Here is a 230,686-nt window from a genome sequence, read left to right as displayed (position 1 = left end):
CTCACTCGAGTTCCTCGACGGGCACGGGCGAGAGATCGCGGAGTACCCCGATCTGGTCAAGCAGACCCTCAAAGACGACGTGTCGTGGGCTCAGACGTTCACGCCTGAGCTCATCGTCGCGGCCGCCGCGGGCCGCACCCGCCTCTTCCGCCGGCTGCAGGCCCTCTTCGACGACGTCGACCTGCTGCTGGCGCCGTGCGTGCAGGTGCTGCCCTTCCCCGTCGAGTGGGAGTACCCGATCGAGATCGACGGCGTCGCCATGGACAAGTACTACTCGTCGCAGCGGTCCTGCAGCCGGATCACCGCGACGGCCATGCCGGCGCTGTCGATGCCGGCCGCGTTCTCGTCGGGCGGTCTCCCGATCGGCGTGCAGTTCGTCGGCCCCTATCGCGCCGACGTCGCGCTGCTCGAGTACGGGATGACGTGGGAGTCCGCGGTCGCGGATGTCATGGCGCGACGGCCCGAGGTGCCGGCATGACCGGATCCGAGGGGCTCGCCGTCTATGTCGCACCCGTCGTGACCATGGATCCTGATCGCCCGCGGGCCGAGGCTTTCGCCGTCCGCGGCGATCTGATCGTCGCGGTCGGATCGCTCGCTGACGTGGTCGCGGCGGTACCCGACGGCACGCCGCGGCACGCTCTCGAGGGGGTCGTGCTTCCCGGGCTGATCGATGCGCATCTGCACATGCAGCGCGGGGGGCTCAAGGCGCTGACGTTCCTGCCGGCGGGAGCAGGCGTCGCCGAGTTCATCCGGACCATGCACGACACGTTCGACGACGAGGACTGGCCGGAAGGAGCCGCCCCCACCGTCGATGACCGTGTCCGCGGACTGTCGGTCATCCAGCCGCTGCTGCACGCGCTGGGCTTCACCGGCGTCGTCGACCCGGCGGCGACCCCCACCGAGCTGGCCGCCTATCAGGTCGCGCACGCGCGCGGCATCCTCTCCATGCGCACCGTGGCGATGCCGTACCTCGAGATCGGGTCGGACGAGATCCCCGACGTCGACGCCGCGATGACCCGGCTCGCCGGGGTCGGTGCATCGACGGGCTTCGGGGATGACACGCTGCGTCTGGGCCCCATCAAGGTCTACGCCGACGGCGAGGCGCTGAAGGGACAGGCTCTGCTCGACGAGCCGTGGGACGACTCCGGGTACACCGGCCTGGCCCGGATCTCGGACGACGACTTCGGCCGCCTCGTCGCCTTCTGCGCCGCGGCGGGGTGGGGCGTCGGCACCCACGCCGTCGGGGGCGCGGCCATCGCGATGGTCGCGCGGGCGTACCAGAGCGTCGGGGCCGCGGCATCCGAGAAGCGCTACCAGTTCATCCACGCCTATCTCGAGCCGAGCGCCGAGACCATCGCGCTCGGCGCGCGCACCGGGGCGATCGCCTCGCTGCAGCCGTCCATCATCTGGCACAACGGAGTGGGGCTCCGCGCGAAGCTCGGCGAGCGTGCCGAACGGGCCAATCCCATGCGGTCGTGGATCGACGCCGGCGCCGTGCTCGCGCTGGGCTCGGACGGACCGTACTTCGCCTTCGACCCGCGCCACCTCATCTGGCAATCGGTCACCCGCCGCATCGCGGGCGACGATCGCCCGCTGGATCCCGCCGAGGCCGTCACGGTCGACGAGGCGCTCGCCGGCTACACGACCGGCGCGGCCTACGCGAGCCTCGCCGAGGGTCGGCGCGGCATGATCCGCGAGGGGATGCTCGCCGACTGGGCCCTCTGGAGCGCCAGTCCCGCGGACGTGCCGATCGACCAGGTCCGCGACCTCCTCGTGCTGCGCACCGACGTCGGCGGCCGTACCGTCCATCGCATCGACCGCCCGGGAGGCGCCGAATGACCGACACGACCATCCACACCGCCCCCCTGTTCCGCTGGCCCGCGCGCGACCTCGCCGCCGGCATCGCGGCGCGCGAGATCTCGGCCGCCGAGGTCATGCGCGCACATCTCGACCGGATCGAGGAGCGCAACGGCATCCTCCGCGCGATCGTCTCGCCGGTCACCGAGTCCGACGCGATGCGGATGGCCGACGATGCCGATCGCGCGGTGGCGCGAGGAGACCGTCTCGGCCCGCTGCACGGCCTGCCGACCGGGGTCAAAGACCTCGTGGACGTCGCGGGCCTCCCCACCGTGAACGGCTCCGCCGCGTTCGCGGATGCTCCGCCGGCCGCACGCGACAGCGTGCTGGCCGAGAAGCTGCGGGCGTCGGGGGCCCTCATCATCGGCAAGACGAACACCCCCGAGATGGGGCTGGGCACGCTCACCTTCAATCCGGTCTTCGGGGTGACGCGCAACCCGTGGGATACGAGCCGGCACGCCGGTGGCAGCTCCGGGGGAGCGGGCGCCGCCGTCGCCGATGGACTTCTGCCGATCGCCGACGGGTCCGACAGCGGTGGCAGCATCCGATATCCGGCGTCGTTCTGCAACGTGGTCGGTCTTCGCCCGACGCCGGGGGCGGTTCCGACCGGACGCCTCGGCGACGGCTGGGCACCCCACGGCGTACTCGGGCCCCTCGCGCGCGATGCCGCCGACACCGCTCTTCTGCTGTCCGGGATCTCGGGTGCCGACGACCGCTGGCCCCTGTCGTGGGTGGACGATCCCGATGCGCTGCGAAACGGCGTCGCGCCGGAGCCGGGCGCCCTGCGACTGGGGTGGAGCACGGACGTCGGCGGGCTCCCGATCGACCCGGAGGTGCGCGCCGCTCAGGCGCGAGCACGCCGAGCGCTCGAGGCGGCGGGCGTGCAGATCGTCGACATCGAGCCCGACATGACCGGCGCCGATGAGTGCTGGGAGGCGATCGAGTTGTTCGCCTTCGGCGCCGATGGCGGGGCGCGGGTCGACGTCAGTCGAGACGGGTACCGCCCGGACTATCTGCGCAACGTCGACGAGGGGCGGGCCATGTCGGCGGACCGGCTCTCACGCGCCCTCGCCCGTCGTACCGAGCTCTTCCGTGCGACCGCGCGGGTGCTCCGTGAGGTCGACGCGATCGTGTACCCGGGTGCGCCCGTGCCCGCGCCGCCGGCGGAGGTGGAGTGGGTCCACGACATCGACGGCACCCACTTCGAGCGCTATTTCGAATGGCAGCGTACGGCCTGCCGCCTGACCGTGACGGGGCACCCCGTGCTCGCCACGCCCGCCGGATTCAGTTCGGACGGGCTGCCGGTCGGGCTGCAGGTGGTGGGCGCGTCGCGCGGAGACGCACGCCTGCTGGCGATCGGCGCGACGATCGAGGCGATCCTCGGGCACGTGGGTCGGGTTCCGGGAGAGTGAGAGAGCCAGTCGGGTCATAGCGAGGTTTTACGCTTTCGAAACAGGGCGGCCTGGTTATTGCATCCATACAGCTCTATATTGGATCCAACCTTGTTTCCCGATCGTCGCCTCGCCCAAGGAGAACCCATGACCTTCCACACCTCCCGCACGGTGCGCCGTGCCCTGATCTCGGGCCTCGCGCTCGCTTCAGTGGCCGTACTCGCCGTCGGCTGCGCAGGCTCGTCGACCGCTGGCGCCAGCGCTGAGGGCTCCGCGGCCGCCATCAGCGGCAGTGTGATCTGGGCCGACTACGGCGGTCCGACGAACGAGAGCCGCCAGGTCGCCTACTTCGACGGGTTCACCGCTGACACCGGCGTCGACGTGGTCTCGACATCGCTCGAGGATTCCGTCTACTACGGGATGCTGAAGGGCGACGCGGGCGACTACGACACGATGCAGACGAGCGCGGCGGACGTCTTGGCCTACACGGATGCCGTGACCGAGGTTCCCGAAGACATCCAGGGTGACCTCCTGCCGGAGAACATCCGCCCCTACATCGTCGGGGGCTTCGTCTTCGGCATCGCTCAGGGCTGGCTGACCGAGACATTCCCGAACGGCGGCCCGCAGGACTGGGCCGACTTCTTCGACACGACGAAGTACCCGGGCAAGCGGGCATGGCCCGGGTCGCCCGGAAGCTACGACGCGTCGTACGAGATCGCTCTGCTCGCGGACGGCGTCAAACCCGCCGATCTCTACCCCCTGGACATTCCGCGCGCGGAGGCCAAGCTGAACACGATCCGCGGCGACATGGTGTTCTACCAGTCCTACCCCGAGGTGCAGCAGCTGCTCTCGAGCGGCAGTGCCGCGATCGCCGTTACCGTCACGGGGCAGTACAACGCGCTGAAGAACGCCGGAAAGGACGTCACGGTCCAGTGGAACCAGGCGTTCATCGTGCCGAGCGGATTCGTGATCCCTCAGCAGGCGAGCAACCCGGCGGCCGCCCTCGCTCTTGCGGCCTGGATGAACGATCCGGAGCGGCAGGCGGTCTTCACGGAGCGCACGGGCTATGGCCCGGTCAACTCGAAGGTGTTCGACTACCTCTCGGACGACGTCGTGAGCGGGCTCGTGAATTCGCCGGAGCACGAGAAGGTCGGCCTCTACTGGGATACGCAGTGGCGCTCCGAGAACAACGACAAGCTCATCGACAGCTACACGGCTTGGCTCGCGGGCTGACCCATCCATCGACGGACCCCCACGAGGCGGGGCGCATCGTGCTCACGCGCGGTGCGCCCCGCCTCGTCGGGTTGGATGCGGCGGGGATCCGCGTCGTTTTACACAAACGAAACACGGGGGATAGCATTCAGGATCCATTAGTGAGTAGATTGGATCCACAGCACCATTCGATCCCCTCCCCGAAGGACTGCTTTCATGAAAACCAGCACCACACTCCGCCGATCTGCGGCATCCGCTCTCGCGCTGGTCGCGACCGCCGCACTCGCGGTCGGCTGCGCCGGCTCGACGGGAACCTCGCCGAGCGCATCCGACGCGTCGGCCGCGCCGCTCAGCGGCAACCTCATCTGGGCCGACTACGGCGGGCCGACCAACGAAAGCCGCCAGATCGCCTACTTCGACGGCTTCCAGGACAAGACCGGGGTCGAGGTGGTGTCGACCTCGATCGAAGACTCCATCTACAACGGCATGCTCGCGGGCGAGCCGGGCGACTACGACCTCTTCCAGATCGCGGCGGCCGATGTCCTCACCTACGGCGACAACCTCGTCGAGGTGCCCGAATCCTCGCGCGGCGACCTGCTCGATCCCAAGCTCTCTCCCTATTTCGTCGGCGGCTTCTACATCGGCATCGCCCAGGGCTGGCTGACCCAGACCTTCCCGAACGGCGGCCCGCAGAACTGGGCCGACTTCTTCGACACGACGAAGTTCCCCGGTAAGCGCGCGTGGCCGGGCGCGCCGGGCAGCTACGACCAGTCCTTCGAGATCGCCCTGCTTGCCGACGGCGTCGCCCCGGAGGACCTCTATCCGATCGACTTCGAGCGTGCCAAGAAGAAGCTCGACACGCTGCGCGGCGACATGATCTTCTACCAGTCCTACCCCGAGGTTCAGCAGCTGCTCACCAGCGGCAGCGCGGCCCTTGCCGTCACCGTCACGGGCCAGTACACCGCGCTGGAGCGTGCGGGGCAGGATGTCACCGTCCAGTGGAACCAGGCGTTCGTCAACCCGAACGGTTTCGTGATCCCGAAGAACGCGGCCAACCCGGACGCGGCTCTGGCCCTCGCGGCATGGATGCGCGACCCGAAGAACCAGGCGGTCTTCACCGAGCGCACGCTCTACGGCCCGGTCAACAAGGACGTCTTCGACTACCTCGATGCCGATGTCGCTGCCAAGGTCGCCAACTCGCCGGACCACGACAACGTGCTCTACAACGACGACCAGTGGCGTGCGGACAACACCACCGCGCTGCTGGACAACTACACGGCCTGGCTCGCGGGATAGCGAGAGCGCGCCCTGAACAGACACCGAGGGGTGGCCGGAGTCCCAGCTCCGGTCACCCCTCGGCCGCGCTCGAGGAAGCCATGAGAAGACTCGCCACCGTCACCGGTGACATCGGTCCCGACGAGCTCGGGATCGCTCTGCCCCACGAACACCTCTTCGCCAATGGCACGCGGATGATCCCCCGCGACGGGTTCTCGACGATCTGGGCCGAACGCGCGGACGACATCGAACGCTTCCTCGCGATCGGCGGTCGCACGATCGTCGACCTGAGCTGCGGCGAGCTCACGAACCACGCGGCGCCGGTGCTCTGGGACACCGATCCCGAGCACCAGCTGCAGAATCGCGTGACGGGATCGCGCTCAGTGGTGAACGTGCGAGCCACGAAGGCGCTCGCGGAGGAGTGCGGGGTGAACGTCGTCCTCGGCACGGGGCACTACTACGACGCCTACATGGACCATGACTGGATGGATCAGACCTCCACGTCCCGCATCGCGGACTACCTGATCGCCGACCTCGTCGATGAGATCCCGGGAACCGGTGTGCGGGCGGGGGTCATCGGTGAGATCGCCTCGGACTTCGCGCACATCACTCCGCGCGAGGAGAAGTCGTTCCGGGCGGCGGCGCGCGCCTCGCGCGAGACGGGCGCACTGATCAGCACGCACGCTCCCACGTTCGCCGTCGGTCTGGCGCAGGTCGAGCTGCTGGTGAAGGACGAGGGCGTCCCGCCCGAGCGGATCGCCATCGGTCACACCGATACGGTCAAGAGTCTCGAGTATTCTCTGGCGCTCGCGGCGACGGGGGTCTTCGTGCAGTACGACTGCATGATGGCGTGCAAGATCGGCGGCGTGCTCGTCATGACCGAGCTGCAGCGCCGCATCGATCACCTGAAGGCGCTGATCGACGCCGGGTACGAGGAGCAGCTGCTCCTCTCGCACGACGTCTTCCAGCGATCCCACCAGGCCGCGCTCGGGGGTCCTGGGTTCGTGTTCCTGTTCGACGAGTTCGCCGGCCACGCGGAGCGGGCGGGCATCTCTCGCGAGAGTCTGCACCGCATCCACACCGTCAATGTGCGCAGGGCCCTGTTCGGCGAGTGAGGCCGACGCGCGCGCCCGTCACTCGACGATGAGCAGCTCGCGCGGGATTGCGGAGAGCGGCGCGAGGCCGGCTGCCGTCATCATGACCGTGTCGATCGCCGCCGCCTCGTAGTGGGCGACGCGGTCGCGGAGGATGGACTCGAAGTTCGACACGTACCCCTCTTCGAGGGTGATGCGGTGCGGGCCGTCGTTCGCGAGATAGGTGTGCCCGACCCAGCTCGGCGGGAACGAGATGCCGAGGCCGTAGCCGCCGGTCCACCAGACGTCTTCGGGCGCCACGGTCCGCCGCAGCGCCCGCTCGGCGAGCCCCATGGCGATCGCGGGATCCGCGCCGAGCTCGGCGTGGGCGCACAGCACGTCAAGGCTCTCCTGAGTGGCGGCCAGCAGCTCGGAGACGCGGGGGTGGGGGCCGCCGAGAGAGAACACCCGGCAGAGGTTGACGTGGTAGCGGTCGACGACCGCCGAGCAGTCGACCGAGACGATGTCGCCGCTCTCGAGGATTCGCCGCGACGGGAAGCTGTGTACGTCGCGCCATGCACTGGGGCCGGATGCCACGAGGGGATGCTGCGCCGGCACCTCTCCGCCCTGTTCCGACATGAGGGTGTCGACGAGGGCCGCGACCTCGAGCTCTGACATGCCGGGCCGCAGACGTTCCTGCAGGCCTCGGAACGTCTGGTCGGCCATTCTGCCCGCCGCCACGACGCGCTCCTGCTCCGCGGGGGACTTGTAGACGCGGAGCCCGTCGACGATCCACTCGCCCGCGACCACGGTGCATCCGCGTGCGCGCAGTTCATCGCCGAGCGCGACCATCACCCCCGGCACGGGGGTGGGCGACGACCACTCGATCGCGACAGTGGCCCCCGGCATCCGGCGAGCGAGCTGTTCGGCGACCGTGACGTGCGCCGTCCCGTAGTCGATGAACTCCGCCTCGTCGTACAGGGCGTCGTACGGCAGGAACTCCTCGTGCCGCGACCAGTCGAAGAACACGGTGCGCTCGTCGTCCGCCCAGACGGCGACCCCGACGGGAAGTCGCGGCGGGTACCAGGACGCCTCGTAGTCGGTCAGCCAGTAGAGGTTCGAGGGGGACGTGACCAGGAGCACGTCGATGCCGCGATCACGGAGGAGGGCGCGGAGCCGCGCCGTTCGCGCACGGTACTCGGCGATCTCGAACGTCGGTTTGTCGGGGATGTTCACTCAGGCTCCCTGCAGGTGAAGAAGGGTCTGCACATTGGACAACATCTGTGCCATATTGGATCCAGAATTGTCAGTTACGGATACTGTAGCCGACGCACGATCCCGTGAGCTCGACCTTCCCCGCACCACCGCAGCCCGGAAAGGCCCACCATGACACGCTCCCTTCGCCGTTCGCTTCCTCGTCGCGGATCCGCATCCCTGCGCGGATCAGTCCTCGCCGCCCTCGTCGGCGCCGGTCTCGTCCTCACCGCCTGCGCCTCGGGCGCGCCCGCCGGCGACGCCGCTTCCGAGGCCGGCGGCACCGTGGTGTGGGCCGACTACGGCGGGTCGACGAACGAGAGCTTCAACGCGGTCTTCTTCGACGATTTCGCGGCGGCAACGGGCATCGAGGTCGTCTCGACGACGATCGCGGGTGCGGTGCAGTACGAGATGTTCGACGGCGGCGCAGGCGACTACGACGCGCAGATGACCGGCCTGGCCGAGGTCGAGCTGTACAAGGACAATCTCCTGAAACTGCCCGCCGATGTGCCGCGTGCCGACATGCTTCCCGAGAGCGTGCAGGATTACGCGTTCGGCGGGATGATGATCGGCTACGCCCAGGCGTATGTGACCGACACGTTCCCGGGCGGCGGGCCGAAGAACTGGGCCGACTTCTGGAACGTCGAGGCATTCCCCGGAATGCGCGCGGTGCCGGGCGAGTACCACGACTATATGTTCGAGGCCGCGCTGCTGGCGGACGGCGTCGCACCGGAGGACCTCTACCCGCTCGACTTCGACAGGGCGCTCGCCAAGCTCGACGAGCTGCGGCCCTACCTCACCTTCTACACGGAGTACCCCCAGGTCCAGCAGCTGCTCTCGTCCGGCAGCGTCGCCCTCGCCTTCGGCCCGAACGGACTGTTCGCAGGGCTCGCGAACGAGGGGATCGACATGACGGTGGTCTGGGATGAGGCGTTCGTCGAGGCCAACCTCTTCGTTGTCGCGTCCGCGGCGCCGAACGCCGACAACGCCTTCGCGCTCGCCGAGTTCCTCTCGGACCCCGAGCGCCAGGCGGCGTTCTCGGAGCGCACGAACTACGGCCCCGGCTCCTCGGCGGCATTCGAGTTCCTGGATGCGGACGTCATCGAGCGGCTTCCGAACGCGCCGAGTCACACCGGGATCGTGGAGGCGGATGCGGCCGGAAGGGCCGCGGCGTACGACGATTCGATCGCCGCCTACACGACATGGCTCGCCGGTTGACCCATGCCGACAGACGGCGCGCGGCGACCGGACCTCCGGTCGCTCGGCCGTGCTGTAACACGGCCGAAACACATTGGTGATGCATTCGGATCCAGAGTTACCTATATTGGATCCACAGCAGACCAACCGGAGCGAGTAACGTCCATGAAACGTCGATCTTGGAGCATGTCGGAGTGACCAGCACATCCATGGCACTGCCGCGCACCCGACGTGCGGCTGCGGCATCCCGCCCTGTGGGCATCAGTCGAGGTGAACAGCGATGGTTGCTGTGGCCGCCCTTGATCTTCTTCGCCCTCGCCCTCGGGCTGCCGTTGATCGCGCTGGTGATGCAGTCCCTCGAGGAGGGAGCGGGCTCCTACGTGCAGATCTGGAGCGTTCCGGCGTTCGTGTCGTCTCTCATCCGGACGCTCGTGCTCGCCGTGATCGTCATGCTGATCACGATGGTGCTCGGCTCCGCGTACGCTCTGGCGATCGTGGCCTCTCCGGCATGGCTGCGGGTGACGCTGATCGCCGCGCTGCTCCTTTCGCTCTGGACCTCGATCATGGTGCGCTCTTTCGGATGGATGCTCCTGGAGCTGCCCAAGGGCGCCATCCACTGGTTCCTCTCGACGGTCGGTCTGAGCAACGAGCCGGTCGAGCTCTACCAGACCACGCTCGGGATGTATCCCGCGATGATCGCCGTCATGCTGCCGTTCGCCGTGCTGCCGGTCATGACCGCGATGCAGTCGATCGACAAAGAGCAGCTGAACGCGGCCACGATCTTCGGTGCCGGGCCCCTGCTCACTTTCCGCACCGTCACCTGGCCGCACATCGTGCCGTCCGTGATCTCGGGTGGGGTCCTCGTGTTCGTGATGTCGCTCGGGTTCTATGTGACCCCGCTGCTGCTGGGCGGCCCCGGCAACATGACGGTCTCGGGTGTCATCAACGCGCAGATGAATCAGGCCAACCGTCCCGAGCTGGGTGCGGCCATGAGCATCCTGCTCGTGGGCGGAACGATGCTGATCTACCTGGTCGCCGACCGCCTGTTCAAAGTCAGCGAGAAGTGGGGTTGACCCGGTGAGCTCCACGATCGCCCGTTCCCTCGGTTGGTACCGCCTGCCCGTCATGGTCATCGCGGCTCTCGCGAGCCTGTTGCTGATCGTGCCGTTCCTGATCCTCGTGTCGACGTCATGGACGTCCGGGAGCTTCATCCAGTTCCCGCCGGAGGGATTCTCGCTGCAGTGGTACGGCGAGGTCCTCTCGGACCGCCGGTGGATGGGCTCGTTCTGGCTGTCGCTGTGGACGAGCACCATCTCCACGCTGATCGCCACCGTCCTCGGGGTCGCCGGAGCGCTCGGCCTGACCCGCGTGCGCAGCAGGGTGGCCGCCCGCTGGATCCGCACGCTCTTCATCGTGCCGATCGCGCTCCCGCCCATCGCCTACGCGGTCGGCCTGTACGGGGTCAACATGGATCTCGGATTCCTGCGCGGAACTCTCGTCACGCTGATCATCGGCCAGTCGCTCATCGCCCTGCCCTACGTGTTCGTGATCGCTTCCGGAGGCGTGGCCAGGATCGATCCGGCGCTGCGCCCCGCGGCGAGCACGATGGGAGCGCGCTGGCCGCTCATCCTGCGCACGATCGAGTTGCCGGCCGTGCTCCCGTACATCTTCTCCGGTGCACTCTTCGCCTTCATCGTCGTCTTCGACGAGGTGGTGCTCGCGGTGTTCCTGATGCCACCGGGGATGCAGACGCTGCCGTTGCGGATGCTGAACGCCTCGCAGGAGGCCTTCTCACCCGAGCTCACCGCCGCATCCACCCTGGTCTCGATCCTCGCGATCGTCGTCCTCACGATCCTCCCGATCTCGAATCTGATCCGTCGTCGTCGCACGCAGCGCCGTATCGACGCCGCCGTGTCACGCCCCACCGCCCTGGAAGGAGTAACGGAATGACCATCGCCCTCTCGGTCTCCGATATCCACGTCACGCTCGGACACAACCACGTGCTCAAGGGGGTCGCGCTCGATGTGCGGCCCGGAGAGTTCGTGACGCTCCTCGGCGCGAGCGGCAGCGGCAAGTCGACTCTCCTCAATGTCATCGCGGGTCTTCAGGCGGTCGACTCGGGCGAGGTGCTGTTCGACGGCGTGAACGTCGAGAAGCGGCCGCCGCAGAAGAGGAACGTGGGCGTGGTCTTCCAGTCGTACGCCCTGTTCCCGCATCTGACGATCGGCGAGAACGTCGCCTTCCCCCTGCGTGCGGCACGCAAGCCGTCGAAGCAGCAGCGGGCCGTCGCCGACGAGATGCTCGCGCTCGTGCAGCTGCCCGGCATGGCCGATCGGTCCCCGGCGTCGCTGTCCGGCGGCCAGCGCCAGCGCGTCGCTCTCGCCCGCGCACTGGCCGCGAACCCCGGCATCCTGCTCCTCGACGAGCCGATGGCCGCGCTCGACAAGCAGCTGCGCGAGCAGATGCAGGTCGAGATCACCCGCATCCAGCGCAAGGTCGGCATCACCACGGTGTCGGTCACCCACGACCAGACCGAGGCGCTGACGATGTCGGACCGGGTCGCCATCATGCGCGACGGATTCATCGTGCAGGTCGATACGCCGGAAGCGCTCTATCGCCGGCCCGCGGACGAGTACATCGCGGGGTTCCTCGGCGAGGCCAACCTGCTGCCGACGGTCGCGGGCTCGATCGTCGACATGCAGCCCGGGATGCGAGGCGACGGCGTCGCGGTGATCCGCCCGGAGGACCTCGAGGTCATCGCCGCCGGTGCAACCACCCCCGCGTGGTCGATCGAGGGCACCGTGCGCCTGCTCAGCTTCCAGGGAAGCCGGTTCCGTCTCGAGCTGATGACCGACGCCGGTCGACGCGTCGTCTGCTCGCTTCCCCCTGCGGCCGATGTGTCGGCACTCGTCGTCGGCGCATCCACCCGGGTCGCGTGCAGCAACCCGGGCCGCGTGCACATCATCGCGTGCGCCGACCAGACCGTCGCCGAAGAGGCTCTGGCCGCCTGAGGCCCCGCGGCCGCTCGCACCGGGCGGCCCGCGAGCACCGAAACCCCGTCGCCTGAGCTCAGGCGGCGGGGTCTCGCGGTTCGTCCCCGCGACCCGAGCGCGGGTGATCGTCGTGCGTGAAGATCGTCACCACGGCGAGGGCGACCAGCTGGAGTCCCGCGACGAGCAGGAACGCCCACATGGACGAGAACATCGCGATCACGACTCCGCCGATGAGGGCCCCGCCGGCGTAGCCGACGCTCGTGAAGCTGGAGAACAGCCCGAGGCCCAGGGCGCGGTTATCGTCGTGCAGCCCGCGCGTGGCGAGCATCGTGAGCGACGGGTAGAGCGGCGAGAACCCGATGCCGATCAGTACCGCGCCGACGGCGGCGACCCAGAAGTCTCCGGCGAGGGCGAGCGTCGCCATCCCCGCCGACAGGCTCGTCAGCGAGATCCCGGTCGACCGGAGCGGCCCGATGCGGTCGGGCATTCCCGCCAGTACCAGGCGGGCGGCGATCACGCTGACGGCGAAGACGGCGAAGACCGAGGCGGCGCCGAAGACGCCGTACTCCGGCACGCCGCGCCCGGTGAGGTGCACGATGAGGAATCCGAGCATGAGACCTTCGCCGCACCACGCCGCCGCTGCGGCGACACCCGGCACCCACACTGCGCCGAAAGCCGCCATCAGCGCACGACCGGTCAGCCGAGGCCGCTCTCCGCGTGGTGCGCGCGCCGCGGCTGATCCGATCGGTGAGGGGAGGGATGCGATGAGGATGAACGTGATGAGCTCGAGCACGGCGCACACCCCGAAGACCGCGAGCGGACCGAACGACTGATTCACGGCGCTGCCGAGCTGCGGGCCGGCCGCGACGCCCAGCCATACGCTCAGGCCGTAGATGCTGAGGGCCTTGCCGCGCTGCCGGGGCGGGGCGATCGCGACGAGCCAGGCCATGACGAGCGTCATGGCGGCGGAATTGCCGAGGCCGAAGAGAAGGCGACTGGTGACGGCGCTCCACAGGGTCGGCACGACGGCCAGGAGCACCAGCGCGACGATCGCCATCCCGCCGCCGATCAGCGCGATCCGGCGATAGCCCTTGCGGTCGGCGTACGAGCCGGCGATCGGCATCGCCGCGATCGACGCGAGGGCAGCCAGCGAGATCACCACTCCGGACAGGGTGACGCCACCGCCCAGGATCTCGGCGACGTACAGGGGGATGATCGGCGTGCTCGCCGCATTCGTCATCGCACCCAGCGCCGAGGCGGCGAAGATCAGCCAGAACGGGAGGGTGCGCGTGATGTCGCGCGGCACCATGTCGTTCGGTGTCACTCGCCCTCACGCAGGGGCGCGCACTCCAGGCTCAGCCACAGCTCGAAGCAGTTGTTGCGCGAGAGCGCGGTCGCTCCGATCGATGCGCGACCGATCGTGCCGATCTCTTCGCCGAAGACGTCGTTGAAGAGATCGCTGGCGCCGTTGGACACTCCGTGCAGGTCTTCGAAGCCGGGAGGGCACGCGACGAAGCAGAGCGCGCGGGAGAGGCTGACCACCTCGTCGAGCGAACCGAGCGCGTAGCGGATCATGCCGAGGGTGTGGATGGCCGTCAGGCGCGCAGCCGCATAGCCCTCCTCGACCGTGACGTCGCGCCCGACCAGTCCGGGGTGCAGGCGATCGCCGGCGCGGTTCTCGGGGGTCAGGCCGCTCAGCTCGAGCAGGTTGCCGATGCGGTGGAACGGCTTGATGCGTCCGTACCGCCGCCCGTACGGCGGGTTCGCGTAGTCGGGAAGGTCGAGAGCGAGCTCCCGCACGCGTGCTTCTGCGCTACCGGTCATCGTCAGGTCTCCTCTTCATCGGCAGATCTCCTCATCGGCAGATCGCCTCATCGGCAGATCTCTTAATGTATCCGATATGGTGTAATCTGGATCCATTCTAGGACTCACAGGAGGATGCTGTGCACACCGTCTCCACCGCCGAGGAGCGCGCCGCGCAGCTCGGTCTCGTCATCCCCGATTACGCGAACCCCCCGTACGGGGAGCGCTACGGCACGATGAAGGCGTTCCATCGAGAAGGCCGCACGCTCACCCTGAGCGGCATCACACCGGAGGATCGCGCCGGCAACAAGGTCTTCCCCGGCCGGGTCGGGTCGACGGTCACCCTGGAGGAGGGCTATCAGGCTGCACGCTACGCCGCCATCAACGTGCTCGGACTCATCCGCTACGCGCTCGGTTCGCTCGACGAGGTGACCGGCTTCGTGCAGACCCTCACCTGCGTCGTCGTGACCCCGGAGTTCACCGACGTGAACCTCGTCACCAACGGTGCCGCCGACCTCTTCGTCGAGGTGTTCGGCGACCGGATCGGGCGCTCGACGTCGATGGGCCTCGGCGTGAACACGCTGTCCGGCGGCAATTCGTTCGAGATGACGGCGGTCGTGCAGACCCGTTCCGCGTTCGTCGAGCCGGCCGCCTGATGCGCGTCGACACGCACCTGCACGCGTACGCGGATGCCGCGGAGGGCCTCCACGATCTGACGGCGTACCCCATCGTGGAGTACGGCGAGAAGGACGATGTCGTCTTCGCGGGTGTCGCGGGCACCGTCGACGACGCCCTCCGGGCTCTCGCGGACGCGGATGTCGATTACGCCGCGCTCCTGGGCAGCTACGAGCTGCCCGCACTGCCGCACCCGGAGGGCGGGGCCAGGCACTGGCCGGTTCCGCCCGCCCACCCCGATCATGTCGACGGGCTCGTCGCCTACAACCGGTGGCTGTGCGACGTCGGTGCGGCGCATCCGCAGCTGCTGCCGTTCGTGACGGCCAATCCCGCCGTGATGACGTCGGCGCAGTCCGGAGCACACCTCGCGGAGGCGTTCGGCGATTGGGGCGGGCGAGGGCTGAAGCTCCACCCGATCGCGATCCGCACCTACCCCGACGACCCAGGGCTCATCGGCGTCTACGAGGCGTGCGCCGATGCGCGCGCCCCCATCGTCTTCCACAGCGGGCCGGACCTCCGGGGGTACGGGTGGTCGGACCCGGCCGCGTTCGCCGCGGTCGCGGCCGCGCATCCCCGCCTCATGATGATCCTCGCCCACCTCGGCGGGGCGTCATGGCGGGCGGTGACCGCCCTGGCCGAAGCTCAGCGGGGCATCTTCTTCGACCTTTCCGAGATCGTGATGTGGATCGGCGCGACGAAGGGACCCACCGCCGAGCAGGTCGTGGGGCTCATCCGCGAGATCGGAGTCGAGCGCATCACGATGGGCTCCGACTTCCCCTGGTACAGCCCCGGGGCGACCGCCGACGTCGTCGAGGGGCTACCCGGTCTCGGTCGCGGCGAGCGGGATGCGATCCTCGGCGATAACGCCGCCCGCATCCTCCGGCTGGTCTGAAGGGATCATCGGGATGCGGTTCGGACTGTTCGCGGCCACGTTCCGGATGCCGGAGCATTCCCTCCGCGTCGCCCACGAGTGGGATCTGCAGGTGCTGCGCTGGGCTGACGAACTCGGCTTCACCGAAGCCTGGATCGGCGAGCACTACACGCTCGGCTGGGAGCCACTGCCCGCCCCCGACCTCCTGATCGCCACCGCACTCGCGCAGACCAGCCGCATCCGCCTCGGTCCGGCCGCCCATCTCCTTCCGTACCATCACCCGGCCGCGCTCGCCGCCCGCATCGCGTGGCTCGACCAGGTGGCCGAGGGCCGCTACATGGTTGCCTTCGGAGCGGGCAGCTACGCGAGTGATCAGCAGCTGTTCGCCAGCACCGGGCCGGAGGAGAACGCCCGCAAGGCGCGCGAGGCGCAGGAGATCATCCTCGGCCTGTGGCGTGCATGGGCGCGCGGCGAGGCGTACCGCTTCGAGGGTGAGCATTGGAGCGTCGACTCGCCGGCGTACGACGAAACCCTCGCCGGGCCACACCTTCGTCCGTTCCGCGGAGACCACCCCGAGATCGCCGTGGTCGGCGCCAGCCCCGCGTCCTCGAGTCTCCGCCGAGCGGGTGCCCAGGGGTTCATCCCGATGACCGTGGTGCACAGCCCGTCGTACGCGGCGACGCACTGGGACGTCTACGCCGAGGGGGCAGCGGAAGCCGGTCGTGCCGCGCACCGCGACATCTGGCGTGTGTCGCATCCGCTGTTCGTCGCCGACACGGATGAGGAGGCTCGCCGGCGTTCGCTCGGAGGCGCGATGGGCCGCACGTATCGGGAGTGGATCCTTCCGCACGCCGAGCGGCGAGGCGTGCTGCCGCATTTCGCGCCCGACATCGCGGCGACCGGGCCCGTCACGGTCGACCGGCTGGCCGAGACGTGGCTCATCGGGTCTCCCGACACCGTCGCGAACGGGATCGTCGCCCTGTACGAGCAGACGGGCGGGTTCGGCACACTCCTCGCGTCGGTCTACGACTACTCCGATGACCCCGAGGCGTACCGTCGTTCGCTCGAGCTGCTGGCGACCGAGGTGCTTCCTCTCGTGCACGAGCGTCTGGCCTGATCCGGGCATGATCCCCGGGATGCGCATCGTCTCGGCGGGGGAGCGGACCGCCTACTGGTCGGAGGGCACCCGGAGCGAGATCGTCCTCGCGGGCGGCGACGATGACGGCTCGCTCGCTGTGCTCGCCGAGGTGCTGCCCCCGGGGCAGGGCCCGCCGCTGCATTCGCACCCGCAGGACGAGACGTTCATCGTCCTCTCCGGAACGCTCACGGTCTGGAGCATTCGGGTGGAGGAGCTCGACGATACGGGCGATCCGTGGACCCCGGCCCTGCTGGCCCGAGGCATACGGTGCGAGGCCGGCGGTGTGGTGCGGGTACCGGGCGGACGCGCCCACTGCTACCGAGTGGACGGCGTGCGCCCCGCCGAGGTCATCGTCTTGAGCCATCCGAGCGGGCTCGAGGAGTGGACGCGCGCGTTCGGCGTTCCGGCCACTGGACCGGGGCTCCCGCCCGACGGGTTCACTGCGCCGCAGTCCGACCGAGCGCGCATGGTCGCGTTCTCCGCCTCCGTGGGGGTGCGTCGCCACGGGCCTCCGGCTCCTCTTGCGGCGGCCCAGGACGACGCCCTGGCGGCTCCCGATCGCATCGAGTCACTTCCACTCCGGGCGGGGGTCTCACACGGGCTTCGCCTGTCGACGGATGCTGTCTACCTCGTCGTCGAGGGGCGTGCTGATTTCGTGGCGGGCGGTGAACGGCATCCCCTCGACGCGGGCGGGTGCGTACGCGTGCCCGCGGGGGTCGCCCACGTGTGGACGGCCGGCGCGGGCGCGGGCGCGGTCGTCCTCGTGCTCGACGGGGATGGGATCGACGGGGACGGGCTCGACAAAGACGTGCTCGACGGGGACGGGCTCGACGGGGACGGGCTCGGGCCCGACCCCGCGGGCGCTCGACCGACGCGTGCTGTCTTCCGGTGAATCCGCTGTGCCGCGCGAATCAGGGCACAGCGGATCGACGGCGCGACGATCAGAACGGCGGCGGGCCGGTCGGGCCGTGTGTGCGGAATACGGGTACCTTTCGTTCGGGCTCGACGACGTACCGTCGGCCGGTGGGCGAGATCCATTCGACAGCGCCGTAGCCGCCTTCGACGTCGAGCACTCTCCAGCCGCCGTGGTGCTTCACGGTGTGATGCCCGATGCAGAGCGGGTTCAGGTTGTCGAGTCGGGTCTCGCCGCCGTCCTCCCATGCGAGGCGGTGGTCGATCTGGCAGCGGGAAGCGGGGATGCCGCAACCCGGGGCCATGCATCGGTCGGCACGCCAGGCGACCAGTCGCCGCAGTGCCGGCGGTGGGCGGTATCTGTCGCGGCCGACGGATAAGACCATCCCGGTCTCGGGATGAGTGAGAACCCGCATCCATCCTTCCGAGGCCCCGGCGAGTTCGCGGGCGCGAGCGATCGGAATGGGCCCGACGCCTTCCACGAGGGCGGGTTCGCTGCCGGAGGAGGCGTCGTCGAGCAGTGTGAGGACCGGAACCGTGACGGCGACGGTCGCGCGGATGCCGCGGGCCCTCGCGGGGTGGCTGGTGGTATCGCCCTCGATGAGGAGGTCGGCCATGACGTCGGCGCGGAGCTGATCCAGCGTGCGCTCCTCGCCGTCTTGCGCGAGGAGGACCTTCGCGATCGCGGTCGCTCGTGCCCAGATCGCGTGCGCCTCGACGGCGGGCATCAGCGCCATCACCCACGTCATCGCGTCATGATCGGGTTGCAGCACCACCCGCCTGCGAGCGAGTGCCGTGTCGTGTCGCGCGGTGAGCGTCGTCGCCCGCACCGTCTCAGCCAGTGCGTTCAGGCGCCGCCGGAACGCACCGACCGGAAGTTCTTCCGCCAGCTCGATCGCGGGATCGAGGATCTGTGTGCGGAATTCGGGTTCGAGCGCGTCGAGCGCGTCGACGAGCGTGCGCGCGTGCCGTTCGGTCATGCGCGCAGCGGCGAACGAATCGAGCACCGCCGGGTACCGGTCGACGAGGGCTTCGCCCAGGGCGAGCATGACTCCGGCTTCGTTCTCGGCGACCCGCAGGGCGGCCGCGATCTCCAACCGCACGGACCGCTCGACCACATCGGTGAGTGATCGGCCGTGAGCCACGGCCGCCGCAAGAAACTCTCGACGCAGCACATCCACACCGATCAGCCGCTGTGCGGCCTGCATCGTCACGACCGATGAGATCTCGATCAGGCGATCGATCGTGTCCGGGAGTTCGAACGCCTCAGGCTCTGTCTCATCGTCGCACCATGCCTCCGCGCACTGCGGGTCTGGCGGGAGCGACGCATCGAAGAACATACGTCCAGACTAGAACATACCTACGACACTCGCGCGGCGCGGGCGAACAACTTCGCTCAGTATCTTTCAATATGTCCCGGTGAGGGCCCCCGTGGGAGTTGAGGGCATGTCCGGTGTATATGCTCCGGTGAAGGCCTCCCGGCGCGCCGCCTCCACGGTTTCGGGAAAGCTGGTACGGCCGGATTTGGGATAAGAACTCTTGTGGTGATCGATGAATGCATCCCACGCATCCACAAGCGATTTCCTGTCTACACCGTCCACGAAACCTCCTCTCGCTGCATCGCGAATTGCACTCAACTTTGTTGCTTCCTCGGAAATGAATGTCCGTGCATCCTGCTCCCACTGGTGGCGGTCCAGCGGCTCCGGAAGCGTCGAATATTGGAGTCGCCGAACTGCGGTGGTTTGGCGTTGAGTCTGTGGGTCTCAAGGTCTGCCGCCGCCTTATCGATCACTCTCTGCGCTTGCTGCACGCGAGTGAGGGGCTCCGGGGACACGTCGGTGGTTCTGACGAGTGGCGTTTCTTCGGTGGCGGCGACCCCCCTTGCTCGAGTGCCTTTCGCGACGATCGACTTCGCCGCCGTGAAGGTGAGGTAGCCGGCGGCGACTACTCCGACAACGCCGAGGCCGATCTCGATCCCGAGCGCGGCACCGGAAGTGAAGAACGAGGCGCTGCCGGATTCGCCTGCGTCCTCTGCGAGCATGCGTCCGACCATGAGCCCGGCGCTGCCGACATCCGCAAGGAGGCCGCCGATGAGTGCGGCGCCTCCGGCCCATCCGAGCGCGGCGAGTCCTCCGGTGAGGAGGGTGGATACCGCGGCGCCTGCACTGTAGACCGCGAGCGCGACGCCTCCCCACCCCAGGACTCTGCTGAGGTCGCGTTCCCACTGTGCGGTGCGCCCGGTGGGATCGGTCATCATCACCGGGTTGAGATCGGCGTAGTTGTAGGTGTTGTGCAGTTGTGCAGTGTCTTTGGTGGTGAACCGCATGGTTGCTGGGTCGTAGGTGCGCGCGTGCAAGTATTGCCGGCCGGAGGGGGTGGCGTCTTCGCCGGCATATTGGAACGGCTGGTAGGTCAGGTCGCCGATCCATTCCGAACCCGCGCCGGTCGCCGGTGCGGTGGTGCGGGGGCTGCCGTAGTCGGTGTAGGCATAGCGCGTGAAGGGGATGCCGTCGGTGTCCGTGAGGGTGGTGGTGTTCCCGTGCCGGTCTTGCGTGTAGTAGACCGTGTCCGACCCGGAGCGCGTTTCTGAGGTGGTGGTTCGGGTGTGCCGGGTGGTGCCGATCAGGTACGACGCGATGCCCGCCGGGTTCTCTCCCTGGGCGTGGGTGTCGTTGATCAGAGTGGACTCGTCCCAGTAGAACCGCGCCTCCCCCGAGTCGGGACCGTCCTGGACCGTGAGGTGGGCGCGTTCCCCGGTCGCCCAGTATGCGGTTGTGAGCGTGTCTCCGGTGGGGGTGGTCTCGGTGACCGGCTGGTTGGTGGCGTTGTACGTGTACCGGGTGCCGTCCACGGCGGTCGTGAGGTTGCCGGCCGCATCGTAGGCGGGAGTGGCGGTCGTGCTTCCCTCCGGCCTCGTGGTGGTGATCCCGGCGATTTCCCCGGTCGGGGTGTAGATGAACTCCCGCACGGTCGTCGAGGTGACCCCGGTGTCGGGGTCGCGGGCGTTCACTGTCTCACGGGAGATGTCGCCTGAGACGGTCAGCAGGTAGGTCGTCGCCGACAGGACCAACCCTTCGGCGGTGTCACCCTGATGCACGCTGGAGTGGGTGAGCCGGTCGTGCTCGTCATACGCATAAAGCGTCGTCGTTGTGCCATCCGTTGTGGTGTCGACGCGGAGGATGAGGTTCCCGCGCCCGTCGTAGGTGTACTCCCGGTCATCCTGGACGGTCCCGTCCGGCCCGGTCGTGGTCTCCGTCGCGATCTCGTCGTGCGAGGTGAACGTGTACCGGGTGGTGACGTCGTTGCCACGCGACATCTCTGTGACGCGCGCGTATTCGTCGACCGTGTACCGGACCCGTCCGATCTCCACCCCGGCAGCATCCGTTTGGACGGCGGTCGTGAGCAAACCCGCGGGGTCGTGCCGGTAGGTCGTGGTGTTCCCCGCAATGTCGGTCGTGCTGGTCCTTCGACCGTTGGGGTCGTAGGTGTGCGTGATCCGCTTCCCGTCCGGATATGTGATGCGGGTGGGGTTGTGGAATCCGTCATACGTGTACGAGACCTCAGTGCCGGCGCGGTCGGCAGGGTCGAACACGGCACGCAGGTCCCCGGTGACCGGGTCATACTCGGACCGGGTACTGACCTGTTCCCCAATCGGAGAGGTGGTCACACGCTCGGTCAGGTTTCGGGTCGCGGGGTCGTATGTGTTGGTGGTGACCTGCCCATACCCAGTGACCGCTTCGGCGACCAGACCATCGGGTGTGTACCGGTAAGTCGTCGTCGACCCGACCTGATTGGTCTCCGTCTCCGTCCGCCCGAGGATATCCAAGGTGCGGTACCCACCGGAACGAGACTGGCCGCCCGCGATGAGAGTCTTCTCCACACTGGTCCCCGTCTCATCGAACCGGCGCTCGGCGACGAACGCGATGCCCTCATCCTCCTGGGGGGTGACGGTGGTCGAGGTCGGGTTGCCGAACACGTCTCGCGCCACCTCGGTACGCGTGGTTCCGTCTGTCGTTGTCATTTCCCGCCCGAACCCGTCATACACGGACTGGACGGTGGGGACCTGTCCCGCATCGGCACGGGTACCGCTCGTCGCCGTGACTTGTCCGGCGTCGTCGAGCAGTTGCGTGCTCGTGGATTCCGCATCGGCAAGGTTGCCGGTCGGGGTGAGACCAGTCGTGATCGTGTGGGCGACATCGTCATACCGGGAGGTCTTGACCAGCCCCGTCGGCGCGCGGGTCTGCACCTCCCGACCGAAGACGTCTTGCTTCGTGATCGTCACCGCCCCCCATGCGTCAGTGATCTCAACCGTCCCCGCGTCCGGGTAAGCCCGCGATTGCACCACTCTGACCTGCCCGTCCATGGGAGCCCCGTCTTTCAGGTTGTCGGTGATCCTCACGACCCTGCCCAGCACGTCCGTCTCCGTCGTGGTGACCACCCCATCCGGCGTCGTCACGACGGTCGCATTGACCCCGTCAGCCTGCGCTGTCAGGTACTTCGTGCGGGTCGTGCGCCCGGCCGGGTCGGTGTTCGCCGTGACGCGACCGACCGGGTCGTACTCCGCCGTTCCGGTGTTTCCGACGGGGCCAGTCTGCGATACCGGCTGGCCGACCAGCACGTCGGTCACCTCGCTCGTGGTCACGGCGAACTCGGTCCCGGCTGCGAGCGTGCTGGCAGCCGTCACCGTTCCGGACTCGAGATCCACATCCTTCGCGTATGCGATCACGACGGGGGTTCCGCCGCCTCCCTGCTCGAACTGCCGCTCCTCCGACACGAACCCGTCCGGGTCCACCGTGTATTCTGACCGCCCGGTGCGGGTCAGCTCCTCCCCCTTCTTCCCTGCGAAGGTCTCCGCAACCGTGTGCGCCGTGCGCGCCTCGTTCAACTCGTAACGGGTCTGTGAGACGAGTCCTTCAGTGGTGGTGACCGTCTCGGTCAGCGGCAGGCCGATGGGGAGCACCCCGCCCGCCCTCACCGTGTCGTCGTAGGTCGTCTCTCGGACGGATCCACCCACGGAGGTGTGCGAGGTGGCTCGGCCGTACGTGTCGAACTCGTAATGCTCGGACGTGGTTCGCTCCCGGTTGCCGGAATCGTGAAAGACCGCTCGGGCGGTGGTGGGGCGGTTGAACTGCTGCGGCAGGTCCCACGGTTCCGGAACCGTCCCCCCGGCCGCTCCGGGGTATTCGAGCGCCTGGTTCTGCAGAATCATGGGCCCTGACTCGGTGGAGACTTCCAGGGCCCGATTGATCAACAAGTGGTTGGAGTTGTACTCCGAGATCACCCGAGTAGCACCGTCCGACACGGCCGTCTGGTACCGGAACCCGCTATCCCCCGAGGAGAAGACGTCGCTCTCGCTCGTGTACACCGGCCAGCCCGACGCCACCTCCGTCACTGCATCCCACTCCCGTGCAGACAACTCCGCCCCGGTGGGGCCGTTGATGACGCGGACACGATCAACCGCCCGAGACCCATCCACGAGGGTCTGCCACGACACCTCCGTCACCGCCCCGGACACCGCGGTGATCCGTGAGATCGAACCCGACGAGTCATACCCGATCGTCGTCCGGCCGCCCATGGGATCGACCACACCGGTGACACTGCCCCCGTCCAACTCGACCACCCCAGAGGTGCCCGTGTCCATGCCCGCGCTGCGGGTGACACGCACGGCGGCAGGGTTGGACCAGTCCACCCCGGTCACCACGCCGAGCGGGTCCACGACCCGCACCAGCCGGTTCGACCCGTCGGATGCGGTCACCCAATCAGTCCGGTTCCCGAACCCGTCCACCTGCGCCACCCGGGCCCCGGTCGCCGCGAAATATGTCGTCGTCCCTCCGGTCTGCGACAGCACGAACCCGTACTCCCGGTCACCGACCAGGCCATCCACCCGGCCACGCAGTACCCCGCCGGTCTGCGAGAACACCACATCCCCGAGCACGTACCCAGCCAACCCCGAGGGGACGCTCGCGTCAGCGTCGACGACGTCGCCCGACGGAGTGAACACCCGTATCCCGCCCGTCACGCTCACCGACCAAAGGCCGGACAGCATCCATCCGGAGCCGAAACCCACCCGGTCCACACCGATCGAACGGGAATCCCACCGCAATCCCAACCCCGCGACCGCGACGGCGAATGAGAACGAGCCCACTCGCTCATCGATCAAACCCTCGACCCCGTCACCCAGACCGAACCCACCGACGATCGGTGATGCTGAATCCGCGGCGCGATCACCCTCAGCCGCGCTCGCCGACACCGCGCCCGCGCCCAGTACGAGACAGCCGACCAAAACCACGCTGCACGCCCCGCGGCCCACACCGAGAACTGATCTCATGAATCCTCCACACTCAATCCTGATATGTCAGAATATCAGGAGCGCCAGAGGTGAATGGCGCATCCTCGACCGCGACGCGACCGCGACGCGACCACGACGCGACCCTGCGTGGGTGAGCGGGTCACGTGGGTCCGCGAGAAGGCGGCTCAGCGCCGTCCCTACGAGCGCGGCGGGCGATCCAAGAGCAGCGCAGGCGTGGCCACGAGCATCCACTCCATGTGCTCCTCCGAGACGCCGAGGCGGCGCAAAGCGGGCGCGACGCGGCGCACGACATGGCCGTATCCCATCCCGCCGTGCCGCGTGAGCTGGCCCTTGGTCCACACCGAGCACGAGAGCGTGATGGCGGCGGCGGGCCGATCGGCGAGCAGCCCGCAGAGAAACTGCATGCGCTCCACATCGGTCGCGTCGCGTGCAAGGTCGGCGAAGTTGTGCTCGCTCCCGAATGCGAACTCCACGACGGCGCCGGCATCGACGACGTCGCGCACGTACGCGGCATCCAGCACCTTGTCGATGTTGCAGAACAGGATGCGGTCCGCGCCGAGGCCTTGCGCGGTGAGGATCTCGATGACATCGGGCGCGCGTCTGGCCGCGCCGTCCAGACGGATACTCACGGCGGAGCCCGCGGCCGCAGCGGCGCGCCCGGCCGCCCGCAAGGCCCGCCCCTCCGCGGCGGTGATCTGCGCGCTCGTCCCCAGGAGCCCGAGGAGCCCCGCGCGAAACGATGTGCCCGGGACCGCGTCGGTGAGCGCCGTGGTGAACGCGGTCTCCATCTCGGCCTCGGACTGTGCGCTCCACCACCCGGGCAGCGTCTTGTCGATATAGCTGCCGTAGGCCGAGACGATGTGGATGCCGGCAGCGCGCGAGATCTCGGGCAGATCGGCGTGACGGGGGCCCATCCCCCAGGACGTCGCCTCGACGATCGCTTCGACTCCATCGGCGTGCGCAGCCGCGAGCTCTTCGGTGGCGCTGCCGGGATCGTCGAGCGTCAGGTTGTCGGCGAGCGACATCCAGCTCCAGCGCAGATCGCCGAGGATCCCGGGGCGGATCGGCCCGTCGAGCGTGCCGCCCTCGCGTGTGGGCCGGAGGAGCCCGCGCGAATCGGTCAGGATGTGCTCATTCGTCGAGGCGGTGCCGAGAGCACTCGCATCGATCGGTCCGAGAACGGTCTCGATCATGGATTGGATTCTATTACTATGTAATTGGATCCACGCTCGGTCGTGGCATGCCGAAGGGACGCGTCACCACGATGATCATCGATGCCTACAACACCACGCAGGACGTCCGCGGGCGCTCCGATTACCTCACCGGCGCCCGACCGGGGGAGGAGCCGCCCGCCTACACGCCGTTCGACCCGAATCGGATCCTGTCGAGCATGGATGCCGCGGGCGTCGACATGGCCATGGTGTGCTCGCTCGCGCAGCGGATCGAGAACGACTTCATCATCGGCCTCCAGGACTCGCACCCCGACCGGCTCATCGGCTTCGGGCAGGTGCGCCCCCAGGACGACGACGCCGTCGACGAGATCCGCCGCATGGCCGAAGCCGGTATCCGGGGCCTCAAGCTGCATCCGAGCATGCACGGGTACCACGTCGCCGATCATGGGCTGCTCGATCCGGTGTTCCGCGAGTGCGCCCGCCACGGGATGGCGGTGATCATCAACGCCCTCGACGACGCGTTCTGCGCGCCGTTCTCGATCGAAGAGATCGCGAAGGGTCACCCCGACGTGCCGACGATCATCGCGCATATGGGTGCGGTGTGGAACGTCCCCGAGGCGATCATCGTCGCCGAGCGTCAGCCGCACGTGTACCTCGAGACCTCGGCCACGCTGATGGCCGACGTCAGACGCGCGTATGCGCGGCTGGGGGCGGAGAAGATCCTGATGGGCTCGGAGTGGCCCGGCTCGGACTTCGACCTCGAGCGGTTCAAGATCAAGAAGGCGATCGCGTCCGACGACGATCGCGCGCTCGTCGAGGGCGGTAACTACGCGCGGATCCTCCGGATCGAGGAGCGCTCCGCATGACGGATGCCGCGGCCCGTCCGCCCCTGCATCGCCCGCTCGAGATGAGCGATGGCGACGCGGAACTCATGGATGCCGCATGCGCCCTGCTGAAGAGGGTCTACGTCGAGGGCCGTCACGAGGTCGTCGCCGCGATGCGGCTCGCCGACGGCTCGATCCAGCTCGGTGTTCACGTCGATGGGTCGGCCCGCCGAAGCGCCGTGTGTGCAGAGGGCGTGGCGGCGGGCAACGCGATCGCGCATGCGGCGGACGGGTCCCCGATGGCGGTCGTGAGCATCGTCAGCGTGCTGCGGCGAGCCGAGGGCACGCTGCACATCATCGAGCCGTGCGGAGTGTGCGCCGAGCTCATCACGGACTATTGGCCCGAGGCCCGGGTCTGGGTGACCGCTGCCGATCGCCTGACAGCGGTCGCCGCCACCGAACTCCTGCCGGCCAAGCGCCTACGGCGCTGGTGATCGCGACGACGGGCCGAGGATCCGCCCGCTTGTCATCACCATCCTGGGCGAGTCCAATAGGTCATGTCTATTGAGAACCTGCGACCCGCCTCGAGATCCTCAGACACATTGAAGGATCGCGCGTAGTGTCCGGCTGTCTGGCGGTCAACCTCTCGCTGCAAGATTTCACTCACAGTACGGGAATGATCCTGAGAGAACGCGCCCGGGCGCGCTCGCGTCACGCCCGGGATATCAACAGGTGAAGGAGGGACCTCTGAAGGCAGCTCTGAAGGCTCAGACAACAGGCCCCTGTTCAAGCTATCAATCTCGAGGCGTCGAGCCCTCTGCAGGTCGGGATCCATCACGGTCGGGCGGAGCCACCCCTTACGCAGGGGTTTGGTATTGACTTCCCAACCAGGTGGGAGATATTCATGCGATTCGTCTGATGACCCGGAGAATGACTCGTCGTCCCCGCCGCCGCCTCCCCGACTCTCCACTCCACCGCCGACCTTCCTTTCCCGCATAACCGTTGGTTGTGCTTGCGTGAACGCGGTCTCGCGTCTGTACCGCAGGCCCGGGCTCTGAGTGTGGGGAGTGAGGACGGTAGCCTCATCGTCCAGGAGCGGAGCACCGCCTTCGCCCTGCACGCTGGGGTGCCCCACAGCTGGCCTGAGGGCGCCCACATCATCCAGGAGAGCCGCCTCGCCCCTTCGGCCGGCTGAGGTGGCTCCCCTGAATGCGGAGATGGCGGTCGTCACAGACATTACGGCGCCGAGCGCGCCGACGCTGACGCTGATGGCGAGTTCGGTCGCGGTGAGGGCGGCGGCCGTCTCGTCGCTCATGATGTCGGTGATGTTCTCGTCGATGAGGATGGCCGTCGACACGGCGATCGTGTACGCGTCGGCGATGAGGCCGTAAGCCTCCAGAGAGCCGCCCATCGTGGGGAGGGCTGAAACGATGCTGATCACGGCGAAGACGATGCCGAGACCGAGGGTGACGCCGTTGATGGCGTCGAGACCCGCTGTCCGGCCCGTGGGGTCGGTCATCGTGACCGGGTTGAGGTCGGCGTAGCTGTAGGTGTTGTGCAGTTCTGCCGTGTCTTTCGTGGTGAATCGCATCGCGCCCGGATCGTACGTTCGGGCTTGCAGGTATTGCGCGCCGCTGGGGGCGGAGTGTTCGCCCGCAAACTGGAACGGCTGGTAGGCCGGGTTCCCCACCCATCCCTGCGGGGTGACCCCTTCCCCGCTCACGCCGATGCTCGCGCTGGTCGGGGTGCCGTAATCGGTGTAGGTGTATCGGGTGGTGGTGGATCCATCCGCACCTGTGAGTGCGGTGGTACTGCCGTGCCGATCCTGTGTGTAGTAGGACGTGTCGGCCCCTGCGTGCGGGCGGGTGATGGTGCGGGTCTGTCGGCTCGTGCCGATCAGATAAGACGCGGTTCCGCTCGGGGAGTCGTTCTGGCTGTGGGTGTCGTTGACCAGCGAGGCGTCGTCCCAGTAGAACCCGGCCCGGCCGTCACCGTCTGCCGGGTCGGTGGTGGTGAGGTTCGCGCGTTGCCCGGTGGCCCAGTAGCCGGTTGAGAGAGTGCCGCCTGTCGGGGTGGTTTCGGTCACCGGTCGGTTCAGAGCGTTGTAGGTGTACCGGGTGCCATCGACGGCAGTGGTGAGGTTGCCGGCCGCGTCATAGGCAGGGGTCGCGGTCGTGCCAGCTCCGTCCGGGCTTGTCGTGGTGATCGCTGCGATCTCTCCGGTGGGTGTGTACGCGAAGTCCCGTGTGCTCGTCGTGGTCACCCCGGTGTCGGGATCGAGGGCCGTGACGCTCTCGCGTGAGACATCGCCGGAGACGGTCAGTGCGTAGGTCGTGTCCGAGACCACCGCTCCCTCTTGAGCGTCACCCTCGTGGATGGTGGAGCGGGTGAGCCGGTCTTGCGCGTCGTATTCGTACGCGGTTGTCGTCGTGGTGGCCTCGGTGCCGTCCACCGGGGTGGTGGTGTCGGTGCGGTGGGTGAGATTCCCGCGCCCGTCGTAGGTGTAGGTGCGGGCGTCTTGGATGGCACCGTCCGGCCCGGTGGTGGTCTCGGTCGCGATCTGATCCAGCGATGTGAACGTGTACCGGGTACTCACCCCGTTCCCGCGGGACAGGTCGGTGACGCGGGCATAGTCGTCGTACGTGTACCCGACCCGGCCGAGTTCCGTGCCATCCACGTCCGTTTGGATCGCGGTGGTGAGCAGCCCGGCCGTGTCGTACGTATAGGCAGTAGTGTTTCCGGCGATGTCGGTCGTGGTCAGCTTGCGACCGTTCGGGTCGTACGTGTGGGTGATCCGCTTCCCGTCCGGGTAGGTGGTGCTCGTGATGTTGTGGAACCCGTCGTACGTGTACGAGATCTGCGTGCCGGCCCGGTCGGCCGGGTCGAACACGGCGAGAAGGTTCCCGGTGACCGGGTCGTACTCGAACCCGGTGCGCACCTGTTGCCCGATCGGAGAGGTCGTCACCGTCTCGATGAGCGCCCGGGTGACCGGGTCGTACGTGTTGGTGGTGACCTGCCCGTACCCGGTGACAGTCTTTGCGACCAGCCCGTCCACGGTGTGTTGGACGCTGGAGAGCAGCCCGTCCTGGTCGGTCTTTGTCACGGGCTGGCCAAGGACGTCCAGGGTGCGGGTACCCCCCGAACGGGACAGATTGCCTGCGCTGAGGGTCTTCTCCACGCTCGTGCCGAACTGATCGAACCGGCGCTCTGCGACAACCGGCGCATCAGTAGCGTCCCGGGGCGTGATTGTGGCGACGGCGGGGTTGCCGAACACGTCCCACTGCACCGTCATGCCCGTGGTCTCGTCGGCGGTGGCTGTTTGCCGTCCGAATCCATCGAAGACCGATGTGATCGTCGGGACGGGCTCCCCGTCGGAGCGGGTTCCCGTTGTCTCGGAGACGTGGCCGCTCTCATCCAGGGTCTGCGTCGACGTGTACTCGGCGTCCGCGATGTCTCCGGTCGGAGTCAGAGCGGTCGTCACGGTGTGAGCGATGTCGTCGTAGCGAGTGATCTTGGTCAGTCCGGTCGGTGCGACGGTCTGGGATTCCCGGCCGAACACGTCCTGCTTCGTGACGGTGACCGCCCCCCACGCGTCCGTGATCTCGATGGTTCCCGGTTCGGGGTACGCGCGCGATTCCGCCACCCGAGTGAAGCCGTCGGTGGGAGTGCCGTCCTTGAGGTTGTCGGTCACCTTCACGATCCGACCCAGCACATCTGTCTCGGTCGTAGTGACGACCCCGTCCGGAGCGGTGACCACTGTCGCGTTGACCCCGTCCGCCTGCACGGTCGAGTACGTGCTGCGGCTCGTGTTGCCGGCCGCATCGGTCTGGGCGGTCACCCGACCCGCGGCGTCATAGTCCGCCGAGCCCGTGTTGCCCACCGGATCTGTCTGGGAGACGGCTTGACCTATGAGCAGGTCCGTGACTTCGCTGGTGGTGGTGGCCAGATCCGTCCCGGCAGCGACCGTGGCGGCCACCGTCATCGTCCCGGACTCGAGGTCAACGTCCTTCATGTGCGTCGTCACGACCGGGTCGCCGGTGCCGCCCTGTCCGAACGCGCGCTCCTCGGAGACGAACCCATCCTCACGCACGGTGTACTCAGCCCGACTGGTGCGGGTCAGGTCTTCTCCCGTCTTACCCGTGAAGGTCTCCGCGACCAGGGCGGCGCTGTGGGCCTCGTTGAACTCGTGCCGGGTCTCGGAGACCAATCCGTCAGGAGTCGTGACTGTCTCAGACACGGGCAACCCGATCGGCAGTACTCCACCGGCCGGAATCGTCTGGTCGTACGTCGTCTCGGTGACCGACCCATCCGCAGACGTATGGGAGACCGGCCGCCCGAACGTGTCGAACTCGTACTGCTCGGACGCATCCCGCTGTCGGCCTGCCGCGTCGCGGAAGGTCACGCCGGTGGTGGTGGGGCGGTTGAACTGTTCCGGCAGGTCCCACGGCGCGGGCACCTTGTCGCCATCCATTCCGGGATATCCGAAGGCCTGCTCTTGCAGGGTCACCGGCCCTGAGGGAGTGGTCACCTGCACGGATCGGTCGGTGAGGAGGTGGGTGGAGTTGTATTCCGAGATCACCCGGGTTGCGCCGTCCGAGAGGACGGTCTGGTAGTGGAAGCCGCTGTCGCCGGAGGCGAACACATCGGCCTCACCGGCGTAGACGGGCCAGCCGGATGCGACGGCGGACGAGGCGTCCCATTCCCGCGCGGAGAGCTCTTCTCCGGTGAGTCCGTCCAGTACCCGGACCCTGTCCACCGCCGTCGATCCATCCGCCAGGGTCTGCCACGACACTTCGGTCACCGCACCCGAGGCTCCGGAGATCCGTGAGATCCGCCCCGGGGTGTCGTACCCGACCGCGACCCGCGCGCCGGTCGGGTCGACCACCGCGGTCACCTCACCGCCCGACAGCTCCACCACACTCGAGGCTCCGCTTCGTGTGCCGGTGGTGCGGGTGACGGCGACGAGGGCGGGGTTTGACCAGTCGACTCCCGTCGACATCCCCAGTTCATCGATGGCCCGCAGCAGGCGGTACGAGCCGCTGGACTCCCATACCCAGTCGTTCCGGTTGTGGAACGCATCCATGTGGGTGAGCGGCTGCCCGGTCGCGCTGAAGTATGTCGTCGTCCCACCGGTCTGAGACAGCATGAACGCGTACTCGCGGTCGCCGACCTGCCCGTCGGCCCGGGCCGGTATCACCCCGCTCGTCTGCGAGAAGACGACGTCGCCGAGCACGTATCCGGCCAGGCCGCTGGGCGCGCTGGCGTCGGCGGCATATGCGCCTCCCGAGGCGGGGAACACCGTCAGTCCGCCGGTCACCCCGATTCGTCCCAGGCCCGCGAGCGTCCACCCCGGACCGAAACCGACCTGGTCGACCCCGATCGCACGGGAGTCCCACTGCAGCCCCAACCCGGAGGCGGGTAGGCCGAACGAGAACGAGCCCACGCGTTCGTTGATCAGACCTTCCACGCCATCGCCCAGTCCGAATCCGCCGACCACGGGCGTCGCCGAACCAGCCCCGTCATGGCCTTCGGCTGCGCTCGCGGACACGGCGCCGAGGCCTACGACCAAACAACTCGCCAACACCAGACCCAGGCCCACACGACCCACGCTCGACACGCGAAAACCCACACTGAAAACAGGCACAGCAACCTCTCAGAAAAACGGACATCTGAATACTAGTATTGAGAAGTCTCGGCTTCTGACCATCGCGGGATTCGGCGCTGCGCATCGCTCTGGGTGGCCGTGTGACGCTCTGCGACCGTGGAGTTTCTGCGGCCTCCTATCTCGACGTGAGGGTGCGGCTTCAGACGGGTGAGTCGAGGGATCAGAGCCGGTCGGCTGTGCGCAGACCGCGCGCTTCGGTCGGGTGAGGTTGCCGCGCTGGTCGTAGGTGTAGGTGCGGGCGTCTTGGATGGCACCGTCCTGGTCGGTCGTGGCCTGGTGATCGTGGTGCTGGTCGGATTTCCGGCCACATCGCGCTGCACCTCTGTGCGGGTGGTTCCGTCCGTGTTCGTGATCTCACGCCCGAGTCCGTCGAACGCCGACTGGACGGTCGGGATGGGTTGCTGGTCGGCCCGGGTGCCTGTGGTCTGCGTGACGTGTCCGGCGGCATCCAGAGTCTGAGTGGTGGTGTGTTCGGCGTCCCTCAGTTCGCCCGTCGGGCTCAGGCCGGTCGTGACAGTGTGCGCGACATCGTCGTATCGCGTGATCTTCGTCAGCCCCCCTAAGCGAGTATGACTACTTCACGATCAGTCATCTGCGGTGAGAAGCCGTGCGGTGTTGTCCGCAAGGTCCGCCTCGTCTGCTTCGCGATACATGCCCCATTCCCTGAGGGTGCACCCCCTGAAAAACGGCTGCCTCGCGGCGGTGATCCTGTCGTAGATGGTGGTCCGGAACTCTCGCATCAGGTCTTGCCTGCTGGAGACGACGTAGCTTCGCACAATTTCCGCCACATCGCTCGGAAGCGTCAGCTTAGACGGCTCGGGGTGCAGTTCCGTGGCCATCGGTTTGAGGTCGTTCCACAGTCCGTTCTTGAGTACTTGTTTGCCCACGTCGTAGGGGGCGAGGTCCGCTTCGCCGTTGACGAGTAGCATCAACCGGCGCTTGTTCTTCACGAGTGATTCGTAGGCAGTCAATGCATCGGTGACCTTCGGTGTCTCGATGATGTCGTCGTACTCGTTTATGAGCGGTGTGTTTTCGAGAGTGGATTCCTCGGGCGTGCCGAGTCGATTGGAGGCCCGCGCTTCGGAGGATTCTGTTCTGAGGTAGTGGCGAACATCCGCCTCACGGATGGTCTCCCTCGGCACGGGCAGGCGTGCCACGATCTTCTTGAGGGCTTGGGCTGCGACGAACCCGACGGCAACGCCGACGAACTCTGTCACGGTAGCGGCGTCGGACGAGAAGAAGGCTTTGGCACCAGGATCGGCGTTGTCGGCCCTTTGGGTGTAGAGCCGCCCGATCCCGAGGGCGATGCTGTAAAGATCGGCGGCGATCCCGAGGCTCGCAGTCAGTGCACCCACAAATCCCAGCGCGGGAAGTCCCACCGGTGCCACGGTCATCAAGGTGGAGACGAAACTGTAGACGGCGACGCCGATGCCCACGAGTGCCATGATGTTGAGGATTCCGTCCCCGAACGCATCGTGGCCGGTGGGGTCGGTCATCATGACCGGGTTGAGGTTCGCGTAGTTGTAGGTGTTGTGCAGTCGCGCGGTGTCTTTCGTGGTGAACCGCATCGCGCCGGGGTCGTACGTGCGGACTTGCAGGTACTGCGTGCCGTCGGGGGCGGTCGGTTCGCCGGCGTACTGGAACGGCTGGTAGGCCAGGTCTCCGACCCATCCGGATGCGGTGTCGGTGGCCGTGCTCGTCCCCGTGGTCGTGGGGGTGCCGTAGTCGGTGTAGGTGTACCGGGTGGTGGGGGTGCCGTCGGCCCCGGTGAGGGCGGTGATGTTTCCGTGCCGGTCGTGGGTGTAGTACACCGTGTCGGCCTCGGCGCCCGGTTCCGGATCGGGCCCGGCGGTGGTCCGGGCTTGTCGGCTGGTGCCGATCAGGTACGACGCCGTCCCGGTCGGGACCTTGTTCTGGCTGTGGGTGTCATTGATGAGGGTGGCGTCGTCGTAGTAGAACCCGGCCTGGGCGGCGCCGTCTGCCGGGTCGGTGGTGGTGAGGTCAGCGCGTAGCCCGGTCGCCCAGTACGTGGTTGAGAGGGTGCCCCCGGTCGGGATGGACTCAGTCACCGGTTGATTCAGAGCATTGTAGGTGTACCGGGTGCCGTCGACCGCCTGGGTGAGGTTTCCGGCCGCATCGTAGGCCGGGGTCGCGGTCGTGCTCGTTCCGTCCGGGCTCGTCGTCGTGATCCCCGCGATCTCCCCTGTGGGCGTGTAAGTGAAGTCCCGTGTCGTCGTCGTGTTCACGCCGGTGGCGGCCTCGACGGTCGTGACGGTCTCCCGGGTGATGTCACCCGACACGGTCAGCTCATAGCCGGTGTCGGACACGAACGCCCCCTCGGAGGAGTCACCGTCGGAGAGGACCGAGTGGATGAGCCGGTCGTTCCCGTCGTACTCGTACGTGGTTGTCGTGGTGGTACTCGTCGGATCCGCCCCGCCCGCAGCATCCGCAGTGGTGTCGGTGCGGTGGGTGAGGTTCCCGCGCTTGTCGTAGGTGTAGGTGCGGGCGTCTTGGATGTTGCCATCCGGCCCGGTGGTCGTCTCGGTGGCGATCTGGTCCAGCGACGTGTACGTGTACCCGGTGGTGACCTCGTTGCCGCGGGAGACGTCGCTGATACGGGAGTACTCGTCGTACGTGTACCCGACTCGGCCCAGCTCCGTCCCGTCGGGGCTGGCTTGCACGGCGCTGATGAGCCGACCGGTCGTGTCATACGCGTACGACGTGGTGTTCCCGGCGATGTCGGCCGTCGTCATCTCGCGACCATTGCCGTCGTACGTGTGGGTGATCCGCTTCCCATCCGGGTACGTGACACTCGTCGGATTGTGGAACCCGTCATACGTGTACGAGATCTGCGTACCCGCACGGTCTGCCGGGTCGAACACGGCGAGGAGGTTCCCGGTGACCCGGTCGTACTCGAACGCGGTGCGGACCTCGTCCCCGAGCGGAGACGTCGTCACCGTCTCGGTCAGCGCCCTCGTCACCGAGTCATACGTGTTGGTCGTGATCTGGCCGTAGCCGGTGGCGGCCTCAGCGACCTTCCCGTCGGCTGTGTACGTGTATGTCGTCGTCGCTCCCTCCTGGTCCGTCTCTGTCAGGATCTGGCCGAGGATGTCGAGGGTGCGAGCCGTGCCGGAGCGGGATTGGTCGCCTGAGCTGAGGGTCTTCTCCACACTCGTGCCGAACTGGTCGAATCGGCGCTCTGCGGTCACGGGCAGCCCGGCGGAGTTCTGCGGGGTGATCGTGGTGACGGTGGGGTTTCCGAACGCATCCCGCTGCACCTCGGTCCGCGTGGTCCCGTCGGTACTGGCGATCTCACGCCCGAGTCCATCGAACTCGGACTGGACGGTGGGGACGGGTTCCTGGTCGGCGCGGGCGCCGGTAGTCTGCGCGACTTGTCCGGCGGGGTCCAGCGTCTGCGTGCTGGTGTATTCCGCATCCCTCAGGTCGCCCGTCGGACTGAGGCCGGTCGTGACAGTGTGAGCGACATCGTCGTAGCGCGTAATCTTGCTCAGCCCCGTCGGGGCGACCGTTTCCGCTTCGCGGCCGAGTACATCCTTCTTGGTGACGGTGACTGCGCCCCACGCGTCGGTGATCTCCATGGTTCCTGGGGCGGGGTATGCCCTCGTCTCCATTACCCGGACGAATCCGTCCGTGGGGTTTCCGTCCTTGAGGTTGTCGGTCACCTTCGTCACCCGACCCAGCACATCCGTCTCGGTGGTGGTTACCGTCCCGTCCGGTGCGGAAACGACGGTTGCGTTGATCCCGTCCGCCTGCACCGTCAGGTATTTCGTACGGGTGGTGTTGCCACTGGCGTCCGTCTGTGCGGTGACCCGCCCCGACGGCTCGTATTCCGCAACCGCCGTGTTGCCGACGACGTCGGTCTGCGAGACCGTCTGCCCGACCACCAGGTCCGACACCTTGCTCGTGGTGGTGGCGAGATCGGTTCCGGCGGCGGTCGTGTCCGCGAACGCCAGGGTTGCTGAGGGGAGGTCGATGTGCTTGGCGTGGGTCGTGACGACCGGTTGGCCGGTGCCGCCCTGTCCGAATACGCGTTCTTCGGAGAGGAACCCGTCCGGATCGACGGTGTACTCGGTGCGCCCGATGCGGGTCAGTTCTTCCCCTGTCTTCCCGGCGAGTGTCTCTACCACTGCGCGGGCGGTGTGGGCATCGTTGAACCCGTTTCGTGTCTGGGAGATGAGTCCGTCGGGGGTGGTGACCGTCTTCGTGAGGGGGAGCCCGATCGGCAGCACTTCACCGGCGGGGACGGTGTCGTCATAGGTTGTTTCGGTGACGGCACCGTCCGTGGAGGTGTGGGAGGTCAGTCGCCCGTAAGTGTCGTATTCGTATTGTTCGGAGGTGTCGCGTTCTCGGCCTGCGGTGTCGCGGAAGATCACGTGGGTGGTGGTGGGGCGGTTGAACTGCGCGGGCAGGTCCCACGGTGCGGGGACTTTGTCGTCCTCCGTTCCGGGGTACTCGAATGCCTGTTCCTGGAGAGTGACCGGTCCTGAGGGTGTGGTGACTTCGACGGACCGGTCGATCAGGAGGTGGGTGGAGTTGTATTCCGAGATCACCCGTGTGGCGCCGTCGGACAGGGCGGTCTGGTAGTGGAATGTGTTGTCACCAGAGGAGAACACGTCGCTCTCGCCGGCGTAGACGGGCCAGCCGGAGGCGACGGCGGTGAGGGCATCCCATTCTCTCGCGGAGAGTTCTTGACCGGTGAGCCCGTCGATCACGCGGACTTTGTCGACCGCGGTCGATCCGTCGGCCAGGGTCTGCCACGACACTTCGGTGGTGGCGCCGGAGACCCCGCTGATCCGTGAGATCCGTCCGGTGGTGTCGTATCCGACCGATACCCGGCCCCCGGTCGGATCGATCATGCCGATGACGTGGTCGCCGTCCCGTTCGGCCACGCTCGAGACCACGCTCGGCGTGCCCGTGCCCGTGCCCGTGCCCGTCCCGGTGCGCGTGCCCGTGCCCGTGGTACGGGTGATGGTGACGGCGGCGGGGTCGGACCAGTCCACCCCGGTCACCACGCCCAGCCCATCGATGACGCGCTGCAACCGGTGCGGTGCGGTGGTTTCCCATTCCCAGTCGGTCCGGTTCTTGAATGCGTTCACCTGGGTGAACGGCTGGCCGGTCGCGCTGAAGTACGTGGTCGTCCCGCCGGTCTGAGACAGCGTGAACGCGTACTCGCGGTCGCCGACCTGCCCATCGGCACGGCCCGGGAGCATTCCGCCCGTCTGAGAGAACACCACATCGCCGAGCACGTATCCGGCCAGGCCGCTGGGAACGCTCGCATCGGCGGGATAGGCGCCGCCCGAGGCGGGGAACACCGTCAGGCCTCCGGTCACGCCGACGCGCCCCAGGCCCGACAGTGTCCACCCCGGACCGAAACCGACCTCGTCGGCTCCGATCGCACGGGAATCCCACTGCAGACCCAGCCCCGCGGCGGGTAGGCCCAGCGAGAACGACCCCACCCGTTCGTCTATCAGCCCTTCCACCCCATCGCCCAGACCGAACCCGCCGACCACGGGCGTCGCTCCAGCGGCCCCGTCATCGCCTTCGGCTGCGATCGCGGACACGGCACCCAACCCCAGCACCAGGCACCCCGTCAACACCACGCCCAGACCCACGCGCCCCACGACACGCGCGCTGGACACACCAGAACTCACACTCGACACAGACACATAAACCTCTCAGGCAGATCGACGACTGAAATACTAGTATGAAGAATGCGATGCATTGAGCATCGCGGCATCTCATAGCTGAGCGTCGCTCTTCGTCCGTGTTCGGCAGTGTGTCTGCGGACTTTTGTGTGGCTGGAGCGCTCGGCTCCAGCCGGGTGACCAGAGGGAATCAGTGCGGGTCGGCTGCGCGCAGACCGCGTGCGACAAGCAGGGGCAGGATGTCGCGCTCGAAGCGCGCCATCCCCTCCTCCCAGAGCGGCCAGCCCAGCAGACATCCGTCGATCCCGACGTCTGCGAGCCATTCGAGCCCGTCCGCGACCTGCGCGGCGGTGCCCACGAGCGGGACTCCGCCATCGCCCGCGACCCAGTTGAACCGCCGCGCCGCCGTCGAATTGTCACCTGCGACGGCCGCCTCCACGCCCATGATCGTCAGGGCGTTGATCGCGGCATCGTGCATTCCGTGCTCCTGCGCGTAGAAGTGCAGGAAGTCCTGCGCGTCCTGCTCGGTCTCGCCGTCGACGACGTAGCCGAACGTCCACACCTCGATCTCGCGGTCGAACCGCTCGCGCGCCTGCCGCTTGATATCGGCGACCTGCTCCGCCGCCGCGTCTCGGTCGTCGCGCAGCTTGACGTAGATCACGTCGGAGTTCTGCAGTGCGAAGTCGAGTCCGCGCCCCGACATCGCGGCGTTCATGATGCGGGGGCGTTCGCCCAGCGGCTTCGGCATAGAGAACAGCCCGCTGAGCTCGAAATAGTCGCCTGAGAAGTCGAACTCCTCCGGTTCGGTCCACAGCCGTCGCACGATCTCGATCCACTCGTCGGCCATGTCGTAGCGGGCGTCGTGCTCGAGCAGATCACCGCCGAACATCGGCATCTCGGGCCGGTACCAGCCGCCGAGCACGTTGACGCCCGCGCGACCGCCCGTGACATGGTCGATCGTGGCGAGCTGTTTGGCGGCCATCACCGGGTGCACGATCGGCATCGAGACGGTGGCGAAGATGCGCGCCGAGGTCGTCACCGCACCCACCGCGGCGGCCCAGGTGAGGGTCTCGTAGGCGTCGGAGTGCGGGTTGTGCTCGCCCCCGTACCCCTTCCACCGCGAGATCGGCACGATGGCCTCGAAATCCATCTGCTCGGCGGCGAGAGCGAGGTGGCGCACACGAGACCAGTCGGTCGTGAGCGCACCGGGGATCGTCGTGAAGGTGATCCCGGGCGCCAGGTTCGTGCCGAACGTCCCCAGCTGCAGCGTGTTCTTGCGGGTCATGACCGGTGAGTCACTTGTAGACGACGTACAGCTTGCGGAGCTTCTCAGTGACCGTCCACACGCCGCACCACCCGATCGGGAAGTACGCGGCGCTGCCGGCGGTGAGTTCGACGGGCTCCTCGCCGTCGCGCTGCACCGTCATCGCGCCCGACACGACGTGGATGATCTCGCCCCGGGTGAGGAACTCCCAGCGCGATGTGCCGACCTCCGATTCCCAGATCCCCGAGATCACGGTGCGATCGTCGTTGGTGAAGTCGACCCGCGAGCGGATGGTGATCAGGCCCGACAGCGGCTCGGCGCTGGGGGGTGCGAGGGGCTTGCTCTCGAGATCGTCCGAGGAGATCTCGCCGGGTCGGGTTGTCAGCGTCATGATTGGATCCTAAATCTGTTGTAATGGATCCGCAAACGGGAGCAGTGAACGCGAAGGAGAGTGATGATCGAAACCGTCCTCGGGCCGATCGACCCGGATGCGCTCGGCGTGACCTCGTTCCACGATCATCTCGCGAGCGATTCGTCGAGTCTGCGCCGCGACGGCGCCCTCCCCGCGCCGGCATCCGACCGGGTCGGCCCCGACACGATCGCCTATGTGCGCGACAACATGCTCGCCCTCGCCGACAACCTCCGGCTGGATGACGACGAGCTCCTCGTCCGCGAGCTGGCCGCGGCGACCGACGCGGGTCATCAGGCCCTCGTCGAAGCGAGCTCGTGGGGGCTGGGGCCCGGTCACGCCAGGCTTCCCGGGATCTCGCGCCGCTCGGGCGTCGCCGTGGTCAGCAGCTACGGCGCCTACATCCGCCGCACGCTCCCGGCGAGGGACGCCGACCTCGCCGAGGACGAGTGGGAGGCGCTCCTGGTGACCGCGCTCGTCGACGGCGTGCCGGGCACCGCGTACCGCGCCGGCATCCTCGGCATCATGGGGACCACGGCGGTCTTCGGAGACGAGGAGCGCGGGATGCTGCGTGCGGCGTCGCGCGCAGCGCTCACCGGTTCTGCGGCGATCACCGTGCGTCTCGACCCCGACGCGCGCAACGGGCTCGAGGTCCTCGGCGTGTGCACCGCGGAGGGCCTGCCCGCCGACCGGATCGTCTTCACGAACGCGGACGAATTCATGGATGCGCCGTACTGGTCGGACCTCGCGTCGGCCGGCGCGGTGATCGAGATGTGCTTCGGTACCGAGTTCGGCCACCCCGATCGCATCGAGAACGCCTCGGATCTCGAACGGCTCGACTTCTTCGCCGCGTTCTGCGACGCGCACCCGGCTGCCCGGCACGTGCTCGGGACGTCGATCTGGACCAAGGCGCATCTCGCCGCGCACGGCGGCCCCGGCTACGGGCACCTCGGCGCGGTGATCGCCCCGGCCCTAGACGCCCGAGGAATCCCCGCATCGAGGGTGACCGCGATGCTCGTGGACGAGCCGCGTCGCCTGCTCGATCGGGGCTGACCGCCCGCGCCCACCAGGTCGTGGGTTCAGCCCGCGTAGACCGCCCGGCCCCCCACGACCGTGCGGAAGACGGTGCCGGTGAGCAGCTCGTCGTCGCGACAGGTCAGGGGGTCGAACGAGAGCTCGGCCCAATCGGCGAGCATGCCGGGGCGCAGCATCCCCCGCTCGTCATCGGCGAAAGCCGCGTACGCGGGGTCGGTCGTGCAGGCGCGCAGGGCTTCTTCGGGGGTGAGCTGCTGCTCGGCACCGACCGGCTCCTCCTCACCGCAGACGGCGCGGGTGCGCACGAACCACATGAGCCGCAGCGGGTCGAAGGGGAAGTAGGGTCCGTCCGATCCCAGCGCGACGCGCACGCCGCCGTCGAGCCACGAGCGCAGGGGGTTCGCGCTCGCCGCCGACGCTCCGAGGGTCTCGCGCAGCCATGCGCCGTTCTGCCACTGGATCGCCGGCTGCGACGACACGAGCACGCCCATCCGGGCTGCGCGCGCGATCGTGTCGGCGGACGGCTCGAGGTACGCATGGATGAGGCGGAATCGCAGCCCGTCCAGCGGCGTCCGCGCGTCGACCCGCTCGAACGCGTCGAGCGCGAGCCGCATCGCGGCGCCGCCGATGGCGTGCACGCCGAGCGCCCACCCCCGTGTGGCGCAGAAGTCGGCGATCTTCTCGAGCTCGTCGGGGTCGATCGCCTGGATCCCGGTGACTCCCGTGGCCGGCCACGGCTGTTCGCGGAGGGCCTGCTGGCGCTTGCCCTCGCCGTCGACGTACACCTTCAGTGCTCCGAAAGAGAGGATGCTGTCGCCGAATCCGCTCCCGATCCCGAGGCCCCCGACGCGCGCGATCACCTCGTCGGGCGAGATCAGGTGATCGCGCAGGCCCTCGAAGTACGGCATCGCGGTGACGCGCAGCGTGAGCTCGCCCGCGGCGTGGGCCTGCTGGTAGACGCGGAGGGCGTCGGCCGTGGCCCACGGGTCGGCGACGCCGGTGATGCCGAGCGCGTGCAGCAGGGGCTGAATGCGGCGCAGGCCCTCGCGTCGCTCGAGGTCGGTCGGTTCCCCAGCCGGCCAGTCGGGTTCGAGCGCGGTGTCGGCCATGACCCGCTGGAACTCGTCGAGCGTCGGCTCGCTGTCGCGCAACAGGTCGACGACTTTGATGCCGCCGCGCTGCAGGTAGAAGTGCGAGTCGATGAACCCGGGCACGATGCATCCCGCAGCGGACTCGACGGGTGCGGCGATACCCGCTGCGTGGGCGGCCACCTCGGCGGTCACGGCCGCCAGCGACCCGACGGCGACGATGCGCTCACCCTGCACCGCGATCGCCTCCGCGCGCGGATTGCGCGGATCCATGGTCACGACCTCGCCGGCGATGATCCGAATCGGAAGCACGGAGGGGGGATGAGTGTATGGATCCATGTGCGCTAGTTTAGGATCCATTCTTGTCCTTCCCGTCCCTCGAAGGAGTTCCGTGCGTTCCGTGGTCGTCGTGGGTGCCGGCGTCATCGGCCTGAGCTGCGCACTCGTCCTGAGTGAGCGCGGGTGGTCGGTCACGGTGATCTCGCGTGACGATGTCGGGAGCGCATCGGTCGACGGGAGCGCATCGGTCGCCGCCGCTTCGCTCTGGGCCCCGACGCTCGTCGAGCGTTCTGAACGGGTCCGCCAGTGGGCGTACGTCACGCTCGCCGAACTCCGCAGGATCGCGGCTGCCGAGCCCGAAGCGGGCATTCGTGAGCAGGCGGCTCTCACGCTCGGCGAGGCGGCCTGGACACCGGATCCCTGGATGCGCGGGTTCGGCGGACCCGTCCGGGATGCCCGCGCCGACGAGCTCCCGGTCGGCTACGGCGCCGGTGCCGTCTCGGTGGTCCCGCTGATCGACACCGCCCGCTACCTGCCCTGGCTGCACGCTCGATGCCGTCGATCGGAGGTCGAGGTCGTGCACCGCGACGCGCGGTCGCCCGCCGATGCCGCACCCGATCTCATGCACGGGACCCCCGTCGTGATCGCCGCGGGCTTCGGGTCGGGTGCCCTCGTCGACGATCCGTCGCTGACCTCCGTGCGCGGGCAGATCGTACGGATGACCAACCCTGGACTGACGCGGACTGTGATGGTGCGCGACGGCGCGCTCGGGCCGCTGTTCGTGGTGCCGCGGTTCGACGATGTCGTCATCGGCGGACCGTCCCAGGCCGAATCGAGCGATATCGGCTTCGACGAAGGACTCGAGCGCGATCTCGTCACCCGGGCTCGTGCCATCGCGCCGGCGCTCGACGACGCGACAGTTCTCGGCCGAGCGGTCGGGCTCAGGCCCGTGCGACCGACCGTGCGCGTCGAGCGCGAGCGCATCGGCGAGACCGATGTCGTGCACTGCTACGGCCACGGCGGCGCGGGCTATGCCCTATCGTGGGGCACCGCCGTCGCCGCCGCCGACCTCGTGGAGCAGATCGGATGACCGCGCGCCGCCACGTGATCGCCGTCGACATCGGCGGGACGCATACGGATGCCGCCCTGCTCACCGCGGCGGGCGACCTGCACGTCCACAAGGTCCGCTCGACGCCTGCCGACCCCGGCATCGCGCTGATCACGGCGATCGACGGCCTGCTCGCAGCATCCGGGCTCGCCTTCGCAGACATCGCCGCGGTCGCGCACGGCACCACGATCGCGACGAACGCGGTGATCCTCGGCGACTTCGCGCGGGTCGGGATGCTGGTGTCCGCCGGATTCGAGGACATCCTCGAGATCGGCACGCAGCAGCGCCCCGATCTGTACGACCCGTGGCGGGGCAAGCCGGCACCGATCGTTCCCCGCGCGCGGGTGCACGGCATCGCCGAGCGCGTGGCGTCGGACGGCGCGGTGGTCGTCGCGCTCGACGAAGATCAGGTGCGCGCGGCCGCCCGCGCTCTCGCATCCGAGGTCGATGCCGTGGCGATCGTCTTTCTCTTCTCGTTCGCCGACCCCACCCACGAGCGCCGCGCGGCCGAGCTGGTGCGTGAGGAGCTGCCCGGCATCCCCGTGACGATCTCGTCGGTCGTCGCCCCCGAGTTCCGGGAGTATCCCCGTGCGGTCACCACGGCGCTCAACGCCGCGCTCCTCCCACGGAGCGGCGGGTACATCGACCGACTCGACGCGCGGCTGCGCGATCGGGGCTTCGCGGGCGCGTTCCAGCTCATGACATCGACCGGGGGCGTCGTGCCGGCTTCGGTCGCGAAAGAGATCCCGGTCAGCCTGCTGGTCTCCGGCCCCGCAGCCGGCGCGGTCGCCGCCGCGGAACTCGGCCGTCGGCTCGGCGAGCGCGATCTGGTGATGCTCGACGTCGGAGGCACGAGTGCCGACGTCGCCCTGATCGAAGCCGGACAGCCGCACCGCCGGTACCGGGGCGAGGTCGCGGGCATGCCCGTCGCGCTGCCGCAGCTGGATGTGCTGCCGATCGGCGCCGGGGGAGGATCACTCGCGCGCGTCGACGATTTCGGGGCGCTGCGCGTCGGGCCCGACAGCGCCGGAGCCGATCCGGGGCCGGCCGCTTACGGCGTCGCCGAGACCGCGGCGCTCACCGACGCGCACATCGTGCTCGGCTCGATCGACCCCGGCGGGCTGCTCGGCGGGAGACTGCCGCTTCAGCCGGAGCGGTCGCGCGCGGCGATCGAACGGCATGTGGCCGCGCACCTCGGGGTCGGTGCCGAGGCTGCGGCGGGCGCCGCGGTACGGATTGCCGACGGCAAGATGGCGGACGCGCTGAGACTGGTCACGGTCGGTCGAGGATTCGACGTGCGCCGTTGTGCGCTCATCGCGTTCGGCGGTGCCGGGCCCCTGCACGCGTGTGCGATCGCCGACGACCTCGGGATCGGACGCGTCATCGTGCCGCGCTACCCCGGACTCACCTCGGCGCTCGGACTCCTGATGGGCGACGGCAGTCATGAGCTGCGCCGCACCTACGTGGCGCCGTTCCGCGCGATCGACCACGATCGCCTGGACGTGATCATCGGCGAACTCATCCGCGAGGGCACGGACGCACTCGGAGACGGCGCCGAAGCGCCCACGCTGAGCCTCGATCTCGATCTGCGATTCGCGGGGCAGGCATACGAACTCACCGTGCCGGTCTCGGAGGACTGCTCCTTCGGACCGGACGACCTGGATCGCGTCGAAGGCGCTTTCCGGGCGGCGCACGAATCCGCGTACGGACACTCGTGGCCGCACAGCCCGGTGGAGCTGGTGACCGTCCGGGTGCGGGCGCGCGTGTCACGCGTGGCCGTGGACTGGATCGGCGGCGACACGCGCGCGCCGATCGATGCACCGGAGTCGATCCGCAGGGGATGGACGTCATCGGGGCAGCCCGTGGACTACCGCGTCCTGGACCGTGCCGCGGTGACGGTCGGGCTGGCCGGGCCCGCGCTGATTCAGCAGACCGATACGACGACCCTCATCCCGCACGGCTGGTGGGTCGCTCGCGTCGACGGCGTCGGCATGGTGCTGGAGCGGATGCCCGAACAGGGCGCGGAACGAATGCCGCAGGGGGATCGCTCATGAGGGTCGCCGACGTCGCCGTGCGCGAACTCCTGTGGAACGGATTCCAGGCCGTCGTCGACGAGATGTCGCTGCTGCTGCAGCGCAGCTCGTTCTCGCCGATGATCCGCGAGATGCTCGACTTCTCGTGCGGCTTCCTCGATCCCGACGGTCGCCTGGTGGCCGACTCCAACCTCATCCCCGCTCAGGCGGGCACCCTCGAATTCGCGCTCGCCGGAGCCCTCGCCCTGACCGGACCGCTCGCCGAAGGCGATGTCGTCCTCACGAACGACCCGTACTCGGGGGCGACCCACCTTCCGGACGTCGAGGTGTTCGCGCCCGTGTTCTCCGGGGGGAGGCTCCTCGGCTACGTCGCCACCGTCGCCCATCACGTCGATATCGGCGGTGTCTCTGCGCGCAACCGCGGCACCGTCCCCGGCCACGAGGCATCCCGCGACATCTTCGAAGAAGGCCTCCAGCTGCCGCCGGTCAAGCTCTCCGCGGGTGGCGTCCGAAACGACGCCCTCTGGGACGTGCTGCTGCGCAACGTCCGCGATCCCGAGTCCGTCGAGGGTGACGTCACGGCGCAGCTCTCGGCCTGTCGCCGCGGGATCGCGCGCGTTCGCGAACTCGCCGCGCGTCATGGCGCCGACACCGTCGGCGCAGCGATGGCCGACCTCATCGACGACACCTCGGCTCGAGCCGTTGCGCTCCTGCGCTCATGGCCGGAGCGAGAGGTGACGGCCGAAGGATTCCTCGACGGCGATGGCCTCAACTACCGTGAACCGCTGCGAGTGAGCGTGCGACTCGCGATCCGTGACGGTCGGATGCTCGTGGATCTGACCGGCTCGTCGGCGCAGACGTCCGGCACGTTCAATGTGCCGCTGTCGAGCACCTACTCCGGCCTCTACTACGCGCTCCGCTGCTTCCTCGGTGCCGGAGTCCGTCAGAACCACGGGTACATGCGACACGTCGAGGTCGTCGCCCCGCTCGGCTCGCTCTTCAACCCCCGGCGACCGGCTGCCGTGGTCTCGCGGCACATGCCCGTCCAGGTCCTCACCGACGCGGTGTTCCGCGCGCTGGGCGAGCTGATGCCCGATCGCGCGGTCGCCGCAAGCCACGTCTCGTTCCCCGTGCTCCTCATGCGTGCCGCGGATCCGCGCACGGGGGCGACCAAGACCCTCATGGACACGGTCGGAGGTGGCGGGGGCGCCCGCGCCGGACTCGACGGTGACGACGGCATCGATTCGTACACGTCGAACTGCGCGCTGATCCCGGCCGAGGTCATCGAGCTCGAGTACCCCTGGCGAGTGCGCGCGTGCGAGCTCGTGCCCGAGACCGGCGGCAGCGGGCGCTGGCGCGGCGGACTCGCCGTGCGACGAGACTACGAGCTCCTCGCCGACGTGGCGACCGGACGCGTGGCATCGGAACAGCGTCTCGCCGAGCACGGCGCGCGCGGCGTCGCCGGGGGTGGACGGGGCAGCCCCGCCACGGTAGCCGTGCGACGCGTCGGTGCGGAGTGGGTGGACGTCGGCATGGACGCGTCGTCGCTGGTTGCGCATCGGGGCGACATCATCCGCGTCACGGCAGCCGGCGGCGGCGGGTACGGTCCTCCCGGAGACGAAGACAAACTTGGATCCATGTAGGCTGGTTTAGGATCCATTCACCTGATCCGATGAGCCGAGGGGGCGCAGATGACGGAACGCAGCGACGAGTCGGACGGCGGCGCCGCACGCGTGCTGGCAAGCGTCGGAGCAGCGCGTGCCGACGCCCGCGCGCAGAGCGCGCTCGTCTCGGAATGGATGCCGTATCTTCCCGCTGCGCAGACCCCGTACCCGCCGAACGGGGTCGACCCCGACGCGCTGACGTGGGCCGAGACGGTTGCTCCCGGCGGCTACACCCACCTGCGGGTGGCGCGGGGGACCCGCATCCGATTCGACGACCCGACCGGCGACGCGTGCGCGCATCTCGTGCTCTTCAACGCCGTCGAGCCGGGCGAGCGGCTCAACGTCGCCGACACGCAGAAGATCCCCTGGCAGGCCTATCTGGGCGAGGGCCACCCCCTGTTGTCCGGCGATGGGCGCGTGCTCGCCACCATCGTGGCCGACACCTCCGAGCGGCACGACGCGTTCTGCGGCACGAGCAGCGACGCCTGGAACGAGCGCCGGTACGGCGACGCCGCCCCCGAAGGGCCCTCACCGTCGGGTCGCGGCCTGCTGGAGCTCGCGGCGACCAAGCACGGGCTGGAGCGCCGAGACCTGCCGCCGTCGATCTCGCTGTTCCAGGGCGTGCGTGTCGACGACGACGGCGGCTTCGCCTGGCAGGGCTCCGCCGGCGCCGGCGGGTCGGTCGAGATCCTCGCCGAGCTGCCCCTGATCGTCCTCGTGGCCAATGTGCCGCATCCGCTCGATCCGCGCACCGACTACATCGTCGGTGCGCTCCGTGTGCATGCCTGGCGCGATCGTGCCACGGATGCCCGTGACCCTCGGTTCGCCCGAACGCCCGAACTGCGCAGGGCCTACCTCAACACGATCGCCTACGCCGAAGCGGCCGGGCTCTGAGCGGGGAGGCCGCACCCATGACGATCATCACGACCGTTCCCGAGCGCCCCGTCTACGCGCCCGGATCGCCCCTCGAGTGGGGCGCGCCCCTGTCGGCGGGCGAGATCGTCCGCGACGACCGGGTCGCCCCGCGCGCTCCCTGGTCGGCCATCGTGTCGGCGGGCGACGTGCTCACGATCGTCGACGTGGGCGGCAATCAGTCCGCGGACTGCCTCCTCTTCGACGCGCATCGCACCGACGAGCGCTACAGCGTGCCCGATACGCTCGCGTGGCAGGGGAACGCCTACGTGCGCGAGGGCACCGTGCTGCGCAGCAACCTCGGCGGCGCGCTCATGACGGTGGTCGGCAACGAGGTGGAGCGCCAAGACACGATCGGCGGCGCGTGCAGCCGCGAGTCCAACACCCTCCGCTACGGCCCCCACACCGCCTACCACCACGCCTGCCGAGAGAACTTCCTCGCCGAGGCGGGGCGCCACGGAATGGGCGTGCGCGACCTGGTGTCGAACCTGAACTGGTTCATGAACGTACCCGTCGAGCCCGACGGGTCGCTCGGCATCGTCGACGGGATGTCGGCGCCCGGCCGCCGCGTCGCGCTTCGCGCCGAGCGCGACGTGCTGGTCATCGTCTCGAACTGCCCGCAGATGAACAACCCGTGCAACGACTTCAACTGCACGCCGCTGCGCATGATCGTGACGCGCGTGATCGAGACACCGGAATGAGCGGCGGCTTCGACACGCTGCTGATCGCCAATCGGGGCGAGATCGCACGGCGGATCATCCGCAGCGCGCGAGAGATCGGCATCCGCACGGTCGCCGTCTACTCCGACGCCGATCGCGCCGCGCCGCACGTCCGCGAAGCCGATCACGCCGTGCGGCTCGGGCCGGCGCCGGCACGCGAGTCGTACCTCCGTCTGGACGCGCTCCTCGAGGCCGCCGCGTCTGCGGGGGCAGGGGCGGTGCATCCGGGCTACGGGTTCATCGCCGAGAACGTCGAGGCGGCTCGTGCCTTCCAAGCCGCCGGAGTGACGTGGGTAGGCCCGACCCCGGATCAGCTCGCGGCCTTCGGGCTCAAGCACACTGCCCGCACTCTCGCCGAAGCCGCCGCCGTGCCGCTGCTCGCCGGCACCGGCCTTCTCGCCCATGCCGACGAGGCGGCCGCCGCCGCCGAGGTCATCGGCTATCCGGTGATGCTCAAGGCGACAGGAGGAGGCGGCGGGATCGGGATGCGCGTCTGCCTCGACGAGGCCGAGCTGCGAGCCGGGTTCGAGGCTGTCGTGCGCCAGGCAGACGCGAGCTTCGGGTCGTCGGGTGTCTTCCTCGAACGGCTCGTTCGCCCCGCGCGGCACGTCGAGGTGCAGGTCTTCGGCGACGGCGCGGGCCGGATCGCTGTCCTCGGCGACCGTGACTGCACGCTCCAGCGGCGCAATCAGAAGGTCATCGAGGAGGCGCCCGCATTCGGCCTGCCTCCGCACGTCCGAGCCTCCATGCACGACTCCGCACGCCGGCTCGCGGCGAGCATCGACTACCGATCGGCGGGGACGGTCGAGTTCGTCTACGACCCCGTCCGCGAAGAGGCGAGCTTCCTCGAGGTCAACACGCGGCTGCAGGTCGAGCATCCGGTCACCGAGGCCGTACTGGGGATCGACCTCGTGGGCCTGATGCTGCGGCTGGCTCGCGACGGGGCCGGCTCGCTCGAGCCCGAGCTGTTCGAGAAGACCTGGACCCCTCGCGGGCACGCGTTCGAAGCACGCGTCTACGCGGAGGACCCCGACCGGAACTGCGCGCCCTCGACCGGGCTGGTGACGCAGGTCCGGCTGCCCGGCGAGGGCGGGGACGGCATCGACGGCGTCCGCGTCGACGGCTGGGTGGAGGCCGGTGCAGAGATCACCCCGTTCTACGATCCCCTGCTGGCGAAGGTCGTCGCGCACGCCGACACCCGCGAGGCGGCGATGGACCTCCTCGGCGAGGCACTCGCGGCGAGCCGCATCGACGGCATCGTGACCGGGATCGGGATGCTGCGGGCCCTCACGACCGCCCCGGTCTTCCGTGCGGGGGAGCACTCCACCACGACGTTGGCCGAGACATCCGATCCGGATCCCCGCATCGACGTCCTCTCTGCCGGGACCATGACCACCGTGCAGGATCTGCCCGGCCGTCTCGGATATTGGCAGGTGGGGGTTCCGCCGTCGGGACCCATGGACGCGGTGTCGTTCCGCGAGGCGAACCTCGCCGTCGGCAATCCGCCGGGCGCGCCCGGTCTCGAGGTGACGCTGCAGGGCCCGGAGCTGCGGTTCTCGGTCGCCACCAGGATCTGCGTCACGGGGGCTCCCGCCGACATCCTCGTCGACGGGTCGCCTGTGCGGATGTGGGAGCCGATCGCGATTCCGGCGGGAGGCATCGTGCAGATCGGGCGTGCGGAAGGGCCGGGGCTGCGGCTGTTCGTCGCGGTGGCGGGCGGCATCGACGTGCCCGACTACCTCGGCAGCGCGTCCACGTTCACCCTCGGCGGTTTCGGCGGCCACGGCGGGCGCGCGCTCGCGGCCGGTGACGTGCTCCGGGTGGGTTCTTCGCTCACGGCCGGCCGCTCCGTGCCCACGCCGGCCGAGCGGCGGCCCCACCTCACGGACGAATGGGTCATCGCGGTCACCGAAGGGCCCCACGCCGCGCCCGAGTACTTCACCCGCTCAGACATCGACGAGATCTACGCGTCGCGATACGAGGTGCAGGTGAACTCGGCCCGCACGGGCGTGAGGTTGAGCGGACCCCAGCCGTCGTGGGCGAGGCAGGACGGGGGCGAGGCCGGGCTGCACCCCTCGAACATCCACGACACCCCTTACGCGGTCGGAGCGCTCGATTTCACCGGAGACACCCCGATCCTGCTCGGACCGGACGGTCCGAGCCTCGGCGGATTCGTGTGCCCCGTGGTGGTCGCCAGCGCCGACCTGTGGAAGCTCGGGCAGCTGCGCCCCGGTGACGGCGTGCGTTTCGTCGCCGTCGCCGAGAGCGGTGCCGCGTCGATCTCCCCGTCGCGCCCGCTGCTGATCGGGGCGACCCGCGGCAGTGGCACCGGCGACGGCGATGACGGCATCCTCGGTCGGATCGAGCCGATGATCGTCGACGAGGAGACCGTCCGGCCCGAGGTCACCTACCGCCGGGACGGTGACGACAACGTGCTCATCGAGTACGGCGCACAGGTGCTCGATCTCGGCCTTCGGATGCGCGTCCATGCGCTGCAGACCCGGCTGACGGAGGTGGCGCCGAAGGGCATCCTGGACGTGACGCCCGGCATCCGCTCTCTTCAGATTCATACGGATGCCGCGACTCTGCGCGCGTCGCAGCTCGTCGGGCTCCTCCGCGAGATCGAGCAGGAGCTGCCGCCGACGAGCGACCTGATCGTGCCGTCTCGGACGGTGCGGCTGCCGTTGTCGTGGGATGACCCGGCGACCCGGCTCGCGATCGAGCGGTACATGGCCGGAGTCCGCGACGACGCGCCCTGGACGCCGTGGAACATCGAGTTCATCCGGCGCATCAACGGGCTCGAGTCCGTCGACGACGTCTACCGCACGGTCTTCGACGCCGAATACCTCGTGCTGGGGCTCGGCGACGTCTACCTCGGAGCCCCCGTGGCGACGCCCCTCGACCCTCGCCACCGGCTCGTGACGACCAAGTACAACCCCGCGCGCACGTGGACGGCCGAGAACTCCGTCGGGATCGGCGGGGCGTACCTCTGCATCTACGGCATGGAGGGTCCCGGCGGGTACCAGTTCGTCGGACGCACCGTGCAGGTGTGGAATCGGTTCCGCCGCGGCGGCCTTTTCGCGGACAACCCGTGGGCGCTGCGGTTCTTCGACAGGATCGAGTGGTACCCGGTCTCGGCCGAGGAGCTGCTCGACCTGCGCGCCGAGACGGATGCGGGGCGCGGCGGGTTCGAGACGCACGATGGTACGTTCGCCATCGCTGCGCACGAGGCGTTCCTCCGTGAGAATTCGGGGTCGATCGAAGCGTTCCGGGTGCGGCAGCGGAGGGCTTTCGACGAAGAGCGAGAGCGCTGGCGACTCTCCGGCGAATTCGACAGGGCGGCATCCACCTCCGCCCCGATCGCAGCGGATGCGGTCGAGATTCCCGAGGGCGCACACGCCGTGACTGCGCCGTTCGCGGCGACGGTCTGGCAGGTCGCCGCCGGCGAGGGCGCGACGGTGACGCACGGAGAGAGGATCCTTACCTTGGAGGCCATGAAGATGGAGACAGCGGTGACGGCACCCGTCGCGGGCGATGTGCTGGCCGTGTACGTGCGATCCGGTGAGAGCGTCGCGGCCGGGCAGATCCTCGCCGCGATCGGGGCGCGGGCATGACCCGCCCGTCCGCCGTGGCGAGAGTCGCGGACGCCTACGAGCGGATCGCAGCCGTCGACCGCCCCGAGATCTGGATCACCCTGCGCGACCGCGACGACGTCCTGGCCGAGGCGACCGAGATCGACCGTCGCACCGCGGGGGGAGAGCGCCTACCGCTCGCCGGCGCGATCGCCGCCGTGAAAGACAACATCGACGTCGAGGGACTCCCCACGACCGCCGGCAGCATGGCGTACGCGTATCACCCGGATGCCGATGCCACCGCGGTCGCGCGTCTGCGCGCCGCGGGGGTCATCGTGCTGGGTAAGACGAACCTCGATCAGTTCGCGACGGGACTCGTCGGCACGCGCAGCCCCTTCGGTGCGGTCCGCAATGCGTGGAACCCCGAACGGATCTCCGGCGGTTCGAGTTCTGGATCGGCGGTCGCCACCGCGCTGGGCATCGTGGACATCGCCCTCGGGACCGACACCGCCGGATCCGGCCGGGTGCCCGCGGCATTGAACGGGATCGTGGGCGTCAAGCCCACGTTCGGTCTCGTCCCCGCGACCGGAGTCGTACCGGCCTGCCGGAGCCTCGACTGCGTCACCGTCTTCGCGAGAGACCTCGCCCTCGCCCGGCGCGCGGCCGAACTGATGTCGGGCCAGGACGGTCGCGACGTGCTCGCCCGTGCGGACGCGCCGACGCCCGGGCTGCCGGCGGTTCCGCGTGTCGCCATCCCCACTCCCGAGCACCTGCAGGGCATGGCCGACGGATGGGTCGAGGCGTTCAGAGCCACGGTCGACCGGCTCGAAGCCACCGGGGTGGAGATCGTCGAGGTCGATATCGCGCCGCTCCTCGAGGCCGCGCAACTGCTCTACGGCGGGGCGTTCGTCGCGGAGCGCACAGCCGCCGTCGGAGACTTCATCGCCGCCCACACCGACCTGATCGGCCCGGACATCGACCCCACCGTCGCCGCGATCGTGCTGGCCGGCGCCGACGTGCGGGCCGTCGACTATGTGCGGGACCGCGAGCGCCTCGCGGCGCTGGGGTGGGAGGGGATGTCGAGGCTCGAAGGCACGGATGCTCTCCTCACGCCCACGACCACCTGGCATCCGAGCATCGCGGAGGTCGCTGCCGACCCGGTCGGCGCCAACAGCAGGATGGGACGCTTCACGAACTTCGCGAACCTCCTCGACCGGAGCGCGCTCGCCGTCCCCGCGGGAGTGGTCAACGGCCTCCCGTTCGGCGTGATGCTCACCGGCCCGGCTTTCGCCGACCGCCGCCTGGCCGAGTTGGCCGGTCGCCTCTCGGCGGCGGAGATCGACATCCTCGTGGTGGGGGCGCACCTGCGCGATCAGCCCCTCAACCACCAGCTCGTGGCGGTCGGCGGGTCGTTCGTCGCCGACGTGCAGACCGCGAGCATCTACCGTCTCCACGCCCTCGCGACCACTCCTGCGAAGCCGGGCCTCGTGCGGGCCGCTCAGGACGGCACGTCGATCGCCGGAGAGGTGTGGCGCCTTCCGGCGGCAGGATTCGGCGCGTTCGTCTCTTCGCTGCCGCAACCGATGGCCATCGGATCGGTGCAGCTCGCCGACGGGTCGCGGGTGTCGGGGTTCCTCTGCGAGCCGGCCGCCCTCGCCGGCGCGGCCGATATCAGCGACTTCGGCGGTTGGCGCGCCTACCTCGCGGGCGGAGCGACGGTGTGACCGGGACAGCTGCGAGCGGGACCCCCGGGGTGCACCAGGAGGCGGGCACCGCTGTCGCCCCCGAGCCGCTCGGCTGGCGCGATTCCCCGCCGCTCCGTGTCGCCGGTCGCCCGCAGAACCTCATCCCGCTCGTCGTCGGGTTCGAGGCGATCGCCGAGGCGGTGTCGGTGTCGGGCGGCAGCGGCTTCCGCTACCTCATGGAGCCCGTCACGGCCGTCGCCATCGTCTTCGACGAGGGCTGGATCCTGATCGACGGCGGATTCGATCCGTCCCGGATCCGCGATCGGGCGGTGCGCACCGCATCCTTCGACTACGAGAATTACGCGGCGATCGTGCCTTCCGGCGACCCCCTGAAGGAGCAGGTGGCGGAGGCCGGTCTGGAGTGGTCCGACCTCGCCGGCGCGGCGATCTCGCACGCGCACTTCGACCACACCGGTGCGGCGCGGCTTCTGTCGCCCGACCAGCCGCTCCTCCTCCAGCGCCGGGAGTGGGACCACGTCCGCACCGTCGAGGACCCGCGGATCAACTTCTTGTTCATCGCCGATCTCGTGCGTCCCGGCCTCCAGCCGGTCCTGCTCGAGGGTGACACGGTGCTCGCCGACGGGCTGCAGGCGATCGACACCGGCGGGCATACGCCCGGTCATCAGTCGTTCGTCGTGACCCTCCCGGATCGTACGGTCGTTCTCGCCGGCGATGCCGCCGACCTCAGGGCGAACATCGTCCACGGCCGCGCGTGCGGTTCCACCGTCGGGCCGGAAGGCGCGCGGGCGGCCCAGGTTGCGATCGAACGCCTGCGCGAGCTCGACGGTCGCCCCGGATTCGAGGTCTGGCCCGCGCACGATCCCGAGTGGGAGCCGTGGCGACGGGTCATCGACCGGGTGGCCGGTCCGGCCGCCGGCGCCCTGTGAGGGCGCGCAGCACGGGGGTGGCTGGTCAGGAACGGCCTGGCTCGGTGCGGGTGGACGAGACCTCAGAAGGAAATCGTCAAACCCCTCCTTGACGTTCAGGAGTGGGGCGATCAATATATTGATATTATGCAACGTCGAAACAAAAAGGGTCGTCTGGTCAGCGGGTTGATGGCGGTGCTGGCCGGCATCGCCCTTGCGTGTGTCGTGGCGGTACCCGCATCTGCACAGGGCGGAGCGGCCGGCGGTGACATGATTCCCGCCGTCAATCCGATCTGGGTGGATGTGGAAGGCGCTCCGCCCACGGCGGAGATCGGTCGCACGTATTCCTACTACTTCGATGTCTTCGGGCCGACGACCGAGCTCAGTGCCGTGAATCTTCCTGCGGGGTTCGCCCTCAATAGCGCGACGGGTGAGCTGTACGGGATCCCGTCCGCGCCCGCAGTGCGTTCGGCCAACGCCACCTACACGTTCGACATCATTGCCAGTAACGTGCTCGGCTTCGTCCGAAAGCACTTCACGATCGAGATCGTCGACCAGGTCCAAGACGACACCGTCCGAGTGTCCGAGTTCGACAGCAGAGTGGTGAATGACGGGAGCCACCTCTTCACCCTCCGCTGCCCGCCCAGTCACCCGTTCCTGAGCAGAATCTCTCACAAGGTGGGCAATCAGTACGAACCGACCGGCGTATTCACCGACGCCGAGTTCGGCGTCGCGGTCACCAGCCGGGGTGATGGAGAGCGCCGGTTGCACTCGGGGACTCATGGCTTCGACTTCATCGACGCCTACCGCGGTGTCACGGGTGACTACATGGATTGGAACCCGTGGCCGTCCGAGCTCCGGATCACCTTGGAGTGCACAGGTTGGGACTCGGCATGGGTCGGTGGGGACTACTTCGACTACGCGCCGACGAATCACGTCGACATCGACAACCCGTGACGTCGATCCGGAGCGATACGGCCTGGCCGGCTCATCGGCACAAATGACTGTCATCATCCCAAACCTGCACTTCGAGTGTTAACTTCCGCTATTGACATAGCAGAAGTTGCTTGGATAGCGTCAAGCGCGTAATAGGTGGACAAAGACAACAAAACCCGCTGTCTGCCTACCTCGACACTCAAAGGAGAGATCGAATGCACAAGCGCGCTATTCGAGGGGGGACGCTCGCCGCGGCGGCCTGCCTCACTCTGAGCATGGGATTGGCAGCCGTACCTGCCTACGCCGCGGAGGAGGCGGATGACGGGTACAAGGTCCTCGTGGTCGCGAAGACCCTCGGATTCCGCCATTCGCACATCCCGTTCACGACGCAGGCCACGATCGCGCTCGGCCAGCAGAACGGATTCACCGTGGACGTCTGGGACCCCGCGCAGGCGGCTCTCACGCTTCCGTCCACGCCGTTCACGTCGGCGGAGAATCTCGAGCAGTACGACACCATCGTGTTCGCCTCGCCGGTCGATGGAACCAACAGCCAGAACCCGGCGTCCCCGAGACTTCTGAACGACACCGAGCTGGCTGCGCTCCAGGGTTACATCAGGGCGGGCGGCGGCTACGTCGGATTGCACGCCGCGACCGATGCGATGCATGCCGTGCCTTGGTACAGCCAGCTCAGCGGAGGAAGCGCCCGATTCCGCAATCACCCGGCGCAGCAGAACGCGACCATGCGGGTCGAAGACCCGAACCACCCGTCGACGGTCGATCTTCCGGCCGCGTGGGCCCGATTCGACGAGTGGTACAACTTCACGGCCAATCCGCGCAAGGACGTCCACGTCCTCCTCACGCTCGACGAGACCACGTACAACCCGGGCAACGGCAGGATGGGCGCCGATCACCCGCTCTCGTGGTGCCAGAACTTCGAGGGCGGCCGATCCTGGTACGAGGGTGCGGGCCACACCGACGTATCGTGGAGCGACCCGGCCTTCCTGGGGCACTACCTCAAGGGAATCCAGTGGACCGCAGGCGTCGTCGGCGATGCGGGCGACTGCATCACGTTCCGTGAAACGCGCGAGACCCTCTCGGGAGTCGAGGGTGATCCGGCTCTGAAGGCTCAGGTCGCCGGCGCCCTGGACAGCGCGCAGGGCGCAGCCGACGCGCTCAACGCCTCCGGTGCCGTCGTGGCGCTGCTCCAGCTCGAGAACGTCGCGGCGTCCCTCGGATCGCAGAGCCTCGACCAGAAGATCGATGATCTGATCACGTGGCAGCGCGGCGTGGCGCGGGGTGCGGCGCCCGACGACGCCGAGGGGGTCCCGGTTCAGGTTGCAGTCGTGGATGACCCCGGCGCCCTGACGCTGACCGTCGGGAACTACGGCGACGCTGTCGTCCTGACCCGCGTGGCGACTCCGACCGATCGCTGGCGCTACTCGGGCAACCTGCCCGAGCTGCGCGTCACCGATTCGCGCAATGCCACTCAGGCAGGTGGCGGCGGCTGGGCCGCATCGGGTCAGTCGTCGGGCTTCACGTCGGCGGCGGGCACCCTGACGGCAGACCACTTCGGATGGGAGCCGCGCCTCGTCGAGACGCGCCCCGGCGTGACGCTCGGCGCGTCAACGACCACGGCGCTGGACGGCGGAACCGGGCTTTCGGTCCCCGCACCGCTGGCTTCGGTCGGGGCGGCCGATCGACGCGGGACGACCGTGCTCGCTGCCGGTCTGGTCCTGGATCTGCCGGTCGCCGCAGCCGAAGGCGATTACCGGGCGAACCTGACGCTGTCGCTCTTCCCGGTCGACTGATCGATCGTCGGGGGCGGGCCGGGAGTCCGGTCCGCCCCCTGCCGATCGATCGGCCGACCCGGCGTCAAGGGTCGGCTCAGCCACGAAGGAACGACGAGGAGCATCTGTGAACGGCATCCGAATTCGTACAGGCGCGATCGCCTTCATCGGCATGGTCCTGCTCGGCCAGATGCTGGGCGGCGTGGGGCCCTCCGCGGCGATCGCCGCGGAGGGCGACGTCTCGTGGTCGGTGGCGCCGGCGTCCGACACATCCGTCGACGGGCGAGTATCGATTCGGCAGACGCTGGAACCCGGCACGACCGTGGTCGACCATGTCGCGGTGACCAACCACGGCGACATCCCGGCTGCCTTCCTGGTGTACGCGAGCGACGGCATCATCTCCGAAACCGGTGACTTCGATCTGCTGCCCGCAGGCCAGGCCCCTCGCGACAGCGGCACGTGGATGACGATCTCGGAACCGGGCGATCAGGCGTCGCCCAGCGCAGTGCGTACGGTCGAGATCCCTGCCAAGACGATGAAGGTACTCGCCGTCCGCATCCAGGTTCCCGCCGACGCGACACCCGGCGATCACCCCGCAGGCGTCGTCGCCGAGTTGACCGCGCCGGACGGCTCCGGTCTCGAGGTGTCGACGAGAGTCGGTGTGCGCGTGCACCTGAGGGTGTCGGGTGAGATCCAGCCTCAGATCGATGTCGAGGTCACCCGCGCAGACTACGCCCCGTCCTGGAACCCGTTCGAGCCGGGCACGATCCGTGTCGAAGCCGTCGTCCGCAACGCGGGCAACGTCCGACTGGGTGCGGAGACCCTCGCGGTCGCATCGGGCCCGTTCGGTCTGCTCGCGGCGGAATCCGCCAGCGCGTCCGTACGGGAACTTCTCCCGGGGCAGCAGACGACCGTGTCGGCGGCGCTGTCCGCGTGGCCGCTCGTCTACATCTCGGGCGCCCTCAACGTGCTGCCGGTCGTCGTCGGCGAGGACTCCGTTCCCACGACGCTGACCTCGTCGTCGACGCCCTTCGTGCTGTGGGTGGTTCCCTGGATCGAGCTGGGGGCGCTGCTTGTCGTCGTCGGTCTGATCGTTGCGGGCGTGCTCCTCACCCGCGCGCGCAGGGCGCGTTTCGATGCCGCAGTGGATGCCCGCGCCCGGGCGCTGGCCGATGCCGGGCCGCCGTCATCCGGTCCCGCTGCCGGGTCCTGATGTCCCGCTCCCACGTCGAGCAACCCCCCTCTTGCCGAGCCGACCCCGTATCTGCGCGAGATAAAGGGGCGGCTGGGCGATAAGGGGGTGGCTCGGCAGCGCCGCGCGTGGGACAGACGGGGGGGCAAAGGCGTCGCCTGGATCAACGGCTTCAATCTCGGCCGGTACTGGACGCGGGGGCCTCAGCACACGCTGTACGTTCCGGGGTCGGTGCTGGTTCCGGGCCGGAACGAGCTCGTCATCCTGGAGCTGCACGCAGCGGGTCGGCGCGTCCGCTTCGTCCCCCAGCCCGACCTGGGCCACACCGACTTCTGACGCGACGGTCTTCCGAGGAAGCGGTGAATCCCGGGTACCGCAGAGCCCCCGTTCGTCGGGCCGCCCCTTTCCGACCCAGCCAACCCCCTACCTGCGCGAATTAAGGGGAGGGGTCGGCGGGAAAGGGGTGGCTCGCGGCGGGGTGAACCCCGCCGCTCGGCGCGAAGTCGTCGCCCGCGGGCCCCGACTCCGCCGAATCGAGGGTGTTCCCACCGATCGCCTCACCCATGAAACTCTCGACTCGCCATCCGGCGCCCGGGTCGCCCTCGACGATCACCACCCCGGTGTTGTGCAGCTGGTGGTGCGCGATGAAATCCGGCGGCAGATTGGACGCGCGCAATGCGCACCAGGCACGGATCGCCGCACCGTGGCTGACGATCACGGCAGTCGAGGAGGCGCCGGCGGCCTCCGCGATCACGGGGTCGTATCGCGCGAGGAACTCGGTGCCCGACTCTCCGCCGGGTATGCGCAGGTCGAGGTGGTCGGCGGTCCAATCGAAGATCGTGGTCATGTAGCGGCGTACGGATGCCTCGTCCGCGAGCCCCTCGAGGTCTCCGGCCCCGATCTCGCACAGGCCGGATCGTTCGATGGTCTCGATCTCCAGCGAGGCGGAGAGAAACGCCGCGGTCAGCTGAGTGCGCACCATCGTCGAGACGTAGATGGCGTCGATCGTCTCGTCGCGCAACGCGCCGGGCAGGGACTCCGCCTGTTGAAGGCCCAGCGAGGTCAGCCCGGGGCCGGGTACACGGGTGTCGAGGATGCCCTTGACGTTGGCCGGTGTCTGTCCGTGACGGACGAAGATGAGACGCACGAATCCCCTCAGACGCTTGTGTTCACACCCAAGCACCTCGTCGGTCCGGGAGGCGATCGCGGCGCGCGATCGTTCAGATGCCGATCCTAGACGCACGGCCTGGAGGGATGCTCCCGCTCGGCGTCGAACCACCCCCTTCCTCGCCGACCACCCCCTCTGCAGAGCGCTCGGATGGGGGCGGGTCGGCGGTAAGGGGCTGGTTCGGCGGGAGGTCAGCCGGCGAAGGTTGAGCGGGTCGCGTGACTCGTCCCGTCGTGAAGGGCGAGCAGCCGCGTCACGAGCGTCACGAGTGCCGCTCGATCGGATGCCGGCAGCAGGCCCAGCAGGGCGGCCACATCGGCCTCGAACTTCTGCTCGCCGCCGGCCACGATGCGCCGGCCGTCGGGCGTGAGCTCCACGAGCACGGAGCGCTTGTCGGCGGTTGACGGGACGCGGGCGACGAGTCCGCGCCGTTCGGCACGGTCGACGAGCCCGGTGATGCTCGACTTGTCGAGCTCGAGCCGTGTCGCAAGGTCGGCCATCGTAGGCGTCCGGTCGCGCAGGATGCCCAGCATCCGCAGCGCCACGATCGTGATGCCCTGGTCGGCCGCCCGCTCCTCGAGCATCCGCTGCACGACGAACGTGAGCTGCGCCATGGCGTCGATCGGGCTCAACTCGGCTGCTGATCCGTCGGCCGTCATCGATCCTCCTTGCGATAGTACGTGTCACGAACTATATTGGTTGGTGCGACAAACCAAGTATGACGGTCGAGCGATCGGAGCGCAGCGACACGAGCATCGACACGCTCCGACACGCTTCGACACGCTTCGACACGCTTCGACACGACAGCACGAGCACGACAGCACGAGATGGAGACGACATGGAAACGATGAACGCCGCGCTGGTCACCGCGTGGGGCGCGGCTCCGCACTACACCGTGGTACCGGCTCCCACTGCTCGCGACGGCGAAGTGCTCGTCGACGTGCTCGCGGTCGGCTTGCATCCGCGGACTCGAAGCGGCGCTGCCGGCGCCCATTACACGAGCACGGGGCGGTTGCCGCTCATCCCCGGGGTCGACGGCGTCGGTCGTCGACCCGACGGTCGGCTCGTCTATTTCGCCGCAGACGACGACGTCGACGGGACGATGGCCGACCGTGCCGCGATCGACCCGCGCCGCGCGATCGAACTGCCGGAGGGGGTGGACGTCGCCCGCATCGCCGCTGCGATGAACCCCGCGATGTCGTCGTGGGTCGCGCTGCGCGCCCGGGTTCGGTTCGAAGCCGGGAAGAGGGTTCTCGTTCTCGGCGCCACCGGCAACGCGGGATCGATGGCGGTGCAGATCGCGAAGCTCCTCGGTGCGGGCACGGTCGTCGCGGCCGGCCGCGATCGCGCACGCCTGAACGCCATCACCGGAGCGGACGCACGCGTGCCGCTCACGGACGACGCCGAAGCGACAGCATCCGCGCTCTCCGCCATGGCGGCCGACGTCGACATCGTCCTGGACTACCTCTGGGGCGTGCCGACCCAGCGGGCGATCGTCGCCCTGCTCACCGCTCGCTCCGACCGCAGCCGACCGCTCGACTGGGTGCAGATCGGATCGGTCGCGGGGCCCACGCTGGAGTTGCCGTCGGCTGCGCTGCGATCGGCGAACCTCCGTCTGCTGGGGAGCGGGCAGGGGGCGGTGTCACCGCGCGGTTACCTGGCCGAGCTGCCCGCACTCGTAGAACGCATCGACGCGGGTGAGGTCTCGGTGAGTCCACGTGCGGCCGCGCTCGCCGATGTCGAGCGGGTGTGGGGCGAGCCGGAAGTGCCGGGGGAGCGGATCGTGCTCACCCCGTGAGCCCGGCGACGGGGGATGTGCGCAGGGGCTTGAGCGCTCCCGTGAGCGATTCGAGCTCGGCGATCAGCCGCCCGAGCGTTTCCCTCTGGTCGTCCGTCGGAGTGAACACACCGTCTTCGACCCGTGCGCCTGCGAACGGGATCTCGACGTTCGCACCGACCTTCACCAGGCCCGTCGTGGTGAACGCGGGCTCGAAGGCGACGACCCCGCAGATCCCTGCGCCGACCCCGCCGTAGCTCACGAAGCCGACCGCCTTTCGCCACCATTCCTGAATCAGGTAGTCGAACGCGTTCTTCAGCGCCGGAGAGAAGCTGTGGTTGTACTCCGGCGTGACGAAGATGAAGGCATCCGCCGCATCCACCCGCTCGCTCCACGCGAACGTGTGCGGCTTCGTGTATTGACGGAGCGCGGGATGCTCGGGCTCATCCATGAACGGAAGGTTGATCTCGGCGAGGTCGGCGAAGTCGATCTCGAACCGGCCGTCGCGCTGCACCTCGTCCTTGACCCACTCGGCAATCGGGAGGCCGATACGGCCGGGGCGGACACTGCCCACCAGAATCATGAGGCGCATGCGGCACGGTAACACCGCAGGAGGAGATCTGAACCGGGTGGGGGGTTGCATCGAGTTGCCCCCTCGACGGCTTCGGGTTACCGTGGATGGGTGCCTCTGACCTGTCGCTGTTGTCGCTGAGCGCTTCCGCGCTCCTTCGACGCCACCGACAGCATCCGCGCCTCTGAGTTCGCGGCACCAGAATCAGGACAACACACCGTGCGTTACGCATCACACGTCGCCGATCTCGTCGGCAACACTCCGCTCGTCCGGCTCGGCTCGGTCACCCGCGGGATCGAGGCGACCGTGCTCGCCAAGATCGAGTACTTCAACCCCGGCAGCTCCGCCAAAGACCGCATCGCGAGGAACATCATCGATGCCGCCGAACGTGACGGGCTCCTGGGGCCCGGCGGCACGATCGTCGAGCCCACCAGCGGCAATACGGGCGTCGGGCTCGCGCTCGTGGCCCTCCAGCGCGGGTACCGCATGGTCTTCGTCGTGCCCGACAAGTTCGCCGGTGAGAAGGTCGCGGTGCTGAAGGCGTACGGCGCGGAGGTGGTGATGACGCCGACGAACGTGCCGCCGGACGATCCGCGGTCGTACTACGGGGTGTCTGACCGGCTGGCGCGCGAGATCCCCGGCGCGTTCAAGCCGAACCAGTTCGCGAACCAGAACGGGCCGCGCGCGCACTACGAGACGACCGGACCCGAGATCTGGCGCGACACCGACGGCATGATCACGCATTTCGTGGCGAGCATCGGCACGGGCGGCACGATCTCGGGCACCTCCAGATACCTGAAAGAGGTGTCCGGCGGAGCCGTGACGATCGTCGGCGCCGATCCTCAGGGGTCGATCTACAGCGGCGGGCCGATCCACAGCTACCTGGTCGAGGGCGTCGGCGAGGACTTCATGCCGGCGACGTTCGACCCATCGGTCGTCGACCGCTACGAGATGGTCGACGACGCGGAGTCGTTCGCGATGACCCGTCGCCTCGCTCGCGAGGAGGGGCTGCTGGTCGGCGGCTCGTCCGGCCTCGCCGTCGTGGCCGCCCTCCGCACCGCGCGGGAACTTCCCGCCGGCGACGTCGTGGTGGTCCTGCTTCCCGACCATGGCCGCGGCTACCTCTCCAAGCTCTACGACGATGAATGGATGCTCGGCAACGGCTTCGACGTCGAGACCGCTCCGGTCGCCGCAGACTCGCTCCCCTCCCACCCCTCAGGAGACACCGCATGACCTCTCAGAACGCCGCCCGCGGATTCGCCAGCCTCGCCGTGCATGCCGGGCAGGAGTTCGATCCCACGACGGGTGCCGTCATCCCTCCCGTGCACTTCTCCACGACGTATGCCCAAGACGGCATCGGAGGGCTGCACGGCGGATACGAGTACGGGCGGAGCGGAAATCCGACGCGCACAGCCCTGCAGCGTCAGCTCGCCGCGATCGAGGGCGCCGCACATGCCTTCTCGTTCTCGTCTGGCCTTGCGGCGGAAGACACCCTGCTGCGTGCTGTGCTGCGTCCGGGGGACGAGGTCCTGCTCAGCAACGACGTCTACGGGGGCACGTACCGACTGATCTCGCGGGTCCTCGCTCCGTGGGGCATCGGGCTCCGCATCGTCGACATGAGCGACCTCTCGGCTGTCGCCGCGGCGCTCGAGGAGCGCCCTGCCCGCATCGTCTGGGTCGAGACGCCGTCCAACCCGCTGCTGCGCATCACCGACATCGCCGGGCTCGCCGCGCTCGGGCATGCCGCGGGCGCGCTCGTCGTGGTCGACAACACCTTCGCGTCGCCGGCCCTGCAGCAGCCGCTCGCGCTCGGTGCGGATGTCGTCGTGCACTCCACGACGAAGTACATCGGCGGGCATTCCGACGTCGTGGGCGGTGCGCTCGTCCTCAACGACGATGCCCTTGCCGCCGAGGTCGGATTCCTCCAGTTCGGCGTCGGCGCCGTGTCGGGACCGCTCGATGCGTGGCTGACGACACGCGGCATCAAGACGCTCGACCTCAGGATGCAGCAGCACAGCCGGAACGCGGCGGCCGTCGCCGAGCTGCTCGAGGGTCACGATCGCGTCGCGCGGGTCTACTATCCGGGTCTGCCCGGCCACCCCGGCCACGAGCTCGCCGCCCGGCAGATGTCGGCGTTCGGTGGCATCGTGTCGCTCGAACTCGAATCGGGCGAGGCTGCTCGTCGGTTCGCCGAATCCACGCAGCTCTTCCAGCTCGCCGAATCGCTCGGCGGGGTGGAGTCGCTCGTGAACTACCCGGACGCCATGACCCACGCCTCCGTCCGCGGCACCGAGCTCGCGGTTCCGGAAGAGGTCGTCCGGCTGTCGGTCGGCATCGAGACCGTCGATGACCTCCTCGCCGACGTCGAGCAGGCCCTACGGGTCTGAGCGCGGATCCCCTGCTACGCCGCCGGGAACCGCAGGCCGACCAGCTCTTCCGACACGCTCCAGATCCGGCTCGCCTCGTCCTCGCTGCGCAGTCGCGAGTAGAGGGTTTGCTCGGCGGGCGCTCCGGCGGCGTGCCCGAATCCGGATGGGCCGTACATCCGGCCCGGCAGAGCGGTAGGCGAGGTCGCGGCGAGCAGCGCGGGCAGGGCAGCCGTCTCGGGGGTGCCGACGAGGACGCCGCGGGCCGACAGCCATCGGATCACCCGCACCTGCCTGGTGTCGCCGCTGCGACCCAGCTCGGATCGCGCCGAGAGCAGGCTCGTCGGCGCGACGCCGGGGTGAGCGAGGTTGCTCACGATGCCCCAGCCTCGTGCGCGACTGCGACGGTCCAGCTCGAGTCCGAACAGCCCGAGCGCGATCTTCGACTGGCTGTAGGCCCGCATCCCGTGGTACGACTGCTCCCCTTGCAGGTCGTCCCAGTTGATCGAGCCCTGATTCGCAGCGATGCTGATCTGCGACGTGACCCGCGCCGATCCGGCCCGCAAGAGGGGCAGCAGGTCGACGACAAGGGCGACGTGGCCGAGGTGGTTCGTGCCGAATTGCAGCTCGAAGCCGTCGGCGGTGATCTGGCGGCTGGGCGGAGTCATCACGCCCGCGTTGTTGATCAGGATGTGGATGGGGCGCCCGTCCTGCCGCATCGCGTCTCCGAACGCCGCGACCGAGTCGAGCGACGACAGGTCGAGCGGCAGAAGCTCGATCTCAGCGGTTGGAGTGACGGCGCGGATGCTCGACACGGCCGCCTCGCCCTTGGCCGTGTTGCGCACGGGGAGCACGACGGCAGCGCCCGCCGCGGCGAGTCGCGTGGCGATGCGCAGGCCGATCCCGTCGCTGCCGCCGGTGACGACGGCACGTCGGCCATCCAGGGACGGGATGCTGATGTCGGTGCGTTCGGATGCCACGGGTCCTGCTCTCTGCGTCGGTGTTCTCCCACCATCGCCCCTCGACCGATTCGGATCCAGGACTCGCCGATCAGTGGTTCGAATCCCCGACCCGGGATAGAAATGTAGGAAACGAAGGGGCGGCGTATGCAGATCGACCGGCAGGGTCTCGCGGAGTTCCTGCGCCGCCGGAGGGAAGCCCTCCAACCCGAAGACGTCGGCCTCACGCGGGGGCCGCGGCGCCGTACGGAAGGGCTCCGGCGCGAAGAGGTCGCCGCGCTCTGCCACATGTCCACCGACTACTACGCCCGACTCGAGCGCGGTACCGGCCCGCTGCCGTCCGAGCAGATGGTCGCCTCCATCGCGCAAGGTCTGCACCTGTCGATCGACGAGCGCGATCACCTCTTCCGCCTCGCGGGTCACCAGCCCCCGATCCGCGGCGCGTCCAGCGAGCACATCAGCCCGGGGCTCCTCCGCATCTTCGACCGGCTGGAAGACACACCGGCCGAGATCGTGACGGAGCTGGGCGAAACCCTCCGCCAGACACCGGTGGGCGTCGCGCTGACGGGAGATACGACGCGCTTCGTCGGCCCGGCGCGCAGCATCGGCTTCCGCTGGTTCACCGATCCCGGCAGCAGGCGACTCTACGCGCCCGAGGATCACGAATTCCTCTCTCGGCTGTGGGTCTCAGGCCTGAGAGGCGTGTCCACTCTGCGCGGACGCTCGTCGCACGCCGCGCATCTGGTCGACCTCCTCCTCGAGTGCAGCGACGAGTTCCAGACGCTCTGGCAACGCCACGAGGTCGGCCTGCGACCCCGCGAGACCAAGCACTTCGTGCACCCCGAAGTCGGCTTGCTCGAACTTGCCTGTCAGACCCTGACCGACCCCACGGATTCGCACTCGCTGCTCGTCTACACTGCGGCGCCGGGCACCGACAGCTACGAGCGACTCCAGCTTCTGTCGGTCATCGGCGCGCATCCGGTGGGCTGACCGCGTATCAGACCGCCCGCTCTCTCGCTCTTGGGGGTGTCGCCTGACGCGGCGCAAACCCCAGACAGATCGGATGTGGTCATCGTGCCCAGCTCGTTCGCGCTCCAGCCTCTCGCCCAGTTCACCCGCGGAATCGACGATGCCCTCAAGGTCGCCGTCCGCAACGACTGGATCACCGACATCCCTCCCGTGGTCTTCCTCGGCAAGGAGGTGTCGCTCGCGGCCGACCAGACCCCGGTCCGCGATCAGCAGGATCGCGGCACGTGCTGGGCCTTCGCCGGCATCGCCGCCCTCGAGGCTGCCTACAAGCGCAAGCTCGGCGTGAGCCTCGATCTCTCCGAGCAGTACCTGTTCCACATCTGCAAGGCGCACGAGAGCGACTTCGGCAACACCTCGCTGATGGGCTTTCAGGGCTCCAGCGACATCATCAAGCACATGGAGCGCATGCGGGTGCCGGAAGAGTCGGATGCCCCGTACATGACGCAGTCGGCCATGCTCACCGGCATCCCGGCGGCGGCCGCCCTGAATGCGGCGGCCAGTCCCACGCAAGAGCAGCGCGATGATTTCGAATTCTCGCCGCTGCACATTCCGTTCGCCGCGCGGGGGAATGCGAAGTACGGCGTGAAATCGTCCGGCGTGCTGTCGAACTTCTCCATCGCCGACCTCGAGAACGTGATCCGGGCTGGGCACGAAGTGGTGGTCAACGTCACGACCGGCGGTGGCGGGCATGTGCTGCTGCTCGTCGGGTTCAACAGCACCCTGCAGTACTTCATCGCCAAGAACTCGTGGGGTGGAACGGACCTCATCCACATCGCATACGCGAACGATCCGTCGTTCACGATCAACATGGGCCTCGCGCACTACATCATCGACGTCATCGATCCCGTGGTCGACCGCCGTGCGGGCTTCGTCGGGCAGTGGGACATGGATCACGACGGCTGGCGCGGGCGCCTGACGCTGCGCCGCTTCACCGATCTGCGGGCGGCCAATGACACGTTCGACGCGGGCTCGGCGACGAAGCTCGGCAGCTACTACCTCTCCGGCGCGAAGCACGACGTGACCGGATGGTTCGCGGATGCCGGCCAGACGGCGCACCTGCATATCGCCGACATCGGCGAGGGCGGGCAGGACTTCACGCTGAGCGTCTACTCCGGCGACGTCGCGCTCGCCGCCGGTGACACGGCGTGGCAGGCGATCCCGTTCGGCGCGCAGATCCGCCGGACGCCGATCGATGCCGCCGCCCCCGAATCATTCGATCGGACCCACTGGCTGGGCACGTGGGAGCTCAATCACGACGGGTGGCGCGGCGTCCTGACCGTCGACGGCATGGATGCGGCGACCGGCGCCGCAGCACTGTCATACCGTCGCTCGACCGGCGAGGTGCGGCCGGTGCAGGGGGCGGCCCGACCGGGGCAGTTGCACGTGCTGGACTTCACGATCGACTTCGGGCCCGACAACTCCGCGCAGCCTTTCACCCTCATCCACCACACCCGCGAGCATGGTCTCGCATCGGGGTTCACGACGTGGGCGGGCCGGCGGTTCGGGGCGGTGGCCGCCAAGACGGCCGACAAGCCCGTGTGGCGCAGCTTCGAGCTGGCGCCCGTCGGCAGCTCGTCGGCGATCCCCAATTCCGCATCGGTTTCGCGCATCCCGAACTCCATGGAGACGTGGTGGGTGGGGCCCCAAGGTTCGATCGAGGGCGCTTTCTGGTACGACGGTGGTCAGTGGACGCGCTACCAGCTCGCGCCGGCCGGCTCTGCCGCGGCAGCGTCGGGGATCGCTGCGGTCTCGCGGATCCCGACGTCGATGGAACTGTGGTGGATCGGCCCGCAGGGCACGATCGAGGGAGCCTTCTGGTACGAGGGCGGCGCGTGGACGCGCTACCAGCTCTCTGGCCCCGGATCCGCCGATCTCGGATCGGGGATCGCGGTGGCCTCGCGCATCCCGAACTCGATGGAGCTGTGGTGGGCGGGACCCGATGGATCCGTCGAAGCCGCCTTCTGGTACGAGGGCGGGCAATGGACCCGGTATCAGCTGGCCCCGGGCGGCTCGGCGGGCCGCGGCACAGAGTTCGCTGTCGTCTCGCGCATCCCGACGTCGATGGAGTTGTGGTGGGTCGGAGGGTCGGGGTCTGTGGAGGCGGCGTTCTGGTACGACGGGGGTCAGTGGACGCGGTATCAGATCGCCCCGGCGGGGTCGGCGGCCGTCGGCGGCGGAGTCGCTGTCGTGTCGCGGATCCCGACGTCGATGGAGTTGTGGTGGGTCGGAGGGTCGGGGTCTGTGGAGGCGGCGTTCTGGTACGACGGGGGCCAGTGGACGCGGTATCAGATCGCGCCGCAGGGGGCGGCGCTCCCGTCCAGCGGCATCGCCGCCGTGTCGCGGAAGCCGGAGACGATGGAGCTGTGGTTCGCGGGCGCGGACCAGTCGCTCCAGGGTGCCTTCTGGTACGACGGCGGTCAATGGGCCCGCTACACGCTCGAAGGGGCGAACCAGGCAGACAACCCGTTCGCTGTCACCGCGGTGAGCCGTGTGCCCGGGTCGATGGAGCTGTGGTTGGCAGGGTCGGGCGGCAGCATCCGCGATTCGTTCTTCTACGAGCTGTGAAGCGTCGGCGCCGGCGCTTCGGCGCCGGCGCCTACGCTGACAGGATGAGCAGCTTCGGTGCACAGACGACGGCCGCGGAGGTGGTCGAGGGTCTCGACCTGAAGGGGCTGCGTGTCGTGGTGACGGGCGGCGCATCGGGCATCGGCTATGAAACGGTGCGGGCTCTCGCCGGTGCCGGCGCGGAGGTCGTACTCAGCGCGCGGACCGTCGAACAAGCCGAGGCGGCGGCGAGCGGCCTCCGCGAGGTGACCGGCGGGAGCATCGCCGGCGCGGCGATCGATCTGACCGACCTCGCCTCGATCGACGCCTTCGTCGCAGGCTGGGACGGACCGCTCGATGTGCTCGTCGCCAACGCCGGCGTCATGGCGTCGCCGCTCATGCGCACCCGATACGGCTGGGAACTGCAGCTCGCGACGAACCACCTCGGGCACTTCGCCCTCGCGGAGGGCCTGCATGCCGCCTTGACGACGTCGGGTCATGCCCGCATCGTCTCGGTCAGCTCGGTCGCCCACGTCAACGGCGACGTCGATCTCGCTGACCTGAACTTCGAGCGGCGTGCCTACGACCCCTGGGAGGCGTACAGCCAATCGAAGACCGCGAACATCCTGTTCGCGCTCGAGGCGGCCTCGCGCTGGGAGCGCGACGGAATCATCGTCAACTCGCTGAATCCCGGGCGGATCTCGAGCACGAACCTGGGGAGGTACGTCACGCCCGTTCCGGCGAGTTTCGACCCGGCCGGCAGCACAGGCGTGTCGATCAAGGACATTCCGCAGGGCGCGGCCACGTCGGTCATGCTCGCGGTCTCACCGCTGATCGGGTCGACGACGGGACGCTACTTCGAGGACTGCCGCGTCGCCGATGCCTTTCACCCCGGCATCCGTCGCGGTATCGCCCCGTACGCGACCAACCCCCGTCACGCTGCCGCACTGTGGGAGGCCACCGAGAGTCTGCTCAAGATCGCCCGTGGCTAGTCGCGTCTTGAGCGGATGCTCACTTGTGGGCCGCGTTCGGCCCGGAAGGAACAACCAAGGGAGTTTGTGTTCTTTGCTTTCTTGTTCGTATGCGCGGGAATCGGTGCGCTCTGCCCGTTAGCAGGCTGATCTTTCGTGGGCCCGTCTCGCTCGGCGTGACGCGGCCATGTCTACCCCGCCGCGCGGTGGGAGCGTCGAGGGTCGCGTATGTCTGCGGTGCGCTCCGAGGATTTGGCGCACTCAATACGACAGCCAGCACCACGAATACCAGCGTCGACATCGACCCGGTGCTCGACAGGGCCTCGCCGAGTGCTGTGTCGATCCCCACGATGAAGCTAGCGATCACCAGTGTCGCCGATGCAGCGATCGCGATCATGGCGACAAGGAGAGAGGCCTTTCGTATCGGACTAAGTCTCATGGCGCCTTCTTTCGTTACTGAGCCCAGCAGGTCGGGGGAGTGACGCCGCCGCTATTGAGGGAGATCGCGCTGATTGAACTGGTGTCGCGGCAGATCGGAAGGAACGCGATCCCGACCGCGAGAATGGCGGTGAGGAGCCCGCCGACGGCGATAGCTCCTAAGTATAGTAATACGCAATGTGGAGAGCGCGGACGCATTGAGGGGCAGCCGCTCAGGTCGATTGATTGCGATCCAGCGGAAGGGACGACGGGTGAGCGACTACCCCGACGCGGAGTCCCACCAGTCGAGCACGCGCGTGCCGCTGAGCGTGAGCCAGCGCGACGGCTCACCCTCGGCGACATCGACGTCGAACCACGTGCGACCGGCGAGCGGTGCGCCCTGCAGCCACGTGCCGTCGGGCTGTCGTAAGGAACGCACGAGGTCGATCGCATCCGCGAGCCGCGCATCGGGCGCAGTGCCCTCTAGGATCGAGGCCTCGCGGAAGTGGTCGAGCGCGGCCAGTGCGCTGTATCTGTGGCGGTTCGGATAGACGAACTCGGCCACGAACCCTCCGACCCGCTCGCCGGTGCTCGCGCGGTACAGCAGACGTCGCTCGAGCAGATACTCCTCGCCGCCGTGGCGCGCGTCGCGCAGGCCCTCGTCGCCGGTGATCTGCTCGTACGCGAGCATGCCTCGAACCGCATTCAAGGTCGAGTGGAAGGAGGAGCGCACGGAGTCACCCTCTTCCGCCTCGCAGTTCCAGCCGCCGTCGGCGAGGCGGTGAGCGGGGAACCAGGCGATCAGGCCGGACACGTCGGCACCGAGCCACGCACCTGTGGCCAGAGTGTACGAGTTGATGCAGACATCGACTTCTCCGCCCCAGTAGGGCAGGTCGCCGTACTCCCATCGGCTGTTCTCGGCGAGCTTCTGTGCCGTATCGGCCAGGACCCCGGCATCAAGCCCCCAGTCTCTGAGGTCTTTCAGCGACCACGTCGTGGCGATCCACGGCTGGCCCGGCTCGTCGGGTTCTGCGCTGTCGAAGAAGCCCGCCGGGAAGAACGAGCCACCGGCCCACTGGCCGTCGGCATCCTGCTTCGCGAGCAGGCGGGCGCCGAAGCCCTCCGTCGCGACTCGCGCTCGCGTCGCCTGCCACGTCTGCGGTGGTGACCCGACGATGTCGCGTTCGACCTGCCAGCGCAGAGCCGGGTCGGAGTCGAGCAGCCAGTCGAGCGTGCGGGGATCGATCGTCATGCGGGCACCATAGCGATGGCCGCCGACAAGGGGGCTGCCCGCAGATCACCTCACAATGCAGGCGCGTCGGGTCTTCGCAACTGCAGAGCGACCTCGACCAAGAGGACCGGTCATGACGGCGCGTCCTGCCGCTCGCCGTCCCTGGAGTCGGGGGTGGATTGCGATAGCGATAGCGATGGCGATGGCGATGGCGATGGCGATGGCGATGGCGATGGCGATGGCGATGGCGATGGCGATGGCGATGGCGATGGCGATGGCGATGGCGATGGCGTCGGGGGAGGGGGCGCGTCATCCAGCAGGCTCTCGCGGATGATCCGCCGTGGGTCGTACCGGCGCGGATCGAGCTGACGCCAGTCGATGTCGGGCATGTCCGGTCCGAGGTCTTCGCGCACCTGCTCGCGCGCGGTCTTCGCGAAGTCCCGCACGCGGGTGACGACGCGGGCGAGTCCTACGGCATACGCCGGCAGCCGGGTAGGGCCGACCAGCATGACCGCGACGAGCGCGATCAGCATGAGCTTCTCGAACGTGAGACCGAGCGTCATAGCGGCGTACCACCCAGGTCGATTCCCGCCGAGAGCGCAGCATCCTGCCTCTTGGTCCGCCGGCGGTCGAAGAGCATCGAGAGCAGCCCCGCGGCGAAGAAGAGGACGATGAGGATGCCGGAGAGCATCGCCATCGAGGCCACATCCGCCGCGGGGGTCGCGATCGCCGCGAAGATGACCGACACGAGCACGGCGATCCGCCAGCTGCGCAGGATCGCCCGCCCCGACACGATCCCCGCGACGTTGAGCGCCACGAGGAACACGGGGAGCACGAAGGCGATCCCCACCACGATGAGCAGCTTGAACGTGAAGTCGTAGTAGTACGACGCGGTGTAGAACTGCGCACCCTGCTCGGGAACGAACTGCGCCATCAACTCGACGATGTGGGGCATCGTGAGCCAGCCCACGTAGCACCCGGCGAAGAACAGCGGGATGGCAGCGCCGAGGAATGCGATCGTGCGGCGCACCTCGGAGCGGGTCAATGCCGGCATGACGAACGCCCACACCTGCCACAGCCAGACGGGAGCCGACAGCAGGATCCCGATCGCGAAAGCGATCCGCAGTCGCAGATCGAAGCCGCTGGTGACCGTCTCGAAGTTGAGCAGTGCGAAGTCGTCGCCGCGGACGGCGGCGACCGCACGGATCGGCTCGGTGAGCAGGTCGATGATCGGCTCGGTGATCGCGAAGGCCACGACCATCCCGACCACGACCGCCGCCGCCGAGATCATCAGGCGCTTCTTCAGCTCGAGCAGGTGCCCGGCGAGCGACATCGCCTTGGCGCGCCGCGCTCCTGGCCCCTTCGCTGTGCGAGGGGGATCGATGGCGACCATCGTGAGGTCAGTGCTCGGTGCGGACTGCTCCGCTCGCGTCCGCCGTCGCGGGAGCGGCGGCGGGAGCGGCGTCGTGGTCGGTCGCCTCGAGCGTCGTGTCAGACGTTCCTTCGTCCTTCATCGCCTTCATCTCGCCCTTGAAGACGCGGGCGGACTGCCCGACGCTCTTCGCCAGCGCGGGCAGCTTCGCCGCACCGAACAACAGCAGGATCACCGCCAGAACGATCAGGAGGTGCCATCCGGTCAGGCCTTGCAGCATGTCTTCGCCCTTCGTTGGGTGCGATGCCGGCTCGGCGTCGATGCCGGCTCGGATCACTCGTGGTCCGGCGGCTGAGCCGTCGCGGATATGTTTGCCCGATCCTAATAGGTGCCTATCTACAACTACAAGAGTGACGTACATCAATTCATTGTGGAACGACACATTGGCAACTTTTGATTGACTCTCGATCAAACCTCGGTCAGGATGACGCCTGGGCGGTCGTAGAAAGTGCCGCTCTCGGGATCGTGTGCCGGGCCTCAGCCCTCTCGAGCCCGACGAGACGAAGAGGTCTACGGCATATGCCCATCGCTCGACGACGAGACGAAAGGAGGGGTCAGCGCGCGCGGAGACGTACGGCGCGCACAGACACGAAAAACCGGGCCACCATACGCCCCGCCGTCTGAAGCGGCAGGTAGTGACCCGGCCTGAAAACAACCCTGACGGGCAAGACACCACCCAGGAGCTGTATCACGATGAATCATACTCTGAGGCGTTCTCGACGACGGTCCCTCTCGGCCGTCGCTGCGGCGGGCGCACTGACCTTGACGGCGGCGCTTCTCGCCACCGTTCCGGCGTCCGCGCACGACGGCGTCGACCACGGCGGAGAAGCGGGAGCGGATGCCGCTCTCAACTGGTCGAACTACGAGAAGGTGCTGCTGACGAAGAACGTCGGCGAGCCGATCGATCTCGCCGTCCTTCCCGACAGCCGCATCATCCACACCGCCCGCAACGGCGAGGTCCGCCTGACCGATCCAGGAACGGGCGTGACGAAGGTCGTCACCACCGTTCCCGTCTACTCGAACTCCGAGGACGGACTGCAGACGGTGGCGCTTGACCCCGGCTTCGCCGAGAACAACTGGGTCTACCTGGTGTACGCGCCGATCGACGCCAACGGCGACGGCACGCCCGACACCCCCACCGGCTCCGCGCCGAACTCGCTGCCGGCAGGAGCCGACGAGTCGTACTGGGACCAGTGGAAGGGCGTCAACCGACTCTCGCGCTTCACCTGGACCGGCAACGCGATCGACCTCGCCAGCGAGAAGGTCATCCTGGACGTTCCCGTCCAGCGCGGCCAGTGCTGCCACGTCGGGGCCGACATCGACTTCGACGACGAGGGAAACCTCTACCTCAGCACGGGTGACAACACCCCCGCCAGCACCCCCGGAGCGAACGGCTTCGCGCCGAACAACGACGCCCCGGGCATGAACCCCGGCTTCGACTCGCGCCGCGGTGCCGGCAACACCAACGACCTCCGCGGCAAGATCCTGCGCATCCACCCCGAACCCGAGGGCGGCTACACGATCCCCGAGGGCAACCTGTTCGCCCCGGGGACGGAGAAGACCCGTCCCGAGATCTTCATCATGGGCGTGCGCAACCCGTTCCGCATCGAGGTCGACTCCGCCACCAACTCGATCACGTGGGGCGACTACGGCCCCGACGCGACCAAGGCCGTCGCCGCAAGCGCAGGCCGTGGCCCCATGGGGCTCGTCGAGTGGAACGCCGCCAGCCTGGACGACCCGCACAACGGCGGGTGGCCATTCATGACCGGTGACAACTTCGCCTACAACGACTGGGACTACGCCACGAACACGCCCGGCGCGTTCTTCGACCCGGCGAACCTCGTGAACGACTCGCGCTGGAACACCGGTCTCACCCAGTTGCCGGCACCGCGTCCGGCAACGGCGTACTACGGCGACAACCCCGGAGACCAGCCGTGGGACGAGTTCGTGAACTTCGGAAGTGGCACGGGTCAAGGCCCAATGGGCGGACCCACCTACCACTACGACGCATCCAACCCGTCGACCACGAAGTTCCCGGCCTACTGGGACCGCAAGTCGTTCATGGGCGAGTTCTCGCAGGACTACATCGCGGCGCTCACCGTCGACTGGAACACCTTCGAGCTCACGCACATCGCCGACTTCCTGCCGAACTCGGCACTGTCGGCGGCGGCGCAGCCGATCCACGACAACCCGATGGACATGGAGTTCGGGCCTGACGGCTCGATGTACGTCCTCGAGTACGGCGATGGATTCTTCCGTGCGAACCCGGATGCGGGTCTCTATCGAATCTCGTACGTCGAGGGCAACAAGTCGCCCCAGGCGCGCTTCACCGCCACTCCGCAGTCCTCTTCGACCGCGCCGTTGACGGTGCAGTTCGACGCTTCGACCTCGTCCGACCCCGATGGCGACGCGATCACCTACCAGTGGGACTTCGACGGCGACGGAACCTTCGACGCGACGGGGGTGACGGCATCCAACACCTACACGACGCTGGGCGCCTACACCGCACGCCTGCGGGTCACGGATGCCAGCGGCAAGTTCAGCCTCACCAGCCGGGCGATCTCGGTCGGAAACCAGGCACCGGTCGTCACGGTCGACTACCCCGGCAACGGCGGATTCCTCGACTGGGGCCAGGTCGCACCGTACAAGGTGTCGGTGACCGACGCCGAAGACGGCAACTCGCCGGTGTGCACCCGGGTGGCATGGACGTACGGCCTCGGCCATGACGAGCACGCTCACCCCGAGGTCTCGGGAACCGGGTGCACGGGCGCATGGCGCACCGACCCCAACTCGCCCGAGCACGGCTCCGGCGCGCTGATCTACGGCGCGGTCGTGGTGACCTACACCGACAACGGCGCGAACGGCCTTCCGGCCGCGACGGGAGAGGCGTCCGTGCGCCTCAACCCCAAGCTGCAGCAGGCTGAGCACGCGATCGGACGTCAGGGCGTGATCGTCTACGAAGACGAGACCGCTTCGGCGGGCAACGCGATCCGCGGTCTCGGCAACGGCGACTTCCTCCGCTTCGACCCCGTGAACTTCTCGGGGATCACCGGGGCTGTCGTCCGGGCGAGCGGCGCAGGTCAGGTTCAGCTGCGCTGGGGTGCGGCGGATGCTGCTCCCTTCGCCACCGCGACGATCCCGGGTGGCGCGGGCTGGAAGGACGTGGCGATCAACTTCACCGCCCCGACCGGCACCGGCGCACTGTACGTGACCTCGGCTTCCGAGCTGGCCGTTGACTCGATCACGATGGTGGGCAACGGCGTCGCGGATGTCGCGGCACCCACGACCGCGCACACCCTGGCACCCGCCGCCCCCACGGGCGTCGGCGGGGTGTACAACGTCCCGGTGCGGTTCGCCGTGCAGGCCGCCGACAACGGCGCGCTGTCGACCGTGCAGTACTCGCGTGACGGTGGGGCGACGTGGACCAACCTGGCTGCCAACCAGCAGTACGGGGTCACGTTCAACACGAACGGCGTCTACAACCTGCAGTACCGCGCGACCGACACGGGCGGCAACGTCTCGCCGGTCAAGACGGTCTCGTTCACGATCAACCTGCAGGCTCCCAACGAGCCGACGGTCGACACGCGGACGCTCGTCACCCTCGATTCGCCGCGCGTCACGTACGGCGCGCCCGGGTCGGTGGACGTGCAGGTCACCCACGCAGCGACGGGAACGCCCACGGGCGAGGTCGTCATCCGCTCGGGTGAGACCGAGGTGGGTCGCGGCACCCTGGGTGCCGACGGGAAGGCGACGATCGCCCTGGCAGCGGACCTGCCGGTCGGCACGCATACACTGCGGGCCACCTACGGTGCCGACCAGGTGTTCAAGTCGTCCGTCGGAACAGGCCGGCTGACTGTCGCGCAGGCCAAGTCGACGACGACCGGCACGGTCTCGCCCGACCCGGTCAAGCCGACGGTCGCCGCCACGGCGTCGATCCACGTCGAGTCCTCGACGGGGATCGTGCCCACCGGCACGGTGACCGTCACGGTCAAGCGCGGCACGACCACGGTCGCGACCGTGGCGACCCTGGTCGACCAGTCGGGCAACGCGTCGATCCTCCTGCCGAAGCTCGCGACCGTCGGCGCCTACCAGGTGCTGGCGAGCTACGACGGGTCGACGGGGGTGGCCAAGAGCTCGACGACGCTCACGCTCACCGTCCGCCAGTAACAGATCAAACGGTGGCCCGCGGCTCACGCCGCGGGCCACCGTACCCGAACCGGTCCCGGGCTTTCCGGGGTCGGACCCACCTCGAAGGAGAGAGATGAGTCACAATCACAACCAGGGGCATCCGACGATCTCGGCAGCGCCGATGAGTCGCCGGAATCTGCTCAAGGCTCTGGCGGCGTCTTCCGTCGCCGTCGGCCTCGGAGCTGCCATGGCCCCCACCGCGGCATCCGCCGCGTCGGGATTCGGCCCCGCGGCAGCCGCCGCAGGGCCCACCGCGAGCTCGGGAGTCCGGCTCGTGCCGGTCAACCGTCTCGGCATCCAGCTGTTCACCGTGCGCGACAAGGTCAGCTCGCTCGGCTTCCGCCCGGTGCTGGAAGAGCTCGCCAACATCGGCTACTCGGAGATCGAGTTCGCCGGTTACACGCAGGGCGCCAACGGCGCCATCACGCCGGCGCAGATCCGTCAGCTGCTGGATGACAACGGCCTGCGCGCCGTCGGCAGCCACGTCAACCTCAACGCCGGCAACATCGACGCGCAGATCGAGATCGCCAACGTCCTGGGGATGCCGTATCTCGGGCAGGGCGGGGCGATCGCGTCCGGCCGCACCGAAGCGGCGTGGACGACGGCAGCGCAGAACTGGAACGTCTGGGGGCAGAAGGCCAAGGCCGCAGGACTCAAGGGGCTGTACACACACACGCACAACGGCGAGTGGAACTGGGCGACCGACGCCGCAGGAGCCAACACCTCCCGCCGCATCTACGACGTGCTCTGGGACAACTTCGACCCCGACCTCGTCAAGTTCGAGATGGACATCTACTGGGCCTACGTCGGTAAGCACCAGTACCCGGGCTTCGAGCCGGTCGAGTACCTGCAGCGCGACCCGCGCAGGTTCCCGCTGGTGCACCTGAAGGACGGAAAGATCAACCCGGCCTCGGGCAACGGCTACGACATCATCGAGTTCGGCGCGGGCAATATCCCCTACCAGGAGATCCTGTCGGCGCTGCAGCGCAACCGCGGTCAGCGGTACGGGATGTACGAGCAGGACAACGCGGGCAACACCGCCGTCGCGCCCAACACGCCCAACTCGCTCGGCAACGCCGCCCGAAGCTACGAAGCGATCGCCGCACTTCGCGGCTGAACAGAAACGAGAAGAAGTAGATGAATGCAAAGTGGAAAGTGCCCGTCGTGGCACTCCTCGTCGTCGGCGGCAGCGTCGTGGCGGCGCCGGCGTACGCGGCGGATCTGAGCTGCACGACCGAGCTCGGCTCCCAGGTCGTCTCCGGCAACCTCACCGTGCCTTCCGGCGCGGAGTGCGTACTGGGTGACGTCACCGTGCAGGGCGACATCATCGTCGAGGCCGACGGCTGGCTCGACGCGACCTCGGTGGTCGTCGAGGGCGATGTCATCGGCACCGACGTGTACGGGGTGCTGCTGGATGGCACGAGCGTCGCCGGCGACATCAGCGTGTACTCCGCGGGGACGCGCTCCGGGTTCCTGTACGTCAACGACCTGAAGGTCGGAGGCGACGTCGCCGCCGGCGGTGTCGACGTCGAGGTGACCGAGAGCACGATCGCCGGGTCCTTCACGACGCAGGCCGCGAACTACGTCGACCTGGTGCGCACCTCGGTCGCGCAGGACGTCGTCATCGACGGATCCGCCTTCGGTGTGACGGTCGCGGGTGCCATCGTTCAGGGGAGCGTGACCGTCAGCCACGGCGGCCGCGATGTGCTCGTCGGAGCGAACCCCGACGGGTCGGCCGACGCGTTCGGCAACTCGATCGGCGGAGATCTGACGCTGAGCGACAACGCGGCGAACCTCCGGGTCGCGGGCACCAACGTGCACGGCGTCATCGCGCTGGCGGGCAACACGCCGGTCGCCGCCTTCGGCGCGGGCAACGTCGCGCGATCGGTCAACGGCGACTACACCGGGGACGCTCCGGCGGCTCCGGCGGCCGGCGACCAGTCGATCGCGGTGACCGTCCCGACCCAGTCGGCCGGCGAGCTGATCTGGTCGCTGGAAGGCACCTCGGCCCTCGTCGACCTCGGCGTGGCGGAGGAGCAGCTCGACTTCTACCTGGCGCACGGTTCGATCGTTCCGATCCGCATCCAGGACACGAGCGCGGGCAACCCCGCGTGGTCGCTGACCACCGTGGTGTCCAACTTCCAGGCCGGCGGACAGACGGTCTCCAGCAAGTACCTCGGCTGGACGCCCGCTCTCCTCGAGAACAACGGCGGAGCCGTCGCCGGGCCCGCGATCCCGTCGGGCTACGACGAGGGCGACGGGCTCTCGGTCACGCGGACGCTCGCTTCGGCTCCGGCCGGGCACGCGCGTGGCGCATCGGTTGCGACGGCCGATCTGGAGCTCAAGCTCCCGCTCGACACGCCGCAGGGCACCTACACCGCTACCGTGACGGTGACGGCGCTCAGCTGATCCCCCGGATCGGGTCCCCGTCGTGTCTTCACGGCGGGGACCCGATCCTCCCGCATCTCCCCGCTCACCCCGAAAGCGAATCGACCATGCCATCGGACACCGTCTCGTCCACCCTTTCGCGCTCGCACACGACCGTCGGTCGCGTACGGGCGCTGCTGATCGTGCTGGCGGCGCTCGTCGCGGCCATCCTGGTGCCGGGCTCGGCGTTCGCCGAAGAGGCCACTCCCGCGCCGACCTCGGATTCGATGGTGTCGTGGGGCGCTCGCCCGGCCGATACGCTGCAGGGGTCCGGGCGTCCCAACTTCAACTACGAGCTTCCCGCGGGGGGCACCCTCTCGGACGCCCTCATCGTCACGAACCACGGCGACGAGACACTGGAACTCGACGTCTACGCCGCAGACGGGTACCTGACCGCAGACGGAACGCTCGACATCCTCCCCGGGGGTGAGTCGTCGGTCGAGCTCGGCGAGTGGATCGTGCTCGAGACCGATCACGTCACGCTGGCGAGCGGGCAGAGCGCGCAGGTGCCGTTCGAGGTCGTCCTGCCGGACGACATCCAGCCGGGGGACTATGCGGCGGGCATCGTCGCCTCGATGCGCGTCGAGGCGGCCGACGGCGTCACGACCGAGCGTCGCCTCGGGTCGCGTGTGCTGCTGCGCGTGCAGGGCGATCTGCTGCCCTCGCTCGGGGTGACCGATGTCGTCGTGGATTACAGCGGCACCCTCAACCCGTTCCAGGCGGGCAGCGCGACGGTCTCGTACACCCTCGTGAACACCGGCAACGCGCGTCTCGCGCCGGGTGCCACGGTGGCGGTGGGCGGGCCGTTCGGCCTCGGGGCGGTGAGCGTCGTCGACCCCGGGGTGCCGGAACTCCTGCCGGGCAGCTCGATCGTCCGCGTCGTGCAGGTGGACGGCGTTCTGCCGACAGGCCTCGTCACGGGCACCGTGACGGCCGACGCCGAGATCGTGGAGCGCACCGGGAGTGCCGCCGGTCCCCTCCCGGCCGTGTCGACCGCGAGCGGATCGGCCACCACGTGGGGCGTGCCCTGGACCCTTCTGGTCGTCCTCGTGCTCCTCATCGGCCTGATCGTGTGGGCTGCCGTCGCGCGCCGGCGCCGTAAGGTCGCGCATCAGCGAGAGATCGATGAGGCGGTCGCCGCGGCGCTCGGCGAGCGGACGGTGGGCGACTTCGTCGGCGGTCCGGATGCTGCGCCCGCCGCGCCGGCGCCGGAACCCGGGGTGTCCGAACCCGTCACCGAGACCACCGCGCTGGATCACCAGCGCGTCTGAGACCCCGGGCCGGTAGCGCTCCGCGCGGTGCCGGCCCGGTTCCACGGTCATGCCGTGGTCGTCGCGACGAACTCCTCGACAGCGCTGAGGTACCGGCGCTTGTCGTCCTCACTCGCCCACGAACCCAGGAACGAATTGCGGGCGAGCTGCACGACGGCGGCGTCGTCGAGCCCGGCATCCTCGGCGAGCGCGACGTAGTTGTCGACGATGTAGCCGCCGAAGTAGGCGGGGTCGTCCGAGTTGACCGTCACGTTGACGCCCGCGTGGAGGAGTTCGACGATCTCGCGCGACTTCATCGAATCGGCGACGAGTGCGTTCGAGAGCGGGCAGGTGGTCAGGGCGATCCGCCGGTCGACGAGGATCTGCACGAGCGCAGGGTCTTCGACGACGTTCGATCCATGATCGATGCGATCGGCCGCGATGCCGACGGCGGCCTGGCGGATGTGGGTGATGCTGTCCTGCTGATCGACATCGCAGTGCACCGTGACCCGGAGGCCCGCCGACCGGGCACGATCGAAGACGGCACGGAACTTCTCGGGCGGGTTGCCGAGTTCGTCCGAATCGAGTCCCACGCCGATCAGCAGATCGGCGAGGGGGAGGGCCTCCGCGAGGGTCGCCATCGCACTCTCCGCGGAGAGGTCGCGGAGGAAGCACATGATCAGGCCGACGTCGATGCCGAGCGCCGAGGCATCCGCTGCCGCGCGTGAGTATCCGCTGATCACGGAAGCGAAGGGGACGCCACGAGACGTGTGGGCCTGCGGGTCGAAGAACGCCTCCACCCGGATCACGCCGTTGTCGCGTGCGGTGCGGACGTACGCCATCGCGAGGTCGTAGAAGTCCTGCTCCTGGACGAGCACCGTCATCGCGGCGTAGTACACCGAGAGGAAGCTCGTCAGCGAATCGAAGTCGTACGGGGTGCTCACGTCGGGAACGGGCAGACCGTTGCGCGCCGCGAGCGCGACCCGCATGCCCGGTTCCAGCGTGCCTTCCAGGTGCACGTGGAGTTCGCACTTGGGCAGGTCGCGCACGAAGTCGTGGAGAGACGGAACCGTGGACGGCATCAGCTCGCCTCCTCGGCGGAGAGGACCCAGCCGCCGACCAGGTCCTGGGTGAACGGCACCGAGTAGGCCATGATCGCGCCGGCTTGCGCATCACGGAAGATCCGCTGGATGGGCGAGGACATGAGGTACCCGCTTCCGCCTCCGACCTTCACCGCCACTGCTGCGGCACGCTTGGCGACTTCGTTCGCGAGCATCTTCGCCTCACCGGCTGCCGCCATCGTCTGGTCAGACCCCTCGTCGGCGAGCCACGCGGTCCGCTCCGCCATGAGGCGCGCCGCCTCGACCTCGGCCCAGACCATGCCCGTGTCGGACCGCACCCATGGGGTCTCCGCCAGGGGGGCGCCGGGGCCCTTGCGGCGCGATGCCTGCGCGCGCAGGGCGTCCAGCGCCGACTCGGCGATGCCGATCGAGACGAACGCGAAGCCGACGGTGATGAGGTTCGCGTAGCCGGGGCGCGGAGGGGAGCACAGACGGGAGCGCAACAGCGGTGTCTGATCGAAGAGGATGCTGCGGCTGCGCGTCGCCCGCATGCCCGAGGTCTCTTCGATCGGCGGAAACGAGACGGTGCTGTCGATCGTGACTCCGAAGAATGCCGGGGCGCCGTCGACGCGAGCATGGAGGAAGAGGTGGTCGGCGGCCTCTGAGCCCGAGACGAAGAGCTTTCGCCCCGTCAGCGTCCAATCCGTGCCCGCCGCGGCGGCGTCCTGCTGGGAGGCGAGGAAGTGGTTGCCGCCGGCCGGCTCCGACAGGGCGTTCGCGAAGCGGCGGCCCGCCCGCAGCTCTTCGGCGAAGAACGCCGCGGCCTCGGGAGGCGACTGGCTGACGAGAGCATGGGCGGCGCCGATGTGCATCAGCCAGACGGTCGCCACGGCCGGATGCCGTGCGGCGATCGTCCGGACGATCGCGCCCAGCGTTGCGTACGAGAGCCCCTCGCCGCCGAACTCCTCCGGGAGCATCGCCGCGTCGAGCCCCGAGGCAGCGAGTGCCTGAAGATGTTCGATCGGCAACCGGGCCTCGGCGTCGTCGGTCGCGACAGTCTGCGCGAATCCGTTCGCGAGAGCATCCGCAGTGTCGAGCCACTTCTGCTCGGAGGCGGGAACGGTGACGGGCGAGGGGCGGGTCAGCATGGCGATCCTTTCGACGCGTGGACCTCGGGCGAGGTCACTGGCTGCTCCATGGGGGGCGCACGGTGCGCAGCAGCGAGTACGAGACGATGTCGGGCGAGTGGTACTCGAAGCTGTGCAGGAGCCGGCGACCGCTGGCGCCGATCCCGACGAACTCGAGGGTCATCATCGGTGTTCCGACCGGACGCTCGAACAGTTCCGCCATCTCTTCGTCCAGAGCGACCACTCCGGGTGTCGAGACCTCCCAGATCACCGGCTCGCCCCAGACCTGCGAGATCACGGTGAAGATCGATTCGCTCGGAGTGAACTCGACGCGGTGCGGGATCGGCACGACGTCGTCGGCGATCATCGCGACAGCGTCGTCGGCGCGCCAGCGTTTGCGCACACGGAGGGCGAGCGTCTGCTCAGGCAGCTCCATGAGCGCGGCGACGCCCGGGGCGATCTGGCCGGTGTGGAACGAGATCACGTCGACCGCGGAGCGATAGCCCATCCTGTCCAGCAGTTCGGCGTGCTCCCACTGCTCCTCGAGTCGCACCGACATCCGCAGCGCGATCGGGTCGACCGTGGTCACCGTCCCCTGCCTGCGCCGCACGATGCCCTGAGCCTCGAGGTCGGCCATGGCATTGCGCAGCTGCTGGCGAGTGCACTCCAACCGGGCGGTGAGCTCGATCTCTCCCGGCATCGGCACCCCGCTCTGGGCGGCCTCGCGGACGAACCGCAGGAGGCCGTGATGCACTCTGGTCTGCTCGGGGTCGAGGCGCGGTCGGGGCAGCGGGCTGAAACTCGTCATGAGCGGGGTCCCTCTTCGATCGGGGCCTGCGCGCCCCGTCCGGCCGGGGCGCTCGACGAGGAGTGACCGCAGCGACACAGCGGCGCGTGCGCGTCCGGGGCGAGCAGCACATCGATCAGCGTCTGGCTCGACACGTCGATCAGTCCCCGCTCGGTGAGACCCAGCTCGGGCACGCCGCCGAGCCCGACGAACGACAGGATCATGAAGGGGGAGGGGATGCGGCATCCCATCCCGCGTGCGACCTCATGCGCCGTCGCCAACCGGGCGGCGGTCTGCTCCCAGGGTGCGTTCGCCATCGCTCCGCCGACGGGGAGTGGGACGGCGGCGAGTTCTCGCCCGCCGGCGACCGCGACGAAACCGCCCCCGTGGTCTCGCAGGCGCTCGACCGCGAACAGGATGTCGCTGTCGGAAGCGCCGACCGCGACGATGTTCATGTTCGTGCAGTTCGTGGTGACCGCGAGCGCCCCACTCGTCAGCCCGAAGCCGCGCACGAAGCCCACCCCCGCCAGCCCGTCGCCGTGATGGCGGTCGATGACGGCGATCTTGAGCACGTCCTGTGCGGGGTCGGTGACCACGTGCTCATCGACGACGGGCAGTGCCGCGGTGATCTCGCGTTTGAAGTAGCCGTCGTACATCTGCATCGCACGGACATGGGCCACCGTCCCCGTCGCGTGCACGGCGAGCTCGCCGGCGGGTGGCGCTTCGGGGACGTTCATCGTCTGGAGGACCCAGGACGGCACGGCATCGTCGTTGTCGAAGAGGGCGCGCCCGTCGCGCGCGACGACCTCGCCCCCGACCATGACGAGCGAGGGAAGCGCCTCGGCGAGGTCGTCGATCACCTGGAGGTCGGCGAGTCGCCCGGGGGTGAGCGCACCCACGAGGTGATCGAGACGGTAGTAGAGCGCGGGCTGCCAGGTCGCCATGCGATATGCCTGCGCGGGATCGATGCCCGCCGCGATCGCTCTGCGCACGTGGTGGTCGATGTGGCCTTCGGTGCTCAGATCCAGTGCGTGCTTGTCGTCCGCGCAGAAGCACATGTGGCCGAGGCAGGGGGTGATCTTCTCGAGGTCGGCGAACAGCGGGACGGTGTTGTCGTTCATCGACCCCGCCATCACCGTGATCATCGCGCCGAGCCGCACACGTTCGATCGCCTCATCGGCGGTCGCCGCGTTGTGGTCGTCCGAGACTCCGGCGGCGAGGTAGCCCCAGAGCGCCTCGTCACTCATCCGGGCGGTGTGCCCGGTGATGCGCTTTCCGGCGGCGAGAGCATCGCGGAATCGGTGCGTGGCCTCCGGCGACATGTCATAGGGGTTCGACTCGCCGAGCGATACGGTCGCCGGCGCGCGCAACCGGTCTCGCACCACCGCATCCGGAATGATCGCTCCACCGCGCTCGAGCGACGGGCTCACCGGAGTGACCGGGGTGATCTGCTCGAAGATGCGGAGGGGCGTGGTCGTCTCGAGCATGAAGTCCAGGCCCGCGACTCCCGAGACGTTCGCGAGGCAATCGGCATCCGTCAGCACCGTCGTCGTTCCGCGCGGGATGCTCAATCGTGCGAGCTCGCCCGGTGTGAGCATCGTGTACTCGATGTGCAGGTGCGCGTCGATGTAGGTCGGCACGACGTGGCGGCCCACCGCATCGACCACCACGTCGGCGTCGAATCGGCCGACCGGTGTGATCGCCGCGATGTGGCGGCCGCTGACGACGACGTCGCGCTCGAGGAACTCCCCCGTGTGCACGGCGAGGACGCGCCCGCCGCGGACGATCGCATCGGGTCGGCGAAGTCCGGCGGCGACGGCGCGCAGGGCGATGAGCTCGTCGGCGGTCGGAAGCAGTTCGGGCCGCAGCGCGGTGCTCATCGCTCGTCTCCCTCGATCGAACGATCGAACCCGTGCTGCCCGGACGCCCAGCCGTGTTCCGCCACGACGTCATCGATCTCGGCGAGCAGATCGCGACGCAGCTCGGGCGGGGCGAAGCTCGCCGTGATGGACGTGCGAGCCAGGCCGATGACATCGCTCATCGTCCAATCGAACGTGTCGGCGCAGACCGCCCACTCGGTTTCGAGGCGGGTGCCCAGGGGAGCGGGGTCATCGGTGTTGACGGTCACCGCGACACCCGCCGATCGGAGGCGCTCGAGCGGATGCTCCGACCAGTCGGCGTAGACGCCGAGCGAGAGGTTCGATCGGGGGCACACTCCGAGCGAGATGTCGCTGTCGGCGAGGAGGGCCACCAGCTCGGGGTCTTCGATCGCCCGCACCCCGTGGTCGATGCGTTCGGCATGCAGCAGACGGATCGCGTCCCACACGCCCTCGGGGCCGCTGGATTCTCCGGCGTGCACTGTCCGGTGCAGGCCGCCGTCGCGAGCACGGCCGAACGCGTCTGCAAACCGGCTGCCGGTGCGTCCGGCGGCGCGCTCGTCGCCGTCGATGGAGAGGGCGACGACGCGTCGAGGGCGGGCGCCGACGATCCACTCCGCGAACTCCACGGCTTCGCCGGGTGTCTGCTGTCGCAAGAGCGACGCGCACAGGCCGATCTCTGCGAGTCCGTCCTGCGCCGCTTCGTCCAGACCTGCGGCGAAGGCGTCGAAGAGGGCGGGCACGCGGTCGCGCCACGCGTTCCAGTGGGTGGGGTTGACGACGACGTCCGCGTAACGCACGCCGGAGGCGCTCTCTCTCGCGGCGAACCGGTACGCGGTGCGCGCGGCCTGCTCAGCGGTTCGCACGAGCCCGCACTCCCAATCGAGGAAGCGGAGGAAGCCGGTGAGCCCCCCGACCCCCACGCCGTGATCGGCCCCGCCGGTCGTGACCTCGGGGAGCTCGGGCGAGTAATGGGTGCTCACGTCGAACAGCGACCGAGCGGGTCCTGGCAGCGCTTCTCCGGACGCTTTGGCGAGGTCGAGCAGGTCGATGAGCTCGAACCCTCCTTCCAGGTGCACGTGCACCTCGGCCTTGGGAAGGGCGCGGATGACATCTTCATCGATCCGGGTCTGAACGGCGGTCTTCATGTGCGTCGGGGGTCCTTTTCGTTCGACGATCATGCGTCCGTGAAGGTCAGCGTGGCGACCCCCGAGGTGGCGACGGATGATTCCCTCCCGAATCGAGGCGACACCACTTCGTCGAGGACGACCTCGGCGACGTAGTGCACGGTGCCGCTGAGCATATGGCCCGCGACCGAGCGGCAGGCGGCGTTCTTCTCGCCGAGTGCGACATGCAGGTGCACGACGTATCCCGCCGCCGCGTCGTACGACACCGTTCCTGACCCGATCCCCTCGGTGTAGACCACGTCGATCGTGTCGCCGAGCGGAGCCTCCGAGTCATCGGGCGGGCGCGTGGTGCCGATGAGCGTCGCGGTGCGCAGCGCCCCGGAGAACACCGTGATGATCGCCTGTTCGATGCCGTGGCGTCGGCACGCATCGGCGATGCACGCCAGGACTTCTTCGCCGGGCTCGATGGCCAGCGCGAGGCGGCGCCCCGTCGTGATCAGGTGTTCGCGCACCGGTGACCTTTCGTCGGATTTCAGAAACACGTCGACTTATCGACAAGTTAGCCGAATATGGGGTCCAGGTGTCGGTAGGTAGTCGCTTCGAAGTCAACTATTCGCCCGTTTCCACGCGGAGTGTTGGGTGTTTCCCACTTGTAAACATTTCGACGCATTTCTCTCACTTGTCGATCTGTCATCGAACAGATCGGTAACGTGGCCCGGGTCATCGATCAAGGAGAAGTCATGCAGGAAGCTGCCACGCGTATCAGCGGACTCCCGCTGTGGGACGGCGATGCCTACCGCGGGCCGGCCGACGTGCGGTGGGAGAACGGCCGCATCACCCACGTCGAGACGGTCCGCGAGTCCGAGGTGCCGGGTGAGCTGACCGTCATTCCCGGGCTCATCGACACCCACGTCCACTTCGATTCGTACGCGGGAAGCGGCTCGGTCGACTGGATGACCTGGCCGCTGATCACGCCGGAGCCCGAGCGCTCGCTGCACGTCGTCTCACACGCCCGCCGAGCCGCTGCGGCCGGCGTGACCACTCTTCGCGACCTGTCGGGCACCGACGTGCAGCTTGCCGCCGCGCGCGCGCTGGACGCCGGGCTCATCCCCGGCCCGCGCATCCTCGTCCACGGCGCCGTGGGCATGACCGCGGGCCACGGGGACCTCTTCATACCGCCCCACTATCCGCACCGCGGGCCCGTCGCGGACTCACCCGACGAATGCCGCAAGCTCGTTCGCCAGTGGGCGCGCGCCGGCGTCGACGGGATCAAGATCTTCACGAGCGGCGGGGTCCTCTCGATCGGCGACAAGGTGGGCTGGCGCAATCAGACGAAGGCCGAGATCGCGGCGACCGTCGACGAGGCACACGCGCTCGGATTGCTCGTGGCGGCACACACCCACACCGCCGACGGCATCGACATCGCCCTCGAATTCGGGGTCGACTCGATCGAGCACGGCACCGGCATCCAGGAGCGGCACTGGGATGATCTGGTGTCCCGGGGCATTCCGGTCGCTCCCACGCTCATGATCAACGATGCGATCGCCGAGCGGCGGATTCCCGTCAGCGACGAGGCGCAGGCCAAGGGGCGCGCCGTCGTCGACGAGCGCGATGCGAACTTCCGGGGCGCGGCTGCGGCGGGGGTGAGATTCGTGCTCGGCACCGATGCGAACGGCATCTTCGTGAAGTTCGGCGATCAGCTCGAGGAGCTCCGGCTCATGAGGCACGCGTTCGACTGGACATCCGAGCGCGCTCTCCGAGCGGGGACCTCGGATGCCGCGGACGCCATCCGCCTCACCACCACGACCGGGCGCATCGCGCCGGGCCTCAGCGCAGACTTCGTCGTCGTGCGCGGACGGCCCTGGGAAGACATCGATCATCTGACGATCGACAACATCGTCGCCGTGGTAGCGCGCGGCGTCGTCGTTTCCGGCGAACTGCCGGGCTGACGCAGCACCCCTACACACACCTGAGGAGACACAGTGAGCACATCATCACGCCGCGGCCTGCGGCGTATCGCCCTTCCCGCCGGGATCGCGGCCGTCGCAGTCGTTCTGGCCGGTTGCGCCGGCGGCGGTGCGGGCACCGCATCGTCGACCCCGGCGGCCGACGTGGCCCAGGACGTCGTCTTCGCCCTCAAAGAGGACATCGTCTGCGTCGACCCGCAGCAGACGTCGCTGACCACTTCGCTGAACGTCGGCCGCCAGCTGGTCGACTCGCTCCTGGACCAGAACCCGGAGACGGGTGAGATCGTTCCGTGGCTCGCGAAGAGCTGGACTCCCAGCGACGACCTCACGTCGTACACCTTCACCCTCGCGGACGGCATCACCTTCAGCGACGGCACCCCGCTCACCTCCGAGGTCGTGGCGGCGAACTTCGACGCCGTCGCGAGTCTCGGGGCCGGGGCATCCCTCGCGAAGGGCTACCTCGCCGGCTACACGGGCACCGACGTGATCAGCGACACCGAGTTCACGGTCAACTTCTCGGCGCCCAACGTCGCGTTCCAGCAGGGCGCGACGACGATGACGCTCGGAATCGTCTCCGCGGCGACGGTCGCCGAAACGCCGGAGGCGCGGTGCCAGAGCATCGTGGGCACCGGTCCGTTCGTGCTCGACTCGTACGTCCCGAACGATTCCGTGAAGATCTCGGCACGTGAGGACTACGACTGGGCGTCCTCCTTGCGCGGACACCAGGGCGCGGCCCATCTCGACACCGTGACCTTCCCGATCATCACGGAACCGAGCGTGCGCACCGGGGGTCTCACCTCCGGCGAGTACGACCTGATCCAGGACCTGCCCTACGTCGACGAAGCCCGCTTCACGACGGACGACTACCGTCTCTACGCGGCCGCGAACCCCGGCGTACCGAACTCGCTGATCGTCAATACGACCAAGGGACTGATGGGCGACGAGGCAGTCCGGCAGGCGATCACGAAGGGGCTCGACCGCGACAAGATCAACGTGATCGCCGGGTCGGCCAGCGGCAAGGCTCCGACCAGCGTGCTGACCTCGTCGACCCCGGGCTACACCGACCAGGGCGACGTCCTCGCCTTCGACCCGGATGGTGCCAAGGCGCTGCTCGAGGACGACGGCTGGAAGCTCGGCTCGGACGGCATCTACGAGAAGGACGGGCAGAAGCTGACGGTCACCGTGACGGCGTTCTACGCACAGGACGTCTTGGAGGCCGCGCAGATCCAGCTGAAGGACATCGGTGTCGACCTGCAGCTGAAGATGGTCGCCTCGGGTGACTTCTTCGGTGCGGTCGCGTCGGGCGACTACGAGATGCTCGGGGCAGGTCTGACCCGCACCGACCCCGACGTGCTGCGCGTGCTGCTGTCGTCCGCATCGCCGTCCCGGTGGGGCATCGTCAACGACCCCGCTCTCGAGTCGCTGCTCATCGAGCAGAGCCGTACGGCGGATGCTGCGGCCCGTCAGAAGCTCGTCGACCAGATCCAGACGATGGTCGCCGAGAAGGCCTACGTGATCCCGACGCTCGAGACCGTGCAGCTGCACGCCTCCCGGGCCGGGGTCGAGGGGCTGACATTCGACTCCGCGTCGCGCATCAACCTGTACGACGCGATGGTCACGTCGGACTAACACCATCGGAGCACAGCGCGTGGTATCAGCAGCATCGTCATCGCGGGCGGGAGCGGTCTTCCGCTTCCTCGCCCCCAAGGTCCTCCAGTGTCTCTTCGTGATCTGGGCGACCTACACGGTGGCGTTCCTGCTGATCCACGCGCTGCCCGGTGACCCGGTGCTCGCCGCCCTCGCGCAGCGCGGCGGCGACTCCGTCACCACCGATCCGGCAGAACTCGAAGCGCTGCGCGTGCGGTACGGACTCGACGGCCCCGTGTGGCTGCAGTACATCACGCACTTCCTCGCGCTCTTCCACGGCGATCTGGGCATCTCGATCGCCACGGGGCTCCCCGTCTCGGATCTCATCGCGCGTGCGTTCCCGCACACGGCGGCCGTCGCCGTACTGGCCCTGATCCTGGGCTTCCTCGGGGCGCTCGCCTTCACCGTCTGGGCGTATCTCGCCCACCCGCGCTGGGTGCGCAACCTCGTGACACAGGTGCCGCCGCTCGGGATCGCCATCCCCGCGTTCCTCAGCGGGCTCGTGCTCATCACGGTGTTCTCGTTCGGGCTCGGGTGGTTTCCCGCATCCGGGACCGCCGGCTTCCCGAGTGTCGTCCTTCCCGCCGTCACCCTGGCCCTCCCGACGGGGGCGATCTTCTTCCAGGTGTTCTCCGCCGCGGTCTTCGATGCCGGCGCGAGCCCGTTCGTCTTCACCGCCACATCCAAGGGGCTGTCTCAGAGCGCCGTCGTCTTCCGCCATGTCATCCGCAATGCGCTGCTCCCGGCGATCACGATCATCGGGCTCCAGATCGGCTATCTCGCAGGGGGTACAGCGGTGGTCGAGACCGTCTTCTCACGGGACGGCATCGGGCGCCTCACGGTCGATGCGGTGCTCGCCCGTGACATCAACGTGGTGACCGGGGTGGTGATCGTGGTCGCGGCGGTGTACGCGGTGGTCACTCTGATCGTCGAGGGACTGTACGGCGTGATCGATCCCCGGATCCGCACGCGCCTCACGTCCGCCACGCGCGTAGCGCCCGTCGAACCGGCCGCGGCGACGGAGGCGGTCCGATGAGCATCCTCCGCAAGCCCGGCGTGCTGCTGTCCGTCCTCGTGCTCCTCCTCACGCTCGTCGCGGTGATCGCGCCGTCGTGGCTGGCCCCCTACGATCCGTATGATTCGGTCGGCTCGATGCGGCTCGCGCCGCCGAGCCTCGAGCACCTCTTCGGCACCGACAACCTCGCCCGCGACGTGTTCTCGCGGGTGATCTACGGCGCGCAGCTGTCGGTCACCGCTGCGGGCCTCGCGGTGCTCGCCGGCGTCGCGGTCGGTGCCGCGGTGGGACTGATCACCGGCTACGCCGGGGGGTCGGTCGATTTCGTCGTCATGCGCTTCGTCGACGTGCTCATCGCCATCCCCGGCATCCTTCTCGCGCTCATCGTGGTCGCCTCGATGGGGTTCGGGCCGCTGTCGATCGCGCTCGGTGTGGGGCTCGGCACGGCCGGGGCCTTCGCCCGCGTCATGCGGGCCCAGGTGATGCGGGTGCGCAGCGAGGAGTTCGTCGAGGCTGCGACGACACTGGGTGTGCGGTGGCCGACCGTCCTCACCCGTCATGTGCTGCCCAACGCCGCGCGTCCGATCATCGCGATGGCAGCCCTCGAGCTGGCGCTGGCGATCCTCGCCGTCTCGGCCCTCAGCTTCCTCGGGTTCGGTGCGCAGCCCCCGGCGCCCGAGTGGGGTTCGCTCGTCTCGGCGGGGCGCGACTTCGTGGCGGTCGCTCCGTGGCTCAGCCTGCTGCCGGGCGCCGTGATCCTCGTCGTCGTGCTCGCGGTCAACGGGCTGGCCCGCTCGATCGGAGGCGACCGGTGAACGACGTCCTTCTGAGAGTGACTGATCTGCGCATCGCATACGGCGCGGGATCGCGAGCGACGCCGGCCGTGCGCGGTGTGGACTTCGAGGTCGGCCGCGGCGAGATTCTCGCGGTCGTCGGCGAGTCGGGTTCGGGCAAGAGCACGATCGCTCACTCGCTGATCCGCCAGCTCCCGGACGAAGCGCATATCGGCTCTGGGTCGATCGTCTTCGATGGGGTCGATCTCCTCTCCCTTCCGCTCCGGGCGATGCGCACCATCCGCGGGCGACGTATCGGATTCGTTCCGCAGGATCCGTCGCACAGCCTCAATCCCGTCGTGCGGGTGGGTGAGCAGATCGCCGAGTCGCTGCGCCGGCACATGGGAATGACCGCCGCCGCCGCCGCGCAGCGGGCGGTGGAGATCCTGCGGGAAGTCGGCATCCCCGAGCCGGAGGTGCGCGCCCGGCAGTACCCCCACGAGCTGTCGGGTGGCCTGCGCCAGCGCGTGCTGATCGGTATCGCGTGGGCGTGCTCGCCCGACCTCGTGATCGCCGACGAGCCGACGAGCGCCCTCGATGCCACGGTGCAGCGACACGTCCTCGACCGGATGCAGACCCTCGCACGCACGCACGGCACGGCCGTCGTGCTCGTCACGCACGATCTCGCCGTCGCCGCCGACCGCGCGCAGCGCATCGTCGTGATGGAACAGGGCCTGATCGTCGAGTCGGGGAGCGCGCGCGACGTGCTGACGGCACCCGCCCACCCCTACACGCAGCGCCTCGTCGCGGCGGCGCCCGGGCTGAACAGCCGACGACTGACGCCGTCGGCACGAGTCGGCGATCGGGCCGAGACGCGCGACCGCAGAGTCCTCGTCGAGGTGACCGGCCTCAGCAAGACGTATGCCCATCGCGGCGGTGCAGCGCCCGCCGTCGACGACGTCGGCTTCACCGTCCAGCGGGGCACGACGTTCTCGATCGTCGGCGAGTCCGGATCGGGCAAGAGCACGACCGCTCGGCTCGTCGCCCGGATCATCGAGCCCGACGCAGGGACGCTGCGGTTCGACGACGTGGACATCACCCGATGGAAGGGCGAACAGCTGCGGCAGCTGCGTCGTCGGATCCAGGTGGTCTACCAGAACCCGTTCGGGTCGCTGGATCCGCGGATGACCGTGCGTGCGATCGTCGCCGAACCGCTGCGGGCCTTCGGCATCGGCGACCGACGCTCGCGCGCCGAGCTCGTACGCGAGATCATCGAGCGGGTGCGACTGAAGCCGGACCTGCTCGATCGCCGGCCCGCACAGCTGTCCGGCGGGCAGCGCCAGCGAGTCGCGATCGCTCGCGCGCTCTCCCTTCGCCCGGAATTCCTGATCCTCGACGAGCCCGTCTCGGCATTGGATGTCTCGGTCCAGGAGCAGATCCTGCAGCTGCTGGTCGACCTGCAGGACGAGTTCGACCTCACCTACCTGTTCATCTCGCACGACCTGGGAGTCATCCGTCAGGTGTCCGACTCGATCGCCGTCATGAAGGATGGGCGGATCCTCGAGCATTCGCTCGCAGACGAGGTGCTGTCCCGGCCGACCCATGCCTACACGCGCGAACTCATCGGCGCGATTCCCGGCGCGGTCGCAGCGCCGAACGTCAGCGGGTGACGAAGCCGACCGTCAGAGCCTCCGGCGACAGCGCGTGCTCCACGGCCAGCATGCTCGCCCCGAGCACGCCGGCCCTCTCGGCCGTCACCGACTGCACGATCGAGAGATGCTCGGTCGCGAGCGGAGTCGAGCGCGTATAGACCACTTCGCGGACGCCCGCGATGAGGTGCTCGCCGACGCGAGCCATCGACCCGCCGATCGCGATGACGGAGGGATTGACGAGACTCACACAGGTCGTGAGCACCTCGCCGATGTCGCGGCCGGCCTGGCGGACCGCCTGGATCGCCTCGATGTTGCCCCGCTTGACGAGGTCCACCACGTCGGTGCCGGTGTGGGCTTCGACGCCCTGTTCCCGGAGGGTTCTGGCGATCGCCGGCCCGGACGCGAGGGCTTCGAGGCATCCGCGATTGCCGCACTTGCAGGGCACGTTCGCGCCGCGCGCGACCTGCACGTGCCCGATGTCGCCCGCCACGCCCTGTGCGCCGCGCTGGAGGAGGCCGCCGGAGATGACCCCTGCGCCGATGCCCGTGGCGATCTTGACGAACATCAGGTGCTCGATGCCCGGCCAGCCGACGGCGCGCTCGCCGAGCGCCATCGTGTTCACGTCGTTGTCGACGAGCACGGGCACCTCGAGGTGCTGGTGGAACCATCCGGGGATGTCGAATCTGTCCCAGCCGGGCATGATCGGCGGATTGACCGGCTGACCCGTCGAGTGCTCCACCGGCCCCGGCACGCCGATGCCGATGGCCGCGACGTTGGCCGTGTTGCGTCCGACCCGTTCGAGGAGCGCGGTCGCACCCTCGACGAGCCAGCTGAGCACCGGCACGGGGCCGAGTGCGACATCCAGATCCTCGGAGTGCTGGGCGAGCACCGTGCCGGCGAGGTCCGTGATCGCCACCGTCGCGTGCGAGGCGCCGATGTCGGCGGCGATCACGACCTTCGCGGCGGGATTGAGGGCGAACTGCGACGGCGGCCGCCCTCCCGTCGACACGGCGTCGGCGACGGGCGTGATCAGGCCCATCCGCATGAGCTCGTCCACCCGCAGCGCGATCGTCGAGCGGGCCAGGCCCGTCGACTTCGCCAATTCGGCGCGCGTACGAGGGACGCCGTCGCGGAGGAGCTGGAACAGCTGGCTTACGCTCGCCGCATTGATGGAGGTGTCGGTCATGCGTGGATTCTCCCAACCATTCCTATGACTTTCGCCAGAAGTCGCAGTCTCCTCGTCCGAACCCCCTTGGGTTGCGTCGCCGCGCCGGTGGAATGGCGAGTCGGGTCAGGACGATCGGCCGGTCGGCTTGGCGAATCTCTGCTGCAGGAGAACGGCCACCACGATGATGATCCCCTTGGCGACCGCCTGCACCGACGAGGTGAGGTTGTTCTGCACGAACACGTTGTTCAGCGTCGTGAAGATGAGGACACCGAAGACCGTACCGGTCATGGTGCCGCGGCCGCCCGCCAGCAGGGTTCCGCCGACCACGACGGCGGCGATCGCGTCGAGCTCGTACAGGCCACCGTGGGTCGAGGTGCCGGCGGTGGTGCGACCGAGGATCATGACGGCGGCGATGCCGGCCGCCAATCCCGAGAGCGCGTAGATCCACATCAGGTGGCGCTTCACGTCGATGCCGGCGAGCCGCGCGGCCTCGCGGTTACCGCCGATCGCGATCGTGCGACGGCCGAATGTCGTGCGGTTCAGGAGCACCCAGCCCGCGAGCGCCACGATCGCGAAGATCCAGATCAGCATGTCGACGCCGAGGATGTCGCTGTTCATGAAGGTGATGAACCCGCGGTCGCCGACCTGCAGGGTGCGGCGCTCGGCGAGGATCTCGGCGAGTCCTCGTGCGGCGACGAGCATCGCGAGGGTGGCCATGAAGGCCACGACCTTGCCGTAGGCGATCACCACGCCGTTGATGATGCCGGCGGCGAGTCCCACCGCGAGGGCGACGATGACCATCACGATCCAGTGCGTCTCCTTGGAGAAGTTCTGGACGACGGCGATCGTGGCGGCGACGGAGGCGAGGCCCAGCACCGACCCCACCGACAGGTCGATACCGCCCGCGATGATGACGAGCGTCATGCCGATGCTGATCACACCGATGATCGATGCCTGACGCAGGATCGTGAGGGTGTTGTTGACGCTCAAGAACGTGTCGGGCGCCGTGATCGCGCCGACGACGACGATCAGGAGCAGGGCGACGACGAGTCCGAGGTTGCGTCCGACGGAGCCCGACAGCACGCGCTGCAGTCCCGACTTGGGCTTGTCCGGGCCGGAGGACGACTCGGGAGGGGTGGTGGTCTGGGGGGCGACTGCGACCCCTGTCCTGTCGCTCACGCGGCGGTTCCTTTCATAACGAGATCGAGCACGCCGTGCTCGTCGATCTGGGAAGAGGGGAGGGTCTGGATGACGCGGCCGTCCGAGATCACCAGGACGTTGTCGGCGAGCCCGAGCACCTCGGGGATCTCGCTCGAGACGACGACCACGGCGTTCCCGGCGGCGGCCAGCCGTCGGATGAGGGCGTAGATCTCGGCACGGGCGCCGACGTCGACGCCGCGCGTCGGCTCGTCCAGGAGCAGGACACGCGTGCCGTGCACGAGCCACCGCGCGAGCAGGATCTTCTGCTGGTTGCCGCCCGAGAGCGTGACCGCGGCCCGATCGGGGTCTGCGGGCCGCAGCTCGAGCGCCTCGATCTGCTCACGCGCGACCTTGCGCTCCGTGCGTTCGTCGAGGAATCCGGCCTTCGCGAACCGCGACACCGATGACAGCGTGACGTTGACGTAGATCGGCTCATCGAGCACGAGACCCTGGCTCTTGCGCTCTTCGGGGGTGAGGCCGACTCCCGCGGCGACCGCCGCGACCACCGATCCGCGGCGCAGGGGCTTGCCCGAGACGCGGACGGTGCCGGATGTCGCCTTCCGCGCGCCGTAGACCGTCTCGAGGATCTCGGAGCGACCCGATCCGACGAGGCCTGCCAGCCCGATCACCTCGCCGGCGCGCACGGAGAACGACACGTCCTGGAAGACGCCCTGCAGGCCCAGTCCCTCTACTTCGAGCACGACGGGCGAGTCCTCGGGCACCGGCACGGCGGGCGGGAACACGTTCTCGACGCTGCGACCGGTCATCAGCTTGATGAGCTCGGTGGTGGGCGTATCCGCCACGGCGAGCCCGGTCGCCATCGACCGGCCGTCCTTCAGCACGGTGATGCGGTCGCCGATCTGGCGGATCTCTTCCAGCCGGTGGGTGATGTACACCACCGCGATGCCCTCCGTGGTGAGCTCCTTGACCACACCGAAGAGGTTCTTGACCTCCTCGGTGTCCAGCACGGCGGACGGCTCGTCCATGATGATGAGCTTGATGTCGTGCGAGAGTGCCCGCGCCATGCTGACGATCTGCTTGTTGGCCGCACTCAGCTGCCCGACATCGGCGTTCGGAGAAAGTGAGCCGTGCCCGAGCCGCGCGAGCAGCTCGCGCGTGCGGCGGAACGCTTCGGACCGCCGGGTGAAGCCTCCGCGCGCCAGTTCGTGGCCCAGGAAGATGTTCTCGGCGATCGTGAGGCCATCGACCACATCGAGCTCCTGGTACATCGTCGCGATGCCCAGCTCGATCGCGGCCTCGGGAGTCGGGATGTCGGTGGTCTCGCCCTGCCAGGTGATCGTGCCCTGGTCGGGACGATGGACGCCGGCGAGCGTCTTGATGAGGGTGGACTTGCCCGCACCGTTCTGGCCCAGCACGCAGTGCACTTCGCCGGGCAGGATCTCCAGGTCCACGCCGCGCAGTGCCTGTACGCCGGCAAACGACTTCGTGAGACCTCGGACGTCAAGTAATGCCGGTGGATGGTCAACTTTGATCACCGGCCGAACATAACACGACAGACACCCTCGTGCCGAGTATCAATACGGCATCCGCCAGCCCGATCGACGAGATCCGACCGCCGCCGAAGTACCCCAAATCCGCGCAGGGGGGCGGATCGGAGGCACTTATAACAACTCAAAAACAAAAGTTGTATTGCCATGGAACACTTCTGCTACGGTGGTTCTCGTCAGCGTGGACTCCTCGAGTGAGGGCGATCCCGATCCGCCTCGAAGCAGCCCGCAGACGCCCCCGCTGCATCACATTCAAGGAGGAAGTACATGCGCACACACCTCAAGACGCGCACCCGTCTGGTCCTGACCGGCACCGCGCTCGTCGCTGCTGTCGGTCTTCTCGCCGGCTGCACAGGTTCTGGAGCGACGGAGGGAAGCGTCGTCGACCAGGGCACCACGGTCGACGAGAACGCCGCTTCCGGCGACAAGGTCGTCATCGGATTCTCCGGCCCCGCTGCCGACCACGGCTGGCTCGGCGCCATCAACTCCGGCGCCATCGCCGCCGCCGCCAGCTTCAGCGATGTCGAGCTGAAGACCGCCGAGGGCACCAACGACCCGATCGCACAGATCGCCGCCGTCGAGACCTTCATCAACGAGGGTGTCGACGCGATCGTGCTGCTCCCCACGGACGGCGCCGCGCTGACCGAGGTCGCGATCAAGGCCATGCAGGCCGGCATCCCGGTGATCAACGTCGACCGCGAGTTCTCGAGCCCGTTCGCCGCCCGCACCACCGTGCTCGGTGACAACTACGGCATGGGCGTGAGCGCCGGCACGTACGTCTGCGAGCAGCTCGCGGGCAACACCAGCGCCGTGGTCGCCGAGATCGCGGGCATCGACTCGCTGCCTCTGACGCAGGACCGCTCCGCCGGTTTCGCCGACGCCCTCAGCGACTGCGGCCTGAAGGTCAACGCCCGCGTTGCCGCCGACTTCACCGTCGCGGGCGGCGAGGCGGCAGCATCCCAGCTGCTGTCGGCCAACCCGAAGATCGACGCGCTCTGGAACCACGACGACGACCAGGGCATCGGCGTCCTCGCCGCGATCACCTCGGCCGGCCGCGACGAGTTCTTCATGATGGGCGGAGCAGGTAGCCGCGCCGCGATGGAGGCCATCCAGGCCGACGACAGCGTCCTGAAGGCGACGGTCATCTACCCGTCGACGCAGGCCGCGGACGGCGTGGCGCTGGCCCGCCTGATCGCGCAGGGTAAGACGATGAGTGATCTGATCACGCCCAGCATCCCGAACCGGATCGTGCTGGACGCGCCGGTCGTGACGAAGGCGAACGTCGCCGACTTCATCGACCTGTCGTTCCAGTAGGTCAGTAATCTCGCGGGGCGCCCGTCGATTCGGCGGGCGCCCCGCGCCATTCATCCCAGAGAGAGAACACTGCGTTGAGAGACACACTGCGCGTCGCGATGATCGGTCACGGTTTCATGGGAGCCGCTCATTCCCAGGGCTGGCGCGTCGCACCGCGGTTCTTCGATCTTCCGGTGAATCCCGAGATGGCCGTCCTGGTCGGCCGCTCCTCCACCTCGACCGCCGCGTGCGCCGAGAAGTGGGGATGGTCCGAGAGCACGACCGACTGGCGTGCGGTGCTCGAACGCGACGACATCGACATCGTCGACATCGTCACCCCCGGTGACACGCACGCCGAGATCGCCATCGCGGCCCTCGCCGCAGGCAAGCATGTGCTGTGCGAGAAGCCGCTCGCCAACACCGTCGCCGAGGCCGAAGCGATGACGGAGGCCGCAGCGCAGGCGGCGGACCGCGGCATCCGCTCGATGGTGGGATTCACCTACCGGCGCGTGCCCGCCACGACGTTCGCGCGTGACCTGGTGGCGCTCGGGCGCCTGGGGGATATCCGCCAGGTGCGCGCCGAGTATCTGCAGGACTGGCTGGTGGATGAGCAGGCCCCTCTCACCTGGCGCATGAAGAAGGAGCAGGCCGGTTCGGGGGCGCTGGGTGACATCGGCGCGCACGCCATCGACCTCGTCGAGTACATCACCGGGCAGCGCCTCCGCAGCGTTTCGGGCGTGATCGAGACCCTGGTCGCCCAGCGTCCCCTCCTTCGCGAAGGACAGGGGCTCACGGGCACGGCCGGCGACGAGTACGGTGACGTGACGGTCGACGATCTTGCTCTGTTCACCGGGAGGCTCGGCGGCGGGGCGCTCGCGTCGTTCGAGGCGACCCGGTTCCGGACCGGACGCAAGAACGCGCTCCGCATCGAGGTCTCGGGCTCGAAGGGCGCGCTCGCGTTCGACCTCGAGCGCATGAACGAACTCGAGTTCTACGACGCCACTCAACCCGAGCTCGAGCAGGGGTTCCGCCGGGTGCTCGTGACCGAGCACGACCATCCCTACCTGGCTCCGTGGTGGCCGACGGGGCATATGCTCGGCTACGAGCACGGTTTCTCGAACCAGGTTCACGACTTCGTCCGCGCCATCCACGACGGCAGCGTGCCGCGTCCGTCCTTCGCCGACGGGCTGCATGTTCAGCGCGTGCTGGATGCGGTCGAGCGCAGTTCGGCGGCGGGCAGCATCTGGACGCCGATCGCGGGCTGAAGCCTCTACACCGACGTAAGGAGACGCAATGACGCGACCCATCACCCTTTTCACCGGCCAGTGGGCCGACCTGCCGTTCGAGGAGGTCGCGCGCCTCGCCGGAGAGTGGGGCTACGACGGACTCGAGATCGCCTGCTGGGGCGACCACCTGGATGTGTCGCGCTGGGACGACGCCGCCTACGTGCAGGGCAGGCTCGACATCCTCGAGCGCAACGGCCTGCGGGTGTGGACGATCTCGAACCATCTGGGCGGGCAGGCCGTGTGCGACGATCCGATCGACCAGAGGCACCGCGACATCCTGTCCGATCGCGTGTGGGGCGACGGCGATCCCGAGGGGGTCAGGCAGCGCGCGGCGGAAGAGCTCAAGAACACGGCCCGCATCGCCGCCGCGCTCGGCGTCAAGACGGTCACCGGCTTCACCGGCTCGTCGATCTGGAAGTATGTCGCGATGTTCCCGCCCGCCTCGCAGGACATGGTGGATGCCGGGTACCAGGACTTCGCCGATCGCTGGAACCCGATCCTCGACGTCTTCGACGAGGTGGGTGTGCGTTTCGCCCACGAAGTGCATCCGTCCGAGATCGCCTACGACTACTGGACGACCAAGCGCGCACTCGAGGCGATCGGCCACCGGGAGGCGTTCGGGCTCAACTGGGACCCGTCGCACATGGTCTGGCAGGACATCGACCCCGTCGCGTTCCTGTGGGACTTCCAGGACCGGATCTACCACGTGCACTGCAAGGACACGAAGAAGCGCCTCGGCAACGGCCGCAACGGCCGGCTGTCTTCACACCTGCCGTGGGCCGATCCGCGCCGCGGCTGGGACTTCATCTCCACCGGACACGGCGACGTCCCCTGGGAGGACGCCTTCCGCATGCTCAACGCGATCGGGTACGGCGGCCCCCTGTCGGTCGAGTGGGAGGATGCCGGCATGGACCGCCTGGTCGGAGCCCCCGAGGCTCTGGCATTCGTCCGGAAGCTCTCGACCTACGAGCCGTCGGACGCCGCTTTCGACGCCGCGTTCGCGGCCCGGTAGCTCGTATTCACTGCCGCGAGCCGCGGCTCCGGAACCTCTCACGGCCGGTTTTGGGTTCCGGGGCCGCGGCTCGCGGGGCGGATCCGCGTAGTCTGCCGACGTGAGGGAATTCGGGCGCGGGCGGGTGGGGGCCGTGCGGGTGGCCTGGGCCGAATCATCGACGCCGCGGGAGACCGGACGCGGGCTGCTCGCGCAGCTCGTCGCTGAGGCTGTGGGCGGCGCTGAGGCTGTCGGCGGCGCCTCGGCTGTGAAGGGCGCTGCGGTGGCGTTCTCGAACGAGTGTCCGCGGTGCGGTGCCGATTACCACGGACGACCGATCGCTCTCGGGCTGCCCGTGTGGGTGAGCGTGAGCTACGCGGGGTCGCTCGTCGCGGTCGCGGTGGTGCACGATCGGGATGCGGCATCCCTCGGTGTCGACATCGAAGCCGTCCACCCGGGGCCAGGGGGACCGATGGTCGATCTCGCACCGCTGTTCGCTCCGCGGCCGCCGCCCGACCTGCGCGAGTGGACCCTGATCGAGGCGGCGCTCAAAGCCGACGGCCGCGGCCTGCGCGTGCCGCCGGGCGAGGTCGTGCTGGCGCTCGCCGGGACTGCCGGTGCGGGCGGGGCGGCAGCATCCGTCCTCGGCGAAGCCGCGGTTCTCGTGCGGGTGCCGGGGCGCGCGGATCTCATCGAGGCAGCCCCTGCCCCCGCCCCGGAGGGCCATCTGCTCAGCGTCGCCGTCGTGCCCCGGGGAGCGGAGGGAGCGGCGGCAGCGGGCGCGTATCCAGCCAGACGTGGAAGAGTCCGGCCAGAGGAGCGCCGCTGACCTGCTCGGCGAGAGCGACGAAGTCCTCGCGGGTCGCGGTCGCCGATCCGTACGTCTGCGTCCACGCGCGCAGCACGTCGAAGAAGGCGTCGTCGCCGACGGTGAGGCGCAGCGCGTGCAGGGTCAGTGCACCCCGCTTGTAGACGCGGTCGTCGAACATCAGATCCGGCCCCGGGTCGCCCAGCAGCAGGTCCTGCGGCAGAGCTGCGAGGCGGGCGTGGTGCGAGAGGGCCTTCTCATGCGCGGTCGGGCCCCCGGAGCGCTCCGACCAGATCCACTCCGCGTAGCAGGCGAAGCCCTCGTTGAGCCAGATGTCGCTCCACCGTGCAAGCCCCACGCTGTTGCCGAACCACTGGTGGGCGAGTTCGTGCGCGATGAGCCGCTCGACTCCGCCGACACCGTCGATGTGGTTCGCGCCGAAGATGCCGATGCCCTGTGCCTCGAGCGGGATCTCGAGGTCGTCGGCGGTCACGACCACCGCGTACTCCTCCATCGGGTACGGTCCGAACGCGTCGGTGAAGACCGCCATCATGCGTGGCAGGTCGGCGAAGTCCGCGTGCACGCGCGCCCCGAGAGAGCGCGGGTAATGCAGTTCGCCCTTCGTCTCGCCGAGCAGGATCGCGTCGGTCGTGTACCTGCCGACCTGGACGGTGGCGAGGTACGTCGCCGTGGGCGTGTCGCTCTCGAACGTCCAGGTCGTACGTCCACCTCGGGTCACCTGGCCGGTCCGCCGGCCGGCCACCACGGTGTACCCCGCATCCGTGGTGAACGACAGCCGGTAGGCGGCCTTATCGGAGGGGTGATCGTTGCAGGGGAACCACGTGGGCGCCCCGGTCGGCTGGGCCGCGACGATCGCGCCGTCGGTGAGTTCTTCCCACCCGATGGTTCCCCACCGTGACCGACGCGGACGCGGCGCACCGGCGTAGGTCACCGTGACGGTGAACTCCTCGCCACCGCCGAGCGCACGGGTCGGGGTGATCCACAGCTTGCGATCGGTCTGCCGGAAGCTCGCCGACTTGTCGCCTGCCACCCGCACGCGCGTGGCGCGCACGCCGACGAGGTCCAGCACGATCGACCGGGCAGGCTCGATGACGTGTCCGCGCAGCACGGCGGTGCCGCTCAGCCGGTTCGTCCCCACCCGGTAGTCGAGCGTCAGGTCGTAGTGCTCGATGCGGAGGTGGAGGTCGCCGCTCTGCGGTGTGTACGGGTCGCCACTCATACGTCGGCCGACTGGTACGAGCGCACCTTCACCGCTCGCCAGGGTCCGATCGGATTACCGCTCCACCGGGTGCCGACCGGCACGGATTCACCGCGCATCACGAGCGATGCGGGGCCGACTGTCGCGTCGGCGCCGATCGTCGCCGCGGGGAGGATCACGCTGTGCGGCCCCAGTGTTGAGCCCGCTTCGAGGGTCACGCTGTCGATGCTCATCACACGATCATGGAACAGATGCGTCTGAACGACGCATCCGCGGTTCACCGTCGCTCCATCGCCGAGGCTCACCAGGTCCGGTTCGGGGAGCCAATAGCTGTCGGTCCAGACCCCCCTGCCGATCTTCGCTCCGAGCGTTCGCAGCCAGATCGCGAGCGCGGGCGTGCCCTGGGCGGCGTTGGCGAACCAGGGTGCGGCGAGCATCTCGGTGAAAGTGTCCGATACCTCTGTACGCCACACGAAACTCGACCACAGCGGGTGCTCGCCCGGGCGGATCGGCCCGACGATGATCCATTTGGCCGCCGTCGTGATCAGCGCCGCGAGGGCCCCGGCGAGCAGCATCACTACACCCGACAGCACGACCGCGATCGCAAGTCCCCATGCCTCGATCATCGCGGCGAGCGTGAAGATGACCGCCACCCCCAGGCCGCACGTGACGAACACCGGGACGATGCGGCAGATCTCCCACAGTGCGCGGGCGACGCGCAGCGACCGACGCGGTTTGTATGTGCGTTCGAGGTCGGAATCGTTCACGACGCGGCGCAGGCGCACGGCGGGCGAGCCGAGCCACGACGAACCGGGTTTGGATTTCTCGGGGGCGACCGAGAGTACTGCGACAAGGCCGTCGCGCGGCACGCGGTGACCGGGGCCGGCCATTCCCGAATTGCCGAGGAAGGCGCGCTTGCCGATGCGCGCCTCGGCGATGCGCATCCATCCGCCCTTCAGCTCGTAGGTGGCGACCATCGTGTCGTCGGCGAGGAACGCACCGTCGTCGATCGTCGTGAGCGAGGGGAGGAGCAGGACAGTGGATGCCTCGACGTCATGCCCGATCTTCGCGCCGAGCATGCGCAGCCACACGGGGGTGAAGAGACTCGAGTAGATCGGGAAGAGCACCGTGCGGGCCGAATCGAGCAGGCGCTCGATCGACCACGCCTGCCACGCGATGCGGCTGCGCACCGGATGCACGCCCTCCGCGAGCCCGAGCGAGAGCAGCCGGACCAGCACGAAAACGGCACCCGCGAAAGTGAGTCCGGTCGCGAGCGTCGCCGGAACGAGCCAGACGAGCGCGGGGAGGAAGGCCCCGGCGATCGAGGTCGATCCGGCGATCGCCTGCGCGATCACGATCCCGCCCACCGCGAACGAGAGGAAGGGGAGGAGCCCGAGGACGATCGACGATGCGGCGTACGCCCAGAGCCAGCGCTTCGGCGCGGGCGGGCGTTCGGGCGCGAGCGGACTCGACGTGCCGCCGACCCGGGCGGCGGGCGAACCGGCCCAGCGCTGCCCAGCCCGGACGCGACCGAAGACCGCCGAGCCGGGGGCGACCTCCGCGTTCCGCCCGATCTTCGTCCCCGGGGCGAGTGTGCTGCGGGCGCCGATCGACGCGCCCGCCCCGATGCGGATGCCGCCGATGCGCACGGTGTCGCCGTCGATCCAGTAGCCCGACAGATCGACCTCGGGCTCGATCGACGCGCCTTCGGCGATCTCCAGCATCCCGGTCACGGGCGGCAGGGCGTGCAGGTCGACGTTCGGTCCGATCTTTGCCCCGAGGGCCCGGGCGTAGTAGCTCACCCACGGGGCGCCGGCGAGCCCGACCGGGTCGATCTGATGCGCGATCTGCTCGGCGAGCCAGAGCCGGAGGTGCACGGCGCCACCGCGCGGGTAGTCGCCGGGGGTGAGCCCGACCAGCAGCAGCCGGCTCAGCGCCGCCGAGACCGCCATGCGGCCGAAGGGCGTGACGAATACGACGAGGCCGATCACGATCACCCACCACGGCGCCGTCGGGAGGAATCCGAAGCCGGGGAAGAGGTTCAGGATCCAGCTCGCCGTCAGCAGCCACATCGTCCAGCGGAGGCCGGTGAGGATGAAAAGGGGGATGCCGGCGATGCTCTGCACCCACTGCATGACCCGGGGCGTGGGCTCCGGCGTGCTGAAGGTCGCGGGTGCGTGGTCGGGGTCGGCGGACTCGGCCTCGACGGCGTCGGCCATCCGGCGCAGCCGCGGGAGGTCGTACACGTCGGCCATCGTGAATTCGGGCGCGCGCGTGCGGATTCGCGAGACGAGCTGGGCTGCGGCGAGGGATCCACCGCCGAGCTGGAAGAAGTCGGCGTCCTCGTCGGCGGGGCGGATGCCGAGCACCGCCACCCACTGTTCGGCGAGCCACGCCGCGGTTCCGGTCAGCGTCGAGTCACCGGCATCCGTGTCGGTGAGCGGCCAGGGCAGTGCGGCCTTGTCGACCTTGCCGGACGTGCGGACGGGCAGCTCGTCCATGACGGCGAGAAGGGGGATGAGGGGAGCCGGCAGCGTCTCGGAGAGCTCTGCCCGCGCGACCTGCCGGTCGAAGCCCTCGGTCGGCACGACATAGCCCACGAGGAGTGCGACGCCGCCCTCGGAGCGCTGCACGACGACGGTCGCAGCCGACACCGCGCTGAGCGACTGAAGCGCCGCCTCGACCTCGCCGAGTTCGATGCGCCGGCCGCCGACCTTGACCTGGTCGTCGGCACGGCCCTGGAACAGCAGCCCCGCGGGGTCGGCGCGCACGAGATCGCCGGAGCGGTAGGCGCGCTCCCAGCCGAGTGTCGGCATGGGGGCGTACTTCTCCGCGTCCTTGGCGGGGTCGAGATAGCGGGCCAGCCCCACGCCGCCGATGATGAGTTCGCCCACCTCGCCGTCGGCGACCGGGTTGCCCTCGCCGTCGACGACGGCGAGGGCCCAGCCGTCCAGCGGCAGGCCGATCCGCACGGGGCCCTCCCCGTCCATGAGCGAGGCGCACGCGACGACCGTCGCTTCGGTGGGGCCGTACGTGTTCCACAGCTCGCGGCCCTCGCCCACGAGCCGGGCTACGAGTTCGGGCGGGCACGCCTCGCCGCCGAAGATCAGCAGGCGCACGTTCTCGATCGCGTCCTGCGGCCAGAGGGCGGCGAGGGTGGGCACGGTCGAGACCACGGTGATGCCGTGACCGACGAGCCACGGACCGAGGTCCTCGCCGGAGCGCACGAGCGCGCGCGGCGCGGGAACGAGGCATGCGCCGTGGCGCCACGCGAGCCACATCTCTTCGCACGACGCGTCGAAGGCGACGGACAGGCCGGCCAGTACGCGGTCACCGGGAGCGAGCGGGGCCTGTGCGAGGAAGAGGCGGGCCTCGGCATCCACGAACGCCGCCGCCGACCGGTGCGACACGGCGACGCCCTTGGGTACCCCGGTCGAGCCGGAGGTGAAGATGATCCACGCGTCGTCGGCGATCGTGGGCTCGGGCACGGTGTGCAGGGCGCTCGAACTCGGATGCGGGTCGTCGCCCGCGAAGAGCCCGTCACCGGCAGGAGCAATCGCGGGATGCTGCTCCCCGCGCGGTACGTAGGTTCCGGGTCCGGTGATCACACCTCGCACATGCGCTTCGCCGAAGACCAGGTCGGCGCGCTCGTCGGGGTCGTCGGCGTCGACCGGCACGTATGCGGCGCCGGCGGCCATGATGCCGAGGATCGAGAGGTACAGCGCCCGGTCGCCCGATGCCATGCGCACGCCGACGCGATCGCCGCGGCGGACGCCCTGCTCGTGCAGTCGCGCGGCTGTGCGCAAGACCTGTGCGAGCAGCTCGGCGTAGCTGAGCGCCCCGGCGCCGTCCTCGATCGCCGAGGCCTCGGGGTGACGTCGCGCGGTCTCGCGGAGGATGTCGATCAGCGTCCGCGGTGCGGGTGCTGCGGACGAGTGGTCGAGGTAGGACTGCACGCGGATCAGCGCGACAGCAGCGCGATCGACTGCGCCATCGCGGTTCTCGTGGTGTTCGCCATGGATGGAACCTCTTCACTTCCCGGAATCACCGGCTGGACGAGCGCTCGGTGTGGCCGCTCAGAGTACAGGGCGAAGGCGAACAGAGCGTGAACGGCGCAGCGATCGACAGGGGTCTCGCCGACTCGGGACTGGCGATTCCCGCAACTTCGGGTACCCTTTGTGAGGGTTGCCTAACCTGACCGGCATCCTTCCCCTCCTAACCCGTCCTGAAACGTGAGGTCGCCCGTGCTCGCCACCTTCCTCATCGGCCTGCGCGAAGGCCTCGAAGCGGCACTCGTCGTCGGGATGCTGGTCGCCTACCTCTCCCGGATGGGCAGGCGCGACGTGCTGCCCAGGCTCTGGATCGGCGTCGCGCTCGCGATCGTCCTCGCGCTCGGCATCGGAGCCGTGCTCACGTTCGGCGCGTATGCGCTGACGTTCCAGGCGCAGGAGATCATCGGCGGTCTGCTCTCGCTCGTCGCGGTCGCGATGGTGACCTGGATGGTCTTCTGGATGCAGCGCACGGCTCGCACGATGAAAGCCACCCTCGAGGGACACGTGGATCGTGCCCTGGCGGTCGGCGGCATGTGGGCGATCGTGCTGATCGGATTCGTCTCGGTGAGTCGCGAGGGCATCGAGACCACCCTGCTGCTGTGGTCGATGGTGCAGTCCTTCGGCGATGCGCCGTCTGCCCTCATCGGCGCACTCCTCGGGCTGCTGAGCGCTGTCGTGGTCGGCTGGCTGCTGACCCGCGGGCTGCTGCGGCTCGACCTGCGGCGCTTCTTCGCCTGGACAGGCGCGATCCTCGTGGTCGCCGCGGCGGGTGTGCTCGCCTATGCGATCAAGGATCTGCAGGAGGCCGGTGTCGTTCCCGGCCCGTTCACGGCCGGCGCCCCCGTCGACCTCGTCACCGGCGCCGTCGCGACCGGGTGGGGGGCGTTCCCCCTCGGCTGGGCGTTCGACCTCAGCGCCATGATCCCGCCCGGAAGCCCGATCGCCGCCGTCCTGCAGGCCACGGTCGGCTTCATGCCCCAGATGTCGTGGCTCCAGGTCGTGGCCTGGGTGCTCTACATCGGCATCGTCGGCACGTTCTTCATCCGGGGTCTGCGTCGCGGAACCCGTCCCGCCCGCCCAGCGCCCGCACCGACCACCGACGCGGAGGCGCCGCGCGGCGCCACCGCTCTCCTCGCCCCCACCACCCAGGAAGCCCGATGACTCTCCGACGCCCTCTCGCCGCGCTCGCCGCCGTGTCCCTCGCCTCTCTCGCACTCGCCGGATGTGTCGCGAAGACGGCGGAATCGGCATCCGCCACCCTGAACGTGACCTCGACCGATTCGACGTGCGAGGTCTCGGCCGCCACTGCCGCCAGCGGCAACATCGCCTTCAACGTCACGAACAACGGCTCGGAGATCACCGAGTTCTACCTGCTCGCAGAAGACGGGTTGCAGATCGCCGGTGAGGTCGAGAACGTCGCTCCCGGAGCATCCCGAACCCTGTCTCTCACCGCGCAGCCGGGCGAGTACTTCACCGTGTGCAAGCCGGGCATGGTCGGCGACGGCGTCGGGCGTGCCGCGTTCTCGGTCACCGGTGACGCGGTCGCCGCGACCGGTGACGACGCCGAGCAGAAGCAGCAGGCCGTCACCCTTTACGCGGCGTTCGTGAAAGACCAGGTCGGCCAGCTCGTGCCCGCGGTCGACACGTTCGCGACGGCGTACGAGACCGGTGACGACGCGGCCGCCCGGCAGCAGTTCTCCACGGTGCGCGCCTCCTACGAGCGCATCGAGCCCGTCGCCGAGGCGCTCGGCGACCTCGACCCGAAGATCGACTACCGCGAAGTGGACGCTGTGGCCGAGGGCATGGACTGGACGGGCTTCCACCGCATCGAGAAGGACCTGTGGGTTCCCGCCGCCGACGCGCTCAACTCCGACGGTGTCACCCCTGCCTGGCAGAACTGGCAGCCCTCGACGACAGAGCAGCGGGCCGCGTTCGCGAAGCAGCTGCGCACCGACATCCAGTCGCTCTACGACTACGTGCACTCCGACGACTTCCTCACCACGCTCGACGACCAGGGCATCGCCGGCATCTCGAACGGCGGTATCAGCCTGCTCGACGAGGTTGCCACCGGCAAGATCACCGGTGAAGAAGACTGGTGGTCGGGCACCGACCTCAACGACTTCGCCGCGAACGTCGAGGGCGCCAAGATGGCGTTCACGCTCGTCCGCGACTTCGCGGACTCGAAGGGCGAGACCGGCACGAAACTGACGGCCGAGATCGAGACCGGGTTCGCCGATCTCGAGGCTGCCCTCGCCGCGCACGGTTCGCTCGCGAGCGGGTTCGTGAATTATCGCGAGCTCACCGATGCCGACAAGCGGGAGCTGATCGACCTGATCAACGCGCTCGCCGAGCCGCTCTCGCAGCTGACGGGCACGATCCTCAGCTAGGCGCTCTCTCTGCTCCACTCCCTCTTCTGTGCTTCACCCGTGTCTCCAACTTCGGAGACCTGCACTTCGGAGGATCTATCCGGGCGAATCACTCCGGAGAAGTGCAGATCTCCTCGGTCGATGCCACGACGTTTGGCGGTGAGGGCGCGGGCCTCGGTTGCACACACTCCACAAAGCGGAAAGTGCTTGCGCATGGTATACCAGTATGTTAGACTCGGGCTATTCGAGGATGACGTACCGGGTACGGAATGGTGTTCCTCGCACACGCCGCCCCCACAGCTTCGGGACGGGCATCACAGGAGTCAGGCCCTCGTGATGTCCGTCCCTTTCTGCTGTGCGCGCCGCCTCCGGCGCACAGCCCGCACGACCACCCAGATCGCGAACCCGGCGATCGCCGCGTACACCGCGTAGTTGAGGTAGTGCGAGTACTCGTCGATCAGTTCGTACTGCGTGCCGAGGGCCGCGCCGAGCCCGATGAGCAGTCCGTTCCAGATGGCGCTTCCGGCGATCGTGAAGAGCGAGAACGTCAGAAGCGGCATCCGTGACGCCCCCGCCGGCAACGAGATGAGGCTCCGCACCCCGGGGATCAGCCGCCCGAAGAACACCGCCGACCTGCCGTGGCGGGCGAACCACCCGGCTGCCCGCTCGAAGTCTTCGCGATCCACGAGGGGCAGCTTGGCGAGCCACGTTATCGTGCGCTCCTGGCCGACGAGCGCGCCGAGCGTGTAGAGCAGGAGTGCTCCGACGTATGCGCCGAGGGTGCTCGTGATGATCACGAGCGGGATGCTCATCGATCCGTTCTGCGTCAGGTAGCCCGCCATCGGCAGGATCACTTCGCTCGGGATCGGCGGGAACACCGTCTCGATGAAGGTGAAGAGGCCCACGCCCCATTCGCCGATCGCGTCGATCAGGCCGGCCGCGAAGCCGACGATCCCGCCGAGCGACGAGGGGTCGGATGCGGCGGAAAGGGGGAGCGCGTGCACGTGGCCATCCTTCGTCGAGTCTCGCCGCTCGGGCGAGCCAGGCATCATGTGGTCGCCCCCGACGCTACGCGGCCGACCTGGCAAACTCCGGCGAGCCGGTGCCCCCGCGAGGTCAGCTCTGCGCGGGGTCGACGGGTTTGAGCGCGATGCCGCCGGTGAGGCGCAGCAGGGTCACCGCGGTGAGCGAGCCCGCAGCGAGGATGCCGGCGAGCACGACGAGCTGGAACCTTCCGGCCTCGAACGGCGAGGCGCCCGCGAAGATGGCGCCGACGAATGCACCGGGGAGGACGACGATCCCGGTCGTGCGTGTCTGATCGATCGAGGGGAGGAGCGCGACGCGGATCGAGCGGCGGGCGAGCTCACGCGTGGACTCCCACGGCGACGCACCGACCGCGAGCCACCCCTCTACTTCGTCCCAGTGGTCGTACACCGACTGCCGGTACAGGCGTTCGGTGACCACGGCGACCGTCATCGTGTTGCCGATGATGATCCCGCCGATCGCGAGCGCGTAGCGCGGGGAGAAGTCGACCGCGCCGGTCGCGAACACGACCGCCATCACCGCGAGCAGACCGAGAGTCATGGATGCGGTGAGCGGCCCGATACCGCGGATGCCGGTGCGCGAGCGGCGCGCCGCCGTCCAGATCGCAGCGACGAGCATGACCGTCAGCCCCACGGCGACCCACAGCGGATCCTGGATGATGCCGGCGAGCACGAGGCTCAGCAGCCCCAGCTGCACGACAGCGCGGGCGATCGCGGTCACGATCGACCACGGGCCGGGCACACGCGCGGCTCCGAGCACGGTCGTCGCGATCGTCGCGAGGATCACGACGGCGAGCGCCGTCGTCAACCAGGGGAGGATCGCATCCACCCACCGACCCTAAGCCGTGAGCACCACGAGTTGCTGCGTCGCGCGCGTCATGGCCACGTAGCGGTCGACCGCGCCCTCGATGCCCGACCCGAACGCGTCGGGTTCGACGAGCACGACGAGATCGAACTCGAGCCCCTTCGCGAGCTCGGGAGTCAGCGAGCGCACGCGCGGCGAGCCCACGAAGGACGGGTCGCCGATCACGCACGCGACGCCCTCGGCGTGGGCTTCGAGCCATTCGGAGAGGGTCATGTCGAGGTCGCGCCGAGTCGCGTACCGCACCGGGATGCCGCTCTCGCGGATGGAGGTCGGCACGTTCGCGTCGGGGAGTGCCGCCCGGATGACGGGCTCGGCCGCACCCATCACCTCCTTCGGCGTGCGGTAGTTGACGGTCAGCGACGCGATCTCGACCCGGTCGAGCCCCACCCGGTGCAGACGCTCCTGCCACGACTCGGCGAAGCCGTGCCGTGCCTGTGCGCGGTCGCCGACGATCGTGAAGCTCCGCGAAGGGGCGCGGGCCACCAGCATCCGCCACTCAGCGTCGGTGAGCTCTTGCGCCTCGTCGACGACGATGTGCGCGAACGGCCCCTCGAGCGTGTCGGGTCGCTCGTCGCGCACGCCCGATGCGCCGGCGAGCGAGTTCTGGAAATCCTGGCCGCGGAGCATCGACATGACCAACATCTCGGAGTCGTCCGCGGCGATGAGGTCGTCGACGACGTGCGACATCTCTTCGCGCTCGGCGGCGAGTTCGGCCTTGCGCCGGCGCCGTTCCATCGACGCCGTGGGGTCGCCGATGCGCCGGCGCGCGGCATCCAGAAAGGGCAGGTCGGCGGTCGTCCACGCCCGCGGCTCGTCGCGCTGGAGCGCCAGGACCTCGGCGTCGCTCAGCCACGGCGCGGCACGCCGCAGGAACGAGGGCGAACTCCACAGCTGCGCGACGAGCCCGAGCGGATCCAGCAGCGGCCACGCACGGGCGAACGCGGCTCGCAGCTCTTCGTTCTGCGCGAACGCGCGGTGCAGGAGGGATGCCGGGACCGCTCCGTCGGCGGAATCCGTCAGGATCTCGATCAGCGTCTGCCACACCTGTTCGCGCGCGTCGTCGTGCGAGGCGCCTGGCTCGGCCGACGTGAACGCCTCGGCCCAGTCGTCGGCGCCCAGCCGCAGATCGATCCACGGCGTCTCGACCACCAGATCATCGGTCGGCGGTTGCTCGTAGAGTCGCGCGGCGCTCTCGACGGCGTCCACGAGCCGGGCGGACGCCTTCAGCCGCGCGACCTCGGGATCGGTCTCGAGTCCGGCCGTGCGGCCTTCCGGAACGAGATCGCGGAGTGTGCAGATGCGCACGCCGTCTTCGCCCAGACGGGGGAGGACGTCGTCGACGTAGGCGAGGTAGGGCTCGTGCGGTCCGACGAACAGCACACCGCCGTGGCCGCGGTTCAGCCGAGGATCGGCATAGAGGAGATAGGCAGTGCGATGCAGGGCGACGACGGTCTTGCCCGTACCCGGTCCGCCGTCCACGACGAGGGCACCGCGGGAACCGGCGCGGATGATCGCATCCTGATCCGCCTGAATGGTGCCGAGCACGTCGTGCATCTGGGGCGACCGCGTGCGGCCGAGGCTCGCGATGAACGCCGATTGGTCGTCGAGCGCCGCGGCATGAGCCAGGCCCTCGTCGGTGAACACCTCGTCCCAGTAGTCGACGATGCGCCCGCCCGTCCAGCGGTATCTGCGGCGGCTCACGAGGCCCATCGGCCGCGCGTGGGTCGCGCCGAAGAACGGCTCGGCCGCGGGCGAGCGCCAGTCGACGAGGAGGCGCGTGCCCGCACTGTCACTGAGCCCGAGCCGGCCGACGTACACCGCCTGACCGTCGTCGCCGACCATGCGGCCCAGGCAGAGGTCGAGGCCGAAGCGGCGCAGCACGCCGAGCCGTGAGGTCAGCCGGTGCACCTCGAGGTCTCGATCGAGAGCCTCCTGGCCGTCGCGAGCGGGCTGCCGACGCACGCGGTCGAGGCGTTCGGTGAGCGCGGTGATCGATTCGTCGAGGGTCGCGGCGATCGCGGCGAAGTGCGCCTCGTCGTCGGCGATGAGAGCGGGATCGGCTTTGGCGGACAGGCGTTCGGGAAGAGTGAAAGCAGGCACGGCCGATCATTCTGCGCCCCGAAGGGGGCCTTGCCGCAAGACGGGGGTCGGGCGATATCCTGGAAATGCGAGCGGGGGCTGCTCGGAGGTTCGGATCTCGATACGCTCCCTGGCGCTCGCTCTCCGATCACCGCGGGCCGCGCTCGCCGGCGCTCAGCGCGGTTCTGCCAGCCCGACTCCGAGCCAGTCCGCGAGTTCGGCGATCTCGGCGCGCACCATCTCGTCCTCTTCGGGTTCGAGGGGCATGAACTCGTGCACGGCATTGACGCGCAGCTCGCCGCGCTCGCGGTCGACCTCGGCATCGAGCATCCCGACGAATCGATCGCCGATGAGGATCGGGTGCGCGAAGAACCCGTACACGCGATCGGCTTTCTTCTTGAACTGCTCGAGCACGTAGGTGAACTCGAAGACCTCCTCGAGCCGTTTGCGGTCGAAGAGCATGCCGTCGTACGGGCTGAGGAAGGCGACGCGGCCGCCGTCGTCCTGTTCGAGGGCGGCGATCGCCTCGGGGTCGACGCGGAAGGTGTTCTTGCTGCCCTCTACGACGGCCGCTTCGCCCGAGGTCTTGCCGACGCCGCTCCAGTACCAGTGCGGGCGGGCGAGTCCGGATGCTCGCAACCACCGCTCCTCGAGCAGATGCGCCGCTTCGTCGGCGTCGTATTCGGGCAGGTTCTGCGGGTAGACCCGTTCGGCGAGATCCCATCGTTTGTGTCGACCGTGCCGCCCGGCGACCGCGACCACGCCCTGCCGCACGAGGAAGTCGAGCATGATCGGCACCTGGTTCGATCCGCTCCAGCCGTCGGGCGCGCGGCTGACCTGTGCGGTATCGGGGATGTCGCTCGTGAGGAGTGGCCCCTCGGCGCGGAGCCGCGCGATGACATCCGACCGGAACGCGTCGTTCGCCTCGAGCCACTGCTTCGTGCTCTCGCGGGTCGGCCACGTGCGCATCTTCGGCAGCATGAGCGGAAGCAGGCTGATCGGGCGGAACGCGCCGTCGAACTCGAACAGGAGCCGGTCGATCTCGACGGCCTTCTTCAGCTGCCCTGGTTCGTATGACCAGCCGATCCGTGACCAGAGCTCGGTGTCTTCGCACGGAGCGATCGTCGCGGTGGGGTCGATCTTGATCCAGCAGATCTGCTCGGCCACCTCGACGACATCACCGGGCCGGTCGGCATCCAGCAGCTGGGCGCGCACGATGATGCGGCGTGCCTCGTCGCGGGTGAGCTGGTGCGTCACGAGACGAGGCTACGCGGAGGGGGCGGCCCAGCTGAAGGGGTTGCCGTCAGCGCTTGCCGAGATGCTTCCCGTTTCGCGCAGTGCCAGACCAGTTGCGGCCACGATTGCGCCGCCCCGACGAACGTGCCCGCCCACTCGATGAGGGGTTCGACGGTCTCCCAGGAGTGCCTGATCTCTTCCGGTGCCGCGTCGACGGGGAGCGTCGTGAGCGCGGCGTAGTGCTTCAGGCGGAGCAGTTCGATGTGGGGATGCTCGCGGTCGTACCCCCGCGGGGCGGTCCGCAAAGAGGGGCCGGCCATCTCGAAACCCTCGGCCACGAGAGTGGCGACGATCTGTGCAAGCCGGGCGGCGGCGGTCGGAGCGGAGTCGATGGCGGTCCGAGCGCGCGCCAGCTGGTCACGGCTCGGCTCGTAAAGGCCGCCGCCGACCTCGAGGTGCTCGGCGGTGAGGCTGAGGTAGACGCCGCCGACCGAGCCTGCCCAGAGGCCGGCGTCCGTGCGGTAGGGCGACTTGTCGGTGCTGAACCGCACGTCTCGGTTCGGGCGCATCACTCGGCCAGAGCCATACGTGGCCTCTGCCTCGCCGAGCAGGTCTTCCATCGGCTGGCGGATGACCCTCTCATACTGCGAGCGATGCGCGTCGAAGAACGCTCGGGAGTTGTCCTGCGCCAGTGCCGCCAAGAACCCGCTCGCCTCTGCCCCGAAGCCCGTGAATGTCATGGGGCTACTCTGCCCGCTCTGCCGCGTCCGCGGGCCGGTCGACGTCGGCAATGCGGTACCGGCCCGCACATGCACCGCGTCGCGTTCTCCGTCGACGACATCGACGAGACGAGGATGTCGTAACCGCTCACTACTGTGGCGACACGCATCTCAGCGGGTGAACGGGAGAGATCATGGCCGAATCGGTGAGCGCCAAGCAGTTCCACGACGAACAGGGAACAGCCGGCTGGCACGTCCTGTACGGGGGCGCGCAGACGGTTTACCCGACGGGCTCGTTCGCGACGGGAGTCGAGTTCATCCGCCGCATCGCGCTGGACACGGTCGCTGTGGGTCGCGAGCCCGACATCGACCTGCGGCCGGAAGCCGTGGTCGTCCGCACCGCGTCGACGCCCCGGGGCCGACTCGACGCACTCGATGTCGAACTCGTTCAGCGCGTCTCGGCCATCGCCGCAGAGCTCGGCCTCACGCCCGACCCGTCGCAGCTGCACACGATTCAGATCGCCATCGCCGAAGCGGAGGGCACGAGCACACGCGATTTCTGGGTCGCGGCGCTGGGATATGAATCGCTCGGCGGTTTCGTCGTCGATCCGCTCCGCCGCGGACCGCGGATGTGGTTCGACGAGATCTCTACGCCGGGGCGCGGGCGCACCCACATCGACGTGGCCGTACCGAACGACCGTGCGGACGAGCACGTAGCCGCAGTTCTCCGAGCAGGGGGCCGGCTGGCGGATGCCTCGCACGCACCCCAGTGGTGGACGTTCGCGTCGCCGGAAAACCACGGTGTCGACATCGCCGCCTGGGGCGATGTCGATGACGGGGCGTAGGAGCCCTTCGGAGCTCTCTGCCGCAGGTCGGCCCGTCACCGGGCTATATCGCGGGCGGGGTATTCGCGGTTCGAGAGTGTTCGGCGTCGTCTGGATGGGCGCGAGCGGGATCTCGCACGGAGGTTGCTGCGGTCAGCCACCGTCCTACGGGCGTCATCGACCGACGTCGGTTCGGTCGAAGGGTGCTAAGCGTCTTCGCTTCTAGGCTTCTGTTCGTGTCTTCGGATGTGGAATCTGCGTACTCGGCGCGAGCGGCGGACTATGTGGAACAACTCGGGTCGGTGGATTCACTTCACCCGTCCGACCGTGCACTGATCAAATCCTGGGCCGCGCAGGTCGACGGCCCGATCGTGGATGCGGGCTGCGGCCCCGGGCACTGGTCCGCGTACCTCGCGGAGCATGGCCACGACATTCGCGGCGTGGACCAGGTGCCGGAGTTCGTGGACCACGCCCGTAGAACCTATCCCCACATATCCTTCGAGCTGGGCAGCTTAGATAGGCTGCGTGATTCCAGCGGCAGCGTTGGCGGGATCCTCGCTTGGTATTCACTGATCCACCACGAACCGAGCACAGTTCGCACCGCGCTTGAGGGGTTCGCTCGCGTCATGCGTCCCAATGGCTCAGTCCTGGTGGGATTCTTCATCGGTGCCCAGGTGGAGCCATTCGATCATGCGGTGGTTACCGCCTACCGCTGGTCTGCTGAAGCGCTGTCGAACGAGTTGCGCGCAGCGGGCTTCGAGGTCATCGAGACTCACACCCGAATCGGACGCAACCCTAAACCTCGCCCCCACGGAGCCATCATCGCGCAACTCGCTCCGACGAACTAGGCGTCGACGTTGAGGGCGTTCCGAAGCGATTTCGATGACGTGTTGAGCGGCCGCGCGGCGGATCCGATCTCTATATGACTACCCTTGCGGGGGATACCGTTTGGTCGAGGGGTCGCCGCGCGATCAGGATCCCTGTCGCGTCCTGTTGAGCCTCACTAGCCCGCGGATGCAGAGGACAACGACCAGCGCCATCGTGGCCGCGCCTCCCCAGAGAACGCCGGAAACCCCGAACCAGAGCACTGACACGGCCGAGGCGATTCCGATCGCTGCACATGCAATCAGCAGCGACCACCAGACCGCGGGGTACAGCAATCTGGCGACTTCTGTCCGATCGGCCCAGTCAGTGATGAAACGTCCTTCTTGCCAGGTGGCCATGTCAGAAACCTACTTGGGCGTCACGGACGATGCCTGACTCGCTCAACAGCGACACCACACGGACAACAGACCGGACAACCTCCGTGTGCTGCCCGCAGATCCCATGCCGTCCTCCATTACCCGGGTGAAGTCGGACACTTGCACGCTTTGCTGGAAAGCTATCCCGCAACGTCGCGAGTGTAGAACTAGGCCGGCGCCCCCGGATCTTGTTCAGCACCTCACGCCGCCACGGCTCTGCCATGGTCGGCGGTAGTGAAGCCGCATAATTGCAGCGTGGAACCGGGACACCAGACACCGCGCTTCGAGCGCGTCGATCTGCGTTCGACGACGCTTCCTCTGAAAGCTCGTCTCGAGGAGGATCCCAACGATGAGGGCACCCGGGAAGCACTCGTCAGCATCTACCGCCAAGCAGGGCATCTAGACCAAGCCGGCCGCTACGCGATCGGCCTGCCCGGCGAACCGCGCAACAAAGACTCCGCGCTTACGCGGCGATGATCGCGGGCATCAAGGCCGACGACGACACGATCCGCCGGCTGAGCAGGATCCCGGAGGAGGTCACCATCCCCGCCGCGTTGCGGACAGACCGGGCGCGGAGGGCACCTGGATCGTTGCTTGAGGACCTTCTCTTCCTACTCTGGATCCTGCTGATCATCGGTTGGTGCTTCTTTGGGTTCACGGTCTTCATCGGTGCGCTGACGGGAATGCCCGGACTTCAGACCGGCGCAATCACCGGGCTCCTTGTAGCCAGCTGGGCGACGGCCGGCGTCACTGCGTACACCGCGATGTACCTGACTATCCGGCGGGATTGGGCAGGAGCGGCGTTCTGGCTAGCTGTCACGGCGGGAATCAGCGTGCCCACGCTGCTCGGGACGCAAGCGCTGCTGTCGAGCTAGGCGGTGGGGAGGGGCTTCCGGGCGGCCGACCTCCGTGACATGGTGGCGACATGCAGATCATCGAGTGGTGGTCGAAGCTGGACCCCGAGGTACAGGCGTGGCTCGTCGCACACAACGGCGAGTCGGTTCCGCCCGAAGTGCTGGACAAGATCATGGCCGCTGGCGGATCCCTGATGTCGAATTCATGGTGGGTCGGCGAGGCCGGCCCCGCGGGCTTCTTCCTCTCAGACGAGGCGGTTGACTGGATCGAGGCGGCGGCGAACGGAGAGTCGGCGTTGACCGCGGACTGACAGAGATCGGGCCTAGCCTGGACCGATGCTCGAGGTGACGTACCCGGAGGTCGGCGCCACCGGCGGTGAGCTACCTGCGGGGTATCACCATCTGCGGGTGGAACGCGTCGTCGGCCATGGCTGGGAAGAGTTCGAGCGAGCCGCGGACGATCTCTTCTCGGGAGCCGTGCAACGTCGCGCTGGCGCAATCGTTCGGCTGTCTGAGGTGCCGTTGCGGAAGGGCACGCAGGTGCAGATGCGACTGCGTCTCGGGCCGCTCACCTTCAAGATTCCCTGTGTTGTGGTCTGGGCAGAGAGGACTCCCGCCTATTGCGGCTTCGCGTACGGCACCCTGCCGGGCCACCCTGAGCGTGGTGAAGAGCGCTTCGAGCTCCACCTCACGCCATCCGGCGAAGTGATCTTCAGGATCGTCGCATTCTCTGTGTCCGCCCGTTGGTTCACTCGGCTGGGTGGTCCGGTGGCCCGGCGGGTGCAGAGCCGTATGACCGACCGCTACCTCAGGGCACTCGACTCTTCGGCACAGTGAGCCTCGCGCGGCGCGATCCCCGCAGGAGGCAGGGTACTGCGCCAATGTCCAGACTTACGGGGATCCCCGGGAGGATACATGCATGGTAGATACACGTCAGACATGGCGGGTCATGGTCTCGCCGGAATTGAGACTTCGCGGCGGCTTCTTGATCTTTACGCTCGTGATAGTCGAGTGCATCGCTGCCAGCGCGCTGATCTGGGGACCGCAGGTGCGAGTATTCGATACCACTGACTACGTGATGTGGTGGGCGACGGCTCTCGTGTTTCCCCTTGTCGTCGCCGTCGTGATCGCCTACCCGATCAGCCGAACGCGGGCTCGCGCGAATCGCGCTGCGACGCATGGCAGAGTTACCTGTGCGACGGTGCGCGGGGCGAGTGTCCTTGTTCGTGATGGGGTACCCGATTGGGCGACGCACACGAAATTCGGTAAGGGGTGGTTGACCGTATCGAGCACGGACATCGCTCTGTGGTCGGAGACTGATCCGGACGGTCCTGCGCTGACGCTTCGCCGTGATTCGATCGCCAAAGTGGAGGTCCTGCGCGCGTTGCCATGGCTGGGAGGGGGCCCGATGCTCGGCATACTCGATCGCAACGGTCTTCGAGTCGAAGTCGTACTGGCTTTCGGAACGATTTGGGACCTGTTCGGATCGCGCATCAAGGATGTCGCGGTCATCGCTGACAGCATCGCAGACCCCGCGCCGACCGGCGCCGCGCCCCTCCATTAGAGGGGCGAGTTGTTCAGCGTCGAACGCTCATCGATTACCGAACGGTCGAGAGGCGGGAGGGCTTGACTAGCCCAGAGAGGACCTCAGCATTCGCTCAAGCGCGGTCGGGGCGCGGGGTTCGGGCACCGGCGCCCGTGAGCGGGACCAACGTCCCTTCATATTGCCCCGGTCCGCGAGCCTTGGGTCGTGGGCATGAGGTCTGCGGATCGTGAGGTGTCGTGTCCATCCGAGCGTCGACCACATCTCGCCGCTACGGCATCGGCATCCTGGCCGTATCGCTTCTCATGCGGCTCGTCCTCTTCGCCGTGTTCCAAGCGATTGTCGCGCTACTGGTCGCGGCCTCGGGCGCAGCGCAACCGTGGCCCGCATCCGCGGCATTGTGGCCCTTCACCGCGGCAGCGACCAGCGGCGTCACCTTCATCTTCCTGCGGTGGCGAGGGAAGGTGGAGGGGTTCGCCTGGACGGGCTTCTATCGTTTCGTCCGCCCGGGCGCCGGCAAGGACCTGCTCTGGGCCCTCGTTGTTGCAGTCATCGGTGGCACACTCGCCGTAGCTGGCAGCATCCTGCTGGCGCCAGTGTTCTTCACTGACCCTCTTACCGCCAACGCACTGCTCATTCAACCGCTGCCGACATGGGCAGCGGTCGTCGCGATCATCGTCTTTCCGGTCACGGTTGCGCTCACGGAGCTACCCCTCTACTTCGGTTACGCGCAACCGAGGATCGCCGCGCTGACGGGTTCCGCGTGGCTCGCCGTGCTTCTCCCTTCGTTGTTCCTGCGAACGTGCGGGACCACGCCACTCACATCGCGCGGGAACGGGCGCGCGACGGCGAAGGTGTCCCGAGTTCAGCGCCCGCAAGAGGATCCTCAGCGGGCAGCAGGTGACGCGTTGCACAACGGGGATTCCGCAAATGTGGGGCTGGCCCGCCTCACGCGTCCTGCGCAGGCTCGGTTCGGGGCGAGCGGAACAACGAGACGACGAGCGCCAGCGCACCGAGAGCAAGGCAGACGAGGTTGACGATGAACATCGCGATGAGCGATCCCGAGATCTCGCCGTTGCTTCGGGCCAGCACGACCACAGACGAAAGCACGGACACGACAACTAACGCGACTCCTCCGCTGATCGACAAGGGCGCGTGATCTCGCCTCACGAGCAATCGAACCGCCACGGCGAGGAGTACAACGCCCATGCCCGCGGCACACACTGCGACGGCAATCGCGGACACATCTGGGGATAAGTGCGGGCTCCGCCGCCCTCCCCAACTCGCGATGAACATCGCAATCATGCCCGACGGGAGGATCCACGACGCCAGGTCAAGAATCGGGTCTCCGCGCCGGATAGGCGGCTTGTGTGTAGCACGCCACTCGCGACGAGAGGTCCGACGCGGCGCTTCATCGAGCGGCGAGGCTTCTGGCACATCGCTAACTTACGCGACAGTTCGCGTAGCACGGACCGCTCCCCGTCGCTGCCCGCACGGTACGGTTCACGCGCGCAACGTGACCGGCTTCCGGTCGCGGGAGGTGCTAGTGCGAGCCGGTATCAGCCCGCTCAGGGATCGGCTTCCGGGCGCTCGGCAACCACGGCGCGTCCGCTTCGGCAGGACCCTCACCCGGCAACGTTGCCTTCGCGCATCCCGTTGCGGCACAGTACGGGCATGACGGATGCAGCCGATGAAGAGTGGACGGTGGAGCGCCACCTGGCCGGTCAACCTGACTTTGCGGTCGACCTTTATCACCGCTTCATCCGGCTGGTGGAGGAGGCCGGCCCGTTCACATATGCGGTCCACAAGACGACCATCACGTTGAAGGGCGCCCGACGAGGCTTTGCCGGAGCGCGTCCTGATCGGTCAGGACTTCGCGGCTACTTCGATCTGCAGCGCGAGATTCATGATCCCCGCATCACGTCCGTTGCTCCGTACACGAAACGGCTCTTCGTCCACCATTTCCGCGTCAGCTCGGCGGAGGAGCTCGATGACGAGTTCGCCGGTTGGTTGCGCGAGGCCTACGAGGTCGGCGACGGGGCACACATGCGGTGACTCGACGACGCCGCGCGCCCGATGGGCGACCGGCTTGCCGGCGGGCTCTCGAACGTGGATCCGATCGGATCGGTCCGCGATAGTAGGGTGCCGTTCGAGCTGACCCGGGAGGGTGGATGTCGAAGGGAGGCACCGTGATCGCTGAATTGAACAGACTCGTGGCATTGGTCGAGGATCACCTGACCGACGACCTCGATCTGACACGCGTGGCGTCGGGGCTCGGCACGACCGAATACCACCTGCGTCGCATGTTCTCGTCTCTGGCGGGAATGCCGCTCTCCGAGTACGTCCGCCGTCGCCGGATGACCGTCGCGGCGGCAGACGTCCTCGGCCGCGAGGACCTGCTGGGCATCGCGGTCCGGTACGGGTACGGGTCGACCGAAGCGTTCGGTCGCGCGTTCCGATCGGTGCACGGCGTCAGCCCCGGCGACGTCCGTCGAGACGGTGGCCCCCTTCGCACACAACCGCAGATCAGGTTCCGCCTGACCGTCGAAGGGAACATCACCATGGATGCTCGCATCACCGACCGACCGGACTTCCGACTCATCGGACACGCCGCTCGGGTCCCTCTCATCCACCAGGGCGTCAATCCTCATATCCAGGCACACATCGCCTCCCTCCCTGCAGAAGAGCACACGCGCCTCAAAGAACTGAGCGCCACCGAACCACCCGGACTGCTCCAGGTGAGCGCCGACGTCGACCCCGACTACGCCGAGGGCACGCAGCTGACCTACCTCCACGGCGTCGCCGTCACTGACGGCACCCACGTACCCGACGACCTCGACGTGATCGAGGTTCCGGCCGGCGCCTGGGCAGTGTTCCGCACCGAAGGCGACTACCCGGGCGCCTTGCAGACGGCATGGGCCGTGACGGCAACCGAGTGGTTCCCGTCCAACCCGTGGCGGCTCCGACCGGGGCCATCGATCGTCAGCATCCTCGACCGATCGGATGACTTCAGCACCGCAACCTGCGAACTCTGGCTCCCCGTCGAGCGCGCCTGACCGGTCGGCGGGCGCTCACCCCGCGACCGGGAGAGCGAAGATGACCGCCATTGCGGTGAGCTCGTCGCCCCAGCGCCCTGCACTACTCGCCGATGGCACGGACGACGCGAGCGGGGGATCCGACCGCGATGGTTCGAGGAGGTATGCGTTTCGTGACGACCGATCCGGCACCGATGACCGCGTCGTCGCCGATGGTGACGCCCGGAAGGACGGTGACGTTGGCTCCGAGCCAGACGTTGCGGCCGATGATGACCGGAAAGGGGATGACGTTCGCCCGGCGCGTGGGTTCGATGTCGTGCTGCAGTGTCGCGATGACCGCGTTGTGGCCAATGAGCGAGTCGTCGCCGATGGTGATTCCGCCCTGGTCTTGGAAGCGGCATCCGGAGTTGATGAAGACTCGTTTGCCGATGGTGATGTTCTTCCCGAAGTCGGATGTGAAAGGCGGGAACAGGGTTACGGACTCGTCGATGGCCTGGCCGGTGAGCTGTCCCAGCAGTTCACGGACGCGCTCCGGCCCGTCGTACTTGCGATTGAGTTCGGCGCAGATCCTGAGCGCTTCTTCGCTGGTTTGGATCATGGTGGCGTGTGCGGGGGAGCCGGCTGTCACGGTGTCGCCCGCTTCGAGCGCGGCGAGGAGGTCGGCCAGTGTCATGGTTGTCCGTTTGTTCGCGGGGAGGCGCCGGAGCTGTCGGCGGGGTCGAGCACCGCAGCGGTACCCCGATCGCCGGTCCAGTTCGCGAGGATCTGAAGGCGCTCGGCGGAGGGGGATCCGGGTTCCGCGGTGTAGATGAGGAGGCTGAGTCCGTCTTCGGCGGTGACGGCGAGTTCTTCGTAGAGCAGGGTGAGTTCTCCGACGACGGGGTGGTGGAAGCGTTTTGTTCCGGTCCCGTGTGTTCGCACGTCGTGCGCGGACCAGAGGCGCGCGAAGATTTCGCTTCGGGTGATGAGTTCCCCGACCAGGTCTTGCAGGGTGCGGTCGTGGGGGTCTCGTCCTGCTTCGACGCGCATGATGCCGACGCACATCTGGGCGAACAGTTCCCAGTCGGGGTAGAAATCGCGCGACGCCGGGTCAAGGAATTGGAAACGAGCCAGGTTGGGCGCTCGGCCACTCGTGCCGATCACGGGCGAATAGAACGCGGCGCCGAGCGCGTTGGTGGCGATGAGGTTCTGATGCCGGTCGCGGACGAAGGCGGGGCCGCCGGTGATCGCGTCGAGTGTCCGTTGCAGACCCGCACGTGCGGCCTGCTGGGTGGTGGAGCGACGACGGGAGCGGCCCGAGGTGGGGATGCCGTCGGCCGAGCGGGCCAGGTCCAGCAGGTGCATCCGCTCGGTCTCATCGAGCTGCAGCGCACGGGCGAGGGCATCGAGAACACCGGCGGATGCGCCCGCAATGTCACCGCGCTCGAGCTTTGCGTAGTACTCCACGCTGACATCGGCCAGCATGGCAACTTCGGCGCGACGCAGCCCGGGCACTCGGCGGTTTGCACCTGCGGGTAGTCCGACGTCGGCAGGTGAGAGCCGCGCCCGCCGCGTCATGAGGAACTCGCGCACCTCCGCCTTGTTGTCCATGCCCCCACCGTAGAACCGTCTGCGCGGACGAGGGATGCTTTGCTGGTACACCCTCCATCAGGGACTCCCCGAGCCCGTCTGACGCGGCTTGACTAGAGCACGTGACGACCCGATTCCGCTACCCGCCGATCGGCTGCGGGAACGGGATCGCGCGGCTCGGCACCTTCGACGACGTCGAAGCGATCGGGGCCCGCTCCCCCTCACCATCGACACCCCCTGACCGAAAGGCCGACGCATGGAACTCCTGCCCACCACTCCCACTGTGAAGAATCCCCCGGCGTGGTTCACCGGCGACGTTTGGCTCGACCAGGTCATCTCCCCGCAGAACGACGGGCAGCGGCTCAGCGCCGGCCTCGTGCGGTTCAGCCCCGGCGCGCGCACCGCCTGGCATTCCCACCCGCTCGGGCAGACCCTCCGCATCATGGAAGGCACCGCGCTCGTGCAGGCCCGCGGCGGCGACATCATCGAGGCCCACGCCGGGCAGACCATCTACTCGCCCCCCGGGGAAGAGCACTGGCACGGTGCGGCACCTGACAGCTTCATGACCCACCTCGCTCTCTGGGAGACGCCCGAAGGCGAAGACAGTGCCCACTGGGGTCCGCACGTCACGGACGCTGAGTACGGCGCCCACTGATCCGCTGGCTTCACGACTCACCACCCGATAGAGAGGACCGCTATGCGAGCCACCCTGATGTACAACGCCGGAGACGTGCGCGTCGAAGACGTCCCCAACCCCACCATTCAGGCGGCGACGGATGCGATCATCCGCGTCACCTACGCGTGCGTCTGCGGATCCGACCTGCACCCTTACCACTCGCTCGAGGAAACTCCTGAGGGCCGGCGGATGGGGCACGAGGCCATCGGTGTGGTCGAGCAGATCGGCGCCGATGTCACCCACCTCTCGGTCGGTGACACGGTGATCGTGCCGTTCGCGTGGTCGGACAACACCTGCGCGTTCTGCCGCGACGGGATCACCACATCCTGCACCCACGGCGGCTTCTTCGACGGCGCATCGTCCGCGACGCAGGCGGAGAAGCTCCTCATACCGCAGGCCGACGGCACCGCTGTCGTCATCCCGAAAGGCACCGATGAAGCCCTCATGCCGTCGCTGCTGACACTGTCGGACGTCTATCTCACCGGCTACCACGCCGCACACAAGGGCGGCGTTGAGCCGGGGAAGACGGTCGTCGTCATCGGCGACGGTGCGGTCGGGCTGTCCGCCGTGCTCGCTTCGAAGCAGCTGGGCGCCGAGGCGATCATCCTGATGGGTCGGCATCAGGACCGCACCGACCTGGGCCGCGAGTTCGGTGCCACCCACGTCGTCGCGGAGCGCGGAGACGACGGGATTGCGAAAGTGATGGAGATCACCGGTGGAGAAGGCGCACACGTGGTACTCGAGGCGGTCGGTCACATGCCGGCCTACGAGCAGGCGTATGGCATCGTGCGTCCAGGCGGCACCATCTCCCGCGTCGGCGTCCCCCAGTACGAGGACGCGCCGGTCGGATTCGGCTCGCTGTTCGGCAAGAACGCCACCCTCACCGGGGGACCCGCCACCGTGCGCGCCTACATCGAAGCCGCGCTCCCCGAGGTGCTGGACGGAACCATCAACCCAGGGAAGGTCTTTGATCGCGAGCTCCCGCTGTCCGAGATCGCCGAGGCCTACCGGCTGATGGACTCCCGCGAAGCACTGAAGGTGCTGATCCGCCCGTAGCGGCGGGGCCGCGCTACCGCGGGTCGCTTGGTCAGGGTCTGCCCTGCCGTGCGAGCCGACCCATCCGCGGGCGTGGTGTCGGGTCGATCGCGCGGCTGAGGATGTGGCTCGGCGTCTCAGCCGATCCATCGATGAACACCTCCCATCCGTCCTGGGCTTCGAGGTCGCGAACAGAGGCTGAAGCCGCCTGCCAGCCCGTCGCGGTGCCCTCTGCTTGCCCCTCTACGACTGTGCCAGCAAGATGTGGGCGTGCCCCTCTTTGACCACATCGGGATCACTGTCAGTGATCTGGCGCGATCGGTAGCGCAGTTCGATCCCGTGATGAGTGCGCTTGGTTGTACACGCCAGGACGCGGACGATTCGGTGTCTTGGTACCGCGGCGAGGAGGAGTTGATTCTCTTCCCGGCTCGCGAGGCGAGCGCGCCGCATCGGACTGGACGAGTGGGTTGGCAGCATCTGGCCTTCGCCATCGATTCCCGCGCCGAGGTCGATCGCTTACACGCCATCGCGGTGAAGGCCGGCTGGACCGCAGTTCGTGACCCGAAAACTTACGCACGGTTCAGCGACGGCTACTACGCGTCCTTCGTTGAGGATGACAACGGTATTCGGTTCGAGTTCATGTTCAACCCACCGCGAACCTGAGCAGGCGACGGGGTGCCCGACGACTCGACGCGATCGTCTCGTGATGCCGTCGAGGGGTGCGGGCCGCGATCCTTCGGACGGGAGCAGGGGGGCAGTCGCCTCGGCATCCGGCTCCGGTATGAAGGGATGTACGGCGCGATCAGCTCACGCGGGGCTGGTGAGTTGAATCAGATTGCCACACGTGTCATCGAGGACAGCGGTGATGACGGGGCCCATGACCGTCGGCCCCTGAACGAACACGACGCCCGAAGCTTCGAGGGCGGCATGCGTGGCATGGACGTCGTCGACGGCGAAGGACGTGTAGGGGATGCCGTCTTCGACGAGCGCCGCTTTGAACGGCTTCGCGGCGGGATGCGCGTCCGGCTCGAGCAGTAGCTCGACCCCATCAGGCTCGTTCTCTCCGACGACGGTGAGCCACCGGTACTCACCGAGGTCCACGTCGTTCTTCACGACGAATCCGAGCTTGTCCGTGTAGAACGCGAGGGCTTTGGCCTGGTCGTCGACGAGGACGCTGGCGACGGTGATCTTAGGCATGCGGATGCTCCTTCTGTGGGTCGATGGGCCAACGCTCGGTGAGTGCGCGAAGCGGTGTGACGTCGAGGTTGTGGATCTTGGTCCGTCCCTGCCGGTGGGTGCGGACGAGACCAGCGGCCTCCAGCACAGCTAGATGCTGCGAGATTGCCTGTCTGGTCGACATGTTGGCGTGACGCGTCGCCAGTCGCGAACAGATCTCGAACAGCGACTGCCCATCCTTGACCACCAGCTCGTCCAGAATGAGCCGCCGCGTCGGGTCCGCCAACGCCTTGAATACATCACCCACGCTGCCAACCATAGGCAAGTATTCGCTTGCATGTCAATCGCGGCCGACACGCCTCAGCGATCTACTCGCGCGGTATCGCTCTTGGCGGGTTTCCTCAGATCGACCGCGAGTGATCTAGTCCGCGCGAATCAGGACGATCTGTGAAACAGCTTCTGCGTGCGCGGTGAATCTCGCGTTGGTGAGAGGCGAGCAGGTCGATGGCAGTTATCCCGCGGTGGAATCGGTGTGATGGTCTCGAAAGATCCATCAGCTACGTGCTTCATTCAATACCGCGATCATCCGTAGCATGTCTGCGCCGCTCATTCGGCGAGGAATGCCGAGACCCTGAGGTGGCCTCAGCGGCGTCAAGGTCAGGCTTGCCCCGCCGTGTGAGGGGTCGTAAATCATGCGGACCGCAGGTTCGGTCAGCGCCCAGGTCGATACCTGACCAGGCTCAAATGCGACTGGAAAGTCGAATTCCGCAACGAGGCTTGGATCGCGGCCGAACCACACGCTAGCCCGATCGGACTCGAGGACAAGCGTGAAATAGCCTGGCATTGAGGGCAACGGCCAACGGCGCCCGTGCGATTCAAGTGCCTCACGTTCGGATTCCTGTATGACCACCGGAAGTACAAGTTGCCCGTGAAACCGCTCGCCCAGCCGTCTCACCGCCCCGTTTATGCGAGTGCGGAAGCTCAACAACATTACGCCCATGATGAGAGCCACGATCAAGAGTGCGATGGCTAAGCAAGAGAGAATCGCGAGCCCGCCCGAAGTGTCTCCATCGAGAACGAGCGCACTGAGGCGGACAACCAGCAACACCCCTGCGACGAGCGCAAGCGAAAGGTAGAGCGCAGTCCGGCGTGACGCCCGCTCTGAATGTCGTCTTTGTGCCACGTTGATGGTGTCCTTATGACGGTTGCCTGGCCTGGGGGCATAGTCCCACGTGCTCAACTTCTCTACGAACAAGACTCAACCATTGGCACGTCGGCTAGACGCGGTCAGAGCGAGACTCACGCTTCGCGCATCGTTGCGGTCAGTGAAACCGTGGTGGCAGACAAGCCTTCCAATGTTGTGCACCCTCGTGATCGATCACCGCGGCATCGAGCTGTGCGATCGCGGCCGCGCTCCTGGTCCTGCGGCCGCTGCTTCGCCCTCACTACCCTTGGAGTGTGGAATCGGACTGGATCGAGCACCGACGCTCGTACGACGGCGAGCTGGTGGGATGGATTCAGCCCGTCGGCGAGGGCTTCGTCGCAATCGATCTCCTCGGTCGCCGCCGGACTGCGGCTGTCGATTGGATGCTCGCCGAAGAGGCTCTGGACGAACTTGGGCTGTCGTACCTCGCGGACCCGCACGAGTTGCGGCTGGATGATGGCTCGTGGCTTCGTGTTCGGATCGCCGAGGTGTCGCCGAACTCGATCCGCGTCAAGAAGGACGACTGGGGCGATATGAATGCGACCCAGATCTACTACTCGTTGTCACTGCCGGTATCCGAGAGCGAGCTTCGCCCTTTGCCTCGCTGAGCGCCGGGCTCGGGGCGTCAGGCAGTCTGCGGTCGCGGAAGCGGTCCCGTCACTGCGAGACTGATGATGACCCGTCTGGCACCCCGAAAGAACGCATGCGCAAACTTGTCTACTACGTCGCCACGACTCTCGACGGATTCATCGCTGGGCCTGACGGCGGCGATCCGAGCGGTCAAGAGTACTTTCCGGTCACGCCTGATCTCGTGCAGTTCATCGTGCAGAACTATCCAGAGACACTCCCTGCGCCGGCCAGACAGGCGCTCGGCATCGACGGCCCCGCCCTCGCCTTCGACACCGTCGTGGAGGGCCGGCACTCATATGAGATCGGGCTCGCGGCCGGGCTGACAAACGCGTACCCGCACCTCCGGCACATTGTCTTCTCACGGTCCATGGCTGCCAGCCCGGACCCGGGCGTCGAGGTCGTGAACTCCGATCCCGCTCCGTTCGTCCGGAAGCTGAAGTCGGACGTGGGCAAAGACCTCTGGCTCGTCGGAGGCGGGAAGATCGCCGCCGCACTCCTGCCCGAGATCGACCGGCTCGTCCTCAAGCAGAATCCCTACGTCATCGGTTCAGGCGTGCCCCTGTTCGACGGGCCATTCGCACCCAGCCGCTTTCAGCCGGTCGACGAGGTGCTGCTGGATGGCGGCGTTCGCGTCCTGACCTACGACCGCCGAGAGCAGTAGACAGAGCTACGAGAGTGGTCGCGGATTCGCGAGCGATGCTCCACAGGCCGAGTGCTGCGTGATCGTGTACTCGCGGACGAAGGTGATGGTCTCGCGGCCATACGGCTGGCGGTAGGCAACTCGTCGGCCGTCTAGGGCAGGGCGACCGCCATTCGACTGCCCGCGTGAGGCTCGCGGCGTGCGAGATCCCTCCATTTTCGAAGCGCTTGCTGACGGGTACGCGGCTCGTCTGGCGCATGTGTTCGGGGATCCGCACGGACACTGACGCCATTTCGTGCCTGGCTCATCGTGCTCAAACCGATCGACGCCGCCCGGTGACGGACAGGCTCACGAGCCCGCCAGGCAACCCCCAGGCGACTTGCCGCGACCGAATCCCGATGCGCGGTGCCGTGGAGTCGGACTTCCTATCGAGGGCCTTTGGCCCAGAGGGCCTTTGGCCCCGAAACTCAACGCTCAGCACGGATTGCGAAGGCCTTTCGGCGGCAGTCGTCGCGGACTATGCTCCGCGGTGGGGGATGACCGAGGGGGTTTCCATGGAATTCATCGTCAAGGACTTGATGATCAGCGTTCTTCCGCAGTTCGATCCGAGAGACGCCAGCAGTTGCGGCGCTTGCTCGGCTGACAGCTCAGGGCCGCCATGCACGGGCATCTGTCCCGGATCGAAAGACCCTTTCGAGGGACACTATGAGGGCATCCGGCTGGAGGATAATCCTCGCGTCCTTGCCGCCCTGAAGCAGCAGCTGCATGCTCACATCGCGGCAGTTGAGGCGAGAGAATCGGCGCTCTACAAGCAGCTCGCTCCCTCGACACCGGCCGACGTCAGAGCCTTGCGAGCGCACCTCACTGCTGCGTTGGATGCTCTCGATTCGGGCGAGATCACCGCCGGGTAACCGTCCAGCCGTGATCATCAGCACGGCGGAATCGGCGAGGTATTTCCGAGTTCGCCCGGGTCAGTCGATCTCAGGGATCAATGATCCAGAGGTCCGGAGTGCGGTCGAGTCGCCGGAGGAAAGCGACACCTCGCTCTACACCGCTGTCGTGAGCGACCCGGGCCACCGCGACCCGAGGCTGGTCAATCGCCGAGCTCAGATGTTGCTCGACGACATTCAGTCGCAACCCGGTTGGCGCCCGAGGGGCGAGGCGTCGCCGGACGAGCTGGCGACGCTGACCGCCCTCGTGCTGGAAGGGATCGTCGAGGTCGAATCCGGTCACGGGTTTGTGACTGGCGCAGACGCGATGGCGACGCTCGGCCTTCCCCTCCCCGCGACGGGCGAAGACACTCCAACGGGGAGGCTGTCGATGCTCGCGCTACGTCACGCCCAGCGCCTCCGAATTGCGCAGAAGCATGAGTTGGCGGCCCGGCTCTACTTTTTCAACCGCATTCCTCGGTCCAAGGCGTGGATCGCCGTATGGCCGGACCGCCGGGCAGTGCTGCGCTCGTTGGGTCGAGGCGTCGATCTCCTGACCGGCCCCTTCAGCTATGGCGAGTCCGCGGAAGGAGCGTGGGCCCATTGGCGGAGGCGCGGTCACGAGCCGAGGGACGCCGACGGCGATTTCAAACTCTACGTGAGTGCCCATCCGACCGACGTAGCTGATGCCTTCGGTGCGGTCGCGAGGACTGTTCGGTCCACGCCGGCGCACGCTTTGAAGATCGGTCTCACTGCCGGGAGCCTGTTGCGACCCGACAAGCTCGTGGTGTACTTCACGTCGCGAGGCGACCTCGACGACTATGCGGCCAGGATTCATCGCGAGCTCGATGGCGCAAAGGTGCAGGGAGTGCCGTTCAGCGGAGCACTCGATGACACCGGTCTGCTCTCGTGGGGCTTCGACCCACCCGCCGGAGTAAACCGGGCCGGCGTATTTCCCGACCGGAGTTGGCGGATCTGGCTTTGCAATCGCCTCGCCAGTGCAATCGCCGAAACGCCCGCAGGAGCGGATGCGATTCGTTTCGCGTTGACCCGCGCGGCGGCCGCAGGAGTGGATACCGCTCACTGGGCACCTGTGGTCTCGTCGTGACGGGCGACTACCGATGCCGGTGACTGATCGGCTCATCTTGCCCGCCGATGTGCTGATCATGTCGGCCGATCAGGTCGACCAGGCGACTCGAATCCGATGCGGGTGCGGGCCGAGCGATTTCATCGTGACGCGGCCGAGATCGCGGACGCAGTCACGGGTCGTGACGGCGGAAGTCGCTGATCTGCTGTCCAGATTTCGAGAGTCGCAGACCTTCGCAGAAGCGCTTTCATCCTTTTCCTTCGATCACGCCGTCGACCCCGAAGAAGTTCTGCCGGCGGCGTTTGCCGCACTCACGCCGTTCTTGCAGTCGGGATGGCTCGCGAGTGACAGCGCACCCGGCTCGAATGAGATCGTCCCCACCCTGGAGATCGGGAGTACCGTCGCCGGTTGCACAGTCGTCGAGTGCATACAAGCTGTCGAGGACTCGGAGGTTTATCAGGTCCGCGACGCGACGGGGCAGCCTCTCGCGTTGAAGATTCTTCGGCCTGGCGCTCCGAGGAGCGCAGCTGCCCAGTTCAGGAACGAGGCGGCCGCCCTCCGCCGGGTAGGTGGCGCAATCGGCCCGCAGCTGCTGTCGGACGACCCTGTATTCGGCCGGGAGAGTCTTCTTGTGACGTGGGTTCGCGGCGTCCCGCTCGACCACTACGCAGGTCGACTTCGGATGCTGGGGGGACGGGCAGGCCGGGTCGCACTCACGGACCTGTGCGAAAAGGTCATCGCGATCTACGGGGAACTGCACCGCGCGAGGGTCGTACATGCAGACGTCCATCCACGAAATGTGCTTGTGGATGATCGGGGCACTCCGCACCTTATCGACTTTGGAATGTCGGTCCTGACCGACAACGGCACGCCGGGGACAAGCGCCAGGAAGGGGGCGCTCGAGTATCTGGAGCCGGAGTATGCGCTGGCCTCGATCGAGAATCGGCAGCCCCCGACCGCCAGCTATGCCAGCGACCAGTACTCTCTCAGCGCCATGCTGTACCTCGTCCTCAGCGGTCACACATACGCCGACTTCTCTCCGCTTCCAGGCGAGATGCTCCGTCAGATCGCGCAAGATCGACCACGTCCCCTGTCGGCTCACGGAATCACTCACACCCCCGCACTGGAGGCCGTCATACTGCGCGGCCTCGCCAAGGACCCGGTCGCTCGGTATCCGGCCGTGGCTGCGATGGCCACTGACTTTCGGCGAGCGTCCATTTCGCTGAAGAGCCCGAACCGCCACTCGCTTGAACATGAGGAAGCGGCGAAGCGCTTTCTGGAGGGATTCGAAGATGTCGATGACTTCGAGCTTCTCGCCCCCTACCCGCACGCGTCGATAACACACGGATCAGCAGGCGTTGCCGCGGCCTTCCACGAGATTGCGTTACACGCGAACGATCCCCGCGCGCTCGAGCTCGCAGATGCATGGATGTGGCGAGCCGTCCGCTCGGCGAGCGATGCACGTGCCTTCACGAGCAATCTGCCGGGCCTTGAACCAGGGAGCATCCCGGACGATTCCGTGTTCTTCGGCCCTGCGGGTATCGACGTCATGCTGGCTCGAGTCGCATCCGCGATGAGCGATGACGCAGGAATCGCTCATGCCTCTCGTCAGCTCGCAACATGGGAATCGGGCCAACGGAGTCAGGACTTCACACTCGGCGCGCCCGGCATGATCGCGTCCATCGCGCTCCTGATCGATGACTTGGCGCCCTCCGTGCGGGATCCCGACGGTGAGCCCATCATCGATCGGCTCACCAGCCTCGCCCACAACGCGCTCGGTCAACATGAATCGCGCCCAACCCTTCACGAGGGCGACTACCTTGGCATAGCGCACGGAATCGCCGGCACGGCGTACGCCCGACTCCTCTGGTGCGATGTCTCAGGCGACGCCCCACCCGCGTGGCTCCCGGACCTCCTCGACGAGATCGCGTCCATGGGGCGAGAGCACGGCAACGGTCTGCGTTGGCCGACGCGGTTCACGTCGCGTCCGCTTCCGGCATTCATGGAAAGTTGGTGCCATGGATCGGCAGGCATGGCACACCTGTGGACGATTGCGTATCGCGTCTACGCCGAGAACCGGTACCTCGAACTTGCGACACGTGCTGCGGTGACTGTCTGGGAGGACGAGTCCAGCAGAGGGACTCTTTGTTGCGGTGCCGTAGGTCGCGCATATGCGCTGCTCAATCTTCACCGACACGTCGGTGACCCCAAGTGGATCGATAGAGCACGAGTCCTCGCCGATGCGTCCTGGGAACTCTGCACCCGCCAAACGGAGACGACGCCGAGCCTCTTTCAAGGGTCACTGGGAGCGGCAGTTCTCCTCTCGACCATCAACGACCCGGATCGTGCGACCTTTCCCCTCTTCGAGCGGCGAGCCATCTAGCCGGTCGGGCGCATCTTGCGGCTCGGTCTGATGGCGCGTAAAGGGTTCCGACACCGACACCTGATTCGCCGGGTGAGCGGCATCCTTATCGTCGCCATCGTGCTGAACGCGCTGTTTGTGAGGTCGTGCGTCGCGCTCGCGGTGCGGGGCGTCAGATGGCGGGGTCGATCGCGAAGGCTTCGAGGGTGGACAGCCGATGGCTCCGGTCGCCGGTGATCTCGACGACCTTCGTGCGTTCACCGACGACCTCGGGGTCGTCGATGAGGTCGAGGAGGATGTCGTTCATCCCGTCTCGAAGCTCCAGGTGTTCGTCCGCGCCCGGCGTTATCCCATCCCGGGTGCTGAGCGGCAGCACGACGAGAAGGTCGATGTGTGCGAGCCCTTCGCGGGTCATCGTCGTCGCGTGCTCCAGCAGTTCGCGTGAGTGGGAAGTCCCGGTCGCATCTTCCAGGGCGAGCAAGTAGGCGAGGAAGTCGATGGGACCACGCTCCGCGATGAGGCTCCCCGCGGTCTCGTCCGGATCGAGGCGTGCCGCCGAGATCGAAAGCTGAGTGGCGAACAACGCCGCGCCCGGACTGTCCCACGACTCATCCACGAGATCGAACGGATCGGGCAACACCGCGAACTCAGGGTGGCGAAGCGCGAAGTCAGACACGAGCGTGCTCTTTCCACTCGCATGGGTCCCCGAAACGACAATCCGCATGCGGGTGACTCTAGAACGCCTAACGCGCTGCTGTGACCGTCATCGCGCTCTCGCCAGGGATGAGCTCACGCGTTCACTCTACGGTGGGGGATTCTCTTCCCCGGTTCGGGTCGGTTGAGCGGGTCAGAGGCGGAATGGACGCCGGGGCCTTCCCCGGCGAAACGCCCCGCGACGCCTCGACGCGTAAAGCCGCGCTCGGCCGGCACGCCTCGGTAGAGTGCGGGCATGGAATCTGAGTCGCAGATGGGCCCGACCCGCTACCGCATCTACATGATCCTCGGCCTCGTCTGCTCACTCGCACTCATCGGCGTCGGCATCTGGGGAATCGTCGGAAGTCAGGAGCCCGTCCTCGGGTGGGTCATGCTCGTCGCCGGCATCGCGATCAGTGCCCTCTCGGTTGTTCAGCTTCGCCGTGCGTAGCCGGCTGATTTCCATGACGACGGGTTAGAGCGCGAGCGTTACGCAGCCGGACTTATCGTCGTTCGTCGGTTCTCGCGATGCGCGTTGCGCGCGCCGGTGGGGTCGGCGAGTAAGACCGTTCCGAACTGCTCGGCGCGTCCGCCTCCGTTTGGCCGTGGCACGCTTGAGCAGTGACTCGACAACCCTTACGCGCGCGACTGCTGACGGCGTTGGCGGGCGATCCGGATGGCACGCCCGCATGGGTGCGAGCGTTGGCCGAGGGTGATGATGTCGGCTACTTCGCCGACGGCGGCGCTGTATGGACAGTGCATGCGGGCACGGCGACGTTCGTTGCGGGCATCCGGGCTCTTCTCATCCAGGCGCTGCACCCGGGCGCGATGGCAGGCGTCCATGACTTCTCCCGCTACCGCGAAGACCCCATCGGGCGCCTCACGGGGACGGTGCGCTGGATCATCTGCGTCACATACGGGTCGACCGAGCAGGCGCAGGCGGAGACGGCGCGCGTGGCTCGCCTTCATCAGAGGGTTGCCGGCACCTACGCGACAGATGCGGGACCCCGCACATACTCGGCGTCGGATGCCGCGCTCGTGGAATGGGTCCACCTTGCCTTCACCGAGGCATTCCTCGGCGCCCACCAGCGCTGGGGCGGCCCGATCCCGGGCGGCGCCGACGCGTACGTGCACGAGTGGGCGCAGGCCGGTCGACTGATGCACGTGTCCGATCCACCTGAGACGGAGGCCGAACTGAGGTCGCGCATGGATGCCTACCTCGAGCGCGACGAGCTCCGACACGACGCGCGTGTCAACGAGGTCGTGCAGTTCCTCCGCGACGTCCCGTTCACCGGGTCGATGCGACTGGCCTACCGCGTGCTGTTCGCCGCCGCCGTCGCAAGCCTTCCGCGGCAGTATCGCGAGCTGCTCGGTCTCCGGCGGACCATCTTTCCGGTCATCACGGCGACCCGGATCGTGCTCGCCCTCTCATCTCGGGCCCTCGGATCAGGCCCCCGTGCTCAAGACTTCGCCCGCCAGCGCCATCAACGCCTGGAGCACGAGACGCCCGAACCCCTTGCCACGGGGGAGTCGGCGATCCCGTCCGGAGCGGACGAGAAGTCCTAACGGTGCAAGAGCGCTGAGGCCTGAGGTCTTCACCCGAGGGGCCGTGTTTGCGGTGCATCTCGCGGACGCGTCCGCGGTACGTTCGATCGATGCGCTCGATTCCCTCATCTCTCGACCCGCTTGTGGTTGGGGAGATAGACCGACGCCTCTCGAGCGTGTCCCGTGACGAGGGGGTACGGATTCCCTGGGCGATCGAAAGCGGAAGCCGCGCGTGGGGTTTCCCCTCTCCTGACAGCGACTACGACTGCCGATTCCTGTTCGTGCGAGCTCGAGACGACTACCTGTCACTCTGGCCAGCGCGAGATGTGATCGAAACGCCGCTCGACAAGATTTATGACGTCAATGGATGGGACATCACAAAGGCCGCCAAGCTTATAGCCAAAGGCAACGCGACCGTCATCGAGTGGCTTCGTTCGCCGATCGTCTACACCGGCGAAACCTCTTTCCGAGATGAGTTGCTAGCTCTCGCCGACGCGATTGTGGAGCGCGGCGCGATCGGCCGCCACTACCTCCACGTCGCAGTGAAGCAGCGTGGCGCCACGCCCACCCTCAAGCGCTTCTTCTACGGATTGCGACCGGCCGTCGCGTTGCGATGGCTCGAGACGCATCCCACAAGAGCGGTCCCACCGATGGACCTGCCCACGCTGCTGGCGGAGAGCGATGTCGGCGAAGAAGTGCATCGTGCCGCGCTCGATCTGATTGCGCTCAAGGCGGAGACCCGGGAGCTGGGTAATGCTCTTGCCCCGGCCGTGCTCGAACGTTTCGTCGTTGCCCAGCTCGAGCACGCCGAACACTTCGAAACTGAGCCTGTTGCCAAGGGCTTCGACAGGACTCGCTCCCTCGCGGATGCTTTCATACGAACGCAACTCGATGACACCCGCCGAGTCTTCCCACGAGACGGCGCGTGATGCTCGAGTTGCTCAGCCTCACCCGAGTCCTGCCCTGACGGGTTTGAGAGATCGGGCCTCCGATATGAGCCTGAATGCGAGGACGGAGAAGGCCCTTACGCCGCGGACCGGAGCTCGCGGATCATGCTCTTGAGCTCGAGGACTTCGCGGCGGAGTTCCTCGACCTGGCTTTCGGTTGCAGCAGCAGTCTTCGTCGTCTGATCGGCGACGCGCTCCACGATCCAGGAGGCGAGCGTCGCGGTGACGACGCCGATGAGTGCAATTCCCCCGATCATCAGGCCTACAGCGACAATTCGACCGGTAAGGGTGACGGGGTAGAAGTCTCCGTAGCCGACAGTGGTGATGGTGACGAACGCCCACCAGATCGCGTCGGGGAACGTCTTGATGTCTCCGGCGCCGTTCTCGGCATCCAGCACTGTGAGAGCCGCGATGAAGATCGTGAGTACGGTGGCGCCGACCGTATAGATGACGACGCGCCCGCGCAGGACGTTGCCTGTTCCTCGACCGATGATGGCGAGCACAGTGAGGAAACGCATCAGACGGAGCGGCCGCAGCATCGGGAGAACGACGATGGCGAGATCGAGGAGATGCCGATAGAACCATCGCCACCTCTTCTCGGCGATGGTCAGGCGCGTCACGTAGTCGATGAGGAAGATCGCCCAGGTGATCCAGAGAATAGCCTCGCAGAGCTGATTCACGAATCCGTCGGGGTGAGCGATGATCTGCGTCGCGTAGGACATCAAGAAGAGGATTGCGGCGATCGTGAGCGGCCATTCAGCGGCTTTGTCCCACTTCGCGATGCGTGCACCGTACATGCCGGTGATTATCTCGTTCTCGGCATTGCCCGGTCGATAGGTTCGAGAGTGCTCGGTGACGACTCAGCAACGCTCGGATGCGCATCATGATCGACGCACCTGCGAAGTCGCAGGTGTGGCGGAACCTCCGGCGCGGACCGCAACGATGAGGGAGGATTCGCAATGCAGAATGCGATCCAATGGCTCTATATCGTCGTGGGAGCTCTCGGGATCATCTTGCCGCTGATCATCGTCGGGATCGCACGCCCCTGGCGCCGTAACGGGCCCGGATGGACTTGGATCCATTGGGGGCTCGCTGCCGGGGTCGGGCTCCTCGTCGGCAGTTTCATGCTCGCTCTGACTCTCGGCTCAGCCGGGGATCTGCGCAGAACTCGCGCTGCGCTGATCAACGACCTGCTCACGGCCGCGTTCCACGCGTTTGGGCCAGCACCCGCTGTAGCGCTCGTCCTTCTCATCGTCGGCACCACGTCAGTTGTGACATTTCGGATCACTCGACCTCGACCACTGCCTGCCGACATCGACCTCGCGGGGCTCCGTGTGCTCTCACGAAAGGGCGCGACCGTCGACGACCTCCAGGCGAGATACCTTCCGAGCGCGCGATTCAGCTCAGACGAATTCGTCCTCGCCGTTGCACTGGGACAGGCGGACCGGAAAGCCAAGATCTTCTACGGGCGAGTGATCACATACGCGCCTCGCTCCTTGCGTACCAACCGTGCGCTGTTCAGGTACGCCGCCGCCCTCGAGTCGAAGGTGCACACCTCGAACACGCTCGACGACACGAAGCACCCGCTCTCGGAGCTCGCGGCCCTCGCGAGGCGCGTCGAGGCGGGCGAACCCATCCCGCGACTTCCTGATACTGCTTAGCGTGGCGCGACCGGCTGCGGCGAGGAATCGCTGCCCACGAGGGTCACGCCGCCTTGTGGTGGCCGACGGGCCTTTCCTGGTTCGTCCGTTCGCGAAGACGCCGGCGAACCTCGCCTTCTACGAGCAGTGTCACGTACGACCGGATCGGCACGTCGTCGAAGTCGACGAATGCATCGACAACGAGCTCACGAACCACGCTTTCATCGACGGAGTCGAAGCGTCGCGACAGTCGGTCCACCACGAAATACAAGGCCTCGGCCTCATCTCGCGGGTTGGTGACACTCACATATCAAGGATGCTCGAACGGGCTTCTGATTTCCATAACGCGGCACCCGAGCCCACACGGAATGTTCACCCGCTGGCTACCCCGGCTGCGCGATCGGGACAGTATCGTCGCGGCATGAGCCTGAGCATCCCTGAACCCGACCCGTACGAGGCTCAGACAGGATTCGACGACGAAGACTGGGAGTACGAAGACGTGGACGCGACGACGTTCGAAGCGGGTGAGGACGAGCTCGACATCGAAGAAGGCCGCGCGCACGAACGCTGAACCCCGACACCGTCGTGACCGACGGATTGTCTCGTCACGGACACCTGTCCGATCGACGCCCTTGTCGAGCTGAGCGCAGCCGCGTGCCGGATCCTGGTGCGGCCAGCCGCTCACGCATCGACGTCGAAGACGACCACCCGTTCGGCCAGCCGAGAGATCAGCTGTGCCACGGGCTGATGTGCCGGATGCGGCAGGTAGTCGTCTCGGGCGGAACTGCTCTCGAAACTGACGACGAGCGCCCAGTCGAATCCATCCTCTAGGCCCTCCGGGCTGCTGCTCGGCCCGCAATGAACGGCCATGATCCCGGGGATCGTGTCGGGGAAGGCGTCAGCCAAGGCGGTGAGCTCATCCAGTTCCGCGCTCCCGACTCCAGGCTTCCAGCGGACGAGGACGACATGCACAACAGAGGGAGCGGCCATCGTTACAGTGTGCCCTGATCGACCCCTCCGCGCAGTGCGCGCTTTCGCCGGTCGGGGTCGGTCGGGCCGATGAGTCGTTCTCCGACCTCGATCGCGGCATCCTTCAGCTGTTGCGGGCCGACGATCGAGAGGTCGGCATCGAAGCCGGCGAAGCGAGCCGCAAGGGCCCGCCACGACCATGACCCCATCGTGACCGTCGTGCAGCCTTCGTCCTGCTCCTCGATGGCCGAGTCACTGTCGAGGTAGGGGGCGATCTCGCGGGCCGAGAGGTGGAGCACGGCGGTGCCGACGCACGGCCACGCGGTGCTGGTGGACCCCCGGAACCGCGCCGCGACGAAGGCGACCGGGTCGCGGCCGGGGATCGGTCGGGGAGTGAAGGGCAGTCGCGTGGGAGCACGCGGACGCATGCGGTCGATGCGATACGTGCGCCAATCACCCGCGGCGACCGAATCGTCGCCGGAGCGGCCTTGCTGCTCCGGCGAGGGGGTGGACGGGTTCCAGGCCAGCAGGTACCAGCGACCGTTCGCGGCGATGACGGCGTGCGGTTCGACCCGCAGGGGCGGAGCAGCCTCTCCGTCACCCCATGCTGAGGCGTAGTCGAACCGGAGGATCTCGTGCGCGCTCGCCGCCTCGCTCACCGCGACCAATACCTCCGGGCTGACGGCCGGATCGCCGTGCGTGGCGAGCACGTCGATGGCCTCGACGCGGTGCCGGATCCTCGAGGGCATGACCTGCCGCATCGTCGCGAGAGCACGAGCGGCGGCCTCTGCGATGTCGGCACCGGATGCCGGCGCCACCGCGAGGGCGAGCGCCACAGCCACCGCCTGGTCATCGTCGAACAGCAGGGGCGGCAGCTCGGCGCCCGATGACAGGCGGTATCCGCCGGCCGGGCCGCGCGTCGCCTCGATGGTGTAGCCCAGCTCGCGCAGCCGATCGATGTCGCGGCGGACGGTGCGGGGGCTCACCTCCAGCCGGTCGGCCAGAACGTCGCCCGCCCACTCGCGCCGAACCTGCAGGAGCGACAGAAGCGCGAGCATCCGAGAAGAAGGACTGGGCATGTGTCCATTGTCGGCGAATAGCGGTCATGATCTGTCCGCATCTTCGGCGAGAGTCGATCTGCGCAGCCGATCGGCTGAACCGCCCCACACCTGCAGGAGCCACGATGACCATCGCAACCACACCCCACCTCAACTTCGACGGGAACGCTCGTCAGGCGCTCGACTTCTACGCCGCCGCCCTCGGCACCCCCGCCGTCACGATCACCTACGGCCAGATGGGTGCGTCCGAAGACCCGGCATGGGCCGACCGGATCGTGTGGGGTCAGGTCGAGACCGCAAGCGGCGTGCGTGTCATGGCGTTCGACGTCTGGCCGCATCAGGCGTACGACCAGGGGGCGAATGCGTTCTACGTCTATCTCAGCGGCGACGACGCCGCCGAGATCACGGCCGTATGGGACGGCCTCGCGGACGGCGCCGAGATCCGTCAGCCGCTGAGGGCCTCCGCCTGGTCTCCTCTTGCGGGTCAGCTCCGCGACCGCTTCGGGGTGATCTGGGCGCTCGACGTGCGCGCTCCCGAATCGGGCCAGGAATAGTCCCCGCTGCTCGGTGCACGGCTGCCGAGAGACACCGGTCGCGAGCCGGTTCCGGCGTGTGAGGATGTCGGTATGGCGACATCCCGGACCTTCCCCCTCATCTCCGCGGAAGAACTGCACGCACGCATCGAGGCCGGCGACAGCATCCGTCTGCTCGATGTGCGTTACCGGCTCGAGCAGCCCGACGGGCGACCCGATCATCTGGCCGGCCACATTCCCGGCGCGGTGTACGTCGACATGGATACGGAACTCGCCACACACGGCGATCCGTCGGAGGGGCGGCATCCGGTTCCCTCCCGCGACGTGCTTCAGGATGCTGCGCGCCGGTGGGGTCTCGACTCCGGCGACGCCGTCGTGGTCTACGACGACTACCGATCGGTGTCGGCCGCGCGGGCATGGTGGCTGCTCACCCGCTCGGGGGTCGACGACGTGCGCGTGCTGGACGGCGGTCTGGCGGCGTGGACGGCGGCGGGTCTTCCGCTCGAGACGGGTGACGTCGTTCCCGCGCGCGGCTCGATCGACCTCGACGAGCTGAGCGGAGGCATCGCGACGATCGATGATGCCGAAGCGTGGCCCGCGCGAGGGATTCTCATCGACGTGCGGGCGCCCGAGCGCTATCGAGGCGAGACCGAGCCCTACGACCCGATCGCGGGGCACATCCCCGGAGCGGTCAACCTGCCCGCGGGCGCCTACCTCGCCGGCGAGGGCTTCGCTGATCCCGAGGCGATCCGCGGAGCCCTCGCCGGCGCGGGAGTAACCGATGCCACACCCGTGGCGGCGTACTGCGGCTCGGGCCTCACCGCCGCGCACCTCGCGCTCGCCGGCACCGTCGCCGGCGTCGCCGTCACGGTGTTTCCCGGCTCGTGGAGCCAGTGGTCGAACACGCCCGGTCGCGCCGTCGCGACGGGACCGACGCCTGCGGGAAACGTCGACGCGTAACCAAGAGGACGACAACGAGCGGGGCGCGGCGATCCGGATCGCAGGGGTTCGCATCCGACATCCCCCGGTAGTTGGCGCCCAATGTCATTATTGACGTATGGCGTCCACTTTGCTCGACCGAGCGATCTACTCATATTCTGACGTCGATCGCCTCGTCGGACTGCATTCAGGTACTGCCAGACGGTGGCTCGAGGGTTACGCACGATCGGGTCGCTTTTACGATCCCGTGCTTCGAGAAGGGCCGACGGGCAGCGAGGTCGTGACGTGGGGGGAAATGGTCGAAGCTCGTCTTCTGGCCGAGTTTCGCAGCCATCAAGTGCCAATCCAGCGCTTGAGGCCTGCTGTCGTGCGTCTCCGCGAGGAGTTCGGTAGGTATCCGCTCGCCCATGCGCGCCCCTTTCTCGACGTCGAGGGACGAGAACTCGTCCGCGCTGTTCAAGAAGAAGTCGGCGTCGACGGATCACTGCGGTTGGTTGTGGTACGAAACGGGCAGACGCTGCTCGCGGAAGCAACTCAGCGATTCAACGACACCGTCCGATATGACGACAGCGGCGTGGTGGCTCGCCTGACCCCGATCGCACGTACGCCGGAAGTAGTTATGGACCCGCTGCGGACCTTCGGTCAGCCGGCCGTGCGCAACGTACGTACAGATACGATCGCCGAAGCTTTTCGCGCGGGTACGTCCCGTGAGGAGCTGGCTGATCTTTACGAGCTCAGCCTGGACCAGGTTGATGCGGCCATACGGTTCGAGCTGATCGCCGGCAGCGAGCAAGCTGCCTGATGTCGAGAGGGTTCGCGCCGGTGTATTTCACCGACGAGAACGCGCTCGGTATGGGTAAGTTGCTCAGCCGCAGCGGGCGAGACGACATCGTCTTTCCCGGTCACCCCGCGTTGCCTGAGGTGCTGCTCGGCTCCACCGATCTTGAATGGATGCCCATTGCCGGCTCCCGAGAATTCATCGTGCTCACCCGAGACAAGCGCATTCGAACGCGCCCAGCCGAACTCGCCGCTTACATGGAACACGGCATCCGGTCAGTGTGGATAGGTGCCAAACAGGATCTCAGCCCGCAAGATCAGGTCGTGCTGTTCATCAGTCACGAAGAACGACTTCGACGGGAGATCATCAAGCTGGGCGCTGGCCCGTGGGCGCTCGCGCTATCGGCAACCGGCGTGCGACCTCTCTGGCTGAGAAAACCATGACCAGCGTCACAGAGCTTCTCGCGATCAACCTGTTCGAAGTGTTCGGCAACCGAGACGCGCCCAGCCGGCAGGCCGCGATCGAGCGGACCTACTCGGAGGACGTCGTCTTCACGGATCCGGAGGGAAGCGTGCGGGGCCGCGCCGCCCTCGAGGAGAAGGCGGCAGCGATCCTGGATGAGGCTCCGACCGACTTCGTGTTCACCGAGGACGGCGAGCGATACGCCGCGTCAGACGTCGGCGCGCTCGCCTGGGCCTTCGGGCCGGCCGGTGCCCCTGTCGTTCGTGGAATGGACGTGATCACCGTGGAAGACGGCCGGATCACGAGCATCCGCACGTTCTTCATCGACGACTCGACGGTGCGCCCGCCCTCGAGCTAGCCTCAGAGGTTGCGGAGTGCGTCCGGGTCGTCGGCGAGCCGGACGGCTTCGCGGGCCACGGCCTCCTGCTCAGCCTCGCTCAGCGGCGGCAAGCCCACTTCGTCGGCCGGCATGCCCTCGTACGGGTCGGCGCCGGGGAACTCCTGACTGAACGAGCCGGCGACGGCTCCCCCCGGGGGGAACTCGTCGCCCGCGGCGCCCAACAGCGTCTCTTCGCCGGGAGCCTGCTCCGGCACGTCGTCTCCGAGGTGCTTACGATGCCACTCGCCGCTCATGCTCGCTCCTACCTTCGTCAACAGCGTCACACTGGTCGTCTTCGAGACGATGAGGATGCGGGCTGCCTTATCGATCGCCGGCATCATCCACCGAGCGTCGTTGAAGTCTACGACGCTCCGACCGGCGACCCCGGGTTCGCGGAACTCTTGCGAGAACACGGGGAATCACCGACGCTCGAAGCATGCACATCGCCGGAGTCCTGCCGCCCGATGCCCCCGACCCGCGCGACGCGCACCGTGAACTGCTGCGGGTTCTGGCGTTTCCGCTCATGGGGCTCGTACCGCAGCCGACGATCGAAGATCACGACAGCTTCGGTTTCATCGAAGGGAAGGATGCCGAGGGTCGGTGGCAGATGTCGGTGTCGATCACGTACACCCTGTGGCGGAATCCCGCCGATCACGAAGACCCGGTCAATCTCGCCGAGCTCGACGAGCAGACCCGTGAATCTCTCGACGTCGAGCCCGCATGGGAGCGACCCGCGTGGTTGATCGAGGGCGTGCAGCGGTTGCGATATCCGATGCTGTGGGAGGCGGTGCGCACCTCATGGCATCGCGATGAGTCCGAATACACGACCCTTTCTCGGCAGCTCGTCGACCACGCCAACTATGTCTTGATGAACCAGTTCCGGGAGGAGCTCGGCCTGCCACGCGGACCCCACGGAGACACGGCGTGGCAGATCTCGCAGTCGGCGGTCAACCCGGCGGTCACACTCGAGATCGACGGTGTCGAGGTCGCTGCCTCCGAGATCGACACCGACCCCTTCGTCTACGCGGTCGGTGCGCGGTTGGCGCCGGACGTCGTCACGACGGTCGTGATCGCGCGCGACCACCTGCCGTACGTTCGGGTCGCGCTCTCGCTGAGGAAAGGCACCACCGGCGAGCGCACGCGCGACTGACCGTGGGGGGAGGGTCCGGATCGGAGCATCCTGAATCGGAATCAGCAGATCATCGGCCGCGACGTCGTCACGCTGTTGCCCGCTGGCCCCCGCGTCGCGCGGCGACGTATTCCGCCGGCATCCCCGGCCCGATCTTGACCTTCACCTCGCCCGGGTCGATCACGCCGCATTCGTCGCACACGACCTTCGCCGCGACCGGCTGACCGCATGACGCATGCCGGTACAGGATCGGCGGCTCGCCGGGCGCTGCCCATTCGTCGCCCCACTCGGTCAAGGCGATCAGGGCCGTCGCCAGCGCCTGCCCCTTCGCCGTGAGCACGTAATCGGCCGAACCCTCGCGGACCATGACGCCGCTGTTGACGAAAGCATCCAGCCGTGCGGCGAGCACGTTCGTCGCGATGCCCAGGTTGTGCTGGAAGTCGCCGAAGCGCGTGACCCGCGCGAAGAGGGCGTCGCGGATGATCAGGATGCTCCATCGCTCGCCGACGAGCTCGAGAGCTCGCGCGATCGAGCACACCTGCGTGTCATACGTCTTTCCCAACATGGCGTCGACACTAGCACTTGCATGATGCAAGTAACGGGACTACCGTCGCACCAAAGGACCGTCGCACCAAAGGGAAGGGGGGGCGCGCGATGAGCGCCGACTACACCGCCACCATCACAGTCAGCAAGACTCCGGCCGAGGTCTACGACGCGATCAACGACGTCGCCGGCTGGTGGGGCCGCATCACCGGCACCACGACAGCGAAGGACGACGAATTCGTCTACGTCGTACCCGGCCTGCATTACAGCGGGTTCCGGGTCACGGAGCTCGAACCCGGCCGGCGGATCGCGTGGATCGTGACCGGCAGCTACCTCAGCTTCGTCGACGACACGCAGGAGTGGAACGGCACGACCGTCCGGTTCGACATCACCCCCTCGGGCGACGGCACGCAACTGACGTTCACGCACGAAGGGCTCAGGCCCGAGGTCGAATGCTACGGCGCATGCTCGAACGCATGGTCGACATACATCCGGGGCAGCCTGGCTGCGTTTCTGGAGACCGGCGTCGGGCAACCGAACTTCTTCGAGGGCGATGAAGCTCTCGAAGCCGCCGAGCACGAGACCCTCCGCCACCGCATCGAGGGCGCCGGAGCCGCTCTCAACGCCGGGTGGCCAACAAGCCGGGTGACCAACATGCCGGGTGACCAGCAAGCCGGGTGACCAACAAGAGGAGCACAGACCATGGGACGAGTGATCGTCGTGCAGTACATCACGCTCGACGGCGTGGTCGAAGATCCCGACGGCAGCGATGGCACGGCGGCCGGCGGCTGGGCGATGCGGTACGGGCCGGAGGGCATCGCGGGTGACAAGTTCCGCCTCGGCAGCATGATGCAGAACGGGGTACTGCTGTTCGGCCGGCGCACCTGGGATCACTTCAGCGAGCTCTGGCCGCCCCGCGACTCGGAGTTCGCTCTGCAGATGAATGCCGCGCAGAAGGCCGTCGCTACACACGGCCACTTGCCCGACGACGCATGGTCGAATTCGCAGCCGATCTCGGACCCTCTCGAAGACTGGGTCGGCAAGACAGTCCGAGAGCAGGACATCGTCGTGATCGGCAGCGGGTCGGTCGTCGCCCAGTTGCGCGACGCGAACCTGATCGACGAGTACCGGCTCATCACCTTCCCCGTCGTTCTCGGTGAGGGCAGGACGCTGTTCCCGGATGCGGCGCACCTCGAACTCGTCTCGTCCGAGGTCGTCGGGCCTGGCAGCCTCTCCATCTACCGCGCGAAAGAGCAGGCAAGAAGCAAAATACCCGGCAAGAAGTGAAAGAGCAGGTGAGAACCGAAATAGCGGGTAGGAAGAACGAGATCGCGCCAAGCTCGATCCTCAGCGGGCCCGCTGAGGTGTCGGAGTAACCTCACGTCGGGCTGGTGACGATGTTCTCCGTCGTTTCGCCCGGCTCATCGACGACGTTCGACGCGCTGCCCGGCGCTTCCTTCCGGACGCCGGACGCCGCGACGAGGGCGTCGTGCGCGGCAGCGATCTCATCGGCACCGCCCGGCTCGAACGTTCCCTTTGCGTCATCCATACGGCGAACGTACTCCGCCGGCGCGATCGCGTCAGCAGGCCGGATGCTTTCCATTGCAGAAGAGGATTGGCCGAGCACCCCCGTGGTCACGACAGCTGTCGCCGGGCCTGCGCCGCGAACTTTCCGTCCAGCGCCATGAGCTCGTCGAACGTGCCCGACTCCACGACGCGTCCGCGTTCGAGGTAGTAGATGCAGTCGGCGGAAACGACGGTGCTCAAGCGGTGCGCTATCACGATGCGGGTCGCCGACAATGCGGCCAGGCTCTCCGCGACGATCGCCTGAGTGGTGTTGTCGAGCGCGCTCGTCGCCTCGTCGAAGAGCAGGATGCGGGGGTTGCCCGCGAGCGCGCGGGCGATCAGCAGCCGTTGCTTCTGGCCTCCTGAGAGCGTCGAGCCGCCTTCCGTTACGGCGGTGTGGATGCCCATCGGCATCGCGCGCAGGTCATCGGCCATGCCCGCCTCGGTCGCGGCGCGCCACGCGTCGTCGACCGACAGGTCGATCGAGTCGCCCACGATGTTGGTGAGGATCGAGCCGGGAAGAAGCTGCACCGCCTGCAGCACGACGCCGAGCTGACGGCGGACGGCCCGGACGTCGAGCCCCGCGAGGTCTTGATCGTCGAAGAAGACGCCGCCCTCCTCTGGTTGCTCGAATCCGAGCAGCAAGCGTCCCAGGGTCGACTTCCCCGAGCCAGACGGGCCCACCAGGGCGATGGATCCGCCCGCCGGCACTCGGATCGACACGTCGTCGAGTACGAGCGGGCCGTCTTCGCTGTATCGGAACGAGATGCCGCTGAACTCCACCGCCCCGCGGAGTGTGCCGGGGTCAGCCTTCTGATCGTCGTCTTCGGGCGTCGCCGTGAGGATGGGAAGCGCACGCTGCAGGCCCGGTAGCGTGAAGATGAACTGCGTCGCCGCCCCCGCCATCGCGAGGACGGCGGCGACCACCTGGCCGAACGCAGCGCTGATCGCCAGGAACACCCCGGGCGAGACGGTCGGGTCGGCGCTCAGCCCGATGACCGCGAACAGCACGATCGACGCGACGATCGGGAAGATCGCCGCCACGACCGCCGTGACGTCCTGCGCGTCCCGCACCGCGTTCCACCGCTCACGCCTGTCGGCGAACCGCGCCGCCCACCGCTGGAACGCCTTCTCCTGCGCGCCGGCCACCCGCAGCGTGGAGACGCCGGAGACGAACTCCAGCAGCATCCCGGACATCTTGCCGGATTCTTCTTCGACCTCCCGCATTCGCCGCAGCTGCACGCGACCCGCGAGGTAGATCACCAGCACCAGCACGGCGGTCAGGATCGTCGCGATGACACCGAACTCGATGCTGTAGAACCAGATGAGCGCGAGGCTGACGATGGAGAAGAGCCCGCCCAGCACGGATGTCACGGCCGAGCCGCTGATGAGCTTCACGATCGCGACGCCCGACTGCACGCGGTAGGCGAGGTCACCGGCGGAATAGCGGCTGAAGAATGTCGTCGGCAGCGAGAGCAGCCTGTCCCACAGGGCAGGCGACAGGTACGCATCGACGGTGCCCTGGATGCGCAGAACGGCGATCGCCGTCGACAGCTGCAGCAGCGCGCCGGCGAGAGTCGCCACGAGCAGGGCGATCGTGAGCTGAAGCAGCTCGGGTCGATTCGACTCGGGGATGACGCTTCCGACGATGCGGCCGGTGACGATCGGCACGGCCAGCGCGAGGATCGCAGAGCCGAGCGCGAAGGCGAACAGACGGACCATTTCCGGTCGCGACAAGGCGAGAGCGCTCCGGACGAGACCCCCGATGCCGAGCGGGCCGTCCGGTAGCGGGCGATAGATCGAGACCGCTCCGCGCTCGATCTGCGCCGCGATGCGCGCGTCCACGAGCGTGCGGGTTCCCTCGCTCGGGTCGACGAGCTGATAGCGTCCCGATCGCTTCGGTATGAGCGCGATGGGCCGGTGACCGTCATCGAGGAAACCAAGGAGGGGCCCGGCGCCGTTCTGCCACCAATCGTCGGTCAGCAGCACGCGCCGGACGCGGACGCGGGATGCTCGGGCCACCGCATCCACAGGATCGCCACCCCGCGTCGGGGGCATGGCCGCCGGTACGGTGACACCCAGGGCGCGGGCGACGACCCGGAACGCGCTGAGGACGGCGCTCTCACCCGGTCTGGAGCCGGTGGTTCGACGCTCGTCAGGATCGGTGATGGCCGTCAGGCGGTCGAGCGCCTCCGCCATCGCGCCCTCGTGCGCGTCGCGCTGCAGGCGCACACGGGCGATGTCTGCTGCGGCGAGGCGAGCCCTTCGGTCCGCGAGCGCGCGCGAAAGCGCTGCCTCGGGAATCGCGTCGGCGGGCGACGGCTCGCCGACGGACGTGTCGACGGCGAACGGGTCGTTCTCGACGGTGATCGCGACCGCGAGGTCGATCAGCCATTCGGCGCGGCGCCGGTGGTCGCCCGCCCCGGCGAGCGGGGAGGGCGTGACGGCCGACCCCGCTCCGCCGACCGCGACCAGGCGGAACGACGGAGCCAGAGCCTCATCGAGTCCGTAGAGGGTCTGGCCCTCCACGACCGTGCCCACGTGCAGCCGGGGAGTGTCCGCCTCGTCGGCACCGCCGACGGCGAACAATTCGACCACTCCGCGCACAACGAACCATGACGCGTCGGCCCCCGTGAGGAACAGGGGGCGGTTGGCGCCCAGCGCGATCGGGCCGCTCATGTCGTCACGCGTGCCCTTGCTCACGTCGTCACGCTGCCGTCCGCGGCGAACAGGCGGCTGTAGGGGCCGCCGGCACGAATCATGTCGTCGTGCGTTCCGCGCTCGGCGATGCGTCCGCGATCGAGCACGATGATCTCATCGCAGTCGCGGATCGTGCTGAGTCGGTGCGCGACGATGAGGGTCGTGCACCCGCGGCGTCGGATGTTGCCGTCGATGAGCTGCTCGGTGCTGGGGTCGAGGGCGCTGGATGCTTCGTCGAGGATGAGAATGCGGGGTTCGGTGAGGAGCGCGCGCGCGATCTCGAGGCGCTGGCCCTCGCCGCCGCTGAAGTTCGCGCCGCCCTCTTTGACCTCGGTGAGATAGCCGTCGGGGCGACGGGCGATCTGCTCGTGGATCGCCGCATCCTGGGCGGCCTGCACCACCCGCTGCTCCGGCACCGCAGGGTCCCAGAGGGTGAGGTTGTCGCGGACCGTTCCGCTGAAGAGGCTGATGTTCTGATCGACGAGGGCCACCGAGGTGGCTATCGTGTCGCGGGGCCATTCCTCGCGCGGCTTCCCGTCGAAGAGGATCTCGCCCGACCACGGGCGGTACAGGCCGGCGACCAGGAGGGTGATGGTCGATTTGCCGCTTCCCGAGCCGCCCACGAGCGCCACCCTGCTGCCGGGCCGCAGGACGAGGCTCACGTCGTTCAAGAGCGGCTCTTCGAGGATGCTGTAGCCGAACGTCACACCGCGAAGTTCGAGCTGCCCGGTCAGGCGCCCGACGCCGTCCGCCGTAGACGCGGCGGCGTGAGGTTCGTCGTCGACGGGGTTGGCGAGAACATCGTCGAGTCGCTCGAGATCGCCGCTGACCTCCTGCACCGAGCCGCCGAGCTGAACGAACCGCCCGATGGGCTCGGACGCGCGCCCGATCAGGAGCTGGATCGCGATGAGTGTGCCGAGGCTCATCGCGCCCTCCACGACGGTGAGTCCCCCCCAGCCGAGGACGGCGACCGTCGTGAGGCCGGCGAGCAGCGGGGGCACGACGAACAGGGGGAGGGATGCCCGGCCGAGCCGTTGGGCACTCGTCACGGTCTTCGCGTGCAGACCCGCGATGCGGGTGAACAGGTCGCCCTCGCGACCGGCGCCCTTCACAGACTCGATCGATCGGATCCCCGACATGGCACTCCCCATGAGGGCTCCACCGTCCTGGCCGAGCCGCAGGTTCTCGTCGGCGCGGCGGCGGGCGATGGCGCGGAGGACGAGCAGGTTGATCACCGCAGAGGCGATGCCCACCAGCGCAAGGCCAGGGCTGTAGCCGACGAGCACGATGAAGTAGAAGACGACGACGACAGAGTCGATCAGTGCGGTTGCCACCTCGCTCGACAGCAGCACCGCGACACGGTCGTTGAGCATCGCCCGACCCGAGATCTCGCCGGCTGAGCGATGCGCGTAGAACGAGACGGGGAGACGCAGGATGTGCCATAAGAAGACGCCCGAGCTGTGCAGGGCCAGCTTCGTCTCGAGCAGCAGCAGGTAGCGCCCCCGGAGTGCCGTCAGGACCGCCACGACGATCGCCGCCCCCGCGAGCAGGCCCAGGATCGGCCAGATCGCGCCCGGCTGCTCCGCCACGAGCACCTGATCGACGAACGCCTTCGTGAGCACCGCGGCGGCGAGCCCGGGGATGACGAGACCGAGCCCCGCGAGCACCACGAAGATCATCCCGGCGAGAGAATGGCGCACGCGCCCCGCGAGGCCGGCCACCACGGCGGGCGGTCTGCCCTCTTTACGGAAGTCTCCGCCCGGTTCGAGCCGCAGCACCACGCCGGTGAACGACTTGTCGAACTCGCCGTCGGAGACGGTCCGCGCGCCCTGCGCGGGATCGTTCAAGAACCATCGTCCCGGCGCATACCCCTCGACCACCACGAAGTGGTTGAAGTTCCAGTACACGATCGCCGGCAGCGGCCCGGTCTTCAGCTGTGCGGGCTCCTGGCGGAATCCTTTCGCGGTCATGCCATACGACCGTGCGGCCTTGAGGATGTTGCTGGCCTTCACCCCGTCGCGAGAGACGCCGCTCGCCTGGCGGAGTTCGGCCAGCGGCACCCAGCGTCCGTAGTGTGCGAGCACCATCCGCAGCGACGCGGCGCCGCACTCCGACGCTTCCATCTGCAGCACGGTGGGCGTGCGCTCGCGGCGCGCCCTGGGCGCGGCATCCGTCCCCGTCCTGTCCGCCACCGCCGCATGCGCCCCGGGGCCACCGGTCACTGGGCGGTCCGATCGGACGGGAACAGCAGAGAGATCGGATGCTCGACCGCGGTGATCACCGTCGCGTTCACGAGCGTGCCGGCCACGATCGGGTCGGGCGGTCCGTCGCCGAACGTCCAGGCGAAGCCGGACGGGGTGGAAGCGGGCGTGAGCGCCACCTCCACCTGGAACACGGGCGGGCCGCCGACCACGATCGATGTGATGTCATCGTTGTGCAGCAGCGCGTTGACCCCCGCTCGGGTCGCAGGGTACGCGCCGACCTTCGTCACCGTGCCCTGGAGGAGGCCGTACACCTCCGACGGGACGGTCGTCACCGAGATCTGGACGGGCATCCCCGGCTTGATGGGCTGGCTGCCCGCGACCGCCACGAAGGCGAAGACGCGCAGCTGCTCGTCAGCGGGCTGGACCGTCAGGATCGACTGGCCCGCATCGACCCGGTCATTCGGGTACGCGAGCAGCTCGGTCACGGTGCCGTTCGCCGTGGCGAGCACGCTGATGTCACCGGCATCCGCGGTGTGCACCGTGGCCACGGGCGCACCGGCGGTCACGTGATCGCCGGCAGATACGAAGATCTCGGTGATCTGGCCGGCCTCCGTCGCAACCGCGCTGAACGTGCCGTACGGAGTGAGGACCATGCCGGCGGCGGGGACGGTCGTGCGCACCGTGCCGACGAAGCACCAGACCACGAATGTCACGAGGACCAGCCCGACGGCCGACAGCGCGATCCAGCCGCGCGGCCGTGTCACGCGCACGACGGTGTCCAGCTGCTCAGGGCTTGCGAGGTTCTGGACAGCAGCGGGGCGGTACAGCGGTGAGCTCACGTCATTTCTCCTCGACCGTGCTCACGGGTCATCGGGGAGAACGGCGGTTTCCCGGGCACGACACCATGATGGCTCAGGACACGATGAACCGACATAGACCCACGTCGCCACTTCGGGTCCTGCGCCGGGCATGCTCGCCTACCATCGAGGATCCCGCCGGACAGGACCCAAGTCCATGGAGCTGGGTCGCGTTTTCGTCCAGAGTGGGGCGTGGACGAGCAGCGTCCCGGAGTGGAGAGATACAACTACCGTGATCACCATGGCCGAAACGGCACCTCTGCCGATCACCCGATCGATCCCGGTGCGGCTGCGTGGAGGCCGTGCTCGCTCTCTCCAGCTCGCACTGATCATCCTGGCGGTGTGCGCGCTCGTCCTGGGGGTGTTCCAGCTCGCCGTCGAAGCCCAGACCCCGGACGCCGTCTGGGCCGTGTCGCTCTTCACCGTCCTGTTCTGGATCTGGATGACGGCAGGGATCATCGCGTGGTGGCGGCGGCCGAACAACGCCATCGGCGCGTTGATCGTGATCGGGGCGATCACGGTGTTCCTCGGCGGCCTCGGCAATCTCGGCATCCCCTTCTTGACGGTGATCGGCGAGATCTCGGCGACGGCGGTGCTCGCGGTGATGGTCCACCTGCTGCACGCCTTCCCGTCCGGCAGGCTGCGGGGGCGGCTGTCGATCGCGACGGTGTTCTCGGGATACGTCATCGCGATCGGCCTGCAATCGCTCGCCTACGTGGCGAGCGTGGCTGACGAGCCCGAGCTCGCGATGATCGTGTCGATCGCCCAGCGCCCGCTCGGACTCGCGGTGATGGTCGCAACGGCCGTCATCCTCATCTCGCGTCTCATCGACGCCGACCGCATCCATCGCCGTGTGCTGCTGCCGCTGTTCGCCTACGGCATCCTGGCCGTCGTACTGATCTCGCTCACCCCGAACGTCCTCGGGCCGCTGGGGGCCGACGAGGTGACCATCGGGACGATCCAGCTGGCGCTCAATGCCGGCATCCCGATCGCATTCCTCCTGGGCGTGCTGCTGGGCGGCTTCACCCGCACGGGCGATCTCGAGGCGCTGAGCGCCTGGCTCGGCATCGAAGGGGCCACGCGGCCGGCTGTCGCCCGGGCGCTGTCGACCACGCTCGGCGACAACTCGCTGCGGGTCTTCTACTGGGCCCCCGAGCGCAAGGGCTACGTCGACGAGCACGGCACCGATGTCGATCCGGCGACGTTCCCCGATCACCAGGGCCTGCTCGAGGTCAGGGTCGACACCCGACTTGTCGGTGCGATCGTGTACGACACGAGAATCATCGGCGACCCCTATCCGGTGCGGCGTGCCGCCGAGGTGCTGGCGATCGCGGTCGATCGTGAACGGCTGACGGCCGAGCTGATCGCGAGCAACGAAGCGCTGATGCAGTCGCGCGTGCGACTCGTCGAGACCGCGGACCGCGAGCGCTCGCGGATCGCGCGAGACCTCCACGACGGGCTGCAGGTACAGCTCGTGCTGCTCGCGCTGGAGGCGCAGAAGATCGCGAACTCGCCGGACGCGTCCGACGCCACGAGTGCTGCGTCTGCAGAGCTGCGGCGCGGCATCGACGCGGCGGCGGCCGATCTGCGCAGCCTCGTGCACAACGTCCTGCCCGCGGCCCTGGTCGAGCAGGGCCTGATCGCGGCCACCGAGGACATCGTGGACAGGCTCGCGATTCCTGCGACGCTGGAGGCCGAGCCGTTCGACAAGCCGCTCGCCCCCGCGACGACCCACACGGCGTATTTCATCCTGGCCGAAGTGCTGACCAACGCGGTGAAGCATTCTCGGGCGACGTTCGTGACCGTGCACCTGCGCCGCGACGGCGACATCCTGCGCCTCGATATCGAGGACAACGGCGTCGGCGGAGCGAGGGTGTCCCACGGCACGGGGCTCCGGGGCTTGATCGACCGCGTCGATGTGCTGGGGGGCAGTGTTGTCATCAGTTCGCCCCGAGGGGGCGGAACGGAAGTAAAGGTGGAACTGCCATGCGCGTAGTCATCGGCGAAGACGAAGTACTCCTGCGGGAGGGCCTCGCACGTCTGCTGGAGGGCGACGGTTTCGACGTCGTCGCGGCGGTAGGTACGGCCGTCCAGCTCGAACGCGAGGTCGAGCGGCATCGGCCCGACCTGGTGATCACCGACATCCGGATGCCTCCCACGCATACCGACGAGGGTCTGGTGGCGGCGCTGCGCATTCGCCACACCCACCCCGGGATCGCCGTCGTCGTGCTCTCTCAGCACGTACAGCGCCGGTACGCCACCGAGCTGCTCGATCAGCAGACCGGTGGCGTCGGCTACCTCCTCAAGCAGCGGATCGCCGATGTCGAGACCTTCACCTCGGACTTGCGCCGCGTGGTTGCGGGCGGAACCGCGCTCGACCCCGAAGTGGTCTCGGTCATGGTCTCGCGGGCGAGCCGCGTCGGCGGTGCGGTCGGATCCCTCACGCCTCGCCAGCTCGAGGTGCTCGGTCTCATGGCCGAAGGGCGGAGCAATGCGAGCATCGCCGGTCAGCTGGTCCTCAGCGAGAAGGCGGTCGTGCAGCACACGTCGAACATCTACGACGCGCTCGGGCTCGCGGTGGACTCCGACGATCACCGTCGCGTGCTGGCCGTCATCCGCTACCTGGCGGCTGCGGGCAGCCCCGTGCGCTGAACCTCCGCAGCGCGTCGAGAAGCTACGGTCGACTCATGAGAGGTGAGCCATCCGTACCCGACGATGAAGTGGACCTGCTCATCGACGCCTGGTCCCGGCGACTGCCCGACCTGGATCTGAGCCCGCTCGACATCATGTCGAGACTGCGCCGGGTGGCGCTCGGACTCAACCGGCTGCGGGTCGCGGCGTTCTCCAGTGCGGGGCTGGCACCGTGGGAGTTCGATGTGCTGGCGGCGCTGCGGCGTGCCGAGAGTCCGCATGAGCTGAGCCCCGCCGTCCTGATCGAACGCACTCGGATCGGGAGCGCGGCGATGACGAACCGCATCGAGAACCTTCTCGCGCGCGGGATGATCTCGCGACGCCCCAACCCGCACGACGGCCGCGGGGTGCTGGTCAGGCTCACCGACGAGGGGGCGAACGTCGTCGACCTCGCGATGACCGAGCTCGTGCGGCGCGAAGAGGTCGAGCTGCGGTCGATCGGGCCCGAAGATCGTGCTGCCCTGATCCGCATCCTGCGCGTACTCGTCGACGAGTCGCCGCGGGAATAGCCCTGCGCGCGACGCGCAGCCCCGCGCGCTCAGCCCTGCGCGCTCAGCCCTGAGGGCTCAGCCTTGCGCGCTCAGCCTTGCGCGCTCAGCCTTGCGCGCTCAGCCCTGAGGGCTCAGCCCTGCGCGCGGTGTCGCGCCAGGATGCGCTGCCAGTCGGCGGGCAGGCGGTCCTGCGGACCCGGCGCGGTCTGCGACTCGGGGTGGCTGGTCGGCGGGGCGAGCGCGGGGCCCTCGAACATGTCGTCGGCGCCGTAGTCCCAGAACCAGTCCTCGCCCGGCTCGAAGCTCTGGATCACGAGGTGACCGCTGGCGTGCGCATGCGCGGTGGCGTGCTGCCCGAGCGAGTCGTCACAGCATCCGATGTGCCCGCAGTATGCACACCGCCGAAGGTGCACCCACCAGCTGCCGGTTGCTTCGCACTCGACGCACCCGGTGCCACTAGGCCCGACCTCGGCCCGTACCCATTTCGACTGTTCGCTCATGTCGCTCCCGCTCTCGCCCACTCTCGCCCACTCTCGCCCACTCCCCGGCCCACCCGCAACGCCCCTTCTCAGCTCGCGAGACCGGATAGGCGACACGAGACCGGGTGCATCCGTCACCTTTTCGTGGCGTATATCCGGTCTCGCGGATTTTCAGACGGCGAGCGCGCGATGCACCGAGGCCACGGCGCTCGAACCCTCGCCCACCGCGGCCGCGACGCGCTTCATCGATCCGCGTCGCACGTCCCCGGCGGCGAACACGCGAGGGATCGAGGTCTCGAAGGGCAGCGGTTCGCGCCCGAGGCCCTGCCAGCGCTCGAGCGTCTGCACTCCGACGTCCGTGCCCGTGCGCAGGAACCCGTCGTCGTCGCGGTCGAGGTCGGGCAGCCACGCGGTGGCGGGGTCCGCCCCGATGAAGCAGAACAGCCCGCGCGCATCGACATCACCGACTCCCTCGATCGTGACGCGTTCGAGCGATCGCTCGCCGGCGAGGCCGGTCACTCTGGCACGGGTGTGCACCTCGATGAGCGGCTCCTCGAGCAGACGGTCGACGAGGTATGACGACATCCGCGTTCTGAGGTCGTCGCCGCGCACCACCAGGCGCACGCGGCATCCGTTCGCGGCGAGATAAAGGGATGCCTGGCCCGCCGAGTTCGCGCCGCCCACCACCACGACGGGCGAGCCGGTGACCTGCCGGAGTTCGAGCGGAGTGGCGGCGTAGAAGATGCCCGCCCCCTCGAAGTCGGCCCAGCGATCGAGCTCGAGGGTGCGGTACGCGGCGCCCGAGGTGACGATCGCGCTGCGAGCGCGGATCACACGCCCGTCGGTGAGTGTGACATCGAGGATGTCGCCCGCGGTCTGCAGGTTCACGGCCTCGCACGGCGCGTACACCCGCACGCCGAACTTCAGCGCCTGCAGCGACGCCTGGCCGATCAGGCTGCCCCCGCTGACACCGAACGGAAATCCGAGGAAGTTCTCGATGCGCGAGGTCGCCGCCGCCTGTCCTCCCGGGGCCACGGAGTCGAGGAGCACGGTGCTGAGGCCTTCGGATGCTCCGTAGATCGCCGCGGCGAGTCCGGCCGGGCCCCCGCCGACGACGACCAGGTCGACGATCTCGTCGGCATCGCCTTCGTAGCTGAGTCCGAGCCGCTCGGCGACCTTCCCCGGAGTGGCGTTCCGCATGGGTTCGCCCTGGATGAACGCCACGGGGAGGTCGGCCTCGGTGAAGTCGTGATGCGGGAAGAGTGACGGGTCGGACGGATCGATCTCGGTCGCTGTGTGGACGAGGTCGAGCCGCTCGGCGAAGCGACGGAGGTACAGGAAGTCGCGTGACGACTTCGTGCCGATGAGCTTCAGCGTGTACGCCGCCGGCCCTTTGCGCAGGGCCTCGCGGCGCTCCCACAGCGCGTGCAGGATCATGTCGCACAGCTCGTCGTCTTCCGCCATGAGGTGACGGAGCGCCTCGCGATCGACGCGGTAGACCTGCCCGGGCTTCGTCACACGCGCCGAGAGGAACGCCCCCTGGCCGTTGAGGAGGCCCAGCTCACCCACGAACGTCCGAGGGCCCATCGTCGCGATGACGACCTCGTCGAACCACCCGAGCGATTCGCGCACGACCTCGACCTCGCTCGACTCGACGAGGATCAGGTCATATCTGCGGTCGCCGGAGCGGAAGACGTAATCGCCCTCCTCCACGTCGTGGGGCGTGCCGAACGTGAGGAGCCGTGCCCATTGGGCGTCGGTGATCGAGGGCGACTGCTTCGGGTCGAGTTCGGGTGCGTGCACCTTATCCAGGCTAGCGACGGGATGCACCGGTGTGCAGCGTCGAGCGAGGTCCTTCGCTCTGGGCGCAACGCCGCGATCCGGCAGTGGCTCCGGGGATCGGTGATCAGCCCGCGTGTTCCGCCTGCGTGACGTGCCCCGTGCACAGACCCTCGCCCGTCATGCCTGTGTGGACACTAATATACAAAGCGGACGAAGGGAGAATCATGAAGAAGCAGAACGTCGTCTTCGCCATGTCCGCTCTCGCCGCGGCCGGCCTCGTCGCGGTGGGCGGCGCGGCCGCTTTCGGCGGGTGGACGCGAACCGCAGGGTCGTTCTCCACCGGTGTCCCATGGCGGTCACCCAGCAGATATACGAAGAGGCGTATGCCGCGTTCGCCGACTGCATGCGCGACGGGGGCGCCTCCCCGGTCGAAGTCCGCGAGGTGGGGGCCGTCCATGAGTTCTCGTACGCCGCCGATGCGCGACGCGTGTACGACGCCTGTTACGTCGACTTCTCCGGCATCGACTTCGCCTGGCAGGTCGCGAACTCATACGACTCGCCGACGTACGTGAAGCTCCGCGGCTGCCTGACGGCCCTCGGCGTGCAACCCGGCGGGGATGCGGAAACGGTGTGGCACCAGGTGCAGGAAGCCGAGGTCGATGTCTTCGCCTGCACCTCGGCGGAGAACTGACGCGATCCGAGCGGGATCTGGGGGTCGACGCCTTCCGAGGTGCGCGCTGACCCGGGTGCGCGCTGACCGGGGTGCGCGCTGACCCGGGTGCGCGCTGACTGGGTGTGCGGTGACCTGCGCGTGGTTCACGTGCGTCTGGATACTCGGTCTCGCATGCGAGTGGGAGCGGTGGATGCCGGACGCCATCGCCCCGTCGCATCCCACCAGTTCGGGCCGCGGATCTCGGGGATGCCGCGGTTCATCCGGACGCGCCACAGACCGTCGTCGATCGTGCGGTGGTGGTACCAGCAGAGCAGCACGCCGTTGTCGGTGTGGGTCGGCCCGCCCTTGGCGTGTTCGGCGACGTGGTGGATCTCGCACCACGACACGGGGACGTGGCAGCCGGGAATGACGCACCCGCCGTCACGCAGCCCGATCGCCTTGCGCTGGGAGCCATTGAACACGCGGTCCGAGGTCTCGATCCCGATGATCCGGCCCCGCTCGTCTGAAGTGACCCGCTGGATGCTGCCGCTGCACCCGATGTGCCGGGCGAACGAGAGCGAGACCGGTTCGGTGATCCCGTCGATGTGGGCGTACCCGCGCCCGGAAGTCATGTCGCCGGCGCGGACCGAGACCACGAGGGTGGGTGCGGCGCCGCCGAGACTGGGCAGAGCCCCCGACCCGGCGATCTTGAAGAGTACAGTCGCGAACGCGTCGTGCTGTCGCTGTGCCCGGGTGCGGGTTTCGGCCTGGGCGATACGCGGCTCGTCGTCCGTCGACTCTGTGAACCACGGTCCGCCCGGGACCGTATCGCTGTCGTCGTTCTTGGGATTGAGGATGCTGTCGAAGATGAGCTGCAGCTGCGCCCCGACCTCGGGCAGCACGTTCCCGCGGACGGGCACGAGGTTGTCTCGGCAGATACCGAGCGTGAGCGAGCGCTTGCGGAGCGCACGGGTCTCGCGGGGCTCTGCGCCGTCCTGGTCGAGATACGTCGCCCACACGGTCGCCATGGAACGAAGATCGTCCGCACAGGGGGAGGGATCAGCATCCGCCCCCTCGCCGCGCATGCATGCGGCGAGCTCTTCGTCGGCCGCGAGATGCGCCGCAGCGCCGGCAACCATCGCCACACTCTGGAGTGGCCCGACAACCGCCGTCAGCCCGTCGAGGCCGACGCGCCCCGCGGCGAGCTCGGCGCGGACGGCCGGATACTCGGCAGGCAGGAGCTCGCCGGAGGAGGGCGCGACCCGGCGGAGCACCGCACGGCCGGCGGTGAGGAGGTTGCCGACCGTACGCGACGAAAGGCGGGTGGCACGCTGCAGGAGCTCGGAGGCGTTCCGGCACCCGTACCGGCCGGCGATCTGCGCCTCTTTCGACGGCAGCGTCGAGCGGTCTTCGATCTGACCCGCACCCTCGATCAGGAGGGCTTCGGCGTGCCGGCCGCCCCGCGCAGCGGCCGTGATCACCGCGAGCAGATCCTCGTCGCTCAACCAGCGGAGCACGTCGCCCGCGAACGCCCGCGCGACCAGATCGCCGAGGGCGGCATCCACCGCGTCGAGTGCGGTCGCGAGGTCTTCCATAACCACTATTCTGCCGAGGGCCTCGGACATCCCGGGAATCAGAGGGGATACTAGTACTCACATCTCACTCGAAAGGAAGCTTCCGGGTGGCACCGCTCCCCAGAGACGTCGTCGATGTGGAGGGCGCGGCGCTCGAGCGACGGCATCCATTCCACTGAGCCGGTCTCCGCGATAGTTTCGGGTCCGACAGGAAGCAGGAGCACATGCCCCGCAGCGCAGACCTCACCGAACCAGACCTGATCGCGCACCTCGAGGCGCAGAACGCGTCGATCGGGTTCACGTCTTTCACATACGACGACGCGTACGCGCTCGGCACGGACATCGTGCAGCGCGCGATCGACGGAGACCTGGGGATCACCACGACGATCCTCTTCGGGGGGCAGTGCGTGTTCCACGCGGCGCGCCCCGGCACCAGTGCCGACAACGACGACTGGCTGGCGCGCAAAGCGCGGGTGGTCGCCCGGTTCAACGCGCCGTCGCTTCTGGTCGGCGCGAAGCTGCGCCTCCGTGGCGCCGACCTCGCCGATCTCGGGCTCGACAGGGCGCTGTATGCGCCGGCCGGCGGCGGCTTCCCGCTCCGCGTGAACGGGTCGCTGGTGGGCTTCGTCGGAGTGTCGGGCCTCGCGCAGCACGACGACCACGACCTGGTCGTCGCCGCCCTCGAGGCGGCGATCGCCCGCCACCCCTGACCCCCCTGGGCCCCTTGCCCCTTCCGCGAGACCGGATAGACGCCACGAGACCGGGGTGTTTCGCCGCCCTCTCGCGGCGCCTATCCGGTCTCGCGGATGGAACGGGAGGGGGTGAAGGCGCGCAGGCGCAGGCTGTTGGTCACCACGAAGACCGACGAGAACGCCATCGCCGCGGCCGCGACCAGCGGGTTGAGCAGGCCGAGCATCGCGACCGGGATCGCCGCGACGTTGTACGCGAACGCCCAGAACAGGTTGCCCTTGATCGTGCCGAGCGTGCGACGGGCCAGCCGGATCGCATCGACCGTCGCGAGCAGGTCCCCCGAGACGAGTGTGATGTCGGATGCCGCGATCGCCGCATCCGTCCCGCCACCCATCGCCATTCCGAGATCTGCTCCCGCCAGGGCTGCCGCGTCGTTGACGCCGTCGCCGACCATCGCGACCATGCGCCCCGCCGACTGCAGATCGCGAATGGCCTCGAGCTTGCCGGCCGGGGTCACACCCGCCCGCACGTCATCGATGCCGACGGCCGCCGCGACCCGCGCCGCCGCGCCCGCGTTGTCACCGGTGAGCAGCACGGGGTGAAGTCCCAGGGCCTTCAACCGGGCGACCGCTTCCGCGCTGGTCGGCTTGATCGTGTCGCCCACCGCGATCGCCCCGAGGTAGGCGCCGTCGCGGGCGAGCATGACCACCGTCGCCCCATCCGCCGCGAGGGCATCCGCGTTCGCGAGCGCGTCTGCCGGGGGCTGGATGCTCCACTCGCCCTGCACCCACGACGGGCGCCCGGCGACGACGAGGGCGCCGTCGACGATGCCCTGCACGCCGAACCCGGCGTGCGACGTGAACGCCTCGGCATCCGGCACCTGACTCCGATGCGCGGCAGCACCCGAGACGATCGCTCGTGCGACGGGATGCTCCGACCCGGCCTCGACGGCCGCCGCGAACCCGATGAGCTCGTCGCGGCTCACGCCCTCGGCGGGGAATGCCCCGGTCACGGCCATCTCGCCCGTCGTGAGGGTGCCGGTCTTGTCGAGGACGATCGTGTCGATGCGGCGGGTCTGCTCGAGCACCTGTGGACCGCGGATGAGGATGCCCAGCTGCGAGCCGCGGCCGGTCCCCACGAGGAGGGCGGTCGGAGTGGCGAGGCCGAGCGCACAGGGGCACGCGATGATCAGGGTCGCCACCGCGGCGGTGAACGCGACCTCGACCGAGCCGCCGACGAGCATCCATCCGACGAAGGCGACCACGGCGAGGACGAGCACGATCGGCACGAAGATCGCAGACACGCGGTCGGCGAGCCGCTGCACGCGCGCCTTGCCCGTCTGCGCCTCTTCGACGAGTCGCTGCATGCGCGCGAGTTCGGTGTCGGCGCCGACCCGCGTGATCTCGATCGTCAGGCGACCGGCGGTGTTCATCGTGGCGCCCACGACGCGTGAGCCCGTGGTCACCTCCACGGGGACGGACTCGCCGGTCAGCATGCTGGCATCGATCGCGGACGCACCGCCGACGACGAGACCGTCGGACGGGATCTTCTCGCCCGGCCTGACGACCACGTGATCGCCGACGATGAGCTGAGCGACGGGCACGCGCTGCTCGAGGCCGTTCACGAGTCGCACGGCGTCTTTGGCGCCGAGGTGGAGGAGCGCGCGCAGCGCCTCGGTCGAGGATCTCTTGGCCCGCGCCTCGGCATAGCGCCCCGCGAGGATGAAGACGGTGACCAGCGCCGTGACCTCGAGGTAGATCTCGCCGGCACCCGCTTCTGGCATGCCGAACAGCGTGAAGGTCATGTGCATGCCAGGCATGCCCGCCGTTCCGAGGAACAGGGCGTAGAGCGACCACCCGAACGAGGCGATCACGCCCAGGCTGATGAGGGTGTCCATCGTGGCTGCGCCGTGACGGGCGTTGATCGCCGCCGCCCGATGGAAAGGCCACGCTCCCCACACGGCGATCGGTGCGGTGAGGGTCAGTGCGAGCCACTGCCAGTTCGTGAACTGCAGCAGGGGGATCATCGACATGAGCGCCACGGGCACCGCCAGAGCCGTGCTGGTCAGGAGACGCAATCTCAGGGACGCGAGCTCACCGTCAGCGGAGGGTGCGGCATCCGCCGACGCTTCTTCGACGGGTGCCACCGGGACCGCGGCCGCGTACCCCGCGGCCTCGACGGCAGCGATCAGGTCGGCTGTCGGTACTCCGGCAGTCCGCACGCGCGCCTTCTCGGTCGCGTAGTTGACCGTCGCTTCCACGCCCGGGAGCTTGTTGAGCTTGCGCTCGATGCGCACGGCGCACGACGCGCAGGTCATGCCGGCGATGTCGAGCTCGACGTCTCCGTCGGGTGCGGTGGGGGCCACCCGGGCGTCCGTGCTCATGAGGGAGTACCGGCGAGCGCGTACCCCGCCTCCTCGACGGCGGCACGAACGCTCGCGGCGTCGATCGGCGACGCGCTGCGGATGGTGACGTGCGACGCGCCGCCCGGGTTGAGGTCGACCTGGACCCCGTCGATGCCGGCGATCGCCGAGATCTCTTCGGTCACACTCGCGACGCAGTGCGCGCAGGTCATGCCGTTCACGAGCACGTTGAGGGTGTTGTCGGCGGTCATTTCGTGTCCTTTCGAGGTACTTGCGGCCGGCTGACGGATGCTCGAGCTCGGGGATTCAGGAATCGAGCCACTCATGAGCGCACGAGCCGGGCGATGGCGGCGTTGGCCTCGCGGATCTTCTCGTCGGCCACGGCGCCGCCTTCGGCGCTCGCCTCGGCCACGCAGTGACTCAGGTGATCGCTCAGCAGCGAAAGTGCGACGGTCTCGAGAGCCTTCGTCACGGCCGAGACCTGGGTGAGGATGTCGATGCAGTACTTGTCGTCCTCCACCATGCGCGCGATGCCGCGCACCTGCCCCTCGGCGCGACGCAGTCGCTTGAGCAGATCGTCCTTGTTCTCGGTGTAGCCGTTCATATCGACATACTATACCCCCGTAGGGTATCTGGCCCTGCTCGACGTGCGCGTTCTCTCCCCCGACGCTCCTTTTCGTCGCCTCGGGGGAGACGTCGTGAAGACCTTTCCGACCGCTTGAGCCAATCTTGAGGTTGCGTTGCGGTCGAGGGGGCACGATCGAACTCGAGACCGAGCGATGCTGCAGCGTCACGAGGTTCGAGGGGTGGTCGGTTCTGGGGGACGACCACCCACTGACTCCCGGGGTGCGCTGACCCGAACGGCGCGCCCCGGGTTCCACGTAGAGCTGATCAGGCGATGTGCGACAGGTCGCGGTGGATGGCCCGCGCGGCAGATCGGGCGTGCAGCCCGATCTGGAAGAGCTGGCCCTTCAGAGGGTTGGACAGCCCGACGAAGCGGAGACCCGGCGCGGACGCCGCGGTGCGCGCGCCGGTCGCGAAGGGGACTCCTCGCTCGTCGAGGACTCCGAGGTGCCCGAGCATCGGAAGCAGACCGGTCGTATAGCCGGTGGCTGCGATCACGGCGTCGGGCGAGAACCTGGTGCCGTCCGCCAGCACGGCCTCTGCCCCGTCGAACCGTTCGAGGGCCGCCACGGGCGTGACTGAGCCGGCGCGGAGCGCGGCGACCAGTCCGACGTCGATCGTCGGTGTGACGCCGGTGGCGCGGGCCTGGGCGACGACACCCGCGTGGGCCGCCGGCATCCCGAATCGAGTGAGATCGCCCACGAACCAGCGCTGCAGGAGCCCGTTGAGCGGATCGACCAGCGCGGCGGGCAGGAAGTCCATCGAGATCGCCAGAAGAGTCGTCGGAATGGGCCCCAGCTGTCGCGGGATGATGTTCGGCGGCGTCCGGATCGACAGTCGCACCCGGGCCGCGCCGTGCTCGGCCAGGTCGGCCGCGATCTCGGCCCCGGTGTTACCCGCCCCTACGACCAGCACATCCTTCCCCGCGAACGGCATCGCGCTGCGGTAGTGCGCCGCATGCTCGATCGTTCCCGGGAAACCCTCCTGCCCTGGCCAGCGCGGGGTCGCCGGGGTGTGGCTGTAGCCGGTGGCGATGACGACCTGGCGGGCGGTGAGCTCATCGTCGCCGCCCAGCGCCGTCCACCCGCCGCCTCTCCGTTCGACGCGCTCGACCGTCGTGCCGAACCGGGGGTGAAGGTCGTGGCGCCGCGCGTACCCGCGGACATAGCGCGCCATGTCGTCTTTCGCGACCCACCGTCCGAATCGGCGTGGCATGCGCAGGCCGGGAAGGGCAGACTGGATGCGCGGCGTGTGCAGGTGCAGACGCTCGTACCGATCGGCCCACGACCGGCCCGGCTCATCACCGCGGTCGAGGATGAGCGCCTCGATTCCGCGACGGCGCAGGCATGCGGCGACGGCGAGGCCCGCCGGCCCGGCTCCCACGATCAGCACATCGGCATCCATGCCCGCTCCCGAGGCACACGCTAGCGCGATGGGCATGTCGCGTCGAGGGCGGCGAGGCCGGAGTGCGGCGGGGCCGCCGACGACTAGGCTCGCAGCATGGGCAGGTTCATCTACGACACCATGGCGAACTCGGTCGACATCGACGATCGCACGCTGGCGCACCTGCGCATCGTGGTCATGAACAAGCTCCGTCGCGCGGAGCCGTTCATGTTCGACGTCGAGATCGGCGACGGCAGCGGTCGGCGCAGCTTCTGGCTGCACCCCTCGGTGCCGCTGCAGTTCCACTTCTTCGGCAGCCGCAATCCACGCATCAACCGCGCGTGGATCGACGATCTCATGCAGGCCGCGAGCGGACCCAACGGGCTGTCGATCACGCCGGAGCCCACCGAATCCGGCGAGGCCGAGACCGGCTGACCCCGGCGCTGCGAGCTCGGACTCAGTCGGCGGTGCGGACCGGAACGTCGACGTCGGAGCCGGAGACGACCAGCTTGTCGATCGAGAGCTCTTCGACCTCGACCTTGCCGAGGGCTACGTCGCCATCGCCGGACAAGGCTGCGGTGAGGGCCGCCGAGTCGCCGTCGACGACCGGCACGGGCCCGGTGTCGAAGTGCTCGGCGATGAGCATGATGCCGCCCGACGAATTGGCGGAGTTCGCCAGCTCTTCGATCCATTCGCGACTGAGCATCGCCGGCTCGGGATCGTCGAACACGAACCGCATCGGGATCGACGGGTGCAGCCAGATGGTGCTGCGCCCGCGCGGCTGATCGTCGGGATGCCGCCAGGAGACGGTGAAGCTCTCGCCGCGTCGAAGCTTCGTCGCGATGACGACCTTGAGGTGCGCCAGCGCGCGGTCCTCGATGTGGATCGGTGTTGCCGATCCGCCGTAGTAGATGGTGCCCACCCGCATACCATAACCTGCGCCGGGGACAGTGGACCCCAGGGCGGGTGAGATGTCAAGGGGGATGCCCGAGAGCGCGGCACAGGGCATCGTAGGGAACGAGAGCGAGGAGGTCGCGCCGTGAGCATCCCACCGGATGACATCGAGACCGTGACGCCATCACGATCCCCGGGCGCCGGCCGGGCGGGGGATGAGCTCCCGGATGTACCCGGCATCGACATCGTCGACGGTGAACTCGTCCCCCGCGAACGGCCCTGAGGAAGGGCCCGCGCGCGCCTAGCGAACGGCGTCGGCGAGGTTCGCGACGAGCTGGTCGCGATCCTGGCGAGTCACGTACGCCGGCTGATCGCGCTCGACGCGCCAGCTGTCGGCGAGCGGTCCGACGTTCACCACGTCGAACCCGAACTCTTCGTACAGGTCGGCGACCAGGTCTGCCGCCTCCGCGAAGTCGCTCGCCGTGGCGAGGGCGCGGCGGCCCTCGGTACCGGCGGGCGATCCGTCGGTCAGGATCTGCGCGGCCATGATGTGGTTGAAGCCCTTCGCGACCTTGGAGGTCGGGAGGTGCTCCTGCAGAAGGCCCGAGACGGTGGCCTGCTTGTCGTCGAGCACCGCGATGTGCCCATCGCGCTCCCAGTAGTAGTTGTTCGTGTCGACCACGATCTTCCCCGCCAAGGGCTCCACGGGGATGGCGTGGATGGCCTTGAGGGGGACCGTCACGATGACGAAATCACCCGCGGCCGCGGCATCCGCCGACGTACCCGCCGTCGCGTTCTCGCCGAGCTCCTCGGCGAAGTCGGCCAGTGTCTCGGGACCACGGGAATTGCTGATCACGACCTGGTACCCGCGGTCGACGAGCCCCCGTGCGAGTGCTGATCCGATGTGTCCTGCTCCGATGATGCCTACTGTTGTCATGCCTGAGGCAACGCAGGCGACGGAGCGGAATTCCCGGCGACTCGGAGCGCCCTCAGAGCCGGGTCCAGGCCTCGGTCAGGACGGAGCGCAGGATCTGCTCCATCTCGTCGAATTCGCCGGCACCGATCGTGAGGGGCGGGGCGAGCTGGATCACCGGATCGCCGCGATCGTCGGCCCGGCAGTACAGCCCCGCGTCGAACAGGGCCTTGGACAGGAAGCCGCGGAGCAGTCGCTCCGATTCGTCGTCGTCGAACGTCTCTCGGGTCGCCTTGTCCTTGACCAGTTCGATGCCAAAGAAGTAGCCGTCCCCGCGCACGTCGCCGACGATCGGCAGGTCGAGCAGCTTCTCGAGCGTGGTGCGGAATAGCGGCGAGTTCTCGCGTACCCGCGCGTTCAGGCCCTCCTCCTCGAAGATGTCGAGGTTGGCCAGCGCCACGGCGGCCGAGACGGGATGCCCCGCGAACGTGTAACCGTGCGGGAACGTCGCATCGCCGTGGGCGAAAGGCTCGTAGATGCGGTCGCTGACGATCGTCGCGCCGATCGGGGAGTATCCGCTCGTCATCGCCTTCGCACACGTGATCATGTCCGGCACGTAGCCGTACGCGTCGCACGCGAAGTACTCGCCGATCCGGCCGAACGCGCAGATCACCTCGTCGCTCACGAGCAGCACGTCGTACGTGTCGCAGATCTCGCGCACGCGCCGGAAGTACGACGGCGGCGGGGGGAAGCATCCTCCCGAGTTCTGCACCGGTTCGAGGAACACCGCGGCGACCGTCTCGGGCCCCTCGAACTGGATCATCTCCTCGATGCGGTTCGCGGCCCAGAGGCCGAACTCGTCCAGCGCCTGCGCGGGGGTCGCATCTGCACTGGCGACGAAGCCCATCTCGGCGGCGCGGTAGAAGTTCGTGTTAGGCACGCGGAAGCCGCCGGGGGTGACCGGCTCGAACATCGCCTTCATGCCGGGGAGGCCCGTGATCGCGAGCGCGCCCTGCGGCGTGCCGTGATAGGCGATCGCCCGCGAGATCACCTTGTGCTTGGTGGGCCGCCCCTGCAGCTTCCAGTACTGCTTGGCCAGCTTGAAGGCGGTCTCGACGGCCTCGCCGCCGCCGGTCGAGAAGAACACGCGATTGAGGTCTCCGGGGGCGAGATCGCCGAGGCGGGCGGCCAGTTCGATCGCCGACGGGTGGGCGTACGACCAGATCGGGAAGAAGGCGAGCTGTTCGGCCTGCCGGGCGGCGACCTCGGCAAGGCGCCTGCGCCCGTGACCCGCGTTCACCACGAACAGGCCGGACAGCCCGTCGATGTAGCGCTTGCCCGTGGAGTCCCAGATGTGGTGCCCCTCGCCCCGCACGATGATCGGCACGCCGGGGCCCTCGGTCATGACCGATTGGCGGGAGAAGTGCATCCAGAGGTGGTCGCGCGCCATCTCCTGCAGTTCGGTCTCTGTGCGCGTGGGTCGTTCGGTCGAGATCGACATGGTTGCCCTTCCTCGGAGTTGGTGCCGACGATACTCGGCCCGGCCCTCGGAGTGCGGGTTTTTCACCGCAGGGCGGGATGGTCCTGCGGATCGCGCAGCAGCTCGGCGAACGCCGCTTCGGCCGCTCCGATGAGCAGGCGATCCTCGGCGAGAACGGCGACCCGGATGTCGACCTCGTCCATGCTGGCCGGCATGGCCTGCCGCGCGACGGCGATCGCGAGCTCGTCGAAGCCGAGCTCGGCGACCGTGGCGAGGAACCCGCCCAGGATCACCACGCGGGGATTGAGGACATTGACGGCGTTCGCGAGCGCGGTCGCGAGGATGCGCCGCTGGCGCTCGAGCTCGGCCGCGACGAGCGGTGAGTCCGAAGCGGACAGGGCGGCGGCCAGCGTGGGCTCGTCGGCCGAGGCCAGCCCCACCGCGTCGAGGAGGCGCGCGCGGCTGACCTCGTCTTCGAGCACGCCCTCGGTCGCGCGGCGGTCGGCATCCGCGGCGATACCCGGGCGGTTCTGCCCGAACTCGCCGGCATAGCCGCCGGCGCCGGCCACCGGCATCCCGTGCACGATGAGTCCGCCGCCGATACCGCTCGCGCCGCCGTTCAGGTAGACGATGTCGTCGATGCCTCGTCCGGCGCCGAAGAGGTGCTCGGCGAGGACGCCGAGGCTCGCGTCGTTGCCGACCGCCGTCGGCAGCCCGGTCGCGGCGCTGACCAGGTCGCGGAGCGGAGCATCGGCCCACCGCAGATGCGGGGCGTGGCGCACGAGTCCGTCGACCGCGCGCACCAGGCCGGGGACGGCGAGGCCGACCCCGGCGATCCGGGCGTCCGTGAGGGCGCCGGTGCGCCAGAGCGCGATGCGCTCGGCGACGAGGCGAGCGGTCTCTTCGGGCGAGAGGAGGTGGTCCATCTCGATCCGGTCGCGCAGGGCGATGCGTCGGTCGAGGCCGACCGCGGCGATCGTGAGGGCGTCGACCTCGGGGTTCACGGCGATCGCGATCACGCGCGGGTCGACCGCCACGACGGGCGAGGGGCGGCCCACGCGACGCGAGGGGTCGGGTGCGCGCTCCTGCACGAGCTGCTGGCCGACGAGCTCGCCGACCAGATCGGCGACCGTGGAGCGGTTCAGTCCCGTCGCCTCGGTCAGCGCCGCGCGCGACAGCGGGCCGTCGACGTGGACGAGCCGGAGGATGCGCGCGAGGTTGCGCTGGCGAACGCCCTCGGCGACTGCCCCGCCGCCTGCCCCGCCGCCTGCCCCGTTCGGATCGCTCACGCCTCCACCCTAGGAGTCGCCCGACTCTGCTCCTTCGCGGCGCACCACAGCGGACGGAGGGATGCTGTCGCCCGGTGCCCGAGTGGACCCTCGTGGGATCAGGCGCGTGGGCAGCTCGGTGACGGTGGCTTCGAGGGGTTCGCCCCGCGCCGCGCCCGCGAGGGCGTGGATCGCCGCAGCCGCCATCTCTCGAATCGGCTGGCGCACCGTGGTCAGCGAGGGCTGCAGCCATCGTGCGCCGCGGACATCGTCGAAGCCGACGACCATGACGTCGCGGGGGATCGAGAGGCGGGAATCGGCGGCGGCCTGATACGCGCCCGCGGCCATCTCGTCCGAGCATGCGAACAGACCGATCGGCGCATCCGACGGCCGTGGGGGAAGCGCCGCCAGTGCGGCGGCCCCCGCCCGTCGTGCGTCGGAGGAGGTCCAATCGGCCCGTGTGCGGATCAGGGGGGCGCCGGGAAGGAGCGCGCGGATCGTCGACTCGAATCCGTCGACGCGCGCGCGGCCGTACCGATACGACGGCGCACCCCCGATCACGACGAATCGCCGAGCGCCCTGCGCGACCAGGTGCTCGGCTGCTTCGATGCCACCCGCACGGTCGGTCGTGCGCACGCTCGGGAGAGCCAGCGAAGGGTCGCCCCAGGGGTCGAGGAGCACGACGGGGATTCCGGCATCCTGCAGCACGGCGAGCTGGGTCGCGGTGGGGAGGATCAGTCCGAGGACGACGCCCGCCGACCCCCGGGAGCGGATGCGCATCGGCCAGTCATCGTCGGGCACGGCGCGTTCGGCCGTGAGAACGAGGTCGTAGTTCAACTCCGCGGCGGCGGTGTGGGCGCCGGCGGTCACTTCGTCCGAGTACGGGTCGTGGAAGTGGCCCAGCACGAGGTCGAACAGCAGGGATGTGCCCGTGCGCGGCCTGCCGCGTCGCTCGTTCGCGCGCGAGTGGCCGAGCCGCTGCGCAGCGGCCAGCACGCGGGCGCGCGTCGCCGGGGCCATCTCGCCGCGTCCACGCAGTGCGCGGGAGGCCGTCGACACGCTGACGCCGGCGGCGGCGGCCACATCGGTCAGGGTCGCGTGACGCGGGTACGACATCGTCCTATTTTGCGCAAATTCCTCGCTCTCCACCACCCCCGACTGGCATCGTTGCCGTGGCACGCACCCCGTCGAAGGAGACCCGATGACCGCGCTTCGCAAGGCCCTCGTCGTGCGCGGCGGATGGGACGGGCATCGCCCGGTCGAGGCGACCGACCTGTTCGTCCCGTTCCTGAAGGGACAGGGCTTCGATGTCCGCATCGAGGAGTCCAATGAGGTGTACGCCGACGAGGAGGCGATGGGCGCCACCGATCTGGTCGTCCAGTCCGTCACCATGTCCCAGATCTCGCGCGAGGCGCTCGTCGGGCTGCGCGCCGCGGTCGAGCGCGGTACGGGACTCGCCGGGTGGCACGGCGGCATCGCCGACTCGTACCGCAACGAGTCCGACTACCTGCAGCTGATCGGCGGGCAGTTCGCGACGCATCCGTCGAAGCATCCCGATCAGCGCGCGGGAGACGAGACCGACAACTTCCTGACCCACACCGTCGAGCTCACCGACCTCGGTCGCTCGCACGACATCATGGCGGGCATCGAGGGCTTCACGCTGCGCACCGAGCAGTACTGGGTGCTGCACGACGATCTCAACGACGTGCTGGCGACGACCACGCATCCCGTCCAGCCCTATCACCCGTGGCACCGGCCGATCACGTCGCCTGTCGTCTGGACGCGCCTCTGGGGAGCGGGGCGCGTCTTCGTCGCGACCCCCGGCCACAGCCTCGACGTCCTGCGCGACCCGAATGTTCGCACCATCATCGAAAGGGGAATGCTGTGGGCGAGCCGCACGGCATAGGAATCGTCGGCCTCGGCGTCATCTCGAGCCAGTACCTGAGCACCCTCGCCGCGCATCCCGACGTGCGCATCGTCGCGGCCGCCGATCTCGACGCCGCGCGTGCGGCCTCGGTCGCCGACGGCATTCCGGGGTGCCGGGCCCTCACCCTCGCCGACCTCGTCGCCGACCCGCGCGTGCAGACCGTCATCAATCTCACGATCCCCTCTGCGCACGGGGAGGTCGCGCTCGCCGCGCTGGCCCAGGGGAAGAACGTGTACGGCGAGAAGCCGCTGGCGGCGACCTTCGCGGAGGCGCGGTCGGTGACGGATGCCGCGGGCACCGCCTGGATCGGCTGTGCACCCGACACGGTGCTGGGCACCGGCATCCAGACCGCGCGCGCCGCGGTCGACGCCGGGTGGATCGGCCGACCGGTGGCGGCGACCGCGACGTGGGTCTCTGCCGGGCACGAGGCGTGGCACCCGCATCCGGACTTCTACTACCGCACGGGCGGCGGACCGCTCCTGGACATGGGGCCCTACTACCTCACATCGCTCGTCCAGATGCTCGGACCCGTGGTCCGCGTCACGGGAGCCTCGTCGCGGCTGCGCGACACACGGGTGATCGGCTCGGGCCCTCGCGCGGGCGAGGTGATCCCCGTCGAGGTCGACACCCATGTGACGGGTGTCCTCGAGCACGCCGGGGGAGCCCTGTCGACCGTGACGTTCAGCTTCGATGCGGTGGGCACCACGGCGGCGCCGATCGAGGTCCACGGCGAGTCGGGCACGCTGAGCGTGCCCGACCCCAACATGTTCGACGGCGACGTGCGCCTTCGGAAGCACGGCGAGCAGGAATGGTCGACGCTCGCACCCAGCGCCGGCTACGAGCGTGCGGGCCGCGGCATCGGAGTGATCGACTTCCTTCGCGACGGCGAGGGGCGGGCCTCGGGCGGTGTGGCGCTGCACGTGCTCGAGATCATGACCGCGCTCCTGGCATCAGCCCGCGAAGGCGGCCGGCTCAGCCTGGGCACCACGGCCGAGCGCCCCTCGCTCGTGCCGCTCACGTCCTTCGAGGATTGGAACAGACAGTGACTTCGACCGCGCGAGCCCGCATCGACCTCGATGCGCCCGGGCCCACGATCAACCGGCACATCTACGGCCACTTCGCCGAGCATCTCGGCCGGTGCGTCTACGGCGGGTTCTGGGTCGGCGAGGATTCGTCGATCCCGAACGTGCGCGGCATCCGCCTCGACGTCGTCGAGGCGCTCCGCGCGATCGACATCCCCAACCTCCGCTGGCCGGGCGGCTGCTTCGCCGACACCTATCACTGGCGCGACGGCATCGGCCCGCGCGGCTCGCGCCCGAAGATGGTGAACACGAACTGGGGCGACGTCGTCGAGGACAACTCCTTCGGCACGCACGAGTTCATGGACCTCTGCGACCTGCTCGGGGCGGACGCCTACGTCAATGGCAATGTCGGCAGCGGAACGGTGCAGGAGATGGCCGACTGGGTCGAGTACCTCACCCGGGGTGACGACAGCCCCATGGCGCGGCTGCGCCGCGAGAACGGTCGCGACGAGCCGTGGAGGGTGCCGTTCTGGGGCCTCGGGAACGAGGCGTGGGGATGCGGTGGCAACATGACGCCGGAGTACTACACGAACCTCGCCCGCCAGTTCGCCACGTTCGCCAAGAACCACGGCGGCAACGTGCTCGAGCGGATCGCGGCAGGGGGCTCCGACGACGACGTGCGGTGGACGCGCGTGCTGATGGAGTCGGCGATGAGCTCGCACGCCCCCTTCCCCTCCCCGCCGCCCTTCCAGTCGATCTCGTTCCACTACTACACGCACTCCGGTACCGGGATCGCCACGGACCCGGCGACCGAGTTCTCGTCCGCGCAGTACTTCCGCACGCTGGCGGCTGCCGCGGACATGGAGCGCATCATCCGCGCTCACGAAGAGGTGATGGACGCGTACGACCCCGAGCGGACGATCGGGCTCGTCTGCGACGAGTGGGGAACGTGGTGGCAGGTCGAACCCGACACCAACCCCGGATTCCTGTTCCAGCAGAACACGATGCGCGACGCGCTGGTGGCCGGCATCCATTTCGACGTCTTCCACCGGCACGCCGCCCGCCTGCGGATGACGAACATCGCCCAGACGCTCAACGTGCTGCAGGCGATGATCCTGACCGATGACGACGGCGGGCTCGTGCTCACCCCGACATACCACGTGTACGAGATGAACAAGGGCCATCAGGATGCCGCGTCGCTCGACGCCCGGCTCGTGGAGGTGCCCTCGTGGGACGACGCCGACGAACCGCTGCCCCTCCTGTCGCTGTCGGCTTCGACGAAAGACGGCACGGCGCTCCTGTCGTTCTCGCATCTTTCGGCCGATGAGGACATGGAGGTGACCGTCGACCTGCGCGGACGCGAGGCCTCGGTCACCCGTGCGCGCGTGCTGACGGCATCGGTGCCGACCGCGCACAACACCCCGGCTGATCCGGATGCGGTGGCCCCGGTGCCGCTGGAGACGACGATCCGCGACGGCGCGCTCGTGCTGCGCCTGCCGGCGCACGCGTTCGCGACCGTGGAGCTGGCGCTCGCCTGAGGACGCAGCCTCAGGCGAGCGGTCCGAGCGGGAGCCATTCAGACCGGAGCCATTCAGAATCGGGGTCAGACCCTGACGCCTCGGGCCACCCGCGAGGTGCACAGTCGCGCATCCGCTGCCGTCACGGTGTGCACAGCGCCGGTGAGCTCGAGTGTCGCCTCCGTCTCGCGGACATCGCAGGACGGACCGACCCAGAGCGCTACCGATCCCGGCTCGACGATCCGGTCCCCGGCAGAGTCCGTGAACGCGAGCCGAGTCGTGGGCACGTCGAACGTCACGGTGGCCGATTCGCCGGGCTCGAGCGCGACGCGCTGGTAGGCCAGGAGCTGCGCCACCGGCCGCGTGACGCTCGCGTACACGTCGTGCGCATAGAGCTGCACGAGATCGATGCCCGCGCGCTCGCCGGTGTTGCGCACGGTGACGCTGACGATCGCCGCGGCACCGGCGGGCACTGCCGCATCGGCGGTCAGATCGGTCCGCGCGAATGACGTGTACGTCAGACCGTGACCGAAGGGGCGCACGGGAGTGCTGTCGGCGCTCGTGATCTCGGTGGGTCCGCCCAGCAGCGGATGCAGGTACGAGTACGGCTGGGCACCCGCCGACCGGGGGAGGGAGACGGGCAGGTGGCCCGACGGCTCGATCCGCCCCGAGATGATGCCCGCGAGCGCCGGGCCGCCCTCTTCTCCGGGGAAGAAGGTCTGCAGGGCGGCCGCGACGGCGCCAGGGCCGTCCAGCGCCCAGCCGATCGCGTACGGACGACCCGACAGCACGACCAGCACGACGGGGGTTCCGGTCGCGACGATCGCCTCGACGAGTTCGCGCTGCACGCCGGGCAGCTCGAGGTCTTCGACGTCGTTGCCCTCGCCCACGGTGCCGCGGCCGAACAGGCCCGCGCGGTCTCCGACGACGACGATCGCGACATCCGCCTGCCGTGCCGCATCGACCGCCTCCGCGATGCCCGAGCGGTCGGTGCCCTCGACTTCGCAGCCGAGCGCGGTGAGGATGCGTGCGGACGGATGCTCGGCACGGACGGCCTCGGTGATCGACGGGATCTCGAAGCCGAGGGGCACGCCCGGATGCAGCGCCAGCACGTGGTTCGCGAACGAATAGCACCCCATCAGAGCGTGTGGCGAGTCGGCGTTCGGGCCGATCACCGCGATGGTCTGCGTGTCGGGGCGGAGGGGGAGCGTGCCGTCGTTGGAGAGCAGCACGATCGACTCGGCCGCGAGCGTCCCCGCGAGAGCGCGGTGCGCGGGCGAGTCGAGGTCGACGGCGCGAGGGGGCGTGGTGAAGTCGGCATCCAGCAGGCCCAGCTGCTCTTTCTGCGCCAGCACGCGGAGCACAGCCCGGTCGACGAGCGACTCGTCGACGAGTCCGTCGCGGACCCGCGCCGCGAGAGCGGGAAAGGCGTCACCGCTTGGAAGCTCGACGTCGATGCCGGCCGTGAGCGCGAGTTCGGCCGCGGCGGCGCGGTCTGCGGCGACGGCGTGCATCGTGTGCAGGAAGGCGACCGAGAAGTAGTCCGACACCACGACCCCGTCGAAACCCCAGGCGTCTCGGAGGATGTCGGTGAGGTATGCGGGTGTGCCGGCCACCGGCATCCCGTCGATCTCGGCGTACGAGTTCATGACGGACCGTGCGCCACCGTCGCGCACCGCCATCTCGAACGGCGGAAGGAGCACATCGGCGATCTCACGCGGCCCGGCGTGCACAGGCGCGTGGTTGCGCCCGGCCTGCGAGGCCGAATAGCCGACGAAGTGCTTGAGGGTCGCGATGACCCCCGACTGCTGGAGTCCCCGCACATAGGCCGTGCCGATCGTGCCCACGACGTAGGGGTCCTCGGCGATGCACTCGTCCACCCGACCCCACCTCGGATCGCGGATGACATCGAGCACGGGCGCGAGCCCCTGGTGGATGCCGAGCTCTCGCATCGACGCACCGATGAGCCGGCCCATCTCGGCGACGAGCTCGGGATCGAAGGCCGCGCCCCACGCGAGCGGCGTCGGGAAGGTGGCCGCCTGCCACGCGGCGAGCCCGGTCAGGCACTCCTCGTGGACGATCGCGGGGATGCCCAGGCGTGTCTCGGTCTGCAGTGTCCGCTGCGCGGACCACAGCCACTCGGCACGTTCGATCGGATCGACCGGACGCGTGCCGTACACGCGGGTGAGGTGCCCGAGACCGTGCGCCGTGGCTTCTTCGTAGCGGGTGGAAGTCGCCATCTCGCCGGCCATCGGGGCCACGAGCTCATCGCCCTGGTCGACCCAGAACCCGACGAGCTGGGCGAGCTTCTCATCGAGCGTCATGTCTGCCAGCAGGTCGCGCACGCGCGCAGACGCCGCGATGTCGTGCTCGAGGGTCATCCCTTCACCGCCCCCGTCAGGCCGCCGACGATCCGGCGCTCGAAGAGGCTGAAGAACACCAGCGCGGGGATCATCGACAGCGACGTGAACGCGAGCACCTTCGCGGTGTCGACCGAGTACTGCGACGAGAAGGCCTGCACGCCCAGAGGGAGGGTGTAGGTCGCCTCGTTGTTCAGGATGAACAGGGGAAGAAGGTAGCTGTTCCAGCTGCCGATGAAGGCCAGGATGCCCACGGTGATCACTCCGGGAAGCGAGAGCCGCAGGACCATCCGCCAGAAGAAGCCCAGGCGTCCCAGCCCGTCGATGAACGCCGCCTCCTGGATCTCGTCGGGGATGGCGCGGAGGAACGGCACGAGGATGATGATCGTGGTCGGCAGGGCGAAGGCGATCTGGGGCAGGATGACGCCCGCGAGCGAGTTCATGAGCCCCAGGTTGCGCACGACGATGTAAAGGGGCGTGATCGCGACGGTGATGGGGAACATTAGGCCGGCGGCGAACAGGGCGTACAGCACGCCCCGCCCGCGGAACTGGTAGCGCGCGATCACGTAGCTCGCCATGAGCCCCATCAGCACGACACCCGCGGTCGTGGCGAGCGCCGCGATCGTCGAGTTGAGCACCTCGGTCCAGAAGGTCGAGCCCGTCAGCACGCTCAGATAGTTCTCGAGGTTCCACGGGTCGGGCATGCCCGATGGGTCGACGGTGATCTGGGAGTTGCTGCGGAAGCCTCCGATGATGATGTAGAAGACGGGGGCGAGCATCAGGGCGATGACGATCAGCGCGATGAAGTAGACCGAGGGATTGCCCCACGGCAGCTTCTCGGTGCGGTCGCGACGTCGGGTGCGCGGAGGCGTGGGGGCGGTTGCTGCGGCGATCGCGGTCATCGGACCTTGACCCTTTCGGTGAGTGCGCCGGCCGTATCACGGCGCAGCACGAAGCGCTGGTAGAGCAGCGCGATGACGAGCGAGATGAGGAAGATGACCACGGCGACCGCATTCCCGTAGCCGTAGTTGCCGGCATTGCGACCGTTGACGACCATGTACGTGGCCATCGTCGAGGTACCGGCCGTGGAAGCCACGTACTGGCCCCAGATGATGTAGACGAGATCGAACAGCTGAAGGGCTCCGATCACCGAGAGGAACGCCCAGATGCGCAGCGTCGGGGCCAGCAGCGGAAGGGTGATGCGCCGCTGCGTCTGCCAGTAGGACGCGCCGTCGAGCGCAGCCGCCTCGTACAGCTCCTGGGGAATGCCCTGGAGACCGGCGAGGAAGAGGATGACGGCGAACCCGACGTACTTCCAGGTGAGGATGACCATCAGGGTCCAGATGGCGATGTTCGGATCAGAGAGCCAGTCGTGCGCGAGGTTGCCGAGCCCGATCTTCTCGAGCAGTCCGTTCAGCGCGCCGTCCGTCTGCAGCATGAGGCTCCACCCCGTGCCGACGACGACCTCGGAGATCACGTAGGGCACGAAGATCAGCACCCGGATCACCGACTGGCCGCGCATCCGGCGGTTCAGGAGAAGAGCCAGGAAGATCGCGACCGGCCCCTGCAGGACGATGGAGAACACGACGATGAAGCCGTTGTGCCCGAGCGCGTCGAGGAAGGTGGGGTCGGTGAGGATCGTGATGTAGTTCTTGAGGCCGACGAAGTCCGTCGCGGGGCCGTACCCCTGCCAGCTGAAGAAGCCGTAGTAGGCGGCCATCAGCACGGGGAAGATCACGAAGCCGACGAAGAAGATGACGGCGGGGCCGACGAGCAGGGCGATCTCGAGCCGGCCGGTCCAGCCGAAGCCCCATGATCGGGAGCGGCGCCGCGCGGACGGGGGCGGCATGGCGCCGCCCCCGTCGTGCTGCGCGAGATCGGCCTGCGCCGCGGTGTCCGTGGCCTGCGTCTCGCGAATGGTCATGACGCGCTAGGCCTTCTTGGCTGCGTCGTTGACCGCCTGGATGAACTGCTCCGGGTCGCTCTTGCCGGCGAGCATGTCGACGACGGCGACGTTCAGCGCATTCCCGACGTTCTGGCCGAGGACCGTATCGAGCCACTGCGACACGAACGGCGCCTTGTTGTAGGCCTCCAGCACCTGCTGGAGGTAAGGCTCGGTGACCGACTTCTGCGCGACGGTGTTGACCGGCGGTGCGCTGAAGGCCTTGTAGTAGGCGACCTGCTGGTCGGCCGAGGCGACGAAGTTGAGGAAGTCGACGCACTCCTTCGGCGCGTTCACCGAGCACGAGTAGCCGTCGACGCCGCCCATCATGGAGCCGGGCTCGCCTTGACCGCCGGAGAGCTCGGGGAAGGGGAACCAGGCGAGGTCGGCGAGGGGCTTCTCGTCGGGGGTGAGCGAGGCGATCACGCCCGGGTCCCACGCGCCCATGAGCTCCATCGAGGCCTGGTGGTTGGCGACGAGCCCTGCAGAGCTGCCGGCACCCTGCTGCGCGGATGTCGTCAGGAAGCCGTCGTTGAAGGGCTCGGTCGCCGCGAAGTCCTGCAGGTCCTGTGCGGCCTTCGTCCAGCACGCGTCACTGAAGTCGAGCGAGTCGGCGGTGGACTCGATGGTCGCCGGGCTGCACTCGCGGAGCGCGAAGTTGTAGTACCAGTGCGCGGCGGGCCATGCGTCCTTCGCGCCGAGCGCGATGGGGGCGACGCCCGTGGCCTTGATCTTGGCCACGTCCGCCTGGAGCTCGGTCACCGTCGTGGGTGCCTGCGTCACACCGGCGGCCGTGAACAGGTCGGAGCTGTACCAGAACCCGCTCGGCAGGACGGCGAGGGGCATCGCCCACACCTTGTCCTGGTAGGTCTCGGCCTTGAACGACCCGTCCGGGATCTGCTCCTTGATCGTGGAGTCGATCGAGTCGCTCAGATCCTTCAGCTGGCCCGCCTTGACCATCGCGGCCATCTTGCCGCCGCCGCGCTGCAGGAAGATGTCGGGCGCGTCGCCCGAGTTGAGGGCGGTCTGGAGCTTGCCGTCCATGTCTTCGTTCTGGATGGACTGGATCGTGATCTTCACGTTGGGGTTGTCCTTCTCGAAGGCCGCGACGGCGTCCTTCCAGAACTGCTGACCTGCGCCGGTGGTGGAGTTCTGCCACAGCGACATCTCGACGACGCCGCCACTGGCATCCCCCGATCCGCCGCCGCTGCAGGCGGTCAGAGCGAGCGCGCTGAGAGCGATGACCGCCGATCCCGTCAGAAACTTCTTCGCATTCATGTGATTCCTGTTCCTCTTCGTTGAGTGGACGCCTCGGCCATCGAGGGTCTGACAGTTGCTCTGGATGCTGTGGTCGAAGCTGGTGCGCCTCGCTGCGCCGACGACATCCCGTCCGGATTCCGGGCCGAACGGCAAAAGCGTTACAGGACGACCAAAGTGTGTCAAACGTTTTCGAAAACGGTTTCCATCGCGCTAGCATCTGGTGTCCATGGGGCGAGCGACGATTCACGACGTGGCGAGGGCGGCCGGGGTGTCGGTCTCGACGGTCTCGAAAGCGGTGAACGGCAGGTACGGGGTGTCGGGCGCGACCCTCGATCGCGTCATGCAGGTCGTGCACGAACTCGGGTACGAGTCCAGCCTCATCGCCAGCAGCATGCGCGCATCGCGGACCGGCGTGATCGGCGTGCTCGTCGCCGACTTCGAGCCCTTCAGCACCGAGATCCTGAAGGGCGTCAGCACGGCGCTCCACGGTCAGTCCTATGACCTGCTGGCCTACAGCGGGTCGCGGCACGGCGATACGGCGGGCTGGGAGCGGCGATCGTTGAGCCGTCTCAGCGGCACGCTCATCGACGGGGTCATCATGGTCACCCCCACCGTCGTGAACGCCGTGTCCGAGGTTCCGATCGTCGCGATCGACCCCCACACGGGGCCCGCCGATCTGCCGACCGTCGAGTCGGACAGCTTCGGGGGAGCGCGAGAGGCGGTGGCCTACCTGATCGGGCTCGGGCACGTGCGCATCGGCTACATCGCCGGGCGCCCGGACCTGCGTTCGAGCATCGCCCGCGACGCCGGGTACCGCAGTGCGCTCTCCGATGCGGGACTGCCCGTCGATCAGAGCCTGATCGGCGTCGGCAGGTACGAGCAGGACATCGCTCGCGAGGCCGCCGTCGCTCTGCTGTCCCGCCCCGATCGTCCCACAGCGATCTTCGCCGCCAACGACCTCTCGGCGCTCGCGATCATGCAGGTCGCGGCCGAGTTCGGGCTCGACGTGCCCGGCGACCTGTCGGTCGTCGGATTCGACGATGTGCCCGAGGCATCCCAGTCGTTTCCTGCCCTCACGACCGTCCGCCAGCCGATGCAGCGGCTGGGCGCGGCGGCGGTGGGCATGCTCACGACGCTCATGCGCGGTGAATCGCTCGAGCACACGCACCGGCGGTTGCCCACGCGGCTGATCACGCGAGCCACCACCGCGCGGCCACGGGTCTGAGTGTCCGCATCGTGGCGGATCGACGTCGCGGTGAGGGTGGCGCAGAGGCATCCGGAGGTATAGGTTGTGTTTGGCAACAATTTCGTGCGTGTCACGCACAGCTGCGAAGGAGCACCCCATGGCCACCCCCACCCGTGAAGACAAATTCTCGTTCGGACTCTGGACCGTCGGCTACAACGGCACCGACCCGTTCGGTGGACCGACCCGCCCCCCGCTCGACGTCGTGCACGCCGTCGAGAAGCTGGCGGAACTCGGCGCCTACGGCCTGACGTTCCACGACGACGACCTTTTCGCCTTCGGCTCGACCGACGCCGAGCGGCAGACGCAGATCGACCGACTCAAGGGCGCCCTCGCCGACACCGGCCTGATCATCCCGATGGTCACGACCAACCTCTTCTCGGCCCCCGTCTTCAAGGACGGCGGCTTCACCTCGAACGATCGGGCTGTGCGCCGGTTCGCGCTGCGCAAGGTCTTCCGCCAGCTCGACCTGGGCGCAGAGCTCGGTGCCAAGACGTTCGTGATGTGGGGTGGGCGCGAAGGCGCGGAGTACGACTCGGCGAAAGACATCCGCCAGGCGCTCGAGCGCTACCGCGAGGCCGTGAACCTGCTCGGCGATTACGTCACCGACAAGGGCTACGACATCCGCTTCGCGATCGAGCCCAAGCCCAACGAGCCGCGCGGCGACATCCTGCTGCCGACCCTGGGCCACGCGATCGCCTTCATCGACTCGCTCGAGCGCCCCGAGCTCGTGGGCGTGAACCCCGAGGTCGGTCACGAGCAGATGGCGGGCCTGAACTTCGCCGCCGGCATCGCCCAGGCGCTCTACCACGGCAAGCTCTTCCACATCGACCTCAACGGTCAGCGCGGCATCAAGTACGACCAGGACCTCGTGTTCGGTCACGGCGACCTGCACAACGCGTTCGCCCTCGTCGACCTGCTCGAGAACGGCGGACCCGGCGGCGTGCCCGCCTACGACGGTCCTCGTCACTTCGACTACAAGCCGAGCCGCACCGAGGACGAGAAGGGCGTGTGGGAATCGGCATCCGCCAACATGCGCACCTACCTGCTGCTCAAGGAGCGTGCCGCGGCGTTCCGCGTCGACCCCGAGGTGCAGGAGGCGCTCGAGGCCGCCAAGGTCGCCGAGCTGTCGGTGCCGACGCTGAACGAGGGCGAGACGTACGACGACTTCCTCGCCGATCGCTCGGCGTTCGAGGACTTCCAGCCCGACGAATACCTCGGTGGCAAGGGCTTCGGTTTCGTGCGGCTGCAGCAGCTCGCGACAGAGCACCTGCTCGGCGCGCGCTGACCCGTCCGAAACACTTCGCCGAGGCAGGGGCTTTCGCCGAGACCGAGTGGCTCGCCACTCGGTCTCGGCGAATCCCCGTCTCGGCGTTATCAGCCGAAGGGAGCGGGCGATGCAGCTCGTCATGGGCGTCGATTCGTCGACGCAGTCGTGCAAGGTCGTCATCACGGATGCCGTGACCGGTGCGGTCGTGCGAGTGGGACGTGCGTCCCACCCCGACGGCACGGAGGTCGACCCCGCGGCGTGGTGGACCGCCCTGCAGGCGGCGATCGCCGATGCCGGCGGGATCGGTGACGTCGATGCGTGGGCGATCGGCGGCCAGCAGCACGGCATGGTCGTGCTCGATGAGGGCGGGCGCGTCATCCGTCCCGCGCTCCTCTGGAACGACACTCGCTCGGCGGGCGCAGCAGCCGACCTGATCGCCGAGTTCGGCGCCGAGCAGCTCGCGCAGCGCACGGGGCTCGTGCCCGTGGCGTCGTTCACGATCACGAAGCTCCGTTGGCTGCGCGACAGCGAGCCAGACAACGCGGCGCGCGTCGCGGCGGTCGCCCTCCCGCACGACTGGCTGACCTGGCGCCTGCGCGGCTTCGGGCCGGCCGGCGAATCGGTGCGCGGGCCCATGCTGGACGAGCTCGTGACCGACAGATCGGATGCTTCGGGCACCGGCTACTGGAGCCCCGAGCCCCTCGATGCCGGCGATGACCCGTACGACCGCGATCTGCTCACGGCCGCGCTGGGGCACGACGCGATGCTCCCGCGCGTGCTCGGGCCGAGCGAGTGGGTGCTCGATGAGGCGGGGCGCCGCGTCGGCGGTGGCGCGGGCGACAATGCGGGCGCGGCGCTCGGAATCGGCGCGGGGCCGGGCGACGTGGTCGTCTCGATCGGCACGAGCGGCACGGTCTTCGCCGTCAGCCAGGAGCGCACGATCGACCCGTCGGGCACCGTCGCGGGCTTCGCCGACTGCACCGGGCGGTTCCTTCCGCTCGTCGCCACGCTCAACGCCGCGCGCGTGCTCGACGCGATCGCCCGGCTGCTGGACGTCTCGCACGGCGAGCTCAGCGCGCTCGCCCTCGCGGCCGAACCCGGAGCGGGGGGTCTGTCGCTCGTGCCGTACTTTGAGGGCGAGCGCACGCCGAACCTGCCGGATGCGACGGCGTCGCTCACCGGCATGACCCTCGCATCCACCACCCGCGAGAACCTCGCGCGCGCGGCGGTCGAGGGAATGCTCGGCGGCCTGTCGGCGGGCCTCGAGGCGCTGCGCGCGCTCGGAGTCCCGCTCGAACGCGCGCTGCTGGTCGGCGGGGGAGCGCAGTCCGAGGCGGTCAGGGCGATCGCCCCGCTCGTCCTCGGCCTGCCGGTGCAGGTGCCCGCTCCGGGCGAGTACGTCGCGCTCGGCGCAGCGCGCCAGGCGGCGAGCATCCTCGACTGATTCGGGCTGGGGGTCCGTTTGCAGGGAGCCCGGCGCTGCGCGCGGCGTGTCGGTTCGCACGTGCACCACGGGTCACATTGCTCCCTGCAGACGGCGCGCGGGGAGGGGGCGAGGTCGCACCGCAAAGCCGGGGTGCGCGGCCGCACAGGAAGCGGCGAGAATGGCCGGATGAAGGATGCCGCGGACTCCGCAGGCGAAAGCACCGCCGCTGCGCTCGACGCCGCGGCCGATGAGCTGTACGCGCTGACTCCCGACCGGTTCACCGCCGCGCGCAACGCGCGTGCCGGAGTATCCGATCGTGCGGCCGCCGCCTCGATCAAGGCTCTGCGCAAGCCCTCCGTGGCGGCATGGGCGGTGAACCTCCTCGCCCGTGGCGGCAAGCTCGGCGACGCACTCGACCTCGCCGCCGCCCTCCGCGAGGCCCAGGACGACCTCGACGCGGCGGAGCTGAAGACCCTCAGCACCCAGCGCCGCGCACTCGTCGCAGCGCTCGCGAAACACGCCGTCGACCTCGCCCGCTCCGAGGGGGTGACCGTGAGCTCGGCCGCGCGCGACGAGGTCGAGAAGACGATCAACGCGGCGGTGATGGATGCCGGTGCCGCCGCCGCCGTCATGACCGGCCGTCTCGTGCGCACCCTCGAGGCGACGGGCTTCGACGAGGTCGATGTGACGGACGCGGTGGCCGGCACCACTCCGCTGCCGACGCAGCGCCCCAGCCGTGACGACCTGGCCGAACGCCGCGCCCGGAAAGCGGCCGAGCTCGCCGTGCGCGAGGCGGAGCGCACCGCGTCGGAGGCGGCGCGCGAGCTCGCCCGCGCGGAGGCGCGCTCGACCAAGGCGCAGGAGCGGGCCGAGCTCCTCCACGAGCGCGTCGACGACCTGCGCGCACAGCTCGAGCGGATGCTCGCCGACGCCGAGGACGCCGACTCCGAGGCGCATCGCCTCGACCGGGAGCGTGCGGATGCCGCATCCGCCGCGCGTTCGGCCGCGCAGGCCGCCGAGCGCGCCCGCGGGAAGCGAGAGGCGTGAGCGTGTCTGGCAATCCGTTCGGTCGAACCCACGCGCATCGCATCGTCGCGGGCTTCTTCGCGTTCAGCCTCGCGGTCCTGGGCGGCGTCGTCGCCGCCGAGGAGATCCGCCTCGTGGGCGACGCGCTCGAGCGCCCGGCGGTGGCCGGCTTCTACGCCCAGCCCTCGCCCGTGCCCGCAGGGGCGCCCGGCGACCTCGTGAAGGCCGATGAGCTGCTCGGGGCGCCGCTCGCGGCGCGCGCCTGGCGCATCATGTACCACTCGCGCGACCTGAACGGCGCCGACGTCCTGGTCACCGGTGTGGTGGTCGTGCCGCTCGGTCCCGCACCGGCGGGCGGGCGCACGGTCGTGTCATGGGGGCATCCGACCACCGGCTCGGCACCCGATTGCGCACCGTCCTACGGGTTCGATCCGTTCGACATGATCGAGGGTCTTCGCGCACTCCTGACACGTGGCTACACGGTCGTGGCCACCGACTACGCGGGGATGGGCACGCCCGGGCCCGACTCGTACCTTGTGGGCGTCACCGAGGGCAACAACGTGCTCGACGCGGTCCGCGCCGCCCGCACGATCCCGGGAGCCGAGGCGGGCGACGACGTCATCCTGTGGGGTCATTCGCAGGGAGGCCAGGCCGTGCTGTTCGCGGCCGAGCGGGCGGCGACCTATGCGCCCGAGCTGACGATCCAGGCGGTCGGCGTCGCAGCACCGGCCGCCGATCTGAAGAACCTCCTGAAGGCGCACCTGGACGACATCTCCGGCGTGACGATCGGCTCGTACGCGTTCGCCGCGTTCGCGGGCATCTACGCCGACACTCCCGGTACGGAGCTGAACAGCATCCTCACTCCGGAGGCGATCGCGCTGCTGCCCAGGATGAATCAGCTCTGCCTGCTCGAGAACATCCCCGAGCTGCATGCGATCGGCGACCCGCTCGTCGGGCACTTCGTCACGGCGGACCCGACGACGACCGCGCCGTGGGATCAGATCCTCGCCGAGAACTCCGCGGGCAGCACCGCGTTCGCGGCGCCCCTGTTCATCGCCCAGGGGCTCTCGGACGAGCTCGTCGTGCCCGGCGACACGCGTGACTTCGCCGCGCACGAGGCATCGCTCGGGATGGACGTGACGTTCGAGCCCATCTCGTTCGCCACGCACGGCACTGTCGCGTACCTCGCGGTTCCCGGATTCATGTCGTGGCTCGACCGGAAACTCCCCGCACTACGCTGACGGCATGAGCGTCGTGCACTCCGGGTTCTTCCTGCTCCCGATCCTCGCCGTCCTCGCGCCGCTCGTCGCCCGGGGGCTCGGGCGATGGGTCCGGATCCCGATCGTCGTCTTCGAGCTGCTGCTCGGAATCCTCGCCGGTCCGAGCCTGCTCGGCTGGGTCGAGCCGAGCGATCTGTTCGCCGAGCTCGCCGATTTCGGGCTCGCGATGCTGTTCTTCATGGCCGGCGCCGAGATCCGCTTCGGGGCGATCGCCGGTCGCCCCGCGCGACGCGCGTCGCTCGGATGGCTCATCAGTCTGGTCGCCGGCGTCGTGGCCGGTTTCATCCTCGCGCCCGGACCGGGTGCCGTCGTGATCGGCGTCGCGCTGTGCTCCACGGCTCTGGGCACGCTGATGCCGATCCTCCGCGACGCGAAGGAGCTCGACACCCCGTTCGGCCAGGCGATCACGGCGATCGGCGCCGTCGGCGAGTTCGGCCCGCTCGTGGCGATCTCGCTGTTCCTGGGAACGCGCGAAGTCGGGGTCGCCACGCTCGTGCTCGTCGGGTTCGTGCTGGTCGCTGCCCTGGCCATCTGGCTCGCCGTGCGGGCCGACCACGGCAGCCTGCACCGCTTCGTGAACGCCACGCTGCACACCTCGGGCCAGTTCGCGGTGCGGCTGGTGTTCCTGATCCTGGGCGGCCTCGTCGCGGTGAGTCTCTGGCTCGATCTGGACATGCTCCTCGGTGCATTCACGGCGGGAATCGTCTGGCAGCTCATCATGAGGAGCGCGAAAGAGGCCGACCGCGACGCCGTCGAGAGCAAGGTCGAAGCCGTCGCGTTCGGGTTCTTCGTGCCGCTGTTCTTCCTCTACACCGGAGTCACCTTCAACCTCAGCGCCCTCGTGGCGGACTGGCGCATCCTCGTGCTGCTGCCGATCTTCGCAATCCTGCTGCTCGTGATCCGGGGACTTCCGTCCCGCCTCGCCGCCCCGGTGGGCTCCACGCGGCGCGACCGGTGGGCGCTGACGCTGCTGGGCGCCACGGGTCTGCCGATCATCGTCGCGGTCACCACCATCGGCACCGAAGAACAGCTCATCAGCCCGGGAATCGCGTCGGCCCTGGTGGGGGCGGGGATGCTGTCGGTGCTGCTCTACCCACTGATCGGGATGACGCTGCACGGCGATCGCCAGGTCGTCACGAGCCCCGCCTACGACCCGCTCAGCTCGCCGAGGTGAGCGCGCTCAGCGACCTCTTCGAGGCGGCGCGCGAGCGCCTCTCGGGCGCGCCCGCGGAGTCCCTCGGCGAGCTCGTCACGCCGCGCCGGGTGCTCGGCGTCGCCCGCGCTCCGCGAATCGTTCCCCGTGGTGTCGCGTGGCACCTCGGCGTGCTTCTGGTCACCGAGAGCGCGGTGCTCGCGACGGGCGAGATCGTGCGTTCCCGCCATGAGGCGCCGCGCGGGTTCACCGCGGAGACGCAGCGTCGTCGCTCCGAGCTGTCTGCGGCGGCCTTCCGCGGCGGATTCGCCGAGGGCACGGCGGTGCACATCGGCTGGAACGAGCTCGATCTGGACGCGATCGAGCGGGGCACAGCATCCGGCCCCCTCGCGATGATCGACGGCGTGGCCGCCGTGCGATGGAGCTCGGCGGCCGGCTTCGTACCGCTGGCCGCCTACCTCGACGAGCGGATCGCGCTGCTCATCGAGCCTCCACAGGGTGCGACCTGATCGCGGCGAGCGATCCAGCGGTGACGATCGGGGATGCTGTCAACCCCCGACCTCGCCATACCCGCGTGCGTGAGGCTCGGAGCATGGCAGAAGATTCCCCGACACACGGCTCGACTAAGGTGAATGCTCTCGAAAGGGGAACGACAGTGCAGGCTTGGCCGGGATCGTCTTATCCGCTCGGTGCCACGTTCGACGGCAACGGCACCAACTTCGCCCTCTTCAGTGAGGGCGCCACGCGCGTGGAGCTCTGCCTCTTCGGAGACCGGGGCAAGGAGACCCGCGTCGAGATGCTCGACGTCGACGCCTTCGTCTGGCACGCGTACCTGCCGCAGGTCCGCCCGGGCCAGCGCTACGGCTACCGGGTGTACGGCGAGTACGACCCGGAGTCCGGCGCGCGCTTCAACCCGAACAAGCTCCTCCTGGACCCGTACGCGAAGGCCGTCGACGGGCAGGTCGAGTGGGGTCAGCAGGTCTTCGGCTACAACTTCGGCGACCCCGACTCGCGCAACGACGAGGACTCGGCGGCCTCGATGATGAAGGCGGTCGTCGTCAATCCCTTCTTCGATTGGGGCGGCGATCGCCTGCCCAAGACGCCCTACTCCGAGAGCTTCATCTACGAGGCGCACGTGAAGGGTCTCACCGAGCGTCACCCCGACATCCCGGAGTCGATCCGCGGCACCTACAGCGCCATCGGGCACCCGGCGATCATCGATCACCTGAAGAAGCTCGGCGTCACCGCGATCGAGCTCATGCCGGTGCACCAGTTCGTCAACGACTCGACGCTGGAAGAGAAGGGCCTGTCGAACTACTGGGGCTACAACACGATCGCGTTCCTCGCTCCGCAGAACACGTATGCCTCTACGGGGCAGCGCGGCCAGCAGGTCGAGGAGTTCAAGGGCATGGTGCGCGCCCTGCACGCCGAGGGGATCGAGGTCATCCTCGATGTGGTCTACAACCACACCGCAGAGGGCAACCACATGGGCCCGACCCTCTCGATGCGTGGCATCGACAACGCGGCCTACTACCGCCTCGAGGACGCCGACAAGCGGTACTACACCGACTACACCGGCACGGGCAACAGCTTGAACGTCGGCAATCCGCACGCCCTGCAGCTGATCATGGACTCGCTGCGGTACTGGGTGCTCGAGATGCACGTCGACGGGTTCCGCTTCGACCTCGCCTCGGCGCTGGCCCGTGAATTCTACGACGTCGACAAGCTCGCGACCTTCTTCGAACTCGTGCAGCAGGATCCGGTGGTCTCGCAGGTCAAGCTCATCGCCGAGCCGTGGGACGTCGGTCCCGGCGGGTACCAGGTCGGCAACTTCCCTCCGCAGTGGACCGAGTGGAACGGCAAGTACCGCGACACCGTGCGCGACTTCTGGCGCGGCGAGCCGCAGGCCCTCGGCGAATTCGCCTCGCGCCTGACCGGGTCGGCCGACCTCTACGAGCACTCCGGACGCCGGCCCGTGGCATCCGTCAACTTCGTCACCGCCCACGACGGCTTCACCCTCCGTGACCTGGTGAGCTACAACGAGAAGCACAACGAGGCCAACGGCGAGGAGGGCAGGGACGGCGCCGACGACAACCGCTCGATGAACTTCGGCGTCGAAGGGCCGACCGACGATGTCGAGGTCAATACGCTGCGCGCCCGCCAGCAGCGCAACTTCATCGCGACGCTCCTGCTCAGCCAGGGTGTGCCGATGCTGCTGCACGGCGACGAGCTGGGCCGCACCCAGCAGGGCAACAACAACGGCTATGCCCAGGACAGCCCGATCACGTGGGTCGACTGGGAGAACGTCGATCACCCGCTGGTCGAGTTCACCGCCGCGCTCGCGCGCCTGCGCCGCGATCACCCCACCTTCCGCCGGAGCCGGTTCTTCAACGGTCGGCCGGTGCGCATGGAAGTCGGTCAGGGTGTGCCCGACATCGCGTGGCTGCGGCCCGACGGCAGCGCGATGCAGCCGGAGGACTGGGAATCCGGCTTCGGGCGCGCTGTCGGCGTCTTCCTCAACGGCCGAGGCATCCGTGAGCGGGATCGTCGCGGCGAGCCGATCTCGGATCTGCACTTCATCGTGCTGTTCAACGCGGGCGACGACATCATCGACTTCCATATTCCGGAAGTGGAATTCAGCCCGAAGTGGAACATCATGGTCGACACCGCGGGCGAGATGGCCGACGCCGAGCCGCTGGACCCGGGCTCGACGGTCCGGTTGCACGCCAAGGCTCTCATGGTGCTCTCCGAGCATGACCTGCCTGAGCCCGAGGTCGACCACTCGGTGGCTGCGTCGCTGTCGATCCTGGCCGAATCCACCATGCCCGGGCTCTCGCCCAAGTCCGAGATGGAGAGGTAGCGGTGACCGCACGCCCACGGTCCACCTATCGCCTGCAGATCCGCCGATCCTTCGATCTGGATGCTGCGGCCGCCGTCACCGGCTACCTGCGCGACCTCGGGGTCTCGTGGGCGTACCTCTCACCCCTCCTGAGAGCCACCGAGGGATCCGACCACGGCTACGACGTCGTCGATCCGACGCTCGTGGATCCCGACCGCGGCGGCGGGGCGGGCCTTGACCGCTTCGCGGCGTCGGCGCGCGCGGCCGGTCTCGGCATCCTGATCGATACGGTCCCGAACCACATGGGGATCTCGGAGCCCGCGCAGAACCCCTGGTGGTGGGACGTGCTGACGCACGGGCGGGGTTCGCGCTACGCCGAGGCGTTCGACATCGACTGGGACTTCGGCGGCGGCAAGGTGCGTGTGCCCATCCTCGGCGGGACCATCGACGACGCGCTGCCCGATTTCGTCATCGAGCGTCAGCAGTCGCAGCAGCCGAGCCCCGGTGACGCGGCACCGAGCCCCGGTGTGCTGCGCTACTTCGAGCACGTCCTCCCCCTGGCGCCGGGGAGCGTGCCCGCCGGCGCGGAGCTCTCGGACATCGCGACGGTGCGCGCGATCGTCCAGGCCCAGCACTGGGAGCCGATCTTCTGGCGGCGCGAGGCGGCGGAACTCAACTACCGGCGCTTCTTCGCCGTCACGACACTGGCCGGTGTGCGGGTCGAGGTGCCGTGGGTGTTCGACGAGACGCATGTCGAGGTGCTCCGCTGGGTGCGCGACGGAATCGCCGACGGACTCCGGATCGATCATCCCGACGGGCTTCTCGATCCGGGCGGGTACCTGGAGCGTCTCGCCGCAGCGACCGGCGGCGCGTACGTCCTCGTGGAGAAGATCCTCGAGCACGGCGAGGAACTGCCCGGCTGGTGGCAGACCGACGGCACGACCGGGTACGACGCGCTCGCCGAGTTCGATCGCGTGCTGATCGATCCGGCCGGCGAGGCGCGCCTCGGTGTGCTGGATGCGGCGCTCCGCGGCGGCGCCGCCCCCGACTATCACGAGGTGATCCACGACACGAAGCGGATGATCGCCGACACCATCCAGGGTGCCGAGATCGCCCGGCTGGTGCGCGCGCTCTCGGAGCACTCGGTGGGCGAGTCGGAGGCCGTGGTCGAGCCTGTCGAGACCACCCGTGACGCGCTGGCCGAGCTGCTCGCGTGCTTCCCGGTGTACCGCTCGTACCTTCCCGCGGGGCGCGCGCACCTCGACGAGGCGGCGGCTGCGGCATCCCTGCGTCGTCCCGACCTCGCTGATGAGATCTCGCGGCTCGCGCCGGTGCTCGCCGACCCGCTCACCGAGGTGGCACGCCGGTTCCAGCAGACGACCGGGCCGGTCATGGCCAAGGGCGTCGAAGACACGGCGTTCTACCGGTACACCCGGCTCGGCTCGCTCACCGAGGTGGGTGGCGACCCGTCGGTCTTCGCGTTGCCGGTCGACGGATTCCACACCGCGCAGGCGATGCGCCAGGCATCCTGGCCGTTCGCGATGACGACGCTCTCGACGCATGACACGAAGCGCGGCGAAGACGTGCGCGCGCGCCTGGATGTGCTCGCCGAGGTGCCGGAGCGCTGGGCAGACGTGCTGACGTCGCTGCGCGCCCGCGCATCGAGCGGCGACGGCCCCTTCGATTCGCTGCTGTACCAGGCGGCGATCGGGGCGTGGCCGATCTCACGCGAGCGTCTGCACGCCTACGCCGAGAAGGCGTCGCGCGAAGCCGCGACCTCGACGGGGTGGTGGGACCCGGACCCCGATTTCGAGGCAGGGATGCACGCGGTCGTCGACGCGATGTTCGACGACGCCTCGGTCGCGGCGCTGATCGCGGACTTCGTCGCAGAGATCGAGCAGCCCGGCTGGTCGAACGCGCTGTCGGCCAAGGCGCTGCAGCTGACCGCCCCGGGTATTCCCGACGTCTACCAGGGCTCGGAGCTCTGGGAGACCTCGCTGGTCGACCCCGACAACCGGCGGCCCGTCGATTTCGTCGAGCGTGCCCGGATGCTGTCGGCCATCGACGACGGATTCCCGCGGGGTGAGCTTCCCGCCGTCGATGCGTCGGCGGCAGCCAAGCTGCTCGTGACCTCGCGCGCCCTGCGCCTCCGGCGCGACCGCCCGGAGCTGTTCACGCGCTACAGGCCGATGACGGCGGTGGGCGAAGCATCCGACCATGTCATCGCCTTCGACAGGGGCGGTGCCGTCACCGTCGCCACCCGCCTGCCCGTCGGGCTCGCCGCCCGCGGCGGCTGGGGCGACACCGTGCTCCTGCGCCCCCGGGGCGAGACGGTCGATGCTCTGACGGGTCGCCGCGTAGAGGCGCCATCCGTCCCCCTCGCGGAGCTGCTGCGGACGTACCCGGTGGCCCTCCTGATCCCGGCCGGGCCCGACTCATGACCGCGAGACCGGATATGCGACACGAGACCGAGCGCGTTCGTCACCTTTTCGTGGCGCCTATCCGGTCTCGCGGAAGGAGAGGCGGGTTGAGAAGGGGGTGGGAATCGTGATCGAGGTGTGGGCGCCGCGAGCGGCGCGGGTGCGAGTGCGTCGGGCGGGGCAGGGAGACGTCGAGCTCGAGAGCGCGGCGGGCGGATGGTGGCGTGGGGATGTTGCGCTGCGCGACGGCGAGGAGTACGGGTTCGTCCTCGGCGACGCCGAGGAGGTCCGCCCAGACCCCCGGTCGCGGCGGCAGCCGCGCGGTGTGCACGAGGTATCCGCGTTCTTCGATCCGACGGCCTTCGCGTGGAGCGATCAGCACTGGACGGGGCGGCAGCTCGCCGGCGGTCTGATCTACGAGCTGCACATCGGCACGTTCACGCCCGAGGGCACACTGGATGGGGCCATCGCCAAGCTGGGGCACCTCGTCGACCTGGGGGTCACCCACGTCGAGCTGCTGCCGGTCAACGGGTTCAACGGCGTCTGGAACTGGGGCTACGACGGCGTGCTGTGGTACACGGTGCACGAGGCCTACGGCGGCCCCGTCGCCTACCAGCGCTTCGTCGATGCCGCCCATGCCGCGGGACTCGCCGTGATCCAGGACGTCGTCTACAACCACCTCGGTCCGAGCGGCAACTACCTGCCCGAGTTCGGCCCCTATCTGCGCGAGGGCAGCCGCAACACGTGGGGCGATTCGGTCAACCTCGACGAGCCCGCGGTGCGCTCATTCATCGTCGAGAACGCCCTGATGTGGCTGGGCGACTACCACGTCGACGGGCTGCGGCTGGATGCCGTGCACGCCCTGCACGACGAGCAGCCCGTGCATATCCTGCAGGAGCTGGCCGAGGCATCCGATGCCCTCTCCGCCCAGCTCGACCTGCCGCGGACGCTCATCGCCGAGTCGGACCTGAATGATCCGAAACTCATCCTGCCGCGCGAAGCGGGCGGGTACGGCCTCACCGCGCAGTGGAGCGACGACTACCACCACGCCGTGCACGTCGCGCTGACCGGCGAGACGGCCGGCTACTACGAGGATTTCGCCGATCTGGATGCCGTCCCCAAGGTGTGGACCGAGGGCTTCTTCCACAACGGCACGTTCTCGTCGTTCCGCGGGCGCGACCACGGATCCCCGATCCCGCCGGCCGTGCCGACGTGGCGGCTGGTGACGTTCTCGCAGGATCACGACCAGATCGGCAATCGCGCGGCGGGGGACCGGCTCAGCCAGTCGCTCCCGTACGGGCGTCTTGCGGTCGCCGCGCTGCTCACACTGCTCACCCCCGGCACCCCGATGCTGTTCATGGGGGAGGAGTGGGGAGCGTCGACTCCGTGGCAGTTCTTCACGTCGCACCCCGAGCCCGAGCTCGGCGCGGCGACGGCGAAAGGCCGGCTCGAGGAGTTCACCCGCATGGGCTGGGACGAATCGGTCGTGCCGGATCCGCAGGACCCCGCGACGTTCGAGCGGTCGACGCTGAAGTGGGACGAGGTCTCTGAGGGTGACCATGCGCGACTGCTCCAGCTCTACCGCGACCTCGCCGCCCTGCGACGCTCGCGTCCCGAGCTGGCTGACCCGTCGTTCGCGTCGCTGCGGGCGATGAGCGGCGAGGGTGCGTCGGGCGAACCCGGAGAACGCGCATTCGCTCTCGGCCACGGCGACATCTCGGTGCTGGTGAACCTCACCCGCGATGCGGTGTCGTGGGATGTCGCGGCGGGTCGCCGCATCCTCCTGTCTACGGATGCTGCAGCAGAGGTGCTCGACGGCGAGGTCGTCGTGCCGCCCGACGCCGGCGTCGTGGTCGGCCCCGCCCTCTGAGACCCGGGTTTCGGCGGGAACCGGCCTGTCAACCCGTTCCGCTGCGCGCGGGCGGCGCATACCGTGGAGTCATGACGACCACGGCCGTTCCTGAAACGCGTTCCCTCGACCTGACTCGCCAGATCGTGGTGATCTCCGCCATGGTCTTCATGATCATCGCGGCGATGGTCGGTACAGGACTCTTCGGCGGCACCGCCGTGCAAGACCTCCAGGGCGGTGCGCTGGACGCGGATTCGACGTACCTCGCGCCCGCCCGCCCCGCGTTCTCGATCTGGTCGGCGATCTACATCGGGCTCGTCGCCTATACGATCTGGCAGGCGCTCCCCGGGCAGCGCGCCCGCGACAGGCAGCGCGCGATGGGCTGGTGGATCGCCCTGACCATGGTGCTGAACGGCCTGTGGCTCGTCACCGCGCAGTTCGGCACGCTGCTGCTCACCGTGATCGCGATCGTCGTGCTGCTGGTCGCGCTGTGCATCACGTTCCGGATGAGCGTTCTGACCCGTACGACGGGCGACGGCTTCGTGGACTCGCTCCTGATCGACGGGGTGACGGGGCTTCACTTAGGCTGGGTGACCCTCGCGACGGTCGCGAACATCACGGCATGGCTCACGACGATCGGCTCGCCCGAGTGGGCATCGGCGGCGACGGTCTGGGGCATCCTCGTGCTCATCGTGGTGCTCCTGGTGGGTCTGTCGATCTCATGGCGCAGCGGATGGCGCATCGCTCCGGCGCTCGCACTCGCGTGGGGACTGACATGGCTCGCCGTGGCGCGCCTCACCGGTGAGCCCCAGAGCCCCGCGATCGGCATCACCGCGCTCGTTGTTGCCGCCGTGATCCTGATCGTCCCGGTCGTGGTCGCAGGCCTGCGACTCGTCCGTCCGTCCTCGGACTGAGCGCCCGAGTCACTCCCTTTCGCCGAGCCGTCCCCTTGGTGCCCAACCACCCCCATGCATGCGCGACATACAGGGGTGGCTCGACAAGAGAGGGGTGGCTCGGCGGGGGGCGGGGGGCCGGCGGGATGGGTCAGGCCGGGCCGAAGGCCCGGGCGAAGGCCCGCAGCATCCGTGCCGGTTCCGTGACGGATGCTGCCAGCACACGTGCCGCGACCACGTCGTACTCCTCCGCCGCGAAGTACCCGTCGTCCCGGTACACCGCCATGCGCTCGGTGAAAGCCCTCGTCGTGGGCTCGGGGTGGAACTGCGTCGCGTACAGGCGATCGCCCACGCGGTATGCCTGCACGGGGCACCCGTCCCCCGCCGCGAGCAGGACCGCCGACGGCGGTACGGTTCCCGCGCCCTCCTTGTGGGCGGTGAGGGCCGAGAAGCGCGCCGCCAGACCGCCGAGGAGCGGATCCTTCCGGCCGTCCTCGGTCAGCGAGACGGCCACCGGCCCCGTGTCTTCGGGGAAGGCGCGGCTGACCTCGCCCCCGAGCATCCGGGTGACGACTCCGATGCCGAAGCACGTGAACATCGCCGCCGGCCCGGTCCCCTCCGCGATCCCGGCCGCGATGTGCTCCAGGTCGGCTTCGAGCCGGCGCTGCACGTCGTGCTTGCTCGACTCCGGATCGGTGACGTTGAACGGGCTTCCCCCCACGAGGAAGCCGCTGTAACGGTCGAAGACGTCGACGGGGAGCGGCTCGCGCACGAGGTCGTGCGTCTCGAGCTGGCCGGGTTCGAGGTGCATCGCGGTGCGGAACGACTCGTATTCGGCCGCAGCGGCGCCCTGCTGGGGGCGCACGCACACATAGAGCAACGGTGCGGTCGTCATTGGTGGAGTCTAAACGGGCATCCGGGTCGGCGTGCGTGTATCAGCCGCCCTCTATCGCGCTCGTATCCTCTGTGGACACAATGGGCCCTATGACGGCGACCGACCCGAGCTCTTCGCATGACGAGGGCTCTGCCGATGCCCCTGACGCGCCCCGCTGGGAGCGCGCGGCCGCACTCTTCGCGCGCTGGCGCGACGGCGACGCGCGTGCGATGGATGAGCTCGTGCGCGTGATGACGCCGACGCTCTGGCACGTCGTGCGGGCCTACGGCCTGGATGCGGCGCTCGCCGAAGACGTCGTGCAGACGACGTGGATGACCCTCGTGCGGCGCCACGACAGCATCACCGAGCCGCTGGCGATCTCGGGCTGGCTCACGACGTGCGCGCGTCGCGAAGCGTGGCGGGTCGGCAAACTGCAGCGACGAGCCGATCCGACCGAGACCGAGTTCCTCGAGCCGCACCTGCCGGCGGCGGAGTCGGCGGAGCAGACCGCGACGCTCAGCGATTCGTCCCACCGGCTGTGGGTGGCCGTCCGTCAGCTCAACGAGCGATGCCAGCGACTGCTGCGCATCGTCGCGTTCGAAGAGCGCCCGGACTACGCGCGCATCGCCGCCGACATGGCCATGCCGATCGGCTCGATCGGCCCCACCCGGCAGCGGTGCCTCGCCAAGCTCCGCGGCCTGCTCGAAGGCGAAGGATGGGGAGGAGACGACGATGGACGCTGAGGACTACGCCGCCGACGCGGCGCTCTTCGCACGGATGCGGTCGCTCTGGGAGACGGTGGATCCCGCGCCCGCAGATCTCATCGACCGGATGGTGGCGGCCGTCGCCGTCCAGGATCTGTCGCGCGAGTACGCGCTCCTCACCCTGGTCGACGGCGTGCAGCTCGCCGCCGTACGCGGCGAGGCCGACACCGCGACGCTGCAGTTCGGCGACGGCGAGACGAACGTGCTCGTGCACGTCACCGCCACGGAGGGTGGCGGTCGGCGGGTGGACGGATGGGTGGATGCTCCGACCCTCGCCATCCGCCTGTTGCAGGGCGATCGTGAGTGGACGGCCGAGCCCGGCGAGCACGGCCGCTTCGCGTTCGACGATGTGACGCCGGGCGTCTCGCGCATCCGGCTCGTCGTGCGAGGACCGGGCGACGAGATGCACGAGTTCCAAACCCCCCAGTTCGAAGTGTGATCCCCTCTCCGCCGATTCCGCCGCGAACCCTCGCGGCAAGACCCCCGAGGAATGTGAATGAGCACCCTGCCACCCGATGACCCTGCTGCCGGTGCGACGGGCGGACGAGCCGGATCGTGGCGCGACCGGTACGACGCCGCCCGGGCGCGCGGCGTCTCGCTCGACCCGCGCAGCGAGCCGGTCGAGGGCGTCAAGGCCTACCCGACCGCGTACGACCCGAGTCATCTGCTGATCACGGACACGGAGAACCTCGATGCGCTGCTGGAGATCATCCGGCTGGCGGCCGGCGATTTCGGCTGGGGAATCGCGCTGGAAACCGTGAAGGGCGACGCGCTGGAGCCGGCCGCGGTCACCGAGCGCGCGCGCGCGACGCGCGACAGGCTCGGTCTGCCCACCATCCACGCTCTCCGCATCTTCCCGTCGCCGCGGGAGGACAAGGACGACCAGCCCGTGCCGCCGATCGACGCATGGCGACTGCTGCAGCGCGCCCGCGCGCGCAACGGGAAGGACCTCAAGGGCGTCGGGCTCGATCACGTGATGACGGTCGACCCGATCGGGCTCAATCCGTACGGCAAGACCAACCCTTACGGCAAGACGAATCCCTACGGGAAGACCAACCCCTACGGCAAGACGAACGCGCCGGGGACCGACAGCTACGCCGAGCCGGGCAGCGGCGGCAGGCAGGTCGTCGGATACGTCGGCCCCGAGCCCGAGCGGCGCGCGACGGTGGCGAAGGGCGGACGCCGCCCGGTGGTCGCGGTGCTCGACACCGGGTGCGGGGCGCACGCGTGGCTGACGGACGACATCGTGACCCGCCGCCCGCAGCTCGGGGCGACGGTGATCGGCATCGGCGACGAGGCCACCGACCCCGAAGTGCGGGGCGACGTCTCGGGGCCGTTCGACGGCATGATCGACGACGCGGCCGGTCATGGCACCTTCATCGCGGGGATCGTCCGCCAGGTCTGTCCGGACGCCGACATCGTCGCGATCCGCGTCGCCGACAGCCAGGGGACGGTGCTCGAGGGCGACTTCATGGCGGCGGTCCGCTCCCTCGTGAAGTGGATGGCGCTCAGCCCCGAGGAGGGCGGCCGCCAGATCGACGTGATCAACCTGTCGCTCGGCTACTACCACGAGACGCCCGAGGACGAGCTGTTCGACACGACCCTCAGCGAGCTGCTGCTGGCCGCGCGTCGCCGCGGGTGCGCGGTCGTCTGCTCGGCCGGGAACGACGCGACGGATCGTCCGACGTTCCCCGCGGCGCTGTGGGCTTGGCCTGACGCGGAATTCACCGTCGAGGACCCCTCGGATGCGGCGCCTCACGTCTCGGTCGGGGCCCTCAACCCGAACCGCACCATGGCCCTGTTCAGCAACCTCGGTCCGTGGGTGCGCACGTACGCGCCGGGTGCCGTCGTGTTGAGTACGACACCGCCGTTCAACGGGGGAGTCCAGCCCGGAACCCGCGATGACATCGGAGGGATGCGGCGCGAGACCATCGATCCCGACGACTTCAGCGGCGGTTTCGCGGTCTGGAGCGGGACCTCCTTCGCCGCACCGTACGTGTCGGGCATGCTCGCGCGCGCCCTCGTGGATCCGCTGACGTCGGGCACGCTCGGCGACGACGCCTCCGAACGTGTGGCGGCCCTCCGTCATGCCGAGGAGGCGATGGTGGGCGACCTCGCCGTGCTCGGGCCGTTGCACTCGTGAGGATCTCCCGCTCCTCCCGCCGATAATCCGGCCATGATGGAGCCGTGGCGCGCACGGCGGAGGATCTGCACAGCGCGGCCGTCGAACTCGTCAACCGGGGGCGAGTCGCCGCCGCGCGTCGAATGCTGTCCCGCGCCGCCGTCGCGACGGACGATCCGAACCTGCGCGCGCGGATCGCCGGCACCTGGGCGTACGCCCTCTCGCGCATCGGCGAACTCGGCGAGGCGGAACGGATCTGTGCCGAAGCGCTGAGAACTCCCGGCCTCGACCGGCATACGGGGGCGATCCTCGCCGGCCAGATGGGCGCTCTCGCGGAGCGGGCGGGCCGGCTCGAAGAGGCGGAGCGCTGGCTCGGCCGGGGGATCGACGGACTCGCCGATGATCCGCAGGCGCGGGCCAACCTGCTGGTGAACCGGAGCCTGGTGAACATGCAGCGCCGGCAGCTCGGTCGGGCCGCGGTGGATGCCGCGGCCGCGACCGAGGTGTTCCGCGCGCTCGGATTGACCGTCGACGAAGCGCAGGCTCGACACAACGAGGGCTACATCGCCTTGCTCGAGGGTGACATCGTCACCGCGATGCGGCAGATGGGATCCGCGCGAGAAGTGCTCGCGCCCCTGTCCGCCGTGTCGGCGGCGGTCGGCGACGCCGACCGCGCGGAGGTGCTGCGCGACGCCGGGCTGACCACCGAGGCCGAGCGCATCCTGTCTCGCAACATCGCGGTGTTCGGTGCGCACCGGATGCCGCAGTCTCGCGCAGAGACCGAGTTCAACCTCGCCCGTTCTCAGCTTCTCCACGACCCGGTCAAAGCGCGCCGTGCCGCGGCCTCCGCCGCGCGTCGCTTCCGCGCCGTGGGCAACGACGCCTGGGCGGTTCGCGCAGAGGCGGTGCGTCTGCGGGCGCAGCTCGCGGGAGGAGCCGTCGACCCCGGGGGGGACGCCGTTCCCCGCGCCACGCGCGTTCCCTCGCAGGGTGAGGTCGGCGCCGCGGCCGCTGCGCTCGACAGCCGTGGATTCCGCAACGAGGCCGCCGCGCTGCGCATGTCGTACGAGTTGTGGGCAGCGCGCACCCACGGTTCCGTCGCGGAGCCCCGAGCGGCACGGGCGCCGCGCACCGCGTCGATGGACGTCCGGCTCCTCTCCTACGAGGTGCGGGCGGCGATGGCTGCGGCGTCCGGCCGACACGGCACGGCACGGCGGCATGCGGCTGCGGGGCTCGACGAACTCGCGCGATGGCAGCGTTCGTTCGGCAGCCTCGACCTGCAGACCTCGGCGGGCATGCACGCAGCCGGTCTGGTATTCGCCGGGCTCGACTCGGCGGCGCGCAGCGGGCGGCCCGACGTCCTCTTCGAGTGGTCCGAGCGGGCGCGGCACCTGAGCCAGCAGGTGGTTCCGCTGCGGCCGCCGCCCGATCCGGAACTTGCGGCGGAACTCGCCGAGCTGCGGCAGCTGCGTGCCGACAACCCGCACGACGACTGGCTGTCGAACCCCCGCGCGGCCGAGCTGCGTGATCGGGCGCGGCAGCGACAGTGGGCGGCTACGGGGTCGGCGGCGATCCAGGAGCGGATCGATCTCGACGGCCTTCGCGCGAGCCTGGACTCCGAGACCGCGCTCATCGCATACGTCTACTCGGGGAGGGCATTGGTCGCCCTCGTGGTCACCGCGGGCGGCGCGAAGGTGATGCCGCTCCGCGCCTGGCCTGCCGTGCAACGCGCTCTCCCCGGCTTGCGTGCCGACCTCGATATGTCGGCGTCCATCCGGAGCGGACCCATGGCCGAGGTGGTGCGCCGCAGCCTCGACGAGCGACTCGGATCGCTCTCGGCGGCATTGCTGGACGGCCCGGGCGCCGCCGCCGGTGTGCGCAGGCTCGTGATCACCGTGCCCGGCGTGCTCAACGGCATCCCGTGGGCGATGCTTCCCGCCATGCGGGGGCGCGCCTTCACTCTGGCGGTGTCGGCGACGCGATGGGCGAGCCTGCGCGACGCGGCATCGCGGGCGCCGGTCACGGCGGGCTTCGCGGTGGGTCCGCGCGTCGCGCGCGGCGACGAGGAGGTGGATGCCGCGGCATCCGCGTGGCCCCCATCGCGCACGCTGCGCGCGGCGGAGGCGACCGTCGACGCCGTCACCGACCTCGCGTCACAGGTCGAACTGCTCCACATCGCGGCGCACGGCCGGCACGCGGTGGACAACCCGCTGTTCTCGGGCCTCGAGCTGGCGGACGGCGCGCTGTTCGGGTACGACATCGATCGGATGCCGCGTCCGCCGTCGACGGTGGTCCTGTCGGCGTGCGAGGTCGGGCGCTCGTCGGTGCGCTGGGGCGAGGAGGCGATCGGCATGACCCGCATCTGGCTGCACGCCGGCACGCGGGCGGTGGTCGCGACGCCTGTGGTGGTTGCCGATGACGAGGCGTGCGAGCTGCTCGGGGCGATGCATGCAGAGCTTGCGGCGGGGCTCCCGGCGGCCGAGGCGCTGGCCGCGGCATCCGGGCGCACAGGCATCGTGGCACCGTTCCAGACGCACGGATCGGGTTTCTGAGATTTCTTCCAGCCTCGTGTATCAGGGCTGTCGAGACGTGCTCATTCTCGTCGGAACGATCAATCGGCACGGGGCCTCGGGGGGCGCCGCGCGCTGCGGACGACCGGCCCTTGGGGGTGTTCGGGCACAGGCGGGTGGTCCATCGTTCTGAGGAGGATGTCGCAGAGGCCCAAGGTCGGCGACATCCTCCTCCTTGCGTGCGTGGCGTTTCTTCGCTGGCGTGACGGCGGAAAGGCGGCCGGGTCAGCCGCGCGACGAGTTCGCCGTGCGTCCACGGACGATGCCGATGAACATCTCGACCTCGGGGGTGGTCCGGTCGCTGCGCCAGGCCAGCGCGACGGTCGAGGTGGGGCCCGCGCGGAGCGGGCGGTGCGCCGCATCCTTGCGATGATGCAGGCGCGCGAGCGAGAGCGGAACGATCACGATGCCGACTCCCGCCGCCACCGTCGCGATCGCTTCGGCCGTGTCGGCGGGAGCGTCGAAGGCCGGTGGGATCGAGCCGGGCACCGCGAAGTCGTACACAGCATCGCGGGGAACGATCACGACCTCGCCCGCGAGGTCGGCGAGGTCGAGTTCGTCGGCCGCGGTGAGCGCCGAATCGGAGGCGCACACCACGACCGGGATCTCGTCGTAGAGCGGGATGACGTGGAGTCCGTCGTCGTCGATCGGCAGGCGGACCAGGGCGATGTCGATCTCCTCGCCGAGCACGCGCTCGCGCTGGGTCGCGACATCGAGCACGGTCACCTCGACGGGCACGTCGGGCAGGCGGTCCCGCCACGCGTCGATCCACTTGCCGGGCGTCGCTCCGGGAACGAGCCCGAGACGCAGAGCGGCGGAAGGCGCCGGGCCGGCTGCCGGACGAGCGTCGAAGACCACCGGCTTCTTCTGAGGTGCGCCCGCGGAGGCGGTGCGCTTCGGGGCGCGACGCGGTGCGGCATCCCGCCGCCGACCGGAGCCGCCCGGCCCGCCTGAACCGCTGCCTTTCGCCACCTGACTAGCCCCTTCTTCGCGTCGTCAGCCCCTTCTTTACGTCGTTAGCGTAGCCGGGCGATATGGTTCGGTCATGGTCGCGATCATTGCAACGGTCTTCGCAGCGCTCGCGGCGCTGCTGCACGTGTACATCTTCATCATGGAGAGCGTGCAGTGGACCAACCCCCGGGTGTGGAAGCGGTTCGGCGTCGCCGATCAAGCGGCCGCCGACACCACGAAGCCCATGGCGTACAACCAGGGCTTCTACAACCTGTTCCTCGCCGTCGGGGCCGTGCTCGGGATCGTGATGTTCTGGGCGGGGGGTCCCGACACCGTGGCTGATGTCGCGGGGCGCACGCTCGTGCTGTTCAGCCTCGGATCGATGGTCGCAGCCTCGCTCGTGCTGATGACGTCGGGTGCGAAGTACATCCGTGCCGCGCTCACGCAGGGCACGCTGCCGCTCATCGGCTTCGTGCTGTTCGTGTTCGCCTGACCCCCGGGAGCGAGGTCATGGGCACACGCCCCATCGGCCGCGCGCTTCGGCCTGTGCCTTGGCCTGGGCGGCGGTGAAGAGATCGTCGTGGGCGACGTTCGGCCGGATGCGGATCGCCTGCGCGTCTCCGGCGGCGACGAGTTCGTAGGGGACGAACCGGCCGTCATCGGTCCAGAGGTCCAACAGGCGCCGGCCGTAGTGGTCCCAGGTATCGCGATCGGGAGCTGCCCACACGGTCGACCCTTCGGGCAGCAGCTCGGCCAGGTGCCGCCGTGCCTCGTCGGCCCAGCACTCCGGTGCGGGTGTGCCCTCCGGGGTGTCGATTCCGATCAGGCGTATCCGGATCGGGGCGGACGAAGTGACGATGTCATTCGGATGCTGGATCTCAGCCTGGATGGTGTCGCCGTCGTAGATATGGCGCACCGTGAGGGCGAAAGCGGCGTCGGGGCGCGGGGGGATCGCTCGCACGGCGGCGCCGGTGGCCATCACGCCCGGTGGATGGAGGGGACTCTCGCTGCGCGCGACCCAGAGCACCGGCGCGAGGACCGCGGCCGCGAGGACAGCGACCGCGATGGCGGATACCCCGGGGGTGCGCGCGATCGCTCGCCGGCGTGTCATCCGGGCACGATACCGGGCCGCGCCGACACGCCTACCGGCGCGAAGAAGCCGACCGGCGTGCTGCCTATGCGGCCAGGCGAAGACCTCGACGATCGGTCGCGACCTGCTCGCCGTCCGCGATGGTCTGGTCGTCGCCGATCAGCGAACCCACCGCGACGCGGGCGTGCGCCCCGACCAGCGTGCGGACCCCGATCTTCGCGCCGCCGCCGATCGCCGCGCCGGCGCCGATGTGCGCGTGCGGTGCGATGTCGGCTTCCGGACCGATCACCGCATCCGATTCGACCCACACTCCGCGGCCGACGTGGGCTCCCGCGCCTATCTGGACTCCGGGCTCGACATACGCGCCTGCTTCGATGACAGCGCTCGGGTGCACTTTCGCGCCGTGCGCGATCAGTCCTCGGCCATTGGCGTGCTTGCGATAGCGCAGCATCTCGCCGTGGTCATTCTCGATGTCGACGTAGTTCTTTCCCACGATCCCCTCCGACAGCGCCTGTTCGGCGCAAGTACTGGAATAACGCGCTCTGTGTGGATTTCATTCCCGTGCATCGGTTTCCTACCGATTGCACGTTATTCGGCGCCGAGGCGTTCACGGATTGCTTGCACGAGCATGGATTTTCACGGCGCGTTGATCGCGTGCTTTCGCCGCACAACCTCGGAGATCTGCCGATCTTCGGGGGAAAGCGCGCCGATCCATCCGAATTCGTGCAGATCTCCGAAGATGCGACGGAACACGACGGCTCACCGCTGGCAGGAGGGGCACCAGAAGACATTGCGTGCGCTGGTCGCCGTCGCGCCGAGCGAGCCCGCGAGGATGGGCGTTCCGCACCGTCGGCACGGCCGCCCCTCTCGCCCATAGACCCACGTCGAGCGCCCCGCCCGTGCATCCCCGGTGAAAGTGCGACCCTGTCTGTCGCGGTTCGCGAGGATCGTGCGCGCGCCCAGATCGAGGATCGCCGCGGCATCCGTCTCGATCGCGGGGCGCTGCGGAAGGATGCCGCGCAGAAACAGGATCTCGTTGGCGTACTCGTTGCCGAACCCGGCGACGTTGCGCTGGTCCAGCAGCGCCACGTGCACCGGTCGCACATCGGCGCCCAGTCGGCGTGCCGCCTCTCCGGGATCCCAGTTCGGGCCGAGTGGATCGGGGCCGAGGTGCCCGACGATGCGCTCCTCGTCGCTCGTCGGCAGCACTTCGACCATCGCCAGGTCGAATCCGACCGTGTCGTGCGAAGCCGTGCCGACGATCGCGCGAGCGCGGAACGCCGGGGCCCGCCACCGCCCGCCTCGCGCGTAGACGTGCCACGCGCCCTCCATCTTCAGGTGCGAGTGCAGCGTGAAGTCACCGATCCGCTCGAGCAGGTGCTTGCCCCGCGGCACCACTTCGCGAACGGTCTCGCCGCGCAGATCCGCGGTGGCGCTCCCCGGAACGCGGATATCGAACCGCACGACCTCGTGGCCCGCCAGCGCCTCGTTCAGGCGCCGGGCTGTGCGCCAGACGGTGTCGCCCTCAGGCACGGCTCGCGTCCGGTGCGCCCGCGGAGGCCTTCGCCGCCCCGCGGGCGGCCCCGCGTCGCAGGGTCAGCCCGCGCGGGGATTCGACGAAGCCGGCGTCGCGCAGCATCCTTCCGATCGCCGCCTCGTACACGAACACCCCGTTCACCTGCTCGATCGTGAGGGTGTCCAGGCCCCGCGCGCGGGCCGTGGCGGCGAGATCGCGGGCGGCGGCGGCGAGCACCGGCTCGGAATCGGTGAACGCGAGGGCGGACTTGCCGCCGCGCTCGAGGTACAGCGCCAGTGCGCCGTCGACCAGCACGACCAGACCCCCCGCCTTGCGCCCGGGGCGATGCCCGACGCCTTCGATCGCCGGCCACGCGAGCGCGGCACCGTACGGATTCGCGGGGTCGGTCGCCGCGAGCGTGACCGTGCGCAGCGGGGCCGGGTCGGGCAGGCCGGCGAACTCGCGCAGCCGGTCGACGGTCTGGGATGCGGCGAACTGCGCCGCCCCCAGCTTCTCGATCACGTACCCGCGTCGGCAGTGCCCGGCCTGTTCGAAGCCGGCGAGCACGCGGTACGCCTGCGCGAAGCCGCCCGGCACGCCCTCGGACTGCACCGAGCCGCGCGTGACCACGCCGTAGCGGTCGAGCAGCAGGCTCGCCGATGCGGCGGCGCGCACCGTCGGATCCGGCTCGGGTGACGGCAGAAGCGACCAGCGGCCGCCGAGCGCGGGCGGCCGAGGGGGAGCGGAGGGACGCGCGAGCGTGGTGCCGCGATACATCCGGGCGCGTGGTGCTTTGCGCGCCACCCGGTGGGTCTGTGCCCCGCCGCCGAGCAGCGTGCGGATCGGCGCGAACGTGTCGTTCGTGACGCGCCCCGACCAGGTCAGGCTCCACAGCGCCTCGATCACCGACTGCTCGTTCTCCGCCTCGGTGAGCGCCCGGAGCTGACCGGTGAAATAGGCTCCGCCGCCGGCGAGCGCCGCGAGCACGCGGTCTTCGAGCGAGCCGGGCACGATCTCATCCTCGGGCGCGGCGAGCGTGAGGGACGCGCCATCCGCAGGGTGCAGCGCGATCCACCCGTCTCGACCGGGCAACGACCCGTGCCCCGACCACACCACCTCGCCGGTGGCGGTGAGCTCGTCGAGCATGGCAGGGGCGTAGTCTGCGACGCGCGCGGGCAGAATCAGCGATTCCCACGCGCTCGCAGGAATCGCCACCCCGGCGAGCTGCTCGATCACCGCGGCGACCCCGTCGATGCCGTCCAGCGGCCGGGTGAGGTGCTGCCACACCGGCAGGAACCGGGCGAACGCCTCGGGTGAGACGGGCTCGACGCTTCCGCGGATCGCGGCGAGCGACCGCATCCGCAGCCGGCGCAGCACTTCGGTGTCGCACCACTCGGCGTCCTGCCCCGTGCTCGCGCCCGGTCGCTGCGCGTCGGGCAGGAAGAAGCCGCTCGTCACCCGGCCGCTGCTCTCGAGGCGCTGCAGGGTGTGGCGCGCGACCGCGACGCCCACGCCGAACCGCTCGGCGAAGGAGTCCGCGGTGAACGGGCCGTGCGTGCGCGCGAAGCGTGCGACCAGATCGCCCAGCGGGTCGGGGTACGGCTCGAGGAATGCGTTCGGGATGCCCACGGGCAGCGCCGCGCCCAGCGCGTCGCGCAAGCGCCCCGCGTCCTCGATGGCGGCGACGCGCGCGACTCCGGCGATCGTCACGCGAATCGCGCGACGGGCGTCGACGAGGGCGGCCAGGTGGGCGGATGCTGCGGCCAGGGCCCGCGCGGAGGGCTCTTCTTCCTGCTCGGCGCGCGCGGGGCGGGCGCCGGGTTCGAGGCCGGGTTCGAGGTCGGGTTCGAGGTCGGGGCCGGGTTCGAGGTCGGTGCCGGGTTCGAGCTCGGGGCCGGGTTCGGCGCCCGAGAGATCTTGGTCGAGTCGCTCGGCCACCTCCGTCGCATCGAGCGGGCCGAGCACCCTGAGGAGGTCGGCGACGCCCTCCAGGCCTCGCGCGCGGCGCTCGGGATCGAGACGCTGCGCCTCGCGCTCGAACTGGGCGATGATCTCGGGATCCAGCAGCTCGCGCATCTCGACCTTGCCGAGCAGCTCGGAAAGCAGGGACGGATCGACCGATAGCGCCGCCGCCCGTCGCTCCGCGAGAGGGGAGTCGCCCTCGTACATGAACGCGCCGACATACCCGAAAAGGAGATCGCGAGCGAAGGGCGACGGCTGCGAGGTCGTCGTCTCGATCAGGCGGATGCGCCGGTCGCCGATGCCTCGGGCGATCCGGAGCAACGAGGGCAGGTCGTAGACGTCCTGCAGCACTTCGCGGAGCGTCTCGAGGATGATCGGGAAAGTCGGATGACGGCGCGCGACCTCGAGCAGCTGCGCCGAGCGTTGGCGCTGCTGCCACAGGGGGCTGCGCCGATTCGGATTGAACCGGGGGAGCAGCAGCGCACGGGCCGCGCACTCCCGGAACCGCGAGGCGAACAGCGCCGACCCGCCCACTTCGTCGATGACGATCTGCTCGAGCTCGTCGGGGTCGAAGACGAACAAATCTGCGCCCGGGGGTTCGGCCGTCGCATCCGGAACACGGGCGATGATGCCGTCATCGCTCGCGACCGCCGAGCCCTCGACTCCGAGGCGCTCGCGGATACGGGCGTTGACGGCCAGCGCCCAGGGGGCGTGCACCTTCATGCCGTAGGGGGAATGCAGAATGACGCGCCAGTCGCCGACCTCGTCACGACCCAATTCGACGGTGAGGCTCTTGTCGGTCGGCAGCGTGCCCGTGGCCTCGCGCTGCTCGGACAGATAGGCGAGCAGGTTCGCCGACGCCCGTTCGTCGAGGCCCGCCTCGTGCAGGCGCGCCTGTGCCTTTTCCGGTGTGGCGGTCGACACGTCGCGCGAGAACTTGCCGAGGGCCTCACCGAGCTCGGCGGGCCGGCCCAGGCCGTCGCCGTGCCAGAACGGCACCTTGCCCGGCTGCCCGTAGGCGGGCAGCACGTTCACACGGTCGTGGGTGATCTCGACGATCCGCCAGCTGGTCGTCCCCAGCGTGAACACGTCGTTCACGCGCGATTCGTAGACCATCTCTTCGTCGAGTTCGCCGACGCGTGCGTTCTGCGACTCGCCCGCGACGAAGACGCCGAACAGACCACGGTCGGGAATCGTTCCTCCGCTCGTCACCGCGATGCGCTGGGCGCCGGGTCTGCCGGTCAGGGTTCCCGCGTCCCGATCCCAGACCAGTCGCGGGCGCAGCTCGGCGAACTCGTCGGAGGGGTATCGGCCCGCGAGAAGGTCGAGCGTCGCCTCGAATGCCGACCGCGGCAGCGTGCGGAAGGGAGCGCTGCGCTTGACCGTCTCGTACCAGTCCTCGACCTCGATCGCGCCCAGCGCGCACGCCGCGACGGTCTGCTGCGCCAGGATGTCGAGGGGATTCTGCGGCACCGCGATCGACTCGATCTGGCCGGCCAGCATCCGCTCCGTCACGATCGCGGTGTGCAGCACGTCGCTGCGGTGCTTGGGGAACAGCGCCGCACGGCTCACCTCGCCGACCTGGTGGCCGGCGCGACCCACGCGCTGGAGCCCGGACGCGGCGCTCGGCGGCGCCTCGACCTGGATGACCAGATCGACCGCGCCCATGTCGATGCCGAGCTCGAGGCTGCTCGTCGCAACGACGCAGCGCAGGATGCCGGACTTCAGCTCTTCTTCGACGAGAGCCCGCTGCTCTTTGGACACCGAGCCGTGGTGGGCTTTGGCCAGAACCGGATCGGCGCCTGAGCTGATACCCGCCTGCCCCATCATCGCCGCGGGAATCGCTCTCGGCCCCGGCGTGCTCGGGCCCAGTCGCTCCGCATAGATCTCATTGAGGCGCCCGGTCAAGCGCTCGGCGAGCCGCCGCGAGTTGCAGAACACGATCGTGGAGCGGTGCTCGACGATCCGGTCGACGATCGCCTCCTCGACGTGCGGCCACACCGAACCGGTCATCTCTGTGCTCTCCGGACGCAGCCGGCTGTCGCCCTCGAACCACTCCCCGGACGCATCGCCTTCGCCTTCGGCAGACCCGGGCGGGGGAGGGGGATTGAGCATGTCGTCGACGGGCACGATCACCCTCAGGTCGAACGCCTTCGTCGCCCGCGGAGCGACGATCTCGACCGGTGCCGACCCGCCGAGGAACCGGGCCACCTCGTCGATCGGTCGCACGGTGGCCGACAGGCCGATCCGCTGAGCGGGGGTCGTGTCCTGTTCGCGCCGCAGCGCGTCGAGGCGCTCCAGACTCAGCGCGAGGTGCGCGCCGCGCTTGGTGGCGGCGACAGCGTGCACCTCGTCGATGATCACCGTGTGCACCTCGCGCAGGGTCTCGCCTGCCTGACTCGTCAGCATCAGGTACAGCGACTCGGGCGTCGTGATGAGGATGTCGGGCGGGTCGCTCACGAGCTTGCGCCGGTCGGACGAAGTCGTGTCGCCCGAACGGACGCCGACCGTCACGTCGGGCACACGGATCCCCAGCCGCCGCGCCGACTGGCCGATGCCGACCAGCGGAGAGCGGAGGTTGCGCTCGACGTCGACGCCGAGCGCCTTCAAGGGCGAGATGTACAGGATGCGCGTCGCCGGGATCTTCGGGGGTGCGGGCGTGCCGCGCCGGCGCTTCGGCGGGCTGGAGGCCCCCGCATCCGGAACCGGCACCGCCTTCTCGCGGAAGATCCGGTCGATCGCCCACAGGAATGCCGAGAGGGTCTTGCCCGAGCCGGTCGGGGCGACGACGAGGGCGTGCTTGCCGTGCGAGATCGCGTCCCACGCGCCGATCTGCGCGCTGGTGGGCGCCGCGAAGGCGCCACGGAACCAGTCCTGGGTGGCAGGACCGAATCGCTCGAGCACATCGCTCATCCGACCATCTTCGTCGCTGGGTGCGACATCGGGGCGGGAGGTGCTTCGTCCGGGGGTGCGGACACAGGCATATGCGGGCGCGCCGCGGATGGCGAGCGTCGGGTGAGGGATGAGAACGGAAGGTTCCGGACCTCCCGCCGGGACTGGCGCACATGGGTGATCGGAATCCTCGTCGGCGTCGGGATCAGGATCGGCATCGGCCTGCTGACGGCAGCATCCGGGGCGGCATCGCGATCGGCGTGATCATCGGCATCGGTCTGATCCTCGCGCTCGGGCCGGGGTCGAAGCGGCACAGGGCGACGGGGAGCCCGCGACGCCCGTCGACCCGTACGAGGGTCCGGGCCGACGGCCGGGCGTCGCGCCGAACCCCCCGACCGCCGGCTGAGCGCGGCCGGGCGCCGCCGCGGGCATCACACCTCGCGCAGCGACCCGTCGGTCCCGAGCTCGAGACGCAGGTCGAGCCCGATCCGCCCGAGGAATGCGTCGTCGTGGCTCACCACCAGCACGGCCCCGCGGTAGGCGCCGAGCGCCTCGATGACCCCGTCGACGGTGTCGATGTCGAGGTTGTTCGTGGGTTCGTCGAGGACGAGCAGCTGCGGGGGTGGATCGGCCAGCAGAAGTCGCGCCAGTGCGACGCGGAAGCGCTCGCCGCCCGACAGGCTTCCGATCGGGCGGTCCACCGCATCCCCGCGGATCAGGAACCTCGCGAGCCGGTTGCGCAGCTCGACGACGGGCACCGAGGGCGCGCCGGCCGCGACCGTCTCGAGCACCGACGCGGCATCATCCATGCCGTCCACGCGCTGCGGGAGGTACCCGATCCGGTCGGTGCGCACCGTCGCCCGTGCACAACGCAGGATCACCGACGCGTCGGCTATCGGGAACCCGCGGTTTTCCGCAGCTCGCGCAACCCCATCACCCACGGCCGAGCCCGTCGATCCTGCGTTGTGCACGCGTGCCCCGGAAGAACCCACCATCCGCTCGAGCAAGGTCGTCTTGCCGACGCCGTTGGCGCCGACCAGAGCGACCCGCTCGGGGCCCCGGACGATCCAGGTGCGGTGCCCGTCGCCGAACTCGGCGATGATCCGGCCCGGCGGAACGGCCGGGTCGGGCAGGTCGATCCGCACGACGGCGTCGTCGCGGACGCGCCGCTCGGCGGTCTCCAGCGCCGCATGCGCGCCGCTCTCCTTCTCGCGCACCTCGGCGCGCAGACGCCCGGCCGACACCTCGGCCGCCATCTTGCGGCCACCCGCGATGATCCCGGGCACCCTCTTCTCGAACTGCGCCTTGCGCCCGGTCGCCGCGCGATGCGCGAGGGTGGTCTCGGCCTGGATGCGGTCGCGTTTCTCACGCCTCACGACCTGAGCTGCGGCCTTCTCGGCCTGACGTGCGGCAGCCTGCTCGGCGTCCAGCCACGCCCGCCACAGCGAATACGCACCGCCGAACACCGACAGCTCGCTGCCGGACAGTTCCGCCGTGTCGTCCATGAGCTCGAGGAGCGCGAGGTCATGGCTCACCACGACCAGCGCTCCGCGCCAGCCGCGCACCATATCGCCGAGACGCGAGCGCGCGTCGCGGTCGAGGTTGTTGGTCGGTTCGTCCAACAGCGTGATCGGAGCGTCACGGAGACGGATGCCCGCCACCGCGGCCAGAATCGCCTCGCCGCCCGACAGCTGGCCGACCCGGCGGTCCAGCGCATCGGGCGGCAGGCCCGCCTCGGCGAGGGCGATGTGCGCGCGAGCCTCCACGTCCCAGTCCGATCCGACCGCGTCGAAGTGGCGCTGATCGACGTCGCCCGCCTCGATCGCGCGAAGCGCGTTCAGGGTGGCGGCGACACCGAGGAGGTCGGCCACCGGTCTGTCGATATCGAGCGTGAGCTGCTGCGGAAGGTAGGCGACCTCACCTCCGCGGGTGATGTGACCGCGCGTTGGCGTGAGCGCGCCGGCGGCGAGACGCAGCAGGGTGGATTTGCCTGAGCCGTTGCGACCGACGAGGCCGGTGCGGCCCCGTCCGATCGCGCCGGAGACGTCCGTCACGGCGGACGTCCCGTCGGGCCAGTCGAGCGAGACCCGGTCGAAAACGAGCGAGGGGGAAGAGCTGGTGGACATGGTGCTCCCTGAAGGAATGGGATGCACTGACGCCGAGCGCCCGGAAACGGGCGGAGCTCAGACGAGAGAGTGAGCGTCGACGGTCAGCGCGCGGATGCGGGCGCGGAAGCGTCGATCATTCTCACCGGATTGTCCAGTCGTCGGGGACGGGGGACCGCCAGTTTAGCGGATGCTCGGGCCGGCCACCATCAGCCGATCGGCGTCGGCGGGGGCAGATCCGGCGCCTCCGGCGCCTCGAGCTGCTTCTCGAGGAACGCCCGGACGTCGTCGAGCTCGGCCTCGGACACACTGTGCGTGAGGCCCGGATAGACCCGTCCGCTCAACTCGGCGTGCTCGGGAAGCCAGTCCGTCGTGTGGGCGACGAGGGCCGCGGGGATGACGTCGTCGCGCGTACCCCGGCCCCAGAACACCGGCGGCTTGCGCTCCACGAGCTCGGGGTCGCGGGGGAGCGTTCCCGGCGTGGCGTAGCCGCTGAGATTCACGACGAACGCGAACCGCTCCGGCTCGAGCCGCAGCGCCTGGATCGCGACGGCGGCACCCTGGGAGAACCCGAGCAGCCCGACCGCCGACGCGTCGCCCGCGACCAGGTCGAGCCATGCGATGAGGGCGGATGCGGCATCCGTCGTCGACCGAGCATCTCTGCTTTGGAGCCCCTCGATCGGGTACCACGAGTACCCGGGGGCAGGCCACGGTGGCGCGAGGGGCGCGCGGGGGGCGGCGACGACGAACCCGGCGGGGAGGTAGGGGACGAGCGCGAACAGGTCGCGCTCGTCGGCCCCGTAGCCGTGCAGGAGGACCAGGAGCGGGCGGTCCCCGCGTTCGGACTCCTCGGCCGACCAGAGCACGACATCGGCGGCCAGCTCGGGGATGCCGGGGGCGGAGGCGGTCATGCACTCATCCTGCCAGGGGGCGGCGACGCGGGCGCCGGTCGGCTGCGAGCATCTCGAAGGATCGAAGGTACAGATCTCGTCTCGCTGGGGCGCCGATGCCCCACATGTGCCATAAGCATCCTTCCGGATGCACGCGCTGAGGTATACAGGAGGCATGCCGGTTCGCACCCCAGACCCCGATCCGAACGACCGCGACGACGAGGGGACTCCTCGCGATCCCCTCGGCGGCATGGGCGGCACGTTCGGCCAGCAGGGGCGTCTGCTCGGCGACGGCACGTTCGGGTCGCCCGCGCCCGGCAACGCGGCCAATCCGGGCTGGCTCACCGACGTCGAGCTCGCCGAGGCGCGGCGCCGGCTGCCGATCCTCTACGTCGAGGCCGTTCCGGTGCGCACCGACGGGGTCGGTGCGGTGACGGAGGTCGGCATCCTCCTGCGCGCCACGCCCCTGGGCGAGATGACCCGCACGATCGTGAGCGGGCGCGTCCGCTACGGCGAGACGGTGCGCGATGCGCTTTTCCGCCACCTCGAGAACGACCTCGGCCCGATGGCCTTCCCTCTCCTTCCCGCGCAGCCGACGCCGTTCACGGTCGCCGAATACTTCCCGATCCCCGGTGTCAGCGCCTTCCACGACGACCGCCAGCACGCGGTCTCGCTCGCGTTCGTGGTGCCCGTCACCGGCACGTGCGAGCCGAGGCAGGATGCTCTCGAGGTGACGTGGATGGCCCCGCAGGAAGCAGCATCCGACGCCCTCGCCGCCGAGATGGAGGGCGGGCGCGGCACGCTCGTCCGGCTTGCTCTGGCCAGCGTCGGCGCACTGCGCTGACGCTTCGAAGGCTCTCGGTCACGTCTCCCGCGAGATCGCGGCGATGAAGTCGTCGACGTCCTGTTCGGTCGTGTCGAACGAGCACATCCAGCGCACCTCGTTCTTCGAGGCGTCCCAGTCGTAGAAGCGGAACGACTCGCGCAGCCGGTCGGCCACGCCGTCGGGCAGGGTCGCGAACACGCCGTTGGCCTGGGTCGGCTGCGTGAACGCGACACCGGTGATCGACCCGTCGGCGATGCCCGCCTCGACGCCCGCGCGCAGGCGCTGCGCCATGGCGTTGGAGTGCGCGGCGTTGCGCATCCACAGGTCGCCCTCGAGCAGCGCGATGAGCTGCGCGGAGACGAACCGCATCTTGCTCGAGAGCTGCATGTCGAGCTTGCGCAGGAACGTGAGCCCCGCGGATGCCTCGGCATCGAGCACGACGACGGCTTCGCCGAGCATCGCCCCGTTCTTGGTTCCGCCGAAGCTCATGACGTCGACGCCGGCATCGCGGGTGAACGCGCGCAGCGGCACGCCCAGCGCCGCGGCGGCATTGGAGATGCGTGCGCCGTCCATGTGCAGGCGCATGCCGAGGCGGTGGGCGTGGTCGGCGATCGTGCGGATCTCGTCGACCGAGTAGAGGGTGCCGAGCTCGGTCGACTGGGTGATCGAGACGACCAGGGGCTGTGCGCGGTGCTCGTCTCCCCAGCCCCAGGCCTCACGGTCGATGAGATCGGGGGTGAGCTTGCCGTCGTCGGTCGGCACGGTGAGGAGCTTGATGCCCGCGACGCGCTCGGGCGCACCACCCTCGTCGACGTTGATGTGCGCGGTCGACGCCGCGATCACCGCGCCCCACCGAGGCAGCATCGACTGCAGCCCCACGACGTTCGCGCCGGTGCCGTTGAACACGGGGAACGCCTCGACACCCTCGCCCAGGTGTGCGGCGAACACCTCCTGCAGGCGGGTGGTGTAAGCGTCCTCGCCGTAGGCGATCTGATGCCCGTCGTTGGCGGCGGCGATGGCCGCGAGCACCTCGGGATGGATACCTGAATAGTTGTCAGAGGCGAAGCCGCGGACGGCCGTGTCGTGGAGCGTGGTCACCATTCCATCCTCGCACCGTGCACAACGCAGGATGCACGGCGCCTTCCGACCGATCGCATCGATTCGATCGTGCTCATCCGTCACACGCGTCCTGCGTTGTGCACGGTCGGAGCCGGTGAAGAGGACCCGCAGGGGTTCCGGATGTCGGACGTCCGTGGTTTTCTCGAGGAATGAGCGATGGCGGCATCACTCCCTTCTCCGCGGCGGCAGCCGGGCACCGGCCCCCGCCGCCGGGCGGAATGCGCATGTTCGCGCAGGTGCTCATCAACACGATGGTGGCCAACGTCACGACGAGCTTCCTGTGGTTCGCCCTCACCTTCTGGGCGTACCTCGAGACGCAGTCGGTGCTGGCGACGGGGATCATCGGCGGTGCGTACATGCTGTTCGTCGCGGTGTTCTCAATCTTCTTCGGCACGATCGTCGACCGCCACCGCAAGCACCAGGTCATGGTGCTCTCGAGCATCGTGACGCTCGTGTCGTTCGTGATCGCCGGCATCCTCTACCTGCTGTTCCCCGAGAGCACGCTCGTCGACCTGGGGCAGCCGTGGTTCTGGCTCTTCGGCGGCATCATCCTGTTCGGCTCGGTCGTCGAGAACATGCGCAACATCGCCCTCTCGACGACCGTGACGCTGCTCGTGCCCGTCGAGCGCCATGCGAACGCGAACGGTCTCGTCGGCACGGTGCAGGGTCTCGCGTTCATCGTGACGAGCGTGTTCAGCGGTCTGGCGATCGGCCTCGCGGGCATGGGCTGGACGCTCGTGATCGCGATCGGCTTCACGCTGCTCGCCCTCGCGCACCTGTTCGTCATCCGGATCCCCGAAGAGGCACCGCGCGACGCGGGCGGCCACGCCCCCGCGATCGATCTGCGGGGGAGCGTCCTGGCGATCCGCGCGGTGCAGGGGCTGTTCGCGCTCATCATCTTCTCCACGTTCAACAACCTCATCGGCGGCGTCTACATGGCGTTGATGGATCCGTATGGCCTCACCCTCTTCCCCGTGGAACTCTGGGGCGTCGTGCTCGGGGTGACGGCCACCGGATTCCTGGTGGGCGGCCTGATCATCGCGAAGTTCGGGCTCGGCCGCAATCCGATCCGCACGATGCTGTGGGTCGTGATCGCGATGGGCGCCCTGGGCACGCTCTTCACCATCCGCGAGTGGTGGTGGCTCTACGCCCTGGGAATCTGGCTCTACATGGCACTCATCCCCGTCGTCGAGGCCGCCGAGCAGACCGTGATCCAGAAGCTCGTCCCGTTCGAACGCCAGGGGAGGGTCTTCGGCGTCGCGCAGGCGCTCGAGTCGGCGGCGGCGCCGATCACCGCGTTCCTGATCGCGCCCATCGCGCAGTTCTGGATCATCCCCTACATGAACTCTCCCGAAGGCGCTCAGACGTGGGGCTGGCTGCTCGGCGACGGTCAGGCACGGGGCATCGCGCTCGTCTTCCTCTTCGCCGGCCTGATCATGATCGGCGTCGGGCTCCTCGCCTTCACCACGCGGTCGTACCGGCATCTGTCGGCGATGTACGCGGGGCCGGGGGTCTCCCCGTCCACGGCGGAACAGTCCGACCCTGCGCAGAACTCCGACACCGAGCCCGCGCAACGGTGAACGAGAAGCGCCTCGGGCGCGGCATCCCCGAAATGACGGGATGCGCCGATGCGAGCCGTCAGGCGCCGATGCGAGCCGTCAGGCGACCTCGATGACCGTGTCGTTGATGTCGGCCGCATCCACCGACCACAACCCGACGAAAGACGTCGCGAGCCGATCCTCGAGACCGTCGAGGGCCTTCACCCGGAAGATGACGGATGCTGCCCGCAGAGGCTCACCGGCATCCCGGGCCGCCTTCGCGAAGCCCTGCGCCACCGCACGCGTCCAGGCCTCGGTCGCCGCCTTCACCGCGGCGTAGTTGGCGCCACCCGCGAGGGGCCGGGCGACCGCGGTCGACGAGACGACGGCGAGGCGCCCGGCATCCGATGCCCTGAGATCGGCGTCGAACGCGCGGCTCACGTGCCGGAGCGCCGTGAACGAGCCCTCGAGGAAGCGGTAGTCCTCGTCGCTCTGCCCGGCCAGCCCGCCTCCGCGCCGCCAGCCGCCGACCAGGTGGAGCAGACCGTCGATCGGGCCCGTCGAACGCACGCGCTCCGCCAGGCGGCGCACATCCTCTTCGTCGGCGAGATCGCGGACCTCGGTGCGGATGCCGGGAACCTCCGCGCCGAGCTCTTCGAGCTTGCGCGGGTCACGCCCGACCGCCACGACCCGCGCCCCGGCCGCAGCCAGGGCGCGGGCCGCCGCGAGTCCGCTCGCGCTCGTGGCGCCGGCGAGGAGCACGGTGCGCCCCGTGAGGTCAGCCATCGGTGGAGCGGATTCCGGCGGTCGACTCGATCACGGGGCGCATCTTCTTCTCCAGCGCTTCGTAGAACATCGAGAGTGGGAACTCGTCATCCATCACGGCGTCGGTGTATCCCTTGGGAGCGCCCGCGAGCACATCGTCGGGCAGGCCGCGTGCCCACGCCGACGCAGGGTTCGGCGTCAGCGTGCCGCGCACGAGGTCGTACGCCGCGAGCCAGTGCGCGGTCTTCGGCCGGTCGATCGACCGCCAGTACAGCTCGTCGATCGCATCCCCGAGCGCTACGACGGCCGCCGGCACGCCTTCCCAGTCGAACGCGAGCGACGTGTCGGTCCAGTGCAGCACGCCGCGCTGGTGCAGCCAGGCGAACAGCAGCTGGCCGCCCAGGCCGTCGTAGTTGCGGACGCGCGAGCCGGTGATCGCGAACCGGAAGATGCGGTCGAAGATCACGGCGTACTGCACCAGCACCGCGTGATCGAGCATCTCGGCCTCGACGGCGTCCGGCGTCTCGCCGGCCCCGACGCGCGCTCGCAGTCGTGCGGTGATCGCCACGCACTCCCGGAACGCCGTCAGATCGCACCGCAGCTCTTCGAGCGAGTACAGGAAGTACGGCATCCGCTGCTTGATCATGAACGGGTCGAAGGGAAGATCGCCCCGCATGTGCGTGCGGTCGTGGATGATGTCCCACATCACGAACGTCTGCTCCGTGAGCTCTTGGTCGTCGAGCATCCGCGCGGCGTCGGCGGGCAGCTCGAGCTTCGTGATCGCGGCCGCCGCCTGCACGACGCGGCGGAAGCGCGCCGCCTCGCGATCCTGGAAGATCGCGCCCCACGTGAACGCCGGGATCTCGCGCATCGCGACGGTCTCGGGGAACAGCACGGCCGAGTTCGTGTCGTAGCCGGGCGTGAAATCGATCAGGCGAAGCGAGACGAACAGCTTGTTGCCGTAGTCGCCCGCCTCGAGCCGGGCGATGAAGTCGGGCCAGATGACCTCGGCGATCAGCGCTTCGACGAAGCGGTTCTGCGAGCCGTTCTGCGTGTACATCGGGAACACCACGAGGTGGCGGAGCCGGGCGATCCGGTGCTCCTGCGGCTGGAAGGCCACGAGCGAGTCGAGGAAGTCCGGAACACCGAAGCCCTCGTCCGCCCAGCGACCGAAATCGGCGATGGATGCGCGCAGGTACGCGTCGTCGTGCGCGAACCGCGGTCGCAGCTCGTCGATCGCGGCCGTGATCGCGGCGACGTGAGCACGCGCGTCGGGGTGATGCGCAGCATCCGGAACGGAACCGTCCTTCACCTGGAGCGCCTGCAACGCCGTGGCGGCGTGCTTGAGCGACAGCCACGCGGCGGTGTTCTCGACGGCGGTGTCCTCGACAACCTCGGGCTCGCCGACGATGGCCGCGATCGCACCGGTGGTGGCGGGGCTGAATGGCATGAGAGCCTCCGATCGTGAAGAACTGACGGAAACATTCCGGCGAAACGCCGAAGCTGACGATATTCTTCCATGTCATGGATGATTCTGTCGACGCGTCGATCGTGGCGGAGGTCGCGCGGGATCCGCGCGCCACGCTCGCCCACCTCTCGGAGCGGGTCGGGCTGGGCGTATCGGCGGTGCAGGCCCGGCTCCGCCGACTCGAGAGCAGCGGCGTCATCACCGGATACCGCGCGATCCTCGATCCCGAAGCGGTGGGAAAGCCCCTGTCTGCGTTCATCGAGATCACCCCGCTCGATCCCTCGCAGCCCGACAACGCTCCGGAGCTGCTCGAGCACCTTCCCGAGATCGAGGCCTGTCACTCGATCGCGGGTGACGCGAGCTACATCCTGTTCGTCCGGGTCGCGACGCCGCGCGATCTCGAGGCTCTCATCCGCGACGTGCGCCTGGCCGCATCGGTCAGCACGAGGACGACGGTGGTGCTGCAGACCTTCTACGAGAACCGGCCGATCGCGCTGGCGTCGTCCTGAGCCCGCGCCGTGTGAGCCGGATACATCTGCAGACGGATGCTGCGGCATCCCGCTCCGCGTAGCGTGAAGGAGTGTTCCGCGCCCTCCGACCGCACCAGCTGACGATCGACGGGGTCGCCGCCGCCGCGTTCTTCGCGATCACGGGCTTCGTGATGTTCCCGGTCTCGAGCGGCCAGCCGTTGATCTGGGGCGTCACGGTGTCGCTGTTCATGACCGGCGCCCTGGCGGTGCGCCGGCTCTCACCCGCGCTCGCGCTGGGGATCGCCTGGGCGGGCGCGATCATGCAGATGGGGCTCGGGCTCAACCCGATGCCGAGCAACATCGCGATCTTCGCCGTGCTGTACGTCACCGCGGCCTACGGCCGGCGCTGGCTGTTCTGGGCGGGTTTCGCGTCGGCCGTGCTCGGCGCGCTCGTGATCACGCTGTACCTGGTCCTGGCCACGACGTTCGTGCAGGGCGGGCTGAGCCTGGCGACCGTCTCGGTCGCGGCCGTGACGCTCGTCGCGGCGACCTTCGCCCTGCTGCTCGCCTGGACCGCGGGCGCCCTCGTCCGCGCCTCCACGAGGGCGCGCGAGAATCGCGCCGCCCAGGAGCGCGCCGAGGCGGAGGCCGTGGCCGAGCAGGAACGCGTGCGCATCGCACGTGACATGCACGACGTCGTCGCCCACTCGCTCGCGGTCGTGATCGCCCAAGCCGACGGGGCGCGGTACGCCGCGGCATCCTCCCCGGCCCATGACGGCTCCGCACCCGACGAGGTCGCGGTCCACGCGCTCGCCACGATCTCGACGACGGCGCGGGCTGCCCTGGCCGACGTGCGGCTGCTGCTGACCCAGCTCCGGCACAGTCAGGCGGACGGTCCGCAGCCGACGCTCGCCGACCTCGAAGACCTGTACGCCCAGGTGCGCGCGGCGGGGGTGGCGGTGACGGTCGACATCGACCCGATGCCGCGGGCCGAGGTTCCGGCGGGCGTACAGCTGGCCGTCTACCGGATCCTGCAGGAGGCCCTCACGAATGCGCTGCGGCACGGTGACGCACGTGCGGTCGCGGTCACCCAGGCCTGGCACCCCGACCGGGTCGAGCTGGGTGTGCGGAACCGCGTTCCGGACGGCGCCGTGCCGCATCGGTCGGGCCACGGGCTGATCGGGATGGCCGAGCGCGCGAGTCTCGTCGGCGGCACGCTCCGCGCCGGTGTCGAGAGCGGCGAATTCGCCGTGCATGCCGCCCTGCCGATCGGAGCCGGTCGATGAGCGAACGCGGCCAGACGGCACGTGCACGCCCGTCGATCAGGGTCGTGCTCGTCGACGACCAGGCGCTGTTCCGCGCCGGGATCCGCATGCTCGTGGACTCGCAGCCCGATCTCGAGGTCGTCGGCGAAGCATCGGACGGCGCCGAGGGCATCGATGTCGTGCGCCGGGCTCGTCCGGATATCGTGCTCATGGACATCCGGATGCCGGTGCTCGACGGCCTCGCCGCGACCGCCGAGCTGCTCACCGACGCCGACCCGCCACGGGTCGTGATGCTCACGACGTTCGACCTGGACGAGGCGGCGGCACGGGCGATCCGCGGGGGGGCGAGCGGGTTCCTCCTCAAGGACGCCGATCCCGAGTTCCTGCTCGCGGCGATCCGCACGGTGCACGCCGGGTCTGCCGTGATCGCCGCATCCGCCACCCGCGACCTCTTCGCGCACTTCGCCGACGCAGCGCCCCGCCCCGTCCCGTCCCGTTTCGCCTCCCTCACCGAGCGCGAGCGAGAGATCTTCGCCCTGGCCGCGCAGGGCCTGTCCAACGCCGAGATCGCGGCGCGGGAGTTTCTCTCCGAGGCCACCGTCAAGACCCACATCAGTCGGATCCTGATGAAGCTCGGGTTGCGCGACCGCGTGCAGCTGGTCGTCTTCGCGTTCGAGCACGGCCTGACCTGAGCCGGCCCGACCTCGGTTCGCGACGTAGGTTGGACCGTATGGTCCGAAACGTCGTGCGCTCGCTCGCGGTCGTCGCCGCGCTCGCCGGCGCAGCGTCATTCGCGACCGGTTGCGCTCCCGAACGCCATGTCTCGGCCGCGCCGACGTCGCTCACACCGTCGGCGACCTCCACCCCGACGCCCACCCCGACCCTCAGCTGCGCCCAGGCGATCGTGCAGCGCCTCGCGCCCGCCGAGCGCGCGGGGCAGCTCATCATGGTCGCGCTCGACGCGGGCGCCGATCCCGCAGGGCTCGTCCCCCTGCTCGCGCAGCATCACGTCGGGGGAGTCGTGCTGCTGGGGGGATGGGATGAGGGGATGCCGGCGGTGCAGGCGGCGACCACCCAGCTGCAGCCGGCGACGGCGCCCGACGGCATCCGTCTCCTGATCGCGGCCGACCAGGAGGGCGGGCAGATCCAGCAGCTCCGCGGCGAGGGATTCTCCGACATCCCGTCCGGGGTCGAGCAGGGCATGCTCGACCCCGCCGCCCTGCAGGACTCCGCTCGCGGCTGGGGCGGCGAGCTCGCGAACGCCGGCGTGAACCTCAACCTCGCTCCGATCGCCGACACCGTGCCCGATGCCCTGGGGTCCGCCAATCCGCCGATCGGCGGCTACGACCGGCAGTTCTCGGGTGACCCGGCTGTCGCCGCATCCCATGTCTCCGCCTTCGTGCGGGGCATGACGCAGGCGGGCGTCGCCACCGCTCTGAAGCACTTCCCCGGTCTCGGGCGAGTGACCGGCAACACGGACGACACCGACGAGGGCACGACGGACTCCGTGACCACGACGGCAGACCTCGGGCCGTTCGAGGCGGGCATCCGCGCGAACGTGAAGGTCGTGATGATGAGCAGCGCCGTCTACACGCAGTTCGATCCGGCCGACGAGGCGGTCTTCTCGCGTGCCGTCGTGACCGATCTGCTCCGCACGCGTCTGGGCTTCGACGGCGTCGTCATCAGCGACGACATCGGGGTCGCTGCCGCCGTCTCGGCCACACCGGTCGAGCAGCGCGCCACGCGCTTCATCGGAGCGGGCGGCGACATCGCCCTCACCGCCGACCCGGCGGCCGTGGCGCCGTTCGCCGACTCGCTCGTCGCGGCGATGGCGGCGGACCCCGCCTTCGAGGCGAAGGTCGACGCGGCCGTCACCCGGGTGGTACGGCTCAAGGTGGGCATGGGACTCGCGCGCTGCGGCTGAGCCGGGGCATCCCGCTCCGGGCGCGCCCTCGATGGGGCAAGGTCATCCCTGAGATGTACGCGGATGCCCCACGAGGCCGACGCAGCGGACGGCGCTGCGTCCGTAGCGTCGCAGTCATGCAGATCTCCTCCTCCGACCTGGGCCTGGCGGCCCGAGTTCAACAGCTCACCAAGTCCTACGGACAGGGCGACGGCACCGTACGCGCGCTCGACGCCGTGTCGGTCGGCATCCGCCGCGGCGAATTCACCGCGATCATGGGACCGTCGGGCTCAGGCAAGTCCACGCTCATGCATGTGATGGCGGGGCTGGATGCTCCGACCTCCGGCATCGCGTGGATCGGCGACACCCAGATCACCGGGCTGAGCGACCTCGAGCTGACGGTCCTGCGCCGGCGTCGCGTCGGGTTCGTGTTCCAGGCGTTCAACCTCGTGCCCACCCTCGATGCCCGGGCGAACATCATGCTGCCGTTCGATCTGGACGGGCGGCGCCCGAGCGCGCTCGAACGCGCGCGCATCGACGGTCTCATCGACACGCTCGGCCTCGGGCCGCGGCTGAACCATCGGCCCCACGAGCTCAGCGGCGGCCAGCAGCAGCGCGTCGCGATCGCCCGCGCTCTCGGTACCGCACCCGATCTGGTGTTCGCCGATGAGCCGACCGGCAACCTCGACTCGCGTTCCGGTCGCGAAGTGCTCGCGCTCCTGAAGGCGGCGAGCCGCGACCACGGCCAGTCGATCGCGATGGTCACGCACGACCCGGTCGCCGCGAGCTTCGCCGACCGGGTGCTATTCCTCGGCGACGGCCGGCTCGTGGCCGACAAGCCGCGGCAGAGCCCCGAGGAGATCTCGGCCCACATGCTCCAGGCAGAGGTCGCCGCATGAGCGCGGTCGTCGTTCCCACGGTCGGACGCGGTCGGATCCCGAGCGCTTCGGCTCCGCCATCGGCATGGCTTCGCGAGCGGGGGATGGGCGCGAGCGTGCTGGTCGCCGCTCTCTCCAGTGCGCTCGGCGTGCTGCTCATCACCGCCACGGGCTGGATCAGCGCCATCCTGAACGCCGACCCGTCCCTCACCGGGAGTGCGACCATGGCGATCGTGCTGGGCATCATGTCGGGGGTTCTCCTCGGAATCGCGGTCTATGTCGGCGCGATCGTGACGGCCAACACCTTCGCGACCGTCGTCGCCGGTCGTACACGGCGCATCGCCCTCCTGCGGCTGATCGGAGCATCCGCGCGATCGCAACGCCGCGAGGTCGCCACCCAGGGACTGCTGGTGGGCCTGATCGGCGCGATGCTCGGCCTTGCCGGAGCCACGGCGCTCGCCGCCGCGCTGATCGCTGCCGGCGGGCCGCTGCTCGGGGTGGCGGACGTGCCGTACACCCTGGTGCGCGGCGAACTGTTGATTCCCGCCGCCGTGGTGGCCGTCACCACCTGGCTCTCGGCGTGGGCGGGGTCCCGCAGAGTGCTCTCGGTCACGCCGCTGCAGGCGCTCGGCGGCGCGGTCGAGCAGCCCCACGCGGCGTTCGCGCGGCGAACCGGGAGGAATGTCGCCGCCGTCGTGGTCTTCGTCGCGGGTGCGGCGCTGCTGGGCCTCGGAATCGTGGTCGGGCTGGCGTCGCCGTTCGGGGTGCTGATCGCCTTCGCCGGCGGGCTGCTCTCGTTCTCGGGGCTGATCCTCGGCTCGACCCTGCTGATGCCGCCCGTGCTGAGCCTGATCGGCCGCGCGCTCGGGCGTTCGGCTCCCGCTCGGCTCGCCGCGGAGAACGCCCGGCGAAACCCCGAACGCTCATCGCGCATGGCGATGGGGCTGGTGATCGGCGTGACCCTGATCACGATGTTCGCGGTGGCGCTCGACTCGACCAAGGCGGTGCTGGCCGCCTCCGCCGGCGGAGAGCTGCCGCCGGAGATGACCGCGGGGATGGACGCGTTCACCGCCATCGTCACGGCTGTGATCGCCGTGAGTGCGGTGATCGCCGCGGTGGGCCTGATCAACCTGCTCACGCTCGGCGTCGTGCAGCGCCGCCGTGAACTCGGACTGCTGCGGGCCCTCGGTCAGTCCTGCGGACAGGTGCGGTGGATGGTGCTCCTGGAGGCCACGCACATCACGGTCGCCGCGGTGCTCACCGGCCTCGTGCTCGGCATCGGCTATGGGTGGGCGGGAGCCCAGTCATTGCTCGGATCGCTGCGTCTGAACCCGGATGCCCCGGCTCACGGCACGCTCGTCGCGCCTGCGATGCCGCTGCCCGTGCTCGGCGCGATGGTGGTGGCTGCCGCCGTCCTGACGCTGGTCGCTGCCGTCGTTCCGACGCGCCTGGCCACGCGCGTCGCGCCGATCGCGGCCCTCGCGGAGTAGGACGAGCGTGGTCACGAGCCGTCTGCAGGGAGGTGGTCGCCGCGAGCGGCGTGTCGTATGCCACCGGCCACACCCGTCACATCGCTCCCTGCAGACGGAAAGGATGATCCCCGGCGTCGACCCCGTGATGCAGGTGGGCCTCAGGCCGGCTCGCCGTCGCCTGCGGCGGGCGGGTCGAAGGCCCAGGTCGGCGCCATCGCCCTGATCCGCGCTCCGCGCCACTGCCACATGCTCCACAGCACGGGCCAGAGAACGGGCGCGGCGCGGCCGCCGATCACCAGCCGGTCGCGCCACAGTGTCTTCGTCGGGTCGCCGGGTGCGGGTGCGATCGCCATCTGGTGATCCCACACGTCGAGCGCGGCCAGCGCGCCGGTGAGCGGGATGCCGCTGTCGCGGAAGATCCGCACGTCCGGCTCGACGAAGCGATCGGTCGCGTGGATGATCTGCCGTCCCATCGGCACGATTCCCGCCAGCGACAGATTCACCGCCACCTCATCGCCCTGACCCCACGTCGTGGGAAGACCGTCCGGCTCGACGGGTGCGAGCGCCAGGAGCGGGCCGTAGAGCTCGGCGACGGCGCGGGGCGAGTGGACGGCGCGCCACGCGGCGTCCGCGTCGCAGTCGATCACGAACTTGAGGAGGATGCGCATGCCTCAGTCTCGCACCGCGCCGCCTTCAGCGAGACGGGTTGACGAGTCCGGTTCTAGGCTGGCGGGATGCCGTCGCAGCCCTTCGACCAGCTCAGATACCAAGTGCGCCTCGAGTGGGGCCTGGACGGATTGGCCAGGCTCGCTCCGGCGGACGTCGTGGTCGTCGTGGACGTGCTGCGCTTCTCCACGACGGTGACGGATGCCGTCGCGCGCGGCGAGAGCGTGCCGCTGGACGACACCGCCCTGGCCGTCTCGGTCAACGGTGCGCAGGTCGCGGCGGCGGCCGCCGCATCCGGTGCCGTGGTGATGCTCGGGTGCCTGCGGAACGCGACCGCCGTGGCCACCGCCGTCACCGCGGTGCAGGCAGGGCGCGGGGCCCGCACGAGCATCGCGCTCATCGCCTGCGGAGAACGGCTCGGGCGCGAGCTGCCGGGGCCGGTGCGGTTCGCGGTCGAGGACCACCTGGGCGCCGGCGCGATCATCGACGCGCTGTCGGCGCGGGGCATCGACCACTCGTCGCCCGAGGCGGCAGTCGCGGGCGAAGGCTTCCGGGGCATGCGGCGGGCGGTGCGCCACCTGCTCACCGCGTCCGGCTCGGGGCAGGAGCTGATCGAGCGCGGCGACCGGGAGCAGGTTCTCGCTGCAGCAGAAATCGATGCGACCGACGCGGTCGCGCTGCTGCGGGACGGTGTGCTCGTGCGGCTCACCCCGGAGCTTCTGCCTGTCGTCAGCGCCGGGTGACTCCTGTCAGCGCGGGGTGAGCGCCGCCAGCCGCGTGGCCGGCGTGATCTCGCGCCTGCTCCAGTCGAACAGGAATCGCTCGTCAAAGCGGGGTGCGCACTTCGAGCACGAGGCGGGACGCGTCGGCTTGCGGTGGCGGTAGGCCAGATGCCCCGCGGGACACCGCCCGATCCACGGTGCGAGCTCGGTCGCGGTCTCGCCGTTATGCGTCACTCCACCGACGTAGCCGAGCCCGTCCGCGATCGACTTCCACTTCGCGCCGTGCCCGGCCTTCGCGCCGGCCAAGGCGTGGGCCACTTCGTGCAGCAGGGTCTGGTGGTTGGTGTCGTCGTCGTAGCGCGCCGCCAGGTAGCGCGAGACGCTGATGCGCTTGTTCGTGTAGTCGCACAGGCCCGCGCGACGCTTGGCGTTGTCGAACGAGAACGACCACGAGGCATCCAGATGCGCGTCGATGAGGGCTTCGGCCCAGCGGCGCACACGGTGAAGTTCCGACATGCTGCGAGACTAGAACATATCTACGACATCGACGGATCGCGCGCTCAGCTGGCGACCGACGCGCGCATCCGCCGCTGGTCCGCCGCTTCGATCGCGTGCAGCGTCGACTCGAGCTGCGCGTCGGGCACCCCGGAGTCCTGCCGCAGGAACAGCGCCTGCTTGAAGTCCGCCCGGGCGGCGTCGTAGTCGCCGGCGTCGTAGAACACCTTGCCGCGGTGCTGCAGGGCGAACGCGGCGATGCCCGACCATCCCTTGCCCTCGGCCTCGGCGGCGCACGTCGTGAGCTCTTGCTCGGCGACCGCGAACGCGCCGCGCTGCTGTTCCACGGACGCGTGCAGGATGCGCGCACGCAGCAGATCCTTCCGTGTGCCGGCCATGCGGGCCACCCGCACGGACTGCTCCGAGATGACCAGTGCGTCCTCGAGGCGGCCCAGCACCTTGAGCAGCCACACGCGCTCCAGGAGCGCCGGCAGGCTGCGCTGCTCGCCGATCTCGTCGAGCCGGTCCTTGCACTCGCGTGCATCCACCAGCTCCCGGAGCGTCTCCGGGTCGTACCCGCGGATATAGCTCATCGCCTGCTCCCTTCGCGCGAAATCGGCTCGCTCCTCCAGTGTGCCGTGCGGGTCTCCGAGACCGCCGAGCACACGCCGGGTGGATCGGGTCAGCGCTCGAAAAGGGATGCGGCCGGACGGGGTGACGGCGTCGAATCGGCGTCGGTCGCGATCCGCGCGCCGCGCACGAACTCGTCGAGCTCTGCCCCCTGGGCGACCTTCGCCGGGTGCGGGCCTGCCGCCATGAGCCGCGGCAGCCACTCGGTCGGCAGCGGCCCCGCGGAGGCGGCGACCACCAGATTGCCGAACCTCCGGCCGCGGAGCACCTGCACCTCGGCGAGCACCACGACGTGCGGCAGGACGGTGCGCACCGTGGCGACCTGCCGCCGGGCGAACGCCAGACCCGCGCCGTCGGCGACGTTGACCAGCAGCACGCCGTCGGGTGCGAGGAGCGCGGCCGCGGCGCGGTAGAACTCGACGGTGGTGAGGTGAGCCGGGGTCTGCGAACCCGCGTAGACGTCGGACACGAGCAGGTCGACGGCGCCTGTCAGCGCATCCGGAAGCCGCCCGAGGCCCTCGCGGGCGTCGCCGATGCGGGTGCGGATCGCAGCTCCCCGGGGGAGCGGCAGATTCGTCTTCACGAGCTCGATCAGCGCCTGCTCGAGCTCGATCACCTGCTGGCGCGAACCCGGACGCGTGGCCTCGATGTAGCGCGGAATCGTGAGCGCGCCCGCACCCAGGTGCACGGCGGTCAAGGGCTGCCCCGGCATCCGGAGCCTGTCGATGACGGCCCCCATCCGCGCGACGTATTCGAAGTGCAGGTGCGTCGGGTCGTCGAGGTCGACGTGCGACTGAGGAGTGCCGTCGACGTCGAGCTCGAACCCCGTCGTGAAGCCCGAGGGGACGATGCGGGCCAGCGTGCCATCGGACAGCCGCGCCTGCGGGTGTTCGCTCGGCTCGTGTCGGGCTCGGGCCATGGCTCCACGGTAGCCGGTGCGGCGGTGAGTGCGCGGACCTGTGCACAACGCAGGATCAGCGACCTCGCTCCGGCGTCGGCTCCGCGTGATTCCGGGGATGAGGTCGCCCGGGTCGAGCATCCATCCTGCGTTGTGCACGCCCCGCGGCGTTACCGTGGAGCACATGGTGGCTGGAGAGCAGGCGATAGACCTCAACGCCGACCTGGGCGAGACGATCGACGGCGTGCCGACGGCCGATGACGAGGCGATGTTCGCCGTGGTCTCCAGCGCGAGCATCGCCTGCGGCGGGCACGCGGGGGATGCCGCGTCCATGCGCGCGGCGGTCTCCCGCGCCGTGCGGTTCGGCGTCGCCGCCGGGGCGCATCCGTCCTATGCCGATCGGGCGAACTTCGGGCGCGTCGCGCGTGACCCCGACCGCGCCGAGCTGAGGGCCGAAGTCGGCAGTCAGCTCGACGCGCTCGCCGCGGCGGGCGCGAGCGTTCTATACGTCAAGCCCCACGGCGCGCTGTACCACGCGATCACGGTCGACGAGGCGCAGGCGGATGCCGTGGCCGCCGCCGTCGCCGACTTCGGCGCCCGCCTCGGGCACGCGCTGCCCATCCTGGGGCTCCCCGGCAAGATCGAGCGGGCGGCGGCGTCGGCCGGACTGCCCTTCTTCATCGAGGCGTTCCTCGACCGCGGCTACCTCGCCTCCGGCGCACTCGTGCCCCGCGGGCGACCGGGCGCCCTGCTGGCAGACCCGCATGCCGTCGCCGACCGCGCCGGGCGCCTTGTTCGTGACGGCGTCGTCGAGACGGTCGACGGCGCGCTCGTCGAGGTCCGTGCCGCCTCGCTGTGCGTGCACGGCGATTCGCCCGCCGCCGTCGAGATGGCGCGCGCCGTGCGCGCCGCGCTCGCGGCCGACGGGGTACGTGTAGAGGCCCCATGGTGAGTCGCTCAGGCGTTCCGCGAGCCGCGGCTGCGGCACCATCGCGACCCGGATCATGGTTCCGGAGCCGCGTCTCGCGACGGATCGGCAGCGCATGACGGCCGTGAGGGTCCTGCCGATGGGCGACCGGGCGGTGCTCGTCGAGGTCGATGGGCTCGGAGAGGTGCTCGCGCTGCACAAGCGTCTCGCGGCATCGCGTCCCGCGGGCGTCGTCGACCTCGTTCCGGCAGCACGCACCGTCCTCGTGCGCGTCGACGGGGCCGCGCTGTCGGTCACGGCCGCGCGGGCCTGGATCGAGGGCGCGGCGGCGGACTGGTCGACGCCTCGGGATGCTGCGCCCACCCCCGACGGCACGCTCGAGCTCGGCGTGAGATACGACGGTCCCGACCTCGCCGACACCGCCGCGCTGCTCGGGCTCACGCCCGGCCAGCTCATCGCCCAGCACGCCGCCGCCGAGTGGACCGTCGCCTTCACCGGCTTCGCCCCCGGATTCGGCTACCTCGTCAGCCCCGGCTGGACCCACGAGGTGCCGCGCCTCGACACCCCGCGGACGCGTGTCCCGCGCGGCGCCGTCGGCCTCGCCGCGGGCTTCACGGGCGCCTACCCGAGAGAGACTCCGGGCGGCTGGCGCCTCATCGCCACGACGGACGCGCGACTCTTCGATCCGGATGCTGTGGCCCCCGCATCCCCCGTTCTCCTCGCTCCCGGAACCCGCGTGCGCTTCCGTCCGATGCCCTCCGGGTCCCGCGAGACGGCGACGGGGCGCCGGGAGGGCGCGCACCCTGGCCCGGGCGGGGCCGGGGCGATCCGCATTGTCGAGCCCGGTCTGCTCTCGACGATCCAGGACCTCGGGCGCCCTGGCCGCGCCGCCCTGGGGATCGCCCCGTCGGGCGCGCTCGACCGTCGCGCGCTGCGCGCGGCGAACCGGCTCGTCGGCAACGCCGAAGGCGCGGCCGGAGTGGAGGTCACGATGGGCGGCTTCCGCGCGATCGCCGAGCGCGACGCGTGGTTCGCGGTCACCGGCGCGTGGGGCCCCGTGCTGCTCGACGGACTTCCCGTGGATCCGTATGAGGCGCGTGCATGGCCGAGAGGCGCCGAGCTGCGGATCGACGGATTCGTCCACGGCGCCCGCGCCTACCTCGCGCTGCGCGGCGGTGCGGATGCGGCGCTCTCGGCCGGCTCCCGCTCGACGGATCTGCTCGCAGGCCTCGGCCCTGCGGCGCTGCGCGCCGGCGACCTGCTCGCGATCGGCGGAGGCGCCGTCGTTCCGATACCTGTGGCCGAGGTATGGCCGTGGGAGCCGCCGCACGATGGCGAGCTCGAGATCGAGCTCGCC

200 protein-coding genes and 1 pseudogene (2 of these 201 only partly in view) are annotated in these 230,686 nt (G+C 68.9%); 119 read left to right on the top strand and 82 right to left on the bottom strand.

Translation table 11 applies throughout. From position 1 onward, the window contains the following. The 6 genes from F6B43_RS11520 to F6B43_RS11495 form a co-directional block, all read left to right on the top strand. On the top strand, positions 1–478 hold the 3' portion of the coding sequence (locus F6B43_RS11520; protein WP_150449069.1) for an amidase family protein. Its footprint begins 941 nt before the window's first position; the window shows 478 of its 1,419 coding nt (coding positions 942–1,419); its start codon lies off the left edge, out of view; the stop codon is at positions 476–478. After that, the gene (locus F6B43_RS11515; RefSeq protein ID WP_150449068.1) at positions 475–1,839 is read left to right on the top strand and encodes an amidohydrolase; all 1,365 of its coding nucleotides are present in this window, start codon (positions 475–477) and stop codon (positions 1,837–1,839) included. The genes F6B43_RS11520 and F6B43_RS11515 overlap by 4 nt, the downstream gene beginning before the upstream one ends. Further along, the gene (locus F6B43_RS11510; RefSeq protein ID WP_150449067.1) at positions 1,836–3,269 is read left to right on the top strand and encodes an amidase; all 1,434 of its coding nucleotides are present in this window, start codon (positions 1,836–1,838) and stop codon (positions 3,267–3,269) included. Before F6B43_RS11515 ends, F6B43_RS11510 begins: the two co-directional genes overlap by 4 nt. 126 nt (positions 3,270–3,395) lie before the next feature. Then, a complete protein-coding gene (locus F6B43_RS11505; protein WP_150449066.1) occupies positions 3,396–4,481 on the top strand; it encodes an extracellular solute-binding protein in 1,086 nt (361 codons plus the stop codon). 195 nt (positions 4,482–4,676) lie between these two features. Then, positions 4,677–5,756: an extracellular solute-binding protein gene (locus tag F6B43_RS11500; protein ID WP_150449065.1), complete on the top strand. Its 1,080-nt coding sequence runs from the start codon at positions 4,677–4,679 to the stop codon at positions 5,754–5,756. 80 nt (positions 5,757–5,836) lie between these two features. Beyond that, positions 5,837–6,850: a phosphotriesterase family protein gene (locus tag F6B43_RS11495; RefSeq protein ID WP_170285637.1), complete on the top strand. Its 1,014-nt coding sequence runs from the start codon at positions 5,837–5,839 to the stop codon at positions 6,848–6,850. An 18-nt stretch (positions 6,851–6,868) separates the two neighbouring features. Here the strand turns inward: F6B43_RS11495 and F6B43_RS11490 are convergent, their stop codons facing one another. Then, a complete protein-coding gene (locus tag F6B43_RS11490; RefSeq protein ID WP_150449063.1) occupies positions 6,869–8,044 on the bottom strand; it encodes a M24 family metallopeptidase in 1,176 nt (391 codons plus the stop codon). Positions 8,045–8,194: 150 nt separating this feature from the next. Here F6B43_RS11490 and F6B43_RS11485 point away from each other — a divergent pair, with 150 nt between their 5' ends. The 4 genes from F6B43_RS11485 (at position 8,195) to F6B43_RS11470 (ending at position 12,270) form a co-directional block, all read left to right on the top strand. After that, entirely contained in the window at positions 8,195–9,280 is a 1,086-nt protein-coding gene (locus F6B43_RS11485; protein ID WP_150449062.1) for an extracellular solute-binding protein, read from the top strand. 173 nt (positions 9,281–9,453) lie between these two features. Next, the gene (locus tag F6B43_RS11480; protein WP_150449061.1) at positions 9,454–10,332 is read left to right on the top strand and encodes an ABC transporter permease; all 879 of its coding nucleotides are present in this window, start codon (positions 9,454–9,456) and stop codon (positions 10,330–10,332) included. A 4-nt stretch (positions 10,333–10,336) separates the two neighbouring features. Further along, the gene (locus F6B43_RS11475; protein ID WP_150449060.1) at positions 10,337–11,209 is read left to right on the top strand and encodes an ABC transporter permease; all 873 of its coding nucleotides are present in this window, start codon (positions 10,337–10,339) and stop codon (positions 11,207–11,209) included. Beyond that, positions 11,206–12,270 (top strand): ABC transporter ATP-binding protein, encoded by a 1,065-nt coding sequence (locus tag F6B43_RS11470; protein ID WP_150449059.1) that lies wholly within the window; start codon positions 11,206–11,208, stop codon positions 12,268–12,270. The genes F6B43_RS11475 and F6B43_RS11470 overlap by 4 nt, the downstream gene beginning before the upstream one ends. Positions 12,271–12,328: 58 nt before the next feature. Here the strand turns inward: F6B43_RS11470 and F6B43_RS11465 are convergent, their stop codons facing one another. After that, positions 12,329–13,576, bottom strand: coding sequence for an MFS transporter (locus F6B43_RS11465; protein ID WP_150449058.1), 1,248 nt, complete (start codon positions 13,574–13,576; stop codon positions 12,329–12,331). After that, complete coding sequence (locus F6B43_RS11460; protein ID WP_150449057.1) at positions 13,573–14,076, bottom strand: RidA family protein; 504 nt, start codon at positions 14,074–14,076, stop codon at positions 13,573–13,575. The genes F6B43_RS11465 and F6B43_RS11460 overlap by 4 nt, the downstream gene beginning before the upstream one ends. A gap of 119 nt (positions 14,077–14,195) precedes the next feature. Between F6B43_RS11460 and F6B43_RS11455 the strand changes: the two genes are divergently transcribed. Genes F6B43_RS11455 through F6B43_RS11440 form a run of 4 tightly spaced genes read left to right on the top strand, consistent with a single transcriptional unit; the run spans position 14,196 to position 17,631 of the window. Beyond that, positions 14,196–14,711, top strand: a complete 516-nt coding sequence (locus F6B43_RS11455; protein WP_150449056.1) for a RidA family protein — start codon at positions 14,196–14,198, stop codon at positions 14,709–14,711. Next, on the top strand, positions 14,711–15,622 hold the full coding sequence (locus tag F6B43_RS11450) for an amidohydrolase family protein (protein WP_150449055.1): 912 nt from the start codon (positions 14,711–14,713) through the stop codon (positions 15,620–15,622). Before F6B43_RS11455 ends, F6B43_RS11450 begins: the two co-directional genes overlap by 1 nt. Positions 15,623–15,635: 13 nt before the next feature. Beyond that, a complete protein-coding gene (locus F6B43_RS11445) occupies positions 15,636–16,718 on the top strand; it encodes an LLM class flavin-dependent oxidoreductase (protein ID WP_170285635.1) in 1,083 nt (360 codons plus the stop codon). Between the two features lie 19 nt (positions 16,719–16,737). Next, on the top strand, positions 16,738–17,631 hold the full coding sequence (locus F6B43_RS11440; RefSeq protein ID WP_170285634.1) for a cupin domain-containing protein: 894 nt from the start codon (positions 16,738–16,740) through the stop codon (positions 17,629–17,631). 49 nt (positions 17,632–17,680) lie between these two features. Here the strand turns inward: F6B43_RS11440 and F6B43_RS11435 are convergent, their stop codons facing one another. The 4 genes from F6B43_RS11435 to F6B43_RS11420 all read right to left on the bottom strand — a co-directional run bounded on the left by F6B43_RS11435 (position 17,681) and on the right by F6B43_RS11420 (position 25,154). Further along, entirely contained in the window at positions 17,681–18,991 is a 1,311-nt protein-coding gene (locus F6B43_RS11435) for an HNH endonuclease signature motif containing protein (RefSeq protein WP_150449052.1), read from the bottom strand. 66 nt (positions 18,992–19,057) lie between these two features. Next, the gene (locus tag F6B43_RS11430; protein ID WP_150449051.1) at positions 19,058–19,252 is read right to left on the bottom strand and encodes a hypothetical protein; all 195 of its coding nucleotides are present in this window, start codon (positions 19,250–19,252) and stop codon (positions 19,058–19,060) included. Between the two features lie 32 nt (positions 19,253–19,284). After that, the gene (locus tag F6B43_RS11425; protein WP_150449050.1) at positions 19,285–23,979 is read right to left on the bottom strand and encodes an RHS repeat domain-containing protein; all 4,695 of its coding nucleotides are present in this window, start codon (positions 23,977–23,979) and stop codon (positions 19,285–19,287) included. 158 nt (positions 23,980–24,137) lie between these two features. Continuing rightward, on the bottom strand, positions 24,138–25,154 hold the full coding sequence (locus tag F6B43_RS11420; protein WP_150449049.1) for a phosphotriesterase family protein: 1,017 nt from the start codon (positions 25,152–25,154) through the stop codon (positions 24,138–24,140). A gap of 47 nt (positions 25,155–25,201) precedes the next feature. On the opposite strand from F6B43_RS11420, the gene F6B43_RS11415 reads away from it, so the two are divergent. Beyond that, on the top strand, positions 25,202–25,999 hold the full coding sequence (locus tag F6B43_RS11415) for an amidohydrolase family protein (protein ID WP_211368118.1): 798 nt from the start codon (positions 25,202–25,204) through the stop codon (positions 25,997–25,999). Then, complete coding sequence (locus F6B43_RS11410; protein ID WP_211368117.1) at positions 25,996–26,451, top strand: cytidine/deoxycytidylate deaminase family protein; 456 nt, start codon at positions 25,996–25,998, stop codon at positions 26,449–26,451. Before F6B43_RS11415 ends, F6B43_RS11410 begins: the two co-directional genes overlap by 4 nt. 35 nt (positions 26,452–26,486) lie before the next feature. Here F6B43_RS11410 and F6B43_RS11405 read toward each other — a convergent pair whose 3' ends face one another. From F6B43_RS11405 to F6B43_RS11390, 4 genes are all read right to left on the bottom strand, one after another. Then, entirely contained in the window at positions 26,487–31,505 is a 5,019-nt protein-coding gene (locus F6B43_RS11405; protein ID WP_150449048.1) for an RHS repeat-associated core domain-containing protein, read from the bottom strand. A gap of 701 nt (positions 31,506–32,206) precedes the next feature. Continuing rightward, entirely contained in the window at positions 32,207–37,282 is a 5,076-nt protein-coding gene (locus F6B43_RS11400) for an RHS repeat protein (protein ID WP_150449047.1), read from the bottom strand. Between the two features lie 196 nt (positions 37,283–37,478). Further along, complete coding sequence (locus F6B43_RS11395; RefSeq protein ID WP_150449046.1) at positions 37,479–38,573, bottom strand: LLM class flavin-dependent oxidoreductase; 1,095 nt, start codon at positions 38,571–38,573, stop codon at positions 37,479–37,481. 10 nt (positions 38,574–38,583) lie between these two features. After that, positions 38,584–38,943, bottom strand: a complete 360-nt coding sequence (locus F6B43_RS11390) for a cupin domain-containing protein (RefSeq protein WP_150449045.1) — start codon at positions 38,941–38,943, stop codon at positions 38,584–38,586. A 63-nt stretch (positions 38,944–39,006) separates the two neighbouring features. Here F6B43_RS11390 and F6B43_RS11385 point away from each other — a divergent pair, with 63 nt between their 5' ends. Continuing rightward, positions 39,007–40,014 (top strand): phosphotriesterase family protein, encoded by a 1,008-nt coding sequence (locus F6B43_RS11385; RefSeq protein WP_150449044.1) that lies wholly within the window; start codon positions 39,007–39,009, stop codon positions 40,012–40,014. 26 nt (positions 40,015–40,040) lie between these two features. Here F6B43_RS11385 and F6B43_RS11380 read toward each other — a convergent pair whose 3' ends face one another. Then, on the bottom strand, positions 40,041–41,423 hold the full coding sequence (locus F6B43_RS11380) for an amidohydrolase (RefSeq protein ID WP_170285633.1): 1,383 nt from the start codon (positions 41,421–41,423) through the stop codon (positions 40,041–40,043). A 52-nt stretch (positions 41,424–41,475) separates the two neighbouring features. Between F6B43_RS11380 and F6B43_RS11375 the strand changes: the two genes are divergently transcribed. The 12 genes from F6B43_RS11375 (at position 41,476) to F6B43_RS11320 (ending at position 58,233) form a co-directional block, all read left to right on the top strand. Then, positions 41,476–42,453, top strand: a complete 978-nt coding sequence (locus F6B43_RS11375; protein WP_170285632.1) for an NAD(P)/FAD-dependent oxidoreductase — start codon at positions 41,476–41,478, stop codon at positions 42,451–42,453. Then, on the top strand, positions 42,450–44,525 hold the full coding sequence (locus F6B43_RS11370) for a hydantoinase/oxoprolinase family protein (RefSeq protein WP_150449041.1): 2,076 nt from the start codon (positions 42,450–42,452) through the stop codon (positions 44,523–44,525). Before F6B43_RS11375 ends, F6B43_RS11370 begins: the two co-directional genes overlap by 4 nt. Next, positions 44,522–46,147, top strand: coding sequence for a hydantoinase B/oxoprolinase family protein (locus F6B43_RS11365; protein WP_170285631.1), 1,626 nt, complete (start codon positions 44,522–44,524; stop codon positions 46,145–46,147). The genes F6B43_RS11370 and F6B43_RS11365 overlap by 4 nt, the downstream gene beginning before the upstream one ends. A gap of 48 nt (positions 46,148–46,195) precedes the next feature. Beyond that, positions 46,196–47,062: an urea amidolyase associated protein UAAP1 gene (locus tag F6B43_RS11360; protein WP_150449039.1), complete on the top strand. Its 867-nt coding sequence runs from the start codon at positions 46,196–46,198 to the stop codon at positions 47,060–47,062. A gap of 17 nt (positions 47,063–47,079) precedes the next feature. Beyond that, the gene (locus F6B43_RS11355; protein ID WP_150449038.1) at positions 47,080–47,781 is read left to right on the top strand and encodes an urea amidolyase associated protein UAAP2; all 702 of its coding nucleotides are present in this window, start codon (positions 47,080–47,082) and stop codon (positions 47,779–47,781) included. Then, the gene (gene uca, locus F6B43_RS11350; protein WP_150449037.1) at positions 47,778–51,413 is read left to right on the top strand and encodes an urea carboxylase; all 3,636 of its coding nucleotides are present in this window, start codon (positions 47,778–47,780) and stop codon (positions 51,411–51,413) included. Before F6B43_RS11355 ends, uca begins: the two co-directional genes overlap by 4 nt. After that, positions 51,410–53,095, top strand: coding sequence for an allophanate hydrolase (atzF, locus tag F6B43_RS11345; protein ID WP_150449036.1), 1,686 nt, complete (start codon positions 51,410–51,412; stop codon positions 53,093–53,095). Before uca ends, atzF begins: the two co-directional genes overlap by 4 nt. Continuing rightward, positions 53,092–54,003 carry an N-acyl homoserine lactonase family protein gene (locus F6B43_RS11340; protein WP_150449035.1) on the top strand — a complete coding sequence of 304 codons (912 nt, stop codon included), beginning with the start codon at positions 53,092–53,094 and terminating at the stop codon, positions 54,001–54,003. Before atzF ends, F6B43_RS11340 begins: the two co-directional genes overlap by 4 nt. A gap of 126 nt (positions 54,004–54,129) precedes the next feature. Continuing rightward, on the top strand, positions 54,130–54,939 hold the full coding sequence (locus tag F6B43_RS11335) for an Ig domain-containing protein (protein ID WP_150449034.1): 810 nt from the start codon (positions 54,130–54,132) through the stop codon (positions 54,937–54,939). Positions 54,940–55,133: 194 nt separating this feature from the next. Continuing rightward, positions 55,134–56,726 (top strand): ThuA domain-containing protein, encoded by a 1,593-nt coding sequence (locus tag F6B43_RS11330; protein ID WP_150449033.1) that lies wholly within the window; start codon positions 55,134–55,136, stop codon positions 56,724–56,726. Between the two features lie 106 nt (positions 56,727–56,832). Further along, positions 56,833–57,918, top strand: coding sequence for a DUF916 domain-containing protein (locus tag F6B43_RS11325; RefSeq protein ID WP_150449032.1), 1,086 nt, complete (start codon positions 56,833–56,835; stop codon positions 57,916–57,918). An 87-nt stretch (positions 57,919–58,005) separates the two neighbouring features. Further along, entirely contained in the window at positions 58,006–58,233 is a 228-nt protein-coding gene (locus tag F6B43_RS11320) for a hypothetical protein (RefSeq protein ID WP_211368116.1), read from the top strand. A gap of 100 nt (positions 58,234–58,333) precedes the next feature. Here F6B43_RS11320 and F6B43_RS11315 read toward each other — a convergent pair whose 3' ends face one another. Further along, positions 58,334–59,044 (bottom strand): histidine phosphatase family protein, encoded by a 711-nt coding sequence (locus tag F6B43_RS11315; protein WP_150449031.1) that lies wholly within the window; start codon positions 59,042–59,044, stop codon positions 58,334–58,336. Between the two features lie 212 nt (positions 59,045–59,256). Next, positions 59,257–59,724, bottom strand: a complete 468-nt coding sequence (locus F6B43_RS11310) for a MarR family winged helix-turn-helix transcriptional regulator (protein WP_150449030.1) — start codon at positions 59,722–59,724, stop codon at positions 59,257–59,259. A 179-nt stretch (positions 59,725–59,903) separates the two neighbouring features. On the opposite strand from F6B43_RS11310, the gene F6B43_RS11305 reads away from it, so the two are divergent. Continuing rightward, positions 59,904–60,863, top strand: a complete 960-nt coding sequence (locus tag F6B43_RS11305; protein WP_246159916.1) for a quinone oxidoreductase family protein — start codon at positions 59,904–59,906, stop codon at positions 60,861–60,863. On the opposite strand, the gene F6B43_RS11300 is transcribed toward F6B43_RS11305, so the two are convergent. Next, positions 60,853–61,434 (bottom strand): NADPH-dependent FMN reductase, encoded by a 582-nt coding sequence (locus F6B43_RS11300; RefSeq protein ID WP_150449029.1) that lies wholly within the window; start codon positions 61,432–61,434, stop codon positions 60,853–60,855. The two genes, F6B43_RS11305 and F6B43_RS11300, sit on opposite strands and share 11 nt — an antisense overlap. A gap of 198 nt (positions 61,435–61,632) precedes the next feature. Between F6B43_RS11300 and F6B43_RS11295 the strand changes: the two genes are divergently transcribed. Next, positions 61,633–62,646: a PLP-dependent cysteine synthase family protein gene (locus F6B43_RS11295; protein WP_150449028.1), complete on the top strand. Its 1,014-nt coding sequence runs from the start codon at positions 61,633–61,635 to the stop codon at positions 62,644–62,646. Further along, positions 62,643–63,800: a cystathionine gamma-synthase gene (locus F6B43_RS11290; RefSeq protein WP_150449027.1), complete on the top strand. Its 1,158-nt coding sequence runs from the start codon at positions 62,643–62,645 to the stop codon at positions 63,798–63,800. The genes F6B43_RS11295 and F6B43_RS11290 overlap by 4 nt, the downstream gene beginning before the upstream one ends. Positions 63,801–63,814: 14 nt before the next feature. Here the strand turns inward: F6B43_RS11290 and F6B43_RS11285 are convergent, their stop codons facing one another. Beyond that, on the bottom strand, positions 63,815–64,759 hold the full coding sequence (locus tag F6B43_RS11285; RefSeq protein ID WP_150449026.1) for an SDR family oxidoreductase: 945 nt from the start codon (positions 64,757–64,759) through the stop codon (positions 63,815–63,817). 126 nt (positions 64,760–64,885) lie between these two features. Between F6B43_RS11285 and F6B43_RS11280 the strand changes: the two genes are divergently transcribed. The 3 genes from F6B43_RS11280 (at position 64,886) to F6B43_RS11270 (ending at position 69,303) form a co-directional block, all read left to right on the top strand. After that, a complete protein-coding gene (locus F6B43_RS11280; protein WP_150449025.1) occupies positions 64,886–65,728 on the top strand; it encodes a helix-turn-helix transcriptional regulator in 843 nt (280 codons plus the stop codon). Between the two features lie 84 nt (positions 65,729–65,812). Then, positions 65,813–68,332: a C1 family peptidase gene (locus F6B43_RS11275; protein WP_150449024.1), complete on the top strand. Its 2,520-nt coding sequence runs from the start codon at positions 65,813–65,815 to the stop codon at positions 68,330–68,332. A gap of 44 nt (positions 68,333–68,376) precedes the next feature. After that, entirely contained in the window at positions 68,377–69,303 is a 927-nt protein-coding gene (locus F6B43_RS11270; RefSeq protein WP_150449023.1) for an SDR family NAD(P)-dependent oxidoreductase, read from the top strand. 676 nt (positions 69,304–69,979) lie between these two features. Here F6B43_RS11270 and F6B43_RS11265 read toward each other — a convergent pair. The 4 genes from F6B43_RS11265 to tatA all read right to left on the bottom strand — a co-directional run bounded on the left by F6B43_RS11265 (position 69,980) and on the right by tatA (position 72,582). After that, entirely contained in the window at positions 69,980–70,951 is a 972-nt protein-coding gene (locus F6B43_RS11265) for a squalene cyclase (protein ID WP_150449022.1), read from the bottom strand. A 110-nt stretch (positions 70,952–71,061) separates the two neighbouring features. Continuing rightward, a complete protein-coding gene (locus F6B43_RS19605) occupies positions 71,062–71,493 on the bottom strand; it encodes a twin-arginine translocase TatA/TatE family subunit (protein ID WP_170285602.1) in 432 nt (143 codons plus the stop codon). Continuing rightward, complete coding sequence (tatC, locus tag F6B43_RS11255; protein ID WP_246159915.1) at positions 71,490–72,323, bottom strand: twin-arginine translocase subunit TatC; 834 nt, start codon at positions 72,321–72,323, stop codon at positions 71,490–71,492. The genes F6B43_RS19605 and tatC overlap by 4 nt, the downstream gene beginning before the upstream one ends. Positions 72,324–72,330: 7 nt before the next feature. After that, positions 72,331–72,582, bottom strand: a complete 252-nt coding sequence (tatA, locus tag F6B43_RS11250; RefSeq protein ID WP_150449020.1) for a twin-arginine translocase TatA/TatE family subunit — start codon at positions 72,580–72,582, stop codon at positions 72,331–72,333. Between the two features lie 473 nt (positions 72,583–73,055). Between tatA and F6B43_RS11245 the strand changes: the two genes are divergently transcribed. The 4 genes from F6B43_RS11245 (at position 73,056) to F6B43_RS11230 (ending at position 80,248) form a co-directional block, all read left to right on the top strand. Next, positions 73,056–76,529, top strand: coding sequence for a PQQ-dependent sugar dehydrogenase (locus F6B43_RS11245; RefSeq protein WP_150449019.1), 3,474 nt, complete (start codon positions 73,056–73,058; stop codon positions 76,527–76,529). Positions 76,530–76,623: 94 nt separating this feature from the next. After that, positions 76,624–77,667: a sugar phosphate isomerase/epimerase family protein gene (locus F6B43_RS11240; RefSeq protein WP_246159914.1), complete on the top strand. Its 1,044-nt coding sequence runs from the start codon at positions 76,624–76,626 to the stop codon at positions 77,665–77,667. A 20-nt stretch (positions 77,668–77,687) separates the two neighbouring features. Next, a complete protein-coding gene (locus F6B43_RS11235) occupies positions 77,688–78,959 on the top strand; it encodes a hypothetical protein (RefSeq protein ID WP_150449018.1) in 1,272 nt (423 codons plus the stop codon). An 86-nt stretch (positions 78,960–79,045) separates the two neighbouring features. Then, on the top strand, positions 79,046–80,248 hold the full coding sequence (locus tag F6B43_RS11230) for a hypothetical protein (RefSeq protein WP_150449017.1): 1,203 nt from the start codon (positions 79,046–79,048) through the stop codon (positions 80,246–80,248). Positions 80,249–80,295: 47 nt separating this feature from the next. On the opposite strand, the gene add (F6B43_RS11225) is transcribed toward F6B43_RS11230, so the two are convergent. From add (F6B43_RS11225) to F6B43_RS11200, 6 genes are read right to left on the bottom strand one after another with little or no spacing between them, the layout of a single operon-like run. After that, positions 80,296–81,309 carry an adenosine deaminase gene (gene add / locus F6B43_RS11225; RefSeq protein ID WP_150449016.1) on the bottom strand — a complete coding sequence of 338 codons (1,014 nt, stop codon included), beginning with the start codon at positions 81,307–81,309 and terminating at the stop codon, positions 80,296–80,298. Beyond that, positions 81,309–82,436, bottom strand: a complete 1,128-nt coding sequence (locus F6B43_RS11220) for an acyl-CoA dehydrogenase family protein (RefSeq protein ID WP_150449015.1) — start codon at positions 82,434–82,436, stop codon at positions 81,309–81,311. Before F6B43_RS11220 ends, add (F6B43_RS11225) begins: the two co-directional genes overlap by 1 nt. A gap of 34 nt (positions 82,437–82,470) precedes the next feature. Beyond that, positions 82,471–83,223: a GntR family transcriptional regulator gene (locus F6B43_RS11215; protein WP_170285630.1), complete on the bottom strand. Its 753-nt coding sequence runs from the start codon at positions 83,221–83,223 to the stop codon at positions 82,471–82,473. After that, a complete protein-coding gene (locus F6B43_RS11210; protein ID WP_150449013.1) occupies positions 83,220–85,082 on the bottom strand; it encodes an adenine deaminase C-terminal domain-containing protein in 1,863 nt (620 codons plus the stop codon). Before F6B43_RS11210 ends, F6B43_RS11215 begins: the two co-directional genes overlap by 4 nt. Continuing rightward, positions 85,079–86,227: an adenosine deaminase gene (gene add / locus F6B43_RS11205; RefSeq protein ID WP_150449012.1), complete on the bottom strand. Its 1,149-nt coding sequence runs from the start codon at positions 86,225–86,227 to the stop codon at positions 85,079–85,081. Before add (F6B43_RS11205) ends, F6B43_RS11210 begins: the two co-directional genes overlap by 4 nt. Before the next feature lie 29 nt (positions 86,228–86,256). Continuing rightward, entirely contained in the window at positions 86,257–86,718 is a 462-nt protein-coding gene (locus F6B43_RS11200) for a PPC domain-containing DNA-binding protein (protein WP_170285629.1), read from the bottom strand. A 228-nt stretch (positions 86,719–86,946) separates the two neighbouring features. Between F6B43_RS11200 and F6B43_RS11195 the strand changes: the two genes are divergently transcribed. The 5 genes from F6B43_RS11195 to F6B43_RS11175 are packed head-to-tail and all read left to right on the top strand — an operon-like array spanning position 86,947 to position 93,278. Further along, on the top strand, positions 86,947–88,155 hold the full coding sequence (locus F6B43_RS11195; RefSeq protein WP_150449010.1) for a metal-dependent hydrolase family protein: 1,209 nt from the start codon (positions 86,947–86,949) through the stop codon (positions 88,153–88,155). A 33-nt stretch (positions 88,156–88,188) separates the two neighbouring features. Then, positions 88,189–89,802: an ABC transporter substrate-binding protein gene (locus F6B43_RS11190; RefSeq protein ID WP_150449009.1), complete on the top strand. Its 1,614-nt coding sequence runs from the start codon at positions 88,189–88,191 to the stop codon at positions 89,800–89,802. Positions 89,803–89,821: 19 nt separating this feature from the next. After that, positions 89,822–90,856: an ABC transporter permease gene (locus F6B43_RS11185; RefSeq protein ID WP_170285628.1), complete on the top strand. Its 1,035-nt coding sequence runs from the start codon at positions 89,822–89,824 to the stop codon at positions 90,854–90,856. After that, positions 90,853–91,650, top strand: coding sequence for an ABC transporter permease (locus F6B43_RS11180; RefSeq protein WP_150449007.1), 798 nt, complete (start codon positions 90,853–90,855; stop codon positions 91,648–91,650). The genes F6B43_RS11185 and F6B43_RS11180 overlap by 4 nt, the downstream gene beginning before the upstream one ends. Continuing rightward, positions 91,647–93,278, top strand: a complete 1,632-nt coding sequence (locus tag F6B43_RS11175; RefSeq protein ID WP_150449006.1) for a dipeptide ABC transporter ATP-binding protein — start codon at positions 91,647–91,649, stop codon at positions 93,276–93,278. The genes F6B43_RS11180 and F6B43_RS11175 overlap by 4 nt, the downstream gene beginning before the upstream one ends. Here F6B43_RS11175 and F6B43_RS11170 read toward each other — a convergent pair. From F6B43_RS11170 to F6B43_RS11160, 3 genes are all read right to left on the bottom strand, one after another. Continuing rightward, positions 93,268–94,446, bottom strand: coding sequence for an ROK family transcriptional regulator (locus tag F6B43_RS11170; RefSeq protein WP_150449005.1), 1,179 nt, complete (start codon positions 94,444–94,446; stop codon positions 93,268–93,270). The genes F6B43_RS11175 and F6B43_RS11170 overlap by 11 nt on opposite strands. 105 nt (positions 94,447–94,551) lie before the next feature. Then, positions 94,552–95,607 (bottom strand): ABC transporter permease, encoded by a 1,056-nt coding sequence (locus F6B43_RS11165; protein ID WP_150449004.1) that lies wholly within the window; start codon positions 95,605–95,607, stop codon positions 94,552–94,554. Continuing rightward, complete coding sequence (locus tag F6B43_RS11160; protein ID WP_246159913.1) at positions 95,604–97,124, bottom strand: sugar ABC transporter ATP-binding protein; 1,521 nt, start codon at positions 97,122–97,124, stop codon at positions 95,604–95,606. Before F6B43_RS11160 ends, F6B43_RS11165 begins: the two co-directional genes overlap by 4 nt. 279 nt (positions 97,125–97,403) lie before the next feature. Here F6B43_RS11160 and F6B43_RS11155 point away from each other — a divergent pair, with 279 nt between their 5' ends. The 4 genes from F6B43_RS11155 to F6B43_RS11140 all read left to right on the top strand — a co-directional run bounded on the left by F6B43_RS11155 (position 97,404) and on the right by F6B43_RS11140 (position 101,535). Continuing rightward, complete coding sequence (locus F6B43_RS11155) at positions 97,404–98,450, top strand: substrate-binding domain-containing protein (protein WP_150449003.1); 1,047 nt, start codon at positions 97,404–97,406, stop codon at positions 98,448–98,450. A gap of 98 nt (positions 98,451–98,548) precedes the next feature. Next, positions 98,549–99,694 carry a Gfo/Idh/MocA family protein gene (locus tag F6B43_RS11150; RefSeq protein WP_150449554.1) on the top strand — a complete coding sequence of 382 codons (1,146 nt, stop codon included), beginning with the start codon at positions 98,549–98,551 and terminating at the stop codon, positions 99,692–99,694. 28 nt (positions 99,695–99,722) lie between these two features. After that, positions 99,723–100,727 (top strand): sugar phosphate isomerase/epimerase family protein, encoded by a 1,005-nt coding sequence (locus tag F6B43_RS11145; RefSeq protein WP_150449002.1) that lies wholly within the window; start codon positions 99,723–99,725, stop codon positions 100,725–100,727. A gap of 100 nt (positions 100,728–100,827) precedes the next feature. Then, positions 100,828–101,535 carry a 4'-phosphopantetheinyl transferase family protein gene (locus tag F6B43_RS11140; RefSeq protein ID WP_150449001.1) on the top strand — a complete coding sequence of 236 codons (708 nt, stop codon included), beginning with the start codon at positions 100,828–100,830 and terminating at the stop codon, positions 101,533–101,535. Here F6B43_RS11140 and F6B43_RS11135 read toward each other — a convergent pair. After that, the gene (locus F6B43_RS11135; protein WP_150449000.1) at positions 101,438–102,754 is read right to left on the bottom strand and encodes a M1 family metallopeptidase; all 1,317 of its coding nucleotides are present in this window, start codon (positions 102,752–102,754) and stop codon (positions 101,438–101,440) included. The genes F6B43_RS11140 and F6B43_RS11135 overlap by 98 nt on opposite strands. Beyond that, complete coding sequence (locus F6B43_RS11130; protein ID WP_246159912.1) at positions 102,751–106,689, bottom strand: Pls/PosA family non-ribosomal peptide synthetase; 3,939 nt, start codon at positions 106,687–106,689, stop codon at positions 102,751–102,753. The genes F6B43_RS11135 and F6B43_RS11130 overlap by 4 nt, the downstream gene beginning before the upstream one ends. A 288-nt stretch (positions 106,690–106,977) precedes the next feature. Here F6B43_RS11130 and efeU point away from each other — a divergent pair, with 288 nt between their 5' ends. Together efeU and efeO are read left to right on the top strand one after the other, a co-directional pair. Further along, a complete protein-coding gene (efeU, locus tag F6B43_RS11125; protein WP_150448998.1) occupies positions 106,978–107,946 on the top strand; it encodes an iron uptake transporter permease EfeU in 969 nt (322 codons plus the stop codon). Further along, positions 107,943–109,172 (top strand): iron uptake system protein EfeO, encoded by a 1,230-nt coding sequence (efeO, locus tag F6B43_RS11120; RefSeq protein ID WP_150448997.1) that lies wholly within the window; start codon positions 107,943–107,945, stop codon positions 109,170–109,172. Before efeU ends, efeO begins: the two co-directional genes overlap by 4 nt. A 302-nt stretch (positions 109,173–109,474) precedes the next feature. Here efeO and F6B43_RS11115 read toward each other — a convergent pair whose 3' ends face one another. The 5 genes from F6B43_RS11115 to F6B43_RS11095 all read right to left on the bottom strand — a co-directional run bounded on the left by F6B43_RS11115 (position 109,475) and on the right by F6B43_RS11095 (position 115,114). Beyond that, positions 109,475–110,155, bottom strand: coding sequence for a DedA family protein (locus tag F6B43_RS11115; RefSeq protein WP_246159911.1), 681 nt, complete (start codon positions 110,153–110,155; stop codon positions 109,475–109,477). Positions 110,156–110,267: 112 nt separating this feature from the next. Then, positions 110,268–111,023 (bottom strand): ABC transporter permease, encoded by a 756-nt coding sequence (locus tag F6B43_RS11110; RefSeq protein WP_150448995.1) that lies wholly within the window; start codon positions 111,021–111,023, stop codon positions 110,268–110,270. A gap of 9 nt (positions 111,024–111,032) precedes the next feature. Further along, a complete protein-coding gene (gene helR / locus F6B43_RS11105; protein ID WP_150448994.1) occupies positions 111,033–113,159 on the bottom strand; it encodes an RNA polymerase recycling motor ATPase HelR in 2,127 nt (708 codons plus the stop codon). A 153-nt stretch (positions 113,160–113,312) separates the two neighbouring features. Further along, entirely contained in the window at positions 113,313–114,395 is a 1,083-nt protein-coding gene (locus F6B43_RS11100) for a DNA glycosylase AlkZ-like family protein (protein WP_150448993.1), read from the bottom strand. Continuing rightward, positions 114,392–115,114: a DUF2461 domain-containing protein gene (locus F6B43_RS11095; RefSeq protein WP_150448992.1), complete on the bottom strand. Its 723-nt coding sequence runs from the start codon at positions 115,112–115,114 to the stop codon at positions 114,392–114,394. Before F6B43_RS11095 ends, F6B43_RS11100 begins: the two co-directional genes overlap by 4 nt. Before the next feature lie 173 nt (positions 115,115–115,287). Here F6B43_RS11095 and F6B43_RS11090 point away from each other — a divergent pair, with 173 nt between their 5' ends. The 10 genes from F6B43_RS11090 to F6B43_RS11045 all read left to right on the top strand — a co-directional run bounded on the left by F6B43_RS11090 (position 115,288) and on the right by F6B43_RS11045 (position 122,611). Next, a complete protein-coding gene (locus F6B43_RS11090; RefSeq protein ID WP_150448991.1) occupies positions 115,288–115,938 on the top strand; it encodes a VOC family protein in 651 nt (216 codons plus the stop codon). A gap of 215 nt (positions 115,939–116,153) precedes the next feature. Beyond that, positions 116,154–116,765, top strand: coding sequence for a class I SAM-dependent methyltransferase (locus tag F6B43_RS11085; RefSeq protein WP_211368115.1), 612 nt, complete (start codon positions 116,154–116,156; stop codon positions 116,763–116,765). 648 nt (positions 116,766–117,413) lie between these two features. Beyond that, entirely contained in the window at positions 117,414–117,635 is a 222-nt protein-coding gene (locus F6B43_RS11080; RefSeq protein WP_150448989.1) for a hypothetical protein, read from the top strand. After that, positions 117,632–118,033, top strand: a complete 402-nt coding sequence (locus F6B43_RS11075; RefSeq protein ID WP_150448988.1) for a hypothetical protein — start codon at positions 117,632–117,634, stop codon at positions 118,031–118,033. Before F6B43_RS11080 ends, F6B43_RS11075 begins: the two co-directional genes overlap by 4 nt. Positions 118,034–118,083: 50 nt before the next feature. Next, positions 118,084–118,323 carry a hypothetical protein gene (locus tag F6B43_RS11070; protein ID WP_150448987.1) on the top strand — a complete coding sequence of 80 codons (240 nt, stop codon included), beginning with the start codon at positions 118,084–118,086 and terminating at the stop codon, positions 118,321–118,323. A gap of 25 nt (positions 118,324–118,348) precedes the next feature. Beyond that, a complete protein-coding gene (locus F6B43_RS11065; protein WP_150448986.1) occupies positions 118,349–118,849 on the top strand; it encodes a DUF1990 domain-containing protein in 501 nt (166 codons plus the stop codon). A gap of 82 nt (positions 118,850–118,931) precedes the next feature. Then, entirely contained in the window at positions 118,932–119,576 is a 645-nt protein-coding gene (locus F6B43_RS11060) for a hypothetical protein (protein ID WP_150448985.1), read from the top strand. A 218-nt stretch (positions 119,577–119,794) separates the two neighbouring features. Further along, positions 119,795–120,592, top strand: a complete 798-nt coding sequence (locus F6B43_RS11055) for a hypothetical protein (protein ID WP_150448984.1) — start codon at positions 119,795–119,797, stop codon at positions 120,590–120,592. 637 nt (positions 120,593–121,229) lie between these two features. Then, positions 121,230–121,610 (top strand): DUF5655 domain-containing protein, encoded by a 381-nt coding sequence (locus tag F6B43_RS11050; RefSeq protein ID WP_150448983.1) that lies wholly within the window; start codon positions 121,230–121,232, stop codon positions 121,608–121,610. A 134-nt stretch (positions 121,611–121,744) separates the two neighbouring features. Continuing rightward, positions 121,745–122,611, top strand: a complete 867-nt coding sequence (locus tag F6B43_RS11045) for an AraC family transcriptional regulator (RefSeq protein WP_170285627.1) — start codon at positions 121,745–121,747, stop codon at positions 122,609–122,611. Between the two features lie 82 nt (positions 122,612–122,693). On the opposite strand, the gene F6B43_RS11040 is transcribed toward F6B43_RS11045, so the two are convergent. Continuing rightward, positions 122,694–123,263, bottom strand: coding sequence for a sugar O-acetyltransferase (locus tag F6B43_RS11040; RefSeq protein WP_150448981.1), 570 nt, complete (start codon positions 123,261–123,263; stop codon positions 122,694–122,696). Then, positions 123,260–124,180, bottom strand: coding sequence for a helix-turn-helix transcriptional regulator (locus tag F6B43_RS11035; protein WP_150448980.1), 921 nt, complete (start codon positions 124,178–124,180; stop codon positions 123,260–123,262). Before F6B43_RS11035 ends, F6B43_RS11040 begins: the two co-directional genes overlap by 4 nt. A gap of 235 nt (positions 124,181–124,415) precedes the next feature. Between F6B43_RS11035 and F6B43_RS11030 the strand changes: the two genes are divergently transcribed. The 3 genes from F6B43_RS11030 (at position 124,416) to F6B43_RS11020 (ending at position 126,533) form a co-directional block, all read left to right on the top strand. Then, positions 124,416–124,814 carry a (R)-mandelonitrile lyase gene (locus F6B43_RS11030; protein ID WP_150448979.1) on the top strand — a complete coding sequence of 133 codons (399 nt, stop codon included), beginning with the start codon at positions 124,416–124,418 and terminating at the stop codon, positions 124,812–124,814. 42 nt (positions 124,815–124,856) lie between these two features. Then, positions 124,857–125,891 (top strand): zinc-binding dehydrogenase, encoded by a 1,035-nt coding sequence (locus F6B43_RS11025; protein ID WP_211368114.1) that lies wholly within the window; start codon positions 124,857–124,859, stop codon positions 125,889–125,891. 249 nt (positions 125,892–126,140) lie between these two features. Continuing rightward, entirely contained in the window at positions 126,141–126,533 is a 393-nt protein-coding gene (locus tag F6B43_RS11020; RefSeq protein ID WP_150448978.1) for a VOC family protein, read from the top strand. 144 nt (positions 126,534–126,677) lie between these two features. Here F6B43_RS11020 and F6B43_RS11015 read toward each other — a convergent pair whose 3' ends face one another. Together F6B43_RS11015 and F6B43_RS11010 are read right to left on the bottom strand one after the other, a co-directional pair. Further along, positions 126,678–127,067, bottom strand: coding sequence for a VOC family protein (locus F6B43_RS11015; RefSeq protein WP_150448977.1), 390 nt, complete (start codon positions 127,065–127,067; stop codon positions 126,678–126,680). Next, positions 127,060–127,353, bottom strand: a complete 294-nt coding sequence (locus F6B43_RS11010) for an ArsR/SmtB family transcription factor (RefSeq protein WP_211368113.1) — start codon at positions 127,351–127,353, stop codon at positions 127,060–127,062. Before F6B43_RS11010 ends, F6B43_RS11015 begins: the two co-directional genes overlap by 8 nt. 1,151 nt (positions 127,354–128,504) lie before the next feature. Between F6B43_RS11010 and F6B43_RS11005 the strand changes: the two genes are divergently transcribed. From F6B43_RS11005 to F6B43_RS10985, 5 genes are all read left to right on the top strand, one after another. Continuing rightward, positions 128,505–128,858 carry a Clp protease/crotonase-like domain-containing protein gene (locus tag F6B43_RS11005; protein WP_150448975.1) on the top strand — a complete coding sequence of 118 codons (354 nt, stop codon included), beginning with the start codon at positions 128,505–128,507 and terminating at the stop codon, positions 128,856–128,858. Positions 128,859–128,953: 95 nt separating this feature from the next. Continuing rightward, positions 128,954–129,541, top strand: coding sequence for a dihydrofolate reductase family protein (locus F6B43_RS11000; RefSeq protein WP_150448974.1), 588 nt, complete (start codon positions 128,954–128,956; stop codon positions 129,539–129,541). A gap of 533 nt (positions 129,542–130,074) precedes the next feature. Further along, positions 130,075–130,431 carry a hypothetical protein gene (locus tag F6B43_RS10995; RefSeq protein WP_150448973.1) on the top strand — a complete coding sequence of 119 codons (357 nt, stop codon included), beginning with the start codon at positions 130,075–130,077 and terminating at the stop codon, positions 130,429–130,431. Positions 130,432–130,777: 346 nt separating this feature from the next. Then, positions 130,778–131,557: a hypothetical protein gene (locus F6B43_RS10990; RefSeq protein ID WP_211368112.1), complete on the top strand. Its 780-nt coding sequence runs from the start codon at positions 130,778–130,780 to the stop codon at positions 131,555–131,557. 13 nt (positions 131,558–131,570) lie between these two features. Next, on the top strand, positions 131,571–133,919 hold the full coding sequence (locus F6B43_RS10985) for a lanthionine synthetase LanC family protein (protein ID WP_150448971.1): 2,349 nt from the start codon (positions 131,571–131,573) through the stop codon (positions 133,917–133,919). Between the two features lie 151 nt (positions 133,920–134,070). On the opposite strand, the gene F6B43_RS10980 is transcribed toward F6B43_RS10985, so the two are convergent. Beyond that, positions 134,071–134,574: a hypothetical protein gene (locus tag F6B43_RS10980; RefSeq protein ID WP_246159910.1), complete on the bottom strand. Its 504-nt coding sequence runs from the start codon at positions 134,572–134,574 to the stop codon at positions 134,071–134,073. Between the two features lie 273 nt (positions 134,575–134,847). Between F6B43_RS10980 and F6B43_RS10975 the strand changes: the two genes are divergently transcribed. The 3 genes from F6B43_RS10975 to F6B43_RS10965 all read left to right on the top strand — a co-directional run bounded on the left by F6B43_RS10975 (position 134,848) and on the right by F6B43_RS10965 (position 137,065). After that, the gene (locus tag F6B43_RS10975; RefSeq protein WP_150448969.1) at positions 134,848–135,042 is read left to right on the top strand and encodes a hypothetical protein; all 195 of its coding nucleotides are present in this window, start codon (positions 134,848–134,850) and stop codon (positions 135,040–135,042) included. Between the two features lie 170 nt (positions 135,043–135,212). Beyond that, positions 135,213–136,157, top strand: coding sequence for an oxygenase MpaB family protein (locus F6B43_RS10970; protein WP_150448968.1), 945 nt, complete (start codon positions 135,213–135,215; stop codon positions 136,155–136,157). 89 nt (positions 136,158–136,246) lie between these two features. Then, complete coding sequence (locus tag F6B43_RS10965) at positions 136,247–137,065, top strand: nucleotidyltransferase domain-containing protein (RefSeq protein ID WP_150448967.1); 819 nt, start codon at positions 136,247–136,249, stop codon at positions 137,063–137,065. A gap of 95 nt (positions 137,066–137,160) precedes the next feature. Here F6B43_RS10965 and F6B43_RS10960 read toward each other — a convergent pair whose 3' ends face one another. After that, the gene (locus tag F6B43_RS10960; protein ID WP_150448966.1) at positions 137,161–137,880 is read right to left on the bottom strand and encodes a potassium channel family protein; all 720 of its coding nucleotides are present in this window, start codon (positions 137,878–137,880) and stop codon (positions 137,161–137,163) included. A 162-nt stretch (positions 137,881–138,042) separates the two neighbouring features. On the opposite strand from F6B43_RS10960, the gene F6B43_RS10955 reads away from it, so the two are divergent. Next, positions 138,043–138,744: a hypothetical protein gene (locus tag F6B43_RS10955; RefSeq protein ID WP_150448965.1), complete on the top strand. Its 702-nt coding sequence runs from the start codon at positions 138,043–138,045 to the stop codon at positions 138,742–138,744. Between the two features lie 43 nt (positions 138,745–138,787). Here the strand turns inward: F6B43_RS10955 and F6B43_RS10950 are convergent, their stop codons facing one another. Beyond that, complete coding sequence (locus F6B43_RS10950) at positions 138,788–139,030, bottom strand: three-helix bundle dimerization domain-containing protein (protein ID WP_150448964.1); 243 nt, start codon at positions 139,028–139,030, stop codon at positions 138,788–138,790. A 114-nt stretch (positions 139,031–139,144) separates the two neighbouring features. Between F6B43_RS10950 and F6B43_RS19600 the strand changes: the two genes are divergently transcribed. Further along, positions 139,145–139,294: a hypothetical protein gene (locus tag F6B43_RS19600; protein WP_170285625.1), complete on the top strand. Its 150-nt coding sequence runs from the start codon at positions 139,145–139,147 to the stop codon at positions 139,292–139,294. 110 nt (positions 139,295–139,404) lie between these two features. On the opposite strand, the gene F6B43_RS19595 is transcribed toward F6B43_RS19600, so the two are convergent. Further along, a complete protein-coding gene (locus F6B43_RS19595; RefSeq protein ID WP_170285624.1) occupies positions 139,405–139,713 on the bottom strand; it encodes a Dabb family protein in 309 nt (102 codons plus the stop codon). A gap of 2 nt (positions 139,714–139,715) precedes the next feature. Continuing rightward, on the bottom strand, positions 139,716–140,771 hold the full coding sequence (locus F6B43_RS10940; RefSeq protein WP_150448962.1) for a helix-turn-helix transcriptional regulator: 1,056 nt from the start codon (positions 140,769–140,771) through the stop codon (positions 139,716–139,718). A gap of 104 nt (positions 140,772–140,875) precedes the next feature. On the opposite strand from F6B43_RS10940, the gene F6B43_RS10935 reads away from it, so the two are divergent. The 5 genes from F6B43_RS10935 to F6B43_RS10915 all read left to right on the top strand — a co-directional run bounded on the left by F6B43_RS10935 (position 140,876) and on the right by F6B43_RS10915 (position 143,820). Next, on the top strand, positions 140,876–141,304 hold the full coding sequence (locus F6B43_RS10935) for a VOC family protein (protein WP_150448961.1): 429 nt from the start codon (positions 140,876–140,878) through the stop codon (positions 141,302–141,304). Between the two features lie 72 nt (positions 141,305–141,376). Beyond that, on the top strand, positions 141,377–142,243 hold the full coding sequence (locus F6B43_RS10930) for a sulfurtransferase (RefSeq protein ID WP_150448960.1): 867 nt from the start codon (positions 141,377–141,379) through the stop codon (positions 142,241–142,243). A gap of 97 nt (positions 142,244–142,340) precedes the next feature. Continuing rightward, complete coding sequence (locus F6B43_RS10925; protein WP_150448959.1) at positions 142,341–143,024, top strand: DUF433 domain-containing protein; 684 nt, start codon at positions 142,341–142,343, stop codon at positions 143,022–143,024. A gap of 20 nt (positions 143,025–143,044) precedes the next feature. After that, positions 143,045–143,443 carry a PIN-like domain-containing protein gene (locus F6B43_RS10920; protein ID WP_150448958.1) on the top strand — a complete coding sequence of 133 codons (399 nt, stop codon included), beginning with the start codon at positions 143,045–143,047 and terminating at the stop codon, positions 143,441–143,443. Continuing rightward, positions 143,440–143,820, top strand: coding sequence for a nuclear transport factor 2 family protein (locus F6B43_RS10915; RefSeq protein ID WP_150448957.1), 381 nt, complete (start codon positions 143,440–143,442; stop codon positions 143,818–143,820). Before F6B43_RS10920 ends, F6B43_RS10915 begins: the two co-directional genes overlap by 4 nt. 2 nt (positions 143,821–143,822) lie before the next feature. Here F6B43_RS10915 and F6B43_RS10910 read toward each other — a convergent pair whose 3' ends face one another. Then, complete coding sequence (locus F6B43_RS10910; protein ID WP_150448956.1) at positions 143,823–144,254, bottom strand: hypothetical protein; 432 nt, start codon at positions 144,252–144,254, stop codon at positions 143,823–143,825. Positions 144,255–144,277: 23 nt separating this feature from the next. On the opposite strand from F6B43_RS10910, the gene F6B43_RS10905 reads away from it, so the two are divergent. After that, positions 144,278–144,991 carry a hypothetical protein gene (locus F6B43_RS10905; RefSeq protein ID WP_150448955.1) on the top strand — a complete coding sequence of 238 codons (714 nt, stop codon included), beginning with the start codon at positions 144,278–144,280 and terminating at the stop codon, positions 144,989–144,991. Positions 144,992–145,058: 67 nt separating this feature from the next. Here F6B43_RS10905 and F6B43_RS10900 read toward each other — a convergent pair whose 3' ends face one another. Beyond that, the gene (locus F6B43_RS10900) at positions 145,059–145,535 is read right to left on the bottom strand and encodes a winged helix-turn-helix transcriptional regulator (protein WP_150448954.1); all 477 of its coding nucleotides are present in this window, start codon (positions 145,533–145,535) and stop codon (positions 145,059–145,061) included. A gap of 89 nt (positions 145,536–145,624) precedes the next feature. On the opposite strand from F6B43_RS10900, the gene F6B43_RS10895 reads away from it, so the two are divergent. Both F6B43_RS10895 and F6B43_RS10890 read left to right on the top strand, forming a co-directional pair. Then, entirely contained in the window at positions 145,625–146,194 is a 570-nt protein-coding gene (locus F6B43_RS10895; protein WP_150448953.1) for an SRPBCC family protein, read from the top strand. 21 nt (positions 146,195–146,215) lie between these two features. Continuing rightward, positions 146,216–146,800: a dihydrofolate reductase family protein gene (locus F6B43_RS10890; RefSeq protein WP_150448952.1), complete on the top strand. Its 585-nt coding sequence runs from the start codon at positions 146,216–146,218 to the stop codon at positions 146,798–146,800. A 91-nt stretch (positions 146,801–146,891) separates the two neighbouring features. Here the strand turns inward: F6B43_RS10890 and F6B43_RS10885 are convergent, their stop codons facing one another. Genes F6B43_RS10885 through F6B43_RS10870 form a run of 4 tightly spaced genes read right to left on the bottom strand, consistent with a single transcriptional unit; the run spans position 146,892 to position 152,822 of the window. Then, positions 146,892–147,152 (bottom strand): hypothetical protein, encoded by a 261-nt coding sequence (locus tag F6B43_RS10885; RefSeq protein WP_150448951.1) that lies wholly within the window; start codon positions 147,150–147,152, stop codon positions 146,892–146,894. Continuing rightward, positions 147,149–149,782, bottom strand: a complete 2,634-nt coding sequence (locus tag F6B43_RS10880) for an NHLP bacteriocin export ABC transporter permease/ATPase subunit (RefSeq protein ID WP_150448950.1) — start codon at positions 149,780–149,782, stop codon at positions 147,149–147,151. Before F6B43_RS10880 ends, F6B43_RS10885 begins: the two co-directional genes overlap by 4 nt. Beyond that, positions 149,779–151,971: an NHLP family bacteriocin export ABC transporter peptidase/permease/ATPase subunit gene (locus F6B43_RS10875; protein WP_211368111.1), complete on the bottom strand. Its 2,193-nt coding sequence runs from the start codon at positions 151,969–151,971 to the stop codon at positions 149,779–149,781. The genes F6B43_RS10880 and F6B43_RS10875 overlap by 4 nt, the downstream gene beginning before the upstream one ends. A gap of 26 nt (positions 151,972–151,997) precedes the next feature. Beyond that, positions 151,998–152,822 (bottom strand): biotin/lipoyl-containing protein, encoded by an 825-nt coding sequence (locus F6B43_RS10870; RefSeq protein WP_150448949.1) that lies wholly within the window; start codon positions 152,820–152,822, stop codon positions 151,998–152,000. 259 nt (positions 152,823–153,081) lie between these two features. Here F6B43_RS10870 and F6B43_RS10865 point away from each other — a divergent pair, with 259 nt between their 5' ends. Genes F6B43_RS10865 through F6B43_RS10855 form a run of 3 tightly spaced genes read left to right on the top strand, consistent with a single transcriptional unit; the run spans position 153,082 to position 156,040 of the window. Then, complete coding sequence (locus F6B43_RS10865; protein WP_150448948.1) at positions 153,082–154,836, top strand: sensor histidine kinase; 1,755 nt, start codon at positions 153,082–153,084, stop codon at positions 154,834–154,836. Beyond that, positions 154,827–155,492 carry a response regulator transcription factor gene (locus tag F6B43_RS10860; protein WP_150448947.1) on the top strand — a complete coding sequence of 222 codons (666 nt, stop codon included), beginning with the start codon at positions 154,827–154,829 and terminating at the stop codon, positions 155,490–155,492. The genes F6B43_RS10865 and F6B43_RS10860 overlap by 10 nt, the downstream gene beginning before the upstream one ends. Before the next feature lie 35 nt (positions 155,493–155,527). Further along, positions 155,528–156,040, top strand: coding sequence for a MarR family winged helix-turn-helix transcriptional regulator (locus F6B43_RS10855; protein ID WP_150448946.1), 513 nt, complete (start codon positions 155,528–155,530; stop codon positions 156,038–156,040). A gap of 113 nt (positions 156,041–156,153) precedes the next feature. On the opposite strand, the gene F6B43_RS10850 is transcribed toward F6B43_RS10855, so the two are convergent. Next, on the bottom strand, positions 156,154–156,522 hold the full coding sequence (locus F6B43_RS10850) for a UBP-type zinc finger domain-containing protein (RefSeq protein WP_150448945.1): 369 nt from the start codon (positions 156,520–156,522) through the stop codon (positions 156,154–156,156). 150 nt (positions 156,523–156,672) lie between these two features. After that, on the bottom strand, positions 156,673–158,304 hold the full coding sequence (locus F6B43_RS10845; RefSeq protein WP_150448944.1) for an FAD-dependent oxidoreductase: 1,632 nt from the start codon (positions 158,302–158,304) through the stop codon (positions 156,673–156,675). 328 nt (positions 158,305–158,632) lie between these two features. On the opposite strand from F6B43_RS10845, the gene F6B43_RS10840 reads away from it, so the two are divergent. Continuing rightward, a complete protein-coding gene (locus F6B43_RS10840) occupies positions 158,633–158,974 on the top strand; it encodes a hypothetical protein (RefSeq protein ID WP_150448943.1) in 342 nt (113 codons plus the stop codon). A 125-nt stretch (positions 158,975–159,099) separates the two neighbouring features. Here F6B43_RS10840 and F6B43_RS10835 read toward each other — a convergent pair whose 3' ends face one another. Further along, positions 159,100–160,530: an HNH endonuclease signature motif containing protein gene (locus F6B43_RS10835; RefSeq protein WP_170285622.1), complete on the bottom strand. Its 1,431-nt coding sequence runs from the start codon at positions 160,528–160,530 to the stop codon at positions 159,100–159,102. Positions 160,531–160,733: 203 nt separating this feature from the next. Between F6B43_RS10835 and F6B43_RS10830 the strand changes: the two genes are divergently transcribed. Next, positions 160,734–161,219 carry a heme-degrading domain-containing protein gene (locus F6B43_RS10830; RefSeq protein ID WP_150448941.1) on the top strand — a complete coding sequence of 162 codons (486 nt, stop codon included), beginning with the start codon at positions 160,734–160,736 and terminating at the stop codon, positions 161,217–161,219. Between the two features lie 80 nt (positions 161,220–161,299). Here F6B43_RS10830 and F6B43_RS10825 read toward each other — a convergent pair whose 3' ends face one another. The 4 genes from F6B43_RS10825 to F6B43_RS10810 all read right to left on the bottom strand — a co-directional run bounded on the left by F6B43_RS10825 (position 161,300) and on the right by F6B43_RS10810 (position 165,589). Next, positions 161,300–163,582 carry a heavy metal translocating P-type ATPase gene (locus F6B43_RS10825; RefSeq protein ID WP_150448940.1) on the bottom strand — a complete coding sequence of 761 codons (2,283 nt, stop codon included), beginning with the start codon at positions 163,580–163,582 and terminating at the stop codon, positions 161,300–161,302. Further along, positions 163,579–163,812: a heavy-metal-associated domain-containing protein gene (locus F6B43_RS10820; protein ID WP_150448939.1), complete on the bottom strand. Its 234-nt coding sequence runs from the start codon at positions 163,810–163,812 to the stop codon at positions 163,579–163,581. Before F6B43_RS10820 ends, F6B43_RS10825 begins: the two co-directional genes overlap by 4 nt. A gap of 71 nt (positions 163,813–163,883) precedes the next feature. Further along, on the bottom strand, positions 163,884–164,165 hold the full coding sequence (locus F6B43_RS10815) for a metal-sensitive transcriptional regulator (protein ID WP_150448938.1): 282 nt from the start codon (positions 164,163–164,165) through the stop codon (positions 163,884–163,886). 287 nt (positions 164,166–164,452) lie between these two features. Next, on the bottom strand, positions 164,453–165,589 hold the full coding sequence (locus tag F6B43_RS10810) for a flavin-containing monooxygenase (RefSeq protein WP_150448937.1): 1,137 nt from the start codon (positions 165,587–165,589) through the stop codon (positions 164,453–164,455). A 96-nt stretch (positions 165,590–165,685) separates the two neighbouring features. Between F6B43_RS10810 and F6B43_RS10805 the strand changes: the two genes are divergently transcribed. Beyond that, a complete protein-coding gene (locus tag F6B43_RS10805) occupies positions 165,686–166,003 on the top strand; it encodes a DUF7882 family protein (RefSeq protein ID WP_150448936.1) in 318 nt (105 codons plus the stop codon). A gap of 166 nt (positions 166,004–166,169) precedes the next feature. On the opposite strand, the pseudogene F6B43_RS10800 reads toward F6B43_RS10805, so the two are convergent. Further along, positions 166,170–166,490, bottom strand: a pseudogene (locus tag F6B43_RS10800) (DUF7882 family protein); the annotation flags it as partial. Between the two features lie 117 nt (positions 166,491–166,607). Here F6B43_RS10800 and F6B43_RS19590 point away from each other — a divergent pair. After that, positions 166,608–166,745: a hypothetical protein gene (locus tag F6B43_RS19590; RefSeq protein WP_170285621.1), complete on the top strand. Its 138-nt coding sequence runs from the start codon at positions 166,608–166,610 to the stop codon at positions 166,743–166,745. Positions 166,746–166,763: 18 nt separating this feature from the next. Here the strand turns inward: F6B43_RS19590 and F6B43_RS10795 are convergent, their stop codons facing one another. The 4 genes from F6B43_RS10795 to F6B43_RS10780 all read right to left on the bottom strand — a co-directional run bounded on the left by F6B43_RS10795 (position 166,764) and on the right by F6B43_RS10780 (position 171,239). Beyond that, positions 166,764–167,399 carry an NADPH-dependent F420 reductase gene (locus F6B43_RS10795; protein ID WP_150448935.1) on the bottom strand — a complete coding sequence of 212 codons (636 nt, stop codon included), beginning with the start codon at positions 167,397–167,399 and terminating at the stop codon, positions 166,764–166,766. Between the two features lie 52 nt (positions 167,400–167,451). Further along, complete coding sequence (locus F6B43_RS10790; RefSeq protein WP_150448934.1) at positions 167,452–168,876, bottom strand: aspartate aminotransferase family protein; 1,425 nt, start codon at positions 168,874–168,876, stop codon at positions 167,452–167,454. Between the two features lie 62 nt (positions 168,877–168,938). Then, the gene (locus tag F6B43_RS10785; protein ID WP_150448933.1) at positions 168,939–170,144 is read right to left on the bottom strand and encodes an ROK family transcriptional regulator; all 1,206 of its coding nucleotides are present in this window, start codon (positions 170,142–170,144) and stop codon (positions 168,939–168,941) included. Positions 170,145–170,153: 9 nt separating this feature from the next. After that, entirely contained in the window at positions 170,154–171,239 is a 1,086-nt protein-coding gene (locus tag F6B43_RS10780) for a LacI family DNA-binding transcriptional regulator (RefSeq protein WP_150448932.1), read from the bottom strand. A gap of 85 nt (positions 171,240–171,324) precedes the next feature. On the opposite strand from F6B43_RS10780, the gene F6B43_RS10775 reads away from it, so the two are divergent. The 3 genes from F6B43_RS10775 to F6B43_RS10765 are packed head-to-tail and all read left to right on the top strand — an operon-like array spanning position 171,325 to position 174,610. Beyond that, a complete protein-coding gene (locus F6B43_RS10775) occupies positions 171,325–172,029 on the top strand; it encodes a ThuA domain-containing protein (protein ID WP_150448931.1) in 705 nt (234 codons plus the stop codon). Next, positions 172,008–173,096 carry a Gfo/Idh/MocA family protein gene (locus F6B43_RS10770; protein WP_150448930.1) on the top strand — a complete coding sequence of 363 codons (1,089 nt, stop codon included), beginning with the start codon at positions 172,008–172,010 and terminating at the stop codon, positions 173,094–173,096. The genes F6B43_RS10775 and F6B43_RS10770 overlap by 22 nt, the downstream gene beginning before the upstream one ends. After that, positions 173,093–174,610: an alpha-N-arabinofuranosidase gene (locus tag F6B43_RS10765; RefSeq protein WP_150448929.1), complete on the top strand. Its 1,518-nt coding sequence runs from the start codon at positions 173,093–173,095 to the stop codon at positions 174,608–174,610. The genes F6B43_RS10770 and F6B43_RS10765 overlap by 4 nt, the downstream gene beginning before the upstream one ends. Before the next feature lie 65 nt (positions 174,611–174,675). Here the strand turns inward: F6B43_RS10765 and F6B43_RS10760 are convergent, their stop codons facing one another. From F6B43_RS10760 to F6B43_RS10745, 4 genes are read right to left on the bottom strand one after another with little or no spacing between them, the layout of a single operon-like run. Beyond that, positions 174,676–176,970, bottom strand: a complete 2,295-nt coding sequence (locus tag F6B43_RS10760) for a beta-xylosidase/alpha-l-arabinosidase (RefSeq protein WP_150448928.1) — start codon at positions 176,968–176,970, stop codon at positions 174,676–174,678. Then, a complete protein-coding gene (locus F6B43_RS10755) occupies positions 176,967–177,851 on the bottom strand; it encodes a carbohydrate ABC transporter permease (protein WP_150448927.1) in 885 nt (294 codons plus the stop codon). Before F6B43_RS10755 ends, F6B43_RS10760 begins: the two co-directional genes overlap by 4 nt. Then, positions 177,848–178,873, bottom strand: coding sequence for a carbohydrate ABC transporter permease (locus tag F6B43_RS10750; RefSeq protein WP_150448926.1), 1,026 nt, complete (start codon positions 178,871–178,873; stop codon positions 177,848–177,850). The genes F6B43_RS10755 and F6B43_RS10750 overlap by 4 nt, the downstream gene beginning before the upstream one ends. Positions 178,874–178,879: 6 nt before the next feature. Next, positions 178,880–180,169 (bottom strand): ABC transporter substrate-binding protein, encoded by a 1,290-nt coding sequence (locus F6B43_RS10745; protein ID WP_150448925.1) that lies wholly within the window; start codon positions 180,167–180,169, stop codon positions 178,880–178,882. A 208-nt stretch (positions 180,170–180,377) separates the two neighbouring features. Here F6B43_RS10745 and F6B43_RS10740 point away from each other — a divergent pair, with 208 nt between their 5' ends. From F6B43_RS10740 to F6B43_RS10690, 11 genes are all read left to right on the top strand, one after another. Then, positions 180,378–181,376 (top strand): LacI family DNA-binding transcriptional regulator, encoded by a 999-nt coding sequence (locus F6B43_RS10740; protein ID WP_150448924.1) that lies wholly within the window; start codon positions 180,378–180,380, stop codon positions 181,374–181,376. Between the two features lie 118 nt (positions 181,377–181,494). Beyond that, complete coding sequence (gene xylA, locus F6B43_RS10735; protein WP_150448923.1) at positions 181,495–182,682, top strand: xylose isomerase; 1,188 nt, start codon at positions 181,495–181,497, stop codon at positions 182,680–182,682. A gap of 109 nt (positions 182,683–182,791) precedes the next feature. Next, entirely contained in the window at positions 182,792–184,108 is a 1,317-nt protein-coding gene (locus F6B43_RS10730; protein WP_211368109.1) for a xylulokinase, read from the top strand. A gap of 168 nt (positions 184,109–184,276) precedes the next feature. Further along, a complete protein-coding gene (locus tag F6B43_RS10725; RefSeq protein WP_150448922.1) occupies positions 184,277–185,137 on the top strand; it encodes a transposase in 861 nt (286 codons plus the stop codon). Between the two features lie 2 nt (positions 185,138–185,139). Then, positions 185,140–186,357, top strand: a complete 1,218-nt coding sequence (locus tag F6B43_RS10720) for an alpha/beta fold hydrolase (RefSeq protein WP_246159909.1) — start codon at positions 185,140–185,142, stop codon at positions 186,355–186,357. A gap of 4 nt (positions 186,358–186,361) precedes the next feature. Then, positions 186,362–187,570 (top strand): cation:proton antiporter, encoded by a 1,209-nt coding sequence (locus tag F6B43_RS10715; protein WP_150448921.1) that lies wholly within the window; start codon positions 186,362–186,364, stop codon positions 187,568–187,570. Continuing rightward, positions 187,567–188,058, top strand: coding sequence for a glutaminase (locus tag F6B43_RS10710; protein ID WP_150448920.1), 492 nt, complete (start codon positions 187,567–187,569; stop codon positions 188,056–188,058). The genes F6B43_RS10715 and F6B43_RS10710 overlap by 4 nt, the downstream gene beginning before the upstream one ends. Positions 188,059–188,204: 146 nt before the next feature. Next, positions 188,205–190,409: a glycogen debranching protein GlgX gene (gene glgX / locus F6B43_RS10705; protein ID WP_150448919.1), complete on the top strand. Its 2,205-nt coding sequence runs from the start codon at positions 188,205–188,207 to the stop codon at positions 190,407–190,409. A 2-nt stretch (positions 190,410–190,411) separates the two neighbouring features. Next, positions 190,412–192,829: a malto-oligosyltrehalose synthase gene (gene treY, locus F6B43_RS10700; RefSeq protein WP_150448918.1), complete on the top strand. Its 2,418-nt coding sequence runs from the start codon at positions 190,412–190,414 to the stop codon at positions 192,827–192,829. Between the two features lie 103 nt (positions 192,830–192,932). Beyond that, complete coding sequence (gene treZ / locus F6B43_RS10695) at positions 192,933–194,678, top strand: malto-oligosyltrehalose trehalohydrolase (protein WP_211368141.1); 1,746 nt, start codon at positions 192,933–192,935, stop codon at positions 194,676–194,678. Positions 194,679–194,749: 71 nt separating this feature from the next. Beyond that, the gene (locus F6B43_RS10690) at positions 194,750–195,571 is read left to right on the top strand and encodes a TspO/MBR family protein (protein WP_150448917.1); all 822 of its coding nucleotides are present in this window, start codon (positions 194,750–194,752) and stop codon (positions 195,569–195,571) included. A 130-nt stretch (positions 195,572–195,701) separates the two neighbouring features. Here the strand turns inward: F6B43_RS10690 and F6B43_RS10685 are convergent, their stop codons facing one another. After that, on the bottom strand, positions 195,702–196,445 hold the full coding sequence (locus tag F6B43_RS10685; RefSeq protein ID WP_150448916.1) for a type 1 glutamine amidotransferase family protein: 744 nt from the start codon (positions 196,443–196,445) through the stop codon (positions 195,702–195,704). A gap of 89 nt (positions 196,446–196,534) precedes the next feature. Between F6B43_RS10685 and F6B43_RS10680 the strand changes: the two genes are divergently transcribed. The 4 genes from F6B43_RS10680 to F6B43_RS10665 are packed head-to-tail and all read left to right on the top strand — an operon-like array spanning position 196,535 to position 201,862. Beyond that, a complete protein-coding gene (locus F6B43_RS10680) occupies positions 196,535–197,167 on the top strand; it encodes an RNA polymerase sigma factor (RefSeq protein ID WP_150448915.1) in 633 nt (210 codons plus the stop codon). Beyond that, the gene (locus F6B43_RS10675) at positions 197,157–197,627 is read left to right on the top strand and encodes a hypothetical protein (RefSeq protein ID WP_150448914.1); all 471 of its coding nucleotides are present in this window, start codon (positions 197,157–197,159) and stop codon (positions 197,625–197,627) included. Before F6B43_RS10680 ends, F6B43_RS10675 begins: the two co-directional genes overlap by 11 nt. A gap of 57 nt (positions 197,628–197,684) precedes the next feature. Continuing rightward, positions 197,685–199,331 carry a S8 family peptidase gene (locus F6B43_RS10670; RefSeq protein ID WP_150448913.1) on the top strand — a complete coding sequence of 549 codons (1,647 nt, stop codon included), beginning with the start codon at positions 197,685–197,687 and terminating at the stop codon, positions 199,329–199,331. Positions 199,332–199,375: 44 nt separating this feature from the next. Next, entirely contained in the window at positions 199,376–201,862 is a 2,487-nt protein-coding gene (locus F6B43_RS10665; RefSeq protein ID WP_150448912.1) for a CHAT domain-containing protein, read from the top strand. Positions 201,863–202,105: 243 nt separating this feature from the next. Here the strand turns inward: F6B43_RS10665 and F6B43_RS10660 are convergent, their stop codons facing one another. Further along, positions 202,106–202,852, bottom strand: coding sequence for a LysR family substrate-binding domain-containing protein (locus tag F6B43_RS10660; protein ID WP_150448911.1), 747 nt, complete (start codon positions 202,850–202,852; stop codon positions 202,106–202,108). A gap of 73 nt (positions 202,853–202,925) precedes the next feature. On the opposite strand from F6B43_RS10660, the gene F6B43_RS10655 reads away from it, so the two are divergent. Then, positions 202,926–203,324 carry a DUF1304 domain-containing protein gene (locus F6B43_RS10655; protein ID WP_150448910.1) on the top strand — a complete coding sequence of 133 codons (399 nt, stop codon included), beginning with the start codon at positions 202,926–202,928 and terminating at the stop codon, positions 203,322–203,324. A 15-nt stretch (positions 203,325–203,339) separates the two neighbouring features. Here the strand turns inward: F6B43_RS10655 and F6B43_RS10650 are convergent, their stop codons facing one another. From F6B43_RS10650 to F6B43_RS10635, 4 genes are all read right to left on the bottom strand, one after another. Next, on the bottom strand, positions 203,340–203,942 hold the full coding sequence (locus F6B43_RS10650; protein ID WP_150448909.1) for a thermonuclease family protein: 603 nt from the start codon (positions 203,940–203,942) through the stop codon (positions 203,340–203,342). 64 nt (positions 203,943–204,006) lie between these two features. Then, complete coding sequence (locus tag F6B43_RS10645) at positions 204,007–204,414, bottom strand: transferase (RefSeq protein WP_150448908.1); 408 nt, start codon at positions 204,412–204,414, stop codon at positions 204,007–204,009. 266 nt (positions 204,415–204,680) lie between these two features. Then, complete coding sequence (locus F6B43_RS10640) at positions 204,681–205,454, bottom strand: DNA-formamidopyrimidine glycosylase family protein (protein ID WP_150448907.1); 774 nt, start codon at positions 205,452–205,454, stop codon at positions 204,681–204,683. After that, positions 205,447–210,312 carry an Lhr family ATP-dependent helicase gene (locus F6B43_RS10635; RefSeq protein ID WP_150448906.1) on the bottom strand — a complete coding sequence of 1,622 codons (4,866 nt, stop codon included), beginning with the start codon at positions 210,310–210,312 and terminating at the stop codon, positions 205,447–205,449. The genes F6B43_RS10640 and F6B43_RS10635 overlap by 8 nt, the downstream gene beginning before the upstream one ends. 102 nt (positions 210,313–210,414) lie before the next feature. On the opposite strand from F6B43_RS10635, the gene F6B43_RS19585 reads away from it, so the two are divergent. Then, positions 210,415–210,555 carry a hypothetical protein gene (locus F6B43_RS19585; RefSeq protein ID WP_170285620.1) on the top strand — a complete coding sequence of 47 codons (141 nt, stop codon included), beginning with the start codon at positions 210,415–210,417 and terminating at the stop codon, positions 210,553–210,555. Positions 210,556–210,722: 167 nt separating this feature from the next. Here F6B43_RS19585 and F6B43_RS10630 read toward each other — a convergent pair whose 3' ends face one another. Together F6B43_RS10630 and F6B43_RS10625 are read right to left on the bottom strand one after the other, a co-directional pair. After that, positions 210,723–212,417, bottom strand: coding sequence for an ABC-F family ATP-binding cassette domain-containing protein (locus F6B43_RS10630; RefSeq protein WP_150448905.1), 1,695 nt, complete (start codon positions 212,415–212,417; stop codon positions 210,723–210,725). A 188-nt stretch (positions 212,418–212,605) separates the two neighbouring features. Then, the gene (locus F6B43_RS10625) at positions 212,606–213,307 is read right to left on the bottom strand and encodes an alpha/beta hydrolase (protein ID WP_150448904.1); all 702 of its coding nucleotides are present in this window, start codon (positions 213,305–213,307) and stop codon (positions 212,606–212,608) included. Between the two features lie 154 nt (positions 213,308–213,461). On the opposite strand from F6B43_RS10625, the gene F6B43_RS10620 reads away from it, so the two are divergent. After that, positions 213,462–214,130: an NUDIX hydrolase family protein gene (locus F6B43_RS10620; RefSeq protein ID WP_150448903.1), complete on the top strand. Its 669-nt coding sequence runs from the start codon at positions 213,462–213,464 to the stop codon at positions 214,128–214,130. Positions 214,131–214,148: 18 nt separating this feature from the next. Here F6B43_RS10620 and F6B43_RS10615 read toward each other — a convergent pair whose 3' ends face one another. Continuing rightward, the gene (locus F6B43_RS10615) at positions 214,149–215,213 is read right to left on the bottom strand and encodes a threonine aldolase family protein (RefSeq protein ID WP_150448902.1); all 1,065 of its coding nucleotides are present in this window, start codon (positions 215,211–215,213) and stop codon (positions 214,149–214,151) included. A 236-nt stretch (positions 215,214–215,449) separates the two neighbouring features. Between F6B43_RS10615 and F6B43_RS10610 the strand changes: the two genes are divergently transcribed. Next, positions 215,450–216,811 carry an MFS transporter gene (locus F6B43_RS10610; RefSeq protein ID WP_150449548.1) on the top strand — a complete coding sequence of 454 codons (1,362 nt, stop codon included), beginning with the start codon at positions 215,450–215,452 and terminating at the stop codon, positions 216,809–216,811. Positions 216,812–216,889: 78 nt separating this feature from the next. Here F6B43_RS10610 and F6B43_RS10605 read toward each other — a convergent pair whose 3' ends face one another. Next, positions 216,890–217,555: an SDR family oxidoreductase gene (locus F6B43_RS10605; protein ID WP_150448901.1), complete on the bottom strand. Its 666-nt coding sequence runs from the start codon at positions 217,553–217,555 to the stop codon at positions 216,890–216,892. Then, the gene (locus F6B43_RS10600) at positions 217,548–218,984 is read right to left on the bottom strand and encodes a DUF6421 family protein (RefSeq protein WP_150448900.1); all 1,437 of its coding nucleotides are present in this window, start codon (positions 218,982–218,984) and stop codon (positions 217,548–217,550) included. The genes F6B43_RS10605 and F6B43_RS10600 overlap by 8 nt, the downstream gene beginning before the upstream one ends. A gap of 74 nt (positions 218,985–219,058) precedes the next feature. Here F6B43_RS10600 and F6B43_RS10595 point away from each other — a divergent pair, with 74 nt between their 5' ends. The 6 genes from F6B43_RS10595 (at position 219,059) to F6B43_RS10570 (ending at position 225,008) form a co-directional block, all read left to right on the top strand. After that, positions 219,059–219,511: an Lrp/AsnC family transcriptional regulator gene (locus tag F6B43_RS10595; RefSeq protein WP_150448899.1), complete on the top strand. Its 453-nt coding sequence runs from the start codon at positions 219,059–219,061 to the stop codon at positions 219,509–219,511. Between the two features lie 71 nt (positions 219,512–219,582). Continuing rightward, positions 219,583–220,758, top strand: coding sequence for a sensor histidine kinase (locus F6B43_RS10590; protein ID WP_170285619.1), 1,176 nt, complete (start codon positions 219,583–219,585; stop codon positions 220,756–220,758). Beyond that, positions 220,755–221,429, top strand: coding sequence for a response regulator (locus tag F6B43_RS10585; RefSeq protein WP_150448898.1), 675 nt, complete (start codon positions 220,755–220,757; stop codon positions 221,427–221,429). Before F6B43_RS10590 ends, F6B43_RS10585 begins: the two co-directional genes overlap by 4 nt. 38 nt (positions 221,430–221,467) lie before the next feature. Then, positions 221,468–222,661, top strand: coding sequence for a glycoside hydrolase family 3 N-terminal domain-containing protein (locus tag F6B43_RS10580; RefSeq protein ID WP_150448897.1), 1,194 nt, complete (start codon positions 221,468–221,470; stop codon positions 222,659–222,661). A 116-nt stretch (positions 222,662–222,777) separates the two neighbouring features. Then, positions 222,778–223,539, top strand: coding sequence for an ABC transporter ATP-binding protein (locus F6B43_RS10575; RefSeq protein ID WP_150448896.1), 762 nt, complete (start codon positions 222,778–222,780; stop codon positions 223,537–223,539). Next, positions 223,536–225,008, top strand: coding sequence for an ABC transporter permease (locus F6B43_RS10570; protein WP_343030089.1), 1,473 nt, complete (start codon positions 223,536–223,538; stop codon positions 225,006–225,008). Before F6B43_RS10575 ends, F6B43_RS10570 begins: the two co-directional genes overlap by 4 nt. A gap of 140 nt (positions 225,009–225,148) precedes the next feature. On the opposite strand, the gene F6B43_RS10565 is transcribed toward F6B43_RS10570, so the two are convergent. Continuing rightward, on the bottom strand, positions 225,149–225,658 hold the full coding sequence (locus F6B43_RS10565; RefSeq protein WP_150448895.1) for a hypothetical protein: 510 nt from the start codon (positions 225,656–225,658) through the stop codon (positions 225,149–225,151). Positions 225,659–225,724: 66 nt separating this feature from the next. Between F6B43_RS10565 and F6B43_RS10560 the strand changes: the two genes are divergently transcribed. Further along, the gene (locus F6B43_RS10560; protein ID WP_150448894.1) at positions 225,725–226,399 is read left to right on the top strand and encodes a 2-phosphosulfolactate phosphatase; all 675 of its coding nucleotides are present in this window, start codon (positions 225,725–225,727) and stop codon (positions 226,397–226,399) included. 6 nt (positions 226,400–226,405) lie between these two features. On the opposite strand, the gene F6B43_RS10555 is transcribed toward F6B43_RS10560, so the two are convergent. The 3 genes from F6B43_RS10555 to F6B43_RS10545 all read right to left on the bottom strand — a co-directional run bounded on the left by F6B43_RS10555 (position 226,406) and on the right by F6B43_RS10545 (position 228,422). Then, on the bottom strand, positions 226,406–226,894 hold the full coding sequence (locus F6B43_RS10555) for a SprT-like domain-containing protein (RefSeq protein WP_150448893.1): 489 nt from the start codon (positions 226,892–226,894) through the stop codon (positions 226,406–226,408). A gap of 44 nt (positions 226,895–226,938) precedes the next feature. Further along, positions 226,939–227,466: a tetratricopeptide repeat protein gene (locus F6B43_RS10550; RefSeq protein WP_150448892.1), complete on the bottom strand. Its 528-nt coding sequence runs from the start codon at positions 227,464–227,466 to the stop codon at positions 226,939–226,941. 89 nt (positions 227,467–227,555) lie between these two features. Next, positions 227,556–228,422: a spermidine synthase gene (locus F6B43_RS10545; protein ID WP_150448891.1), complete on the bottom strand. Its 867-nt coding sequence runs from the start codon at positions 228,420–228,422 to the stop codon at positions 227,556–227,558. Between the two features lie 163 nt (positions 228,423–228,585). On the opposite strand from F6B43_RS10545, the gene F6B43_RS10540 reads away from it, so the two are divergent. Both F6B43_RS10540 and F6B43_RS10535 read left to right on the top strand, forming a co-directional pair. Continuing rightward, positions 228,586–229,353: a 5-oxoprolinase subunit PxpA gene (locus tag F6B43_RS10540; RefSeq protein WP_150448890.1), complete on the top strand. Its 768-nt coding sequence runs from the start codon at positions 228,586–228,588 to the stop codon at positions 229,351–229,353. Positions 229,354–229,444: 91 nt separating this feature from the next. Further along, positions 229,445–230,686: the 5' portion of a 5-oxoprolinase subunit B/C family protein gene (locus F6B43_RS10535; RefSeq protein ID WP_211368107.1), read on the top strand. 327 nt of this gene lie beyond the right edge of the window; only the first 1,242 of its 1,569 coding nucleotides appear in the window; its start codon is at positions 229,445–229,447; its stop codon lies off the right edge, out of view.

It is taken from the genome of Microbacterium rhizomatis (assembly GCF_008710745.1).
In the GTDB taxonomy this organism is placed as follows: domain Bacteria; phylum Actinomycetota; class Actinomycetes; order Actinomycetales; family Microbacteriaceae; genus Microbacterium; species Microbacterium rhizomatis.
Note: the sequence above shows the minus strand (reverse complement) of the source record. Positions and strands in the feature narration are given on the sequence as shown.

Bases quoted from the DNA above. Each gene is read 5' to 3' on its own strand.
- F6B43_RS11515 (WP_150449068.1), top strand. From the start codon at position 475: ATGACCGGATCCGAGGGGCTCGCCGTCTATGTCGCACCCGTCGTGACC.
- F6B43_RS11510 (WP_150449067.1), top strand. From the start codon at position 1,836: ATGACCGACACGACCATCCACACCGCCCCCCTGTTCCGCTGGCCCGCG.
- F6B43_RS11505 (WP_150449066.1), top strand. From the start codon at position 3,396: ATGACCTTCCACACCTCCCGCACGGTGCGCCGTGCCCTGATCTCGGGC.
- F6B43_RS11500 (WP_150449065.1), top strand. From the start codon at position 4,677: ATGAAAACCAGCACCACACTCCGCCGATCTGCGGCATCCGCTCTCGCG.
- F6B43_RS11495 (WP_170285637.1), top strand. From the start codon at position 5,837: ATGAGAAGACTCGCCACCGTCACCGGTGACATCGGTCCCGACGAGCTC.
- F6B43_RS11485 (WP_150449062.1), top strand. From the start codon at position 8,195: ATGACACGCTCCCTTCGCCGTTCGCTTCCTCGTCGCGGATCCGCATCC.
- F6B43_RS11470 (WP_150449059.1), top strand. From the start codon at position 11,206: ATGACCATCGCCCTCTCGGTCTCCGATATCCACGTCACGCTCGGACAC.
- F6B43_RS11460 (WP_150449057.1), bottom strand. From the start codon at position 14,076: ATGACCGGTAGCGCAGAAGCACGCGTGCGGGAGCTCGCTCTCGACCTT.
- F6B43_RS11450 (WP_150449055.1), top strand. From the start codon at position 14,711: ATGCGCGTCGACACGCACCTGCACGCGTACGCGGATGCCGCGGAGGGC.
- F6B43_RS11445 (WP_170285635.1), top strand. From the start codon at position 15,636: ATGCGGTTCGGACTGTTCGCGGCCACGTTCCGGATGCCGGAGCATTCC.
- F6B43_RS11440 (WP_170285634.1), top strand. From the start codon at position 16,738: ATGCGCATCGTCTCGGCGGGGGAGCGGACCGCCTACTGGTCGGAGGGC.
- F6B43_RS11435 (WP_150449052.1), bottom strand. From the start codon at position 18,991: ATGTTCTTCGATGCGTCGCTCCCGCCAGACCCGCAGTGCGCGGAGGCA.
- F6B43_RS11425 (WP_150449050.1), bottom strand. From the start codon at position 23,979: ATGAGATCAGTTCTCGGTGTGGGCCGCGGGGCGTGCAGCGTGGTTTTG.
- F6B43_RS11420 (WP_150449049.1), bottom strand. From the start codon at position 25,154: ATGATCGAGACCGTTCTCGGACCGATCGATGCGAGTGCTCTCGGCACC.
- F6B43_RS11415 (WP_211368118.1), top strand. From the start codon at position 25,202: ATGCCGAAGGGACGCGTCACCACGATGATCATCGATGCCTACAACACC.
- F6B43_RS11410 (WP_211368117.1), top strand. From the start codon at position 25,996: ATGACGGATGCCGCGGCCCGTCCGCCCCTGCATCGCCCGCTCGAGATG.
- F6B43_RS11395 (WP_150449046.1), bottom strand. From the start codon at position 38,573: ATGACCCGCAAGAACACGCTGCAGCTGGGGACGTTCGGCACGAACCTG.
- F6B43_RS11390 (WP_150449045.1), bottom strand. From the start codon at position 38,943: ATGACGCTGACAACCCGACCCGGCGAGATCTCCTCGGACGATCTCGAG.
- F6B43_RS11385 (WP_150449044.1), top strand. From the start codon at position 39,007: ATGATCGAAACCGTCCTCGGGCCGATCGACCCGGATGCGCTCGGCGTG.
- F6B43_RS11380 (WP_170285633.1), bottom strand. From the start codon at position 41,423: ATGGATCCATACACTCATCCCCCCTCCGTGCTTCCGATTCGGATCATC.
- F6B43_RS11370 (WP_150449041.1), top strand. From the start codon at position 42,450: ATGACCGCGCGCCGCCACGTGATCGCCGTCGACATCGGCGGGACGCAT.
- F6B43_RS11365 (WP_170285631.1), top strand. From the start codon at position 44,522: ATGAGGGTCGCCGACGTCGCCGTGCGCGAACTCCTGTGGAACGGATTC.
- F6B43_RS11360 (WP_150449039.1), top strand. From the start codon at position 46,196: ATGACGGAACGCAGCGACGAGTCGGACGGCGGCGCCGCACGCGTGCTG.
- F6B43_RS11355 (WP_150449038.1), top strand. From the start codon at position 47,080: ATGACGATCATCACGACCGTTCCCGAGCGCCCCGTCTACGCGCCCGGA.
- uca (WP_150449037.1), top strand. From the start codon at position 47,778: ATGAGCGGCGGCTTCGACACGCTGCTGATCGCCAATCGGGGCGAGATC.
- atzF (WP_150449036.1), top strand. From the start codon at position 51,410: ATGACCCGCCCGTCCGCCGTGGCGAGAGTCGCGGACGCCTACGAGCGG.
- F6B43_RS11335 (WP_150449034.1), top strand. From the start codon at position 54,130: ATGCAACGTCGAAACAAAAAGGGTCGTCTGGTCAGCGGGTTGATGGCG.
- F6B43_RS11330 (WP_150449033.1), top strand. From the start codon at position 55,134: ATGCACAAGCGCGCTATTCGAGGGGGGACGCTCGCCGCGGCGGCCTGC.
- F6B43_RS11310 (WP_150449030.1), bottom strand. From the start codon at position 59,724: ATGACGGCCGACGGATCAGCAGCCGAGTTGAGCCCGATCGACGCCATG.
- F6B43_RS11305 (WP_246159916.1), top strand. From the start codon at position 59,904: ATGGAAACGATGAACGCCGCGCTGGTCACCGCGTGGGGCGCGGCTCCG.
- F6B43_RS11300 (WP_150449029.1), bottom strand. From the start codon at position 61,434: ATGCGCCTCATGATTCTGGTGGGCAGTGTCCGCCCCGGCCGTATCGGC.
- F6B43_RS11290 (WP_150449027.1), top strand. From the start codon at position 62,643: ATGACCTCTCAGAACGCCGCCCGCGGATTCGCCAGCCTCGCCGTGCAT.
- F6B43_RS11280 (WP_150449025.1), top strand. From the start codon at position 64,886: ATGCAGATCGACCGGCAGGGTCTCGCGGAGTTCCTGCGCCGCCGGAGG.
- F6B43_RS11270 (WP_150449023.1), top strand. From the start codon at position 68,377: ATGAGCAGCTTCGGTGCACAGACGACGGCCGCGGAGGTGGTCGAGGGT.
- F6B43_RS11265 (WP_150449022.1), bottom strand. From the start codon at position 70,951: ATGACGATCGATCCCCGCACGCTCGACTGGCTGCTCGACTCCGACCCG.
- F6B43_RS19605 (WP_170285602.1), bottom strand. From the start codon at position 71,493: ATGACGCTCGGTCTCACGTTCGAGAAGCTCATGCTGATCGCGCTCGTC.
- tatC (WP_246159915.1), bottom strand. From the start codon at position 72,323: ATGGTCGCCATCGATCCCCCTCGCACAGCGAAGGGGCCAGGAGCGCGG.
- tatA (WP_150449020.1), bottom strand. From the start codon at position 72,582: ATGCTGCAAGGCCTGACCGGATGGCACCTCCTGATCGTTCTGGCGGTG.
- F6B43_RS11245 (WP_150449019.1), top strand. From the start codon at position 73,056: ATGAATCATACTCTGAGGCGTTCTCGACGACGGTCCCTCTCGGCCGTC.
- F6B43_RS11240 (WP_246159914.1), top strand. From the start codon at position 76,624: ATGAGTCACAATCACAACCAGGGGCATCCGACGATCTCGGCAGCGCCG.
- F6B43_RS11235 (WP_150449018.1), top strand. From the start codon at position 77,688: ATGAATGCAAAGTGGAAAGTGCCCGTCGTGGCACTCCTCGTCGTCGGC.
- F6B43_RS11230 (WP_150449017.1), top strand. From the start codon at position 79,046: ATGCCATCGGACACCGTCTCGTCCACCCTTTCGCGCTCGCACACGACC.
- add (WP_150449016.1), bottom strand. From the start codon at position 81,309: ATGCCGTCCACGGTTCCGTCTCTCCACGACTTCGTGCGCGACCTGCCC.
- F6B43_RS11220 (WP_150449015.1), bottom strand. From the start codon at position 82,436: ATGCTGACCCGCCCCTCGCCCGTCACCGTTCCCGCCTCCGAGCAGAAG.
- F6B43_RS11215 (WP_170285630.1), bottom strand. From the start codon at position 83,223: ATGACGAGTTTCAGCCCGCTGCCCCGACCGCGCCTCGACCCCGAGCAG.
- F6B43_RS11210 (WP_150449013.1), bottom strand. From the start codon at position 85,082: ATGAGCACCGCGCTGCGGCCCGAACTGCTTCCGACCGCCGACGAGCTC.
- add (WP_150449012.1), bottom strand. From the start codon at position 86,227: ATGAAGACCGCCGTTCAGACCCGGATCGATGAAGATGTCATCCGCGCC.
- F6B43_RS11195 (WP_150449010.1), top strand. From the start codon at position 86,947: ATGCAGGAAGCTGCCACGCGTATCAGCGGACTCCCGCTGTGGGACGGC.
- F6B43_RS11180 (WP_150449007.1), top strand. From the start codon at position 90,853: ATGAGCATCCTCCGCAAGCCCGGCGTGCTGCTGTCCGTCCTCGTGCTC.
- F6B43_RS11170 (WP_150449005.1), bottom strand. From the start codon at position 94,446: ATGACCGACACCTCCATCAATGCGGCGAGCGTAAGCCAGCTGTTCCAG.
- F6B43_RS11155 (WP_150449003.1), top strand. From the start codon at position 97,404: ATGCGCACACACCTCAAGACGCGCACCCGTCTGGTCCTGACCGGCACC.
- F6B43_RS11150 (WP_150449554.1), top strand. From the start codon at position 98,549: ATGATCGGTCACGGTTTCATGGGAGCCGCTCATTCCCAGGGCTGGCGC.
- F6B43_RS11145 (WP_150449002.1), top strand. From the start codon at position 99,723: ATGACGCGACCCATCACCCTTTTCACCGGCCAGTGGGCCGACCTGCCG.
- F6B43_RS11135 (WP_150449000.1), bottom strand. From the start codon at position 102,754: ATGAGTGGCGACCCGTACACACCGCAGAGCGGCGACCTCCACCTCCGC.
- efeO (WP_150448997.1), top strand. From the start codon at position 107,943: ATGACTCTCCGACGCCCTCTCGCCGCGCTCGCCGCCGTGTCCCTCGCC.
- F6B43_RS11095 (WP_150448992.1), bottom strand. From the start codon at position 115,114: ATGACATTCACGGGCTTCGGGGCAGAGGCGAGCGGGTTCTTGGCGGCA.
- F6B43_RS11090 (WP_150448991.1), top strand. From the start codon at position 115,288: ATGGCCGAATCGGTGAGCGCCAAGCAGTTCCACGACGAACAGGGAACA.
- F6B43_RS11075 (WP_150448988.1), top strand. From the start codon at position 117,632: ATGATCGCGGGCATCAAGGCCGACGACGACACGATCCGCCGGCTGAGC.
- F6B43_RS11070 (WP_150448987.1), top strand. From the start codon at position 118,084: ATGCAGATCATCGAGTGGTGGTCGAAGCTGGACCCCGAGGTACAGGCG.
- F6B43_RS11065 (WP_150448986.1), top strand. From the start codon at position 118,349: ATGCTCGAGGTGACGTACCCGGAGGTCGGCGCCACCGGCGGTGAGCTA.
- F6B43_RS11060 (WP_150448985.1), top strand. From the start codon at position 118,932: ATGGTAGATACACGTCAGACATGGCGGGTCATGGTCTCGCCGGAATTG.
- F6B43_RS11050 (WP_150448983.1), top strand. From the start codon at position 121,230: ATGACGGATGCAGCCGATGAAGAGTGGACGGTGGAGCGCCACCTGGCC.
- F6B43_RS11040 (WP_150448981.1), bottom strand. From the start codon at position 123,263: ATGACACTGGCCGACCTCCTCGCCGCGCTCGAAGCGGGCGACACCGTG.
- F6B43_RS11035 (WP_150448980.1), bottom strand. From the start codon at position 124,180: ATGGACAACAAGGCGGAGGTGCGCGAGTTCCTCATGACGCGGCGGGCG.
- F6B43_RS11030 (WP_150448979.1), top strand. From the start codon at position 124,416: ATGGAACTCCTGCCCACCACTCCCACTGTGAAGAATCCCCCGGCGTGG.
- F6B43_RS11025 (WP_211368114.1), top strand. From the start codon at position 124,857: ATGCGAGCCACCCTGATGTACAACGCCGGAGACGTGCGCGTCGAAGAC.
- F6B43_RS11015 (WP_150448977.1), bottom strand. From the start codon at position 127,067: ATGCCTAAGATCACCGTCGCCAGCGTCCTCGTCGACGACCAGGCCAAA.
- F6B43_RS11000 (WP_150448974.1), top strand. From the start codon at position 128,954: ATGCGCAAACTTGTCTACTACGTCGCCACGACTCTCGACGGATTCATC.
- F6B43_RS10995 (WP_150448973.1), top strand. From the start codon at position 130,075: ATGGAATTCATCGTCAAGGACTTGATGATCAGCGTTCTTCCGCAGTTC.
- F6B43_RS10990 (WP_211368112.1), top strand. From the start codon at position 130,778: ATGGCGACGCTCGGCCTTCCCCTCCCCGCGACGGGCGAAGACACTCCA.
- F6B43_RS10985 (WP_150448971.1), top strand. From the start codon at position 131,571: ATGCCGGTGACTGATCGGCTCATCTTGCCCGCCGATGTGCTGATCATG.
- F6B43_RS10975 (WP_150448969.1), top strand. From the start codon at position 134,848: ATGGAATCTGAGTCGCAGATGGGCCCGACCCGCTACCGCATCTACATG.
- F6B43_RS10965 (WP_150448967.1), top strand. From the start codon at position 136,247: ATGCGCTCGATTCCCTCATCTCTCGACCCGCTTGTGGTTGGGGAGATA.
- F6B43_RS10960 (WP_150448966.1), bottom strand. From the start codon at position 137,880: ATGTACGGTGCACGCATCGCGAAGTGGGACAAAGCCGCTGAATGGCCG.
- F6B43_RS10955 (WP_150448965.1), top strand. From the start codon at position 138,043: ATGCAGAATGCGATCCAATGGCTCTATATCGTCGTGGGAGCTCTCGGG.
- F6B43_RS19600 (WP_170285625.1), top strand. From the start codon at position 139,145: ATGAGCCTGAGCATCCCTGAACCCGACCCGTACGAGGCTCAGACAGGA.
- F6B43_RS19595 (WP_170285624.1), bottom strand. From the start codon at position 139,713: ATGGCCGCTCCCTCTGTTGTGCATGTCGTCCTCGTCCGCTGGAAGCCT.
- F6B43_RS10940 (WP_150448962.1), bottom strand. From the start codon at position 140,771: ATGCCCAGTCCTTCTTCTCGGATGCTCGCGCTTCTGTCGCTCCTGCAG.
- F6B43_RS10935 (WP_150448961.1), top strand. From the start codon at position 140,876: ATGACCATCGCAACCACACCCCACCTCAACTTCGACGGGAACGCTCGT.
- F6B43_RS10930 (WP_150448960.1), top strand. From the start codon at position 141,377: ATGGCGACATCCCGGACCTTCCCCCTCATCTCCGCGGAAGAACTGCAC.
- F6B43_RS10925 (WP_150448959.1), top strand. From the start codon at position 142,341: ATGGCGTCCACTTTGCTCGACCGAGCGATCTACTCATATTCTGACGTC.
- F6B43_RS10915 (WP_150448957.1), top strand. From the start codon at position 143,440: ATGACCAGCGTCACAGAGCTTCTCGCGATCAACCTGTTCGAAGTGTTC.
- F6B43_RS10905 (WP_150448955.1), top strand. From the start codon at position 144,278: ATGCACATCGCCGGAGTCCTGCCGCCCGATGCCCCCGACCCGCGCGAC.
- F6B43_RS10900 (WP_150448954.1), bottom strand. From the start codon at position 145,535: ATGTTGGGAAAGACGTATGACACGCAGGTGTGCTCGATCGCGCGAGCT.
- F6B43_RS10895 (WP_150448953.1), top strand. From the start codon at position 145,625: ATGAGCGCCGACTACACCGCCACCATCACAGTCAGCAAGACTCCGGCC.
- F6B43_RS10890 (WP_150448952.1), top strand. From the start codon at position 146,216: ATGGGACGAGTGATCGTCGTGCAGTACATCACGCTCGACGGCGTGGTC.
- F6B43_RS10865 (WP_150448948.1), top strand. From the start codon at position 153,082: ATGGCCGAAACGGCACCTCTGCCGATCACCCGATCGATCCCGGTGCGG.
- F6B43_RS10860 (WP_150448947.1), top strand. From the start codon at position 154,827: ATGCGCGTAGTCATCGGCGAAGACGAAGTACTCCTGCGGGAGGGCCTC.
- F6B43_RS10855 (WP_150448946.1), top strand. From the start codon at position 155,528: ATGAGAGGTGAGCCATCCGTACCCGACGATGAAGTGGACCTGCTCATC.
- F6B43_RS10850 (WP_150448945.1), bottom strand. From the start codon at position 156,522: ATGAGCGAACAGTCGAAATGGGTACGGGCCGAGGTCGGGCCTAGTGGC.
- F6B43_RS10840 (WP_150448943.1), top strand. From the start codon at position 158,633: ATGGCGGTCACCCAGCAGATATACGAAGAGGCGTATGCCGCGTTCGCC.
- F6B43_RS10835 (WP_170285622.1), bottom strand. From the start codon at position 160,530: ATGGAAGACCTCGCGACCGCACTCGACGCGGTGGATGCCGCCCTCGGC.
- F6B43_RS10830 (WP_150448941.1), top strand. From the start codon at position 160,734: ATGCCCCGCAGCGCAGACCTCACCGAACCAGACCTGATCGCGCACCTC.
- F6B43_RS10825 (WP_150448940.1), bottom strand. From the start codon at position 163,582: ATGAGCACGGACGCCCGGGTGGCCCCCACCGCACCCGACGGAGACGTC.
- F6B43_RS10820 (WP_150448939.1), bottom strand. From the start codon at position 163,812: ATGACCGCCGACAACACCCTCAACGTGCTCGTGAACGGCATGACCTGC.
- F6B43_RS10815 (WP_150448938.1), bottom strand. From the start codon at position 164,165: ATGAACGGCTACACCGAGAACAAGGACGATCTGCTCAAGCGACTGCGT.
- F6B43_RS10810 (WP_150448937.1), bottom strand. From the start codon at position 165,589: ATGGATGCCGATGTGCTGATCGTGGGAGCCGGGCCGGCGGGCCTCGCC.
- F6B43_RS10805 (WP_150448936.1), top strand. From the start codon at position 165,686: ATGGGCAGGTTCATCTACGACACCATGGCGAACTCGGTCGACATCGAC.
- F6B43_RS10795 (WP_150448935.1), bottom strand. From the start codon at position 167,399: ATGACAACAGTAGGCATCATCGGAGCAGGACACATCGGATCAGCACTC.
- F6B43_RS10790 (WP_150448934.1), bottom strand. From the start codon at position 168,876: ATGTCGATCTCGACCGAACGACCCACGCGCACAGAGACCGAACTGCAG.
- F6B43_RS10780 (WP_150448932.1), bottom strand. From the start codon at position 171,239: ATGTCGTACCCGCGTCACGCGACCCTGACCGATGTGGCCGCCGCCGCC.
- F6B43_RS10775 (WP_150448931.1), top strand. From the start codon at position 171,325: ATGACCGCGCTTCGCAAGGCCCTCGTCGTGCGCGGCGGATGGGACGGG.
- F6B43_RS10760 (WP_150448928.1), bottom strand. From the start codon at position 176,970: ATGACCCTCGAGCACGACATCGCGGCGTCTGCGCGCGTGCGCGACCTG.
- F6B43_RS10755 (WP_150448927.1), bottom strand. From the start codon at position 177,851: ATGACCGCGATCGCCGCAGCAACCGCCCCCACGCCTCCGCGCACCCGA.
- F6B43_RS10750 (WP_150448926.1), bottom strand. From the start codon at position 178,873: ATGACCATTCGCGAGACGCAGGCCACGGACACCGCGGCGCAGGCCGAT.
- F6B43_RS10745 (WP_150448925.1), bottom strand. From the start codon at position 180,169: ATGAATGCGAAGAAGTTTCTGACGGGATCGGCGGTCATCGCTCTCAGC.
- F6B43_RS10740 (WP_150448924.1), top strand. From the start codon at position 180,378: ATGGGGCGAGCGACGATTCACGACGTGGCGAGGGCGGCCGGGGTGTCG.
- xylA (WP_150448923.1), top strand. From the start codon at position 181,495: ATGGCCACCCCCACCCGTGAAGACAAATTCTCGTTCGGACTCTGGACC.
- F6B43_RS10730 (WP_211368109.1), top strand. From the start codon at position 182,792: ATGCAGCTCGTCATGGGCGTCGATTCGTCGACGCAGTCGTGCAAGGTC.
- F6B43_RS10725 (WP_150448922.1), top strand. From the start codon at position 184,277: ATGAAGGATGCCGCGGACTCCGCAGGCGAAAGCACCGCCGCTGCGCTC.
- F6B43_RS10715 (WP_150448921.1), top strand. From the start codon at position 186,362: ATGAGCGTCGTGCACTCCGGGTTCTTCCTGCTCCCGATCCTCGCCGTC.
- F6B43_RS10690 (WP_150448917.1), top strand. From the start codon at position 194,750: ATGACGACCACGGCCGTTCCTGAAACGCGTTCCCTCGACCTGACTCGC.
- F6B43_RS10685 (WP_150448916.1), bottom strand. From the start codon at position 196,445: ATGACGACCGCACCGTTGCTCTATGTGTGCGTGCGCCCCCAGCAGGGC.
- F6B43_RS10680 (WP_150448915.1), top strand. From the start codon at position 196,535: ATGACGGCGACCGACCCGAGCTCTTCGCATGACGAGGGCTCTGCCGAT.
- F6B43_RS10675 (WP_150448914.1), top strand. From the start codon at position 197,157: ATGGACGCTGAGGACTACGCCGCCGACGCGGCGCTCTTCGCACGGATG.
- F6B43_RS10670 (WP_150448913.1), top strand. From the start codon at position 197,685: ATGAGCACCCTGCCACCCGATGACCCTGCTGCCGGTGCGACGGGCGGA.
- F6B43_RS10655 (WP_150448910.1), top strand. From the start codon at position 202,926: ATGGTCGCGATCATTGCAACGGTCTTCGCAGCGCTCGCGGCGCTGCTG.
- F6B43_RS10650 (WP_150448909.1), bottom strand. From the start codon at position 203,942: ATGACACGCCGGCGAGCGATCGCGCGCACCCCCGGGGTATCCGCCATC.
- F6B43_RS10635 (WP_150448906.1), bottom strand. From the start codon at position 210,312: ATGAGCGATGTGCTCGAGCGATTCGGTCCTGCCACCCAGGACTGGTTC.
- F6B43_RS10630 (WP_150448905.1), bottom strand. From the start codon at position 212,417: ATGTCCACCAGCTCTTCCCCCTCGCTCGTTTTCGACCGGGTCTCGCTC.
- F6B43_RS10625 (WP_150448904.1), bottom strand. From the start codon at position 213,307: ATGACCGCCTCCGCCCCCGGCATCCCCGAGCTGGCCGCCGATGTCGTG.
- F6B43_RS10620 (WP_150448903.1), top strand. From the start codon at position 213,462: ATGCCGGTTCGCACCCCAGACCCCGATCCGAACGACCGCGACGACGAG.
- F6B43_RS10615 (WP_150448902.1), bottom strand. From the start codon at position 215,213: ATGGTGACCACGCTCCACGACACGGCCGTCCGCGGCTTCGCCTCTGAC.
- F6B43_RS10610 (WP_150449548.1), top strand. From the start codon at position 215,450: ATGCGCATGTTCGCGCAGGTGCTCATCAACACGATGGTGGCCAACGTC.
- F6B43_RS10605 (WP_150448901.1), bottom strand. From the start codon at position 217,555: ATGGCTGACCTCACGGGGCGCACCGTGCTCCTCGCCGGCGCCACGAGC.
- F6B43_RS10600 (WP_150448900.1), bottom strand. From the start codon at position 218,984: ATGCCATTCAGCCCCGCCACCACCGGTGCGATCGCGGCCATCGTCGGC.
- F6B43_RS10595 (WP_150448899.1), top strand. From the start codon at position 219,059: ATGGATGATTCTGTCGACGCGTCGATCGTGGCGGAGGTCGCGCGGGAT.
- F6B43_RS10585 (WP_150448898.1), top strand. From the start codon at position 220,755: ATGAGCGAACGCGGCCAGACGGCACGTGCACGCCCGTCGATCAGGGTC.
- F6B43_RS10580 (WP_150448897.1), top strand. From the start codon at position 221,468: ATGGTCCGAAACGTCGTGCGCTCGCTCGCGGTCGTCGCCGCGCTCGCC.
- F6B43_RS10575 (WP_150448896.1), top strand. From the start codon at position 222,778: ATGCAGATCTCCTCCTCCGACCTGGGCCTGGCGGCCCGAGTTCAACAG.
- F6B43_RS10570 (WP_343030089.1), top strand. From the start codon at position 223,536: ATGAGCGCGGTCGTCGTTCCCACGGTCGGACGCGGTCGGATCCCGAGC.
- F6B43_RS10565 (WP_150448895.1), bottom strand. From the start codon at position 225,658: ATGCGCATCCTCCTCAAGTTCGTGATCGACTGCGACGCGGACGCCGCG.
- F6B43_RS10560 (WP_150448894.1), top strand. From the start codon at position 225,725: ATGCCGTCGCAGCCCTTCGACCAGCTCAGATACCAAGTGCGCCTCGAG.
- F6B43_RS10555 (WP_150448893.1), bottom strand. From the start codon at position 226,894: ATGTCGGAACTTCACCGTGTGCGCCGCTGGGCCGAAGCCCTCATCGAC.
- F6B43_RS10550 (WP_150448892.1), bottom strand. From the start codon at position 227,466: ATGAGCTATATCCGCGGGTACGACCCGGAGACGCTCCGGGAGCTGGTG.
- F6B43_RS10545 (WP_150448891.1), bottom strand. From the start codon at position 228,422: ATGGCCCGAGCCCGACACGAGCCGAGCGAACACCCGCAGGCGCGGCTG.
- F6B43_RS10540 (WP_150448890.1), top strand. From the start codon at position 228,586: ATGGTGGCTGGAGAGCAGGCGATAGACCTCAACGCCGACCTGGGCGAG.